Annotated in this window: 171 protein-coding genes (1 of these 171 running past the window's edge); 86 read left to right on the forward strand and 85 right to left on the reverse strand. The window is 56.7% G+C overall.

Annotation, left to right across the window (positions count from 1 at the left end):
• The 3 genes from B498_RS06395 to B498_RS06385 all read left to right on the forward strand — a co-directional run.
• Positions 1 to 367: the 3' portion of a GNAT family N-acetyltransferase gene (locus tag B498_RS06395; RefSeq protein ID WP_008502292.1), read on the forward strand. Its footprint begins 110 nt before the window's first position; only the last 367 of its 477 coding nucleotides appear in the window; the start codon falls outside the window, past its left edge; the stop codon is at positions 365 to 367.
• A gap of 124 nt (positions 368 to 491) precedes the next feature.
• On the forward strand, positions 492 to 1,160 hold the full coding sequence (locus B498_RS06390; RefSeq protein ID WP_008502293.1) for an epoxyqueuosine reductase QueH: 669 nt from the start codon (positions 492 to 494) through the stop codon (positions 1,158 to 1,160).
• 119 nt (positions 1,161 to 1,279) lie between these two features.
• On the forward strand, positions 1,280 to 1,552 hold the full coding sequence (locus B498_RS06385) for a DUF883 family protein (protein ID WP_008502294.1): 273 nt from the start codon (positions 1,280 to 1,282) through the stop codon (positions 1,550 to 1,552).
• A 29-nt stretch (positions 1,553 to 1,581) separates the two neighbouring features.
• Here B498_RS06385 and B498_RS06380 read toward each other — a convergent pair whose 3' ends face one another.
• A complete protein-coding gene (locus B498_RS06380; RefSeq protein ID WP_008502295.1) occupies positions 1,582 to 3,045 on the reverse strand; it encodes an EAL domain-containing protein in 1,464 nt (487 codons plus the stop codon).
• A gap of 276 nt (positions 3,046 to 3,321) precedes the next feature.
• On the opposite strand from B498_RS06380, the gene B498_RS06375 reads away from it, so the two are divergent.
• Positions 3,322 to 4,206, forward strand: coding sequence for a hypothetical protein (locus B498_RS06375; RefSeq protein ID WP_008502296.1), 885 nt, complete (start codon positions 3,322 to 3,324; stop codon positions 4,204 to 4,206).
• 35 nt (positions 4,207 to 4,241) lie between these two features.
• Here the strand turns inward: B498_RS06375 and B498_RS06370 are convergent, their stop codons facing one another.
• The 4 genes from B498_RS06370 to B498_RS06355 all read right to left on the reverse strand — a co-directional run bounded on the left by B498_RS06370 (position 4,242) and on the right by B498_RS06355 (position 27,131).
• On the reverse strand, positions 4,242 to 5,417 hold the full coding sequence (locus tag B498_RS06370) for an HlyD family type I secretion periplasmic adaptor subunit (RefSeq protein WP_008502297.1): 1,176 nt from the start codon (positions 5,415 to 5,417) through the stop codon (positions 4,242 to 4,244).
• Positions 5,414 to 7,594 (reverse strand): type I secretion system permease/ATPase, encoded by a 2,181-nt coding sequence (locus B498_RS06365; RefSeq protein ID WP_008502298.1) that lies wholly within the window; start codon positions 7,592 to 7,594, stop codon positions 5,414 to 5,416. Before B498_RS06365 ends, B498_RS06370 begins: the two co-directional genes overlap by 4 nt.
• Before the next feature lie 72 nt (positions 7,595 to 7,666).
• A complete protein-coding gene (locus tag B498_RS06360; RefSeq protein ID WP_008502299.1) occupies positions 7,667 to 25,672 on the reverse strand; it encodes an Ig-like domain-containing protein in 18,006 nt (6,001 codons plus the stop codon).
• 121 nt (positions 25,673 to 25,793) lie between these two features.
• A complete protein-coding gene (locus B498_RS06355; protein WP_008502300.1) occupies positions 25,794 to 27,131 on the reverse strand; it encodes a TolC family outer membrane protein in 1,338 nt (445 codons plus the stop codon).
• Between the two features lie 738 nt (positions 27,132 to 27,869).
• On the opposite strand from B498_RS06355, the gene B498_RS06350 reads away from it, so the two are divergent.
• On the forward strand, positions 27,870 to 28,613 hold the full coding sequence (locus tag B498_RS06350; RefSeq protein ID WP_008502301.1) for a DeoR/GlpR family DNA-binding transcription regulator: 744 nt from the start codon (positions 27,870 to 27,872) through the stop codon (positions 28,611 to 28,613).
• 13 nt (positions 28,614 to 28,626) lie between these two features.
• Positions 28,627 to 29,694, forward strand: a complete 1,068-nt coding sequence (locus B498_RS06345) for an oxidoreductase (RefSeq protein ID WP_008502302.1) — start codon at positions 28,627 to 28,629, stop codon at positions 29,692 to 29,694.
• Positions 29,695 to 29,792: 98 nt separating this feature from the next.
• Here B498_RS06345 and cybB read toward each other — a convergent pair whose 3' ends face one another.
• On the reverse strand, positions 29,793 to 30,323 hold the full coding sequence (gene cybB, locus B498_RS06340; protein ID WP_008502303.1) for a cytochrome b561: 531 nt from the start codon (positions 30,321 to 30,323) through the stop codon (positions 29,793 to 29,795).
• Positions 30,324 to 30,512: 189 nt separating this feature from the next.
• Between cybB and gap the strand changes: the two genes are divergently transcribed.
• A complete protein-coding gene (gap, locus tag B498_RS06335; RefSeq protein ID WP_008502304.1) occupies positions 30,513 to 31,514 on the forward strand; it encodes a type I glyceraldehyde-3-phosphate dehydrogenase in 1,002 nt (333 codons plus the stop codon).
• Positions 31,515 to 31,562: 48 nt separating this feature from the next.
• Here gap and B498_RS06330 read toward each other — a convergent pair whose 3' ends face one another.
• Complete coding sequence (locus B498_RS06330) at positions 31,563 to 32,357, reverse strand: YdcF family protein (RefSeq protein WP_008502305.1); 795 nt, start codon at positions 32,355 to 32,357, stop codon at positions 31,563 to 31,565.
• 327 nt (positions 32,358 to 32,684) lie between these two features.
• Between B498_RS06330 and B498_RS23525 the strand changes: the two genes are divergently transcribed.
• The 6 genes from B498_RS23525 to B498_RS06310 all read left to right on the forward strand — a co-directional run bounded on the left by B498_RS23525 (position 32,685) and on the right by B498_RS06310 (position 39,105).
• The gene (locus tag B498_RS23525; protein WP_008502306.1) at positions 32,685 to 33,020 is read left to right on the forward strand and encodes an MFS transporter; all 336 of its coding nucleotides are present in this window, start codon (positions 32,685 to 32,687) and stop codon (positions 33,018 to 33,020) included.
• Positions 32,905 to 34,005 carry an MFS transporter gene (locus tag B498_RS0121570; protein WP_413772418.1) on the forward strand — a complete coding sequence of 367 codons (1,101 nt, stop codon included), beginning with the start codon at positions 32,905 to 32,907 and terminating at the stop codon, positions 34,003 to 34,005. Before B498_RS23525 ends, B498_RS0121570 begins: the two co-directional genes overlap by 116 nt.
• A gap of 158 nt (positions 34,006 to 34,163) precedes the next feature.
• The gene (locus B498_RS06325; protein ID WP_008502308.1) at positions 34,164 to 35,816 is read left to right on the forward strand and encodes an MFS transporter; all 1,653 of its coding nucleotides are present in this window, start codon (positions 34,164 to 34,166) and stop codon (positions 35,814 to 35,816) included.
• A gap of 22 nt (positions 35,817 to 35,838) precedes the next feature.
• On the forward strand, positions 35,839 to 36,921 hold the full coding sequence (locus B498_RS06320; protein WP_008502309.1) for an HlyD family secretion protein: 1,083 nt from the start codon (positions 35,839 to 35,841) through the stop codon (positions 36,919 to 36,921).
• On the forward strand, positions 36,918 to 38,297 hold the full coding sequence (locus B498_RS06315) for an efflux transporter outer membrane subunit (protein WP_008502310.1): 1,380 nt from the start codon (positions 36,918 to 36,920) through the stop codon (positions 38,295 to 38,297). The genes B498_RS06320 and B498_RS06315 overlap by 4 nt, the downstream gene beginning before the upstream one ends.
• A gap of 148 nt (positions 38,298 to 38,445) precedes the next feature.
• Positions 38,446 to 39,105 carry an O-methyltransferase gene (locus B498_RS06310; protein ID WP_008502311.1) on the forward strand — a complete coding sequence of 220 codons (660 nt, stop codon included), beginning with the start codon at positions 38,446 to 38,448 and terminating at the stop codon, positions 39,103 to 39,105.
• 81 nt (positions 39,106 to 39,186) lie between these two features.
• Here B498_RS06310 and hrpA read toward each other — a convergent pair whose 3' ends face one another.
• Complete coding sequence (gene hrpA / locus B498_RS06305) at positions 39,187 to 43,089, reverse strand: ATP-dependent RNA helicase HrpA (protein WP_008502312.1); 3,903 nt, start codon at positions 43,087 to 43,089, stop codon at positions 39,187 to 39,189.
• 205 nt (positions 43,090 to 43,294) lie between these two features.
• Here hrpA and azoR point away from each other — a divergent pair, with 205 nt between their 5' ends.
• The gene (gene azoR, locus B498_RS06300) at positions 43,295 to 43,900 is read left to right on the forward strand and encodes an FMN-dependent NADH-azoreductase (RefSeq protein WP_008502313.1); all 606 of its coding nucleotides are present in this window, start codon (positions 43,295 to 43,297) and stop codon (positions 43,898 to 43,900) included.
• Between the two features lie 90 nt (positions 43,901 to 43,990).
• Positions 43,991 to 44,677 carry an RluA family pseudouridine synthase gene (locus B498_RS06295; protein ID WP_008502314.1) on the forward strand — a complete coding sequence of 229 codons (687 nt, stop codon included), beginning with the start codon at positions 43,991 to 43,993 and terminating at the stop codon, positions 44,675 to 44,677.
• A gap of 7 nt (positions 44,678 to 44,684) precedes the next feature.
• Here the strand turns inward: B498_RS06295 and B498_RS06290 are convergent, their stop codons facing one another.
• Positions 44,685 to 45,224, reverse strand: a complete 540-nt coding sequence (locus B498_RS06290; RefSeq protein ID WP_008502315.1) for a DUF2058 domain-containing protein — start codon at positions 45,222 to 45,224, stop codon at positions 44,685 to 44,687.
• Positions 45,225 to 45,491: 267 nt separating this feature from the next.
• On the opposite strand from B498_RS06290, the gene B498_RS06285 reads away from it, so the two are divergent.
• The 4 genes from B498_RS06285 (at position 45,492) to B498_RS06270 (ending at position 48,964) form a co-directional block, all read left to right on the forward strand.
• Entirely contained in the window at positions 45,492 to 46,013 is a 522-nt protein-coding gene (locus tag B498_RS06285; protein ID WP_008502316.1) for a DUF2778 domain-containing protein, read from the forward strand.
• 253 nt (positions 46,014 to 46,266) lie between these two features.
• Positions 46,267 to 46,758 carry an Hcp family type VI secretion system effector gene (locus tag B498_RS06280; RefSeq protein ID WP_008502317.1) on the forward strand — a complete coding sequence of 164 codons (492 nt, stop codon included), beginning with the start codon at positions 46,267 to 46,269 and terminating at the stop codon, positions 46,756 to 46,758.
• A gap of 179 nt (positions 46,759 to 46,937) precedes the next feature.
• Complete coding sequence (locus B498_RS06275; RefSeq protein ID WP_008502318.1) at positions 46,938 to 47,912, forward strand: DUF1852 domain-containing protein; 975 nt, start codon at positions 46,938 to 46,940, stop codon at positions 47,910 to 47,912.
• A gap of 23 nt (positions 47,913 to 47,935) precedes the next feature.
• Positions 47,936 to 48,964, forward strand: a complete 1,029-nt coding sequence (locus B498_RS06270; RefSeq protein WP_008502319.1) for a methionine synthase — start codon at positions 47,936 to 47,938, stop codon at positions 48,962 to 48,964.
• On the opposite strand, the gene B498_RS06265 is transcribed toward B498_RS06270, so the two are convergent.
• Positions 48,939 to 49,901 (reverse strand): LysR family transcriptional regulator, encoded by a 963-nt coding sequence (locus tag B498_RS06265; RefSeq protein WP_008502320.1) that lies wholly within the window; start codon positions 49,899 to 49,901, stop codon positions 48,939 to 48,941. The genes B498_RS06270 and B498_RS06265 overlap by 26 nt on opposite strands.
• A 95-nt stretch (positions 49,902 to 49,996) precedes the next feature.
• Between B498_RS06265 and B498_RS06260 the strand changes: the two genes are divergently transcribed.
• Together B498_RS06260 and B498_RS06255 are read left to right on the forward strand one after the other, a co-directional pair.
• Positions 49,997 to 50,431, forward strand: a complete 435-nt coding sequence (locus B498_RS06260; protein WP_008502321.1) for a DMT family transporter — start codon at positions 49,997 to 49,999, stop codon at positions 50,429 to 50,431.
• Between the two features lie 4 nt (positions 50,432 to 50,435).
• Complete coding sequence (locus B498_RS06255) at positions 50,436 to 50,894, forward strand: DMT family transporter (protein ID WP_008502322.1); 459 nt, start codon at positions 50,436 to 50,438, stop codon at positions 50,892 to 50,894.
• On the opposite strand, the gene B498_RS06250 is transcribed toward B498_RS06255, so the two are convergent.
• The 8 genes from B498_RS06250 to B498_RS06215 are packed head-to-tail and all read right to left on the reverse strand — an operon-like array spanning position 50,891 to position 56,771.
• The gene (locus tag B498_RS06250; RefSeq protein WP_008502323.1) at positions 50,891 to 51,424 is read right to left on the reverse strand and encodes a DUF3833 domain-containing protein; all 534 of its coding nucleotides are present in this window, start codon (positions 51,422 to 51,424) and stop codon (positions 50,891 to 50,893) included. The genes B498_RS06255 and B498_RS06250 overlap by 4 nt on opposite strands.
• Positions 51,421 to 51,945, reverse strand: coding sequence for a hypothetical protein (locus tag B498_RS06245; protein WP_008502324.1), 525 nt, complete (start codon positions 51,943 to 51,945; stop codon positions 51,421 to 51,423). The genes B498_RS06250 and B498_RS06245 overlap by 4 nt, the downstream gene beginning before the upstream one ends.
• A complete protein-coding gene (locus B498_RS06240; RefSeq protein WP_008502325.1) occupies positions 51,942 to 52,427 on the reverse strand; it encodes a DUF2878 domain-containing protein in 486 nt (161 codons plus the stop codon). The genes B498_RS06245 and B498_RS06240 overlap by 4 nt, the downstream gene beginning before the upstream one ends.
• Complete coding sequence (locus B498_RS06235) at positions 52,424 to 53,644, reverse strand: SAM-dependent methyltransferase (protein WP_008502326.1); 1,221 nt, start codon at positions 53,642 to 53,644, stop codon at positions 52,424 to 52,426. The genes B498_RS06240 and B498_RS06235 overlap by 4 nt, the downstream gene beginning before the upstream one ends.
• Positions 53,641 to 54,363, reverse strand: a complete 723-nt coding sequence (locus tag B498_RS06230) for a DUF1365 domain-containing protein (protein ID WP_008502327.1) — start codon at positions 54,361 to 54,363, stop codon at positions 53,641 to 53,643. The genes B498_RS06235 and B498_RS06230 overlap by 4 nt, the downstream gene beginning before the upstream one ends.
• A gap of 1 nt (position 54,364) precedes the next feature.
• The gene (locus tag B498_RS06225; RefSeq protein WP_008502328.1) at positions 54,365 to 55,624 is read right to left on the reverse strand and encodes an NAD(P)/FAD-dependent oxidoreductase; all 1,260 of its coding nucleotides are present in this window, start codon (positions 55,622 to 55,624) and stop codon (positions 54,365 to 54,367) included.
• Positions 55,621 to 56,340 carry an SDR family NAD(P)-dependent oxidoreductase gene (locus B498_RS06220; RefSeq protein ID WP_008502329.1) on the reverse strand — a complete coding sequence of 240 codons (720 nt, stop codon included), beginning with the start codon at positions 56,338 to 56,340 and terminating at the stop codon, positions 55,621 to 55,623. The genes B498_RS06225 and B498_RS06220 overlap by 4 nt, the downstream gene beginning before the upstream one ends.
• A complete protein-coding gene (locus tag B498_RS06215) occupies positions 56,337 to 56,771 on the reverse strand; it encodes a nuclear transport factor 2 family protein (RefSeq protein ID WP_008502330.1) in 435 nt (144 codons plus the stop codon). The genes B498_RS06220 and B498_RS06215 overlap by 4 nt, the downstream gene beginning before the upstream one ends.
• 257 nt (positions 56,772 to 57,028) lie before the next feature.
• Here B498_RS06215 and B498_RS06210 point away from each other — a divergent pair, with 257 nt between their 5' ends.
• Both B498_RS06210 and B498_RS06205 read left to right on the forward strand, forming a co-directional pair.
• Positions 57,029 to 57,226 carry a hypothetical protein gene (locus B498_RS06210; RefSeq protein ID WP_008502331.1) on the forward strand — a complete coding sequence of 66 codons (198 nt, stop codon included), beginning with the start codon at positions 57,029 to 57,031 and terminating at the stop codon, positions 57,224 to 57,226.
• Position 57,227: 1 nt separating this feature from the next.
• On the forward strand, positions 57,228 to 58,016 hold the full coding sequence (locus tag B498_RS06205) for a hypothetical protein (protein WP_008502332.1): 789 nt from the start codon (positions 57,228 to 57,230) through the stop codon (positions 58,014 to 58,016).
• On the opposite strand, the gene B498_RS06200 is transcribed toward B498_RS06205, so the two are convergent.
• Both B498_RS06200 and B498_RS06195 read right to left on the reverse strand, forming a co-directional pair.
• A complete protein-coding gene (locus B498_RS06200) occupies positions 57,997 to 58,509 on the reverse strand; it encodes a GNAT family N-acetyltransferase (protein ID WP_008502333.1) in 513 nt (170 codons plus the stop codon). The two genes, B498_RS06205 and B498_RS06200, sit on opposite strands and share 20 nt — an antisense overlap.
• Positions 58,510 to 58,527: 18 nt before the next feature.
• On the reverse strand, positions 58,528 to 58,932 hold the full coding sequence (locus tag B498_RS06195) for a VOC family protein (protein ID WP_008502334.1): 405 nt from the start codon (positions 58,930 to 58,932) through the stop codon (positions 58,528 to 58,530).
• Between the two features lie 172 nt (positions 58,933 to 59,104).
• Between B498_RS06195 and B498_RS06190 the strand changes: the two genes are divergently transcribed.
• Positions 59,105 to 59,683 carry a histidine phosphatase family protein gene (locus B498_RS06190; RefSeq protein ID WP_237716806.1) on the forward strand — a complete coding sequence of 193 codons (579 nt, stop codon included), beginning with the start codon at positions 59,105 to 59,107 and terminating at the stop codon, positions 59,681 to 59,683.
• Between the two features lie 45 nt (positions 59,684 to 59,728).
• Here B498_RS06190 and B498_RS06185 read toward each other — a convergent pair whose 3' ends face one another.
• The 3 genes from B498_RS06185 to B498_RS06175 all read right to left on the reverse strand — a co-directional run bounded on the left by B498_RS06185 (position 59,729) and on the right by B498_RS06175 (position 62,348).
• A complete protein-coding gene (locus tag B498_RS06185) occupies positions 59,729 to 60,559 on the reverse strand; it encodes an oxidoreductase (RefSeq protein ID WP_008502336.1) in 831 nt (276 codons plus the stop codon).
• 116 nt (positions 60,560 to 60,675) lie between these two features.
• Complete coding sequence (locus tag B498_RS06180) at positions 60,676 to 61,683, reverse strand: AraC family transcriptional regulator (protein ID WP_008502337.1); 1,008 nt, start codon at positions 61,681 to 61,683, stop codon at positions 60,676 to 60,678.
• Between the two features lie 80 nt (positions 61,684 to 61,763).
• On the reverse strand, positions 61,764 to 62,348 hold the full coding sequence (locus B498_RS06175; protein WP_008502338.1) for a TetR/AcrR family transcriptional regulator: 585 nt from the start codon (positions 62,346 to 62,348) through the stop codon (positions 61,764 to 61,766).
• A gap of 103 nt (positions 62,349 to 62,451) precedes the next feature.
• Here B498_RS06175 and B498_RS06170 point away from each other — a divergent pair, with 103 nt between their 5' ends.
• Complete coding sequence (locus B498_RS06170) at positions 62,452 to 62,919, forward strand: DUF1348 family protein (RefSeq protein ID WP_008502339.1); 468 nt, start codon at positions 62,452 to 62,454, stop codon at positions 62,917 to 62,919.
• Positions 62,920 to 62,958: 39 nt separating this feature from the next.
• On the opposite strand, the gene B498_RS06165 is transcribed toward B498_RS06170, so the two are convergent.
• From B498_RS06165 to B498_RS06155, 3 genes are all read right to left on the reverse strand, one after another.
• Entirely contained in the window at positions 62,959 to 63,498 is a 540-nt protein-coding gene (locus B498_RS06165; RefSeq protein ID WP_008502340.1) for an ester cyclase, read from the reverse strand.
• 65 nt (positions 63,499 to 63,563) lie between these two features.
• Positions 63,564 to 64,286: an SDR family oxidoreductase gene (locus tag B498_RS06160; protein ID WP_008502341.1), complete on the reverse strand. Its 723-nt coding sequence runs from the start codon at positions 64,284 to 64,286 to the stop codon at positions 63,564 to 63,566.
• Positions 64,283 to 65,395, reverse strand: coding sequence for an alkene reductase (locus B498_RS06155; RefSeq protein ID WP_008502342.1), 1,113 nt, complete (start codon positions 65,393 to 65,395; stop codon positions 64,283 to 64,285). Before B498_RS06155 ends, B498_RS06160 begins: the two co-directional genes overlap by 4 nt.
• A 99-nt stretch (positions 65,396 to 65,494) precedes the next feature.
• Here B498_RS06155 and B498_RS06150 point away from each other — a divergent pair, with 99 nt between their 5' ends.
• The 6 genes from B498_RS06150 (at position 65,495) to B498_RS06125 (ending at position 72,726) form a co-directional block, all read left to right on the forward strand.
• Positions 65,495 to 66,406, forward strand: coding sequence for a LysR family transcriptional regulator (locus B498_RS06150; RefSeq protein ID WP_008502343.1), 912 nt, complete (start codon positions 65,495 to 65,497; stop codon positions 66,404 to 66,406).
• A gap of 133 nt (positions 66,407 to 66,539) precedes the next feature.
• The gene (locus B498_RS06145; protein ID WP_032622997.1) at positions 66,540 to 67,154 is read left to right on the forward strand and encodes a TetR/AcrR family transcriptional regulator; all 615 of its coding nucleotides are present in this window, start codon (positions 66,540 to 66,542) and stop codon (positions 67,152 to 67,154) included.
• Positions 67,155 to 67,228: 74 nt separating this feature from the next.
• On the forward strand, positions 67,229 to 68,338 hold the full coding sequence (locus B498_RS06140) for an efflux RND transporter periplasmic adaptor subunit (protein ID WP_008502345.1): 1,110 nt from the start codon (positions 67,229 to 67,231) through the stop codon (positions 68,336 to 68,338).
• Positions 68,335 to 71,424 carry an efflux RND transporter permease subunit gene (locus B498_RS06135; RefSeq protein WP_008502346.1) on the forward strand — a complete coding sequence of 1,030 codons (3,090 nt, stop codon included), beginning with the start codon at positions 68,335 to 68,337 and terminating at the stop codon, positions 71,422 to 71,424. Before B498_RS06140 ends, B498_RS06135 begins: the two co-directional genes overlap by 4 nt.
• Before the next feature lie 34 nt (positions 71,425 to 71,458).
• Entirely contained in the window at positions 71,459 to 72,052 is a 594-nt protein-coding gene (locus B498_RS06130; protein WP_008502347.1) for a TetR/AcrR family transcriptional regulator, read from the forward strand.
• Between the two features lie 74 nt (positions 72,053 to 72,126).
• Positions 72,127 to 72,726: an NAD(P)H-dependent oxidoreductase gene (locus tag B498_RS06125; protein ID WP_008502348.1), complete on the forward strand. Its 600-nt coding sequence runs from the start codon at positions 72,127 to 72,129 to the stop codon at positions 72,724 to 72,726.
• A 114-nt stretch (positions 72,727 to 72,840) separates the two neighbouring features.
• Here the strand turns inward: B498_RS06125 and B498_RS06120 are convergent, their stop codons facing one another.
• Positions 72,841 to 73,143, reverse strand: coding sequence for a hypothetical protein (locus B498_RS06120; RefSeq protein WP_008502349.1), 303 nt, complete (start codon positions 73,141 to 73,143; stop codon positions 72,841 to 72,843).
• 401 nt (positions 73,144 to 73,544) lie between these two features.
• On the opposite strand from B498_RS06120, the gene B498_RS06115 reads away from it, so the two are divergent.
• Positions 73,545 to 74,087, forward strand: a complete 543-nt coding sequence (locus tag B498_RS06115) for a cysteine hydrolase family protein (RefSeq protein WP_008502350.1) — start codon at positions 73,545 to 73,547, stop codon at positions 74,085 to 74,087.
• A gap of 65 nt (positions 74,088 to 74,152) precedes the next feature.
• On the opposite strand, the gene B498_RS06110 is transcribed toward B498_RS06115, so the two are convergent.
• A complete protein-coding gene (locus B498_RS06110) occupies positions 74,153 to 74,629 on the reverse strand; it encodes a WbuC family cupin fold metalloprotein (protein ID WP_008502351.1) in 477 nt (158 codons plus the stop codon).
• Between the two features lie 140 nt (positions 74,630 to 74,769).
• A complete protein-coding gene (locus B498_RS06105) occupies positions 74,770 to 75,447 on the reverse strand; it encodes a DUF1963 domain-containing protein (RefSeq protein ID WP_008502352.1) in 678 nt (225 codons plus the stop codon).
• Between the two features lie 250 nt (positions 75,448 to 75,697).
• Here B498_RS06105 and B498_RS06100 point away from each other — a divergent pair, with 250 nt between their 5' ends.
• Positions 75,698 to 76,168: a hypothetical protein gene (locus B498_RS06100; protein ID WP_008502353.1), complete on the forward strand. Its 471-nt coding sequence runs from the start codon at positions 75,698 to 75,700 to the stop codon at positions 76,166 to 76,168.
• 47 nt (positions 76,169 to 76,215) lie between these two features.
• Here the strand turns inward: B498_RS06100 and B498_RS06095 are convergent, their stop codons facing one another.
• Positions 76,216 to 77,139: a LysR substrate-binding domain-containing protein gene (locus B498_RS06095; RefSeq protein ID WP_008502355.1), complete on the reverse strand. Its 924-nt coding sequence runs from the start codon at positions 77,137 to 77,139 to the stop codon at positions 76,216 to 76,218.
• A 24-nt stretch (positions 77,140 to 77,163) separates the two neighbouring features.
• The gene (locus tag B498_RS06090; RefSeq protein ID WP_032622999.1) at positions 77,164 to 77,700 is read right to left on the reverse strand and encodes a MarR family winged helix-turn-helix transcriptional regulator; all 537 of its coding nucleotides are present in this window, start codon (positions 77,698 to 77,700) and stop codon (positions 77,164 to 77,166) included.
• A gap of 130 nt (positions 77,701 to 77,830) precedes the next feature.
• Here B498_RS06090 and B498_RS06085 point away from each other — a divergent pair, with 130 nt between their 5' ends.
• From B498_RS06085 to B498_RS22470, 3 genes are all read left to right on the forward strand, one after another.
• On the forward strand, positions 77,831 to 78,991 hold the full coding sequence (locus tag B498_RS06085) for an MFS transporter (protein WP_008502357.1): 1,161 nt from the start codon (positions 77,831 to 77,833) through the stop codon (positions 78,989 to 78,991).
• A gap of 79 nt (positions 78,992 to 79,070) precedes the next feature.
• Complete coding sequence (locus tag B498_RS06080; RefSeq protein ID WP_008502358.1) at positions 79,071 to 79,508, forward strand: VOC family protein; 438 nt, start codon at positions 79,071 to 79,073, stop codon at positions 79,506 to 79,508.
• A gap of 13 nt (positions 79,509 to 79,521) precedes the next feature.
• The gene (locus B498_RS22470) at positions 79,522 to 79,959 is read left to right on the forward strand and encodes a VOC family protein (protein ID WP_021241346.1); all 438 of its coding nucleotides are present in this window, start codon (positions 79,522 to 79,524) and stop codon (positions 79,957 to 79,959) included.
• 45 nt (positions 79,960 to 80,004) lie between these two features.
• On the opposite strand, the gene B498_RS06075 is transcribed toward B498_RS22470, so the two are convergent.
• The gene (locus B498_RS06075) at positions 80,005 to 80,898 is read right to left on the reverse strand and encodes a dihydrodipicolinate synthase family protein (RefSeq protein WP_008502360.1); all 894 of its coding nucleotides are present in this window, start codon (positions 80,896 to 80,898) and stop codon (positions 80,005 to 80,007) included.
• A 21-nt stretch (positions 80,899 to 80,919) separates the two neighbouring features.
• Positions 80,920 to 81,615 (reverse strand): B3/4 domain-containing protein, encoded by a 696-nt coding sequence (locus B498_RS06070; protein ID WP_008502361.1) that lies wholly within the window; start codon positions 81,613 to 81,615, stop codon positions 80,920 to 80,922.
• A 43-nt stretch (positions 81,616 to 81,658) separates the two neighbouring features.
• Here B498_RS06070 and B498_RS06065 point away from each other — a divergent pair, with 43 nt between their 5' ends.
• Entirely contained in the window at positions 81,659 to 82,261 is a 603-nt protein-coding gene (locus B498_RS06065; protein WP_008502362.1) for a helix-turn-helix domain-containing protein, read from the forward strand.
• 63 nt (positions 82,262 to 82,324) lie between these two features.
• Complete coding sequence (locus B498_RS06060; RefSeq protein WP_008502363.1) at positions 82,325 to 82,786, forward strand: GNAT family N-acetyltransferase; 462 nt, start codon at positions 82,325 to 82,327, stop codon at positions 82,784 to 82,786.
• A 240-nt stretch (positions 82,787 to 83,026) separates the two neighbouring features.
• On the opposite strand, the gene B498_RS06055 is transcribed toward B498_RS06060, so the two are convergent.
• Positions 83,027 to 83,599: a flavin reductase family protein gene (locus B498_RS06055; protein WP_008502364.1), complete on the reverse strand. Its 573-nt coding sequence runs from the start codon at positions 83,597 to 83,599 to the stop codon at positions 83,027 to 83,029.
• A 128-nt stretch (positions 83,600 to 83,727) separates the two neighbouring features.
• Between B498_RS06055 and B498_RS06050 the strand changes: the two genes are divergently transcribed.
• Entirely contained in the window at positions 83,728 to 84,627 is a 900-nt protein-coding gene (locus B498_RS06050) for a LysR family transcriptional regulator (protein WP_008502365.1), read from the forward strand.
• Positions 84,628 to 84,716: 89 nt separating this feature from the next.
• Here B498_RS06050 and B498_RS06045 read toward each other — a convergent pair whose 3' ends face one another.
• Together B498_RS06045 and B498_RS06040 are read right to left on the reverse strand one after the other, a co-directional pair.
• Positions 84,717 to 85,199, reverse strand: coding sequence for a glutathione peroxidase (locus B498_RS06045; protein WP_008502366.1), 483 nt, complete (start codon positions 85,197 to 85,199; stop codon positions 84,717 to 84,719).
• Between the two features lies 1 nt (position 85,200).
• On the reverse strand, positions 85,201 to 85,689 hold the full coding sequence (locus tag B498_RS06040; RefSeq protein ID WP_008502367.1) for a DinB family protein: 489 nt from the start codon (positions 85,687 to 85,689) through the stop codon (positions 85,201 to 85,203).
• 171 nt (positions 85,690 to 85,860) lie between these two features.
• On the opposite strand from B498_RS06040, the gene B498_RS06035 reads away from it, so the two are divergent.
• Positions 85,861 to 87,132 carry a serine hydrolase domain-containing protein gene (locus tag B498_RS06035; protein ID WP_008502368.1) on the forward strand — a complete coding sequence of 424 codons (1,272 nt, stop codon included), beginning with the start codon at positions 85,861 to 85,863 and terminating at the stop codon, positions 87,130 to 87,132.
• Here B498_RS06035 and paaY read toward each other — a convergent pair.
• From paaY to paaA, 13 genes are all read right to left on the reverse strand, one after another.
• Complete coding sequence (gene paaY, locus B498_RS06030; RefSeq protein WP_008502369.1) at positions 87,035 to 87,637, reverse strand: phenylacetic acid degradation protein PaaY; 603 nt, start codon at positions 87,635 to 87,637, stop codon at positions 87,035 to 87,037. The genes B498_RS06035 and paaY overlap by 98 nt on opposite strands.
• 9 nt (positions 87,638 to 87,646) lie before the next feature.
• On the reverse strand, positions 87,647 to 88,582 hold the full coding sequence (gene paaX / locus B498_RS06025; RefSeq protein WP_021241337.1) for a phenylacetic acid degradation operon negative regulatory protein PaaX: 936 nt from the start codon (positions 88,580 to 88,582) through the stop codon (positions 87,647 to 87,649).
• A gap of 102 nt (positions 88,583 to 88,684) precedes the next feature.
• Positions 88,685 to 90,001, reverse strand: a complete 1,317-nt coding sequence (gene paaK, locus B498_RS06020; protein WP_008502371.1) for a phenylacetate--CoA ligase PaaK — start codon at positions 89,999 to 90,001, stop codon at positions 88,685 to 88,687.
• 27 nt (positions 90,002 to 90,028) lie between these two features.
• Positions 90,029 to 91,234 carry a 3-oxoadipyl-CoA thiolase gene (pcaF, locus tag B498_RS06015; protein WP_008502372.1) on the reverse strand — a complete coding sequence of 402 codons (1,206 nt, stop codon included), beginning with the start codon at positions 91,232 to 91,234 and terminating at the stop codon, positions 90,029 to 90,031.
• A complete protein-coding gene (gene paaI / locus B498_RS06010) occupies positions 91,234 to 91,656 on the reverse strand; it encodes a hydroxyphenylacetyl-CoA thioesterase PaaI (RefSeq protein WP_008502373.1) in 423 nt (140 codons plus the stop codon). The genes pcaF and paaI overlap by 1 nt, the downstream gene beginning before the upstream one ends.
• Complete coding sequence (paaH, locus tag B498_RS06005) at positions 91,646 to 93,070, reverse strand: 3-hydroxyacyl-CoA dehydrogenase PaaH (RefSeq protein ID WP_008502374.1); 1,425 nt, start codon at positions 93,068 to 93,070, stop codon at positions 91,646 to 91,648. Before paaH ends, paaI begins: the two co-directional genes overlap by 11 nt.
• A gap of 1 nt (position 93,071) precedes the next feature.
• Positions 93,072 to 93,860, reverse strand: a complete 789-nt coding sequence (paaG, locus tag B498_RS06000; protein ID WP_032623001.1) for a 2-(1,2-epoxy-1,2-dihydrophenyl)acetyl-CoA isomerase PaaG — start codon at positions 93,858 to 93,860, stop codon at positions 93,072 to 93,074.
• Positions 93,860 to 94,627, reverse strand: a complete 768-nt coding sequence (gene paaF / locus B498_RS05995; RefSeq protein ID WP_008502376.1) for a 2,3-dehydroadipyl-CoA hydratase PaaF — start codon at positions 94,625 to 94,627, stop codon at positions 93,860 to 93,862. Before paaF ends, paaG begins: the two co-directional genes overlap by 1 nt.
• The gene (gene paaE, locus B498_RS05990) at positions 94,624 to 95,694 is read right to left on the reverse strand and encodes a 1,2-phenylacetyl-CoA epoxidase subunit PaaE (RefSeq protein ID WP_008502377.1); all 1,071 of its coding nucleotides are present in this window, start codon (positions 95,692 to 95,694) and stop codon (positions 94,624 to 94,626) included. Before paaE ends, paaF begins: the two co-directional genes overlap by 4 nt.
• 7 nt (positions 95,695 to 95,701) lie before the next feature.
• Positions 95,702 to 96,199, reverse strand: a complete 498-nt coding sequence (gene paaD, locus B498_RS05985) for a 1,2-phenylacetyl-CoA epoxidase subunit PaaD (protein ID WP_008502378.1) — start codon at positions 96,197 to 96,199, stop codon at positions 95,702 to 95,704.
• A gap of 11 nt (positions 96,200 to 96,210) precedes the next feature.
• A complete protein-coding gene (gene paaC, locus B498_RS05980; RefSeq protein WP_008502379.1) occupies positions 96,211 to 96,957 on the reverse strand; it encodes a 1,2-phenylacetyl-CoA epoxidase subunit PaaC in 747 nt (248 codons plus the stop codon).
• A gap of 8 nt (positions 96,958 to 96,965) precedes the next feature.
• Positions 96,966 to 97,253, reverse strand: coding sequence for a 1,2-phenylacetyl-CoA epoxidase subunit PaaB (gene paaB, locus B498_RS05975; RefSeq protein ID WP_008502380.1), 288 nt, complete (start codon positions 97,251 to 97,253; stop codon positions 96,966 to 96,968).
• 12 nt (positions 97,254 to 97,265) lie between these two features.
• Positions 97,266 to 98,195, reverse strand: a complete 930-nt coding sequence (paaA, locus tag B498_RS05970; RefSeq protein ID WP_008502381.1) for a 1,2-phenylacetyl-CoA epoxidase subunit PaaA — start codon at positions 98,193 to 98,195, stop codon at positions 97,266 to 97,268.
• A gap of 285 nt (positions 98,196 to 98,480) precedes the next feature.
• Between paaA and paaZ the strand changes: the two genes are divergently transcribed.
• The 3 genes from paaZ (at position 98,481) to B498_RS05955 (ending at position 104,224) form a co-directional block, all read left to right on the forward strand.
• On the forward strand, positions 98,481 to 100,520 hold the full coding sequence (paaZ, locus tag B498_RS05965; protein WP_008502382.1) for a phenylacetic acid degradation bifunctional protein PaaZ: 2,040 nt from the start codon (positions 98,481 to 98,483) through the stop codon (positions 100,518 to 100,520).
• Positions 100,521 to 100,725: 205 nt separating this feature from the next.
• Positions 100,726 to 102,999, forward strand: coding sequence for a primary-amine oxidase (gene tynA / locus B498_RS05960; RefSeq protein WP_008502383.1), 2,274 nt, complete (start codon positions 100,726 to 100,728; stop codon positions 102,997 to 102,999).
• Positions 103,000 to 103,117: 118 nt separating this feature from the next.
• Positions 103,118 to 104,224 (forward strand): GGDEF domain-containing protein, encoded by a 1,107-nt coding sequence (locus tag B498_RS05955; RefSeq protein ID WP_008502384.1) that lies wholly within the window; start codon positions 103,118 to 103,120, stop codon positions 104,222 to 104,224.
• A gap of 63 nt (positions 104,225 to 104,287) precedes the next feature.
• Here the strand turns inward: B498_RS05955 and B498_RS05950 are convergent, their stop codons facing one another.
• Positions 104,288 to 105,787, reverse strand: coding sequence for an aldehyde dehydrogenase family protein (locus tag B498_RS05950; protein ID WP_008502385.1), 1,500 nt, complete (start codon positions 105,785 to 105,787; stop codon positions 104,288 to 104,290).
• A gap of 241 nt (positions 105,788 to 106,028) precedes the next feature.
• On the opposite strand from B498_RS05950, the gene feaR reads away from it, so the two are divergent.
• Positions 106,029 to 106,937, forward strand: a complete 909-nt coding sequence (gene feaR, locus B498_RS05945) for a transcriptional regulator FeaR (RefSeq protein WP_008502386.1) — start codon at positions 106,029 to 106,031, stop codon at positions 106,935 to 106,937.
• Here the strand turns inward: feaR and B498_RS05940 are convergent, their stop codons facing one another.
• From B498_RS05940 to B498_RS05920, 5 genes are all read right to left on the reverse strand, one after another.
• Positions 106,938 to 107,255 (reverse strand): YdbL family protein, encoded by a 318-nt coding sequence (locus tag B498_RS05940; protein WP_008502387.1) that lies wholly within the window; start codon positions 107,253 to 107,255, stop codon positions 106,938 to 106,940. It lies immediately after the preceding gene.
• A 7-nt stretch (positions 107,256 to 107,262) separates the two neighbouring features.
• Positions 107,263 to 107,454 carry a YnbE family lipoprotein gene (locus B498_RS05935; RefSeq protein WP_008502388.1) on the reverse strand — a complete coding sequence of 64 codons (192 nt, stop codon included), beginning with the start codon at positions 107,452 to 107,454 and terminating at the stop codon, positions 107,263 to 107,265.
• A 2-nt stretch (positions 107,455 to 107,456) separates the two neighbouring features.
• Positions 107,457 to 110,090 carry a YdbH family protein gene (locus tag B498_RS05930; RefSeq protein WP_008502389.1) on the reverse strand — a complete coding sequence of 878 codons (2,634 nt, stop codon included), beginning with the start codon at positions 110,088 to 110,090 and terminating at the stop codon, positions 107,457 to 107,459.
• A 214-nt stretch (positions 110,091 to 110,304) separates the two neighbouring features.
• Positions 110,305 to 110,628: a hypothetical protein gene (locus tag B498_RS05925; protein WP_008502390.1), complete on the reverse strand. Its 324-nt coding sequence runs from the start codon at positions 110,626 to 110,628 to the stop codon at positions 110,305 to 110,307.
• Between the two features lie 2 nt (positions 110,629 to 110,630).
• Positions 110,631 to 111,386, reverse strand: coding sequence for a DUF4225 domain-containing protein (locus B498_RS05920; protein ID WP_008502391.1), 756 nt, complete (start codon positions 111,384 to 111,386; stop codon positions 110,631 to 110,633).
• Positions 111,387 to 111,750: 364 nt separating this feature from the next.
• Between B498_RS05920 and B498_RS05915 the strand changes: the two genes are divergently transcribed.
• A complete protein-coding gene (locus tag B498_RS05915) occupies positions 111,751 to 112,740 on the forward strand; it encodes a 2-hydroxyacid dehydrogenase (RefSeq protein ID WP_008502392.1) in 990 nt (329 codons plus the stop codon).
• A 20-nt stretch (positions 112,741 to 112,760) separates the two neighbouring features.
• Here B498_RS05915 and B498_RS05910 read toward each other — a convergent pair whose 3' ends face one another.
• Positions 112,761 to 113,966, reverse strand: a complete 1,206-nt coding sequence (locus B498_RS05910) for an MFS transporter (RefSeq protein WP_008502393.1) — start codon at positions 113,964 to 113,966, stop codon at positions 112,761 to 112,763.
• A gap of 454 nt (positions 113,967 to 114,420) precedes the next feature.
• Here B498_RS05910 and B498_RS05905 point away from each other — a divergent pair, with 454 nt between their 5' ends.
• Together B498_RS05905 and uspF are read left to right on the forward strand one after the other, a co-directional pair.
• Positions 114,421 to 115,092 (forward strand): MgtC family protein, encoded by a 672-nt coding sequence (locus B498_RS05905; RefSeq protein ID WP_008502394.1) that lies wholly within the window; start codon positions 114,421 to 114,423, stop codon positions 115,090 to 115,092.
• A 252-nt stretch (positions 115,093 to 115,344) separates the two neighbouring features.
• Positions 115,345 to 115,779, forward strand: coding sequence for a universal stress protein UspF (gene uspF / locus B498_RS05900; protein WP_008502395.1), 435 nt, complete (start codon positions 115,345 to 115,347; stop codon positions 115,777 to 115,779).
• Positions 115,780 to 115,881: 102 nt separating this feature from the next.
• Here uspF and B498_RS05895 read toward each other — a convergent pair whose 3' ends face one another.
• Both B498_RS05895 and B498_RS05890 read right to left on the reverse strand, forming a co-directional pair.
• Positions 115,882 to 116,367, reverse strand: a complete 486-nt coding sequence (locus tag B498_RS05895; protein ID WP_008502396.1) for a hypothetical protein — start codon at positions 116,365 to 116,367, stop codon at positions 115,882 to 115,884.
• Positions 116,351 to 117,160 carry a winged helix-turn-helix domain-containing protein gene (locus B498_RS05890; protein ID WP_008502397.1) on the reverse strand — a complete coding sequence of 270 codons (810 nt, stop codon included), beginning with the start codon at positions 117,158 to 117,160 and terminating at the stop codon, positions 116,351 to 116,353. Before B498_RS05890 ends, B498_RS05895 begins: the two co-directional genes overlap by 17 nt.
• 342 nt (positions 117,161 to 117,502) lie before the next feature.
• On the opposite strand from B498_RS05890, the gene B498_RS05885 reads away from it, so the two are divergent.
• The 3 genes from B498_RS05885 to B498_RS23175 all read left to right on the forward strand — a co-directional run bounded on the left by B498_RS05885 (position 117,503) and on the right by B498_RS23175 (position 120,235).
• The gene (locus tag B498_RS05885) at positions 117,503 to 118,300 is read left to right on the forward strand and encodes an EAL domain-containing protein (RefSeq protein ID WP_008502398.1); all 798 of its coding nucleotides are present in this window, start codon (positions 117,503 to 117,505) and stop codon (positions 118,298 to 118,300) included.
• A gap of 121 nt (positions 118,301 to 118,421) precedes the next feature.
• Entirely contained in the window at positions 118,422 to 119,591 is a 1,170-nt protein-coding gene (locus B498_RS05880) for an autotransporter strand-loop-strand O-heptosyltransferase (RefSeq protein WP_008502399.1), read from the forward strand.
• An 11-nt stretch (positions 119,592 to 119,602) separates the two neighbouring features.
• A complete protein-coding gene (locus B498_RS23175) occupies positions 119,603 to 120,235 on the forward strand; it encodes an AIDA repeat-containing protein (RefSeq protein WP_008502400.1) in 633 nt (210 codons plus the stop codon).
• Here the strand turns inward: B498_RS23175 and B498_RS05870 are convergent.
• Both B498_RS05870 and dcp read right to left on the reverse strand, forming a co-directional pair.
• Complete coding sequence (locus B498_RS05870; RefSeq protein ID WP_237716807.1) at positions 120,232 to 122,112, reverse strand: diguanylate cyclase domain-containing protein; 1,881 nt, start codon at positions 122,110 to 122,112, stop codon at positions 120,232 to 120,234. The two genes, B498_RS23175 and B498_RS05870, sit on opposite strands and share 4 nt — an antisense overlap.
• 300 nt (positions 122,113 to 122,412) lie before the next feature.
• Positions 122,413 to 124,446, reverse strand: coding sequence for a peptidyl-dipeptidase Dcp (dcp, locus tag B498_RS05865; protein ID WP_008502403.1), 2,034 nt, complete (start codon positions 124,444 to 124,446; stop codon positions 122,413 to 122,415).
• Positions 124,447 to 124,588: 142 nt separating this feature from the next.
• Between dcp and ydfG the strand changes: the two genes are divergently transcribed.
• Positions 124,589 to 125,335, forward strand: coding sequence for a bifunctional NADP-dependent 3-hydroxy acid dehydrogenase/3-hydroxypropionate dehydrogenase YdfG (ydfG, locus tag B498_RS05860; RefSeq protein WP_008502404.1), 747 nt, complete (start codon positions 124,589 to 124,591; stop codon positions 125,333 to 125,335).
• Between the two features lie 91 nt (positions 125,336 to 125,426).
• Positions 125,427 to 126,113 carry a GntR family transcriptional regulator gene (locus tag B498_RS05855; RefSeq protein ID WP_008502405.1) on the forward strand — a complete coding sequence of 229 codons (687 nt, stop codon included), beginning with the start codon at positions 125,427 to 125,429 and terminating at the stop codon, positions 126,111 to 126,113.
• Positions 126,114 to 126,148: 35 nt separating this feature from the next.
• Here the strand turns inward: B498_RS05855 and B498_RS05850 are convergent, their stop codons facing one another.
• Positions 126,149 to 126,580 (reverse strand): universal stress protein, encoded by a 432-nt coding sequence (locus tag B498_RS05850; RefSeq protein WP_008502406.1) that lies wholly within the window; start codon positions 126,578 to 126,580, stop codon positions 126,149 to 126,151.
• A 287-nt stretch (positions 126,581 to 126,867) separates the two neighbouring features.
• Here B498_RS05850 and ydfZ point away from each other — a divergent pair, with 287 nt between their 5' ends.
• Positions 126,868 to 127,071: a putative selenium delivery protein YdfZ gene (gene ydfZ, locus B498_RS05845; protein ID WP_008502408.1), complete on the forward strand. Its 204-nt coding sequence runs from the start codon at positions 126,868 to 126,870 to the stop codon at positions 127,069 to 127,071.
• Positions 127,072 to 127,114: 43 nt separating this feature from the next.
• Here the strand turns inward: ydfZ and B498_RS05840 are convergent, their stop codons facing one another.
• The 5 genes from B498_RS05840 to B498_RS05820 all read right to left on the reverse strand — a co-directional run bounded on the left by B498_RS05840 (position 127,115) and on the right by B498_RS05820 (position 132,926).
• Complete coding sequence (locus B498_RS05840) at positions 127,115 to 128,578, reverse strand: mannitol dehydrogenase family protein (protein ID WP_008502409.1); 1,464 nt, start codon at positions 128,576 to 128,578, stop codon at positions 127,115 to 127,117.
• A gap of 221 nt (positions 128,579 to 128,799) precedes the next feature.
• Positions 128,800 to 130,167 carry an MFS transporter gene (locus tag B498_RS05835; protein WP_008502410.1) on the reverse strand — a complete coding sequence of 456 codons (1,368 nt, stop codon included), beginning with the start codon at positions 130,165 to 130,167 and terminating at the stop codon, positions 128,800 to 128,802.
• A gap of 73 nt (positions 130,168 to 130,240) precedes the next feature.
• Positions 130,241 to 131,260 (reverse strand): Zn-dependent oxidoreductase, encoded by a 1,020-nt coding sequence (locus B498_RS05830; RefSeq protein ID WP_008502411.1) that lies wholly within the window; start codon positions 131,258 to 131,260, stop codon positions 130,241 to 130,243.
• A gap of 14 nt (positions 131,261 to 131,274) precedes the next feature.
• Positions 131,275 to 132,489, reverse strand: a complete 1,215-nt coding sequence (gene manD / locus B498_RS05825; RefSeq protein WP_008502412.1) for a D-mannonate dehydratase ManD — start codon at positions 132,487 to 132,489, stop codon at positions 131,275 to 131,277.
• 110 nt (positions 132,490 to 132,599) lie between these two features.
• Positions 132,600 to 132,926: a YnfA family protein gene (locus B498_RS05820; RefSeq protein ID WP_008502413.1), complete on the reverse strand. Its 327-nt coding sequence runs from the start codon at positions 132,924 to 132,926 to the stop codon at positions 132,600 to 132,602.
• Between the two features lie 152 nt (positions 132,927 to 133,078).
• On the opposite strand from B498_RS05820, the gene B498_RS05815 reads away from it, so the two are divergent.
• Together B498_RS05815 and speG are read left to right on the forward strand one after the other, a co-directional pair.
• A complete protein-coding gene (locus tag B498_RS05815; RefSeq protein ID WP_008502414.1) occupies positions 133,079 to 133,417 on the forward strand; it encodes a DUF1283 family protein in 339 nt (112 codons plus the stop codon).
• Positions 133,417 to 133,977 (forward strand): spermidine N1-acetyltransferase, encoded by a 561-nt coding sequence (gene speG / locus B498_RS05810; protein WP_008502415.1) that lies wholly within the window; start codon positions 133,417 to 133,419, stop codon positions 133,975 to 133,977. The genes B498_RS05815 and speG overlap by 1 nt, the downstream gene beginning before the upstream one ends.
• Before the next feature lie 143 nt (positions 133,978 to 134,120).
• Here speG and B498_RS05805 read toward each other — a convergent pair whose 3' ends face one another.
• Positions 134,121 to 134,837: a YnfC family lipoprotein gene (locus B498_RS05805; RefSeq protein ID WP_008502416.1), complete on the reverse strand. Its 717-nt coding sequence runs from the start codon at positions 134,835 to 134,837 to the stop codon at positions 134,121 to 134,123.
• 98 nt (positions 134,838 to 134,935) lie between these two features.
• Between B498_RS05805 and B498_RS05800 the strand changes: the two genes are divergently transcribed.
• The 4 genes from B498_RS05800 to B498_RS05785 all read left to right on the forward strand — a co-directional run bounded on the left by B498_RS05800 (position 134,936) and on the right by B498_RS05785 (position 139,209).
• A complete protein-coding gene (locus B498_RS05800; protein WP_008502417.1) occupies positions 134,936 to 135,205 on the forward strand; it encodes a DUF1161 domain-containing protein in 270 nt (89 codons plus the stop codon).
• A 131-nt stretch (positions 135,206 to 135,336) separates the two neighbouring features.
• Positions 135,337 to 137,778: a selenate/tellurate reductase subunit YnfE gene (gene ynfE / locus B498_RS05795; RefSeq protein WP_008502418.1), complete on the forward strand. Its 2,442-nt coding sequence runs from the start codon at positions 135,337 to 135,339 to the stop codon at positions 137,776 to 137,778.
• 93 nt (positions 137,779 to 137,871) lie between these two features.
• Positions 137,872 to 138,486 (forward strand): Tat proofreading chaperone DmsD, encoded by a 615-nt coding sequence (gene dmsD, locus B498_RS05790; protein ID WP_008502419.1) that lies wholly within the window; start codon positions 137,872 to 137,874, stop codon positions 138,484 to 138,486.
• A 153-nt stretch (positions 138,487 to 138,639) separates the two neighbouring features.
• On the forward strand, positions 138,640 to 139,209 hold the full coding sequence (locus tag B498_RS05785) for a hypothetical protein (RefSeq protein ID WP_032623003.1): 570 nt from the start codon (positions 138,640 to 138,642) through the stop codon (positions 139,207 to 139,209).
• A gap of 364 nt (positions 139,210 to 139,573) precedes the next feature.
• On the opposite strand, the gene B498_RS05780 is transcribed toward B498_RS05785, so the two are convergent.
• Positions 139,574 to 141,295: a SulP family inorganic anion transporter gene (locus B498_RS05780; protein ID WP_008502421.1), complete on the reverse strand. Its 1,722-nt coding sequence runs from the start codon at positions 141,293 to 141,295 to the stop codon at positions 139,574 to 139,576.
• 392 nt (positions 141,296 to 141,687) lie between these two features.
• Positions 141,688 to 142,524 (reverse strand): MipA/OmpV family protein, encoded by an 837-nt coding sequence (locus tag B498_RS05775; protein WP_008502422.1) that lies wholly within the window; start codon positions 142,522 to 142,524, stop codon positions 141,688 to 141,690.
• Between the two features lie 203 nt (positions 142,525 to 142,727).
• Here B498_RS05775 and B498_RS05770 point away from each other — a divergent pair, with 203 nt between their 5' ends.
• The 3 genes from B498_RS05770 (at position 142,728) to B498_RS05760 (ending at position 145,410) form a co-directional block, all read left to right on the forward strand.
• Positions 142,728 to 143,405, forward strand: a complete 678-nt coding sequence (locus B498_RS05770) for a response regulator transcription factor (RefSeq protein ID WP_008502423.1) — start codon at positions 142,728 to 142,730, stop codon at positions 143,403 to 143,405.
• The gene (locus B498_RS05765) at positions 143,405 to 144,793 is read left to right on the forward strand and encodes a sensor histidine kinase (protein ID WP_008502424.1); all 1,389 of its coding nucleotides are present in this window, start codon (positions 143,405 to 143,407) and stop codon (positions 144,791 to 144,793) included. The genes B498_RS05770 and B498_RS05765 overlap by 1 nt, the downstream gene beginning before the upstream one ends.
• Positions 144,794 to 144,930: 137 nt before the next feature.
• A complete protein-coding gene (locus tag B498_RS05760; RefSeq protein WP_008502426.1) occupies positions 144,931 to 145,410 on the forward strand; it encodes an RrF2 family transcriptional regulator in 480 nt (159 codons plus the stop codon).
• A gap of 66 nt (positions 145,411 to 145,476) precedes the next feature.
• Here the strand turns inward: B498_RS05760 and oqxB are convergent, their stop codons facing one another.
• Together oqxB and B498_RS05750 are read right to left on the reverse strand one after the other, a co-directional pair.
• Entirely contained in the window at positions 145,477 to 148,632 is a 3,156-nt protein-coding gene (gene oqxB, locus B498_RS05755; protein WP_008502427.1) for a multidrug efflux RND transporter permease subunit OqxB, read from the reverse strand.
• Positions 148,633 to 148,656: 24 nt separating this feature from the next.
• Positions 148,657 to 149,832 (reverse strand): efflux RND transporter periplasmic adaptor subunit, encoded by a 1,176-nt coding sequence (locus B498_RS05750; protein WP_008502428.1) that lies wholly within the window; start codon positions 149,830 to 149,832, stop codon positions 148,657 to 148,659.
• Positions 149,833 to 150,169: 337 nt separating this feature from the next.
• On the opposite strand from B498_RS05750, the gene B498_RS05745 reads away from it, so the two are divergent.
• Both B498_RS05745 and B498_RS05740 read left to right on the forward strand, forming a co-directional pair.
• On the forward strand, positions 150,170 to 150,523 hold the full coding sequence (locus B498_RS05745) for a helix-turn-helix domain-containing protein (RefSeq protein ID WP_021241208.1): 354 nt from the start codon (positions 150,170 to 150,172) through the stop codon (positions 150,521 to 150,523).
• 70 nt (positions 150,524 to 150,593) lie between these two features.
• Positions 150,594 to 150,905: a YebG family protein gene (locus B498_RS05740; RefSeq protein ID WP_008502430.1), complete on the forward strand. Its 312-nt coding sequence runs from the start codon at positions 150,594 to 150,596 to the stop codon at positions 150,903 to 150,905.
• 198 nt (positions 150,906 to 151,103) lie between these two features.
• On the opposite strand, the gene B498_RS05735 is transcribed toward B498_RS05740, so the two are convergent.
• Entirely contained in the window at positions 151,104 to 151,814 is a 711-nt protein-coding gene (locus B498_RS05735) for a YnfC family lipoprotein (RefSeq protein WP_008502431.1), read from the reverse strand.
• Positions 151,815 to 151,952: 138 nt separating this feature from the next.
• The gene (locus B498_RS0121585) at positions 151,953 to 152,255 is read right to left on the reverse strand and encodes a hypothetical protein (protein WP_050009950.1); all 303 of its coding nucleotides are present in this window, start codon (positions 152,253 to 152,255) and stop codon (positions 151,953 to 151,955) included.
• A gap of 319 nt (positions 152,256 to 152,574) precedes the next feature.
• On the opposite strand from B498_RS0121585, the gene B498_RS05730 reads away from it, so the two are divergent.
• On the forward strand, positions 152,575 to 152,985 hold the full coding sequence (locus B498_RS05730) for a YybH family protein (RefSeq protein WP_008502432.1): 411 nt from the start codon (positions 152,575 to 152,577) through the stop codon (positions 152,983 to 152,985).
• 43 nt (positions 152,986 to 153,028) lie between these two features.
• On the opposite strand, the gene B498_RS05725 is transcribed toward B498_RS05730, so the two are convergent.
• Both B498_RS05725 and B498_RS05720 read right to left on the reverse strand, forming a co-directional pair.
• The gene (locus B498_RS05725; protein WP_008502433.1) at positions 153,029 to 153,484 is read right to left on the reverse strand and encodes a hypothetical protein; all 456 of its coding nucleotides are present in this window, start codon (positions 153,482 to 153,484) and stop codon (positions 153,029 to 153,031) included.
• A gap of 398 nt (positions 153,485 to 153,882) precedes the next feature.
• A complete protein-coding gene (locus B498_RS05720) occupies positions 153,883 to 154,386 on the reverse strand; it encodes a winged helix-turn-helix transcriptional regulator (RefSeq protein WP_008502434.1) in 504 nt (167 codons plus the stop codon).
• A gap of 61 nt (positions 154,387 to 154,447) precedes the next feature.
• Between B498_RS05720 and B498_RS05715 the strand changes: the two genes are divergently transcribed.
• The gene (locus B498_RS05715; protein ID WP_008502435.1) at positions 154,448 to 154,684 is read left to right on the forward strand and encodes a tautomerase family protein; all 237 of its coding nucleotides are present in this window, start codon (positions 154,448 to 154,450) and stop codon (positions 154,682 to 154,684) included.
• Positions 154,685 to 154,749: 65 nt separating this feature from the next.
• Here B498_RS05715 and B498_RS05710 read toward each other — a convergent pair whose 3' ends face one another.
• The gene (locus tag B498_RS05710) at positions 154,750 to 155,634 is read right to left on the reverse strand and encodes a LysR family transcriptional regulator (RefSeq protein WP_008502436.1); all 885 of its coding nucleotides are present in this window, start codon (positions 155,632 to 155,634) and stop codon (positions 154,750 to 154,752) included.
• A gap of 114 nt (positions 155,635 to 155,748) precedes the next feature.
• Here B498_RS05710 and B498_RS05705 point away from each other — a divergent pair, with 114 nt between their 5' ends.
• From B498_RS05705 to clcB, 9 genes are all read left to right on the forward strand, one after another.
• Positions 155,749 to 156,876, forward strand: coding sequence for an alpha/beta hydrolase (locus B498_RS05705; RefSeq protein WP_008502437.1), 1,128 nt, complete (start codon positions 155,749 to 155,751; stop codon positions 156,874 to 156,876).
• A gap of 49 nt (positions 156,877 to 156,925) precedes the next feature.
• Positions 156,926 to 158,110: an MFS transporter gene (locus B498_RS05700; protein WP_032623005.1), complete on the forward strand. Its 1,185-nt coding sequence runs from the start codon at positions 156,926 to 156,928 to the stop codon at positions 158,108 to 158,110.
• 84 nt (positions 158,111 to 158,194) lie between these two features.
• Entirely contained in the window at positions 158,195 to 158,818 is a 624-nt protein-coding gene (locus B498_RS05695) for a glutathione S-transferase family protein (RefSeq protein ID WP_008502439.1), read from the forward strand.
• Positions 158,819 to 158,977: 159 nt separating this feature from the next.
• Positions 158,978 to 159,715 carry a YoaK family protein gene (locus B498_RS05690; protein WP_032623006.1) on the forward strand — a complete coding sequence of 246 codons (738 nt, stop codon included), beginning with the start codon at positions 158,978 to 158,980 and terminating at the stop codon, positions 159,713 to 159,715.
• Between the two features lie 276 nt (positions 159,716 to 159,991).
• Positions 159,992 to 160,702: an osmoprotectant ABC transporter permease OsmY gene (osmY, locus tag B498_RS05685; RefSeq protein ID WP_008502441.1), complete on the forward strand. Its 711-nt coding sequence runs from the start codon at positions 159,992 to 159,994 to the stop codon at positions 160,700 to 160,702.
• An 18-nt stretch (positions 160,703 to 160,720) separates the two neighbouring features.
• A complete protein-coding gene (osmX, locus tag B498_RS05680) occupies positions 160,721 to 161,620 on the forward strand; it encodes an osmoprotectant ABC transporter substrate-binding protein OsmX (protein ID WP_008502442.1) in 900 nt (299 codons plus the stop codon).
• A gap of 8 nt (positions 161,621 to 161,628) precedes the next feature.
• Positions 161,629 to 162,276 carry an osmoprotectant ABC transporter permease OsmW gene (gene osmW / locus B498_RS05675; RefSeq protein WP_008502443.1) on the forward strand — a complete coding sequence of 216 codons (648 nt, stop codon included), beginning with the start codon at positions 161,629 to 161,631 and terminating at the stop codon, positions 162,274 to 162,276.
• Positions 162,276 to 163,424, forward strand: a complete 1,149-nt coding sequence (gene osmV, locus B498_RS05670) for an osmoprotectant ABC transporter ATP-binding protein OsmV (protein WP_008502444.1) — start codon at positions 162,276 to 162,278, stop codon at positions 163,422 to 163,424. Before osmW ends, osmV begins: the two co-directional genes overlap by 1 nt.
• Before the next feature lie 102 nt (positions 163,425 to 163,526).
• Positions 163,527 to 164,837, forward strand: a complete 1,311-nt coding sequence (gene clcB, locus B498_RS05665; RefSeq protein ID WP_008502445.1) for a voltage-gated ClC-type chloride channel ClcB — start codon at positions 163,527 to 163,529, stop codon at positions 164,835 to 164,837.
• Here the strand turns inward: clcB and bioD are convergent.
• From bioD to B498_RS05650, 3 genes are all read right to left on the reverse strand, one after another.
• Positions 164,772 to 165,467 (reverse strand): dethiobiotin synthase, encoded by a 696-nt coding sequence (gene bioD, locus B498_RS05660; protein WP_008502446.1) that lies wholly within the window; start codon positions 165,465 to 165,467, stop codon positions 164,772 to 164,774. The genes clcB and bioD overlap by 66 nt on opposite strands.
• 130 nt (positions 165,468 to 165,597) lie before the next feature.
• Entirely contained in the window at positions 165,598 to 166,818 is a 1,221-nt protein-coding gene (gene mlc, locus B498_RS05655; protein ID WP_008502447.1) for a sugar metabolism global transcriptional regulator Mlc, read from the reverse strand.
• 94 nt (positions 166,819 to 166,912) lie between these two features.
• Complete coding sequence (locus tag B498_RS05650) at positions 166,913 to 167,845, reverse strand: LysR family transcriptional regulator (protein ID WP_008502448.1); 933 nt, start codon at positions 167,843 to 167,845, stop codon at positions 166,913 to 166,915.
• Positions 167,846 to 167,966: 121 nt separating this feature from the next.
• On the opposite strand from B498_RS05650, the gene B498_RS05645 reads away from it, so the two are divergent.
• A complete protein-coding gene (locus B498_RS05645; protein WP_008502449.1) occupies positions 167,967 to 169,220 on the forward strand; it encodes an MFS transporter in 1,254 nt (417 codons plus the stop codon).
• Between the two features lie 64 nt (positions 169,221 to 169,284).
• Here the strand turns inward: B498_RS05645 and B498_RS05640 are convergent, their stop codons facing one another.
• Both B498_RS05640 and B498_RS05630 read right to left on the reverse strand, forming a co-directional pair.
• The gene (locus B498_RS05640; RefSeq protein WP_008502450.1) at positions 169,285 to 170,676 is read right to left on the reverse strand and encodes an APC family permease; all 1,392 of its coding nucleotides are present in this window, start codon (positions 170,674 to 170,676) and stop codon (positions 169,285 to 169,287) included.
• 356 nt (positions 170,677 to 171,032) lie between these two features.
• Positions 171,033 to 172,451, reverse strand: coding sequence for a glutamine synthetase family protein (locus tag B498_RS05630; protein ID WP_008502452.1), 1,419 nt, complete (start codon positions 172,449 to 172,451; stop codon positions 171,033 to 171,035).
• Positions 172,452 to 172,665: 214 nt separating this feature from the next.
• Here B498_RS05630 and puuD point away from each other — a divergent pair, with 214 nt between their 5' ends.
• The 9 genes from puuD to B498_RS05590 all read left to right on the forward strand — a co-directional run bounded on the left by puuD (position 172,666) and on the right by B498_RS05590 (position 182,222).
• Entirely contained in the window at positions 172,666 to 173,430 is a 765-nt protein-coding gene (gene puuD / locus B498_RS05625; protein ID WP_008502453.1) for a gamma-glutamyl-gamma-aminobutyrate hydrolase, read from the forward strand.
• Between the two features lie 25 nt (positions 173,431 to 173,455).
• Positions 173,456 to 174,013, forward strand: coding sequence for an HTH-type transcriptional regulator PuuR (gene puuR / locus B498_RS05620; protein WP_008502454.1), 558 nt, complete (start codon positions 173,456 to 173,458; stop codon positions 174,011 to 174,013).
• A 157-nt stretch (positions 174,014 to 174,170) separates the two neighbouring features.
• Entirely contained in the window at positions 174,171 to 175,664 is a 1,494-nt protein-coding gene (gene puuC / locus B498_RS05615; protein WP_008502455.1) for an aldehyde dehydrogenase PuuC, read from the forward strand.
• Positions 175,661 to 176,941 (forward strand): NAD(P)/FAD-dependent oxidoreductase, encoded by a 1,281-nt coding sequence (locus B498_RS05610; protein WP_008502456.1) that lies wholly within the window; start codon positions 175,661 to 175,663, stop codon positions 176,939 to 176,941. Before puuC ends, B498_RS05610 begins: the two co-directional genes overlap by 4 nt.
• A gap of 25 nt (positions 176,942 to 176,966) precedes the next feature.
• Positions 176,967 to 178,238, forward strand: coding sequence for a 4-aminobutyrate transaminase (gene puuE / locus B498_RS05605; protein ID WP_008502457.1), 1,272 nt, complete (start codon positions 176,967 to 176,969; stop codon positions 178,236 to 178,238).
• 150 nt (positions 178,239 to 178,388) lie between these two features.
• A complete protein-coding gene (locus B498_RS05600; protein ID WP_008502458.1) occupies positions 178,389 to 179,876 on the forward strand; it encodes a carboxypeptidase M32 in 1,488 nt (495 codons plus the stop codon).
• Positions 179,877 to 180,032: 156 nt separating this feature from the next.
• Positions 180,033 to 180,572 (forward strand): thioredoxin fold domain-containing protein, encoded by a 540-nt coding sequence (locus B498_RS05595; RefSeq protein ID WP_008502459.1) that lies wholly within the window; start codon positions 180,033 to 180,035, stop codon positions 180,570 to 180,572.
• A 174-nt stretch (positions 180,573 to 180,746) separates the two neighbouring features.
• A complete protein-coding gene (gene asr, locus B498_RS0121590; RefSeq protein ID WP_021241183.1) occupies positions 180,747 to 181,121 on the forward strand; it encodes an acid resistance repetitive basic protein Asr in 375 nt (124 codons plus the stop codon).
• Between the two features lie 279 nt (positions 181,122 to 181,400).
• The gene (locus B498_RS05590) at positions 181,401 to 182,222 is read left to right on the forward strand and encodes a trypsin-like serine peptidase (RefSeq protein WP_008502460.1); all 822 of its coding nucleotides are present in this window, start codon (positions 181,401 to 181,403) and stop codon (positions 182,220 to 182,222) included.
• Position 182,223: 1 nt separating this feature from the next.
• Here B498_RS05590 and B498_RS05585 read toward each other — a convergent pair whose 3' ends face one another.
• The 3 genes from B498_RS05585 to mdtJ all read right to left on the reverse strand — a co-directional run bounded on the left by B498_RS05585 (position 182,224) and on the right by mdtJ (position 185,149).
• Positions 182,224 to 184,386: a bifunctional diguanylate cyclase/phosphodiesterase gene (locus tag B498_RS05585; protein WP_008502461.1), complete on the reverse strand. Its 2,163-nt coding sequence runs from the start codon at positions 184,384 to 184,386 to the stop codon at positions 182,224 to 182,226.
• Between the two features lie 84 nt (positions 184,387 to 184,470).
• A complete protein-coding gene (gene mdtI / locus B498_RS05580; RefSeq protein WP_008502462.1) occupies positions 184,471 to 184,800 on the reverse strand; it encodes a multidrug/spermidine efflux SMR transporter subunit MdtI in 330 nt (109 codons plus the stop codon).
• Positions 184,787 to 185,149, reverse strand: coding sequence for a multidrug/spermidine efflux SMR transporter subunit MdtJ (mdtJ, locus tag B498_RS05575; RefSeq protein ID WP_008502463.1), 363 nt, complete (start codon positions 185,147 to 185,149; stop codon positions 184,787 to 184,789). Before mdtJ ends, mdtI begins: the two co-directional genes overlap by 14 nt.
• 421 nt (positions 185,150 to 185,570) lie before the next feature.
• On the opposite strand from mdtJ, the gene B498_RS05570 reads away from it, so the two are divergent.
• Positions 185,571 to 186,605 (forward strand): AI-2E family transporter, encoded by a 1,035-nt coding sequence (locus B498_RS05570; RefSeq protein ID WP_008502464.1) that lies wholly within the window; start codon positions 185,571 to 185,573, stop codon positions 186,603 to 186,605.
• A gap of 3 nt (positions 186,606 to 186,608) precedes the next feature.
• On the opposite strand, the gene B498_RS05565 is transcribed toward B498_RS05570, so the two are convergent.
• The coding region (locus B498_RS05565) for a zinc-dependent alcohol dehydrogenase family protein (RefSeq protein ID WP_008502465.1) at positions 186,609 to 187,466 on the reverse strand (858 nt) is incomplete at its 5' end.

Consider the following 187,466-nt stretch of genomic DNA (forward strand, 5'->3'; position numbering starts at 1 on the left):
GGAGGAGATCCGGGAAACGCTCTTTGGCGCAGGTACTAAAACCGAAGCGCTGATCGCGGAGTGTGAAGGCAAGATCGCTGGCTATGCCGTGTTCTTCACCAGCTATTCAACCTGGCTTGGCCGCAACGGGATTTATATGGAAGATCTGTATGTTTCCCCAGCTTATCGCGGCCTGGGGGCGGGAAAAGCACTGCTGAAACATATCGCCCAGCTCGCCGTACAACGGCAGTGCGGTCGCCTTGAATGGAGCGTGCTGGACTGGAACCAGCCCGCCATCGATTTTTATCTGAGCATTGGCGCGCTGCCGCAGTCCGAATGGGTGCGCTACCGTCTTGACGGAGAAGCGTTGCTCAAATTTGCCGAATAGCGGCACGTCATCCCCGAGAAGATCCCGCCCCGCGGGATCGCGCTTTCCTGCGTCGATCCCGTCTCAACAGATTATGAATTTATGCTACCCTTCCATAAATTTCATAAACATAGTGCAGAACGCCATGACGACAGCCCCTTTTATCCGCCCTCAACTCACCCTGCCAAACGGCGCTGACAAACTGCTGCTGCACTCCTGCTGCGCCCCCTGCTCCGGTGAAGTGATGGAGGCTATCCAGGCGTCGGGCATTGAGTACACCATTTTCTTCTATAACCCCAATATCCATCCGCAAAAGGAATACCTCATTCGTAAGGAGGAAAATATTCGCTTTGCGGAAAAGCACGGCGTGCCGTTTGTTGATGCCGATTACGACACCGATAACTGGTTTGAGCGCGCAAAAGGTATGGAATGGGAACCCGAGCGCGGCGTCCGCTGCACCATGTGCTTCGATATGCGTTTCGAGCGTACGGCGCTCTATGCGGCAGAAAATGGATTCAGCGTCATCAGCAGCTCGCTGGGGATCTCCCGCTGGAAGAACATGCAGCAGATAAATGACTGCGGCCAGCGTGCGGCGGCGCGCTATCCGGGTATGGTGTACTGGGACTATAACTGGCGTAAACAGGGCGGCTCCTCGCGCATGATTGAGATCAGCAAGCGAGAACAGTTTTACCAGCAGGAATACTGCGGCTGCGTTTATTCGCTCAGGGACAGTAACCTGCACCGTAAGTCACAGGGCCGCCCGCTAATCCGCATTGGGAAACTGTTTTACGGTCAGGATGACAATGAGAAATAACGGGTTCCGGGTATAGAGATATATCCGAAAACCGCCCTTTCAGGTGCCGAATTTAGCCTTTCGCCTGCCGTATCCACAAAGAGCGGCTATCCTTTAACTATCAACAAAAGGAGGCAAAAATGTCTGATTTCGGTACTGATAAAAACACCCAGTTTGCTGAAGACAAAGCAAAAAATAAATTTGATGAACTTGCAGGTTCAGCGCAGCAGCAGTTTGGTGAATTCGTTGATTCACCAAAACATCAGGTTAAAGGTGCTGCTAAAAAATATGCCGCTCAGGCCAGCGATGCCGTTTCCGATGTCACTGAAGCCGTCAGAAATAATCCCCTCACCGGCCTCGTTGCCGCGGGTGCAATCGGTATAGTTCTCGGCTTGTTGCTGGGCCGGAAATAACCCAGGGCCCTTCGGGGCTTTATTTTTTCTTAACTAAACAATCTGACCATGCGGTCTAACTCCTCCTCTTTCACGGCGCGCGATAAATAATATCCCTGAAAGTTCTTGATGCCCAGCTCGACTAATTTCTCAAACTTTTCTTCACTATCAACCCCCTCTGCAATACAGTCCGTTCCGGTCATGTCGCTGTAAACCTGTATCGCTTTAATCAAATTATAGTCATTGTCGTTTGCCACAAAATGCTCAACGATGTCCCGATCCAGCTTAAGCCCATCGAAATGCACCTGGCGCACCGGGAACATGGTTTGATGGTTAGAGAAGCAGTCATCCAGGAACAATCGACACCCCGTATTGCGTAAATGCCGCATGGTTTCAGGGATCCTTTTGTCCTTCGTCACGTCAATATCTTCTGCAAATTCAAAAACCAGCTTTTCAGCCCACTGCGGTTTGAGCAGCATGCCGATGGCTTTCCGTGCCATATCAGGCAAAGCATTCCCGGACGCCAGACGAGGCGGAATATTCACTGAAAAATAGTATTTCCCGTTATACTTATTAATACCTGAAACGGCGGCATGGATGACCAACGCCGTAATTTTCAGCCAGATTTCATGATTGGAAACATCCGTTAAAAAACTGGCAGGCTTGACAATTTTACCGTTTTTATTCCAGCGAATCAGGATTTCAAACCCAACCCCTTTTTTATCTCGATCGGTAATAATCTGATATGCCGGGAATATTTCCCGATTACGTAACGCATTAAAAATTTCGGCTTCTTTTTCCGTGAACCCCACTTTTTGACGCGGGTGTTTATCTGGTTTCTCTGCTTTAAAATTGTGCGGATCGTGTAACCAGCGCTTAATTAAACGTAATTTAAGCACTCCTTCCTTTCGGTGGGTATAAACCGTTTTATTCGACAATCCCATTCTATCGCACATTTCCTTTACGGACATACCACGATAGAAATTTAATAAAACGTCAATCTCTCTTCTTGTTAACCACTTTAGATTTTCTTCAGAGCCAAAATCCATGTAGCGTTCGCGTAATACACGTGAACGATCCTTAAAGCTTTTGTAATGGGTATTAAAACAGCCTACTACATCCGAAACGCTGGCAACGCGAATCAATGATAATTGATAACTGTTATTTAAAAGACTGCCCAGCGTACGGTACAGCCAGCCGTCAGGAATATCACCATACAGGGTGACATGCCGAATAACGGGGAGTGCATTGAGTACCGAGGCCAGTCGCTTCAGGCTTTCCAGGAGATTGACGACACCTTTCCCGAGGAACACCACGATATGGGCATCCTGATTTTTAAGGATATTTTCAACATCCTGTTGGGATGCCTCATCTCCGTTAAAGTGAATTTGGGAAGCGTGGATCCCGTACTTATTGAGGATCGAACAATACCCCTGAAATGTGAAGCCGCAGGCTGAGATGACAAATTTATGTTTATCGCAAACCCCATTTTTGAGAGACATTTTTTGGGTCATAACCTGCTCCTGGGCACCAAAGCGCCATTTCTGTTTGAGTATGCATAAAATTTATTGCATGTGTTGCTAACTATAATTTTACAGTAGCACCCAGGGTTAAGAAACTGTTATCAGCCTAATTCACCGGAACATCTTTGCGTTAATCACAAACGTTTAACTATACTTTTCTTTTCAAATAACCACGGCAAATGTTTTATTCTCAGGGTATAATGAAAATTCCGAAAAAGAAGACTGGACACTTCATCTATCGGCTCATTCAAATACGAGAAAAATGCTATGGATAATCATATCTCATCCAGGGCCTTGCTACAACGAAGGGATGTCATAAAGAGCAATCCACGATTCGGTGAGGCAATATTAGAGCACTACACAATTAATGACACCATCTACAAAAAACAACCTTTGTTCTACAAGACAATGCTACAGGAATCACGGTTCAACATTATCCTCTCCATGTGTTGTTTTATTTTTGGCAATCAAGCCGAGTCAGTTTCTGAAATTAAAGAGTTATGTTCTCGCTATAAGATAGCCAGCCCCAACAGCGTTATTGCGATCATTACGATACTCAGAACCACCGGGCGCATCAGAACCTGGCGCTGTACGGAAGACAGACGAAAGACGAGAATCGCGCCAACCGAAAAAGGCCTGAATGAACTAAAGCGTTATATGTCCGGCGCTTTTTTGCCCGTCAGCATTCTTTATCCGACATTTAATATTAATGTAAACCTGCTGGACAATGATATTTTGAGAAGTAACTTCTTCCGCCGCGCGGCAGAATATCTTTTTCGGGGATTAACGTTCAGAAAGGTTTTGCCTGAAGTAGGATTATTTATTGATAAAGATGGTGGCCGTATGATTATGCTTTATCTTTACCTGCAGGCTATGAAAAACAAATCCGCCCATGGTGCCGTTATTGACTATTCAGCCAGCACGCTCGCAAAAGAATTTTTTGTATCGCGCATCCACGTCAACCGGATTATCAAATCAGCTCAGGAGGCGGGCTATCTGAAAGATCGGGGTGATGGTCGGCTATCGGTCTATCCGGCGTTTATCGAACTCGTCGAAAATTATGCCGGATTATATTTTGCGTATGTCACGCATTACATCAACGTGGTTCCTAAAGAGCGACGCCACGCTCACAACGTGACGTCAACCGTATAATTCACCAGGCGTTCGGTGTTCCGAACGCCCTTCACCTATCGTTCCCGCAGCGCCTCTTTTGCCTTATTCAGCGGTTTCAACAGATAATCCAGAATGGTTTTGCTGCCGGTTTTAATATCAACAGTGGCAATCATGCCCGGAAAGACCGGGAATTCCTGACCCTGCTTATTGGTCAGATGGTTACTGTCGGTACGAATATAGACGCGATAGTAATAAACATCTCTTTTCACCTCATCCTGCAGGGTGTCCGGCGAAATCATGGTCACTTCCCCTTCCAGCCCGCCGTAAATGGAGTAGTCATAGGCCGTCACTTTCACCAGCGCCTTCTGGCCAGGATGGATAAACGCCACATCGCGCGGCGAAATTTTCGCCTCAATCACCATCTGATCGTCAAGCGGAACCAGACTCATCAGCTTGCCGTTCGGCGGGATGACGCCGCCCACGGTCGTGACGTCAATATCCTTCACGATCCCGCGAACCGGCGCATTGAAGGTCAGTCGGGTCAGGGAGTCTTCCCGACCCTTCATCACCGAACGCTGGGCTTCAATCTCCGCATTGGCTTTCGCCAGCTCTTCGCGAGCGCGGACGTAATACTGGTTTTTCATCTCGGTGATTTTATTCTCAAGCTCATTTTTTTGACGCTCAAGACGCAGCACCTCCACCTTGCTGGCCGCCCCCTGGGTCACCAGCGGACGGGTCAACGACAGCTCGCGTTGCACCAGCTCGGCACCCTGACGTAAACCAGCCAGCCCCTTTTCAAGGCTCTCGCGACGGGACTGATAGAGCGCCGTTTCCTGCTTAACCAGCTCAACGTCGTCATCCAGCTCCTCGGGAAACGTCAGCTCCGTGTCGTTAACTTCGGCCTTCAGGCGTGCCGCCGTGGCCAGCGCCGCATTCAGACGCGACTCGCTCTCCAGCACGCTCGACTCGGTTTTTGTCCGATCAAGCTGCGCGAGCTGCTGGCCGCGCTCGACGATGTCGCCTTCGCGCACCATCAGGCTGTGGATAATGCCGCCTTCCAGGGACTGGATGACCTGCTCATGAGAAGACGGTATCACCTTACCGCTGCCGGTCGTCACCTCATCAAGATGGAACAGGCTCGCCCAGGCGATAAACGCCGCCAGCAGGGCGAACAGCGACCATGCCACCAGCGTGGCGCGCGGAAGGCGCGGCTCTTTCAGTCGGCTATTAAAACGGGAGAAATCATTCATGCCGCGCCCTCCTCTGCAACCGCCGCCGGTTTCATGGTCACGGTGCGCTGTGCTGTCTTTTGCGGCACCATGCCGTGCTGGTGCAGGATGGCGTCGCGCGGGCCGTCCATCACCACCTTGCCGTTTTCCAGCACGATGATGCGGTCGACCAGATCCAGAATCGGCAGGCGATGCGTGGCCACCACCAGCGTCCGGCGTTTACCCAGCCATGTGTGAAGATGCTGAATAAACTGCTTCTCGCTCATTTCGTCCAGCCACGCGGTAGGCTCGTCCAGCAGCAGGATAGTCGGCGAGGTGATCAGGGCGCGCGCCAGCAAAAGCGCCTGACGCTGACCGCCGGAGAGGCCCGTTCCGCCCTCGTTGATGATAGTGTTCAACCCCATTTTCTGTTTGCGCACAAACTCCAGCGCGCCGCTGTTGACCAGCGCCTGGTGAATCTCATCGTCGGTCGCCAGCGGGTTGCCCATCAGGATGTTGTCCCGCACGGAGCCAAAGAACAGACGGGCCTGCTGGCTCAGCAGCTGCATGTCGCGACGCACGTCGGCCGGGTCGAGATGGTTAAGGGCAATATCGTCCAGCAGAATGCTGCCCTGCTGCGGCTCCTGCATGCCCGCCAGAAGCTGTAGGAGCGTGCTTTTGCCGGAGCCATTGCGCCCGAGCACCGCCACGCGTTCTCCGGCGCGGATCTGCAGCTTGCTGATGTTGAGCACGGTGAGTTTCTCTTCCTCGTCGTAATAAAACCCGACGTCCTCAAGCGCATAGTCGCCGCGCAGGTGGGCTTTGTGCACCTTCTTGCCGTGCTGCGGATCGTCAATCGGCCGCTGCATCAGGTCGTCCAGCCCCTTGCGGGCCACTTTTGCCGACTGCCAGCGCGAGAGCACGCCTGAGATCTGCGACAGCGGCGCAATGGTCCGCGACGCCAGAATCGAGGTGCCCACCAGCGCACCGGTGGTCATGTCGCCGCTGATGACCAGGTAACAGCCGACCAGCAGCACCACCGCGTAAACAATCGACTGCACCTCCTGCGTCCAGGTGAGCAGCAGGCCCGTCAGCCAGCGCTGCTTCATGCCGACGCTGGCGGCGACGTCGTTGGTGTTATTCCACTGGTTCTGGAAACGCTGCTCGGCGCGCATCAGCTTGATGTCTTCAATGCCCTGCACCGCTTCCACCAGCGTGGCGTTACGAATGGCGGATTCACGCATCCCTTCGCTGGAGAGTTTCCCCAGCGGGCGCTGCACCAGCAGGCCCGGAATAAGCAACAGCGGCACGGCGAGCAGGACCACCAGCACCAGCGGACCGCCAATGATCCACAGAATGAAGACGAACAGCAGGAAGAACGGCAGATCGGAGAGGGCCGCAATGGTCGTCGAGGTGATCAGCTCGCGCACCGACTCCAGCTCGCGGATCTGCGCGATAAACGATCCGGTTGATTTTGAGCGTGCGCCGTTTTTAATCCGCAGCGCGTGGGCAAAGACGCGTTCAGAGATGCGCAGATCGGCGCGCTTCCCCACCACGTCGGAAATGTGCACGCGCAGCATGCGCATGATGAATTCGAACACGATGGCAATCATCACGCCGCCAAACAGCACCCACAGCGTGGCTTCTGACTGCGACGGTACCACCCTGTCGTAGACCTGCATGGAGAAGACCATGCCGGAAAGCGCCAGCACGTTGGCGACCAGCGCCACCAGCATAATGTCGCCGTAGCGTCGCCAGTCCTTCAGCGCCAGCTGCCAGAACCAGTTTTTTTCATACGGTTTGATGTAGTCATCCACGCGGGCATCCGGCGTGGACTCGAGCGGGCGCAGCACCATCAGGCCCTTTAATCGCGACCCGAGCGCCTCGCGCGTCAGCGTCGTCTCCAGGCCGCCGTCGCCGCTGAAATGCAGGCTGACGTTGCCTTCGTTGTCCATGCGGTTGATCACCGCAATCTGCCCGCCGGTGAATTCTGCCAGCAGCGGCAGGCGCCACGGATCGAGGTATGCCGCTTCTGCCGCCACCACGCGCATCCCCAGCCCAAGCTGGCGCGCCATCTCCTCCAGCACCAGCTGGCGCGGCGACTGGCTTTCATGGTTAATCGTGACCCGAACGTGCTCCACCGAAAAGTCCAGCCGGTAGTGCTTCGCGATGATGAGCATGCCCTGCAGCCAGGGTTCGTACTGTGGATGTGTCTTCATAATCTCCGGGGTAACGCAATTCGTCTAAAGAAACGCCAAAAGGCCGCGGGGATCGCTCCCCGCGGCGTTGTTTTACGCAATTAACAGTTGATGGTTCGCCAGCAGCGTCGCCAGATCCGTCTGCACGCCGTTCAGCGTCACCAGGGTGGTTGGCGAGAACTGACCGCCGGTACCGTCCAGGTCAACCTGGATCTCGGTATTGCTGCCGTTCTGCACCACGCGGATGTAATCGCTGATATTCCCCGCGCCGCTGTCCAGCGTGGCCACGCCGTTCACGTAGCTCGCCGAGCCCGTGCCGGTATAGCCGCTGCCGGAAAGCAGATCGCGCAGGTCAATACGATCCGTGTCCGCCGTCCCTTCCCAGGTACCGACCGTAAAGCCGTTCACCACGTCGTGACCGTTACCGCCCGTGGCGTCCGAGGCGTTGATCAGCTTGTAGAGCAGCGTATCGTGACCGCCGCTGCCGATGTTGAAGGTGTCATTTCCACCGCGGCCTTCGAACCGGTTATCACCGCTGTTGCCGGTGATGACGTCGTCGTAATCCGAGCCGTTAATCCCTTCAATGTTCAGCAGACGCGTGGTGCCGAAGCCGGTGTCCTGCGCGGTTGAGAGGCGCAGATCCACGGTCACGCCAGAGGTCGCGTTGCGGTAATCCACCACGTCCATCCCACCGGTGTTGCTCCAGGTGTCATGGTCGGAATGGGTAGTCCAGCCGCCGGAGCCGTTGTAGGTATACGTGCCATTTTCGGCGATAAAGGTGTCGTTATACCCGGTTCCGGTAATGGTTCCGCTGTGGCCGCCGGTGGCCGCTTCGGCCGTCAGGACGTAGCCCTCTTTGCCGTTGCCCGCCTCCAGACCGCTCCAGGTGACGTTATCCGACACGCCGTTGGTGATCTTCAGGATCTCGGCCGAATAGGTTTCATTCGGATCCAGCCCGTAGAAGCTCACCAGCGCGGACGTATCGTTCGACCCGATACCGGACTGGGCGTTGATGATCTGTGAGGCCACCAGCACGCCCGCGGCGTTGTACAGATTGACCGTATTGCCGTAGTAGGCGTTGATGCCCTCGCTGTCAACAATGTGCAGATGCATCGCGGTGCCGTCAGCAATGGTTTTGCTGTTTTGTACCAGCACCACCTTGCCGTTCTGCTGAGAGACCAGCAGGTCCTGCGCACCGTCCCAGTTGTAGTCCACTGCCGCCACGCCGGTGGCGTAAGCAATGCCGGACGCCAGCTGGCTGGCGGTCCAGGTGGAGCCGTAGCCGTTGTTGGTGAACAGCGTCGCCGTCTGCGAGCCGCCGTAGGTGCTGAGCTTGACGATGTCCATCTGCCCGTCGCCGTTCCAGTCCACCGCCACCGACAGATAGCCCGCCGCTGCGTTAGAGGCCTCCACCGCGCTCTTGGTGGCCGAGAGCTTCCCGGTACCGTCGTTGTAGTAGATCACCCCGCCGTTGTTGTTGTAGCTGCTGCCCAGGTACAGATCCATGTAGCCATCGCCGTTGAAGTCCGCCCACGTCATGGACGCCGCCGTGGTGGTATTCGAGGCGTTGGGCACAAACACGTTCGTCAGGTTCTGACCGATGGAGAGCGTGCCGTTGCCGTTGTTGTTGATCACGGTTAACGAGTACGCGCCGCTGCGGTTGGTGTGCTGAACCACATCCACGGTGCCGTCATTGTTAATATCGACGCCGGAGATTTCACGCATGGTGGTGAACTGTCCCCAGAATCCCGCGCCGCCGTAGGTGCCGTCAGGCGAGAGTACCCCGTTGTTGTTGATCAGATAGGTAATGGAGTCCGCGCCGGAGTCACCGTACGCCAGATCCAGATACCCATCCCCGGTTTTATCGTAGGCAATCACGCCGCCGAACCAGATGGTGGTGCCCATTGCCAGCTGGCTGGCGTTATAGGTGCTGCCATCGTAGGTCCACATCACCTGCGTGGATCCTGAGTAGGTGGTCTCCGTGGCGAAAACATCCTGCGTGCCGTTACGGTCAAAGTCGGCGGCAGTCTGGCTCACCACGTAGTAGTTACGGGTGTTGGTCAGCGTATTGCCGGCATAGGTCGAGCTATCGCTGCTGGAGTAAGACTGGCCGTTAGCGATGATATTCCACAGACCGCTGCTGTTCATGCCGAGGGTCATGGTGGAGTTGTTGCTGTTCCCCGCCGTGGTTGCCCAGTCGGTGTTCACCGAGGTGGTATCAATCACCAGGCTGCCGGTCGCCGTACCGGTGGTATTGCCGTTACCCGCGCTGCTCTTCACCTGCGCGGTCACGCTGTAGCTCGCCACGCTCAGCGCATCGCCGTCCGGGATCTGCAGATACCAGGTGTTGTGATCCGGGTCGACCACCACCGCACCGCCCGTCTGGGAGGTGTAGGTTTTGCCGTTCACCGTCACCACCAGGTATTCACCGTTCACCAGGTCAGCGGAGACGGTACCGCTGACGATCGGCGTGGTATCCGACGTGGTCTGCGCGGTAATCGCCGCCGTGGTGGTCGGAATGCTGGTATCGACGTTCAGCACAAAGCCGTCCGATTCCGTGTAGTTTCCGGCCCTGTCGGTGACGCGCACGATGTAGGTGTGATTCCCGTCGCTCAGGCCGTTGTCCTGGAAGGACCAGCTTGCGCTGCCGTTCATGGTCACCTGGCCGAGCAGAACCCCGTCACGGTAAAGCTGCACGATCTCGCCGTCGTCCGGGGCGCGGTTCAGCGTCCCGTTGATCAGCGGCGAGTTATCGTCCGTTGCCACCGCGCTGCCAAAGGTGCCCTGACGCTCGCCTTCGCCGTCGGTATAGCTCACGACCGTACCGACCGTGGTCGGCGGCGTGGTGTCTACCGTGACGACCTGAGACGCGGTGGAACCCACGTTGCCCGCCTGGTCGATAATCCGCACCAGGTAGGTGTAGTCTCCGTCAGGCAGATCGCGGGTATCGGTGTAGCTCCAGCGCTGGTTGGTGACCGTGGCGTCTGACCAGGTATTCCCGCCGTCCAGGCTGATCTGCACGCGCTCGTCGCTTGCCAGCGCGCTGCCCAGCGAACCGTTGATCGTCAGCGTGGTGTCCATGGTGATGAAATCACTCCCGGACTGGCCGGTATCGTCGCTGATGCTGTCGATGGTGACGCCGTACTGCGGCGCCTGCGTGTCCACCGTCACCGCCTGCGAGGTGGTGGCCCCGACGTTCCCCGCCTGGTCGACAACCCGCACCTGATAGTTATGGCTGCCGTCGGTCAGGGTACGCGTATCGCTGTAGCTCCACTGGGTGCCGCTGACGGTGGCGTACACCCAGGTCGTGCCGCCGTCCATGCTCACCTGCACGTACTCGCCCGCGCCGAGTTCAGCGCCGAGCGTTCCGTGCAGGGTGTACGAGGTCGAACTGGTCAGGAAGTCGTTATTGTCGAAGCCGGTATCCACGGTGATGTTATCCACCGACACCGTGATCGCCGCATCCGGAGCAATCGTATCGACGGTCACCTGCTGATGGGCGCTGGCTCCCACGTTACCGGCGGCATCCACCACGCGGACGTAATAGTCATAGGTCTGGTTACCCAGCGTGCGGCTATCGACGTAGTACCAGCTGTTGCCGGTGACGATCACGTTCTGCCAGGTGACGCCGCCGTCGATGCTGATCTGGGCGTATTCGCCGTCGGCCAGCGTCGCGCCGAGCGAGCCGTGCAGCGTCAGGGACGTGTCGCGAGTGATAAAGTCGCTGCTGCTCAGGCCGGTATCGTCGCTGATGCTGTCGATGGCGATCGTTTTGCTGGCGTCCGGTGCAACCGTATCAATGGTCACCACCTGAGAGGCGGTGGCGCTGATGTTGCCCGCATCGTCAATCACGCGCAGCTGGTAGTTGTAATCCCCGTCGGCCAGCGTGCGCCCATCGACATACGTCCAGCTCAGGCCGCTGACGCTGACGTCGATCCAGGTGACGCCGCCGTCAAGGCTGATCTGCGCGTGGTCGCCGCTGCCCAGCGCCGCGCCGAGCGTCCCTTTCAGGCTGATCTGGTTGTCGCTGGTGATAAAGTCGCTGCCGGACAGGCCGGTATCCTGCGTAATGGAATCCACGGTAATGGTGGTTGCCGCAGGCTTCGTCAGATCAATCACCACGTCCTGGCTGTCCGTTGCCCCCACGTTGCCCGCGTTATCAATCACGCGGACCTGGTACTGATACGTCCCGTCCGTCAGGGTGCGGCCATCGGCGTAGCGCCAGGCGGTGCCGGTCACGGTCAGGTCGATCCAGGTGACGCCGCCGTCGAGGCTGATCTGCGCCTTCTCGTTATTGCCGAGCTGCGCGGTCAGCGAGCCGTTGACGACGACCTGGCTGTCGTTAGTGATGAAATCCGTTGCGCTCAGGCCGGTGTCGTTTTGCAGCGAATCAATGCTGATCCCCATCGACGGCGCGGTGAGATCCACCGTGACGGTATGGTTATCGCTGGCGCTGTTGCCGATGGTGTTGCTCACCTGCGCGTTAATGACGTAAGAACCGCCGTCTGCCAGCGCGGCCACGTCAGCGCTGCTGACCGTGTAGCTCCAGGTGCCGTCATTCTGAACGGTAGCCGCATAGGTTTTGCCGTTCAGCGTGAGGGTCACCGTCTGGCCCGCCGGGGCGTCGGTGGTACCGCTGACGACCAGCGGCGTGCCGTGCTCGGCGGCGTTGACGATGTCGTCCTGCGCAAAGGTGTTAATGGTGATGGTTGGGACATCGCCGTTCAGCGTCACGTCGTGCGTTGCGCTGCCCGGGTTGCCCGCCCTGTCGCTTACCGACGCGGTGATGGTGTACTCCCCGTCGCTCAGGCCGAGGAAATCACGGCCCGGTACGAAGACCGACCACGATCCGTCCGCCCCGACGGTCGCCTGATAGCTATGCCCGTTGAAGGAGACGGTCACCGTCTGGCCCTGTTCCGCCGTGGTGGTGCCGCGGATGGTCTGGCCCGCCAGCTGCTCCGCGTTGTTGACGATATCGTCATCGGCCACGGTGCTGATGGTCACGGTTGGCGCAACGGTATCCACCGTTAAGGTGTGCGCGGTCTGGCCGCTGTTACCGGCTTTGTCGTTGACCGAGGCGGTGACCGTCAGCGCGCCCCGGCTCAGGGCGGCCAGGTCGGCTGCCGGCACGTCGAGCGTCCAGGTGCCGTCACTGCCGACAAGCGCAGTGTAGGTTTTTCCTCCCAGCGTCACGGTAACGGTCTGCCCCGCCTCCGCGCTGGAAGATCCGTGCACGGTCAGCGGCTGCTGCGCTTCCGAGGCGTTCAGCATGTCGTCAACCGACAGCGTCCCGATGCTCACCACCGGCGCAGTGGTATCCACGCTGATGCCGTGCGTTGCCGACGCGCTGTTGCCCGCGCTGTCCTGTGCCGACACCGATACCTGATAGCGTGCGCCATCGGCCAGAGCACCCACGTCGGCGGCCGGTACGGTGGTCGTCCAGGTGCCGTCGCTCTGGATCGTAGCCGTATAGGTCTTGCCGTTCAGGGTCACGGTGACCTGGGTCCCGCTGGCGAACTGCGCGCTGGAACCGTTAATCACCAGTGACGAACCGGCTTCAGCCGCGTTGATGACGTCGTCACCGCTAACGGTGTTCACCGTCAGCGCCACGGAGGCGGTGTTGACCACCACGTCATGGGTCTGGGTGCTGCTGTTACCCGCGCTGTCGGTAATGGTCGCGCTGAGGGTCACGGTGCCGTCGGTCAGCGCGGAAATCACGCTGGCCGGAACGCCCACGCTCCAGTTGCCGCTGGCGTCAACGGTGGTGGTGTACTGGTGCGAACCGAGGGTGATAACCACTTTATCACCGACGTTCGCGCCGGTTGCCGACCCGCTGACGATCTGCGCCTGGCCGTGCTCCACGCTGTTAATCACGTCATCGCCCGCCACCACGTTAAAGCTGACGGTCGGCGGCGTGGTGTCAAGCGCAATCGTCTTGCCCGCGCTGCCCGGGTTACCCGCGGCGTCGCTCACGCTCACCTGCACGGTGTAGCCGTTATCCGCCAGTGCGGTCAGATCGCTGCCCGGCACGTTCACGCTCCAGACGCCGCCCTGCTGCACCTGCGCGGTATAGCTCTTCCCGCCCAGCGTCACGGTGACCGTCTGCCCGGCTTCCGCCGTGGTGGTGCCGGAGATAGCCACGCCCGCAGCCGCTTCGCTGCCGTTAATCACGTTATCGCCTGCAACCGTATCAATGGTCACGGTTGGCGCAGTCGCGTCCACGCTGTACTCGCGGCCCGCCGTGGCGCTGTTGCCGTGCGCGTTGGTGACGCTCACCTGCACGCTGGCGTCACCGTCCTTCAGGCCCGCGAGATCGGCGGAAGGCACGGTGGCCGTCCAGTGACCGTCAGCATCCACCTTCGCGGTGTACGTCTTGCCGCCGAAGGTAACGGTAACGGTCTGGTTTTCCTCCACGTTCGAGGTGCTGCCGGAGAGCACCAGATCCGCGCCTTTCTCCGCCGCGTTAATCACGTCGTCGGTGGCAATCGCATCGATGCTGATAGCCACCGCCGCCAGATCGACGGTCACGTCATGGCTGATGGTCACCGGGTTGCCCGCCGCGCTCTGGCCTGCAACGGTCACGGTGACCGTACCTGCTGCGAAGGCCGCGACGTCTGCCGCCGGGATCGCCGCGCTCCAGGAACCGTCTGCCAGCACGGAGGCCGCATAGGTTTTGCCATTGACGGTCACGGTGAGCGTTGTGCCTGCCGCCAGCCCGTCGCTGGTGCCGGAGACGATCAGGTTTTGAGTATGTTCGATGCTGTTGATCACATCGTCGCCCGCTACCGTATCGACGCGCAGGCCCGGCAGGCTGGCGTCTATAACGATTTCGCGCTCGCCCGTTCCCGTGTTGCCGTGGCCGTTGGTCACAGTCGCAGACACCGTCAGGTCGCCGTTGCCCAGCGCCGTCAGGACGGATTCCGGCACGTTCACGGACCAGGTCAGATCGCTCTGCACTGTTGCGGTGTAGGTGTTGCCGCCAATGGTCACAGTGACGGTATTGCCCGCCTCCGCGTTCGCGACCTTGCCGCTGAGGGTCTGGCCCGCGGCCACTTCCGCCGCGTTGATGACGTTATCGCCCGCCACGGTGTTGATGGTGACGGTTGGCAGCGCGGTATCGACCAGCAGGTTCGCGGTGTTGCTCACGCTGTTGCCCACGCCGTTGGTGGCGCTCGCGCTCAGGGTGTAATTCGCTTCGCCCAGACCCGCAAGATCCGCCGCCGGAACGGTCAGGCTCCAGGTACCGTCTGCCGCCGTCGTGGCCGTGTAGTTTTTGCCGTTGAGGGTCACGGCCACCACGGTGCCTTCTGCCAGGTTGGCGCTGGTGCCGCTGACGCGCAGATCCTGACCTTTTTCCACCGCGTTCAGCACGTTGTCATCGCTGATGGCGTTGAAGCTGACCGAAGGCAGACCGGTATCGACGGTCACGTTATGCGTGCCGGTGCCGGTATTGCCGGCCGCGTCGGTAACCGATGCCGTGACGGTCACGCTGCCGTCGCTGAGGCCGGAAATCACGCTCGCCGGGACGCCCACGCTCCAGTTGCCCGCCGCGTCCAGCACGGTGGTGTACGTCTGACCGCCGATGGTGACGGTCACCTTATCGCCCGCTGCCGCGCCGGTGGCGGTGCCGCTGATAACGTGCGCCTGGCTGTGTTCTGCGAGGTTAATGACATCGTCGCCCGCCACGGTGTTGATGGTCACCGCCGGAACGGTGACGTCCACCGTCAGGTTGTGATCAACCGACGCCGGGTTGCCCGCCTTGTCGCTGACGCTTGCGGTAACGGTCACGCTGCCGTCCGTCAGGGCCGCAACATCGGACGCCGGAACGTTCAGCGTCCAGCTGCCGTCCGCGCTGACGGTGGTGGTGTAGTCTTTGCCGTTCAGCGACACGGTTACCGTCTGGCCCGCTTCGGCGGTGCTGGTGCCGGACACGGTCAGTTCGCTCTTCGCTTCGGCGGCATTGAGAATGTCGTCCGTCGCCAGGGTGTTGATGGTCACGCTCGGCGCGGTCGCATCCACGCTGTACTCGCGGCCCGCCGAGGCGCTGTTGCCGTTCACGTTGGTGACGCTCACCTGCACGCTGGCGTCGCCGTCCTTCAGGCCAGCCAGATCCGCAGACGGTACGGTCCAGGTCCAGTTGCCGCTGTCGTCCACTGTCGCACTATATATTTTGCCGTTCAGGCTGATGGTCACGGTCTGCCCGGCTTCCACGTTGATGGTCGCACCGGACAGCACCAGATCCGCGCCCTTCTCCGCCGCGTTAATCACGTCGTCGGTCGCAATCGGATTGATGCTGATGGCAACGGTCGCCAGATCTACCGTCACATCGTGGCTGATGGTAATCGGGTTACCCGCTGAGCTGTCGCCGGTAACGCTGATTTTGACGGTGCCTTCCGGCCACGCGCTCACGTCGGTAGACGGCACAGCCGCGCTCCAGGTGCCGTCCGCCAGCACCGTGGCCGCATAGTCTTTGCCGTTGATGGTGACGGTCAGGACCGTACCCGGCGCCAGCCCGTCGCTGGAGCCGGTGACAATGAGGTTCTGCGCATGCTCGATGGTGTTGATCACGTCATCACCCGCGACGGTATCGACGCGCAGCCCCGGCAGGTTAGCGTCGATCGCGATCTCGCGCTCGCCGGTCCCGGTGTTGCCGTGGCCGTTGGTGACGGTCGCCGTCACGCTCAGGCTGCCGTTGCCCAGCGCGGTCAGCACGTCAGACGGCACGTTGACGGACCAGGTCAGGTCGTTCTGCACCGTTGCGGTGTAGCTGTTGCCGCCAATGGTCACGGTCACGGTGTTGCCCGCTTCGGCATTCGCCACGGTGCCGCTCAGGCTCTGGCCTGCGGCCACTTCCGCCGCATTAATGACGTTATCGCCCGCCACGGTGTTAATGGTGACCGTTGGCAGCGCGGTGTCTACCAGCAGGTTCGCGGTGTTGCTCACGCTGTTGCCCACGCCGTTGGTGGCGGTCGCGTTCAGGGTGTAGTTGGCCTGACCCAGACCGGCCAGATCCGCCGCCGGAACCGTCAGGCTCCAGGTGCCGTCTGCCGCGGTCGTCGCCGTGTAGTTTTTGCCGTTCAGGGTCACGGTCACCACGGTGCCTTCCGCCAGGTTGGCGCTGGTGCCGCTCACGCTCAGATCCTGACCTTTTTCCACCGCGTTCAGCACGTTGTCACCGCTGATGGCGTTGAAGCTGACCGATGGCAGACCGGTATCGACGGTCACGTTATGGCTGCCGGTGCCGGTGTTGCCCGCCGCGTCGGTGACGGACGCAGTCACGGTCACTGTGCCGTCGCTGAGGCCGGAAATGACGCTGGCCGGTACGCCCACGCTCCAGTTCCCCGCCGCGTCCAGCACGGTGGTGTACGTCTGGCCGCCAATGGTGACGGTCACCTTATCGCCCGCTGCCGCGCCGGTGGCGGTGCCGCTGATGATTTGCGCCTGGCCGTGTTCTGCGATGTTAATGACATCGTCGCCCGCCACGGTATTGATAGTCACCGCAGGCACGGTCACATCCACCGTCAGGTTGTGGTCCACGGACGCCGGGTTACCCGCCTTGTCGCTGACGCTTGCGGTCACGGTCACGCTGCCGTCCGTCAGGGCCGCAACATCGGCCGCCGGAACGTTCAGCGTCCAGCTGCCGTCCGCGCTGACGGTGGTGGTGTAGTCTTTGCCGTTCAGCGACACGGTGACCGTCTGGCCCGCTTCGGCGGTGCTGGTACCGGAAACCGTCAGATCGCTCTTCGCTTCGGCGGCGTTCAGAATATCATCCGTCGCCAGGGTGTTAATCGTGACGGTCGGCGCGGTGGCATCCACGCTGTACTCACGTCCCGCCGAGGCGCTGTTGCCGTTCACGTTGGTGACGCTCACCTGCACGCTGGCGTTGCCGTCTTTCAGACCCGCCAGGTCGGCGGCTGGCACCGTGGCCGTCCATTTGCCGTCGGCGCCGACGGTCGCGGTGTAGCTCTTGCCGCCGAAGGTGATGGTAACGGTCTGGTTTTCCTCAACGTTCGAGGTCGCCCCGGAGAGCACCAGATCCGCGCCCTTCTCGGCGGCGTTAATCACGTCGTCTGAAGCAATCGCATCGATGCTGATGGCAACGGTCGCCAGATCTACCGTCACATCGTGGCTGATGGAAACCGGGTTACCGGCGCTGCTCTGGCCTGCAACGGTCACGGTGACCGTACCTGCTGCCAGGGCACCCACATCCGCAGCCGGGATGGCCGCACGCCAGGTGCCGTCGGCCAGCACGGTGGCCGGGTAGGTTTTGCCGTTTACGGTGACGGTCAAGGTGGTACCTGCGGCCAGGCCATCGCTGGATCCGGTCACAATCAGATTCTGCCCGTGCTCGATGCTGTTGATCACGTCGTCGCCCGCCACGGTATCCACGCGCAGGCCCGGCAGGTTAGCGTCGATCGTGATATCGCGCTCAGCGGATCCGCTGTTGCCGACACCGTTGGTCACGCTGGCGGTCACCGTCAAATCGCCGTTGCCCAGCGCGGTCAGAACGGATTCCGGCACGTTAACGGACCAGGTCAGATCGCTCTGCACCGTTGCGGTGTAGCGGTTGCCGCCAATGGTCACGGTCACGGTGTTGCCCGCCTCGGCATTCACCACCTTACCGCTGATGGTCTGGCCGGCAGCCAGCTCGGCGGCGTTAATCACGTCGTCGCCCGCAATGGTGTTGATAATCACGCCCGGCAGAACGGACTCCACGTTTACCGTGTGCGACGCGCTGGTGCTGTTGCCGACGCTGTCCGTGGCTGACGCGGTGACGGTATAAAGCGCCTCGCCCAGCTGACCGACCTCGCTCGCCGGAACGGTGGTGGTCCATTTTCCGTTATCGTCCACCTGCGCACTGTACGCTTTGCCGTTGAGCATCACGGTCACTACCGCGCCTGCCGCCAGGCCGGACGCCGTACCGGAGAGGGTCAGATCCTGGGTTTTCTCGGTGCTGTTGATCACATCGTCACCGGAAACGGTGTCAATGGTCAGCCCCGGCGCGGTCAGGTTCACCTCCACACCGTGCGTGGCGCTGTTGCTGTTGCCCGCCTTATCGGTCAGCGCCGCGGTGATGGTGTAATCCCCGGCGGCCAGCGCGGTAACGTCTGCCGCAGGTACGCCCACGCTCCAGTTGCCGGAGGCGTCCAGGGTGGCGGTGTACGATTTGCCGTTGAGGGTGACGGTGACCACGTCGCCCGCCACCGCGCCGGTCACGGAACCGGTGACAATCAATGCCTGCACGTGCTCGGCGCTGTTGATCACGTCGTCGTCGGACACGGTGTGAATGGTCAGCTGCGGGACGGTGGTATCGACCAGCACGTCGCGATCCGCGGAGGCGGGGTTGCCCGCCTTGTCCGATACGGCGGCGCTGACGGTGTAGTTCCCGTCGGAAATACCGCTCAGATCCGCGGACGGCACGGTCACGCTCCAGCTGCCGTTAGCCTCAACGGTGGTGGTGTAGTCCACGCCGTTCAGGGTCACGGTGACGGTCTGGCCCGCTTCGGCGTTGGTTACACCATTAACGACCAGATCCTGCTGCGCCTCGGCCGCATTGATGATGTTATTGTCGCTGACGATCTCGATAGACACCGTCGGCGCGGTGGCGTCCACGCTGTACTCGCGGCCTGCCGACGCGCTGTTGCCGTTCACGTTGGTGACGCTCACCTGCACGCTGGCATCGCCGTCCTTCAGGCTGCCCAAATCGGCAGACGGTACGGTCGCCGTCCAGTTGCCGTCGGCATCCACCGTCGCGGTGTACGATTTGCCGCCGAAGGTGATGGTAACGGTCTGGTTTTCTTCCACGTTGGTGGTGGAGCCGGACAGCACCAGGTCCGCGCCTTTCTCCGCCGCGTTAATCACGTCGTCAGAGGCAATCGGGTTAATGCTGATGGCGACTGTCGCCAGATCCACCTTCACGTCATGGCTGATGGAAACCGGGTTGCCCGCCGCGCTATGACCTTCAACCTTCACGGTAACCGTGCCCGCGCCGAGCGCGCTGACGTCGGCCGCCGGAATGGCCGCCGTCCAGGTGCCGTCCGCCAGTACGGTGGCCGCATAGGTTTTGCCGTTGACGGTGACGGTCAGCGCCGCGCCCGTTGCCAGACCGTCACTGGAACCGGTGATAATCAGATTTTGAGCGTGTTCAATGCTATTGATCACATCGTCGCCCGCCACGGTATCGACGCGCAGGCCCGGCAGGTTGGCATCAATGGTGATGTCGCGCTCGCCGGTGCCGGTGTTGCCGTGGCCGTTAGTGACGCTGGCTGACACCGTCAGATCGCCGTTACCGATGGCGGTTAAGACCGAGGACGGCACGTTGACCGACCAGCTCAGATCGTCCTGAACCGTCGCGGTATACGTATTGCCGCCGAGGGTAATGGTGACAGTGTCACCGCTCGCCGCACCGCTCACTTTCCCGCTCAGGGTCTGTCCGGCAGCCACTTCCGCCGCGTTAATCACGTCGTCCGTCGCGACCGGATTGATGGTGACCTGCGGCAGCGCGCTGTTAACCAGCACGCTGTGGCCGGAGCTCGCGCTGTTGCCCGCGGCGTCAGTTACGCTCGCCGTCACGTTGTAGCTCGCTTCGCCCAGCGCCGAGACGTTTGCCGCCGGAACGGTCACGCTCCAGTTCCCGCTCGCGTCGGTGGTGGCCGTATAGTTAATCCCGTTCAGGGACACCGTAATGGCGGTTCCTTCCGGCTGGTTGCTGGTGCCGGACACCTGCAGATCCTGGCCTTTCTCGGTCGCATTGATCACGTCGTCAGCCGCCAGGGTATTGATGGCGACCACCGGCGCGGTCAGGGAGACGTCAAATTCGTGCGTCGCAGTGGTGCTGTTACCGGCTTTGTCGGTGAGGGTCGCGGAGATCGTCTGGTCGCCGTTGACCAGCGCACCCACGTCCGCCGCCGGAACGCCCACGCTCCAGCTGCCGGACGCGTCCAGCATGGCGGTGTAATCTTTACCGTTCAGGGTCACGGTAATCACGTCGCCCGCCTGCGCGCCCGTCACCTTACCGGAGACGATCAGCGCCTGGCCGTGCTCGGCAATATTCACGATGTCGTCGCCCGCGACGATGTTGAAGCTAATCTGCGGTACGGTGGTGTCCACCAGCACCGAGGAGCCCGCGCTGGCCGGGTTACCTGCTTTATCGGACACGGTCGCCGTGACCGCCGCGTTGCCGTCGGTGATGCCTGCCAGATCCGCCGCAGGCACGTCGAGCGTCCAGCTGCCGTCCGCCTGCACCTGCGCAGTGTACTGATTACCGTTGAAGGTCACGGTGACCGTCTGGCCCGCTTCGGCAGTAGACGTCCCGCTCAGGGTCAGATCCTGCGCTGCCTCTGCCGCATTCAGCATGTTATCGCCGCTGATGGTGTTGATGGTCACCGTCGGCGCGGTGGTGTCGACGCTGAATGCCTGCGCCGAAGACGCGGCGTTGCCGTTCACGTTGGTGACGCTGACCTGCACGCTGGCGTCGCCGTCTTTCAGGCCGCTCAGATCGGCAGCCGGAACGGTCCAGGTCCAGTTGCCGTTGGCATCCACCGTCGTGGTGTACGTTTTTCCTGCGAAGGTAATGGTGACGGTCTGGTGCGCTTCAACGTTAGATGACGTGCCGGACAGCACCAGATCCTGGCCTTTTTCCGCTGCGTTAAGGACGTTGTCGTCGGTCACGCTGCTGATGGTGATGGCAACCGGCGCGAGATCGACGTCCACGACGGTCCCGATAGCCACCGGGTTGCCGGAGGCATCCTGCGCGCTTGCCTTGATATCCAGCGAGCCATCTGCCCACTGGGACACGTCCGCCGCCGGTACCGCCGCCTGCCAGGTGCCGTCCGCCAGCACCGTTGCGGAATACGCTTTTCCGTTGATGGTCACGGTGACGGCGCTGCCAGCCGCCAGATCGGTGCTGGTGCCGGACACAATCAGGTTCTGAGCGTGCTCAATCACGTTGATCACGTCGTCGCCTGCGACCGTATCAATACGCAGCCCCGGAAGCTGGGCGTCGATGGTGAAGTCGAGCGAAGAAGAACCGGTATTGCCGTGCGCGTTGGTGACGCTGGCCGATACGGTGAGATCGCCGTTGCCCAGCGCGGTCAACTGGCTCTGGGTTAACGGCAGGCTCCAGGTGAGATCGTCCTGCACGGTGGCAGTAAAGGTCTGGCCGCCAAGGGTAATCGTGACAGTGTCACCTGGCGCCGCATTTGTCACCTTACCGGTCAGGGTTTGCCCTGCCGACACTTCCGCCGCGTTAACGATATTGTCGCCCGCCAGCGTGTCAATCGTTACCACCGGCAGCGAGCTGTCCACCAGCACGTCGTGCGAGGTTGAAGCGCTGTTGCCGACGCTATCGGTGACGTTCGCCGTCACGGTGTAATTCGCTTCGCCCAGCGCCGAGACGTTTGCCGCCGGAACGGTTACGCTCCAGTTTCCGCTCGCGTCAGCGGTAGCCGTGTAGTGAATGCCGTTCAGGGTCACCGTAATGGTCGTGCCTTCCGGCTGGTTGCTGGTGCCGGAAATCTGCAGAGCTTCGCCTTTCTCTGCCGCGTTGATCACGTCGTCCGCCGCCAGCGTGTTGATACCGATGACAGGCGTCACGGTATTCACCACCACATCCAGTGAACTGCTTCCGGTATTGCCGGATCGGTCGGTCACGGAGACGTCGATGGTCCAGGTGCCGTCCGTCAGCCCCTGTACGACAGACGCCGGCAGGCCAAGGCTCCAGTTGCCCGCCGCATCCACCACGGTGGTGTAATCGACGCTGTTAATAGTGATAGTCACCCGATCGCCCGCTGCCGCCCCGGTGACGGAGCCGCTCAGGATCTGAGCCTGTGCATGGGCGAGCTGGTTAACGGTATTGGTGTCGGTGACGAAGTGGTTGATGGTCACCTGCGGCACGGTGGCGTCCACCAGCCCAACGCGGTCGGCGCTGCTGCTGTTGCCCGCCACGTCGCTTACGGTGGCCGTCACGGTCACGATGCCATCGTTGAGGGCACCGACGTCAGCCGCCGGTACGATCAGCTGCCAGGTTCCGTCCGTCTGGACCGTGGTCTGATACGTTTTGCCGTTCAGCGTCACGGTGACCGTCTGGCCCGGTTCCGCAGTACTGGTGCCGCTTAAGGCTAAATCCTGCTGCGCCTCTGCCGCATTGATGATGTTATCGCTGGTGAGGTTATCGAGGGTAATCGCCGGCGGCAGCGTATCCACCGTGACCACGCGCGACGCGTCGGCACTGTTACCGTTGACGTTCGTGACGCTGACGCTCACCTGCGCCCGCCCGTCGATCAGGGTTTCCATGGCGCTGGCGGGCACGGTCAGGCTCCAGGAGCCATCCTGCTGCACCTGGGCGGTAAAGGTCTGGTCGGCGAATTTCACCACCACGGTCTGCCCCGCCTCCACGCCCTGCGTCTTTCCGGAGAGAGTTAAATCGGCACCTTTTTCTGCCGCATTCAGCAGGTCATCGCCGGAGACGGTATCAATGGTGACCGCCACGGCGTTGAGATCGAGTTCAATCGGGTGTTCAGCCGCAACGGTATTGCCCCAGGCATCTTTTGCGCTGACGCTAACCGTCACCTCTCCCGCGGTCCAGGCCTGCAGGTCCGCAGCAGGAACGCCAATGCTCCAGCCGCCGCTGGCGGTAACCACGGCGTTATATTCGACGTTGTTAATGGTGACGACGATCGGCGTGCCCGCGGCCAGGTGGGTGCTGGCGCCGGTGACGGTCAGATCCTGCTGCTGTTCGATGGCGTTGACCACGTCATCGCCGGAAATGGTGTTCACACGCAGGCCCGGCAGCTGTGCGTTGATGTTGATATCGCGCTCGCCGGTACCGGTATTGCCGTGCGAATTGGTCACCGACGCGGTGAAGGTTAAATCGCCGTCGCCGAACGCCTTAAGATCCGCTGACGGGATTTTCACGCTCCAGGTCAGATCGCTGCCCACCGTGGCGGTGTAGCTCTTGCCGCCCACGGTGACAGAAACGGTATCGCCCGCCGCCGCGCCGGTAACGCGACCGCTGAGGGTTTGATCGACACCCGCTTCGGCGTTATTGACCAGGTTGTCGCCCGCAAAGGTGTTGATGATCACCTGCGGCAGCACGGTATCCACCAGCAGCGTCGCCCCGGCAGAGCCGCTGTTACCCACGCTGTCAGTGCCGCTGACGCTGACGGTGTAGAGGGTGTTCGCCAGATTCAGCACGTCGGAAACCGGCACCTGGACCGCCCAGATGCCGTTTTCAACGGTGGCCTGATAGCTGACGTTGTTCAGCGTCACGGTAATGGCGCTGCCGTCAGGCAGGTTGCTGGTACCGGTCAGGCTCAGCGGCTGCATCGCCTCCTGGGCATTCAGCACGTTGTCCTGGCTAATGGCGTCAATCGTAAATTCTGGCGGGTTGCCGCTCAGCGTAATGCCGTGCGTGGCGCTGCCGGTGTTGCCCGCCGCGTCGGTCACGGATACTGAAATCGTGTGGTTGCCTTCACCCAGCGCGCCCAGCACGGATGCCGGAACGCCCACGCTCCAGCTGCCGTCCGCCAGCACCACGCCGGTGAAGGACTGGCCGCCAACGGTCACGGTGACCACATCGCCTGCCGACGCGCCGCTCGTCTGCCCGGAAATAATCTGCGCCTGGCCCTGTTCGCTGGTGTTCAGTATGTCGTCGCCCGCCACGGTATCGATGGTGACCACCGGCGCGGTGGTATCCACCGTGAAATCTGCGGTGACAGACGAACCGTTGCCCGCTTTGTCGCTGACGTTCACCGTCAGGGTGTGATTACCCTCGTTGAGCGCCTGCACGTCGTCCGCAGCAAGCGTGACGGACCAGGTACCGTCGCTGCCCACCGTGGCGTTGTAGTTTTTACCGTTCAGCGTGACCGTGACGATCTGACCGGCTTCCGCAGTCGTTTTGCCGGTCAGCGTCAGCGGCTGGCTGTGCTCGGCGGCATTAATGATGTTGTCCTGCGCGAGGGTATCGACAGAGAGGGTTGGCGCGACGCTATCCACGCCGATTGTCTGGCTGCCGCTCACGGTGTTACCCGCCGCGTCTTTGCCGCTGACGTTGACCGTCCAGGTGCCATCGCCCAACGCCTGCGCGTCAGCCGCGGGCACGTTAACACTCCACGTCCCGTCAGCCCCCACTTCCGTCGTATAGGTTTTACCGTTCAGCGTCACGGTGAGTGCGGTACCCTGCGCCAGATTCTTGCTGGCACCGGAGAGCGTAAAGCCCGCGGATTGCTCGCTGGCGTTAAGCACGTTGTCGCCCGCTGTGGTGGCCAGCGTAATGGCAGCCTCGGCGGTCGAGACCGTTACGGTAATGTTGCCCGCATCGGTGGTTTTACTGCCGTCGATCTGCACCACCGACCAGGTGTGTTCCCCGTCCGTCTGGGTCGGTAATTTTACCGTCCAGGTGCCCTCTTTACCGACCATGGCGCTGGCGATGGTGCTGCCGCTGCTGTCTTTGATCTGGATGGTCGCGCCCGGCTGGCCGGTGCCGCTAAAGGTTGGCGTGTTGTCGTCCGTGATCGCGTTTGCTGTCAGCACGCCCTGCTTGTCGCCCGCTTTATCCGACAGCAGGAAGGTTGGCGTGGCGCTTTCCACCTCTTTCGTATTATCAATAACTTTTGTTTTAGTCTCGCCGTCGCCGCCGTTTGCCAGCAGCGCCCCGATGGCACCGCCGCCTAATGCAGCTCCCGCAATCCAGCCCCACGGGGCGTCGCTTAAGACGCTACCCTGCTCGAGGAAAGGTTGAATGCTGCTAATCGGTGTGGCCTGCGCGGTTAGCTCGGTCACCGCCACGCCTGACGCTTCCCCGGTATCGGCAAAAGAAATATGCGTCAGTTCCTGACGATCGTTGAACACCAGCTCTGACTGGTTGTGCGTATCAGGATCTTCAACAAAATAGTTATTGCAGCGAATCACGCTGCCATCTTTCATATAAATGAGGAGGTCTTTACCCTGGCGGACATATCGCACCACATCCTGAGCAGAACCCTGGATTTCAATCACGCTCGGGGAGGAAATAGAGACCGACAAATTTCCTTCGCCGGTTAATTTCGTTTTCTCCGCCGTTTTGCGAATGATGACATCAACAACCTTTATGTTACTCATATTTCTCTCCTTGCAGGTGTGCGGATTCCTGTGGATATGTCCACCAGACGGATGTAGCTATCCCTGGGAAAAAACACCCATTATTTTCAGACTTATTTTGCGCGACAATACGCGTCTTTTTTTAACTCAAATCGGGTAGTTTTGCGGCAGCGTTTTTCTCTATTCCAATAAGCGGCATTAAATTATCAACCGCGGAAGCATAATTAATTGCTGAACTCCAGCCATCATACTCAGCGATTATTTTCGCCGAGGTGGCCTGCCAGACATCCTGCTCAACGCTGAGCAGATCGTTAATGCTCCGCTTGCTCAGGGTGTACTCATTTTTATAAACATCACGGGCGCGCAGCGCATTTTCCAGCTGCTGTTTCCCGGCCTCCATTCTTCCCCGCGCGCCGGTCCAGTCCGCCTGCGCGACGGAGGCTTTTTGCAGGACGTCGAAACGCGCCTGATCGACCTGAGAGGAGGCCATCGCCCGCGCGCCTTCAGCCTGCCGCACGCGTGCAGAGACCGCGCCGCCCTGATAAAGCGGTGCGTCAATGTTGAGTTGGATCTGGTCGTCCCAGTACGAACGGTTGTCCGACTCGTAACGGGTACGTCCGCCCTTCAGGCTTAGGGTCGGCCAGTGCTGGGACTTCGCCGTCTCCACGCCATACTGGGCAGAGCGCTCCATGTTTTGCGCGGCCATGACCGCCGGTATCAGCGAATAATCAATGCGGTTGAGCGAATCAGGTTCAACCGCGAGGTTTGCGGGTACAGGCGAATAGTTTTCTGCCTGCATGCCGGTTAATACCGCAAGCCTTGCGCGGGCGCTGTTTAAGGCGGCCTGATACTGCGCGACCGTTGCCTGCATACCGGCAATACGCGTGCGGGTCTGGAGCTCATCGGAGGTCGAGCTCACGCCCGCGTCGGCGCGCAGCTTTGCCAGCTGCTCAACATTTTTCAGGGCCTGAACGTTCTCCTTTGCTGCCTGCAGCAGATCGGCATAGCGTTTGACCTCGACATAGCTCAGCGCCGTTTTTTCCGCCACGTCAGAGAGCGTGCTCATCAGCTGGTAGCGATAGCTATCGCGCTGGGCGGAAGACTGGCTGATGCTGTTATTGGTCTTGCCAAAATCATAGATCAGCTGCGTCAGGCTCAGTCCCCAGGCGGCTGAATTCTTCAGCGACCCGCTGGAATCGGTGGTCTGGCTATGGCCCGTGCTCCCGTTCAGCGATATTTGCGGCATCCAGCCGCTGCGCGCTTCATCTATTTGTGCCTGACCAATACCGAGCTGCGCGGCCTGCTGACTAATAGACGGATCGCGATCGATAGCAAAAAGAATACTTTCTTTTAAGGTGGTCCTGGCAACCGGGGCAATACCCACCTGATTACTATTGGCGTACGCCGTATTTATGGCTAATGAAATGAATGCCAGCGCTGCTGTAAATCGGCGTAACATTGGCTTTCGTAATATCGTCATTTTATCTCCCTGACTCTGAGTGACACTGAAGCAATTACCCAAAAAGAGGTATAGATAATTAGACAAATATCTTTTTTAGCATCCTTGCCGAATTTTAGGTAAAACTCCCCATACCCATTTCCCCCTGGAGATGAGATCTGCCTGCGTCTTATTTAATTAAGAATTTACTTATTTCCTAAAGTGGTTAGCAGCATAACAAAATGTGTTATAGGCCACTACACCCACAATGTTAATGCGGTGTTACAATTAAGAAAAAAGATGGGGTTTCTGGACAAAAGTCTTAAAATGACCTTTCAGATGAAACATATAAACCGTCTGTTATTTAAGGAAAATTCTTAATTTGCTCCCTGCACATTTTTGCGTTAATTTCCGCGCGGGTCAGACACAAAGATTTTCAAAGAAGTGTCAATTTAAGTAGCCAAACAGGATGAATTGGGATTTATCGCTATTAAAAAACTAATTAAAGCAATTAATATCTATAAGTATCTATTTTGTCGAAACTTAACTCCAGACAATGGTGTTGCACTGGTTACATAATCCAAACCGTTAAATAAAACATAACAATAACATTATGATTAACATTCAAAACGGCTTGCTTATACCTGTTTAATAAAATTTTAATAATCACGCATCTGAATCATCACCTCACTCCCCGACATCAAAACCACGTTGCCCTTCTCTCTGCGTTAAAATGCTGTATTATGCAAACTATTGCGATATTTTGCAGGAATGTAACCGATGCACAAAACTGCACGACAGCGCCACGTTCTGGATATCCTGAGCGAGCAAGGCCAGGCCAGCATCACCGAACTGGCAGAAAAGCTGCAGGTTTCAGCCGATACCATCCGTCGGGATCTGACCGACCTGGAGAACCAGGGCCTGGCGCAGAAGAACCACGGCGGAGCCATCGCGCTGAATCTCTCCGCCATGAACCGTCATGGCCGCAATACGCTGCTGCCGGAAACCAAACAGCGCCTCGGAAAACAGGTCGCCCTGCAGGTCCCTGCGGGTTCTACCCTGTTTCTGGATGCGGGCAGCACGGTGATGGCTGTCGCCTCCTTTCTTCGCGGGCCGCTCACCGTCATAACCACGTCGCTGGATATCGCCCAGCATTTTAGCGACCGGGAAGACGTTGAACTGATCCTGCTCGGGGGGAAATGGGACCACCAGCAGCGCCTGTTTGCCGGAAGCGCCACGTTGTCGTTGCTGTCCCGTTATCGGGCAGATATCGCCATCCTCGGGGCGTGCGCCATTCATGCCGAACTCGGTTTGAGCGCCGGTAAAGAAGCGGATGCCGAGGTTAAGCGCGCGATGCTTGACGCAAGCCATGCGCACTGGATTGTTGCCGACCACCTGAAAGTCAACCGCTGCGAGCCGTATCTGGTTTCCGGGTTATCCAACATTCAACAACTCTTTTTAGATCGTCCCTGGCCTGAGCTTGGGGACCCTGGCGCATTGCAGGTCACGGTGTGCGCGAATTAACGTGGAGAAGTTCATGAGTACAGTTCGAACAATTAACATTGCGCTGATCGGGTATGGATTTGTGGGCAAAACCTTCCATGCCCCGTTAATCCAGTCTGTGGATGGGCTTAAGCTGGCCGTGGTCTCTTCTCGTGATGAAGAGAAGGTTAAACGCGATCTGCCGGACGTAGAGGTGGTCGCCACCCCTGAAGAGGCTATTCAGCATCCGGATGTTGATCTGGTGGTGATTGCCTCCCCCAACGCCACGCACGCCCCGCTGGCGACGCTGGCTCTGAACGCCGGCAAGCATGTCGTGGTGGATAAGCCTTTCACCCTCGACATGCAGGAAGCCCGCGACCTGATTGCGCTGGCGGAGGAAAAGCAGCGTCTGCTCTCCGTCTTCCACAACCGCCGCTGGGACAGCGATTTCCTCGGCATTAAGCAGATTATTGAGCAGGGCACGCTCGGCAAGATTAAACATCTGGAGTCGCATATCGACCGCTTCCGCCCGGAAGTGCGCGTGCGCTGGCGCGAGCAGAACGTCCCCGGAAGTGGCTTATGGTTTGACCTGGGTCCTCATCTTATCGACCAGACGCTGCAGCTCTTTGGCCTGCCGCAGTCGGTTCAGGGGAATATCGCGACGCTGCGCGACGGCGCAGAAATCAACGACTGGGCGCACGTGGTCTTAAACTACCCGGAGCATAAGGTGATTCTGCACGCCAGCATGCTGGTGGCGGGCGGTACGGCGCGCTTTGCCGTCCACGGGGACAAGGGCAGCGTGGTGAAGGCCAGAATCGACCAGCAGGAAGCACAGCTGCTCTCCGGGGTGATCCCCGGCAGTGAGGCCTGGGGCGAAGACAGCGACAGCATGGTGTTCTTTGGCGCTGACGGCGCATCGCAGACGATCCCTACCCCGAAAGGCGATCAGCGTCAGTACTACATCAACGTGCGTGATGCGCTACGCGGGGAAATCGCCAATCCTGTCCACCCTGTTGAGGCATTGGCGGTAATGGCTGTGCTGGAAGCGGCGGTGACGTCGTCGGAAACGGGGTCAACGCAGACGCTGGCGTTAACGGCTGAAGAGCGTGCTCTGTTGGGTTAAAAAACAAGCCGGGTGACGCGTAGCGCTCCCGGCCTACGATTCTGGAATTGCATCGTAGGCCGGGGAAGGCATAGCCGCCACCCGGCAAGCGTTAAAGACTACGAACGCTTTTTCGGCATCATGCGCAGCAGGGTATTATCTTTCCAGAAATAGTGGTGCATCAGCGCCGCCGCGGCGTGCAGGCCAATCACAAAATAGCCCAGATTTGCCAGCGTCTCGTGCCACTCTTTCAGCATATCTACCAGCTCAAAATTGGACTCCGCCGCATGCGGCATCGCCAGGCCAAAAGCAAACCAGTCGCTGCCCCGGTTATACATCATCACAATGCCAATCAGCGGCAGCGCAATAAACAGCAGATACACCACCAGATGCCCCAGATGAGACATCCCCGTCACCATCGCTTTTGGCTTCGGTTGAATCGGTGGTGCACGGAATTTCAGGCGAACCAGCAGACGCGTCACCATCAGCACCAGGATACTGATCCCGCATGAGACGTGGATCATGTTGATCGTCGGGCGCGCGGTGCGCGGGAAGAAACCTCTGAACTCCATGGCGCAGTAGGCGACGATGATTAACAGAAACACCAGCCAGTGGATGCCAATTTGCAGGCTTGTATATTTAGTGCGCATGTGATTTCTCGATTAAAAACAGTTACCGCGCCAACATAATCTCCTTTCCTTAAAAATTCATTAACTTTTCTGTATGGTTTTTCAAATACATCCTCCCGCATGAAGCATCTTCAATTGCCGCCCTGCCCGTGATGGTCTAAGCCTGGATGAGTTCAAACTGTCACATCGACACGTTTACAGGAGAACACCATGAGTAAAATTGGCATTAACGGATTTGGACGCATCGGACGTCTTGTTCTGCGTCGCCTTCTTGAAACCCAGGACAGTAATACCGTCGTCGCCATCAACGACCTCACCTCTCCCAAAGTGCTGGCCTACCTGCTCAGGCACGATTCCAACTACGGTGGCTTCCCGTGGAGCGTGGATTTCACCGAGGATGCGCTGATCGTTGACGGTAAAACCATCGCGGTCTATGCCGAAAAAGAGGCAAAGCACATTCCGTGGAAAGCCGCGGGCGTGGATATCGTTGTGGAGTGCACCGGCTTTTATACGTCTGAAGAGAAATCACGGGCGCACCTGGACGCGGGCGCGAAGAAGGTGCTGATCTCTGCGCCCGCGGGGGACATGAAAACCATCGTCTACAGCGTGAACGACGAGACCATTGACGCCAGTGATACCATTATTTCCGTCGCCTCCTGCACCACCAACTGCCTCGCCCCGCTGGCAAAAGCCCTGAACGACGCGTTTGAAATTAAGGTGGGCACCATGACCACCATTCATGCCTATACCGGTACCCAGGCGCTGGTGGATGGCCCGCGCGGGAAAGATCTTCGCTCCTCCCGGGCGGCGGCAGAGAATATCATTCCGCACACCACCGGCGCCGCCAAAGCCATCGGTCTGGTGATCCCTGCGCTCAGCGGCAAACTGAAAGGCCACGCCCAGCGCGTGCCGGTTAAAACGGGCTCCGTGACCGAACTGGTGGCCATTCTGGGCAAGAAAGTGACCGTTGAGGAGATCAACGCCGCGCTGAAAAAGGCCACTCAGGGCAATAAATCCTTCGGGTATACCGATGAAGAGATCGTGTCGTCAGATGTGATTGGCTCGCATTATGGTTCGGTGTTTGACGCCACGCAGACGGAGGTGTCAGAAGCGGGAGACCTTCAGCTGGTGAAAGCCGTTGCCTGGTATGACAACGAGTATGGGTTTGTGACGCAGCTGGTGCGGACGCTGGATAAGTTTGCGGCGCTGTGATTTTCCCCCTCACCCTCTCCCCAATGGGGCGAGGGGATCGTTCCGTGCCTAAATTATTTTACGTGCGCCCTTCAGGACAGGATCCTGCTGCAGCTGTTTCCACGCGGCGGTGACGGCCTCGGGGAATTCAACGTGAGCAATATAATCCCGCCCGGCCGGGCCATAGCCGTTGGCGTCATCATACAGGCGCGGCAGCTCCCCCATAACCAGTGAAAGGTAACGGTCAACGGGCCACAGCCCGGTGTGGCCCTCGCTGAATTCCACGCCCTCGTTACCGTTTTGCAGCGTCGGCGTAAACCCGGGATGGCTTATCCACTGCGGTGAATCGGGCTCATCCCGACACACGCGGGCAAACGTCGCCATCGTGCGGCGCTGCATCGTCGGATCCTGCACTACCAGCACCCGCCCGGTCGTTCGATGATGCTGTTTCAGCATGTTCCAGCTAAAGCGCGCGTTTTCACCGCAGTTGGTGGAGCGATCCTCAACCCACAGACGCGCCTCGGGGATCTGCCAGAACGCCCGCGCAATGTCGGCAAGAATGCTCGCTTCGGCCCGCCCTGTGACCGGTACGGTGTGGTAACGCGGATGATTGCCAATGGCGGTATATAAAAAGGGGGTCGAATGGCCGATGCCGCCGCTGATCAGAAGCGGTACATCTCTCTGGGCGGCAATACGGCAGGCCGCGTCAATGGTGGGGATCACCGCGTTTCCAGCCAGAATCACCGCATCAATCTCCGGAGCGTGACGCGTCACGCTCAGCTCGTCCTGCGCCAGCCATGCGCCGACAGTATTGATGGCCGCCAGCGTGGCATCCGCCAGAACGGGAAAATGGGGCTGAACCATGGTGAACTCCTCACGTTGTTGAAGCGCCGAATTTATCATTTTTCTGAAATAACCAGAAACATCCAAAAATCATCGGGTTGCACCTGCCTATTATGCTTTTGATTTCCAGCCCTACAAAACATTGTATTGTGCAGGCGTTATGAAAAAGCACCCAACGCTGCTTATTTCGCCGTGATCTGACCAGTTTTATCCCCCCTGCGCTTGCCAAAGACAACATCCAACCCTAAGTTGCTTAACAATTTCACAACCTTTTTTATCATCACAGGTTGCACCTGAAGCGCGCCAGGTGACACCTCTCTCATCATCAACGTGGCGGGGTTTCAGGTCATGACAGAACATGAAAGTACGACGACGGTGTTACGTAAAAATAAAAAGGTGTTAATCGCCAGCCTTACCGGGAGCGCCATTGAATGGTTTGACTATTTTCTCTACGGTACGGCGGCCGCGCTGGTCTTCAATAAGATCTTTTTCCCGATGGTCGATCCGGTGATCGGACTCATCCTCTCTTATCTCTCTTTCTCATTAACCTTCTTTATTCGCCCCATTGGTGGGGTACTTTTCGCCCACATCGGCGACCGCATCGGACGGAAAAAAACCCCTCGTGCTGACCCTCTCTTTGATGGGAGGTGCAACCGTTATGATTGGCCTGCTGCCCACGTATGAGATGATTGGCCTCTGGGCGCCTGCGCTGCTGATCCTGATGCGCATCATTCAGGGGATGGGCATCGGCGGTGAATGGGGCGGCGCGCTGCTGCTGGCCTATGAATACGCGCCAGAAAAACGTAAAGGCTTCTTCGGCAGTATTCCGCAGGCGGGCGTCACCATCGGCATGCTGATGGCAACCTTTATCGTGTCGCTGATGACCCTGTTCAGCGAGGCGGATTTTCTCTCCTGGGGCTGGCGCATCCCGTTCCTGCTGAGCTCGGTGCTGGTGTTGCTCGGCCTGTGGATCCGCAAAGATATTGACGAAACGCCCGATTTTCAGCGAGTCAAAGCGTCCGGTCAGGTGGCTAAGGCTCCCCTGCGCGATACGCTGAAACATCACTGGCGTGAAGTGTTGATTGCCGCCGGTTTGAAGGTGGTTGAAACCGCGCCGTTCTATATTTTCTCGACCTTCGTGGTGAGCTATGCCACCAGCACGCTGACGTATCAGAAATCGCAGGCGCTGGAAGCCGTGACGCTGGGAGCCCTGGTGGCGACCATTATGATCCCGCTAATGGGGCTGCTCTCCGATAAGCTAGGCCGTCAGCGCATGTACGCAATCAGCGTCTTCGTGCTGGGCCTGTTTATCGTACCGTGGTTTATGCTGCTCAATACCGGCACCACGTGGGGTATCGTGCTCGCGACGGTCATCGCCTTTGGCGTGTTGTGGGCCCCTGTCACGGCGGTACTCGGCACGCTGTGCTCTGAAATCTTTAGCGCAAACGTGCGCTACACCGGCATTACGCTCGGGTATCAGCTGGGTGCCGCGCTGGCTGGCGGTACCGCGCCGCTGATTGCCACCGGCCTGCTGGCAAAATACGACGGCGACTGGGTGCCGGTGGCCTGGTATCTTGCCGTCACGGTGACCATTTCTTTAATCGCGATTTTCTGCGCCAGCCGCGTTAAGCGCGCCACTCTCATCCAGGCGCAGCCCGAACGTATCTGACCCTTCCCGGCCCGTCCTGCGGGCCGCTCTTTTTCCTTAAATTTCCCTTCACCATTTGATTAACATGCGTAAATCATATTCACTTGAATTATCATTTGCGGGAGTCGTAGAATCGCTAGCCCGCTAATTATTCAATCATTTCTAAGGTAAACGACGTTATGCGCCTGCCCGAACGCGACCCTTATGCTCCTCGCGAGTGGCAGCCACATGAGAAACCCGCCCTGCTGGGTTCGCCCTCCACGCCCGAACACAGTACGCCAAAACGCATTGCCTATGGCGTCGTGGGCCTGCTGGTCTGCCTGACGGGTGCGCTGGGAAATGCGGTGGTGACCGCCAACCTGCAAAATTTGCAGGGGACCTTCGGCGCCTGGTCAACCGAAATCGCCTGGCTGCCCGCGGTTTATGTGATGACCAACATCTCCATCAACCTGCTGCTGGTTAAATTCCGCCAGCAGTATGGCCTGCGCGCCTTTACGGAAGGTTTTCTGGTGCTGTACGTGCTGGTCACCTTTTTCCACCTGTTCGTTAACGATCTCAGCTCGGCGCTGATGGTTCGCGCCGCGCACGGCATGGTGGCCGCCGCGCTCAGCTCGCTGGGGATTTACTATCAGATCCAGGCCTGGCCTGCGAAGCACCGCCTGAAGGCGCTGACCATCGGCATCACCGGATCGTCACTCGCCATCCCGCTGGCCCGCCTGTTTTCAACCGAGCTGCTGCAGCTGGACGAGTGGCGCGGGCTCTATTTCTTCGAGCTGGGACTGGCGCTGATCTCCCTGGCCTGCGTCATCGCCTTAAAATTACCGCCGGGCGACCGGCGCAAGGTCTTTGAGAAGAAGGACTTTATCACCTTCTTTTTACTGGCTCCCGGGATGGCCCTGCTCTGCGCCGTCCTCTCTCTGGGCCGCCTTGACTGGTGGTTCGAAGCGCCGTGGATCGGCTGGTCGCTGGCGCTATCGCTGGTGCTGATTGTCGCAGCCATCGTCTTTGAACATAACCGCAGCAACCCGCTGCTGAACACCCGCTGGCTGTCGAGCGGCAGCATCGTCCGCCTGGGGCTGATTATGCTGCTGATCCGTATCGTGCTGGCAGAGCAAAACACCGGCGTCATCGGCTGGCTGCAGTACGTGGGCTTACAGAACGAGCAGATGACGCACCTTGCGTGGTCCATTTTCGCCGGTATCGTCTGCGGGATTGTCACCAGCTGTCTCACCATCAAGCCGACGAAACTGGCGTGGCCAATCATCACGTCTCTGGCGCTGATGATTGTTGCCTCGCTGCTGGACAGCCAGTCCAACAACCTGACCCGTCCGGATCAGCTGATGGTAAGCCAGTTCCTGCTGGGCTTCGGCAGCGCCTTCTTCCTGGCGCCCGCTATGCTGGCCGCCATTGGCGGGGTGATCGCCGACCCGCGTAACCTGGTCAGCTTCTCGGTGATGTTTGGCATGAGCCAGAACCTGGGCGGCCTGCTGGGCTCCGCGATCCTCGGCACCTTCCAGACCTGGCGCGAGAAATACCACTCCAGCCTGCTGGCGGACCAGCTCACCACGCTCAACCCGCTGGTCAACGAGCGAATTCAGCTTTATACCCAAATGTACAAAAGCCTGATTGGCGACAGCGCGCTGCTGGGCACCCAGGCGATAACGCAGCTGCAAACGGTCACCGCGCTGGAGGCGAATATTCTGGCTTATAACGATACTTATCTGCTGACGGCGAGCATCGCTGCCGCCACGCTGGTCTGGATTTTATGGCGCTTGCTGCGCCTGCGCATCACTGCCCGTCTGGCGCTGAAGAACGCCACCGGCAACAAATAATTGAAAGAGTTCTGGAGAGTTTATGAGTCAGCAGGATGCCGCCAAAGAGCAGGCCAACACCCGCAAAAATGTGCGCATTGTTTCCGTTTTCACCGCCGCCGCCATCGGTATTGTCGGCGTGCTGGTGATCCTTTATGCGTGGCAACTGCCGCCGTTCACCCGTCACGCGCAGTTTACCGATAACGCCTACGTGCGCGGCCAGACGACGTTTATCAGCCCGCAGGTGAACGGCTATATCACCGAGGTGAAGGTTCAGGACTTTGTGCAGGTGAAAAAAGGCGACCTGCTGCTGCAGATCGATGACCGTATCTATCGTCAGCGGGTGCATCAGGCAGAGGCGCAGCTGGCGATGAAAATTGCCGCCCTGAATAACAACCTGCAGCAGCATAAAAGCGCCGAAGCAACGATCGCCAAAAATGACGCCGCGCTGAAAAATGCCCGCGCCCAGAACCTGAAAAGCCAGGCGGATTTAAAGCGGGTGAAAGAGCTGACGTCTGACGGCTCGCTTTCCATTCGCGAGCGCGACGCGGCGCTGGCCAGTGCAGCCCAGGGCAGCGCCGACATCGACCAGGCGAAAGCCGCGCTGGAGATGTCGCGTCAGGATCTGCAGACGGTGATTGTCAACCGCGGTGCGCTGGAAGCGGATGTTGAAAACGCCAAAGCGGCGCTGGAGCTGGCGCAGATTGACCTGCAAAACACCCGCATTGTGGCGCCGCGTGACGGCCAGCTCGGCCAGATCGCCGTGCGTCTCGGGGCCTACGTGACCGCCGGAACCCATCTCACCACCCTGGTGCCGCCGCAGCACTGGGTCATCGCCAACATTAAAGAGACCCAGCTCGCGGAGCTGCGCGTCGGCCAGCCGGTGAAGTTCACCGTTGATGCCCTGAACAACAAGGCGTATCAGGGCCGCGTGGAGAGCATCTCCCCGGCGACCGGCGTGGAGTTCAGCGCCATCACGCCGGATAACGCCACCGGGAACTTTGTCAAAATTGCCCAGCGTATTCCGGTGCGTATTGAGGTGCTCGGTAAGCCAGAGGACGCCGCGCTGCTGCGTCCGGGTATGTCGGTGCAGGTAACCATTGATACGCGGGAGGCGAAGCAATGATCCTTCGCCCGATAGCCGCGCTGGTGGCGGCGGTCATGCTGGCCGGATGCCAGTCCGTTGACGTCAAACCGGCGCAGCCGACGCTGCACATCCCCACCCAGTGGCGCACCGTCTCCGGCCCTGCCAGCCCGACGGAGCAGCTCTGGTGGCGTAATTTCCATGACAACCACCTGAACCGCTATGTGGATCAGGCGCTACAGCATAACAGCGACGTGCTGATCGCCCGCGAACGGATAAACGAGTACCAGGCGCGGGTTTATGCGGCCGACGGCAGCCTGTTTCCCTCCCTCGACGCGGGCGTAACCGGGACGCGCGCCCGTTCACAATCCGCTGCGACCGGGCTGCCGGTTTACGGCACATTGTACAAAGGGAGCCTGACGGCAAGCTATGACGTGGATATCTGGGGCGTCAACCGCAGCACCTCGCGCGCTGCCGAAGCCTCGCTGGCGGCGCAAAAAGCCGCCGCCGCGGCCGCGGATTTGACCGTCGCCTCGTCTGTGGCATCCGGGTATGTCACCCTGCTCTCGCTTGACGAGCAGCTGCGGGTGACCGAGTCCACGCTGAAATCGCGCGAAGAGGCGTTTAACCTTGCGAAGCGTCAGTTTGAGACGGGCTACAGCTCGCGCCTGGAGCTGATGCAGTCGGATTCCGAACTTCGCTCAACGCGGGCGCAGGTGCCCGTGCTGCAGCACCAGATTGCACAGCAGGAGAATGCCCTCAGCCTGCTGCTGGGAAGCAACCCGGGCGACGTGGCGCGCAGTGAAAGCTTTGCAGCACTGACGCCGCTAACGCTGCCGTCGCAGCTGCCTTCTACGCTGCTGAACCGCAGGCCGGATATCGTCCAGGCCGAACGCCAGCTGGTGGCGGCGGATGCCTCGCTCGCGGCGTCGCGCGCCAGCCTGCTGCCGTCGATCAACCTGACCGCGACAGGATCGGTTCAGGATCGCACCCTTTCCGGCCTGCTGGACAACCCGCTTCAGCTCTGGAGCGTCGGAGGCAGTATTCTCGCCCCGCTGCTGAACCGCCAGGCGCTGAATGCGCAGGTGGATATTTCTCAGTCCCAGCGTAACCAGGCGCTGTACGCTTATGAAAAAACCGTGCGTAACGCGTTTGCCGAAGTGAACAACAGCCTTGATGCGATAAGTCGCTATCAGGAACAGCTGACGGAGCTGCTTGCCCAGCAGGATGTGGCCCAGGAGACGCTGCGCATTGCGCAGAATCGCTATCGCAACGGCTACTCCTCCTATCTGGACGTGCTGGACGCGCAGCGCACGCTGTTCTCGGTCCAGACCAGCGTCGTGCAGGTGAAAAATAACCTGCTGCTGGCGCAGATTGATTTGTACAGAGCGCTGGGCGGCGGCTGGGTCAGTGCCTGAAAACCTGCCCGGTGGCGCTTCGCTTACCGGGCCTACATTTCGCCCCGTAGGCCGGGTAAGCGAAGCGCCACCCGGCGTTTATTCCTCAGCCCTGTAAGCCGGGTAAGGCGCAGCCGCGACCCGGCGATTCCCCCTCAGGAGACAATCTATGCAACAACAGTGGTCTGCAGTTGATAATTTCATGATTTCGTCACTTATTCCTGACGATGACGTACTGAATCAGGTGCTGGAAAACAACAAACGCGCTGGGCTGCCTGAACATGATGTCGCGGCTAATCAGGGGCAGCTGCTGGCGCTGTTCGTGCGCATGACGCAGGCAAGACGCATTCTTGAGATCGGGACGCTGGGTGCCTACAGCTCAATCTGGATGGCGCGCGCGCTGCCGCCGGACGGTAAGCTGATTACGCTTGAGGCCGATCCCACGCATGCCCGCGTTGCGCGCGAGAATATTCAGCTTGCGGGGTTAAACGAACGCATTGAATTAATTGAAGGCCCGGCGCTGAGCTCGCTGGAGAATTTCGGCGAGGTTCCGCCGTTCGACCTGATCTTTATTGATGCCGATAAGCCGAACAATCCCGGCTATCTGGAATGGGCGCTGCACTACTCCCGCCCCGGTACGGTAATTATCGGCGATAACGTGGTCCGTGATGGCGAAGTCATTAACGGCCAAAGCGACGACGCGCGCGTGCTGGGCGTGCGGCGTTTTATTGAGATGATGGGCGATAACCCGCGCTTAACCGCCACCGCGCTGCAAACGGTGGGGATTAAGGGATGGGATGGGTTTACGCTGGCGATTGTAGAACGATAACCAGCCGGGTGGCGGCTACGCCTTACCCGGCCTACCCGTTCTCCCGTAGGCCCGGTAAGCGCAGCGCCACCGGGCAAGGGTTTAACCTGAAATCAGCTCCATCGCCTGCAAAATACGCTTATCCGAAATCGGATACGGCGTACCGAGCTGCTGGGCAAAGAAGCTGACGCGCAGCTCCTCGATCATCCAGCGGATCGCCTGCACGTCTTCATCGTCGCGGCGCGCTGGCGGCAGCTTGTTCAGCCACTGCTGCCACGCCTGCTGCACGCTCTCCACTTTCAGCATCTGCGCGCGATCGCGGTGCGGGTCGATAGCCATTTTCTCCAGCCGTTTTTCAATCGCCTGCAGATAGCGCAGCGTATCGCCGAGACGGTTGAAGCCGTTGCCGGTGACAAAGCCGCGGTAAACCAGCCCCGCCATCTGCGCCTTCACGTCCGACAGACCCAGCGCCATGGTCATATCCACGCGCCCTTTCAGACGCTTGTTGATGTTGAACACGGTGGTGAGGATCTGCTCGACCTGTTTGGCAATCTCCACCACGGTGTCGTTCAGCTCCGCACGCACCTTCTCGTGAAGCTGAGCAAAGCCCTCTTCCGTCCAGACCGGGCCGCCCGCCTCGTGGATCAGTTTGTCCACGCCGCAGGAGATGCAGTCGTCAATCAGATCCAGCACCTTGCCGTACGGGTTAAAGTAGAGCCCCAGCTTGGCCTTGTTCGGCAGCTTCTCGTGCAGATATTTGATCGGCGACGGGATGTTGAGCAGCAGCAGGCGACGCAGCCCGCGCCACATCATCTGCTGCTGTTCCTGCGGGTTATCAAACAGCTTGATCGCCACGCTGTCGCGCTCGTCCACCAGCGCAGGCCAGGCTTTTACCTTATAGTTGCCGCGCTTCTGCTCGTAGCTTTCCGGAAGCTGGCCAAAGCTCCAGATGTGCAGCCCGCTCTGCTCGATGCCGTCGTCGGCCACCGCAGAGAGCGTCTCCTGGACTTTGCCTTTTAGCGCCTCTTTCAGCTCGCTCAGGGAACGCCCTTCCTGCAGCTTTTTGTTTTTATCGTCCACCACGCGGAAGGTGATTTTCAGGTGATCGGGCACCTGATCCCAGTTCCAGTCGTCGCGGTCGATGGTCGTTCCGGTCATGCGGCGGAACTCGCGCTCCAGCGCGTCCAGCAGCGGCAGCTCCAGCGGCGTGACGCGGCCCAAAAACGCTTCCGCATAGTTCGGCGCAGGCACAAAGTTGCGGCGCACCGGTTTCGGCAGAGATTTGATCAGCGCAATCACCAGCTCGCGGCGCAGGCCGGGAATTTGCCACTCGAACCCGCTCTCGTCGACCTGGTTTAACAGCGGCAGCGGAATGTGGACGGTCACGCCGTCCGCGTCGGCCCCCGGCTCGAACTGATAGGTCAGCCGCAGCTTGAGGTTGCCCTGATGCCAGAAGTTCGGGTAGTCGAGCTTGCTGACCGACTCCGCCCCCTCTTTAATCAGCATGCTCTTTTCGAAGTTGAGCAGGTCCGGCGTCTCTTTGCTGGCCTTCTTCCACCAGCTGTCGAAGTGGCGGGCGGAAATCACATCGTGGCTGATGCGCTGGTCGTAAAACTCGAACAGCGCTTCATCGTCCACCAGAATGTCGCGGCGGCGGGACTTGTGCTCAAGTTCCTCCACTTCCGCGCGCAGCTTCAGGTTTTCGCGGAAGAAGGCGTGGCGCGTCTGCCAGTCTCCCTCCACCAGCGCGTGACGGATAAACAGCTCGCGGCTGAGCGCCGGATCGATCTGGCTGTAGTTGACCTTGCGCGCGGCGACCACCGGCAGGCCGTAAACGGTCACTTTTTCGGTCGCCATCACCGCGCCCTGCGCGCGCTCCCAGTGCGGTTCACTGTACGAGCGCTTAAGCAAATGCTGCGCCACCGGCTCCACCCATTCCGGATCGATACGGGCGGCAATGCGTCCCCACAGGCGGCTGGTTTCCACCAGTTCCGCGACCATGGTCCACTTCGGCGGCTTCTTGAACAGGCCAGAACCCGGGAAGATGGCGAAACGGGCGTTGCGCGCGCCGGTATACTCCTGCTTCTCGGCGTCCTTCATCCCAATGTGGGACAGCAGGCCGGTCAGCAGCGCGATATGGATTTCGCGGTACTCCGCCGGTTCGCTGTTCACCGGAATGCCCAGCTCTTTCACCACCTGGCGAAGCTGGGTATAGATATCCTGCCACTCGCGCACGCGCAGGTAGTTGAGGAAATCCACCCTGCACTGGCGGCGGAACTGGTTCGAAGAGAGCGCCTTCTGCTGCTCGCCGAGGTAGTTCCACAGGTTCACGAAGGCGAGGAAATCGGACTCTTTGTCGTGGAAGCGACGGTGCTTTTCGTCCGAGGCCTGCTGTTTGTCCATCGGACGCTCGCGCGGATCCTGAATAGAGAGCGCCGAGGTAATGATCATTGCCTCGCGCACGCAGCCGTGCTTTTGCGCTTCCAGCACCATACGCGCCAGGCGCGGGTCGACCGGGAGCTGGCTGAGCTGGCGGCCCAGCGGCGTCAGCTTATAAACCGTCGCCTGCTCGTCGGTGGTAATCGCCCCGAGCTCTTCCAGCAGACGCACGCCGTCCTGAATGTTGCGTTTGTCCGGCGCTTCGACGAACGGAAACGCCGCGATGTCGCCCAGCCCCAGGGCGGTCATCTGCAGGATAACGGACGCCAGGTTGGTGCGCAGAATTTCCGGGTCGGTAAATTCCGGGCGCGACAGGAAATCGTCTTCGGAATAGAGACGAATACAGATCCCTTCCGACACGCGGCCGCAGCGGCCCTTACGCTGGTTAGCAGACGCCTGCGAAACGGGCTCAATCGGCAGCCGCTGGACCTTGGTGCGGTAGCTGTAGCGGCTGATGCGCGCCGTGCCCGGGTCGATCACGTATTTAATGCCCGGCACGGTGAGCGAGGTTTCCGCCACGTTGGTCGCCAGGACGATGCGGCGTCCGCTGTGCGGCTGGAAGACGCGGTTCTGTTCGCTGTTGGACAAGCGGGCATACAGCGGCAGGATCTCGGTGTGGCGCAGGTCGCGCTTGCTGAGCGCATCGGCGGTATCGCGGATTTCGCGTTCGCCGCTCATGAAGATCAGGATATCCCCCGCGCTTTCGTTACCCAGCTCGTCAACGGCATCAAAAATGGCCTGCAGCTGGTCGCGCTCGGTATCATCCGCCTCTTCCACAATCGGGCGATAGCGCACTTCCACGGGATACGTGCGTCCCGACACTTCAATAATCGGCGCATTGTTGAAGTGCTTCGAGAAGCGTTCCGGGTCGATGGTCGCGGAGGTGATGATCACTTTCAGATCCGGGCGACGCGGCAGCAGCTCTTTCAGGTAGCCGAGCAGGAAGTCGATGTTCAGGCTGCGCTCGTGCGCTTCGTCAATGATGATGGTGTCGTACTGCATCAGCAGGCGATCCTGCTGAATTTCCGCCAGCAGAATACCGTCGGTCATCAGCTTGACCATGGTGTTATCGCTGACGTGGTCGCTGAAGCGCACCTTGTAGCCGATGCAGCCGCCCGGCTCCGTCTGCAGCTCTTCGGCAATACGGTTGGCGGCGGTGCGCGCCGCCAGACGACGCGGCTGGGTATGGCCAATCAGGCCTTTTATCCCGCGGCCCAGCTCCATACAGATTTTCGGCAGCTGGGTGGTTTTCCCCGAACCGGTTTCACCCGCGACAATCACCACCTGGTGGTCGCGTACAGCCTCAAGAATGTCCTGTTTCTTCTGGCTGACGGGCAGGTTTTCCGGGTAGGTAATCGCCGGGCGCGCAGCTTCGCGCAGCACAACCTTCCCTGCCGCCTGTTCAATCTCTTTCGCCATCTCCTGGTAAATGGCCTGTTGAGCATCAGGATTTTTAACCTTCTTGACGCCGTGCAGACGACGGGCGAAGCGCTGTTTATCACGCAGCGTCAGAGAATCGAGCTGTTGCAGGAGCATCGGGAAGGTGAATTTTTGTTGTTCTGTCATAGCGTTAAAGGGCAGTACACGCCCTGATAAACTCTCTTTTTAATGATTGCTATAGAGTACCACACTGACGCCTTTCGTGCCTTATTCAAAAAATTCGAACATAGGCTTCGATATATTGCGCTATCTCTGTGGCAGGATTGTGAATAGAGTGTCAACAAGCAACGGGGCAACCCCCTTCAATCAAATGCAACAACAGGAATCACCCATGAGCAAAGTATTAGTTTTGAAATCCAGCATTCTGGCAGGGTACTCTCAGTCTGGTCAGCTGTCTGATTACTTCGTTGAACAGTGGCGTGAACAGCATTCTGCTGACGAAATCACCGTGCGTGACCTGGCTGCAAACCCCATTCCTGTGCTGGATGGCGAGCTGGTTGGCGCGCTGCGCCCAAGCGATGCACCGCTGAGCCCGCGTCAGCAGGAAGCGCTGGCCCTGTCCGACGAGCTGATTGCTGAGCTGCAGGCACATGACGTTATCGTCATCAACGCCCCAATGTACAACTTCAACATCCCAACCCAGCTGAAGAACTACTTCGACCTGGTGGCGCGCGCTGGCGTAACCTTCCGTTACACCGAGAACGGCCCTGAAGGTCTGGTAAAAGGCAAGCGTGCGATCGTACTGACCAGCCGCGGCGGTATCCACAAAGATACCCCAACCGACCTGGTTGCGCCGTACCTGAGCCTGTTCCTGGGCTTCATCGGCATCACTGACGTGAACTTCGTGTTCGCGGAAGGTATCGCTTACGGTCCGGAAGTGGCGACCAAAGCGCAGACCGACGCGAAAGCCGCCATCGACAGCCTGGTTGCAGCGTAAGACTTCACCCTCTCACCGCCCGGTGGGAGGGTTTTTCTTTTCTCCCGCATTTCGTTATCATCCGCTCCCACTCTCCAGCCGGGCGGCCTGATGTCTGCGATCATTGATTCTTTTATTGCCCCACCGTGTCACGATGACATTCAGATCCTCTGGCAGGATGAACATCTGCTGCTGATCGACAAGCCTTCCGGCCTGCTCAGCCTCTCGGGCAAAAATCCGCAAAACCTTGATTCCGTCCATTATCGTCTGGTTCAGACGTTCCCGGGCTGCACGCTGGTGCACCGTCTGGATTTTGGTACGTCCGGGCTGATGATGGTTGCGCGCAATAAGGCCATCAACGCGGCACTGTGCCAGCAGTTTAGCCAGCGCAGCGTGGAGAAAGTCTACAGCGCCCTGCTTTGCGGCCACGTGGAAAATGATGAAGGGGTCATTGATGCGCCGATTGCCAAAGACCCGGCGCTGTTCCCGCTGATGTCGATCTGCGCCATTACCGGTAAACCCGCCCGCTCCCGCTACCAGGTTGTGGAACGGTTTTATCAGGGGGCGGGATTACCGTTAACGCGAGTGAAACTGATCCCGGAGACCGGGCGAACCCATCAGCTGCGTATTCACTGCCAGCAGCTGGGACACCCGATTCTGGGCTGCGATCTGTATGGCGGTCTTGACGTGCCGGGCGCTGAAGACGCGCCCCGGCTGATGCTGCATGCCTGCGAGCTGAATTTTATTCATCCCGTGAGCGGCGAGCCGGTTAACGCCCGTCACGCCGCCCCGTTCTGAACGCGGTTTACCACATCAAATCGTCAGGGATTTTGAAGTCCGCGTACGGATCGTCTTCGTCCTGCTCTTCCTGGCTGAGCGCGCTGTTTAACACGATGCTGTCGGCATCGCGCTGGGCAATTTTATCGGCCACCACTGCCGGAATGATCGCGTAGTCGCAGTCACCGTTAGCATTGAGCACCAGGCGAGCAATCGCCAGACGGCCGTTGATCAGCTGGGTCTGCGTTTGCTTATCGACTTCAATCTTTTTAATCAGCGTACCGTCGGTAAAGTTAAAGGTGATGTTGCCTTTCGCCACGGTGATGCGGTTCATCTCAATCAGCTGCTTCACCTGCGCCTTAAACTCTTTCGCCAGCACGGCCTGCTTCTGCTGCTCGCTCAGCAGCTTGTCACGCTCGATCTGGGCCTTCTTGTTCTCTTCTACCGCTTCCCGAGCCTCACGCGCCTGAACGCGTGATTTCTTTGCCGTGCGCTGCACTTTCGCCGCTTTCTTGCTGCTGACGAGGCCCGCTTTCAGCATCTGCTCTTGTAAGGTGAGTTTTGTCATGATTGTTTCTAAACCGGTTGGAAATTTTGGGGATTATAGCGGGAATTGCGGAGCGTGTGCCAGAGAAGTAGGCATGGCGTTTTGTTAGCTGAGTCTGGTTCATTATTCATTCAGCATTTACTAAGGTTAACGCGAAAGCGTGATTAAAAATTGTCAGGTCATTTTCTTAAAAAAAATGAGCCGTTCATAAATATGATGTGGGTTGAATATCTATGCTCACGTCAGGCGTAGGCTGACTTTCTCTTAATAAAAGGATGTGGAGAAAAGATGGCCTTAAAAGGAACGATGCTGCTAAATGGTGCTGACTATGCGCCTTTTAACCTGTACGGCGTTGGCGTGTTTATGGCGCATTCCGGGCAGGGAATTTACAGAAACAACGGATTTTGTGCTGCAGTTAAAGGGTCGGGTCCAATTCCCCCAGGTAAATACTGGATTGTTGACAGAGGGACTGGAGGTTTCTTTTCAGGTTTAAAAGCGAAGGTTCAGGATCGGTGGAATAAGGTCAGGTCCGGTGCAGAATTTGGCCGCGATGAGTGGTTTGCTTTATACAAGGATGACTGGGGAATCGATGACGGTACCTGGATTGATAACGTCTATCGGGGTTTGTTTCGGCTGCATCCGGGTACGGTATCTGAAGGATGTATCACGATTGCCCATAATTCTGATTACGCACTGATTCGGAATGCTCTCATGAGTACAGAGCTTATTCAGGTTCCCTGTATGCGTTCACTGATGGCACGCGGTTGGGTTGAGGTGAGTGAAAGTGGATATACCAACGCGTGCCCTTAAAAGGGGCATCAGGCTGTTCAAAACGGTCTGGTTTCTATGTATCAGCATTTTAGTAGGCCGCACATTGGGACCCGCTGAACGCTATCTTGATCATGACGTGGTCTCATCTCTATGTGATTTTATTTATGGTGATGTGAATGCTGAAACACTATACGACACATATACCAATATCGATATTTTAATCGTACTGACCCTCGCTACGGTTATTTACCGCTTAACAACGCTACTACTCAATAAAATAAGGAAATAAAGAATGCCTATTCCTCCCTACATGTGGCTAAAAGACGACGGTGGAGCACATATTAAAGGTTCTGTAGATGTTCAGGATCGTGAAGGTAGCATTGAGATCATAGGACTGAGTCATGGCCTTAACCTCCCGGTAGACAGCGCTAACGGCAAGATCACCGGCACGCGTCAACACTCATCTATGCGGATTGAAAAGGAAGTTGATAGCGCCACGCCCTACCTTTACAAAGCAGCATCTACCGGTCAGGCACTCAAAAGCGCTGAAATTAAGTTCTATCATATTAATGATGCCGGACAGGAAGTCTGTTATTACACCGTACTAATGGAGAACGTAAAGGTTACGGGTGTTAACTGCAGCGTGCCGAACGTGAAAATCGCTGCCAACGATAAAATGAACCATGTTGAAAGCGTAAGTCTGCAGTACGAAAAAATTACCTGGCGCATCGTCGACGGGAACATAATGCACAGTGACGCCTGGAACGAACGCCCTACAGCATAACGCTAAGGGGCGCGATGCCCCTTACTCTCTCACTTTCCTCTCCAGGCTGTGCGCAATCCTGTTCATGAACTTCCCTCATGTTGCATTGAAATTAAGTCACTTCCCCTGCGCCACGGGCTAAGGCATAAATTATGCATTGGTAACTTCTTAGCAACATGAACTTAGGATGCATAACCACAATGAGCAAAGCTTTCACATATACCCTTAAGCGCAGTTGCTTCGATGAGAATTACAACCCGTCAGAAAATACGCGTACGACCACCAACTTCGCCAACCTGGCGCGCGGAGAAAAGCGTCAGGAAAACCTGCGCAATACGCTGGTGATGATCAACAACCGCTTTAATGCTTTAGCGCGCTGGGATAACCCAAACGCCGATCGCTATGCGGTTGAGCTTGAAATCATCTCTGTCGATTTGAATATTGGCGCGGAAAAGCCGTTCCCGGCCATTGAGATACTGCAAACCACCATTGTCGACAAGAAAAACAACCAGCGTATCCCTGGCATCGTCGGGAATAACTTCTCGTCTTACGTGCGGGATTATGATTTCAGCGTGCTGCTGCTGGATCACAACAAGAACCAGCAGCACTTCAGCATTCCGGAAAAATTTGGCGAACTGCACGGCAATATCTTCCGCCATTTTGTGAATTCACCTGAATACAAAGAGAACTTCACAAAAGGACCGGTGATTTGCCTGAGCGTCTCCAGCAAAGATACCTATCGCCGCACCGGTAACCAGCACCCCGTGCTGGGCGTTGAGTACCAGCCGGATGGCGAATCGCTTACGGAGCAGTACTTCGCGAAGATGGGCCTGAGCGTGCGCTACTTCATGCCGGAACACAGCGTGGCGCCGTTCGCGTTCTTTTTTACCGGGGATTTGCTGAGTGATTACACCGACCTCGAACTGATCGCCACCATCAGCACGATGGAGACGTTCCAGAAGATCTATCGCCCGGAAATTTATAACGCCAACTCGGCGGCGGGGCTGTGCTACCGACCGGATCTGAACCAGCAGGATCACTCCTTAACCAAAATTGTGTATGACCGGGAAGAGCGAAGTCGTCTGGCGATTGAACAGGGTCGGTTTACCGAAGAGTACTTTATTAAGCCTTACAAACACATTCTTGAGCAGTGGTCTGATAACTACACGCTTTAATACATTAAAAAAGGTCTTTTATTATGAAAACATTGCTCCCGACTTCAACGGCTGGCAGCCTGCCAAAGCCGACCTGGCTTGCGCAACCGGAGACGCTCTGGTCACCGTGGAAGTTACAGGATCAGGAACTGCTGGCAGGCAAGCAGGATGCGCTGCGCCTGTCTCTGGATGAGCAGATCCGCGCGGGAATCGATATCGTCAGCGACGGGGAACAGACCCGCCAGCACTTCGTCACCACCTTTATTGAACACCTGAGCGGCGTCGATTTTGAGAACCGCCAGACGGTGCGCATTCGTAACCGCTATGACGCCAGCGTGCCGACCGTGGTTTCCGCGGTTGCGCGCCAGAAACCGGTCTTCGTCGACGATGCAAAGTACCTGCGCCAGCTCACGGACAAGCCGATCAAATGGGCCCTGCCGGGGCCGATGACTATGATCGACACCCTGTATGACGCGTACTATAAAAGCCGCGAAAAGCTGGCCTGGGAATTTGCCAAAATCCTTAACCAGGAAGCGCGAGAGTTAGAGGCCGCAGGCGTGGACATTATCCAGTTCGATGAACCGGCGTTTAACGTCTTTTTTGATGAGGTCAATGACTGGGGCATCGCCGCGCTGGAGCGCGCCATTGAAGGGCTGAAGTGCGAAACCGCGGTCCACATCTGCTACGGCTACGGCATCAAGGCCAATACCGACTGGAAAAAGACGCTCGGCTCGGAGTGGCGCCAGTACGAAGAGGCCTTCCCGAAGCTGCAGACCTCTAACATCGACATCATCTCCCTGGAGTGCCACAACTCCCGCGTGCCGATGGATCTGCTGGAGCTGATCCGCGGTAAAAAAGTGATGGTTGGGGCGATCGATGTGGCAACCAACACGGTTGAAACGCCGGAGGAAGTGGCCGATACGCTGCGAAAAGCGCTGCACTTTGTCGACGCCGACAAGCTCTATCCGTCAACCAACTGCGGCATGGCGCCCCTCTCCCGTCAGGTTGCCAACGGCAAGCTTAAAGCACTCAGCGCTGGCGCAGAAATTATCCGCCAGGAGCTTGGCGCGTAATCCCCTTACGCTGCCAGTACGGCGGCGTACCAAAGCGCTCGACGTAATAATCAATCACCGCCCTGACGTTCAGGGGCGGATGTCGGGCATCAGGGTAGATCGCCGCGATAGCCTGTTGTTCCGTAGTGATGGCGCACTCCAGCGCGGGCAGGAGCGGAATCAGCTCACCGCGCTGGAGCGGCTCGCTCACCAGCCAGTCCGGAAACAGCACAATCCCCATCCCGCCAAGCGCCGCAGCCAGCAACGCTTCCGCATTATTCGAGGTCATCAATGGCGTCACGGGATAGTGTGTCCACGCCTCGCCCGCCCTGCGCAACAGCCAGCGGTTAGGCCCTGACGATCCGCGATACACCAGGCAATGATGGCGGTTCAGATCGTCCGGCACTTCTGGCGCACCGTGTTTACGCACGTAGTCTGGCGACGCCGCCAGATGGTACACCTGCTGCCCAAACACCCGCGCGCGAAACGACGAGTCCGTCAGCACGCCAATGCGGAAGATAAGGTCTGCCGCATCCCGGTGGGGGTCAATGAAATCATCGGTCAGCGTCAGCTCTACGCTCAGGCGAGGATAGCGTGCCGACAGGCCGGGAAGTCCTGGAGCAATGTGCTTCTGGCCGAAAAACACCGGTCCGTTAATGCGGATCGCACCGGACGGCTCCACCGCACGCGCGTCCAGCTCCCGTCGCGCCTCTTCAAGATTCTCCGCCATCGACCGGGCGTAGCGAATAAACAGATGACCGCTTTCCGTGGGAATGACGGCCCGCGTATTGCGATAGAAAAGCTGCTGCCCGAGCACATCCTCGAGCTGGTGGATCACGCGCGATATCTGCGAGGCCGATATCCCCTGCCGCCGCGCCACGACGGAGAAATTCTGCGCTTCATACACGTCGATAAAGATCAGCAGCGCGCGGATGTTGATGTTGCTGGCGTCAACCATTAATGCATATCCTGCAAAGGTGTTTACACCATTATGGCATTTTTCTCATTGCACAACCCACGTAATCTTCTTCGCCTGAAAACGGAGGAAGAAGAATGCAGTTGGTTTTGATTTTACTGGTGATCGCTGGCGGGATGGGCCTCTCCGTCGAGGCGGGACTGCTGGGCCCCCTGGGGGGAAAAGTCGGGGATTTATGGGCGACGTTCAGCATTTTTGGCGTCGGCGCCGCGCTGACGTTTTTGCTGATGCTGTTTTTCAGCCCGCGCAACAGCCCGTCGTTTTTCGCACAGCCCGGCTGGCAGCTCCTCGGCGGGGTGCTGGGTCCGATCTACGTCGTCATACTGACGCTCGCCACGCCGACTATCGGCATCGCGCTGACGATGATTGGCATTCTGGCAGGTCAGGTTTTTAAAAGCCTGATCATTGACCACTTTGGCCTGCTGGGTACGCCGCACAGGAAGATAAACGCAAGACGCATCGTGGCGCTGGTTTTTATTATTGCCGCACTGGTACTGGTCGCAAGAGGGTAAACACATGACACTGATGATGATAATTCTGGCCATCTGCGGCGGCGCGACGCTGAGCATACAGGCCGCAATTAATGGGCAGCTCGGCAGCAGCGTGGGCGTTTTCAAGAGCGCGTTTCTAACGTTTTCCGTCGGCGCGCTGGTGACCGCCCTGCTCATTTTCTTCTTTGAGCCTAAGCAGGCGGTCACGCTGCTGGACGTGCCGAAATGGCAGCTCCTCGGGGCGATGTTTGGCGTGCCCTATATCGTGATAATGGTGCTCGCCGTACAGCGGATCGGCACCGCTGTCGCCACGGTGGCGGTGATATTCGGCCAGCTCGCCATGAGTATGCTGATTGATAACTTTGGCTGGCTGGGCAATCCCGCCATTTCGTTTTCACCGAGCCGTCTGAGCGCGGTGGTATGCCTGGGGATTGCCCTGTACTTCATCTACTCCAGCAGCAAAACCGGCAGCGTCCGCGACTAAGCTGAGGTCTTACGGGTAAAGAACAGCGTCACCGTGGCGACGGTGACGCCCAGTTTCTTCATCTCGGTTTTATTAAACAGATGGTTCTCATCCTGCAGGTACATCCAGTCGTCAAAGTTCAGTAGCCAGGTGCTGCCGTTGGCCTTCACGTTCATGCTGTAATGCCAGTTGAACGCGTTGCCGGCGGCCTGCCCCGTTGCTACCCCTTCAATATCCCCCGCCGTGCCTTCGTAGCGATCGCTTCCCACGCGGCGGATATGCCAGACCCGCTGCTGCTTCTCGCCATCGTCGTACACAAAGTGCTCGTTCAGCGTCAGCGTATCGCCGATAACGTCCCCGGCAATCTCAACGTGAAAGCGGCGGATCTGCTTGCCGCTGCGATCCTGTACCATCCCCCACGCTTCGGTTTTGCCCTGGAAGAAGTGGAAGATATCCAGCCGCGGCTGCTGCTGGCGATACTCGGTCACCTCCGTGCTACAGCCTGCCAGCAGCATCGTCAATGCCAGCGCCATCATCAGGATACGTTTCATTTTTGGCCTCCGATTAACTGCTGACGCAGCTCAGGGTATTGCGTGCGAGGATCGAGCCAGATGGCCAGGAAGCGGGTGCTGAACGCTTCTGACTGACGCGGTCCGAGTGGAATAAAGGCTTTTTGCGCCGCTGACGCGCGATACCAGAACTGCCCCTGCCCGTCGTCGAGCACAAACGCCAGCTGTGCGCCCGGCCGGACATCCGGCCACAGAGAGCGGAGCATCTGTAACCAGGCTTCGCTTCGGGGTTCCCGTTGCAGGATCCCCTGCGCCTGCCACTGGTCGCGGGTCGCCTCGACAAGCTCATCGCGATCGATATCGCGCGCATAGGTAATAATCAGCGCCTGATCCTGGTTCTCCCGACCGTAACGCCCGTCCGGCGTACGCAGCTGGGAGGTATAGACGGTGAATGGCCCCCAGGTGAGCGTGGCGTCCCCCACCTTCCGCCACCCCAGCCAGTCGGTGGCCTGGGCAACAGGAACAACCAGCGTCAGACAAAGCAACAAAACCGCAGCTCTCATTTTTGTCTCCCCATCAGCAGGTGGAAAAACAGCATCAACACCAGCCAGCCCGGCGCCATCCAGCTGACGACGATAAAGGTCGGCTCCAGAAACGTGATGGCACCCAGCCGCTCGCCAATCAGGTACGCCACCGGCCCTCCCACGGCGGCCAGCAGGGTGAGCAGCCAGCCGGGCAACGTGGTGGTGCGCGTAAGCTGCGTCCAGACGGTGGCGAACATCAGCCATAATGCCACCATCCATAGCGGCATCAGGGCATCACCCGTGAAGGCGATCAGCCCCGTCAGCGCCCAGAGCGTATCCAGCAAACTGCCCGCCGCGGCCAGCCCAATGGCGTAAAAACGGTATACAGACGGCAAGAGCAGGCACGCCAGGATCGCCAGCCCGAGCCAGATAATCAGGCCCTGTTCGCGAAAGAGCACCACCAGCGCCCAGTAGAGATCGAACGCGACGGCCAGCAGGAAGACCTGAAGATATCGTCTCATACGCGCTCTGCGGTCAGCTGCACCACGCTAATGGTGCGGGCGTTAAACCCGGCTTCACAGTAGCCAAAGTAATAAAGCCACATGCGGCGGAACCGCTCATCAAAGCCGAGCTTTTCAATCTCCTGCCAGGCGTGGACAAAGCGCTGCCGCCAGTGCGCCAGCGTGCGGGCGTAGTCCGGCCCCATGTCGAAGAGATTGCGCACCACGAAATCGGTGTGGCGCGTCATCAGCTCGTTCATGGCGGTGATGCTCGGCAGGAAGCCGCCGGGGAAAATGTAGCGCTGAATAAAATCGACGCTTTTGCTGTAGTCGCGATAGCGCTGGTCCTGAATGGTGATGGCCTGAATCGCCATTCGTCCACCCTGGCGCAGCCGCGCCTGACAGGTCCGGAAGAATGTAGGCAGATAGCGCTGCCCGACGGCTTCAATCATCTCTATTGAGACCAGCTTGTCGTACTGCCCGGTGAGGTCGCGATAGTCGCAGAGCAGCACCTCAACACGATCCTGCAACCCGGCGCGGGCGATCCGCTCGGTTGCCCAGACGTATTGCTCCTGCGACAGCGTGGTGGTAGTCACCCGACAGCCATAATGACGGGCCGCGTATTCCGCCATCGCCCCCCAGCCGGTGCCGATTTCCAGCAGGTGGTCGGCCTCGCTAAGCGCCAGCTGGTCGCACAGGCGCGCCATTTTGGCCTGCTGAGCCGTCGTGAGATCCTGCTCGTCTGCGGTAAAGAGCGCGCTGGAGTAAAGCAGTTCCCTGTCCAGAAAATGGGCATAGAAGGTGTTGCCCAGGTCGTAGTGGGCGGCAATATTTTCACGCGCCTGCGCGCGGGAGTTACGCCGCGTCCAGTGGCGCAAACGCTCCAGCGGTCGGCCAAGCAGCCGGAACCCTTTCTCAAGACGGCCAAGCACCTCGCCGTTGAGGGCCAGGATTTGCAGAAGCGGCGTGAGCTGCGCGGTTTCCCATTCGCCGTCCATCCAGGCTTCAGCGGCGGCAAGGCTCCCGCCCGTTAAGACGCGCCAGTAGACGGCGGGCGTGAGGATCTGCACGTCGGCGTGCAGCGCGGAGGATGTCTCGCCAAAATGGAAGGTCTGCGCCCCTTCACGCAGGGTGAGCGAACCACCGCGGATGCCGCTTAACAGACGAAACAGCAGCCATCGCGCGAGGCGGACGTTGCGCGGGATATCGGGTTCTAACGCAAAGACGGGATCGGTCATGAGCGTTCACTCCTGCTGACGGGATGGTTATACAGCGGCACGCGCTTGAGCCACAGCCTCAGCGCCTGCCAGTAAATGGCGAAAACGGTTTTCAGGGTCATAAGCGGGATGCGCAGCAGCAGCGCGCGCAGTGCCGGACGGGTCAGCGGCTCCCGGCGCAGGGCGAGCGTGGCGTCGAACACCTTCGCTTCCTGATGATTTTCAATGTGCATATGCAGCGTGTTATCCGGATCGTTGAAGCGCCAGTGGTAGATCATGTCCATCGGGTTGAAGGGGGAAACGTGAAACGCTTTTTCCGTGGGCTGGGCATGTTGCCCGTCGACCGCGTAATAATGACGCTCGTTCCACGGCGTGTTGCGAACCTCCGCCAGTACCCAGCGCAGAGTCCCCTTCCCGTCATAGCAGTAGTAAAAGTTGACCGGGTTAAAATGGAACCCGAAATACCGCAACTGCGTCAGAAGCATGACCCGCCCGTCCGGCCGTTCCCCGGTCAGGCTCTCCAGCCTGCTGAGCACGTTCTCTTTGAGCGGCGTGCCGAGCGGATAGTCCGCGTCATGGAACGCGGCGGCGGCAAAGCGATTGCGGCGCACGCCGACAGACGCCAGCAGCGGCAGCTCATCAAGATCCAGCCAGGCCATAAAGACGCTGTAGCGAAATTCATGGGTTTTCGGCTGAAGGCGGCGGTGGCGCAATACGCCGTGATAGAGGCAGCTGTTCATCTCAGTTCCCCTCTCCGGCCGCTATCGCGTTGACCACGTCCAGCGCGCTGCGCACGCCGTCTTCATGAAAACCGTTGTACCAATAGGCTCCGCAGAACCAGCTCCGCCGGTGACCGTTGATCTCGCCGCGCCGCGCCTGCGCCCGCCAGCTTTGCGGGTTAAACAGCGGATGCTCATAAACGAAGCGTTGCAGAACGAAGCGCTCATCCACCGCCGCGTCCGGGTTCAGGGTGACGCAGAACAGCGGGCTGCCCGCAGGCAGCCCCTGCAGAATGTTCATGTTGTAGGTCACACAGGCGCTGGCCTGCTCCTGCGCGCTCAGCCGGTAATTCCAGCTCGCCCAGGCGCGCGGCCGCACCGGCAGCCAGAGTGGGTCGCTGTGCAACACCACCTCGTTGCGCTGCCAGCCGATATCGCCCAGCACCTCGCGCTCTGCGGAGGTCGGGTCGTCAAGCATCGCCAGAGCACTGCCGGAGTGGCAGGCAAATATCACCTGGTCGAAGGTATGGCTGCCGTTTTCAAGCTGGAGCGTGACCCCGTCCTCGTGGCGGCTCACCCGCTGAACCGGTGAATTGAGATGCAGCGTCAGCCGATCGCCCAGTTTGTCCAGCATCGCGCGGATATACTCTCGCGAGCCGCCCGGCACCACGTACCACTGCGGGCGATGGGTGATATCCAGCAGACCGTGGTTTTGGAAGAAACGTAAAAAAAGCGGCAGCGGGAAACGCTTCATCTCCTGCAGCGAGGATGACCAGATGGCGGCCCCCATCGGCAGAATATAGTGGCGCGCAAAAAACGGCGTAAAGCCGTGCTGGTCCAGAAACGTCTGCAGCGTGGCGTTCGGGTCCACTTCCCCGTCCAGCGCCTGTTTTGCCAGACGATTGAAGCGGACGATTTCACCGAGCAGCCGCCAGAATGTCGGATTGACGAGATTTCGGCGCTGGGCAAACAGCGACGTCAGGGTGTGACCGTTGTATTCCAGACCCGTCTCGGGGTTGTGTACTGAAAAGCTCATCTGGGTTTTTTGCCCGCTGATACCCAGCTCGCTGAGCAGGCCCATAAAGCGCGGATAGGTGCGGTCGTTGTAGACGATAAACCCGGTATCGATCGCGTATGTCCCCTGTGGCGTCGTCACGTCAACCGTTGCGGTATGGCCGCCCGGTGTGGATCCCGCTTCAAACAGGGTCACCTGATGGTGCCCGGCCAGTCGCCAGGCGCACGTCAGCCCGGTAATGCCGCTGCCGATAATTGCAATGTTCATGAACGCACCATCCTGCGCAGCAGCGTGCGCTGAAGAAAAGCAGGCAGCCCTGAGAGCAGCCGCAAAATGAAGCCAAATCCGGCAGGAAACGCGATGTGCATTTTCCCGGCCGCCAGCCCGATACGGATCGCCTTCACCGCCTCATCGACGGTCACCCGACCCGGCATGGCAAAATCGTTTTTCCGCGTCAGGGGCGTATCGACGAAGCCCGGAGAGACAACCGTGACGGTAATCCCTTTTGGCTCCCAGTCCAGGCGCAGGCTTTCGGCAAACCAGCTCAGCGCCGCTTTGGACGCACCGTAGGCCTCTGCGCGGGGGAAAGGCAGCCAGTGGGCCATCGAGCTCACCAGCACCACGCCGTTGCCTCGAACCAGCTGCGGCTGCAGCGCCTCAAGGCAGTTCACCGGCCCGAGGAAATTGGTGTTCATGACCCGCTCCACCAGCGCTGCATCCACCACGCCACCGTCGAGGTATTCGCAGGTACCGGCGCAGAGAATAATCAGATCGGCGTAGCTGCCGGTCAGCGCCTGTCGGCAGGCCTCCCGGTCCGTCATATCGAACAGGCGAACGGTGAGATTGGGGCAGGTCTGATGCAGCGCTTCCAGACGCGCCGGATCGCGCCCGCAGGCAATCACATGATAGCCGTCAGCGGAGAAGGATTTCGCCAGCCCGGCGCCAATGCCCGAACTTGCACCGGTAATCAGTACCGTCTTCATGATTTGACCCTCCGCTTCACGCCGCGTACCGCCCAGCCCAGCAGAGGAAGATGTTCGTAGATCATCTCTCCCGCATCGTAGTAGTCGCGCTGGTGGGTGATGAGATCGTTTTCCGTCTCCACCACCGAGCACCCCGGCAGATCGAGCGGTTCGCCTCCGGCAATGCGCGGATGCGACCAGTGCATCACCCAAGTGACAACAAACCGGTTCCCGCTGCAGAGCGGCGGGTCGATAGAAAAACGGCAGTTCTCGACGTTGGCCAGCAGATGGGTGAAATAGCGCTGAAGCGCAAAGATACCGTCGTGCTCGCCGAACGGATCGACAAGCGTGGCATTTGAATGGTAAAGCCCGACCAGCGCGGACGGCGGCTGGCTATCCAGTGCGGCGTAGTACTCAACAAACCGACTCACGACAGAGGGCAAAGTGCTCATGGGTCACATCCTGGCTGTAAACAACGTGGCGTAATCGCATACTTAAAACTTACACAATTAACGTTATTTGTCCAAGTTTGTGCAAGTTTATTTTTTATTACCCATAAATATCAACAAGTTGAGAACTCAATCATTTGACGGTTTTGTAGGCCGGGTAAGGCGTAGCCGCCACCCGGCTTTCACTTTCAGGTTATCCTTAAGGCAAATTCAGCGGTCATCTTCCAGGCTTATCCTTTTTATTCATAAGGATGCCTGACATGAAACGTTTCTTTCTCTCCCTCTTCTCAAGCCCGGAATCCTTACTGCAGGTGATGAGTCAGCAGGAAATTATTGAAGCCGTGGAAGATGGCGACCGCATCATTATCGACCAGGACGGGAACGCCTCGGTGAACTACAAGAGCAACGAGGTGCGGCAGGACTTTCTGCGTCACGTTAACGCGCTGAAGAGGGCCTGATATGGGAACGGCGATATTTATGGTGCTGATGGTCTGCGGGTACTGGTACACCAGCCGCGACCTGTCGACCCGCTTTAAAATCAAGCGTTCCTTTGGCTGGGACGTCTATTTTCTCGTTGCGCTTTACGGCTGTATTTTTGTTCTGCAGGGGGTGATTGCTACGGGGCTGCTCTGGCTGCTGCTGCTCACCCTTTCCGCCGCCAACAACGCTTTCCACTTTGCCTCACCGAAATACACCGACTGGCAAATCGACTTTATGAACTGGAGTTTTTTAGGCATTCAGGCACCGGTGGTGGTGATGCTGGCGTTTGCCATTTTGTTTTGCCTCTACCGCTCTAACTGGGCAGGCAGCGCCAGGCTGGATGGCGAGAGTCGGAAAAAGCTCTACAAACGGCTTGCGCAGGCGAGCGGGATTGAACAACTGCTCTATCAGTGTATGGAGCAAGGCGAACTGGCGCAGGTCACGCTCCGCTCGAGGCGGATATACGTGGGTATGATCCACACCGCGACGCTGGAATATGAAAAAACGGCCAATATCGTGCTGATCCCAATGTTGAGCGGGTACCGGGATGCGAAGACGATGAACCTGCGCATCGAGAATAATTACAGCCGGTGGTATGCGGAGCATGACATTACGCTCGACTCGGAACCACGCAGCGCCATGTCATTCCGCAAGGTGATTTTACTCAATCAGATTGAGAGCATCTCGCTGTTCGATCCCGCCAGCGCCAGCGCGCTGTCGCTGGCACAGCGGGACGAGAGCCCTGGCCCTAAAGAGACATCCCCATAATTCTGAGTATGCTCTGCTGTGTGGCAGTTTCGAAAAGGACGTTCTTAATGCAGAGCATGCCCTGCTTCTGGTAGAACCGGTACGCTCCTGCGTTCTGCTCAAGCACTTCCAGCCAGAGAGAGTCCTTTCCCCTGCTCCGGGCCATGTCGATAATTTTATGGAACATGTCCTGACCATAGTGCTTGCCGGTCTCAGCAGGATCGAGGTAGAGCTTGTTGAGGAGAACGCCCCTCTTGTCCGTTTCCGGAAGCATGGCGTCCCAGGTCACTTTCATGAATCCCACTGGCCGATCGGTTTCTGCCACAAACCAGGAAACATGGCTCTCGGACAGGCTCTGCTCAATGACGGAGGGGGCATACTCGGCGTTCAGAAAAGCCGTCATCTCCGCATCTGATACCCACAAATGCTGAAAATGCGCGGGATAGATACGATATCCCAACTCGCTTAATAGCGTTGAATCGGCCCCGGTGGCCTGTCGAATTCGAAGCGTCATGGAAGGTATCCCTGGTCATCACCCGCGTTGGGCATGTTGATAGAGGTCCCAGCGGTTGCCGTACATATCTTCAAACACCACCACCGTACCGTACTCTTCCTCACGCGGTTCTTCGCAGAAATGAACGCCTTTTGCCTTCATGGCATGGTAATCGCGCCAAAAATCATCCGTCTGAAGGAACAGGAAAACTCTGCCGCCGCATTGATTACCGATAAAACCTTCCTGCCTCTCGTTAGACGCACGAGCCAACAAAATGTTGCAGTCGCTTTCCGGGTTGGGTGAGACGACCACCCAGCGTTTACCCGGTTGCGGCGTATCCTCTACCAGGGTAAACCCCAGCTTGTCTGTGTAGTACTCAATGGCGCGATCGTAGTCATCAACCACAATAGCCACGCAGCCAAGGCATCGTTTCTGTGTTCTCATTTCCGTTACCTTTACTCTAAATGGTTATGCTCAGCGCTTTCCCACAGAATACGCGCGCGTGAAAATATTTTACAGACTGATCAGTCTGCTACGTACGCTCCAGGCTCAGACACACTAAAACGGGTGGGTGAAAAACCGCTTTCGATCGCGCTAATCTGCCCCTGACGAAGGGATGATGGGTGATAAAAAACATATGGAAATTATTTTGATGCGCCACGGCGAACCCGAATACAGGGGCGCGGGAAAGGTGTCGTACAGGGAAATGGCGGGATGGATCGACAACTATAACCGCTCTTCAACGGGCAGCGACAGACCTTCGGAGATGGCTCAAATCCTCGCGTACCGCGCGCTGACGTTTCTCAGCAGCCCTCTCCCGCGAGCCCTATCATCGTTGAAAACGCTGGGGTGTGAACCGGGTTTAATTGATGAGGTTTTTCGTGAAGCAGAGCTGCCGGTATTCCGTATTCCGGGGTTACGGCTATCGCCTTTTTACTGGGCAGCGCTGTTTCGCGTTCTTTGGCTCTGCGGCCTGTCTGGCGAGGCAGAGCGCGTAAGCGCCGTAAAAAAACGTGCCACTAAGGCGGCAGAAATCCTTGTGAATGTCGCGAAGGACTCTGACGGCCCCGTCTTGCTCATGGGGCACGGAATGATCAATCGGTTTATTGCGAAGGAACTGATCGCATCAGGCTGGAAAGAACAGACTTCCCCGGTAACCGGTTACTGGGGAGCGGGGGTTTACAGCCTTGTGTAAGGGCACATACTGACACCGAGGATTGTTTCATCCTCGGCGCTTGGGTCATAGCGTCTGGCCAAGGATAACGCGATCGAACAGACGGTCTCCCAACCAGAGACGCATGCGGATGAGCATCTTTGCATACTTGCCGGCTGCATAACGTGTACGCGGATGAGGGCTTTTAACGGCGCGGGCAACCAAGTCCGCAATCACCTTCGGGTCGCTGCCTCTGCCATTCCCATATGCATTTTTGACCGATTTAGCCACTTTCTCCACGAGGCGAGCGTAAGGGCCATTTGCTGAACGTTTAACTATATTGCCGCTGACCACATCACCAAAGCCTGTCTCGATTAAACCCGGTTCAACAATCACAACCTTAATGCCAAATTCAGCCACTTCAAGACGCAGACAGTCAGACCATCCCTCAAGCGCATGTTTCGTTGCGTGATACCAGGCTCCAAGAAGGGTGTAAATCTTACCCCCCATAGAGGTGATATTAATAATGTAACCGCTGCGTCTGGCGCGCATGGCCGGGATCAGCAGTTGCGTAAGGCGGGCCGCACCAAACACGTTAACCTCAAACTGATAGCGAGCTTCATCAATACCGATCTCTTCTACAGGTCCATAGAGCCCAAAACCCGCGTTGTTGACCAGTACGTCAACCCCACCTGTCTGCGACATGATGGTATTCACGGCAACCACAATGTCTTCATCACGTGAGATATCCATCCGCAGAGGGTACGCGCCAAGATGGGCGAGATCGTGCATTTTCTCAACGCTACGGGCAGCAGCGTAAACCTGATAGCCATCCTGAATAAGACGACGGGCGATGGCTTTGCCCATACCTGACGATGCACCGGTGACCAGCGCAGTTTTTTTGTCCTGAGTAAACATAGATACCTCGGTGAGTAGACTGCGGCTAGTTTGCTCTCCTTTGACCTCATGTTAACTAGCGTATCGCGCCATTTGACTCGCAAACTGCGCCATCAGAGCGATAAATACGCACGTGTTTACTCAAGACGCATGGCTGTCCTGGCCGCTTCAGGAGTCTGGCCCGTCCAGGTCATAAATGCGCGATAGAATGAGTTAGGATCTTCGAAACCCAGCAAAAACGCGATCTCATACCCGGAAAGACGCGTATTGCGAAGATAATGACGGGCCAGGTGTTCACGACACGCGTTGACAAGGTTGCGAAAGTTTTCCCCTTCCTGCTCAAGCCTTCGCTGCAGCGTGCGTTTGCTCATTCCCAGACGCTCAGCCGCTTTTTCAATAGTCGCTTCGTTACCGGGAATTAGCTCCAGGAGTACCGCTCGTACGCGCTCGGCGGTTGAAGCCCGTTCATTTAACTGACCGAGACGACGCTGCAGTTCCGGTTCAAATACCTGCCACATTCCCTCATTGACCGTTAAAAAGGGTCGAAGCGCATCGGCTGCGGAAAAGCTGATGGCGGGCTGTTCTCCGTATTGCACGTCAGCACCAAAGAAACGCGAAAAGTGGCTGTTCTGAACCGATGACGGTAGCGCAGAAACGCAGATCCGTAAGGGGTTAACCGGTTCGCGCGTTCCCAGCCGCAGAAGCTTGAGCAGGAAGCCCAACTCTGCCACCTGGAGAAACGGCGGAATAATTGTCGCAAAAAGCCAGCGCGGTGAGACGGTAAGGTTGCCGTTTTGGTCGACCGTTGTCTCCAGAACCATCGGAGCAATAAGCTGTTTATATCTGGCCAGACGCTGGACAGCCTGCATCATATTGCTGCTACACAGTGCGGCAAAAAGGGGCGGATCAAACACATCCGCAGAGATCAACTCAATGAGCGGGACGGGAAAGGCAGGATCGTTCGTTTCAGCCTCCAGCGCATTCCAGAAACGAATGTATTCATTCGTATCGAGTCCCCGCGCTTTTTGTAAAAAGAGATCGTCAGGTAATCCTGCCCTGCGGAGGATGCGTTCTGGCTCAAGCCCCGCGTCTTTCAGCAGCGTTTTCCAGCTTATATCGAGAGCGAAAGTACGGTTATAGGCCATTTGCTCATTCCGGTGTGAAGGTTATTCAACGCTTAGTGTTGTTGTGTTGCTGCGTTTGTCAGTCGTCTCAGGTGTAAACATTATTTGCCCCCTAAAAACGCTGCTTCTAGTGCCCTCTTCAACGACCTGATGACCTCATCCGTCTCCATTCCCATCTGCGCATGAATAATGGCGCCGTCAATGAGCAGCATGATTTCATTGACGACGCGCTCATCCGCAATCGTCGTCAGCAACGCAATAATCTTCTTTGTTTCGATTTTATGATCGCGGCATATCGCTTTTATTTCGCTTTCAATATCTTCGGATTTGGCTTCGGCGCTGGCATTAATAAACGCACAGCCGTGGAACTCAGGCGAAATAAACCATTCATAAAGGGTAGCCGATAGAGCGTCCGCAGGCGTCTGGCCTTCAACGAGATGTCGACGAAGCGTGGCCTCAAACCAGTTAATCCATATTTCATGTCGATAGTGTAAATAGGCGAGAATAAGCAAGCTCTTACTCGGAAAATGGCGATAAAACGTCACCTTCGTCACTTTCGCCTCTTTAATCAGCGTATCCACCCCCGTCGCTCTGAAGCCTGTGGAATAAAACAGATCGTGGGCCGTCAGTAATATTTTATCCCTGACGCTTATTTTTTTATCGTTGTTTTCGGATTCAGCTTTCATTTGTCGATGGCCTCAAAACGGATGTTGACAGCGTTATTTTTCAGGCATAGATTAGCGCAAGTAGACAGACTTGTCTACATAATCACATAACGAGGTAATTGCCATGAACACACGTCCTCCCTTACCGCCCTTCACACGTGAAAGCGCTATTGAAAAAGTCAGGCTGGCAGAAGATGGCTGGAACAGCCGCGATCCGGCGAACGTTGCGCTGGCCTATACGCTGGATACCCAATGGCGCAACCGTGCAGAATTCGCCACCAACAGGGAGGAAGCGCAGGCGTTCCTGGCGCGGAAATGGAAAAAAGAGCTCGATTATCGTCTGATTAAAGAGCTGTGGGCCTTTACGGATAACCGCATCGCGGTCCGCTATGCCTATGAATGGCATGATGATTCAGGAAACTGGTTCCGCTCGTACGGCAACGAAAACTGGGAGTTCGCACCGGACGGCTTGATGAAGCGCCGCTTTGCCTGCGTTAACGATATGCCGATAAAAGAATCCGAGCGACTGTTCCACTGGCCGCTGGGCAGACGCGCGGACGATCACCCCTCGCTGAGCGATCTGGGGTTATAGGATTTTCGCATCACTCCGGGCCGCCCCGGAGTGATGACTTTACAGCGCGCCCAGCTGTTTCATCAGCGTCAGGTTGTCCTCAATATGCCAGTTCGCTGCAATTTTACCGTCACGGATTGCATAGATATCCGTGGCGATAAAATCTATTTTCTGCCCCTTTCCTTTCAGCCTGCCAAATGTCCCGGTGAATGTGCCGTAAAAATGTAAATGTGAGACCACGCGGTCGCCTGAAATTATCATCTGCTCAACGTCGCAGCGCAAATCGGGCACGGCCGTGCGAAACGCCCGCGAGGCTAAAATAGCGCCTTCCGGCCCCTGCTTACGGCCTTCCGGCGGTGTTTTATCAACAAAGTTTGCCGCCAGGGCATCACGCGCCAGAGTTTCATTACCGGTGTTCCAGAACGTGGCATATTCTCTGGCAACGGCTTCATTCGTCTTTAATTGCCCCTGGGGCAGGCTCTTGTCCACAATCAGCTGTTTCGGCTGTACTCTTTCCCCCTGTGCGGAAATAGCATTGCCCGACAGACCAGCAAAAATAAGCGCCGCGATAGCGGGACGAAAGCACGTCGTATGTTTCATGATGTCTCTCTACAGAGTGTTACGTTACCCGCAGACGATGCCCTGCGGATCACATTAATGAGGGGTCAGTTAATTAACGCCCCGCCCTCAATATCAATGACCGACCCGGTGACAAAGGGGTTGTCCATGGCGAAAAGATACCCTTGTGCGATGTCCTGCGCCCTTCCCCAGGCCTTGGCTGGCAGGGTTTCCGCCGCGCCTGCGAGCATTTTTTCCCGCGCGGCGGCGTCCATCCCCGCATACGCTTCCGTGTCGGTCAGCCCCGGACTCACGACGTTGACGCGCAGCGGGGAAAGCTCCTTCGCTAGCACTTTTGTCGCGGCCTCAATGGCGGCATTCATCGTGGTTTTTACGATGGCGCCCGCCACGGTGCGGCGCGCCACAAAGCCGCTGGTGAAGGTCAGCGTACCGCGGGGGGCGATGTTCCCGCTGAGATAGCGGGCGACATTGAGGCTTCCCCAAAATTTTGTATCAAAGGCCTCTCTTGCCGCACGGAGATCCAGTCCGGAAAGCAGCCCGCCCGGCGCCTGTGAACCCGCCGTGACGACGATATTATTGACCTCGCCCAGCGTTTCACTGAGCGCAACAAGCTCTGCCTCACGGCTGATATCGAGCACGAGAGTGCTAACAGACGCGGCATGAGCGCTCAGTCGTTGCCGTGCAGCGTCCAGTTTCGCGCTATCGCGTCCCGCAAGCATAATCTCCTCGCCGCGCCCGGCAAGCAGGGTGCCCACGGCGAAACCGATGCCGGAAGCGCCGCCGATAATTAAGGTTTTACGGGTCATCATGTTTCCTCCTGCTGGGTGTACGTTGAGTAATCGGTATAGCCCTTGGCGGTGCCGCCAAACAGCGTGGCGGGGTCGCGCACCTGGGCCAGCGGCAAGCGGTGCGCCAGCCGGTGAGGTAAATCCGGGTTGGCAATAAACGGTCGTCCGAAGGCAATCAAATCGGCATAGCCCGCCGCCAGAATTTCTTCGGCTTTGGCAAGGTCATAGTTGCCCGCGACGATCAGCGTTCCGCTGAAGGTCTCGCGAAGGGATTGACGGAAACGCTCGGGTATCTGCGGCGCGTCGTCCCAGTCGGCTTCCGCCAGGTGGATGAACGCAATCCCTTTTTGTTCGCACCAGGCCGCAAGCGCGAGTATGGCTTCAGAGACCTGCGGGTCGTTCATCCCGCGCTGGGTAATAAACGGCGAAAGACGGATGCCCGTACGTTCGTGACCAATGGCTTCGGCAATCGCGCTTAACACGTCCTGGGCGAAGCGGATCCGGTTAGCCACCGTACCGCCGTACTCGTCCGTGCGTTTGTTGGAGGTTTGGCGCAGGAACTGGTCGATCAGATAGCCGTTTCCGCCGTGGACCTCCACGCCATCAAACCCGGCCTGAACGGCATTCAAAGCGGCCTGGCGATAGTCCGCGACGATGTTCTGAATGTCCTTGCGTGATAGCGTTCTTGGCTGCGGGCAGTCAACCATCTGGCCTTCTCCACGCTCATTCACCACCCACACCTGCGCGTCCGGGGCCAGCGCTGACGGGGCGACGGGCTGACCGTCCTGGTGAAAACTGGCGTGCGACATTCGCCCAACGTGCCAGAGCTGAGAAAAAATGACCCCGTCCGCCTGATGTACGGCCCCCGTCGTGAGCTGCCATCCTGAAACCTGCTCCGGCGAATGGATGCCGGGCGTCCAGGAGTATCCCTGACCCTGAGGCGAGATTTGCGTGGCTTCGGTGATGATTAACCCCGCGCTGGCCCGCTGCCGGTAATACTCCGCCATCAGCGCGGAGGGAATGTTGCCCGGCTGAAGGGAGCGCGCTCGGGTCATCGGCGCCATGACGATACGATTTTTCAGGTCCAGCGACCCCAGCCTGTAGCGTTCAAAGAGTGAAGCAGGTTTCATGTTTTCATCCCTTATGGTTTGGATGAAATCACTTTACAGTCGGCATCTGATTTTGATAATTACGCTAAAAATAGATGCACTTTTCGGAAAAGATGAATAATGGGTAAACTCGAAGACATGGCCTTACTGGTGGCAGTTGCCGAGGCCGGGAGTCTTTCCGCCGCCGGACGTCGCCTGTCGCTTTCTCCTGCCACGATGACCGCCAGGCTGAAGGCGATTGAGGAGCGTTACCAGGCGCGCCTGTTTCATCGCTCAACGCGATCCCTCACCCTGACCCGCGCAGGGGAAGAGTTTTACCACGCCGCGCTGCGCGTGCTGGAAGAGGTGCATCACGCCGAGTCGCTGCTGACGCAAAAAGAGGGCGTGCTCAGCGGCAATATTCGCCTTTCCGCGCCCTCGGACTTTGGCAGACAGTATCTCAGCCCTGCCGTCATTGAATTTTCGCGTCACCATCCTGCCGTCAAATTTTACATCTCGCTAAAAGAACACGTTGAGGATCTGGTCGCTAACCGGCTGGATATGAGCGTGCGCTTCGGCAATTTGCCGGACAGCAGCCTTGTCGTCAGAAACATCCGCCCGAACCGTCGGGTGCTGGTTGCCTCCGGGGCGTATCTTAACGACCACGGTATCCCCGGCACGTTTGCCGATCTAGCCCGGCACCGGTGCCTGGCGCTGGAGTCTCAGGGCGTGGTGATGAACGAATGGCGCTTTGAACATGAGGGAGAGGAAAGCGTTGTTCGCGTCGAGCCCGCCATGGTGTGCGACGACGGGGCATTGCTTCGTCAGTGGGCCCTGGGCGGAGCGGGCATCGCCGGGAAATCGTGGTGGGACGTCAAAGACGACGTTGACGCCGGAAGACTCACGGTGCTGTTTGCCGACAGCTTCACCGGCTTTAGCCGCTACGATCGCAAAGATGTCGGGCTGCAGTTTGTTTACCCGCAGCGCAAGCTGCAGCCGCTTCAGGTTACGGCGTTCAGCCAGTTTTTTCTCGACTGGCTTAAAAAACATTAACGTAAAAAACAGTGATACACTTACTCCACCTGGCCGATTGTCCCGTCTTCACGACGTAGGACAGCACAACAGTAACTAAAGTACAAAATGGTCACTCGTTGCCAACCCTGGCCCGTCACGCTAAGCTTACATAATGACTAAAACTATGAACGCCCCATCAATACGTGGTCCACTTGACCATTCTGTCAGAGAGCAAATCGTCGAAGCGGCCTTTGAGCACTTCGGCCATTACGGCTATGAAAAAACCACCGTCGCCGAGCTGGCGAAATCTATCGGTTTTTCAAAATCCTACATTTATAAGTTCTTCGATTCCAAGCAGGCTATCGGCGAAGTGATCTGCGCTAACCGCCTGGAGCTGATCATGGCGGCCGTGCTTTCCGCCATTGAGGATGCGCCGTCAGCCAGCGAAAAACTCCGCCGTCTTTTTAAGTCGCTCACCGAGGCCGGCAGCGAGCTGTTTTTCCACGATCGCAAGCTCTACGACATCGCCGCCGTCGCGTCACGGGAGAAGTGGCCTTCGACGGAAAGGTATACCGAAAGCCTCCTGAAGCTGATTGAGACCATCATTATCGAAGGCAGACAGGCTGGAGAGTTCGAAAGGAAGACGCCGCTTGACGAGGTCACCTGTGCCGTTTACATGGTGATGTGCCCTTACATTAACCCCGTTCAGCTGCAGTACAACCTTGAAACTGCCCCAACGGCGGCGGTACTTCTCTCCTCACTGATTTTAAGAAGCCTGGCTCCCTGATTAGTGACCATTGACTTTATTGGTCACTAATCACAGAATGCGGAAACTGTCCTGTTACTTCAAAAGGGTTTCCCATGCTCAGGCTCACTTCAGCCCGCCTTGCCATATGTCTTCTGCCGTTTGCCCTGGTGGCGTGCGGCGATAATTCCGCGAGTGACGATCCGCGCACTAAGCCACCGCTTGTCAGATCAGCCTCTGTCGAGAGGGCGAACCCTGCCGCCCGCGCCTTCACGGGCGTGGTGGTGGCAAGAACGCAAAGCGACCTGAGCTTCAGGGTTCAGGGAAAAATCCTCGAACGCCTGGTGGATACCGGGCAGACCGTCAGACAGGGACAGCCTTTGCTGCGTCTCGATCCTGTTGACCTGAAATTACAGGCCCAGGCGCAGCAGCGCGCGGTGGATGCTGCCCAGGCGCGGGCGAGAAAAGCCACCAGCGATGAGGCGCGTTATCGCGGTCTGGTGGCGTCCGGCGCGGTGTCCGCCGCGGAGTACGATCAGATTAAAGCGGCGGCCGATACGGCCAGGGCGGATCTCAGCGCCGCCCGGGCGCAGGCCAACGTGGCGCAAAACGCCACGGGCTATGCCGTCCTGCTGGCGGATTCAGACGGCGTGGTGATGGAGACGCTTGCCGAACCCGGTCAGGTGGTCAGCGCCGGACAGGTGGCGATCCGCCTTGCCAGAGCGGGACAGCGCGAAGCGCTCGTGCAGCTTCCGGAGACGCTGCGCCCTGCCGTCGGCAGCGAAGCACGGGCCACGCTTTATGGCCGTGAACAACACCCGGTCACCGCCACGTTGCGCCTGCTGTCTGACTCCGCGGATGCCACAACCCGGACGTATGAAGCACGCTACGTGCTGGCAGGCCAGCTGGCGGACGCGCCGCTGGGGGCGACCGTCACGCTCAGCCTTGAAGACCCGAAAGCGGAAGGTCAGGCCATGCAGGTCCCGCTGGCCTCACTCTACGATGCGGGTAAAGGGCCCGGCGTCTGGCGCATTTCCGCCCAGCCGGCAAAGGTCACATGGACGCCGGTTAGGGTGCTGAGCGTGGGCGAAGATGCGGTCCAGATCGCGGGCGGCGTGAAGCCCGGGGAGAAGATTGTTGCGTTAGGCGCCCATCTTCTGCACGAAGGTGAAGTTGTCAGGCTGGCAGAACAGCGCCATGCCGCTCCGGCGGAGAACGCGCCATGAGCGGAAGTCGCTTCAACCTGTCAGCGCTGGCCGTCCGCGAGCGTTCCGTCACGCTGTTTCTGATCGTTCTGGTGACGATTGCCGGTATTTACGCCTTTTTTGGACTGGGACGCGCGGAAGATCCGCCCTTCACCGTGAAGCAGATGACGGCGATTGCCGTCTGGCCGGGTGCGACCGCGCAGGAGATCCAGGATCAGGTCGCGGAGCCGCTGGAAAAGCGCCTGCAGGAACTCAAATGGTATGATCGTACCGAAACCTATACCCGTCCCGGCATGGCGTATATCACCCTGTCACTGCAGGACAAGACCCCGCCAGCCGAAGTGCAGGAGGAGTTCTATCAGGCGCGTAAAAAGCTTGGGGATGAATCCCAGCGTCTCCCGGCGGGCGTCATCGGCCCGATGATCAATGACGAATTCTCGGATGTCACCTTTGCCCTCTTTGCTCTGAAAGCAAAAGGCGAACCGCAGCGGCAGCTGGTACGCGATGCCGAAGGCCTGCGCCAGCAGCTTCTGCACGTTCCAGGGGTCAAAAAAGTGAACATCATCGGTGAACAGGCCGAGCGGATTTATATCGCCTTCTCCCATGACCGTCTGGCGACGATGGGCCTCTCACCGCAGGATATTTTCAATGCTCTCAACGGCCAGAATGCCCTGGCCGCGGCGGGCGCCATTGAGACCCGGGGCGCGCAGATTTTTATCCGCCTGGACGGCGCGTTCGATGAACTGCAGAAAATCCGCGATACGCCTTTAGTCGCCCAGGGCAAAACGCTCACGCTGTCGGATGTGGCAACGGTTGAACGAGGCTACGAAGATCCCCCGACGATGCTGATACGCAATCAGCATGAACCCGCCCTGCTGCTGGGCGTTGTCATGCGTGAGGGCTGGAACGGCCTGGCGCTGGGTAAAGCGCTGGATGCGGAGACGGCGAAAATCAACGATAGCCTGCCGCTTGGCATGACCCTGACCAAAGTCACCGACCAGTCCGTGAATATCCGATCCTCGGTCGATGAGTTTATGATCAAATTCTTCGTCGCCCTGCTTGTGGTCATGGTGGTCTGTTTTGTCAGCATGGGCTGGCGCGTGGGGGTGGTGGTTGCGGCGGCGGTACCGCTGACGCTGGCGGTCGTTTTCGTGGTGATGGAAGCCGCGGGAATAAACTTTGACCGCGTCACGCTGGGCTCTCTGATCCTCGCCCTCGGCCTGCTGGTTGACGATGCCATCATCGCCATCGAAATGATGGTGGTGAAGATGGAGGAAGGTTACGACAGAATCAAAGCCTCGGTCTACGCCTGGAGCCACACCGCCGCGCCGATGCTGGCCGGTACCCTGGTGACGGCCATTGGCTTTATGCCGAATGGGTTTGCCCAGTCGACCGCCGGGGAATACACCAGCAATATGTTCTGGATTGTCGGCCTCGCCCTGATTGCCTCATGGTTTGTGGCGGTGGTGTTCACACCGTATCTTGGAGTGAAGATCCTGCCGGCGATCCCCAAAGTGGAAGGCGGCCATGCTGCCATCTATAACACGCCTCGCTATAACCGTTTTCGCCAGCTGCTTGGCCGCGTTATCGCCAGAAAATGGCGCGTGGCCGGATCCGTGGTCGCCATTTTCATTCTGGCCGTGCTTGGCATGGGGCTGGTAAAAAAACAGTTCTTCCCGACCTCCGATCGCCCGGAAGTGCTGGTTGAAGTGCAGATGCCCTATGGCACCTCGGTTGCGCAAACCAGCGCCGCTACCGCAAAAATAGAAGCGTGGCTGGGCAAGCAGCCGGAAGCCAAAATCGTCACGGCCTATATTGGTCAGGGCTCGCCCCGTTTCTATCTGGCAATGGCCCCCGAGCTGCCCGATCCCTCTTTTGCGAAAATCGTGATCCTGACGGACAGCGAGACGTCACGCGAGGCGCTCAAGTTCAGGCTCAGGGAGGCCGTCGCCAGCGGCCTTGCGTCCGAAGCCCGCGTGCGGGTGACGCAGCTGGTGTTTGGCCCCTACTCGCCTTTCCCGGTTGCCTGGCGCGTGTCGGGGCCGGACGTCAAACAGGTGCAGGACATCGCCGAACGGGTGAAAGCCGTGCTTCAGGCAAGCCCGATGATGCGAACCGTTAACACCGACTGGGGCTCGCGCGTTCCGGTGCTCCATTTCACTCTCGATCAGAACCGCCTGCAGGCGACCGGCTTAACCTCCAGCGCCGTTGCCGGGCAGCTTCAGTTCCTGCTCTCCGGCGTGCCTGTCACCTCCGTGCGGGAAGATATTCGATCGGTAGACGTCGTTGCACGCGCGGCGGGAGATATCCGCCTTGACCCGGCAAAAATCGAAGGCTTTACCCTGGTCGGCAATGCGGGACAGCGCGTGCCGCTGTCTCAAATTGGCAAGATAGAGGTCGGCATGGAAGACCCGATCCTGCGCCGCCGCGATCGCACCCCCACGATTACCGTACGGGGCGATATCGCCGACAATCTTCAGCCGCCGGACGTGTCGGTCGCCATCATGAAAGAGCTCCAGCCGATCGTTGATTCGCTGCCGGCCGGCTACCGCATTGACATGGCGGGGTCGATTGAGGAGTCGGGCAAAGCCACGCAGGCCATGTTACCGCTGTTCCCGATCATGATTGCCCTGACGCTGCTGATCATCATTTTGCAGGTGCGCTCACTCTCCGCGATGGTCATGGTGTTCTTAACCGCGCCGCTGGGGCTGATTGGCGTCGTGCCGACCCTGCTGATATTTAATCAGCCGTTTGGCATCAACGCGCTGGTCGGCCTGATCGCCCTCTCCGGCATTCTGATGCGCAATACGCTGATCCTGATCGGTCAAATCGATCATAACCAGAAGGACGGCCTCGATCCGTTCCAGGCGGTGGTCGAGGCGACGGTCCAGCGCGCACGCCCGGTTTTATTGACCGCCATGGCGGCCGTGCTGGCGTTCATTCCCCTGACGCATTCGGTGTTCTGGGGCACGCTGGCCTGGACGCTGATCGGCGGAACGCTGGGCGGGACGATCATTACGCTCGTCTTCCTGCCCGCGATGTATGCGATCTGGTTCCGGATCCGCCCGGTTGAACAACGCGTGCAGCCTGCCACGGAAAACGTGTAAACTACCATCAGTAGATAACTGACCCGAGGCAAGCATGGTTGTTAAGCGCTTAAGAAAAGAGGACCGCCGCGTGCAGCTGCTGGAGGTTGCGCGAGGGATCGTACGTCAGCAAGGCACGGAGGCGTTGACCCTTGGCTATCTGGCAGAACGGGCTAACGTGACCAAGCCTATCCCCTACGACCACTTTGGCGATCGTGAAGGGCTATTGATGGCGCTGTACCAGGATTATAGCGATCGGCAGCTGGCAAAATTCCGCGAGACGCTGGCGGTGGACAGCAAAACGCTGGAGAAGACGATCCGCTTTTTCAGCGCGGCCTATATCGACTGTGCGATTGCCGCCGGGCCTGAAACCGGGCCAATCGCCGCGGCGCTGTCCGGTTCTCGCGCGCTGCAGACGTTTCGGGAAGCGTGCGTGGCCGAATGTGCCGACTGCCTGCGCACCGCGCTTTCTCCTTTTATCGTCTTAAAAGGCGTTCAGGGAGAAGCGGTACTGACGGCCATCATTGGCGCGGCGGAGGCGCTCAGCACCGCGGCGGGCAACGGCGTGCTCGCCCGAAATGTGGCAGAAGATATGCTCTGCGGCGCCATGACCGGGGTGCTGGAGACCTACGCGAATAGCACAAAATGATCGCCGGGGGCGGATTGACACCTAAGTTACCAATAGTAATATAGGCGTCACTTCTCCCCCATCTGGAGGTCGCTATGTCTGCAACACATGCCATTAAAAACGCGCTGATCGTGACGGCACACCCGATCGACAATTCGTTATCCCATACGCTGGCAGCTCGTATTGCCGGGAAATTACGCGAGGAAGGTACGCAGGTTGAGATCGCCGATCTGCATGCTGAAGGGTTTAATCCGTCGATGACCCGCGCCGATCTCGATTTGTATCACGGCGATCCGAGCGCCCTCCCCGACGATATTCTGCGCGAGCAGCAGCGCGTCGAGCGCGCGGATATGCTGGTATTCGTCTTCCCGGTGTACTGGTGGTCGGTTCCCGCGCTGTTGAAAGGCTGGTTCGATCGCGTGTTAACCCTGAACTGGGCGTATAAGGTGGCCGACGACGGCCGGATTGTGGGCAACTTACGGGATGTTCCCGTCCGCCTGATTGCCACTGGCGGGAGCGATCTTACCGGGTTCGACAAACACGGCTACTCGACGGCGATTCAGACGCAAATCATCGAAGGGGTATTTGGCTTCTGCGGGTTGAAGAACGTTAAGCTCGATATCCTTTACCAGGCAGACACGGCGACGCCCGAGCAGGTTGACGAATTCCTGAGCAAGATCGGCAACCTAAAATAATATCGGCTATCCAGCCAGCAACGGTGTGCCTCCTTCGCCATAAGGAGGCACGTGTTCTCGATGTTACTAACCGTCAGGGATCCTGCTGGCAAACCGGAACGCTCTTTCTTGTGATTATTCAAAAAATAACGAGGAAAGGCCAATCGTCATCACTACACTCATAATCACCTGAATCAAGATAATAAAAAAAGCGATCCCACCCAATACCGTGATTTTTCGACGCAGAATGAAAGTTATGCCGGAAAGTACAGCACTGAACAGAATGGCTTTGAGTATATAGGAAAGCGGCACCATGGCCGGGTGACCGGTCTGCACTCCAGCAAGCCCAATGAGACCCAGTAGAAAATTACCGCAAATTCCCCATCCCCAGAAAGTCATCGGTAAGCTCATCTGTCCCGCGACTAATCTTTTCAACATACGCACGTCCTTTTTGTGATTTTTTTATCGAAACACAACGGTTTTTATCCAGTCTCTCGCACAGTTGGATTGTGCAATAAGTCGAGCCGACAAATACGCAACTACCAAATATGCTGATATGATTTTGTTCATCTTTACATGCATATTGATGGTATTGAAAAGAACTATCGGCAGCAAATTTTTAAAGTTTAACGGCTCGTCCGGATATGGTTTAAAAGATATATCAGCGAAGGTCATAACATGTTTACGTCAGTTCAGCCAACAGCCCCCCTCACCACCACCGGACCCTTCGGCGGTGCGAGCGTATCTGTAGTGAACGACTGACAAACAGAACCTCAATCCCCGCCGACATGGACGGGGAAATCTCTCTCCGTTCACCACCCTCTGAATGGAGAAAGAAAATGGTTTCATCTGACAATGCTCTCTTGATTATCGACATGCAGCAGGGCCTCTTTCGGGGCCCGGTTTCCCCTCGCTCCGCCGATGCCGTTCTGGCCAATATCCGCTTGTTAATCGCCAACGCCCGAGACGCGCAGGTGCCCGTCTTTTTTGCCCGCCATATTGGGCCGGACGACTCCCCCTTCTCAGAAAAGGGGCCGTTAACACAGCTGATACCTGAACTGGACGTGAAGGAGCAGGACGTTGTTTTCACAAAGCGCTATCCCAGCTCTTTTCGGGATACCAAATTGCTGCGCGAACTTAATCAGAGAGGCATCAAACAGCTGGTCATTGCCGGGATGAAAACAGAGTTTTGCGTCGATACGACCTGCCGGGCCGCACCGGAGCTGGGTTTCAGGACGGTATTAATTTCAGATGCGCATACCACAATGGATAATGACTGTTTATCCGCCAGCGACATTATTGCCCATCACAACAACACGCTGGCAGGCCCGTTTGTGACGCTGTCGACTGCTCGTGACTGGCTTTTTAGTACGGTGAGTTGACTCAGGTGAGCGCTTATCTTTTTACCCGGCTCGCCTTTCCGCGCGCCGGGCACATAAGAGAATAATTACAGGGTAAAACCACCGTCACCCACCTGTGCCTGAGCGTACCATTGCATCAGCTTCTCGGTGCCAGGCTCGTTTTCTGCCGGTGACCATGGGGCGGTATCATGCTCGGGCACGGGCTGATACCCCCCGTGTTTAACCTCAAAAATGACGCCGCCTTTATCCAGCGACAGCACGGCATGCCAGGTTCCGGCATCCATCTCCAGGACTTTACACTCTTCGCCTAACACCACGCGCCGGGTCACGTTGCCGCTGTCGTCAAAATTCAGCACCAGAAAGCGACCGCTCAGCGCCGTCAGCAGTTCAAACGTGTGCGGATGGCGGTGGGGGCGGACATAGGTACCGGGTTCCATTGCAATGGCCAGACGCTGCACCGGGTCGCTCAGGTCAGGGTGTAAATTACGATGAGCGCGTAAGCGAGGAGAATGTGCGGCCTGCTCGCTTTGCTGCTGCAGGTCACTGAAAGTAATCTGTTTCATATACACCTTTAGGTATGTGGGCTGTCTACGGCAACCCGGTTGCCGCAGGACGTTATACCATCCTGAACGGTCGAGGCGCGATGGGATTTGTGAAACAAATCGCTGCCGGGCGAGTGGTCAATCCCCCGACAGGAAGCTCATCAGTAGAACTGACATGAAAACCGCCATTCCCCTTCTGATGACCGGTGAAAGTAACCGATACCGTTATCCGCCCACATCCAGTTTACTTTTTCTTCTGACCCAACCTGAAAAACAAACTCTTCGATTCCCACACCGTGTTGTATCTCAGTCGGAAATCCCCCTACCTTGGTTCCCCTGTAGCGATTGAAATCTTCAAAAAAACTCTCACTGGCCTGCTCATCATCATTTACGCAAGAGAGATCAATAATATCCCAGGCATCTTCCCATCCAGGTGCATCGTCAATGACACTCAGCCATTGAACTGGAAACGGCCGATACGGCGTGTCCAATTCAGGCAATGGCTGAAGCCCTTCAAGGCTGGCATACTCGCGAATTAACCATCCTTCACCGTGCGGTTCGTCAAAGGGATGTTGTTCCACATTGTGAAACAACACCAGAAGGGCTATGCCGTTCAACTGGTCAGGAATAACAGGAAGCTCGTCGATCCTGATCTGAAGAAGTGGAAACATGGGTTTGCCCTTCCAGGTGGGTAATCCTTCATCTGCACGAGAAACGCCCTTCAGAAACCATGACGTAATGGGATCTTCAGGCGGCCGGAACCCACCGACCTGAGCGACCGATGCGGGTCTTAGCCTGGTCCGGAGTTCTTCTAAAACTGACGCACTCTCTAATCTCATGTTTGCTCGCCTCTGTAGACGCTTGTCGGACAGATATTCTGCTGATCATTGTAAGTTAATCATCACATCTGGAGAATCTCATTGAATAATAAAACCTATGTTGAGTAAAACTCACATTGATTCCCACTATTTCTCGTTTTTCAAACCTGATCGCATTGAAATACCATCCCTTCATTCCCGGTCTCTTCCTGACCTGGAACAGAGAGCGAAACTCAAATAATAAATACACCTGCATGCATATGGAGTACGTATGACACTCGATGTTTTATTTCATCTAATGAAAATGATCTCACCTGAAAAAAACATCGCGGGTGAAAATATACATGCGTTAATAACGTTACTTTCGTCAGAAAACGATAGCGGTGAGGTGCTTTCGCCCTTTATTCATCGACTGCATCTTCTGTCTTTCGCCCAAAGCAATCCGGGTAACGCCGAAGAGTTGCTCTCTGCGCATTTACCCAAAGACGACGGGATCCTTCCGCTTCTGGACTTCGCGGACTGGCCCCGGGTGCGTTACGCCGCTTCAGGCGAAGTTCAGACGCCTGAATCTGAGGAGTACTTCCGTGAAATGACATCGGCTACCAATCTGTTACGTTCTGCGCTGATCGAAGCTGAACGCGCAAAGGGAACGCCCGCGCTATATATACTGGATAAATTACTCAACCTGAACAGCGCCCTGCCGGAAAGATATAAAAAGATGGCAAATATTCCCTACGCATAAATACGTTCACTGTGCGGAATATTTCCCTGTTAATATTCCGCTATTAATTAAATCCGCTTTTCATTGAAATCAAGACAGACAATATCCAAAGAGGGCACCACTGGCGCATTAAGGTTAAGCCAGGCCAGCAACCGTTCAATACTCTGTCCTCTGAGCGAATTTTTGGGCCAGACAAGGTAGTAACCGTCCCCTGTTGCTATCGCCTCCCTGAAGGGCAGCGCGAGAAGGCCGCTTTTCAGCGCGTCGAGCGTGAGCCGGAGATCCGCCATCGCTACGCCGTGTCCGTGCATGGCCGCAAGGCTGCCCTGCTCCAGGGTGTCGAACACGATCCCGCCGCCCATGTCGAGGCCGGGGAATAAGCCCGTCCTTTTCAGCCAGCGCTTCCAGTCCCGTCTGTCCGGTGACGGATGAATAAGATCGCATTCTGGAAGCTGATGCCGGGCAGGCTCCAGCAAAGACGGCGTACAAACCGGAATAAGCCATTCGCTGAACAGCAGCCGGCTCTCCGTTGACTCGCCAAAATAGCCGTTCCCGAGGAGGATCGCACAATCGTAGGGCTCGCGGCTGAAGTCAACGGTGTCGAAGTCCATCCAGACGCTGGCGATTTCGATTTTCGGCTTCGCGTGGTTCTCGCGAAAGGATTTAAGCACATTGAGGAGCCATCGCATCGTCAGGGTGCTGGGGGCTTTGAGGCGCAGAAGGTGGTTTTCACTTTTGAATGCGCGACAGGCCCACTCAATATTCGAGAAACTTTCGCTAAGCTGCCCGGCCAGAATGCGCCCGGCGTCGCTGACCTCCACTCTCGGACCCTGCCGCTTAAACAGCTCGCAGTCAAACCACATTTCAAGCGTCCGGACATGCCTGCTGACCGCCCCCGGCGTGATATTCAGGACTTCAGCCGCTTTGCTAAAGGAGTTCAGACGTGCGGCAACTTCGAACGCACGCAGCGCATACAGTGGCGGTAAAGACATATGTTCCCTTTTTGTCAGGTGTAATCATGCAGTTTTTGTATTATCGGCACTCGGTGACGTTTCATCCCATTCCTCAGCCGGAAACGTCAGCAGCAGCACCCTGAGCAGGGACTCAAGCTGCGCGCGTTGCGCCTCAGAGAGGTTTCTCAGCAGCGCATTTTGCGTTTCCGTGTGCACGAGCAGCGCCTGTTCGATACGCTCCTGCCCGTGCGGCGTCAGGCTGACGAGCGAGCTGCGCTTGTCATCGGGATCGGCAATCCGCCTGATAAGGCCTTGCTGTTCGAGATGGTTGAGCCGGTTCGTCATCGCCCCTGAGGTGATCAACAGGGATGTATACAGCTGCGTGGGCGAAAGGCAGTACGGCTCCCCGGCGCGGCGCAGCGTGGCGAGGACGTCAAACTCGCCCTCGCGAAAGCCAAACGGCGCCATGGCCAGCGCGCGTTCTTTTCCCAGGTGCTTCATCAGCCTGAGCATTCGGCCAAAAATTTTCATCGACGAGGCGTCCAGCTCGGGCATGGCGCGGCTCCACTGGCCGACAACGAAGTCTACATGGTCTTTCATCTTCACCCCCGATGGCGTGGGAATTTATCGAGTTGTGCGGTACATCTTACACTAAAACAGATTTTATCTTAACGTTAAGATAAATGCTCGCGGCAATTTGCCCGGGCCGTTCACACCCGAAAAGGATGCCATGTTGAAACGCACGTCACCGTTACTCTTCGCCGTTATCGCTTTTATCGTCGGGCTAAATCTGCGGCCCATTCTGGCCTCGGTTGGCCCCCTGTTCTCCGTGCTGCAGCGCGAAGCAGGGCTGACCGCAACGCAATTCAGCCTGCTGACCACCCTGCCGGTGGCGATGATGGGACTGGCTGCCCTGTGTGGCCCCTGGCTTTTAGCCAGGATCGGTGCCGTCAGGGGAATTATGCTCGGGCTGTTCATCCTGCTGGTAGCCTGTTCATTACGCGGTTTTAGCACCTCGCTGACGGGTTTGATGGGCACCGCGTTACTGGGCGGGGCCAGCATCGGCACGATCCAGGCGTTAATGCCTGCCCTGATAAAAAAGGCGTATACGCAAACGGCCAGCACGATCATGTCGCTATTCAGCACGGGCATTATGGCCGGTGCGGCAGTCGCCGCCGCCAGCGCCGAGCCGCTGTTTTCATGGCTCACGCTGAAGCCCGCGCTGGCTATGGCAGGCGTGCTTGCGCTGCTGGCGCTGATGCTGTGGTTACCCCTGGTTAAGCAGCCTCAAGGGGAACAAACAGCACATGAATCCGTTACGCTCTCTTCCTCCCGGACTGGACTACTTCTGCTCTTTTTCGGCGTGGGGACGGGTGCCTACACGCTGGTCTTAGCCTGGCTGCCCCCGCTCTATATTCAGGCAGGATGGTCCGCACGCAGCAGCGGCTATATGCTGGCCTGGCTGACCTTAACCGAGGTGGCCGCCGGGTTTGCCGTCTCCGCGCTGATCGGTAAATTCCCCGACCGCCGTGTTCCGCTGATAACTGTACTGTTACTGCTGCTCGCGGGGTTACTGTGTCTGGTCTTTGCGCCAGGTACGACGCCGGTCTTATCAACCTTGCTGCTTGGCATCGGTATCGGCGCCCTCTTCCCGCTGTCGCTTATCGTCATGTTCGATCATGCGCGAACGCCCGCGCAGGCCGGGAAGTTACTGTCTAAAGTTCAGGGAGGAGGATATATGATCGCCGCGCTCATGCCGCTAGTTGCCGGGATCGTTCGCGACAGTTCGGTCTCGCTGACCAGCGCATGGCTGGTGATGAGTGCGGGAGTCGTGCTGTTGATCGCTATCGCGTTCACTTTCAAACCCGCCGCGAATGTGCAAGCGCGGTGAATGCGGTACCAGAATTGAGAGTCGTATTTCAGAAGGCTCTACGCTAAATTCCATCATTTCAGGCTATTAAGGAGTGGATATGTCGCAGACGTTACCGGGAATTGATGTCATGTTCGTCGCCGGGTTCGGGCCCATTTCACAGGATACAGCGTCCAGCACCGCGTTTTATATCCAGACACTCGGTCTGCCGCTGAAGCCGATGGAGGGCAATGCCGAGTATCTGCTCACTGAAGAGGGACACTTACCGGGCGTGAAGCATTTTGCCGTCTGGCCGCTGTCACAGGCGGCAACGTCCTGTTTTGGTGAATCGGAGTGGCCCGTGGAGCATCCGATACCGCAGGGATGGATTGAATACGAGGTGCAGGATCTCGATTCCGCTACCCGTGTTCTGAGTGAAAAAGGCTATCGGTTGTTGGTCGCCAACCGCACGGAACCGTGGGGGCAAACCGTTACTCGCCTGCTCAGCCCGGAAGGTTTGCTGACCGGACTAACGATTACGCCGTGGCTGCGTGGATAGAGGATGTTATAAGGTGCTGGCTTATATCACGATAGGGACAAATGACTTTCAGCGCGCCGTGAACTTTTATGACGCTATTTTTAACGTGCTGGGCTATTCACGTCTGCCCGCCTGGACTGATAGCTGGGCAATGTGGGGAAACGAAAATCATCCGGATGACGAATTTAGCTTCTGCATTTGTCCTCCTTTTGACCAGCAACCCGCGACGGCGGGAAACGGGACAATGTTCGCATTCAGAGCCGATAGCGCGGAAATTGTCAGACGCTTCCATGCAGCGGGCCTCCGTGCGGGAGGAAAGGATGAAGGCGTGCCAGGTACACGAACCGCCTACGGCCCCGATTTTTATGTTGCCTATCTGCGCGATCCTGACGGGCATAAACTGGCGTGCGTTTGCCAGCATTATTCTCCTGATGCAGATAAGCTATCAGGCGAAGAAGAGTCACTTCAATAATAAAATTTTGCGGTAAGGACCGGTAGACACCCAGTCCTGCGGAGATCACTTCAGCTCCAGCGTGCTTATTACATGGGCAATATCCGCGATGTCGCCAGCTGACAACGGTTGCAGAGGGCGAGGCAGGCAATCCATGTCGGTAAGCCCAAGCACGCCAGCCGCAGCGGCAATAACGCGAATACTTCCGCCATGTTTCCGGAAGAGCGACCACAACGGCTCAAGGCGGGTTGTCAGGGCTGTAACGCGTTGATGATCGTTTGCCGCCGCAGCTTCGGTGATTTGTTTCGCCATCTCAGGGAACAGACCGCCACACACGGAATACCACACTTCACAACCGGCGTTTAATCCCAGCCCCGCATAAGCGTCGCCACTAATACCGATTGTTACGCCAGGGCGCAAAAGTTGACGTAACGCATTCACCCGTTCAATCGCTGCAGCGGGGCTATCCGGGACGCCAGGGATCTTGACCGAGCGAACCCCCTCAAGTGAGGAGAGACGACCGTGAAGTTCATCCGTAAAGGTAAAATGCGTAGTGCCCGGATTATCGTAGATACACACCGGTACAGACGCGTGCCGGGTAACGGTCTCAAAGAGTGAAAAGACTTCTTCGTCACGGAGTGGCTGGTAGCTGACCGCCGGGAGTAACAGCGCATTCGCACCAGCTGCCTGTGCATCCTCTGCCAGATGCAGAATGGCATCGGTACTGACCGCTCCCACACACACCATAACGGGGATGTTCCCTGCATGCTGTTTAGCCAACGTTGCTACGCGCTTGCGCTGCTCCCGGGTCAGATAGGCGTAGCTTCCGGTTGACCCCAGGATGCCCATAGAATCAACCCGAGCGTCTGTAAGACGGGAAAGAATATGGCTAAAACCCTTTTCATCCACGCCGCGGGCAGTGACTGGGGTTAATGGAAACGCCGACAAACCGGTAAACATAACTCTTTCTCCTGAAGGGTATTACAGCTGTTGTTCTTCGATGAGAGCAACTTCAAACCACAGACCGGGCATCATTTTTTCCAGGCCGTCGGTCAGCATCTTCCCGGCTTCGTGAAGTCTATCCAGCGGCATCTGCGGGAGACTCTCCAGAATGAACCACATTTGCTGAGCTTCCACGCCTAAGCGGGTTCTGATCCCCTGTCGCCAGTTCCAGCGACGGCAGGTCACGCCGATATCATCACACCAGATAACCTCGCCTTGTGAAGGATACTCAACGGTGGCCTCTCCCTCTTTGACGGTATCAAAAGGCTCTGTTCCTTTTGCCACAGTCAGACGCGGCGCCCCCTGATAGGCAGAGTGATTCTCTCCACCAACCGGAACGGCATAGCGGAGACTAACGGCATTATAAAGATCAACGATAGGATCGAGCGCTGGCATCGTTCCGTCACGTAACACGCGCTTGCGTAACGCATCTGCTGAGCAAGGGGTGCGTTTAGGTTTAGCACCAAACTTTTGAAAAACGTCGGCCCATGCCGCCAGATGAGAGTCCGCCCAATCTGGTTCACCGGCCAGAACGGCTTCACAGGCTTCACGCAGCGCCGTTTCCCCAATGTCGGGATTAAGCACTGGCGCAGCTTTTACGCAAATGCTCAGTGCACGAAAACCGGGAGCAATACGATAAATTTCAGGGGTAATTGACGGAGATACTGTTAGCACGTGATAATCCTGTAATGACCAATTTATTCCATGATAATGACCAATGACCAAAAAAGTCAATTTAATGACCGATGCAAACGCTATCGTCAACACTGTGAATGAAGCCGTATCTCAGCGAATTAAACTCTATCGTAAGCATAAGAAGATATCCCTCGATGAACTCTCCCGTCGGGCAGGCGTCAGCAAGGGAGCGCTGGTTGAGATAGAGGGATGCCGGGCGAATCCCAGCATTGCCCTGTTATGCCGCCTGGCTGCCGCAATGGGGGTTTCGGTGGCTGACTTTGTGGATGTCAGTTCAAAACCGACCGTGCATCTCATTGCTGAAGATGAGATCCCAGAATTGTGGGAAGGTGAAAAAGGCGGGAGAGCAAGATTGCTCGCAGGGTCAGGTGGCCCTGATATGACCGAGCTCTGGATGTGGGAAATGCAGCCGGGGGAAAAGTTTGCGTCCCCCGGCCACACGGAAGGTACGCTTGAACTGTTTTATGTGCAGTCGGGCACGCTCACACTCGGCGTTCAGGAACACGTGTATCGGGTAAATACTGGCTGTTCGGCTACCGCCAGAACGGACGTTCCTCATTTCTATGAAAACCAGGGGGAGAACCCGCTGGTATTTATCATGACAGTATATGAAAAAGCATCCTGAGCATTCCCCGGCATAGAGGACAACCCTGTGCCTCATCACAAGTAGCCCAAAAGGAGGAGTTCGGTGAATAATCAGCATCTGCGTTTTACCAAAGACAAATTTATTGTCACAACCGATCCCAGCTTTTTTCAGCTGGAAGCCATTCATGATTACCTCTCGCAATCGTCCTGGGCTCCTGGTATTGATGCTGAAACGGTCAGGATATCAATCCAGAACAGCCTTTGTTTCGCGCTCCTGGATGGAACAAGACAAATCGGCTTCGCCCGTCTGGTCACAGACTATGCCACTTTTGGTTATTTGTGTGACGTCTACGTGCTGAACGATTATCAGAAAAGTGGTCTTGGACGTTGGCTGATTGAATGCTGTCATGCCCATCCATTGTTGTCACGTCTGCGACGGATAATGCTGGTAACCGACAGCGCGCCATGGTTATACCAGAAGCTGGGGTATAACCCATTGAACCGACCAGATTTTGTCTGGCAAATCAATCGACCCGATATTTATCGTAACCCCGGGCAAAAATAAAAGTACTTTGCAGAGAGTAATGATAAATGTGAATCCGCAGGGCCAGTCACTCTGATGCAGAAGAATTTGCTCTTTTAGCCGAACGAACCTTACGACATCCGCTTCTGGCACTGAGCGGATATGCTAACTGAGCTAAAGGTCCGCTGTGAATGAGAAGCAAACATCTTAAGTAGGTTGTTCTTTTATGCTACTACCTCTATGTAGCCATGTTATATGGCTACATTTATGCAGAAGTAAGGATTAGTCTTTTCCCGGCCCATAATTAAATTTTGTCCCTTTGCCAATGGCGTAAAACTGTCCGCCAGCTACGTAATGGACAGTACGTAATTCATCTGGTGCATCATCAAAAATCCAGTGCCCATTTTTGAAAACGCGGTCATCACTCCATGCTCCGACAATTTCACCCATGAACAAGTTGTGCTGCTTTTCATTTTGTTCATTGGGTATGACCTTACATACTAACCAGCCAGCGCAACCTTCCACTAAAGGCAGATCAAACTCTTTCTGATAAAATAATGGGATTTTACTATTTTTATCGGGTGTGTCGGAATAACTGTGACCTCCAGCATATAAAACCATTTCCATCTGATTCACTACTGGGATCTGTACAACGTAATATCCGCTTTTTTCTACAAGCCCGCGAGTAAATGCCTGTGGACCTATAAAAGCCATCACTTTGTTATTGCCTACTAATCCCACCCAGGCCGCTGCCATGACATTTTCAATGCCATCATTTTTAGCCGATATCATCGTCGTTGGCCCGACCTGTAATAAACGATAGGCTTTGTTTAACTCTACTGGTTGAATTGACATAATTTACTCTTTTGAGTTCTGATAAAAAGTAAGACAGGTTACTTATTTGATTGTTCGATTATATGGCTGGAATAGTTGCAAATTAATTGCTATTATCAAAATACATTATTGCAGATTTCACAATAATCATGGACAAACTTGAAGCTCTAAAATTTTTTATCATCGCCTCTGAGACCTTGAACTTCCGCGAAGCAGCCATCAAGCTGTCGGTTTCACCATCAGTAGTAACCCGAACAGTCGCTGAGCTGGAGAAACAACTTGGTGAACCTTTATTCAAACGCAATACGCGTTCGATCTTTCTCACCAGTTTCGGCGAACTATTTTTACCCCAAGCGAAGCGACTGCTTGAAGATTCTGAAAAACTTTTTCAGACAGCGAAAGATGATAATGAAATGAAGGGTATTGTTCGTATCACATTACTTCGATTTCCAAATCATGAACAAATCTTGTATGAACTATTGACAGCACTACGTCCCTATCCTGAGTTATTTATCGACTGGCGTTTAGATATGATGAAACTTGATACTATTGAGCATCGTATCGATATAGGTATACGCGTAGGGCGAGAACCTAATCCAAACTTTATCATTAAAAATATCGGACAAGTTGAACATATTTTGGTTACATCCCCTGAACTTATTGAGCGCCTGGGAGCACCTACTGATTTAGAAGATCTTCGACAGCGTTATCCATTTAGTGGTTTAATTAATCCTGAAACGGGAAAATCATTTGAGTTTATGAGTGACGCAGTAAATACTTTTGTCCCTCGTCATATTGAGTTTTATACTACAGATCCATATGCCGAAATTCAGGCTGCATTGGCCGGGAGAACGGTTGTACAGTCCAGCGACTTTATCTGTAGGGAGTACTTAGCAAGCGGCCAACTTGTTCCCCCATTGCCAGAACTGCGACAGGAGAAATGGCAATTTTATTTATATCGGCCTTACCAGCTGATTACTCCCAAAAGGGTGACGGTCGTTTTCTCGTTATTAGAAAAAATATTACGCAAATATTTCGCATCAAAATAACATTCTCCTCGACGTCCGCATCTGGCACAGAGCGGACATCAGAATATCGTCTATCCCCAACAAACGGATGGCTCTGGCGACAAAAACACTCACCTTCCCAGTGCCGCAACAATTGCCCCCTCCATTTTCTCGGGCGCAGTCATCGGTGCAAAGCGCTTGAGGGGTTTACCGTCTCGCCCGATCAGGAACTTGGTAAAGTTCCACTTGATCCGCCCACCCAGCACGCCGGGCAATTCGTCTTTCAGATAACGAAAAATCGGATGCGCTGCGGCACCGTTGACCTCGACTTTCTCGAACATGGGAAAGCTGACGCCGTAGTTAATGTAACAGGTCTTTGAGATGTCGTCGGCACCGCCGGGTTCCTGCTTACCGAACTGGTTGCAGGGGAAGCCAAGCACCACCAGCCCTTGATCGGCGTATTTTTTGTACAGTGCTTCAAGCCGCGCATACTGTGGCGTAAAGCCGCACTGGCTGGCCGTATTAACAACCAGAACCACCTTACCCGCATAGTCGGCCATAGAGATAAGATGCCCATCCAGACGGGTGGCGCTAAGTTCATGAAAATGGGTCATATTAGTGATTATGATCTCTTAGAAAAACGGTTAGCACATCCTTTGGAGGGGTTACACCCGTTTCTGAAAGCATCCATCCCACAGCGCCGCGATGATAGGTACCGTGAAACAGTACATGGTTGAGCATATCCGCCGCTTTCATTTCGCCATATCCGCCATCGACAAAACGGAATTTGATGATTTCAGAAAGTCCGGGCACGTCCATTGAACCTGCGTGCGTAATATACCAGTCAGTGCATTCAGTCATCTTTTTCAGAAGCTCGTCTGCAGACGGCGTTTCCGGCGTATTCAACGCGGTGTATTGATGCGTTTGACCAGTAATATTTGCCCTGAAAATCATATCCACGACATAAACATGGTTCATAAGTCTGAGCATCAGATGGCGCTTTTCAGCATTTGCGGAAGTATCGACCCTCTGTATTGCTTGTAAGGTTTCCGTATCTGCCCAGCGTTTGAATTTGAATAATGTGACAATCGTGCCTGTGTCCATCGCCCCTCCGGATTAACAAAAAATTATCATATCAACAACTTTGTCTGGCCGGTATCACTTCCACTTCCGGCAACACACAGAGGTGATTCTGCTACCCGAAAAATTCCCTCACGGCAGGCTATTTGTGATACATTCCTGGCGCGTCAATGACCACCACACTCGCTATCAGGTATGCAGAACATAACAAAAAAAATTCACTGGCTTCTGCTTACTCTGCCACTCCTCAGCGGTTGTGGCACGCTCTCGCAAATGTCCTCCCCGGAAGGTACTCAGGAACTTCTCACTCATGATTCGCTGGATGGCGACGTTGACAGCGTGGTGCGTCACTACATGGCGCAAAAATCTGTTCCCGGGATGACGGTCGCGGTGATCCATAATCACGGCTCACCGCAGTTTTACACCTGGGGCGTAACCGATGCGGTCAATCGCTATCCGATCAGGACCGACACCCTGTTTGCGCTCGGCTCGCTCAGCAAAGGGATCACGGCAGAAGTAGTGGCTTGTCTGGTGAATGAAGGGCAACTGAACTGGAGCGATAGCCTGGCGACATTGCTACCGCCGGGTACGCCGCTTAGCGCGGATGCACAAAAAATCACCCTGCTTGAACTGGTAACCCACACCTCCGGCCTGCCGCGTCAGAATATGGATGTTCCGATGCTTGGAAAATTCATCAGCTACTTAAGCACCGGCGATAATTTCTACGGTGAGCTGGATAGCGATAACGTGCTGCTCTACCTCGCCGACTGGCGAGCGCCAAAGAATAAAGTGCCGCAATACTCCAATACCGGCTACGCCCTGATCGGCTATATCCTGAAGCACAAAACCGGCGAAGATATCCAGAGTTTAGCCTCGCGCTATATTTTCCATCCGCTGCAAATGGCTAACAGCAGCTTTACGCCCCGGCAGCTAAAAGGGTACCCCCAGCGTGCGCTTGGCCACGCGGGCGATCAGCCGAAATTTATCCCACGCGGGCAGCTCACACCGGACTGGCATTTTTCCAATAATATGGTGGCGGCAGCGAGCTTATACAGCAACGCTGAAGATCTGGCGGCCTATGCACGCTATCACGTATCGACGACTCACAATCGCTTACTGGACAGCGTCTTTGCCGAAGTCAGGGATACCGACATTCAACGACCTGACGGAGTACAGGGTATTGCCTGGACCACCGACTTTATCGGTCTGGAGAAAATCACCTATCAGGTCGGCTATATCGGCGGCTACTCCAGCTTTATCGGTTATGACAAAGAAAGAGGCAATGCGGTGGTGGTGCTGCAAAATACCTTTAACTGGAGTAATTACATTGGCATCGCGCTTTTGATGGATATGGCGAAAAAAGACGGCCTTACCCCTGGTTCGCCGACTTCGGCCTCAAATTCTCGTCAAACGTCAGCCGTTTCCGGTCAGGCTCAGCCTCGCGCAGCGGCTCAACCTGGTGCATAGTGAGCTTGCAGCGCTCCACCAGTACCTGGTATTCCCGCGTGCCCTGCTGCTTCCAGGCCAGCTCCTGCTCGCTCAGCTCACGGATCGCCTTGGCCGGGCTGCCGATGATCAAATGGTTGGCAGGCATCTCCGCTTTGGCCTTCACGAACGCAGCCGCGCCGACGATGCTGTTTTCACCAATGACCGCCCCGTCCATCACCACCGCATTCATGCCCACCAGCGCATTGCGGCGGATCACGCAGCCGTGAAGAATGGCGCTGTGGCCGATGTGCCCGTCCTCTTCCACCACCGTGTCCTGCTCCGGGAAGCCGTGCATCACGCAGTTATCCTGAATGTTCGCCCCGTCTTTCACCACGATACGGCCAAAATCACCGCGCAGGCTGGCATTGGGACCGACATAAACGCCTTTGCCCAGAATCACGTCGCCAATGAGCACCGCCGTTGGGTGAACATAGCTCTCGTCAGGCACGACCGGCGTCAGGCCGTCAATTTGATAAACAGGCATCTTCCCTCCTTATGCGCTTGTAAGACCACCAAAGCGTTGATAGTAGAGCGTGCCGGGCACGGGCAGTTCGCCGACAGAGGTTTCGCCCTTCTCGCTGACAAACGCCAGCGCCCCCGGCGCGACACGCTGATAGATATTAATGCAGAGCTGTCGGGCGCTTTGTCCCGCCCAGTGCGCAGGCAGTAACTCTTCCGGCAGCAGCGGGTCCTTCAGCACCACGCGACGATAGAAGTGAATCAGCAGCAGCTGGATCTGGAAGCAGCGTTCCGGCGTCAGCTCCTCCGGCGCGGCCTCTTTCAACAGCGGCAGCAGCGGCCGGAACGAGTTGATAAACGACTCGTACATCGCGTTTTGCTCGGTTAACTGCCAGCACTCTTCTACGCGTGAACGCAGCGCGGCGCGTGAGAGCGCCAGCGGCGAGTGGGCTTCAAAGAAAATCACGTTTTCCGCCACGCCGGCATCGTGAAGCAGGGACTGCACGTCCGCCAGATGCTGCGACGGCGAGGCCATCAGGCTCGGCGCCAGCGTGCCAAACCCCTGCCAGATCAGCTGCTTTTTGACGTCGGCCAGGGTGGTTTTATCCAGCCCCTCGGAGAGCAGCAATAACCATTTGCCGTCCCAGGCGGGCAGCTCTGCGCGATAAATCTTATTCTCCGCGCGACGCGTCAGGCGCAGCCCCTTATCGCTCAGGCGGTAAAAGCTGCGTCGCCCGATGCGCGAGACGTCCAGCCAGCCCTCTTTGTTGAGGCGAAACAGCGCGGTACGCACGAACCGTTCGCCAAACCCCATGCCTTCCAGTAAGGCAGCCAGGCTGCCGAGCCAAATCTCACCGCCGCGATGGGAAAGCGCGTCACCGTATAGCGAGGAGATAAGCGAGGTCCCGCTGACGGGAACGGAGCTGACCGCGTGCTGGATAAAGGCGTCGAGTTTATTCATGTGATTCATTCTGTTGTTATTTTAGTCCTGGATGAATCATAGCATAGGATTCTGGGATAGCCCGTCACCCTAACCCCCTCCCTTTGGGAGAGGGCCGGGGTGAGAGGAAACTTAGCCGTTGGCCGCAACTTTACGCAGGTCAAACACCCGGCAGGCTTTCCCCTCCGAGCGCGGGATGCTGCCGCAGTTCACGATCGTCACGTCGGTGGAAATCCCCACCATCGATTTAATGCGGTGGCGCAGCTGGTGGCACACCTGGCAACGCTGCTCGTGCGTCAGCATCAGGCTGCTCTCTTTCAGCTCCACCTTCACGGAAAGTGAATCAAGATGTCCGCGACGGTTCACCTCCAGCTGGTAGTGCGGAGAGAGATGTTCGAACTTCACAATCTCCTCCTCCAGCTGCGACGGGAAGACGTTGACGCCGCGAATGATCAGCATATCGTCACTGCGGCCGCTGATGCGGTCCATACGGCGCATGCTGCGCGCGGTGGCCGGGAGCAGACGCGTCAGGTCGCGGGTGCGGTAGCGGATCACCGGCAGCGCCTCTTTGGTCAGCGTGGTGAACAGCAGTTCGCCCTGCTGGCCGTCATCCAGCGGCGTGCCGTCGTTCGGGTTAACGATCTCCGGGTAGAAATGATCTTCCCAGATGGTCGGGCCGTCGACGGTTTCGATACACTCCATCGCCACGCCCGGCCCCATCACTTCGGAGAGGCCATAGATGTCCAGGGCCGTAATGCCTAAGCGTTTTTCAATTTCACGGCGCATGGCCTGCGTCCACGGCTCGGCGCCGAAGACGCCCACGCGCAGGGAACAGCCGCTGGCATCGCCGCCCATCTGGCGCTCCAGCTCCTCTATCAGGTTGAGACAGTAGGATGGCGTCACCATGATCATGTCCGGCTGGAAATCGCGGATCAGCTGCGCCTGTTTCTCCGTCTGGCCGCCGGACATCGGGATCACCGTCGCGCCTAAGCGCTCGGCCCCGTAGTGCGCCCCCAGCCCGCCGGTAAACAGGCCGTAGCCATACGCCACGTGAATTTTGTCCTTCGCGCTGCCGCCCGCCGCGCGCAGGGAACGCGCCACCAGGTTGGCCCAGTTGTCAATGTCGCCTTGCGTGTAGCCGACAACGGTCGGCTTGCCGGTGGTGCCGGATGACGCGTGAATGCGCACCACCTGCTCCATCGGCACGGCGAAGGTATCGAACGGGTAGTTATCCCGCAGGTCCTGCTTGGTGGTGCACGGGAACTTACGGATATCCGCTAGCTCGTTGAAATCGTCAGGGTGAACGCCCGCGGCATCAAACTTGCGTTTGTACATCGGCACGTTGTTATAGGCGTGATGCAGCGTCCATTTCAGACGCGCGGTCTGCAGCGCCTGTAACTCGTCAAGGGAGGCCGTTTCAATCGGATCAAGCTTTGTTGTATTTGTCATCGCAGGGTACTCACATTGTTTTTATGCTCAAACACGCTCAAGGATCATGGCAATGCCCTGACCCACACCGATGCACATCGTACACAGCGCGTAGCGCCCGCCGCGTCGGTGCAGTTCGTTACTCGCGGCCAGCGCCAGCCTGGCGCCGCTCATGCCCAGCGGGTGGCCCAGCGCAATCGCGCCACCGTTCGGGTTGACGTGCGCGGCATCATCCGGCAGGCCCAGCTGACGCAGCACGCCCAGCGCCTGCGCGGCGAAAGCTTCGTTAAGCTCGATGACGTCCATATCGTGAATCCCGAGTCCGGCGCGCTCCAGCACCCTGCGGGTGGCCGGTACCGGGCCGAGCCCCATCAGACGGGGCTCCACGCCCGCCGTCGCCATCGCCACGATCCGCGTGCGCGGGACTACCCCCTGCGCCAGCGCCATCTTCTCGCTGGCGACGATCAGCGCCGCCGCGCCGTCGTTGACCCCGGAGGCATTGCCCGCCGTGACCACCCCGTTCTTACGGAACGGCGTTTTTAGCCCGGCAAGCTGTTCGAGCGTGGTGTCGGCGCGCGGATGTTCATCCACGCTGAACTCGTTGACCGCCCCTTTTTTGCCCGGCACCGGCACCGGCACGATCTCCTGCGCCAGAATGCCGTTCTGCTGCGCCTGCGCGGTACGCTGCTGGCTGCGCAGGGCAAACGCGTCCTGATCGGCACGGCTGATATTTAACAATTCAGCTACATTCTCTGCCGTTTCCGGCATACTGTCAGTTCCGAATTGCTGATGCATGAGCGGATTCACAAATCGCCAGCCGATGGTGGTATCGAAGATCTCCGCCTGTCGCTGAAACGCCGCGGTGGCTTTGCCCATCACAAACGGCGCGCGGGACATCGACTCCACCCCGCCCGCAATCAGCAGGTCGCCGTCCCCCGCCTTAATGGTGCGCGCGGCAAAACCAATCGCGTCCAGCCCGGATCCGCACAGGCGGTTGATCGTCGTGCCGGAGACCGTCTGCGGCAGACCGGCCAGCAGCAACGACATGCGCGCCACGTTGCGGTTATCTTCCCCCGCCTGGTTGGCGCAGCCGAATATCACGTCGTCAATCCGCTCCAGGTCGAGCTGCGGGTAGCGGGCCAGCAGCGCGCGCAGCGGCACGGCGCCGAGATCGTCAGTTCGAACAGCGGAAAGCGCGCCACCGTAGCGGCCCACCGGGGTTCGAACACCATCACAAATAAATGCGTCACGCATCAGGCCTCTCCTGTCACGCTGCCGCCGATGCGGTGAGATTTTCCGCGAAAAAGGGCGACGGTTTTCTGTTGTTGGTTCTGAATTTCAATGTCATACACGCCGGTCAGTTTGCCCTGATGCTTCACCCGCGCGGTGGCGGTGAGCGTGTCCCCTGCGAAGCCCGGACGCAGAAAGTCAATCGAGCAGCCGGAGGCTACCGCCGCCAGCCCCTGGCTGTTGCAGGCGTAGGCAAAAGCGGTGTCTGCCAGCGAAAACAGCTGTCCGCCGTGGCAGGTTTTATGGCCATTCAGCATCTGCGGGGTGATGGTCATGGTTACCACCGCGTAGCCCTCGTCCATCTCGACAATGTCCATCCCCATCGCCTGCGCGCAGGCGTCCCGTTCGTACATGGTGCGGGCGTTATGCCAGGCGTTATGACTCATAGCTACTCTCCAGAAGCGCGCGCTGGCGCAGCAGGGAACAGGGGCGATAGCGCTCTTCACCATAATGGCGCTGCAGGTTCTCCAGCAGCGTCAGCAGGCGCTGCCAGCCCAGGCGCTCGCCCCAGGCGATCGGCCCGCTCGGGTAGTTCACGCCCAGGCGCATGGCGGTATCAATGTCCTTCTCGCTGGCGACCCCTTTTTGCAGGGCATCCAGCGCCTCGTTGGCAATCATCGCCAGCGTCCGCCAGATCAGCAGGCCGGGATAATCGGCAATTTGCACCACCCGGAACCCCTGCTGCTGCAGGTAGCGAATGGCTTTTTGCGTCGCGGTATGCGGATTGCTGGCCGCGGCGGCAATGACCGCCACGTCGCGCTCAATGCGGTCGACCACCACCACCGGGCCGTTGAGCCGCAGCGCCAGCGCCTGCGCGGTCTCACCCTGCGTTTCAATCAGGTACGCATCATCAATTTCTGTGACACCGTCACGTATTTTTTCCACGCGCATCGGGCTATAGCTGTCGTTCACCGCCTTGACCCACTGCACGTCGGGTTTGTCACCCTGCCAGTCGTAAACGCCCTTCCCGCTCTTTTTGCCCAGCCTTCCCGCCAGCACCAGCTCCTGCTGAACCAGCGAAGGCAGAAAACGACGCTCCTGCCAGAAGGCGTTAAAGACCGAGCAGGTCACCGCAAAGTTCACGTCCTGACCAATCATGTCGGTCAGCTCCAGCGGCCCCATCGGGAAGCCGCCGCCTTCGCGCAGGGCGGCGTCAATTACCTCCGGCGGCGCGACCTGCTCTTCCAGCGCGCGCCAGGCTTCGGAATAGAACGGACGCGCAACGCGGTTGACGATGAACCCCGGCGTGGACTGGCAGCGAACGGGCTGTTTGCCCCAGTTCAGCGCCAGCTCACACAGCGCGTCGGCCACTTCCGGGGAGGTCGCCAGCCCGCTGACCACCTCCACCAGCTTCATCACCGGCGCCGGGTTAAAGAAATGCAGCCCTGCGACCCGCTCCGGGTGGTGGACGTCCGCCGCAATCGCCGTGACGGAGATGGAAGAGGTATTGCTGGTCAGCACCGTCTGCGGCGGGCAGATCTCAGCCAGCTGCGCAAACAGCGCCTTTTTCACCTCCAGCCGCTCTGAGGCCGCTTCAATCACCAGATCGGCCGCGGAGAGCGCCTCGATATCCGTGACGGGAACCAGCCGGGCAAGGATCTGGCTCCCGGCATCGGCAGAGAGTTTTCCGCGCGTTACCCGGGAGGCCAGACGCTGGCGGATCCCGTCGATGGCGCGCGATATCGCATCGCTGGAGATGTCGTAGATCAGCACCTGATGACCATGGCTGGCGGCGACTTCGGCAATCCCTGCGCCCATCGTGCCGCTGCCGATCACGGCGACAGTCCGTATATTCAGCATCTTATTTCCCCGTAAAGTTCGGCGCGCGCTTCGCCAGGAAGGCGCTGACGCCCTCGCGGTAGTCGTCGCTGCGCCCGGCCAGGCGCTGATAGTCGCGCTCGAGATCGAGCTGGGCGTCCAGAGTGTTGGTTTCTGCAGCGTTGATCGCCTGCTTGATCAGCCCCAGCCCGAAGGTCGGCTGCGACGCAAAATGCAGGGCCATCTGCTGCGCCGTAGCGGAGAGCTGTTCGTCATCCACCACCTGCCAGATCATCCCCCACGCCTGCGCCTGTTCAGCGCTGAGCTTGTCACCGAGCAAAGCCAGCCCCATGGCGCGGGCGCGTCCGGCCACGCGAGGCAGCAGCCAGGTGCCGCCGCAGTCCGGCACCAGACCGAGCTTGCTGAAGGCCATCACAAAGCTGGCGGAGCGCGCCGCAATCACCATGTCGCAGCCGAGCGCCAGCGTGGCGCCCGCGCCCGCCGCTACGCCGTTAACGGCACAGATGACCGGCTTTGGCAGCTTTGCCAGACGGCGCACCAGCGGGTTGTAGAAGGTTTCAACGGACATGCCCAGATCCGGCGCAGGGCCGTTGGGGTCGACGTTGCGGTCGTTCAGGTCCTGACCGGCACAGAAGCCGCGTCCTGCGCCGGTGAGCAGCAGGCAGCGAACGGTGTCGTCGCGCTCGGCCTGTTTCAGGCACTCGGCCAGCTGCTGGTGCATCACGTCGTTAAAGCTGTTCAGACGCTCCGGACGGTTCAGCGTAAGGGTCATCACGCCCTGTTCTACATGACTGAGAATAAATTCCACAATTAGCGTCCTTCAAAGTCGGGAGTGCGTTTTTGTAAGAAGGCGTCGATACCTTCCCGGCGGTCTTCGGTGGCAGAAAGCAGCGTAAACAGCTGGCGCTCCTGGGCCAGACCGGCCTGGAGCGGCACCTCCTGGGACTGGCGCAGCGCCTGTTTGGCCGCCTGCAGCGCCAGTGGCGAGTGGCGCGCCATCAGGGCCGCCTGCTTCAGGGCATACTCCAGCGTCAGCGCCGCCGGGAAAACGTCGCTCACCAGCCCGGCGTTCAGCGCCTGCCCGGCGGTAATGCTCTCGCCGGTCAGTACCATTTTGCAGGCCAGGGATTTCCCGATGCTACGGATAAGACGCTGGGTGCCGCCCGCGCCGGGCATGATGCCGAGCGTGATTTCCGGCAGGCCGAAACGGGCGTTGTCACCGGCAATCACCACGTCGCACAGCAGCGCCAGCTCGCAGCCCGCGCCCAGCGCGAAGCCATTTACGGCGGCGATTAGCGGTTTAGGAAACGCGTTGATCCGCGCCCACAGCTGCGGGCGAATATCGTTCAGAGTGGCAGGCAGGTCTTTCTCCGCCATTTCGTTGAGATCGGCCCCGGCGGCAAAGCAGCGCTCGCTGCCGTCAATCACGCAGACGGCGATGTCGGCATCCACAGCGGCGGCCTCAAGCTGTTCCGCAAGCTGGGTCAACAGCGCGTTGTTGAGGGCGTTGCGCGCCGCCGGACGGTTTAGCGTCAGCTGCAGCACGCGGCCATGACGGGTAACAATCAGCTCGCTCATGCCATCCCCTTCGCGTCGAAGTCGACAATCACATCGGCGGTTAACGGCAGCGACTGGCAGCTCAGCACATACCCGGCGGCCAGCTCGTCCGGCTCCAGGCTGTAGTTGGTTGCCATGTCCACCTTGCCGCGCAGCACTTTGCATTTGCAGGTGGCGCAGACGCCGCCCTTGCAGGCATACGGCAGATCCGCCCCCTGACGCAGGGCGGCATCCAGAATGCTTTCGTCGTCTGCCGTCAGGGTGATTTCACGGTCGCGCCCGTCCTGGCGAACGGTCACTTTCTGGCCTTCTGCCTGCACGTGCGCCGTGCGCTTAACGGTGATTCCGGAGGTGTTAAAGCGCTCAAGGTGAATGGATTTCTCCGGCATCCCCAGCGCCTTCAGCGTGGCTTCCGCGTCATCCATCATTGCAGACGGGCCGCAGATAAACGCCTCGTCATACTGGCGGAAGTTGATCAGGGTTTTCGCCAGCGCCTGCAGCTTTTCCCCGTCGATGCGGCCATAGAGCAAGTCGCTGTCCAGCCGCTCCTGGCTGAAGATGGAGAGCAGCTGCAGCCGCTGCGGGTATTTGTCCTTCAGGTCCGCCAGCGCCTGGCGGAACATCATGCTCTGGCTGCTGCGGTTGCCGTAGATCAGGGTGAAATGGCTGTTGGGTTCGGTCACAAGCGTCGCGGAGATAATCGCCAGCATCGGGGTAATCCCGGAGCCTGCCGCAATCGCCAGGTAGTGGCCTTCGCGTTCGGCCCGGGGCTGGTAGCCAAACTGCCCCTGGGGAACCATCACCTCCAGCGCCATGCCCGCTTTGATCTCATCCCGGGCATAGCGGGAGAAGCGCCCTCCCTCAATCGCTTTGACCGCCACGCTGATTTCGCCCGGGGCGGTACTTCGGCAGATGGAGTAGCAGCGGCGCAGCTCGTCCCCGCCAAGCGTCGTTTTTAACGTCAGGTGCTGGCCGGGACGGAAGCGGTAGGCCTCCTGCAGGGCCTGCGGCACCGCAAAGGTGATGGTCACCGCGTCGCGGGTTTCGGGTTCCACTTTTGCCACTGTTAATGAATGAAACGTTGTCATGGCAGCCTCAAATACATTTGAAATAGTCGAAGGGCTCACGGCAGGAATTGCAGCGGTAGAGGGCTTTGCAGGCCGTCGAGCCAAATTCACTGATAAGCGCGGTGTCGGTGCTGGCGCAGCGCGGGCAGCTCACCTCCACCGGGGCGTGCGCGTGACAGCTATGCCCCACCGGCGGACTGATGCCGTACGCCCGCAGGCGCTCACGCGCGTCGGGGGTCATCCAGTCGGTGGTCCATGCGGGTTCAAGCTGGAGCACAATGTGCACCGGAGTAAAGCCGTGCGCGGTCATCGCCTCGCGGATCGCCCCCAGCAGGTGTTCCGTCGCCGGGCAGCCCGAGTAGGTGGGCGTGAAGCCGATAACCCAGCCTTCACCCTGCGCCTTCACGCTGCGCACCATGCCTAAATCGGTGATGGTTAACACCGGCACTTCCGGATCGGGGATCTGGCTTAACAGCGCCCAGATCTGCGGGATTTGCGCGGGCGCGATGTCGACGAGGCGTTGCATAGCGTTCTCCTTTACCACTGCTGACCGGGATACGCGCGCTGGAGATACTGCATTTCCGCCAGCATCGGGCCCAGATGTTCGGTATGCAGCCCCTGCTTGCCCCCGGTGCGGTACGCCACCTCTGCGGGCACCTGCAGGCAGGCTTCATTCAGACCGGCATACACTTCGCTTTCCCACGGCTGGCGCAGGAGGCGCGGGTCAACCGCCACGCCGGACTCAATCAGCTCAAGCTCGACCTCATCGGCTTCAAACAGCTCGGCCGTAAAACGCCACAGGCTGTCGATGGCCTGCTGCATTTTTTGCGCAGACGTTTCTGTCCCGTCGCCAAGACGCACCAGCCAGCCGCGGCTGAAGCGCAGGTGGTAGCGCGCCTCTTTAATCGCCTTGGCGGCAATGGCGGCAAGCTGGCCGTCGCGGCTTTGGGTCAGGCGTTCGTACAGCGCCACGTTCCAGGCATCCATCAGGTACTGGCGGGCAATGGTGTCGGCGAAGCTGCCGTTCGGCTGCTCCACCAGCAGGACGTTGCGGAACTGGCGCTCGTCGCGGCCAAACGCCAGCGTGTCCTCATCGCCCTGGCCTTCCCGCTCCGCGGCATAGGTCAGGAAATTGCGCGCCTGTCCCAGCAGGTCGAGCCCGATATTGGCGAGCGCGAGGTCGATTTCCAGCTCCGGCGCGTGGCCGCACCAGGCGCCGAGACGCTGAGAAAGCACCAGACCGTTGTCGCCCAGACGCAAGGCATAGGCAGTCACTGAATTCATTCTTTGCCTCACATATGCTCGATGCCGTCAGGGATCGTGTAGAACGTCGGGTGGCGGTAAACCTTGCTTTCCGCCGGGTCGAAGAACTCGCCGCGCTCTTCCGGCTGGGAGGCGACAATCTCGCTCGCCTTCACCACCCAGATAGAACACCCTTCGCTGCGGCGGGTATAGGCATCACGCGCATTTTCCAGCGCCATGCGATCGTCGGCGGCATGCAGACTGCCCACGTGACGGTGGGACAACCCCTGTTTGCTGCGTACGAACACTTCGTACAGCGGCCAGTAGACATTGCTCATGGTTATTTCCTCTTAAGCGGCCTGACGGGCGCGTTGTTTTTCGGCGTGCGCCAGCGCGGCTTCCCGCACCCACGCGCCCTCTTCCCAGGCTTTACGTTTCGCGGCCAGGCGTTCGTGGTTGCAGATGCCGCGCCCGTTAATGACCTCGTCAAACTCCTGCCAGTCGATCTCGCCGAAGCGATAATGACCGCGCTCTTCATCAAAATGCAGGTCGGGATCGGGCACCGTCATGCCCAGCATCTCCACCTGCGGCACCGTGTTGTCGACAAAGCGCTGGCGCAGCTCGTCGTTGCCAAAGCGTTTGATTTTCCAGGCCAGGCTGCGGGCGCTGTTCGGCGAATTGTCGTCGTTCGGCCCGAACATCATCAGCGCCGGCCACCAGAAGCGGTTGATGGCGTCCTGCAGCATCTGGCGCTGAGCCTCGCTGCCCTGCGCCAGCGCCATGCAGGCTTCAAAGCCCTGACGCTGGTGGAAGCTCTCTTCTTTACAGATTTTCACCATCGCGCGGGCATACGGACCGTAGGAGGTCCGGCACAGCGCCACTTGGTTGACGATGGCCGCGCCGTCCACCAGCCAGCCGATCACGCCGATATCGGCCCAGCTCAGGGTCGGATAGTTGAAGATGGAGGAGTATTTCATCTTGCCGTCGAGCATCTTCTGGTAGATATCTTCCCGTGCGCAGCCCAGCGTTTCCGCCGCGCTGTAGAGGTAAAGCCCGTGTCCGGCTTCGTCCTGCACCTTCGCCAGCAGGATCGCCTTGCGGCGCAGCGTCGGGGCGCGGGCGATCCAGTTCCCTTCCGGCAGCATGCCGACAATTTCGGAGTGCGCATGCTGGCCAATCTGGCGGATCAACGTCTTACGGTAGGCGTCAGGCATCCAGTCCTGAGGCTCAATCGCCGTCTCCTGCGCTATGCGCTGCTCAAACCGTTGTTCTTGCGTCACGTCATCACCCTTATGATTCGTTAGTTTGCAAATTAAAGCGTAATGTTGAATCACTTTGTTTTTTAAAAGTTACACAAAGGTTAAATATAACCCCAAGAATTGTTTGCTTGTTTTGTGATGCTGCTCGCAAGGCTTTTGCTGAAAGCCTTGATAAGCGGGCCTTGGTATTCTGTGATTCATCCATCCAGATCACATCGTTAACAATTCATTAAAAACTCGGCTTGATTTTTATGATTCACGATCAAACTATTAATGGGTAAACCACGTAACATTTGGAGATAAGCGATGCAGCAGTTAGCCAGCTTCTTATCCGGTACCTGGCAGTCTGGCCGGGGCCGCGAACGCACTATTCATCACGCCATCAGTGGCGAAGCGCTGTGGAGCGTGACCAGCGAAGGGCTGGACATGGCGGCCGCCCGTCGCTATGCGATTGAGCGCGGCGGCGAAGCGCTTCACGAGATGACCTTTATCGAACGCGCGTCCATGCTGAAGGCGGTGGCAAAGCACCTGCTTAGCGAGAAAGAGACGTTTTATGCCCTGTCCTCCCAGACCGGGGCGACAAAATCAGACAGCTGGGTCGATATCGAAGGCGGGATCGGCACACTCTTCACTTATGCAAGCCTGGGCAGCCGCGAGCTGCCGGATGACACCGTGTGGCCGGAAGACGAGCCGATCCCGCTGTCAAAAGAAGGCGGCTTTGCCGCGCGTCACGTCCTGACCTCCAAATCCGGGGTGGCGGTGCACATCAACGCCTTTAACTTCCCCTGCTGGGGAATGCTGGAAAAACTGGCCCCGACCTGGCTTGCCGGCATGCCCGCCATCATCAAACCCGCCACCGCCACCGCACAGGTGACGCAGGCGATGGTGAAATCCATCGTCGACAGCGGGCTGGTGCCGGACGGCGCTATCAGCCTGATCTGCGGCGGCGCGGGGGATCTGCTCGACCAGCTCGACAGTCAGGACGTGGTGACCTTCACCGGCTCCGCCAGCACCGGGCAAAGCCTTCGCGTGCACCCGAATATTGTGGCGAATGCCATTCCGTTCACGATGGAAGCCGACTCCCTGAACTGCTGCGTGCTGGGGGAAGACGTCACGCCGGAGCAGCCGGAATTTGTCCTGTTCATTCGGGAAGTGGTGCGCGAGATGACCGCCAAAGCCGGGCAGAAATGTACGGCCATTCGCCGCATTATCGTCCCGCAGAGCCAGATTGACGCCGTGAGCCAGGCGCTGGTTGCCCGCCTGGAAAAGGTGGTGGTGGGCGACCCGGCGCAGGAAGGGGTAAAGATGGGCGCGCTGGTCAACGCCGAACAGCGCGCGGACGTGCAGGAGAAAGTGGATCACCTGATCGCCGCAGGCTGCCAGGTCCGCCTGGGCGGCAAAGCGGATTTGCAGGCCACGGGCGCATTCTTCCCGCCGACCCTGCTGTTCTGTCCGCAGCCGGATGAAACCCCTGCCGTCCACGCAACGGAGGCTTTCGGGCCGGTCGCGACCCTGATGCCGTATCGCAACGCACAGCACGCAATGCAGCTTGCCCGCGCGGGCGGCGGCAGCCTGGCAGGCACGCTGGTCACCGCAGACCTGGACATTGCCCGCCAGTTTATTCTCGGCGCGGCGCGCGCCCACGGGCGTATTCAGATCCTCAACGAGGAAGCCTCGAAAGAATCCACCGGCCACGGTTCCCCGCTGCCACAGCTAGTGCACGGCGGTCCCGGACGTGCGGGCGGTGGCGAAGAGCTGGGCGGCCTGCGCGCGGTGAAGCACTACCTGCAGCGCACCGCCATTCAGGGCAGTCCAACCATGCTGGCCGCCATCGGCAAGCAGTGGGTGCGTGGCGCAGCGGTGCAGGAAGATCGCGTGCATCCGTTCCGCAAATACTTTGAGGAGCTGCAGCCGGGCGACAGCCTGCTGACGCCGCGCCGCACCCTGACGGAAGCGGACATCGTGAATTTTGCCTGCCTGAGCGGCGACCACTTTTACGCCCATATGGACAAGATCGGCGCGGCAGAGTCGATCTTTGGCGAGCGCGTGGTGCACGGCTACTTCCTGATTTCCGCCGCGGCAGGGCTGTTCGTTGATGCGGGCGTTGGGCCTGTCATTGCCAACTACGGCATGGAAAACCTGCGCTTTATCGAGCCGGTTAAACCGGGCGATACCATTCAGGTGCGTCTGACCTGCAAGCGTAAAACGCTGAAGAAACAACGCAGTGCCGAGGAAAAACCAACCGGCGTAGTGGAATGGGCGGTTGAGATCTTCAACCAGCACCAGCAGGCCGTGGCGCTCTACTCCATCCTGACGCTGGTGGCGCGCCAGCAGGGGGATTTCTGACACCTTCCCTTCACCGCCTTTCCTGCCGGGTGGCGCGATGCTTACCCGGCCTACGACGACCAGCCGGGGTGTGACATCGCCCCGCTCTTTTTTTAACCTGGCAAGACTGGCAAATAATCTGGCAGATGCAGGCAAACGCTTTTCTCAGGCGCCTGTCAGGATAGGACTGTCACAACACTATAAACACAACAAGATGAGGTCTACGATGGGAAGCAATTCTTCTTTTTCTGCCCGTAGAACGGCGCTGGCTATGGCCGTTGCGCTGTGTTGCGCCTGGCAATCCCCTGTTTTCGCCCACGGCAGCGAGGCGCATATGGTCCCGATGGACAAAACGCTGCAGGACTTTGGCGCCGACGTTCAGTGGGATGATTACGCACAGATGTTTACCATTGCGAAAGACGGCGCCTTTGTGAAGGTCAAACCGGGCGCTAAAACCGCTATCGTCAACGGGAAAACCCTCAAGCTCGAGGTGCCGGTGGTGATGAAAGGCAAGAAAGCCTTTATCTCTGACAGCTTCATCAATGATGTTTTCCAGTCCGGTCTTGACCAGACTTTCCAGGTTGAAAAACGCCCTCACCCGCTGAACGCGCTGACGGCGGACGAAATTAAGCAAGCCGTTGAGATTGTCAAAGCCTCGGCGGATTTTAAACCGAATACCCGCTTTACCCAGATTGCCCTTGCTGAGCCAGAGAAAGCCAAAGTGTGGGACTTTGTGCTTAACGGTACGGCTGTGGATGCCCCGCGTCAGGCAAAGATTGTGATGCTCGATGGCAAGCGCGTTATCGAAAGCGTGGTGGATCTGAAGGATAAAAAAATCCTGCGCTGGGAGCCGGTGAAAGACGCGCACGGCATGGTGCTGCTGGATGATTTCACTGCGGTGCAGCAGATCGTTAACGAGAGCACGGAGTTTGCCGAGGTGCTTAAAAAACACGGCATCACCGACCCGAAAAAAGTGATTACCACGCCGCTGACCGTCGGCTATTTCGACGGTAAAGACGGCCTGAAGCAGGAAGATCGCCTGCTGAAGGTGGTGAGCTATCTCGACGTCGGCGACGGCAACTACTGGGCGCACCCGATTGAGAACCTGGTGGCCGTGGTCGATCTTGAGCAGAAAAAAATCCAGAAGATTGAAGAAGGCGCCGTTGTTCCGGTTCCGATGACGCCGCGCCCCTACGATGGCCGCGACCGTATAGAGACGCCGAAAAAACCGCTCGACATCATTGAGCCGGAAGGCAAGAACTACACCATTACCGGCGATATGGTGCACTGGCAGAACTGGGACTTCCACCTGAGCCTGGACTCCCGCGTCGGCCCGATGATTTCAACCGTCACGTATAACGACAACGGCAAAAAACGCCAGATTATGTATCAGGGGTCGCTCGGCGGCATGATCGTTCCTTACGGCGATCCGGACGTGGGCTGGTACTTCAAGGCCTATCTTGATTCCGGCGACTACGGCATGGGCACCCTGACCTCGCCGCTGGTGCGCGGTAAAGACGTGCCGTCCAACGCGGTGATGCTCAATGAAACCATCCCGGACTATACCGGCGCGCCGATGCAGATCCCGCGCGCGATTGCGATTTTCGAACGCTACGCGGGGCCGGAATATAAGCATCAGGAGATGGGCCAGCCTAACGTCAGCACCGAGCGCCGCGAACTGGTGGTGCGCTGGGTGAGTACCGTGGGCAACTACGATTACATCTTCGACTGGGTGTTTCATGAAAATGGCACCATCGGCATTGATGCCGGCGCGACGGGTATCGAGGCGGTGAAAGGCGTTCAGGCGAAAACCATGCACGACGCCACCGCCAAAGATGACACTAAATACGGTACGCTGATCGACCACAACATCGTGGGCACCACGCACCAGCACATCTACAACTTCCGTCTTGATATGGACGTGGACGGCATCAACAACAAGCTGGTGGCGATGGATCCGGAAGTGAAGCCGAATACCGCCGGGGGCCCGCGCACCAGCACCATGCAGATTAATCAGTACGATATTGATACCGAGCAGCAGGCGGCGCAGAAATTCGACCCGGGCACGATTCGACTGCTGAGCAACACCAGTAAAGAGAACCGCATGGGCAACCCGGTCTCATACCAGATTATCCCTTACGCGGGGGGCACGCACCCGGTGGCGACCGGCGCGAAATTCGCGCCGGACGAGTGGATCTACCATCGCCTGAGCTTTATGGACAAACAGCTGTGGGTGACCCGTTATCATCCGGATGAGCTCTACCCGGAAGGGAAATTCCCGAACCGCTCCATCCACGACACGGGCCTTGGGCAGTACAGCAAGGATAACGAGTCGCTGAACGATCAGGATGACGTGGTCTGGATGACCACCGGCACCACCCACGTGGCGCGCGCGGAGGAGTGGCCGATCATGCCGACGGAATGGGTGCATACCCTGCTTAAACCGTGGAACTTCTTCGACGAGACGCCAACGCTCGGGAAGAAAAAAGACGAAAAATAACCATCCGCCGGGCAATTGCCCGGTTTTTTTTGCCCTGGCGTTTGAGGATCGTCCTGGCTTGCTTATAGTTACTGATATCTCACCTGCATGATTTATCCCCCGGACGGGAAAGGGCTTTATGGAAAAAAGAAAAAAACCGACGCTGGAACGGGCAACCTGGCCAACGCGCCAGGCCATGGTCATGCATGGACTGGCGATGAACCTGCCGTGGCTGGCCTTCGTCAATATCAGCTTCGCGGTGATGATTCTGCTGCGACACGTTCTGCTTAAGGCCAGCGATCCTCTTTATCCCCACTCGCCGCAGCTGACGAGAATCGTCGATGCCTCCATGCTCGGTATTATCATCCTCTCGGCTGCGCTGATCCTTATGGCCTGGCGGCGCATCGCCGGCATCAGCGTGGTGTTGTTTATCTGCAGCGCCATCTGGTCGGTCTCCTGCTTCTGGTTTATCACCCAACTGCTGCTCCCGCACGTCTGGCCGCTGTGCGTTATTCTGTTACTCGCCGGTTTGACGGCGCTCTATTTCTACCCTGAAGGGCTGCTCGCCTTTGTGCTCCCGCTCTGGATCACCCTGCCGATAGCAAGCTGGATACGAAACGATGGTCTCAACCTTCACTTCGTTGTTATCTGGAGCGTCTTTACGCTGATTCTGATCTGCGGGCGTTTTATTCTGTTGAGCTGGTTTGACGAAGCCTGGCGACGTAACCAGCAGAATCAGCTGCTGATTTCGCGGCTGGATGCGCTGGCGCATCAGGACCCGTTAACCAAAACCGCCAATCGACGGAAAATGGAGGTGGTGCTGGAGAACGCGGTTGAGCAGAAGAAGCCCTTCTCGCTGATTATGCTGGATATCGACTACTTCAAGCGCTACAACGACACCTACGGGCACCAGGCGGGTGATGACTGTCTGACGCGCGTGGCGCGCGTGCTTAAGCAGTCGGTGCGCACACCTGAGGATGTGGTGTCACGCTACGGCGGCGAAGAGTTTCTGGTGATTCTGTTTAATTGCCCGGAGAACATCGCTGAAAAGGTCGCCCTGCGTATCCAGGACGGCCTTCGCGCAGAGGCCATACCGCACGGCGCCTCGACGGTCAGCGACCATGTCACCGTGAGCATGGGGATTGCGGGGATGGCGGGGGGACTCGCGGGCACCGAGATTATCGCCCGCGCCGATGCGGCGCTGTATCGGGCGAAAAAGGCCGGGCGGGATCGGTGGTCGCTGTAGATAAAAGCTACGGTTCGAGTCGTTGTAGGCCGGGTAAGGCGTAGCCGCCACCCGGCTTGCTTTTTAATACCGCACGCACACCGACTTGGTTTCACACCAGCCGTCCAGCCAGTCCGGACCGAAGTCACGCCCTGTCCCGGACTGCTTCATCCCGCCGAACGGCAGGTTGGCGTCGATCAGCGTATGGCTGTTCACCCACACGGTGCCCGCCTGCAGCCTGTCGGTGTACTCCAGCGCCTTGCTGATATTCTGCGTCCAGACGCTGGCCGTCAGGCCATATTCGGTGTCATTTGCCAGTTGGAGCGCCTCTTCCCCGTCGGCGACGCGTACCAGGTTGACCACCGGACCGAATACTTCTTCACGGGTGAGCCGCAGCGAGGCATCCGGGTTCACCACCAGCGTCGGCGACACGTAATAGCCTTTGCCCTCCGGACCACGGTTACCGACGATCAGCTCCGCGTTGCGCGACGTCGCCTCATCAAGGAAGGACTGCACCTTGTCGCAGTGCGCACGTGACACCAGTGGGTTGATAAACGCCTCCGGCGACATGCCCGGCCCGACGCTCAGGGATTTCACCGCCTGTTCGAACCCGCCGACCAGCGTGTCAAACAGCGGCGCCTCTATGTAGATACGCGAGCTGGCCGCGCACACCTGCCCCTGGTTCAGGAAGCTGCCGGTCATCAGGCCTTCGATCACCCACGCCGGGTCCGCATCCTTGAGTACAATTGCCGGGTTTTTCCCGCCGAGCTCCAGGGTCACGCCGGTGAGCGTATCCGCCGCCGCGCGGGCAATTTGCTTACCCGTCGCCGTTGAGCCGGTAAAGCTCACCTTCGCGATATGCGGGTGCGAGGTCAGCGCTGCGCCACACACCGCGCCGCTGCCGGTTACTACGTTGAACACCCCGTCCGGGATGCCCGCTTCACTGGCGAGTTCCGCCACGCGCAGCAGGGTCAGCGGCGTGGTTTCCGACGGCTTAATGACGATAGAGCAGCCCGCGGCCAGCGCTGGCATCACTTTCCACATCCCGATCATCAGCGGGAAGTTCCAGGGCACGATCCCGGCCACCACGCCAATCGGCTCTTTACGCGTCCACGCCTGATAGCGTGCCCCCTGCGGTAGCGGGATGGAGAGATCGAGGGTTTTGCCCGCAATTTTGGTGGTCAGCCCGGCGGTATAGCGCATCCAGTTCAGGGTGCAGCCGACTTCAAAGGCACGGGAGATGTTGATGGACTTGCCCTGCTCCAGCGTTTCAAGCTGAGCCAGCTCCTCGCCGTGCTGTTCGACGAGATCGGCGAAATGGAGCAGGATCCGCTCGCGCTCCGCCGGGAGCTTTCCGGCCCAGGTACGGGCCACAAAGGCGCGCCAGCCGGACATGACGGCACGATCAACGTCGTCGACGCTGGCATCGGCAGTTGAGGCAATCACCTCGCCCGTGGCCGGGTTGTAGACATTAAGCCGCTTTTCACTGTCCGACGCGGCCTGACGCCCTTCAATCCACAGGCCATGCTGTCGGTCTAAAAATTGTTGCACGGCAGGCTGAATAGCCACCAGTGATTCAGACATAGGATACTCCTTCGTTATTCTTCGCAGGGTGTTCATCCAGTCTAAGAGGGGTTTTACATTCTCGCTTTTGTCTCTGTGACATTCGCTTTGCCACCTGTGACAGGCGCCGCAAATCGCGATAATTGCCGCTTATATCGCTGTTACCGGTGAGTGTTCTTTCCTATAGTCAGCCTCATAGCTCTGACAAAATGCAACACAAATGCAACAATGCGAAAACGTTGACGGTGCAGTGAGAGAAACGATGGCGTGTGCAAGCGAGCAGGAACAGTATCAGCAGTGGCTGGCGCAAATTAACCAGGTTTGCGGGCGTTTTAACGCGCAGCCCACCGGGGGCAGATTCTACGGCGAGCTGGAGACCAGCTATGCGCGCAGCCTGAAGCTCAGCACCGTCACCGCCGGTGGTGTCAACCTGTTCCGCTCCCGTGAGGAGATCAAACAGAGTAACGATGCCTGGTTCTATACCGTGTTTCAGCTCGAAGGCAGCGCGGAGATTGAGCAGGATGACCGTCGCGCGGTACTCAGAACCGGGGATATCACGCTGATTGACGCCTCACGCCCCTGCTCGATCAACTGGCAGGAAAAATCCCGCCAGATTTCGCTCCTGGTTCCCCGTCAGATTATTGAGCAGCAGTGCCGTTTTCAGGAGATAAGCTGCGCCACCGCCCTTTCCCGCACGCTGCCCACGGTGCAGCTAAGCCATCGCCTGTTGATGGAGAGCATGAGCAATGCCAGCCTGAGTGACCGGGAGAGTGAAGCGGCGCTCGAAGCGATGATTTGCCTGCTGCGCCCCGCTTTCCAGCAGCGCGAAATCATTCAGCCTCGTAAGGAACGCCAGTTCCAGCATGTGGTGGCGCTGATTGACGACCACATTCAGTCTGAATCGCTGCGCCCGGAATGGATTGCCGCCGAAAGCGGTATGTCCGTGCGCAGCCTTTACCGTATGTTTGCCGAGAAGGGGCTGGTGGTTGCGCAGTACATTAAAAACCGCCGCCTGGATCGCTGCGCGGAGGTGCTGCGCGCAGCCGGTGATGACGAAAAGCTGGCGGGCATTGGCTACAGCTGGGGGTTCACCGACCATAGCCATTTTTCAACGGCGTTTAAGCAGCGCTTTGGCGTTTCGCCGGGTGAATACCGCAGGCGCTACCGCTAGCTATTTTTTCAGCCATTTTCCGTTAATGCCCTTCACATACTCGCCCGGCTGGGCGCGGGCAACCAGTTTTTGCCCTGCCATTTTGGCCACTTCATCGACCGGCAAATTATTGCTGTCAGCCAGCTTCTGGTAGCTTTCCGTGCGCGCCGCGTTGATGCGATTGACCAGCGCCAGCGTTTCGGCATCCTGTTGAATCGGGGCCAGATAACCGCTGAGGGTTTCCCCCACGCGCCCCTGGGCCCGGGCATCGTTGAGGGTGAGCGTAGCCGCCTGTACGTTCATCCCCAGCGCCAGCAAAATCAGAGCTACTCGTTTCATGGCATCCTCAGAACAGATCGCTGCGCGATTTCAGCAGGGTTTCAACGTCTTTATCGACCTTAATGTGGATCTCATGTTCGATTTTGACATTCATGTTGATGGTAATCGGCTCCTTTGGCGCAGCGACTTCAATGCGCGGCGTACAGCCGGACAGTAGCGCGGCAACGGCAACGGTGAGCGCACCAGCCATCTTTTTCATTGTTATTCCTCACTTTCCTTGCCAGTCGAACTGCGGAGACCGGGTATCGCCGCGTGTTGCTCAAACCAGGTTTGCAGGTTGTCTCCAAAACGCAGGCTGCGCCAGAGGGTAAAGACATTCTCGTCATGGGTATAGTTCAGGTTGACGGAGCTGCTTTTGCCATCGACCCGGCTGGTCCCCTTGATGGTCGCCTGCATGGTTAATTCACCCAGATTATCTAAATTGATTCTCGTCCACGAACGCGAAATTTCCATGTAGCGGAGCCAGTTAATCGCGGCGCCCGCGACCATATTGTCTTTCACGATGGCGTCGGCCGTATCTTTGTCGATGCGCAGCGTCATTGGCCCCGGGTTGGTCAGCCAGCCATCCTTAATGATCCATTTTTCATTGTCCAGCCAGAACGGCAGCGCCCCGCTGACCGGCCCCGACATGGCGAACTGTTTCGGATTGACGGCGCTAATCAGCTCGCTCGAGGAGATATTGTCCACGCGCAGCAGGGCCGGATCGTGCTGCGGCATTCGCAGCTGCTGCATGGTGATCTTCCCGCCGAGGGTTTCCACCTTCACGTTGGTGAGCAGCAGCGGATTGTCCTCCGTCCAGGGATAATCGCCCTGTAAATCCGCAGTAATGTTGCGCGCGGTCACCAGGTTTACCACTTCACCGATGCGCAACGTGACCGGACCGCGCGTGCCCAGAGACCAGGTGCCCTCGCTGAAGCGGAACGGCAGCACAAAATCGACGCCGTTAATCTGGTTATCGGGCATCCAGGCGCTGCCGGATTTCAGCACCCCGTGCCCGCCCGCTTCAAAGCCCTGATCGGCCGCCGCCGAGAAGGCGACCTGCGCATAAAGCGCCCCGTCGCGCAGCGTCATTTTCCAGTCCGGCGGAATAAGCGGCTGGAATACGGTGAGGGACTGTTTCGGCCACCAGGCCTGCCCGCGAAGGCGCACGCCATCCCAGCGTCCGTTAACCTGTACCGGGCCGATGTTGTCCGCATGGAGGTCACCCTTAAACTGAAAAATCGTCGGGTCGGTGCCGTCGACGCTGAAGGTCAGGACCGAGGGCGGCAACACGCTACCGCCGGAGAAACGGGTTTGCCCTGCGTTGAGCGACAGCGCCCCACTGAAGGTTGGTTTTTCGGCATCGCGCAGCCAGCGTACAGGCCGATCCAGCACCAGACGCGGCGTGCTGACCTCCATCGTGCCGTACTGAAGCTTGTCAAAGCCGGTGGAGAGCGCCGTCAGCTCAATAAGGTTGTCGCGCCACTCGCCTTTCCCGGCGACATCCCAGCGGGCATGCATCGGCGTAAAGCCGCCTTTGCCCCAGTAGCGCCACTGCCACAGGCCGTTATCGGGTAAAAAGTCGTTGGCCTGACCGTCCAGGTGGAGTTCAAAATCCCCCATCTGGTTTTCATGGGCGCGCAGAATCGCCTGTAAACGACCGTCCACGCCCTTCTGCGTCAGCTTCACGCCCGCCAGCGGCCAGCGGATTTCATCGATATCGAGTGAGTCAATGATGCGCCCGCGCGAGCGGAGCAGCGCGCCCGGCTCAAAGGCCAGCTGCGGTTCATACAGGCTGCCGGTCAGTTTTGCCGGTAACTTGGCGTAAAGAATGAGATCGTTTTGCTTCGCCTCGCCGCTCAGGTGCAGGGGCATGTCGCTGTTTTCCATGCTGAGCCTGCCGGGCCCAATATTCAGTACCGCGTTGCCTTTACCCGCATCGCCTTGCGTCAAGACGTTCAGTCGTCCGGTCAGGGTGGCTTTCTCCAGCCCCTGCTGCCAGTTGTCGGCGCGAAGGGACACCCGCCCGCTCAGTGGCATACCCGAGAGATCCCAGTTCCAGCGCCCGTCGCTGATGTTGAGCTGTTGCGCCGTGATCTGCCACGGCAGGTCGAGAAGCGGATCGGGGTTGTCTCTCGCCATCACCATCAGCTGTCCCTGATTGTCTTCCCAGTCGAGATCGGCATCGACCAGAGACGTTAACTGTGGCACGTTAAAGGTCGCCACCGCGTGGCCTTTCACCGGCACGCCGTCCGGCACCAGCGGCAGGGTAAACTCGCCCACCAGCTTAATCGGCTGCGGCTGATCCGGGAGCTGAACATCGAACTGGCTGACCGAGAGCGTCTGACCGCGAAGCGTGCCTTTAATGCTGACCTGCTCGCCTTTATAGGCGATCTCCTGGCTGGAGGGGGTTAGCGACGCCTGCAGCTCGCCCTGCCACTGCTGCCAGGGCGACAGCGTCAGGCGGTGAATCGTGAGCCAGGTATTGGGTAACACAGCCTGCCATTGTGCCAGCGTTTTCGGGGCGACCGTTGAGGGCGCCGACTGGGGAATTTTGCTCAGGCAGACGGTGTTAAGATCCAGCGCGCCGATATCCAGCTTCCAGCGGCTGGGGTGTGACAGCGTCACGTTATCGATGCGGGCAATTTCGCAGTCTTCCACCAGATAGCGAAGATCGGGGATCACCAGCGCGCGGCGAGTCAGTTTCGGACTCTCTTCGAACGCGATGCGCGTCCCGACGGGAAGCCAGATCCCGGCGAGCGTCGGTACCCACTGAGCGAGCGTCATCAGCAGCGTCAGCGGCAACAATATGAACAGCAGTAAAAGCGCAAGAGCGGCTTTGTATTTACCCTTCATGGGCAGTTAATATCCTGATTTAGCGAAAGAATTAAGCCGGCAGTGCCGATCATTGTCGCATGTTTAGCGGTTGAGTTGAAGTTGACGCCAAGTTAAGAATAGATGCTGTAATAGTAAGCGGTAATTTTTTTGCTATGCGTAACCTAAAGAATATAGTTTCGGTTCAATTGGTTACGCATAAGTTCAAGAATAATCGCAGAGCAGATTTGCGACATTAATACCTATTCCGTGGCATTGCCAGCAGGTAAAGCATGGCGAATATCAATGACCCCCAATACACCGAGTCGTACCGCCAGGGATCAAAATCAATATGTAAAAAACCGCTAACAAACTCATAGCCGTTGGCAAAAACGTTAATTTGAATGGCTGCGATGGCTATCACAAATAGCGTATAGGCAATGAACAGAGGATATTTATGAAGCCTGTTGACCTTGAGTTTCCCGAGGTACAACAAGAAAAAAACGACAATAGATACAATAAAATAGCATACGGCAGGTAGAATCGGTGGGGTTAATGACAACTCGAATTGTTCCGACATAATTAATTCTCTTTAGCTATCTGGTACATCTGCCAACCTGTGACGCTTCCACTGGTTAAATCCAGAGCCATCGCTGTTTTAGAAGCCTCTTGCCATCCTCTGATATAATCAGATTCAATGTTGCGAAACAGACTCCAGGATTTTTCTCGGGGAGCCAGTACTCTCCTGCCCGCGCCATAGGCTGATAAAGAGATATCAACTACTCCATAGACAATATCAGCTTCATTATTCCCATAGCCGAGTTTCGCTGCTACGTAACGATAAGCATCTCTTAGCGTGCCAGACCGATCTTCACGATAAAGAAGATAGTATCCATTTTCATACATGTTGTTTAGCCCATGAGTAATCATAGGTGCACCATACGCAGCACAGGCCAGACCCAGCGAACCGACGCATAAACTAGCGCCCCCATACACTTGCGCCCCACCGGCAACGAAACCGATCTGTTTAAGCGCTAAAGTCGTCGTTGTTGTTCGGTTTTTTTCAACAACAATAAATAACTTAGCTTTATTGAAGGTGAGTAAATCATCCTGTTCCTTAAGATGATGTATCTGTTCATCAAGTAATTGAATCCCGCCTGACCAGGTCAAGCAATGCGACTCGATCTCCCTTCTCAGGTGAGCAACAAGTTGTTGAGTTTCAAAAAACATACCAGCGGTACCATAAAGCAAATGCTTTGTGGCAATTCGCTGCGCAAGATTTTCAATCTCTAAGACTTTCTCTTCGAAATGACTTTTATCCCGATGATGGTTGTACATTCGGTCTCCCTGTCATTTTAAAATGATAGTAATAATACTACCTTCGATGTTAGGACATTCAAAGAGCTACGTCATTTTAACAGCTAAAGGTAGTCACATTTTCAAGCATTGGGAAACCACTTACCCAAACATACGCACTTGTTGTGACTTTAGTCTCCCCCATAGCCCCCTTAGAGTAAAACAAGCAGACATGTCGCTGGTGTCAGTCCCGCTTAAGAAATCGGTGGATATGAATATCATGGAGTTAGGGTGCACATATGCTCTAGAATAATTGATAGAACTTATTGAATTCAATAATATTTTAGAAATTGTAAGATAATTTTAATCATGCTAACGTGAATGCAAAATCACTGGAGAAAGTCTTATGAAACTCGCAGTATATAGCACAAAGCAGTACGACAAAAAGTATCTGCAACATGTTAACGAGGCTTACGGGTTTGAGCTTGAATTTTTCGACTTTCTGCTGTCCGAAAAAACCGCCAAAACGGCGCACGGCTGTGAAGGCGTCTGCATTTTCGTAAACGATGACGGCAGTCGCCCGGTGCTGGAAGAGTTGAAAAAACAGGGGGTGAAGTACATCGCCCTGCGCTGTGCGGGCTTCAACAATGTGGACCTCGACGCGGCAAAAGAGCTGGGTCTGAAGGTGGTGCGCGTTCCGGCGTACTCCCCGGAAGCGGTGGCTGAACATGCGATTGGCATGATGATGTCCCTCAACCGTCGTATTCACCGCGCTTATCAGCGCACCCGTGACGCCAACTTCTCGCTGGAAGGGCTGACCGGCTTTACCATGTACGGCAAAACCGCTGGCGTAATCGGCACCGGTAAAATTGGCGTGGCTGCCCTGCGCATTCTGAAAGGCTTTGGCATGCGTCTGCTGGCATTCGATCCGTACCCAAGCGCCGCAGCGCTGGATCTGGGCGTGGAGTACGTGGACCTGCCGACCCTGTTCTCGCAGTCCGACGTGATTTCCCTGCACTGTCCGCTGACCCCGGAAAACTACCACCTGCTTAACCAGGCGGCGTTTGACCAGATGAAGGATGGCGTGATGATCATCAACACCAGCCGCGGCGGGCTGGTTGATTCTCAGGCTGCTATCGAAGCCCTGAAGACCCAGAAGATTGGCGCGCTGGGGATGGACGTGTATGAGAACGAACGCGATCTGTTCTTTGAAGACAAGTCTAATGACGTCATCCAGGACGACGTGTTCCGTCGCCTCTCTGCCTGCCATAACGTGCTGTTTACTGGTCACCAGGCGTTTCTGACGGCCGAAGCGCTGATCAGCATTTCTGAAACCACGCTGGGGAACCTGCAGCAGCTGGAAAAGGGCGAAGCGTGCCCTAACGAGCTGGCTTAAGTGCTACGCCGGGTGGGCGGCTAAGCCTCACCCGGCGCGTTTGTTTCCCAGCTTCGGTGCGCAACGCGCCACCAGAGCAGGACGGCAGCCAGCGCAATCGCGCTCAGGACACTGAATGCCGTCGCAAACGAGTAATGACCGGCGATCGTCCCGGTTAATGCCGGACTCATGGATGCCCCTACTCCCTGCATCAACATCACCACGCTCTGCCCGGCATTGACGTGCCCGCTTCCGCGCAGCAGCACCACAATAAACGACGGTACGACGACACCCAGGATCCCGGCGGCCAGGCCGTCGAGAATTTGTACCGGGATCATCATTAACGGCGCATCCGTGGATGCCGCCAGCGCCGCACGCACCGGCATAACCAGCAGCGCCAGCATAATCAAGCGCCAGTAGCCATAGTGTTCGATCCGGCGCGAGGCCCAGATGGCGACGGGGATCATCACGGCCTGAGAAATGATGACGGTACCAGCCGCATACAAACCGGGGTTGATCGCGGCAGGTGCCGCGGCAACCCTCATGCTCAGCATCGGCAGCAGCGCGGCGTTCGCCAGGTGGAACAGCAGCAGCGTCAGCCCGGTCACAAACAGCGCCCGGTTTTTCATCAGCACCGCAAAACCGGGGACCGGCAGGCTCGCTGAAGAGGACAGCCCGCGCGCCGCGTCGTTATCGATATCGCTGTTGCGAATGGCAAGCAGCGCACACAGCGTAAGCAGCGTGGTGCTGGTCATCAGCAGGAAAATCCCGCCCACGCCCCAGTACCACGCAATGCCGCCCGCGATCAGTGCAGTAACAAAATTGCCGCCGTGATTGAACGCCTCGTTTCTACCCATTTGCGCGCTGAACCCGCCCTGCCCGGTCAACCCCAGCGTAATCCCGGCGATTAACGGCCCGACAAATGCCGCACAGATACCGGTGACGACTTGCGACACGGCGACAACGCCGCTCTGCTGGCTAAACCAGAGCAGAAGCGTGCTGAGCGTGATCAGAATGCACAGCAGCGCGAGTACAGCACGCTTGTTGCGGGAGGTGTCGGTGATGAACCCCGCTGGCAGCGTGGCCAATAAGCCCGCCAGCCCGCCGGCCGTCATCAGGATGCCGATATCATCAGGGGTCCAGTGGCGTTCGGTCAGGAAAATACCGAGGAAAGGCCCCAGACCGTCACGAACATCAGCAATGAAAAAACTTGTCAGGCATAACGCCCGCAGCGAACGAAGAGACATACTTCCTGCCTTGCCTGTTATTGCCTGAAATAAGCAAAATGCAGTATACCGGGTATTTTTGAAAATCAGATGACGTCTGAAAAATATTCCCTGCAAACTTAAACAATACATCAAGGGCGCTGTTTTTTTACTTTACTCATTATTGCGCCTGCTTATACTGGCAAAAAATTTCACAGGAGTCCTTCGTTGGAAAGCCATTTTATCGTTGATACGAAGGTAAGCTGACGCGATTTTCTCGCTGCTTACCTTAACGGTGGGCAGCAATCCTCTTGACGTGATTGCATCCCAATACATTAAGAACGGCCAAATTTGTGGGGCATCGCGATGTTCATGTTTAATCATTCACTCTTTCCACCGCCCTCGCGCTGACATTCTTTGCGTTTTAACTGCGTCATACTGTGCTTTGTGAAGCGCTGACGCTTATCGTGTAACCATGTTAACAGGCGACAGGCTGATGTTCCCTTATATCTCTCATCTGCTCGCAGCGATGCTGCTGGGCGCAATTATTGGCGCGGAAAGACAGTGGCGCCAGCGTATGGCCGGGCTTCGCACCAATGCTCTGGTTGCAACGGGTGCGGCCGTGTTTATTTTAAGTTCCCTCTCGACGTCACCCGATAGCCCGGGGCGTATTGCAGCGCAGATTGTCTCCGGAATAGGTTTTCTTGGCGCTGGCGTTATTATGCGTGAGGGAATGAATATTCGCGGTCTTAATACCGCCGCGACACTGTGGTGTTCGGCCGGAATTGGCGTGCTATGTGGATTAGGTCAATTCTGGAATGCCGGTATGGCCAGCGTGATTATTCTGTGCGCCAACATCCTGCTTCGCGAAGCTGCGCAGCGGATTAATCAACTGCCCGCGATCCATGAAGGCGAAAAATGCTATGTCCTGAAAATCACCTGTGATGACGAGCATGAAGATGCGGTGCGGCAGAGTGTGGTCAACATGGCGAAAGAGTTGACGTTGAGTCTGAAAGCCATTTATTGCGATACGGCGCAAGCAGAAGGAAAAACTGAAATACGGGCCGAGGTGATGACCCGTGAGGAATACCGGAAATTACTCGAGCTAATTATGGGTAATATTGGCGGGAATAAAATTATGGCTTCCGTAAGCTGCCACGCAATATGAATACGATACCGGGCATTGCGCCCGGTTGAGGCTTCCCGTTTTGCAGAAATGGGCAGTGACATGGGCCGATGAATCCCAGGATGCCCCGTTTAACAAACGTTCTTTGTCACACTACTTGACGAATTCAGAGGCAGGTTCGACCGGGCGAATATCACATAACCAAAATTTGTCCTCGTTATGACAGCCTGCTCTCTGTTTTGAAGGAATTAACGGCCTACTCTGAGTTGTGCAAAAAACACTCAGGAAGGACACATGTACAACACCATTTTGGTTCCCATTGACATTTCCGAGGATAGCCTGACGCACATGGTTATCCCGTTCGTTCAGGCACACACCGCACTTAACACGGCCAAGGTTCACTTTCTTACCGTTATTCCATCGCTTCCCTATTTTTCATCGTTAGGTTTGGCCTACTCCGTGGAAGTGCCGAAGATAAAAGAATTCCAGCACGCTGCTTTAGCGAAACTGGATGAGATTGTTAAGCAATTCAAAGTCCCTGCAGACAAGATACAGACCCACGCCGTGACGGGGTCTCCGAAGGATCAGATCCTTAAGCTCGCTGACACGATCGGCGCCGACCTGATCATCATTGCCTCCCACAAACCTGACATCTCGACCTATCTGTTGGGTTCGAACGCTGCGGCAGTGGTGCGGCATGCGAAATGCCCTGTGCTGGTTGTAAGATAAAAAAACCGGGCGTAACGCCCGGTTTTTTAAGCCAACACCATGAACCGCTCCCAACAGACAGCTACACAGGAATATGAGCAGGTTTACAATCCCTGGCCAGCCTTACCTGTTCACGCAAAGCGCAAATGGCGACTGCAGATTTCCAATCAGCCAGCCATTACCTGTAGGTTCAATCTTCAGCTGGCGAACGGTTCCCTCGGGAACATAAAAGAAGCTGCTTTTAAAACTGTCATCATCAGCTGTATCACGCGGATTTTTAACGTAGCGCGTATCGGTTAGGGCAATCTCACCCGGCCTGTTCATCTCATAGCTAAAGAGAATTGTGCGTGAGATGACATTAACACCTCGCGCTGACTGGATATTCCCAGACAGGACAGCCTGGCCATCGTGGTTTTTATCTAAACGGAAAATAAACTCCAGCGTAGCGACGAAATCAGGTTCGTGATGGTTGTAACGTACAATTGTGGAACAGTTAACACTCAACGCACTCTGTTTATGACGCATGTGAACGTAGAACCACACCGATAACGCCAGGATGAGGAGTAAAATTACGGCCGATATTCCTGTTTTTTTATTGATTGCGTTCATAACCACTCCAGTAGTTATTCAGACAGGAGATGTAATTATTATTCTTTTGCGTGCATCGACTGATAAACGCCCTCCCCTTATTGCCGTACAGATAGGACTCTGAAACCTGATAGAGAAAAGAAGTGCCTTCCAGACACTGAATATGATTTGAGTTAGCCAGTTCTAAAAACAGTTCTTTTTTTTGCTCTGACAGGGATGCAGAGTTGCTCTGGACTGTATAGACAGGACAGGTGTCGTAGTTAAACAAAAAATGAGGCTTAATCTGTTTTATTTCCTTTACGTCTTTCGACGGAATTACGAGACCTGACACAACTAAGGTAGCGCTGATTAAAAGTACAATCAGTGCCAGCGTATAATGAAGAACCTTGTTCTTACCCGCTACCGCCGTACGGTGTACTACCTTTATTATCTCCGACTCTTCATCTTCTTTGAGTCGTCCATCAGCAATCGTAGATTCAGTTATATCCCTGACATCAATATCACTGTTAAACATAAAGCCGACCCGAGGCACTGTGGTAATACATTCATCCGTAATACCAAACTGGACGAAGTGTTTTCTCAGTTCTGAGATGTATTTATTTAATGTGTGACTCGATGAGCGCAACCCATGAGCATCCCAGACGTTATCCAGGAGTTCATTCCGTGTCAGGACTTGACCATGCCTTTCGAGAAGGCATGTGAGTAGCCTGTTCATTGTCAGGGTCAGAATGACAGTAGAGCCCTCGTCTCCGGATGGCCATATGGCACCATCTTCAGAGCGATAAAAAACCCTATTATCAATCACAAAAACCATCTCTGACTCCTTATCCATGATGGTAATTGAATGGATCTTCACATTTATCCAGCCTGCGAAAGCCCATTAACTTCTTTCTCGCATCTTAGCACAGCAAGACGCAACAACCTCTTCTGCAGACTTATCACTTGTAAATGAAATACCAAGCAGAATATAAGTTTGTATTTTAATAAATTCGCAATACATGTATCTACACGCCGTTTTGGGTTGATAGGATTGTTCGCAGAAGTGAATGAGCAGGTTCTTATTCTTCAGGAGCAGCAATCCGACCTACCGCCATTCACAGCCTCGGGTACGAAGAGACACCTCGGGTAGCGAATCCAGTAGATAAGGAGCGACATTATGATAAGCACCAAAATGCTCATGAAGGCAGAACGTTTCTTCATCAAAGCCCGTACAGTGATTAGAGAAACAATCTTATCAGCGGAACTGACCAATGCTGAATTTGTACCGTTTATCCAGCCCGTATGTAAGGGAGATAAGATCGTAGGCGGAGAGGTATTACTCAGAGTTCTCAAAGATGGGATTTACCAATCTCCCGAAAAATACCTTTCGGCAATAGAATCATGTGAGGTGATTAATGATGTCACTTGCAGTCTGATGTCTGATGTTAAAACATTTTTCGAAGGCTATGAAGGTACTCTACCTGATGACTTTTATCTCTCCTTCAACATCTGTGCGAGACAGTTGAACTCTTCAAGAGTTATTGAAGCAGTGACGGACTTTAAGAAAACATTCGACGGACGCATTTCTGTCACGCTGGAAATTGTCGAACGCGGAACAATGAACCTGGACGACTTTGCACTCGAGGCTATGCAGCAACTTACTGAGTCAGGTGTGCGATTTGCGATTGATGATTTCGGCAGCGGGAGTTCATGCCTTAAATATATTGAACATGCAGGTTTCTCAACTATCAAGATTGATAAATGCCTCACAATTGCCAGCAATGGATCATTAATCTATTCCGCGGTGATTGATTCAATTATCACTCTCGCAGAGCGGCTGCAAATTCATGTCATTGCTGAAGGTATAGAAAATAAAGAACAACTATCGCTTTTGAAAGATAGAGGGGTGGATATTTTTCAGGGTTATCTATTTTCAAAACCTGTAAGCATGCACGAGTTTTGCACGCACATATAACGTTTTTCAAAAGCATAAACACAACAATTCGCAACCTATCATGGAAAGCATTACTTAAATAACAGTAGTGCACTCGACCTATTTGTTACAGATTTAAATTACCACCGAGGACAAATTATATATGTCAGCTAACTTCCCAAATCCGCCAGAGTTTCCGTCCTGCACAGGACCGGAAGGAATTCTTTATGACTTTAACTATGGCGCGCGCGTTTTGCTTCCGGAAGGAAAATGGCACGTCATTTTAATGGACGACGACAGCGGTAATATTCTTTTCAGCTGTGATTCAGAAGGCGGCTGGGTCACCAGTATTAAAAAATATTACGTCCGCTTCCGCATTCAGGTATTCCACCAGGGATCGGCGAGCCCGATCCTGGATGAAACGCTGGATATGAAGGACAAGCCCGTCGTCATCTTTTTCCCGACGGGGACGCTGGGCGACATGCTTGGGTGGTTCCATTATGCAGAGCGTTTTCGCCAGCTGCACCGCTGTCAGCTTGAGTGCGTCATGGGGCAGGAAATCATTGAACTGCTCAGCGCGCAGTATCCCGAGATCACATTCTCCACTAAGGACAATCTTCAGACGGTAAATCCCTACGCGTCCTGGTATGTAGGCCTTTTCTTTAAGGGTGATACCACACATCAGCCTATAGATTTCAGGAAGGTCGGCTTCCACCGTAATGCTGGCTACATCCTGGGAGTTGACCCGCGTGAATGCCCTCCCCGCCTGAAGCTGGATGCAGAACGGAAAATTGCTGAGCCATATGTCTGCATCGCCGCGCAGTCCACCAACCAGGCGAAGTACTGGAACAACGGCCATGGCTGGGCAGAAGTGGTTGCCCACCTTAAATCTCTGGGATACCGGGTGCTGTGCATTGACCGCCATGCGCATTACGGCCAGGGCTTCGTCTGGAACCACATCCCCCAGGGCGCTGAAGACTTTACAGGGAATATTCCGCTCCAGGAGCGTGTGGACCTGTTAAAGCATGCGAGCTTCTTTATCGGACTTGGCAGTGGGCTGTCATGGCTAGCCTGGGCGTCCGGTATCCCTGTGGTGTTAATCAGCGGATTCAGTCTCCCCAACAGCGAATTTTACACCCCCTGGCGGGTGTTCAGCAGCCATGGCTGTAACGGCTGCTGGGATGATACGTCCGTTGATTTTGACCATGTGGATTATTTGTGGTGTCCGCATCACAAGAACACCCCCCGACAATACGAGTGCACGAGTCTGATAACCGGTCGGCAGGTTATCGGCATGGTGGACCGTCTGCATTCAGGATTAGTTGATAAGTAAGGGACGTAAATATGAACAAGATATACACCACAGTCTGGTGCGAGTCGCGCCAGCAATGGATGGTAACCTCTGAACTCGCGACCGGGTCCGGTCGTCCGAAGCTGACGCCGAAGAAAAGCGCACTGGCGTTACTGCTGGGTGCCGTGCTGCTGCCTTCAGGCCCAGCCATGTCGGTAGATTATGTCGGCGTGACGGTAGATGTGAATACTACGGGTCCACAGATTCTTTATTCAGGCGATACAGCCACCGACACGACAATCACTACAGGTAGTTATCAGCGTATCAGTAGTGGCGGCAAGGCCACCATTACTACCATCAACGGCGGCTCCCAGCGCATAAGTGGAGGATCGGCTACCTCAACTACCATCAACAGTGGTGCATATCAGGAAGTCACCAGTGGTGGAACGGCCACCATTACTACCATCAACAGCGGCGGCTCCCAACGAGTCTCAAGCAGCGGCACAGCGACTTCCACTACCATCAACAGCAGTGGTGTTCAACACATCTCCAATGGTGGCTTGGCCAAATCCACAGACATCAGAAATGGTGGTGTTCAGCACATCTCCAATGGTGGCCTGGCCAACTCTACAACCATTAGAAATGGTGGTGCGCAATACGTCTACAGTGGCGGATCGGCCACTTAGAGTTGCTCTTCGCGAATCGCGGTTTTCAGTTCGAGTTCCAGTTTTCTCCGTTCAGTTAACTTTTCCGACATATCCGGGCGATAATAGACCCATCGGTTTCTGCCGGATTGCTTAGCCTGGTAAAGCGCAATATCGGCATAGCGTAAAAGATCGTTTGCGCTGCTGCTATCCAGGGGAGCCAGCGCAATCCCCATGCTTACGCCTATTGCGACATCATTACCCTCAATGGAGAAAGGACGGTTGAGTTCCTGTACGATGCGGTGACACACCTCATCAATCTGGTCTTTTTGGCTGGTATTGCCGAGAAGAAGCATAAATTCATCCCCTCCCTGCCGTGCGACAAAATCACCTCGACGAACGCAATTTTTAAGACGTAGAGCGACCTCGCCAAGCAGCGCATCCCCCGTGGAGTGCCCAAAAATATCATTGACGGGTTTAAACTTGTCTAAATCGAGGCAAATCATGGCAAAGGGATAATGGTTAAGGTCTTCTTTAGCCAACTGGCCTGCCAGAAATTCCTTAATATGATAGCGGTTCGGCAGACCGGTTAATTCATCATGACGTGACAGGAACTCCACCCGTTTAGTTGCTTCAACTTCCAGAGAAACGTCGGTTGCCGCGCCTCGCAAAACCACCGTTCCATCAGGCTGAGCAGAAAGCTTTGCCAGAAGCGTACAATAGGCCGTGGATTGTTGCGCATGAATATAAGGACAGTTCTTAAATTCAAAGCGTTCAGTTAATTCCCTGAGCCTCACACAGTTTTGTAATAATCCGCGTGACGTAGGAAAGAGTTCATCCAGCCTGCGGCCTATCCATTTGCTATTTTCATATCCCGTTACTGTAGAAAAACGACCTGAAAGCCAGGTTATCTTTAACGATAAATCTGTTTCCCAGAACCAGTCGCTGGTTGTTTCACTGACGTCCCGGAATCGTTTTTCACTGGTGATAAGATTCAACCGCGCCTGCTCGAGGAGAAAGGTATTTTCGTCAAGCATTCTCGCCTTCTGCATAATATGGCGCATGAGAATAACCGTCATCGATACCGTCAGAATAACTGAAAGAATGAGTAATGGTAAAAAATAAATAATCAACGCCTGGCCGGGGTTTTCACCGTCCCAGATAATTTGCACATCACCATTCTGGGTGTTTAAGGTAAATTCTGTTTGATTGTTTATTTGAGAAGTGACTGCATCAGGTGACGTACGAACATTTTTAATACCGGCATCCTGCCCAATCGCGAGGAGTTTTTTAGCCGTTAACTTGTCTACAAACACCATTACCGACGGTTTCCCCGGCAAGGGTTGTACGCTCGCGTCATCGCCCGTTGTTATCCATTCAGCAGAAACAATGGCTGGAACGGAATCGATAAGCGTGAGTATAGAAACCGGCAATCCATTGTTAACGCTCACCTCACGGAGTAATCGCTCCTTGGTTGATTTATCTAACCAGCGCCCGAGATCCTGAAGCTTCAGTTTCCCGTCAAGCACGCTGTATCGCGTGGTTCCTTCCGGGGAGAGAATAAACACCCCTTCGTAGCCAAAGTTGTCATACAGGGACTTACCCAGGTTCTGCTTATCCCATGCCCAGTGAACGTCAGTGTTCAAATGAAGATGTTTGTAGGCATCTCCCCATTCAGCATTATCTTTCAAGTGACTTCGCATGCTTTCCTGGCGGGAATCCAGGGCTTTCCTTAACAAAAATTCATCGTGCTTATCGCTGATTTTATTAACATTATTTTTTATTAATAGCAGGGAAATTATTGCCGCAATGAAAATACTTATCAACAATGTCACTATATACGTAAAGGTTTTATTTATCAGCCCCTTAGAAGGCTCGGCATCCGTAAAACCGGGATTGTTCAGAGGTAGGGTCATCATTCGCCTTCTTATACTGCTAATACGTCAATTTTTATGCCACCTTTATTTATCGGCAAAGAATAATAAAAATTTATAGTTAAAACCCTTAAGCTTAAAGAACATTTGATTTTTACAATCCAGATCAAATTATTAGCTCTCTTACAGCCTGAATTCGGTTAAATACATCTCCCGGAGGGAGTGACCTTTAACCTCGCCGGTTTTATTTATAAAGAACATAATCTTAGTTTTTATGCTGTAACGGTTACAGGCGTATAAAAAACCGGGCGTAAAGCCCGGTTCTTTTTTCATACGGCATTGACTCTATTCGCTCAATCCGCGGTTATCCAGCATCGGCTCAATCTTCGGATCGTGCCCACGCCAGTTGCGATACAGTTCGGCTAAATCTGTGCTGTTCCCGCGCGACAAAATGGCCTCGCGGAATTTTTGCCCGTTTTCACGCGTCAACCCGCCCTGCTCGACAAACCACTGATAGCCGTCGTCGGCCAGCATTTGCGTCCACAGGTAGGCGTAATACCCCGCCGCGTAGCCGCCGCCGAAGATATGGGCAAAATAGCTGCTGCGGTAGCGCGGCGGCACGGCAGGCAGATCCAGCCCCTCTTTCTTCAACGCTGCCGCTTCAAAATCCTCCACGCTCAAAACGGCCTCGCTGATGCCGTGCCAGTTCATGTCCAGCAGCGCGGCACCCAGCAGTTCGGTCATGTCATAACCCTTGTTGAAATGGGTCGCGTTTAGCATGCTTTCCCGCAGCGCGTCCGGCATCGGTTCGCCGGTTTCGTAATGGCGCGCATAGTGGGTAAACACCTGAGGATGGCTGGCCCAGTGCTCGTTGATTTGCGACGGGAACTCAACAAAATCACGCGGCGTATTGGTGCCGGAAAGGGTGGCGAAACGCTGGCTGGCAAAGAGACCGTGCAGCGTATGGCCAAACTCGTGGAACAGGGTTATTACGTCATCCCAGGAGAGAAGCGCGATACCGCCATTCGCCGGTTTCTGGTAGTTACAGACGTTGTAGATCACCGGACGGGCAGCAAACTCGAAGGATTGCTCGACGAAATTCCCCATCCATGCCCCGCCCTGTTTGGAATCACGGGCAAAGAAGTCACCGTAAAACAGCGCCATGCCCTCGCCGGTGTGGTCGAAAATTTCCCATACGCGGACGTCCGGGTGATATACCGGGATATCGAAGCGTTCGACGAAGCGAATGCCAAACAGCTGGCTGGCAGCCCAGAATACGCCATCCTGCAGCACGGTATTGAGCGCAAAGTAGGGCCTGATCTGCGACTCATCGAGGGCATATTTTGTCTGGCGCACGCGCTCCGCATAAAAGGCCCAGTCCCAGGCCTCCACGGTGAAACCGCCCTGCTCGTCGTCGATGACTTTCTGAATATCGGCCTGCTCGCGTTCCGCGCGGGCGCGGGCGGCAGGCACAATGCCGCGCATAAATTCCAGCGCGGCGGCCGGGGTTTTCGCCATCTGGTCAGCGATGCTCCAGCTGGCGTAATCCTCAAAGCCCAGCAGACGGGCCTGCCGCGCGCGCAGCGCCGTCAGACGAAGAATCAGCGCGCGGGTGTCGTTTTCGTCCCCTTTCTGGGTACGCGTCCAGCCTGCGTTGAAGAGGTTTTCGCGTGTCTGACGATTGCGCAGCGCGGAAAGCGCGGGCTGCTGGGTGGTGTTCAAAAGCGGGATCAGCCAGCGATCGTTTAGCCCTCGCTCCGCGGCAGCCTGTGCCGCGTCAGCGATCTCCGTTGCGCTGAGCCCGTCAAGCTGGTGCGCATAATCCACCACCAGCCCACCGGTCTTATCAGCAGCCAGCAGACGCTGGTTAAACTGGCTGGTCAGGGAGGCCGCCTCGGTATTCAGCGCCTTCAGCTCGGCCTTTTCTGTCTCATTCAGACGCGCACCGGCCAGAATAAACCGCTGATACAGCTCCTCGACCAGACGACGGCATTCGGCGTCCAGCGCGGCACGGTCCTGCCAGACGCTCTCCACGCGGGCGAACAGCGCGTCATTCAGCCAGATATCGTTTGCCAGCGCGGCAAGCTCGGTGGAGAACTGTTCTTCCAGCTCCTGTAAAAACGGATTGGTGTGCGCGGAAGTCATGGCGAAGAACACGCTGCTGACACGCGAGAGCATGGCGCCGCTCTTCTCCAGCGCCAGCACGGTGTTCGTGAAGTCAGGCGCAGCGGCCTGAGCGACAATCGCGTCAATGTCCGCACGCTTCTGGCGAAGGGCTTCATCGAAGGCCGGACGATAGTGGCTGTCGTTGATCTGATCAAAATGGGGGGCCTGGTAAGGCAGCAGGCTGATGTCAAAAAAGGGATTCGTGGCCGTCATCTTTCACTCCTGAGTACGGGTATCCTCCCAGAGTAGGCCAGGCCGCCATCCCCTGCAACGCTGTCATACAAATGTTGCCTTAACGCACCCTCTGCGGCCGTGCTATGTTAGTAAAACACAAAAAGCGTTGAGGAACAGTGAGATGATTATTTTAGTTACCGGGGCAACGGCAGGTTTTGGTGAAAGCATCACGCGTCGCTTCGTCGCCAACGGGCACAAGGTTATTGCAACGGGCCGCCGTCAGGAACGTCTGCAGGAGCTTAAGGACGAATTAGGCGACAGCATCCTGACCGCACAGCTGGACGTGCGTAACCGCGCGGCGATTGAAGAGATGATTGCCAACCTGCCCGCCGAGTGGCTCGCCATCGACGTGCTGGTCAACAATGCCGGTCTGGCGCTGGGCATGGAGCCTGCCCACAAAGCCAGCGTGGAAGACTGGGAAAACATGATCGACACCAACAACAAAGGGCTGGTCTATATGACCCGCGCGGTGCTGCCGGGCATGGTTGAGCGCAATCGCGGCCACATTATCAATATCGGCTCCACCGCCGGAAGCTGGCCTTATGCAGGCGGCAACGTCTACGGCGCAACAAAAGCGTTTGTGCGCCAGTTCAGCCTTAACCTGCGTACCGATCTCCACGGCACCGCCATTCGCGTCACCGACATCGAGCCGGGCCTGGTGGGCGGCACCGAATTTTCCAACGTGCGTTTCAAAGGCGATGACGCGAAAGCAGACAAGACCTATGAAAACGCGAACGCCCTGACGCCGGAAGATGTCACCGAAACGGTCTGGTGGGTGGCGACGCTGCCAAAACACGTCAACATCAATACCGTAGAAATGATGCCGGTCAGCCAGAGTTTTGCCGGGCTTAGCGTCCATCGTAGCTAACGCTGCCCTTCCCGGCCTGCGGGCCGGGTCTGTTTCGGGTTATAAAAGAATGGTAGTATGTTCAGGCTAACTCTCTGAGAAATGACAACTCATGGCCGCTGAATCGCAACTCAATCCCACCCAGCCCGTAAACCAGCAAATCTATCGCATTTTGCGACGTGATATTGTCCATTGCCTGATCCCACCGGGAACGCCGCTTTCTGAAAAAGAGGTCTCCGTGCGTTTTGACGTTTCCCGTCAGCCGGTGCGTGAAGCGTTTATTAAGCTTGCGGAAAACGGTCTGATTCAGATCCGCCCGCAGCGCGGCAGCTACGTGAACAAAATTTCACTCTCTCAGGTGCGCAACGGCTGTTTTGTTCGCCAGGCCATTGAATGCGCGGTGGCGCGCCGTGCCGCAACGCTTATCAACGACAAGCAGTGTTACCTGCTGGAGCAAAACCTGCATCAGCAGCGGATTGCGATTGACCGTAAGCAGTTGAATGATTTCTTCCAGCTTGATGATGAATTCCACCAGAAACTGGCGCAGATTGCAGATTGCCAGCTGGCCTGGGACACCATCGAAAACATCAAGGCCACCATCGACCGCGTGCGTTATATGAGTCTCGATCACGTCTCTCCGCCGGAAATGCTGCTCCGACAGCATCATGATATTTTCAGCGCGCTGGAAAAACGCGACCCGGACGGCGTGGAAAAAGCGATGACGCTGCATCTGCAGGAAATTAGCGAATCCGTGCAGCTGATTCGTCAGGAAAATAGCGAGTGGTTTAGCGAAGAATAATATTTCGCCGCGCCCTTTCGGGTGCGGCGATGGGTTTAGCGAACGACTAACACCGGAATGGTTGCGTAGCGCAGGATAGATTCCGCATTTGATCCCAGCAGATGGGTGGTGATGCCCGGGTTTTTCGACCCGATGACGATCGCGTCATATTCCCCTTCCTTGCTCAGTTTGATAATTTCATCGCGGACGTTGCCAAAGCGAACCAGACAGTCAATTTTCTCCGGCGAGATATCGAACAGTCGTTTTAAGGCGTTCATTTTCTTCCCGGATTCCTCAGTCATATATTCTTCGAACTTTTTAATATCGGCGTTAAAACCGCGCAGCAGGGATCGGCTGCTGGTCGGCAGAATATTGACCAGGGTAATCGACGCGCCCTCGGCCTTCGCGAGGTTAGCCGCGTGGCGAACCGCTTTGTCACTCAAATCCATTTCAAATACATCAACAGGCATCAAAATCTTCTTATACATAAGCCTGGCTCCTTATTCCGATGAAAGGGTTATTTCCTGTATCCAGAATGGCATCGGGAATATAAACCAACCCTCAACGCTTACCTGCTGAAACTATCAGGTAATGAAAATAACGGTCTGCTTTGTAAATTGCTGTCGTGAACGGTCAGCGACCGAGGCAATAAAGAAAAAAGTGTGAGTTTGATCAAAAACAAAAACATCTGATGCAGACAGGCGTATTTATATGCCCCGTGAACGGCAACCCTGAAATAACGCCGTAACGAACAGGTTAGAGAGGAGAAAATACCATGATGACATACGACCGTAACCGCAATGCAATCACCACCGGCAGCCGCGTCATGATTAGCGGCACAGGCAAAAATGGCGTGATTAAAGCGATCCACAGCGACGGGCTGGATGCCGCGCAGGTGCGCCGCAGCAAAACGGTTGAAGTGGAAGGATGCGAAGGTAAGTTCGAACCGATTGAGCTGATTCGCCTGGGTATGCACTAAACGGTGCGCAGACATGCCGCCGCGAACGGCGGCATGTGCTGAATTACCGTTGAGACACGTACTGTGCCACGGTCGCTTTCGCACCCTTTTGCAGCAGCGTCTGGTACGCCTTCATCACCGCATCAACAAAGACGGCTTCACGCGGTAATTCCTTGCCGAAGATGGCCTCGATGCCGAGCAGCGCCTTGACCCGGTTTTCCCCTTCCGCACTGCCTTTAACCGCCGCCTGAATCACTGCCAGCTGCGGATCGCTCACGTCAATCGCATTACCCTGCTCGTCCACGCCGCCGACATAGCGCATCCACCCTGCCACGCCCAGCGCCAGCAGCGGGAAAGGCTTCTGATACACCAGGTGCCAGCGCACGGAATCCAGCATGCGCTGCGGAAGCTTCTGGCTGCCGTCCATTGCAATTTGCCAGGTCCGATGGCGCAGGGCCGGGTTGCTGTAGCGGGCAATCAGGAGATCGGCATAGCGTCCTAAATCGACGCCTTTGACCTTCAGCGTAGGTGCCTGCTCGTTAAGCATCAGCGCGTGCGCGGCGACGCGGTAATGTTCATCTTCCATACAGTCGTTAATATGCTGATAGCCCGCCAGATAGCCCAGGTACGCCAGGAATGAGTGGCTGCCGTTAAGCATGCGCAGCTTCATCTCTTCAAACGGGATAACATCTGACACCAGCTCGGCTCCAGCTTTTTCCCACGCTGGACGGCCGGCCACAAAGTTATCTTCGATCACCCACTGACGGAACGGTTCACAGGCCACCGCCGCCGGATCGCGCACGCCGGTAAGCTGTTCAATTTTATTCAGCGTGTCGGGGGTGACCGCAGGCACGATGCGATCCACCATCGTTGACGGGAAAGTAACGTGGGATTCGATCCAGTCCGCCAGCTCACCGTCTACCGCACGGGCGTACGCGCAGGTGACATTGCGCATCACGTGACCGTTCTCCGGCATGTTGTCGCAGGACATCACGCTAAACGCTGGCAAACCCGCCGCCTTACGCCGCGCCAGCGCTTCCACGACCACACCCGGCGCAGATATCGGCTGGTGCGGGTTTTGCAGGTCTGCGACGATAAAAGGGTGATCGAGCATCAGTTGCCCGGTCGCCGGGGAATGGCAGTACCCTTTCTCGGTGATGGTCAGCGAGACAATCGCCACCTGCGGTTCGCACATCGCGGCCAGCACGGTCTCCAGCCCGTCAACCTGCGCATGCAGCGCCTTTTTTACCACGCCAACCACGCGGGAGGTCCACGCATCGGCAGACATTTCCGCCACGGTATAGAGATTATCCTGCGCGTTCAGATCGGCAATCTGCTGTTCGCCGCCAATCAGGTTAACCTCACAGTATCCCCAGTCGCTACCGTGTTCCGCGGCGAGGATGTCGGCGTACACTGCCTGATGCGCACGGTGAAACGCGCCAAAGCCTAAATGAACGATGCGTGCTTTAAGGCTGTCGCGATCGTACTGTGGCAGCGTCGCGTTGGCCTGTAATAAGGTATTTTCCATGATTAAGACTCGTTAATTAGAAAGCTGTGGATCGCTGCCGCCCATACTGAAGCGGCAGCGCCTGCTGACTACACCAACTAGAATGGTAGCTGGAGTAAAAAAGTGAACTGCCATCAACCATACTGATACTGCCGTTTGAGTTTTTGATTTATATTAACTTTTGTTCATGTGGTGTGACACAAAATCAAAGTTGTGTGACAGGTAGCGCAAGCTATAAACCATCAGCGTCGCGAGGAGACGGCACCGTAACCGACCGTCTCTTTCGGCGCAGACTCGGCTGCGTCTTGCGCCGCGCTTAAATCACGGTCGCGCACTTCCGGCATCAGGATCGCCGAGATCAGTCCAATCACGGAATAGGCCACCAGCATGGCGACAATCGGCCACCAGGAGCCGGTCATATTGCAGAAAATCCCTGCCAGTACCGGACCAAAGCCCACCGCTACGAGACCGCCCGCCTCTTTGGAGATCGCCATACGGGTAAAGCGATTTCGCGAGCCAAACATCTCCGCCATGGTGATATTTTCCAGCGCAAACAGCCCCAGCACGGCGAAGTTATGGATAACGATGATGCAGAGCATGATCGTCCCCGGCGCATAGCTCTTATCGACGATGATCGACAGCATCGGATAGGCCAGAATAATGGCGGAGATATTGAGGATAATGTACGGCAGACGGCGCCCCACTTTATCGGAAAGCCAGCCCAGCAGCGGAATGGAGATAAACCCGAGAATGGAGCTGATCATCAGCGCATCGGTCGGGATGGCCTTATCGAACAGCAGCGTCTGGACCAGATAGCCCGCGAGGAAGGTCTGGATCAAACCTGAGTTGCCTGCCTGGCCGAAACGCAGGCCGGTCGCCAGCCAGAAGGATTTGCTTTTCACCATGGAACCCAGTGAGGTGTCCGGCTGCGCAGCTTGCACATCGTTCACTTTCTCAAAGACCGGGCTCTCCTTGAGGTTCATACGCAGCCAGATGGCGAAGATCATCACCACGACGCTGGCGAGGAAAGGCACGCGCCAGCCCCAGGCGAGCAGCTGTTCACGATCGAGGGCAAAGAACATGATGGCCCAGATCGCCGTTGCGCTCAGCGTCCCGCAGTTAGTCCCCATCGCCACCAGCGAGGAGATGATGCCGCGTTTACCTTTCGGCGCGTACTCCGCCAGCATAGTTCCGGCCCCGGAGATCTCGGCCCCGGCACCGAGGCCCTGAATAATGCGCAGCGTCACCAGCAGCACGGGGGCAAAAATCCCGATCTGCGCGTAGGTCGGCAGGACGCCAATCAGCGTGGTGCAGATCCCCATCATGGTGATGGTAATGAACAGCACCTTCTTACGACCAATGCTGTCGCCCATTCTGCCGAAGATAAAGGCGCCGACGATGCGCGCAATATAGCCTGCGCCGTAGGTGCCCATCGCGAGGATCAGCGCCATCGCGGCGGACTGTTCCGGGAAGAAGATCTCATGGAAGACCAGAGCGGCGCCCAGCGAGTAAAGCTGGAAATCCATAAATTCCAGGGCAGTGCCCAGCCAGCCGGAAACGGCGGCTTTCACCAGATCGGATGTGGTTCTTTGAGGTTGTACTTGCGTCATAATGGCTATCTCTGAAAGGTAAGATGCGTACCACATAGCGCCTGTCTGCGCAGGCGCTTAACCGCGTAAATGATTATTGGCCGAACGTGAGCAAAACTTTGCAGCACTGCCGCTGGTCTTTCTCAAACAGTTCAATAGCGTCTTTAACGTGGTGATAGTCAAAGGTATGGGTGATCAGTTTTTCCGGGTCGATCAGCCCCCTCTTCAGCCAGTCGATAACGACCGGGAATTTGTTGGCGTTCAGGCGCGAGGAGAAGATCGCCAGCTCTTTGCCGGTGATGCCCTGCTGAACAATCTGGCTCGGCTCGCTGGAGAACCCCATCAGCACGATGCGCGCCGCCGGTGAGGCCAGAGTTATCGCTTCCTGCAAAATGGAGGGATGGCAGGCGGCATCAATGATTAACGTCGGTTTGATGCCTTTTTCCTCCAGCGCGGCCTGCAGCGACTGCTCGCCGTTATTAAAGACCCAATCCGCGCCGCTGCGCCGGGCCATCGCCAGACGCTCGTCTATGCGATCAACCACGATAACCTGCTTCACCTTATAGACGCCTTTCAGGGCCTGAACCGTAACCAGCCCCATCGGCCCGGCGCCATATATCAGCGCGACGTCCTGTTCAGTCGGTTTCGCCTGCCCCGTTACGTTGGCGGCGATGGTGAAGGGCTCAACCATGACGGCGTGCTTATCAGGAATGTCATCCGGAATGGGCCAGGCGTTTTGTGCGGGCACGACCGCATATTCGCTAAAGCCGCCGTCACGGTGAACGCCCAGCACCACCAGCGAGGTGCAGACGTTCGGTTTTCCCACGGAGCACGGGTAGCAGTGCCCGCAGCTGATTACCGGATCGACCGAAACGCGCTGGCCCAGGCGCGCGCTGTCAACGCCCTCGCCCACGGCGTCAATCACGCCAAAAAACTCATGGCCGATGACGCGCGGATACTTCGCAAACGGGTTATGGCCGCGGTAGATGTGGCTATCCGACCCGCAGATCCCGGCCAGCTTGATACTGACGCGGACGTCACCTGCGCCAGGTACCGGGAGTTGACGCTCTTCAATTACCAGTTCGTTCGGCTGTTGAATCACTACGCTTTTCATCGTTTGCTCCTCGCTTACCAGTTCCACAGCGTGCCGTCTTCAAGACGGGCCACCGGCAGATAGGCCGGATCGTACGGATATTTCGCCGCCAGCTTCTCATCAAACTCGATGCCCAGCCCCGGCTTGTCGCCCAGATGCATATAGCCGTTATCAAAGCGCCAGCTGTGCGGGAAGACCTCCAGCATCTGTTCGGAGTAGCCCATATATTCCTGCACGCCGAAGTTCGGCACCCACAGGTCGAAATGCAGCGCGGCGGCGTGGCAGACAGGCGACAGATCCGACGGACCGTGCGAGCCGGTACGCACCTGATAGAGCGACGCGAAGTCCGCGATGCGGCGCATCCCGGTGATGCCGCCCGCGTGGGTAATGGTGGTGCGGATATAGTCGATCAGCTGCTCTTCGATGAGCTGCTTGCAGTCCCAGATGCTGTTAAACACTTCGCCTACCGCAATGGGCGTAACGGTGTGCTGGCGGATCAGGCGGAAGCAGGCCTGGTTTTCCGCAGGGGTGGGATCCTCCATCCAGAACATGCGGTATGCTTCAATGCTCTTGCCGAAGCGCGCCGCTTCGATGGGCGTCAGGCGGTGGTGCATGTCGTGCAGGAGGTGCTCATTGAAGCCGAATTTACTGCGCACCGCGTCGAACAGCTTCGGCGTGAAGTCGAGGTATTTTTCGGTGGACCAGAGCTGCTCTTCCGGCCAGTCGCCTTTGGTCGCAGGCTCGTAGGCCAACCCCTTCCCTTTGGCCATGCCGTAGGTGGTTTTCATGCCCGGCACGCCGCACTGCACGCGGATCGCCTTAAAGCCCATCTCTTTGTGACGGGCGTAATCTTCCAGTACGTCGTCAATGGTGTGGCCGGTGGTGTGACAGTAGACCATCACCCCTTCGCGTGAGGCGCCACCCAGCAGCTGGTAGAGCGGCATGTTGGCCGCTTTGGCTTTGATATCCCACAGCGCCATATCCACGGCAGAGATGGCCGACATGGTAACCGGACCGCGACGCCAGTAAGCACCTTTGTAGAAGAACTGCCAGATGTCTTCGATGCGGTGCGCATCGCGGCCAATGAGCTGGGGGCAAAGGTGATCCTTCAGGTATGAGGCCACGGAGAGCTCGCGTCCGTTTAGCGTAGCGTCACCGAGGCCGACAATCCCCTCATCGGTGGTGATTTTAAGGGTGACAAAGTTCCTCCCCGGGCAGGTAACAAACACGTCAGCCGCGACAATCTTCATAATTCCTTTCCTTACATCGTTCGTTGTGATGCCGGAAATTTACGCAACTACACTACTACCATACAAGTATAATGATCGTAAAATAAGCTAACGATCACAAAACCGGGGGCTCATGCGCGGCCCCATCCCGCCACAATAATCAGCATACCGCACAGGGCAATCAGCGCGCCGGCCCAGTCATAGACGCTGAGTTTGACGCCGTCCACCACGCGTAGCCACAGCAGCGCCGTGCAGACATAGACGCCGCCGTAAGCCGCATAAACGCGCCCGCTGGCCGCCGGATGCAGCGTTAACAGCCAGACAAACAGGGCCAGCGCAACGCTTGCCGGAATGAGCAGCAATACGGATCCACCCTTTTTGAGCCAGAGCCAGGGCAGGAAGCAACCGATGATTTCACACAGCGCAGTCGCAAAAAAAAGCAGCGTCGTTTTAAGCATATTTCACGTCAGGTGAGGATTTATTTAACCATCATACCTGATGATGCCCTTTACTTTTCCATACTTGCTCCGCGGGTATGCCGTCATTTCGCTTTAGTGTAGAATCTGTACGGGGTAACTTGATTATCTGCACCCATTTAAAAGGAAACGCTATGACCACATTAAGCAAACGCCTTTGTCTGACAGCCCTGCTGGCGCTGTCATCGTTCGCCTTTGCCGCCTCTGCGACAGCGGAAACCAGCAAGCTCATTATTGAGTCTGGTGACAGCGCGCAAAGCCGCCAGAACGCCGCCATGGACAAAGAACAATGGAATGACACCCGTAGCCTTCGCCAGAAGGTCAACAAACGTGCCGAAAAAGAGTGGGACAAAGAAGATGTCGCTTTTGACGCGCGCGATAAGTGTCAGCAAAGTGCAAACGTCAATGCCTACTGGGAGCCTAACACCCTGCGCTGCCTGGATCGCCGCACTGGCCGCACGGTAGCCCCATAATGTCGGCGCCCTGCGACGTTAAACTCCGTCCGCTGGAGCGTGAAGACCTGCGCTTTGTTCACCAGCTCGACAACAATGCCAGCGTAATGCGCTACTGGTTCGAAGAGCCTTATGAGGCCTTTGTCGAGCTGTCCGATCTCTACGATAAGCACATTCACGATCAGAGTGAACGTCGTTTTGTTGTGGAGTGTGAAGGTGAAAAAGCCGGGCTGGTGGAGCTGGTTGAGATCAACCACGTTCACCGTCGGGCGGAGTTCCAGATCATCATCTCCCCTGAGCATCAGGGAAAAGGCCTTGCGTCACGCGCGGCCAGACTGGCAATGGATTACGGATTCAACGTTCTGAATCTCTACAAGCTTTACCTGATTGTGGACAAAGAGAACGAAAAAGCGATCCATATCTATCGCAAGCTGGGCTTTATGGTGGAAGGCGAGCTGATTCACGAGTTCTTTATCAACGGTGAATACCGCAACACCATCCGCATGTGCATTTTCCAGCATCAGCACCTGGCCGGACATAAACCGTCAGGCGCCAGCCTGCTGAAACCTACCGCGCAGTAAGATTGATGACAAACCGTGTCATAAACCGTTGAGCTGTCTTTCTTGCCGGGTGGCGCTGTGCTTACCCGGCCTACAGGGTGCTTCATTGTAGGCCCGTGCAAGCGTAGCGCCGCCGGGCGAAACGCACAAAATGCACTTTACGCTCAGTAATATTCAATCGTGTTCTTGATGGTGTACTTGTGCTCAACGGCGGGTTTGACGCTGTCGTCCGTGATGGTCAGATCGCAGCTCACCGGGTTATTGTGGCGATCGTAGTCGCAGCTCTGCGTCACGTTGCCCAGCGGCTTGTCATTCAACATGCTGACTGCCGAGTAATCCATTCTTTTGCGCAGGTCTTTCGACGGCGTCGACTGGACGGACAGATGCTGATCCCCTGATACGGTGGTTTTGCCCAGCGGGTAACCATCCGCGTCGTAGCGATACTTCACTTCCATCTCTTTACCGTGCGCCGCCACCACAAATCCGTTGTCGTCGGTATCCCACGTTACCCCGGCTGACGGCAGTTCGGCCAGCTGGCATTTGCCCTGCAGCTTCACTTTACGCTGCTGGGTTTCCGCATCAAGATAGTAATTAGCATCCAGCACCAGCGCCACGCTGGTGTTGGCCTCCAGGTCGTGTAGCTCCAGCGTATCGAAACACCCTTCCGTCGAGACGGTGCCGGTGACCCGTTTAGACACTTCGCCCTTCTCGTTGAACAGCGTCTGGGTAAAGTCTTTGACCGGGCCGCGCAGCGGATCAAAATCAAATTCGTTTGAAAAACTCGCCATCTCGGGCGTAAACGACAGCGGCGCGGAGCTGTTGTCGCACCCCACCAGTGTTGCTGCCAGGAGCGTTATCGCTGCATATTTCTTCACATTCATTTCCGTAAAGGGAGATTATTCCCAATCATATTAGCAAATACAGATGTTTACACGAAGCCTGCTAAAATTAATCTCTACACAGAGAAAAGGAGCTACAAATGAAACGGTTACCCTGGATTACCGCCCTGCTGTTAATGAGTGCCTCAACGGCCGCGCTGGCGGCACCGGATTCCTGCGAGCGCGTGAAAAGCGACATTCAGCAGAAGATCGTCAACAACGGCGTGCCTGAGTCAGGTTTTACGCTGAACATTGTGCCGAACGACCAGGCCGATCAGGCGGGCACGCAGGTCGTAGGCCACTGCGCTAACGACACCTTTAAAATTCTGTACACCCGCACAGGCAGCGGTGCGGCAGCTGAACCTCAGTAATTGAGCGTCAATTCCCTTTGATTTGATAAGGATTAAGATCTACTACCCCCAAATAAGTAACACTCACCCCATCATTAGCCCGGATATCATTTCGGGAGAAATAATACGCAATAATAATGATGGGGTGAGCCATGTCCGATGCTGAACATTACGACGGCGGAATTAGCCGTCGAACTCTCGTGAAATCTACGGCGATAGGTTCTCTGGCGCTTGCCGCTGGTGGGATCTCGCTTCCCTTTGGCCTTAAAAGCGCTGCCGCTGCGGTAAAGCACGCCGTCCAGCCTCCTGAAGATACCGTGGTGTGGGGCGCCTGCTCGGTCAACTGCGGCAGCCGCTGTGCGCTGCGTCTGCACGTCCGCGACAACGAAGTGTACTGGGTCGAAACGGATAACACCGGCAAGGATGTGTATGGCGATCACCAGGTGCGCGCCTGCCTGCGCGGACGTTCTATTCGTCGCCGCATCAATCACCCTGACCGTCTGAACTACCCGATGAAGCGCGTGGGCAAACGCGGCGAAGGCAAGTTCGAGCGCATCACGTGGGATGAAGCGCTCGACACGATCGCCGCCAGCCTGAAAGACGTGGTGGCCAACTACGGCAACGAAGCGGTGTATATCAACTACTCTTCCGGGATTGTCGGCGGCAATATCACCCGCTCCTCCCCTTACGCTTCGCTGGTGGCGCGCCTGATGAACTGCTACGGCGGCTTCCTGAGCCACTACGGCACTTACAGCACGGCGCAAATTGCCTGCGCGATGCCCTACACCTACGGCAGCAACGACGGCAACAGCACCTCGGACATCGAAAACACCAAACTGGTGGTCATGTTCGGCAATAACCCGGCGGAAACGCGCATGAGCGGCGGCGGGATTACGTACTATCTGGAACAGGCTCGCGAGCGGTCCAACGCGCGCATGATTGTTATCGACCCGCGCTACACCGACACGGCAGCCGGACGCGAAGATGAATGGATCCCGATCCGTCCGGGAACCGATGCCGCGCTGGTGGCGGGTATTGCCTGGGTATTAATCGACGAAAACCTGGTCGACCAGCCATTCCTCGACAAATACTGCGTTGGCTACGACGAAAAAACGCTGCCGGAAGGCGCGCCTGCTAACGGTCACTACAAAGCGTATATTCTCGGCCAGGGCGATGACCACACGGCGAAAACGCCGGAGTGGGCCTCCCGCATCACCGGTATTCCCGCCGATCGCATCGTTAAGCTTGCCCGGGAAATCGGCTCCGCTAAACCGGCTTATATCTGTCAGGGCTGGGGACCTCAGCGACAGGCGAACGGCGAGCTGACCTCCCGCGCTATCGCGATGCTGCCGATCCTCACCGGAAACGTCGGGATCAACGGCGGGAACAGCGGCGCGCGTGAGTCCACCTACACCATCACCATCGAGCGTATGCCGCTGCCGGATAACCCGGTCAAAACGCAAATTTCCTGCTTCAGCTGGACGGACGCCATCGCCCGTGGGCCGGAGATGACCGCCCTGCGCGACGGCGTGCGCGGCAAGGATAAGCTGGACGTGCCGATTAAGTTCATCTGGAACTACGCGGGCAATACCCTCATCAACCAGCACTCCGATATCAATAAAACCCACGATATCCTGCAGGATGAAAGCAAGTGCGAAATGATTGTGGTCATTGATAACTTCATGACATCGTCAGCGAAGTATGCCGATATCGTGTTGCCGGACCTGATGACCGTGGAGCAGGAAGACATCATTCCAAACGATTATGCGGGCAACATGGGCTACCTGATATTCCTTCAGCCCGTGACCGCGCCGAAGTTTGAACGCAAGCCCATCTACTGGATCATGAGCGAAGTGGCCAAACGCCTCGGGCCGGATATCCACCAGAAATTCACCGAAGGACGGACGCAGGAACAGTGGCTGCAGTATCTGTATGCCAAAATGCTCGAAAAAGATCCCAAACTGCCGTCCTATGACGAGCTGAAAAAAATGGGCATTTACAAGCGCAAAGATCCGAACGGCCATTTTGTGGCCTATAAAAAATTCCGTGAAAACCCGGAAGCTAATCCGCTGAAAACGCCATCGGGTAAGATTGAAATTTACTCCAGCAAGCTGGCGGAGATTGCGGCCACCTGGGAGCTGGAAAAAGATGAGACCATCAGCCCGCTGCCCGTCTACGCGTCAACCTTCGACGGCTGGGACGCGCCCGAGCGCGCGCGGTTCCCGCTGCAGCTGTTTGGCTTCCACTTTAAGGCCCGTACCCACTCGAGCTACGGTAATGTAGACGTGCTGAAAGCCGCCTGCCGCCAGGAGGTCTGGCTTAATCCTGTCGATGCCGAAAAACGCGGCATTAAAAACGGCGATACGGTGCGCGTCTTTAACGACCGCGGCGAGGTACGAATTGAAGCGAAAGTGACGCCGCGCATCATGCCCGGCGTCAGCGCCATGGGCCAGGGGGCCTGGCACGACGCCAATATGAGTGGCGATCGTGTCGACCACGGCTCATGCATCAACACCCTGACCACGCACCGCCCGTCACCGCTGGCCAAAGGCAACCCGCTGCACACCAATCTGGTACAGATCGAGAAGGTGTAACGGGTGAATGGCGTGACCGTGGTTTATTCTATGGTTTGTATTATCGGTTAACTCAGTCGCGCGGACACCCTCCGCGCGAGCAAGGAAGATGTAATGAAAGATGTCTCACATCGTGAATCGTTCGCGTTCAGCGCCCGGGTGCTGGGTGCGCTGTTTTATTTCGCACCAGACAGCGAGCAGGCCGCGCCGCTGGTGCAGGCCCTCACCGCAGGCGAATGGGTTCAGGACTGGCCCCTGCCGCCAGGAACGCTGCAGCCAGTCGCTGACACCTTTGCCGCGTCTGCCGATGAGCCGCTGAGGGACGCCTGGCAACGACTGTTTATTGGCCCTTACGCCCTGCCCGCGCCACCGTGGGGCTCCGTCTGGCTGGACCGCGAATCCGTGCTGTTCGGCGATTCGACCCTCGCGCTGCGCCAGTGGATGCGGGAGAACGCTATCGCATTTGAAATGCAGCAGAATGAACCGGAAGACCACTTCGGGACTTTGCTACTGCTGGCGGCATGGCTGGCCGAGAACGGCCGCGATGAGGAGTGTGCTCAACTTCTGGCGTGGCACCTGCTGCCGTGGAGCACCCGCTTCCTGTCCGTGTTTGTCGACAACGCCGGACATCCGTTTTATACCGCGCTCGGTAAGCTTGCGCAGCTGACACTCGCGGACTGGCGATCCGGGCTCCTTATTCCGGTTGCGGAAAAGACGCTGTATCGCTAAGGGGTGTGGCTTGCTCGCGGGTAGCGGGCAAGCAGCACTCAGAAGATGGCGTTTAAAAATTCATATCGAAACATGAGTCATGTTAAGATTGATGATATATAATGGCCTTTCCTAAAAAAATGATGCTATCTGTTGATACATACAAAATAAAAAATGACTGGAAAACACCCTTCCGAAAATAAGTTTAAAAGGCTACTTATAACAGCCATAACATTTACCATTTTAGGTGCATGGATCTGGTATATGTCATGGACAACAAGCATCTCCAATTATACCATTTTGCAAAAATCGATTCCTGAATGGACAACGTATATTTCTGTTGGAGTAGCGATTGGCGCGCTTTTGGTTATACGTGCTTTTTTTGTGCACGCCTTTAACCAAACTTTAAAATACTTTGCCAATACTTTCTTATGCGGTTTTTGCCTTGGGTTTGTATTGAGCTTAAATGGTTATGATATTTATGTCTATCTCTTCCCGGACAAAATAATTGGCTATGAATCTGAATATGAGGTTGTCTTTCCGGGGCCTTCGAGAGGTAAGCATGGCCATTGTGAAGCGGGTCTCTGGTTAAAAGATCAGAACACCAACAGATGGATTCAGCTTTGTACAAACAAAGAATATCTGCACAGCCACCGTAAGCAGGGAATGACTGGGGTGTGGGTAACGGCCCGTGTGAATAATATTGGAAGTTACATTGTGAATTATGAGTTTATTTATTTGTAGGCACGACCCTATCTATTTTTGTTCTGGCGAAAATGAATGGTACTCAAGGTCCGCTCCTTGCTTATAGCCGTCAGCCTGATCCGTCGCACCAGAGATTGCGCATTCACAGCGGAGAAACCGGCTACGGGCAGGGTCATCTCAAAATCGAATCAGGGTAAATTTCGTTCATACCCCCACATTTAGTGGTGGATACGTGACGACTGTTCCTCTATTCTGCTTTTTCAGCGAGCAAGCCGGAGTCATTTTTAGTGGATAATCCCATACTTCAGAAAACCATCATTATCTTTATTCTCATCCTGTGGGTAATTGTGAGTGTTCCCTGCCTGCCAGTAGCATGCGTTACGAGCCTTTCACCACTATTTGGTTATGTATCACCGACTGATTCCCCCTCACTCGCACTCTCTTTGCTTTGAATGAACCGAAGTGCCAGGTAGAGGTCTGGCGCCAGAATCATGTCATCATCATTCATTGTTGGCCGAATGTCTTTAAACCAGCGTGTTAACTCCGTTTTCCTACCCGCAAGAATTAATTTAATCTGTCGACCTTTCAGATCGCGCTTTAACTCATTAATGGTTGCCAGGACGCTGATGTCTGAATAGGTGAAGCAGGCAACGGCATCAATGACCACCCATTTAGGCTGTATGGCTGCCCCTTCAACCAGGTTCAATACCCGACGTTTAAAATAAGCCACATTAAAATAGGTCAACGGTGAGTTAAATCGATACATCAGCACGCCCGGGACCATTTTAATATCGGTTGTATTCCCTAACGAGTGAATCATTCCCTCTTCGTCAGTGCCCAGCAGGTGCTCAGAGGGGCGAAATACCGTACGAAGGAACTGCAACAGGCCAAGCAACACCGCAAGGCCGATCCCCTGGATAACGCCGATAATTAACACACAGCCAAACGTGAAGAAGGCCAGGCGAAAGGCCTGTTTATTTCTGCGCCTCAGGTTCCATAGCCCACGTAAATCAATCAATGACCACGATGCATACATTAGAACAATCCCTAACGCAGATACCGGAATGAATTGTAATGGCTGAGTGAAAAATACTACGACGATACCGATGATTAAGGCGGCGACCACGGAAACCAGCTGACTTTTCCCACCAACCGAATCATTCACCGCAGTCCGGGAATCGGCTCCACTGATAGCAAACCCCTGAGATAACCCCGACATAATGTTCGCAATACCCAAAGCCCGGAACTCTGCATCCGCATTAATTTCGTATCCATTTTTTGCGGCGAAACTGCGGGCGGTCAGCATCAGACTGACAAAACTGACCAACGCCAGGTTCAGCGCCGGGATCACCAAATCACGCATCGGCCCCGGCTGGAACGCCCCCCAGTGAACGACCGGTAAACCAGGCTGGAAGCCTTCTCCCCCAATCGTGGCAATCCCATACTGTTGTGCAGAGGTCACCCATACCAGTGCCGTTGTTATTACAATGGCGATTAAAGGTGCTGGCCACTGGCTGCGATACGTTTTGATCACCATTAAAATAATTAACGTAAAAAGGGATATTCCTACGGTTAATAAATGGCTATCTGAAAGTCGACCTGGCAAGGCGATTATTTTTTCAATAACCTGCGCTTCATCAAGCTTAATCCCCAACACCTTGCCTAATTGCCCGACGATAATCGTCACGGCTACGCCATTAAGTAAACCGGTAAGAATGGGATGAGAAAGCAGATCGGCGAGCGCGCCCAGCCGAAATTTACTGGCAAGCAAACACCACCCGCCCATCATCAATGTCATGATGATCGTCAGCTCCCAGTGCAGTTCGGGGTTTCCTGCAGAAAGCGGAAATACGACGGCCGCAATCACCGCGCAGGTTGTGGCGTCAGGGCCCACAATAAGCTGGCGTGAAGAGCCAAACAGTGCGTACGCTATCATTGGTAAAACGCAGGAATAGAGCCCTACAATTGCCCCCACTCCCGCCAGCTCAGCGTATGCAATCGCAACAGGGAGCGCTACGGCCGCAACGGATAACCCGGCTTTAACATCATGTTTTAGCCAGCTTTTATCGTAGGCTAACAAATTTTGTAAACCGGGCATGTAGTTTAACAACAGTTTTCCGAACACATTATTCTCCGGACAGAGATATTACTCGCGTCATGTTGGCACATTTCTTAGTGAGGTTCTGGTTTTCAAATGCTCCGGACGGAGGCCGACACTGTTGCGAATCTAATAAAACGTTAACTCTTTTATTATTCTGACTGATGTTAAACGTAGCTCAGATACTGCGGCTTAGCCGGGGTTGGCCGTGCCGGATGCCATGATGAAAGCAAGTGATGGAATAAATACAATGGTCAATATCAATAAGTCTCGTTAATCGCTAATGTTGAATCATTTTGGCATAGATAGCAGGTTGTTACACACCATGAGATTGAGACAGTCCATCACTCTTCCCGTCACCCAGCAGTACCGCCCCGCCATCTTAACCGGAGCGGCTTATATACGTCGTTATCACATGCTCAAAAACTGTATGTCACCTTCAAACTCCCCGTCGGCGACGTTTTACGATGCACAATCGGGCTATCGCCCGCATCCCCCGTCAGCTGCGTCACGCCCGCAGAGGCAAGCACGCTCCAGCGCGAGGTGAGCTTGTGGGTCCAGTCAAGGTTCATCGACCAGGCATAAATCCCGGCCCCGGCGTCATGTCGGGCAAAGCCCGATGCGGCCGACTGGGCGGCGCTGACCCCATAGTACGTCTGCATATACTTGTCGGATCCCCAACTGCCGGTCAGCGCCATCGCCACCTCATTTTTGGGTGAGGTGTAGATCGGGCTGGAAATGCCGAAATGTACCGCTTCACCGTTGTCCCTTTCTGAAACCGGTACCTCAGCCTGCAGCTGCAGATTCAGCCAGTCGGTCACCTTGTACCCCAGCCCGGGTACCACGATAGCCGAGCCTTTAATCTCACCCATTCCCCGCAGCTCGTCGCTGCCGGAGCTGATGGAATCGCTGCTCACGTCTTTATCTTTACGGCCAACTCGATAGCTCAGCGCTGCGCTGTAATCCAGGTTGCCAACATTGTTACCATAGCCGATCCCTCGCGTGGTGCCGATAAAGAAGCCATTTGCCATGGAATAATCCACTACCTGAGCCGCTGAGACGCGGGTTTTCTCTGAACCCGAGTAGCGCGGCCCAACATCCACGCCGCCCCCCAGGGTTAAGACGTTGCCCTGGCGCTGTTCTTCCGCCAGTACAGGCGTAGCCAGTAACGCCAGAACGACGCCCGGCACGAGGGTTTTCAGGCAGCGGCCCGAAAGTAAATGAGGGAACGTATGACGCAGTTCGATGTTTCTCATTAAGGAAGTCCTTATGGATGCAAATGATGACGATGCAGGCGGTTAAACGCCGGAACGCCCATTTTGAAGCGTGACCCTAAGGTTCTTATGAGCCGAAAATGAAGAAAGACTGAAGCGCGCGCGGGCGCTGTCATCCGGACACATTTCCTGCTACCGTTTTTTTCTTAAGAAATTCTTCATTCACGGTTGATACCGTTACCAATGTGAAAATTCTACTTATCGAAGACGACCTGGATCTCGGCAATGGCGTACGTATCGCCCTCTCAGATCAAGGGTTTGACGTCATATGGGTTCGCCGTAAAGAGGATGCGCTGCATCAGCTTGACGTCTGCGTGCCGGAACTTATTTTGCTCGACCTGGGGCTACCCGACGGCGATGGCATGAGCCTGATGACGCGTTTGCGCCAGCAGCTCAAGGGGATCCCCGTCATCATCCTGACGGCGCGAGGGACATTGCAGGATCGCCTGTACGGGCTGGATGCCGGCGCGGACGACTATCTCGTCAAACCCTTTATTCTCGCCGAGCTGCTGGCGCGAGTGCGAGCCCTTGCACGGCGCAGCTACGGTTTTGAAAATGAGGCGATAGAAATTCGCGGGCTATCCCTTCATGTCCCAACGCGCCGCGTGACGGTGAGTGCGCGCCATATCGATTTAACGGCCAGTGAATACGCGCTGCTGGAAACGTTGATGCTGCGCGCGGACCGCGTGCTGACCCGGAGGTTTCTGGAAGAAAGGATATTCGGCAACAAAGAGAACCTCAGCAACGCGCTCGACGTGCATATGGGAAATTTGCGGCGGAAAATCGGCGACGGCTATGTGCGAACGGTCCGGGGCGTCGGGTACGTCATTGATACCGTCTCCATTCAAAAGGTGAGCGGTTAATGCAAAACGTCTGGTATCACCTGAGGCGCCCGACGCTGGTGCGCCGAATTATCATCGCCCAGATGCTTCTGCTGACCCTGCTGTGGTGTCTTTTTCTAACCTTCATTCTGTGGGAGGACCTGCGCAGCCCTCCCATCCTGACGGGCAGTAAAACGTACGAAACCGTTTTTACCCTGGTTGAGCGTATGGACGGACGTCCGCAGGATCGTACCGCCGTGCTGGAAGCCTTTAGCCAGGCCCTGCGGGAAGGTTACGGCGGAGGGGAAGATCCCGTGCTGTCGATTAACCTCATCGTTCGCAAGAATAATGCCGTTATTTTTGCCTCCGACGGTGCACCTGCGGGGATAACAAACACCCGATTCGGCGAGCTGGAGCACGTTCAGAGTGGAGATCGTACCTGGACCAGCCGCACCCTTAAATCCCCTCACTCTGACGTGGAGGTCACCCTCTTCACGCCAGCCAGCGGCTGGAACTTCTTTATCTATCTGAACTCTCGCGGGTACTACATCCTGCCGCTGCTGGTCTGCTTCCCGTTTCTGCTGTTTCCCGCGTGGCTCTCAATCCGCATTGCGATGCGTCCATGGAATAAGGTGGTCAATGAAATTACGTTACGCACGCCGGACGACCTCTCCCCTTTAAGAGCCGTACCGAAGCACCGGGAGCTTCGCCAGATGGTGGACGCGATCAATGACTTCCTTGCCCGGGTGCGTGAAAGCGCGGAAAGGGAGCGGATTTTCATCGCGGATGCCGCGCACGAGCTGCGTACGCCCCTCGCGGCGATGCGCATCAACGTGGAGGCGCTGCAGTCCTGGGTCATCAGCGAGAGCCAGAAGGAGCTGCTTGCGGGCGTGATTCGCAGCAACAGCCGCGCCGCGCGCCTCGTCAATCAGCTGCTGCTGATGATGCACAGTGAATCGCGCATTGATACGGCGATGGAACCCGTGCCGCTGACAACGCTTATTCAGGAACGAATGGCCGAGCTGGAACCGCTAGCGTCTGCGCGCAAAATTGAGCTGGAATTCTTTGCCGAGGATGACGTCTGGATCCACGGCGTAAGGGAACGCCTGGTGTCGCTGATTGATAATCTCATTGAGAACGCCGTGAAGTACAGCCCCGAGGGCGGGCGGATTCAGGTCGACGTGAGCGCCTGCGATCGCGTCGTTCAGCTGCGCGTCTCCGATGCGGGCCCCGGTATTCCGGTCGAGCTGCAGGAGCGCGTGTTCGACCGCTTTTTCCGCGATCCCAATCAGGTGCAAAGCGGCAGCGGGCTGGGGCTTGCCATCGTCAAAGCGGTGGCGCAGCAGCACAACAGCAGCGTAAATCTGAGTACTTCTGCAGAAGGTGGCCTCCTGGTCACAGTTGACTTCCCGAACCGCACGTTTAGCTAAAGCAGAACAGGGGGTTTGATCGCAAATGCCGCAGATTGCTTCAAAATAATTACCGTATTTGTTATATTGTTGTTTATTGCTTATTCACCTCTGCGGTGCCAAAAAGAACAAGATTCACCGCAACCCAGGACAGAGAAATGTTAGATTACCGCTTCCCGACAGCTTTGCAGATGGTTCTCAGCGTAGCGATGGCGGAGCAATTGGGTGAACGTTCAACGAGTGCGATTCTGGCCTACGGTCTGGAAGCAAACCCGAGCTTCATCCGCAAATTGATGGTTCCGCTGACGCGAGACGGCATTATCGTCTCAACGCTTGGCCGTAACGGCTCCATTCATCTTGGTCGCCCGCCGGAAGAGATCACCCTGCGCGACATCTACCTTTCGGTCATCGAAGATAAAAAACTGTGGGCGTCGCGCCCTGACGTACCGGCCCGCTGCGTGGTCAGCGCTAACGCCTGCTGGTACTTTAAATCGATTTCCGAAGAGGCCGAGCAGGCGTCGTTAGCGGTGCTGGAGCGCCATACCGTGGCTAGCGCCCTGGAAGCGGTTAAAAACGCCGACAGCAGCGGATGGGATCCGCTCCCCGACCTTATTGCCCAGTATCAAAAAACGTCATAACGTTTTCCTGATGCGAAAAAAAACCGCCTTCACTGTGAAGGCGGTTTTTTATTATCAGCAACGTCCCTACGCGGGCAGCACGTCCCTTTCCTCTTTTTTGCCGCGCGTGACGAACTTACGCAGCGTCACGTAGAACACCGGCGTCAGGAACAGACCAAACAGCGTCACCCCCAACATACCGGAGAACACCGTGATCCCGGTGACGCCGCGTACTTCCGCACCCGCGCCGTGGCCGAGGATCAGCGGAATGGTCCCGGCAATAAAGGCGATGGAGGTCATCACAATCGGGCGTAAACGCAGGCGGCACGCCTCCAGCGCGGCTTCCATAATGCCTTTCCCCTGAATTTCCAGCTCGCGGGCAAACTCCACGATAAGAATGGCGTTTTTACAGGCCAGCCCCATCAGCACCACCAGCCCCACCTGCACGAAGACGTTGTTATCGCCTCCGGTCAGCCAGACGCCAAACAGCGCAGAGAGCATGGTCATCGGCACGATGAGGATCACCGCCAGCGGCAGCGTCCAGCTTTCATACAGCGCCGCCAGGACCAGGAACGCCAGCAGTACCGCGACCGGGAAGACGATCAGCGCCGTGTTGCCCTGGGTGGCCTGCTGGAAGCTCAGATCCGTCCATTCAATGTTCATCCCGTTCGGTAGGATCTGCTTAGACATCGCGTCCAGCTGCGTCATCGCCTGTGCAGATGAGAGCACGCGCGGGTCGGCATCGCCAATCAGGTCCGCCGCCGGGTAGCCGTTGTAACGGATCACCGGATCCGGCCCGTAGGTGGTCGTGATGTTCACCATACTGCCAATCGGCACCATTTCGCCCTGGCTGTTGCGGGTACGCAGATTCGCAATATCTTCCACGCTGTCGCGGAACTGCCCGTCAGCCTGCGCCATCACGCGCCAGGTACGCCCGAACTGGTTGAAATCATTGACGTACGACGAGCCCAGATAGGTTTGCAGCGTCCCGAAAAGATCGGTCAGCGACACGCCCTGCGCTTTCGCCTTGTCGCGGTCAACCTGGACGTCCAGCTGCGGAACGTTAGCCTGGTAGGTTGAGATCGGGAAATGCATCCCCGGCGTCTGCATAATCGCACCGGACATGGTGTTCACCGCGTTTTGCAGCGCGCCATAGCCCAGACCACCGCGATCCTGAATGTACAGGGAATAGCCCGACCCCTGACCCAGCCCTAAAATCGGCGGCGGCAGAATGGAGAAGCCAAAGCCCTGCTGGATTTGCGCGATTTTCGCGTTAATCTCCGCATTAATTTCCGCCGCGGAATGTTTACGCTGGTCGAACGGCTTCAGGCCAAAGAAGACCGTCCCGGTATTCGGCGTATTGGTGAACTGCAGCGCATTCAGTCCCGGAAACGCGACCGCATAGTCCACGCCTTCGGTATTCATCCCGATTTCGCTCATTTTGCGGATCACCGCATCGGTGCGGGCCAGCGAGGAGCCTTCCGGCATTTTCACGCCGCCAATCAGGTACAGCTTGTCCTGCGTGGGAATAAACCCGCCGGGCACCGCTTTAAACATGACGCCTGCGGCACAGAGCAGCAGCAGGTAAACCACGAATACCGTACCGCGCCGTCCCAGCGTTTTGCCCACCAGCCCCTGATAGCCGTTTGAACTGCGGAGGAAAAAGCGGTTAAACGGACGGAAAATCCAGCCGAACAGACGGTCGATAAGCCGGGTCGGGAAATCTTTCTGCGCGCCGTGGGGCTTTAACAGCAGTGCCGCCAGCGCCGGAGAGAGCGTCAGCGAGTTAATCGCTGAAATCACCGTCGATATCGCGATCGTCACCGCAAACTGCTTGTAGAACTGGCCGGTAACGCCCGACAGAAACGCCATCGGCACAAACACCGCGCACAGTACCAGCGCAATCGCGATAATCGGCCCGGACACTTCACGCATCGCCTGGTGCGCGGCCGCAAGCGGCGCAAGCCCCTCTTCGATATTTCGCTCGACGTTTTCCACCACCACGATGGCGTCGTCCACCACGATACCGATGGCGAGCACCAAGCCGAACAGGCTGAGGGTATTCAGCGAGAAGCCCAGCAGGTAGAGAATGCTGAAAGTACCCACCACCGACACCGGCACCGCGATCAGCGGAATGATCGACGCGCGCCAGGTTTGCAGGAACAGAATCACCACCAGCACGACCAGCACCACGGCTTCCAGCAGCGTTTGCACCACCGCTCGGATCGAATCACGTACAAAGACCGTCGGATCGTAAGGTGCCGCCCACTTCATGTCTGCCGGGAAGCGCGTAGACAGTTCGTCCATTTTCGCGCGCACCGCGTTAGACAGGTCGATGGCGTTCGCCCCCGGCGACTGGAAGATACCAATCCCGACCGCGTCTTTATTGTTCAGCTGGGAACGCAGCGCATAGCTCCCGGAGCCCATTTCAATCCGCGCCACGTCGCGCAGGCGGACGACCGTACCATCCTGCGTTGTTTTCAGGACAATATTGCCAAACTCTTCTTCGGTATGCAGGCGGCCCTGGGCGTTAATGGAGATCAGGAAGTCGCTCTCTTTCGGCAGCGGCTCGGCGCCAAGCTGACCGGCGGAGACCTGTACGTTTTGCTCCTGCATCGCCGTGACCACGTCCGAGGCGGTCAGCCCGCGCGCCGCCACTTTATTAGGGTCCAGCCAGACGCGCATCGCGTATTCGCCGGAGCCGAAAATCTGGATCTGCCCGACGCCTGGCAGGCGCGCCAGCTCGTCCTTCACCTTCAGCGTGGCGTAGTTGCGCATATACAGAGAATCGTACTTACCGTTTGGCGAAAACAGATGCACCACCAGCGTCAGCGTGGGCGACTGCTTCTGGGTGGTAATGCCCAGACGCCGCACGTCCTCCGGCAGACGCGCTTCGGCCTGCGCGACGCGGTTCTGCACCTGAACCTGCGCCTGATCCGGGTCAGTCCCCGGACGGAAGGTCACGGTGGTCACCAGCACGCCGTCCGAGCCCGCGACGGATTTCATGTACATCATGTTCTCAACGCCGTTGATCGCCTCTTCCAGCGGCGTCGCCACGGTCTCGGCAATCACTTTCGGGTTGGCGCCCGGGTACTCCGCGCGCACCTGCACGCTTGGCGGCACGACGTCAGGGTATTCGCTCACCGGCAGCAGCGGGATGGCGATTAACCCTGTGATAAAAATCAGAATCGACAGGACGGCAGCAAAGATCGGCCTGTCGATGAAAAAGCGGGAAAAGTCCATGGGTTGGATTCTCAGGTCAAGGGATCAGTTGAGGGCGCTGGTGGCGGTCATGGCAACGGTTTTGGCGTTAACCGGCATACCCGGCATAAACACTTTCTGTAAACCCTCGACGATGACTTTGTCACCTGGGTTCAGCCCCTGCCGCACGATGCGTAAACCGTCTGCCAGACGACCCGGCGTAATGTCGCGACGCTGCGCTTTCCCCTCTTTATCGACGATATAGACGTATTTACGATCCTGATCGGTCAGCACCGCTTTGTCGTCGATAAGCGTAGCTTTGAACTCCGCGCTGCCCGGCAGGCGTACTCGGGCAAACAGTCCCGGCGTGAACTGACGCTGTGAGTTATCCAGCAGCGCGCGCATGCGGATGGTCCCGGTGCTCGGCGTGAGCTGGTTATCCAGGAAATCCACTTTACCCTGATGGGGATAGCCCTCCTCGCCCGTCAGGCCAATCTCAACCGGCAGCGCCGTGTGATTGCTGGACGCCCCCTGCCCGCTGCGGGCCAGGTTTTGATAGTGAAGATAGGTTGACTCGTCCACGTCAAAGTAGACGTACACCGTTTTCTGCGAGACCAGCGTGGTGAGGACGCTGGCGGTATCGCCCGCAGTCACCAGGTTCCCGCTGGTGATCAGCGCCCGGCTGGCGCGGCCATCGATAGGCGCGGTCACTTTGGTGAAGTCCAGGTTGAGCTGGGCTGCGTCAACCGCCGCCTGCGCGGCGCGAATATCGGCCTGCGCCTGAACGGCAGCCGAGCGACGCTGCTCCCACTCTTCCCGTGAGACCAAATGGGTATTGATCAGCTTATCGGTACGGTTAGCCTCACTTTGCGCCAGGCTGGCCTGCGTTTTGGCCCGCGCCAGGTTCGCCTGCGCCTGCTCCAGCGCGGCGCGATAGGTACGGTCATCAATGGTGAACAGCACCTCGCCCTTCTTCACTTCCTGGCCGTCGGTGTAATTCACCTTATCAATGTAGCCGGACACGCGCGGGCGCAGCTGAACGCTCTCCACCGCTTCAATCCGGCCGTTAAAGCTATCCCACTGGCTAATCGATTTCACCACCACGTCAGCGGCACTCACGGCAGGCGCAGGTGGCGCGGCATTTTGCGCGACGCTGTTATCGCATCCGACGAGCAGCACGGAGAGCAACATGGCCCCCAGCGCGCTCAGAGGAGAGTTACCCCAGGTTTTTTGCAGGCTCATTATTTTTATTCCGATAATTGTCGCCACCGGGCAAGACGCAGCAGGAGGCACCGCGCCACTTCCTTTGTCCGGGAGCTGTCTTAAGGCCATTTGTGTCGTTCATCGCCACAAAACTGTAACAGTTGCGAATACACTATTCGCGGCGATTGTAGGAAGGCGCTTAACTAAGTGCAAGAATAATTGTTGCACTTTATGTGCTATTTGAGCGGATGTGAAAAGACCCGTTTCGGTCAGGGATTTAAATGCAACAATAAAACTTGCAATTACTGCAAAAACGCGCCACCTTTAAATGCAACAGACAAAGATACTTTTTCATCCGCTGCGTGGGGGTAACCAGATGAACACTGGCGCATTTATGCATGATTTACTCGACTGGATCGACAACAACCTGGACAGCCGCCTGGACATTGAGACCGTCGCCAGGCGTTCCGGCTACTCGAAATGGCACCTCCAGCGCCTGTTCAAAGAGCATACGGGCTATCCCCTCGCCGGGTATATTCGCGCGCAAAAACTGCAAAAATCGGTTGAGCGGTTATCCCACAGCGACGAACCGATTCTGAACGTGGCGATCGCGCTGGGCTTTGACTCCCAGCAGTCCTTCAACCGCAGCTTTAAGCGCCAGTATGGTCAGGCGCCTGGGGCATGGCGACGCAGTATGGGTGGCCCCGAAACGCAGCAGCTTCACCAGTAATGCATATTTTGCTGCAACGTCGATCTGTTGCTGCTATACTGTATATAAATACAGTATAGCGAGGTGCACGATGGCTGTTGAAACAAAATTTGTTGTCGTAAGAAAAGGTGAAGAGAAAATGACATTTGCCAGTAAGAAAGAGGCTGACGCTCACGACAAGCTGCTCGATATGGCCGACGCGTTCACCGACTGGCTGTTACAAAGCGGAATGCAGATGGATGAAACGCAGGCTGAAAATCTTGGCCTGTATCTCGCCGAGCAGAAAGAGACCGTGCAGCATATTCTGCGTACCAGCAAGCTTCCCGATCTCACTGCTGCTGCTGATAAAACAAAATCCGATGCGGCTGACACGAAAAAAATCAGGGCTGTGAAAGCGGCCTGATTGTCAGAAAATCATCACCGTTCTGGAAGCCGTAAGCAGATAACTGCTTACGGCTTTTTGGCTGTCTGTAGTACTCTCCTGCTGATTGATGTTAACGATACCATCGTTTCAAAGCAGGAGATGATGCACTGACAAAAAAAATAGGACGTTAATCAACCTTTCGGGAAGGTGACGTGGGTTCAGTCCTTTTAATATAATTTAGAAATATTCATTTTTGTGATTAGAAATCCATACGAGGCTTGAGTCACGATAGTCGTCGTTAGTGGATGCTATCAGCGAGCATTTATCTGCATTACCATCAGCGGTGTAAGCACAGCTTTGCTTCACCATGAAAGTGATGTCCTCTCTTTTCGACACTAATTCTGAGTCAAGGAATTGCGCACTCCCGGATGGGTAAACGATGCGTTCATCTTTTGGATCTTTGTAGTTTATTATGCGAACGGGGAATTGGCTGTTGTGATATTCATATCGCTCTACAACTTCGCCCGTATCTTTGTCCATTATTTTTTCCAGCAAGCCACGTATATTATAACTGAGTAAGTAATTACCTTTTTCATTCTCAAGCTCAGTAATTTCGCAGCGCTCATTTATTTTTCCGGTAATACGCTGGCCTTTAAGTGACGTCAGTAAGCCATCTTTATTGACCAAATGAAACTCTCGATCATTTGCCTTGTCAACCATGTTGATACTCGTAAAGCATCCGCTGCGATCATATCTAACTTCTGTCATAACTTGAAGTTTACCTGTAACATCCCGCATCCACTGGAGGCTATGTTTTACGTTCCCGGTTGTTGCATCATGATCGAATAAAAGAGCAGCATTTAAGACCGCCGGTTTGAATTGAGTAAATGCCGCGACATCAAATGATAACGTCAATAATAATAGATTTAAAAAAACACCTGCTTTCATAAGTCATCCCTTTATTAATAAAATAGCATTCAACGATGATGTGAATTCGCGCTCTCATATTTTACGAATAATCGAAGCGTTTCCATGACACACGTTAAGTGTCTGCTTTTTGTTCTAATCAATCGATACAAGGGTCCCTCATTTTTTGTGTGCACTCGCTTTCCGACGGATCTCAATCATCCTGATATACATATCACGCAACTCCTTATTCTGCTTGATTACCATTTCTTTGGGCAAGGATTCTCTCTCACGATTCCATTCATCAACGACACCCTGGCATGTCAGATAAGCGTCATTAACAATATTTTCAGCTGGAATCATCGTGTTGATATAGGGAATGGTATGTTTGTTCAGGCATACAGAGACCGGTGGGCCATAATCATGTTCTTCGGCATGTAGAGTAATAGCAATAAGGAGGATAAACAATGTTAGAAATCTCAACTTCTTTTTCCCCTGATAAATACTGTTTCGTCAAATGACTGTCTTCCGGGGAGTTATCGACTTTGTGCAAAAAATCTTTAGTTACCCAAGGAAGTTATTATCCTGCTGTAGTGACTGCTGACACAAAACCTGACAGATGAAGGTTTTAATGACTCGATATCAGTTTAGAAATCGCCCCGTTGAGCTCACCACCCATAGCAGGCGTAACCTTAAAACTATCCGCTTCTATGCTAAACCTTCCAACCACAAAACCTGGTAGCTATACAAACACGCCAGACTGTTAAGTTAATACGCTTTCCCCCTCTATGAGAAAATACGCATGACCCCACACCCGCTACGCCAGATAATCGAATCCTGCGATCGCGCCATCACCACCAAAAACTATGACGCGCTGATGAAACACTACGCCGAAGATGCAGCTCTGGTGGTCAAGCCCGGAATGGTTGTTAAAGGCAAAGACAACATCCGCAGCGCGTTTGTTGCCATCTCGGATTATTTCCAGGACCAATTGATTGTGGAACAAGGAGAGATGCTGGTGATCGAAGGCGGTGACAATGCCCTCGTTATCATGGAAACCGTTCTGCGTTTTCCTGATGGTCAGGGTGGAATAACGGAAATGTCGCGCCGCGCGACCTATGTTTTTCGGCTGGAAAGCGACGGTCGCTGGCTTTGTACTATCGACAACTCCTACGGCACGTCGCTTCTGGATACCGGGAACCGATCGCGTTAATCACACTTTCAAAGGGGCGCTGCCGCCCCTCCACGCCAGCCCCTTAATGCGCAGTAATGCGCGGCTCCTTCACAAACTCAGCCAGCAGCCACACCATATCGTGCAGCAGGCCTGTCAGCTCCTTCACTACGTGAGCGGGCAGCGTTCTCCCCATAACGGCTTGCGTCAGCGCCAGAACATAGTCCACCTGCGTTAAGGTGTCCTGCCAGCAGTCGGGCACGCAGGAGTTGGTTTTCTCACCCATGATCAACTGTTCAATCAGGTATGGCGGAAGATCGGCATCGCAGAGTGCGCGCAGCCTGCGCAGAGCCTCAAGGAGACGCTCGCACAGCGCAGTACGGCTCGCGACATCATCGGTTTCGACCAGCACGCTCACCAGCGCGGCGCAGTTGTCGGCGACGTCAAAGAGATCGGCATCGGCCGGAAGCGGTCGGGAGATAAGTTGCAGAATGACGTTTTCGTCAGATGGAAGATAAGTCAGGGTTGGGATAGTAGCCATCGTAAGGCATCCTCAGTGTATAAATTGGGTGAACCACCCGATGAGTTCCTACGCTCGAGGGGGTAGCGCTGACAGAGGTAGGAATACCGCCCACAGAGAAAACGGCCAGCCTTGCGGCTGCTCCGTCAGCGCCACCGCAATTTTAACGAGATCGGCGCTGTCGCGACATATAAATATCGCTCTGTAGATGCGGGTTCCTACGCCCGATTGCGGATGTGCCGCAACGCAGGCACTTTACGACCGCGCCCCGTAGAGGAAAAGACATAACGCTGAATTTCATAAGGTTACTTTGCGGTTTGCGAGGCGCCTTCCAGAATGACAACGCTGCCCTAAATTTTAAGGGTATCAATCACCGCTCTCGCTGGGCTTTGACTCCCGGCAGTCCTTCAACCGCAGCTTCAAGCGTCAGTATGGTCAGGCGCCTGGGGCATGGCGGCGGAGTATTGGCTGTCGTGAAACGTTAACCGAACGTTTTTAGGATCAACGAACTTACCGTCGACGGTAACATAGGCGCTATTCACCACTTCTCCACTTTCTTTGTCTGTTAAGGCAATATGTGGTGCGTCGTGCAGTATGTTTTTATGACCCCACTCCATCAAAGAGAAAAGAATCGGCGCAAGGCTGCGGCTTTTGGCGGTAAGAACATACTCATACCGTTCACGCGCCCCTTCTTCCTGATAAGGGATTTTGCAAAGCAGGCCGAGTTCAGTCATTTTTTTTAACCGGTTCGCCAGCGTCTGCCGGGTGATTTTTGTATGATCCCGTATCGTTTCAAAGCGTGTTACCCCATAAAACGCCTCTCTCAGAATCAACAAAACCCATTGATCGCCAAGAAGCCCAGCGGCCGCCGCTAACCCACAAAGCTCAGGTAATAAGTACGGTAATGATTTATTTTTTGACATCTCTTCGTTTGCCTCGTAACCTGAGTATGATTTAAGGACTTAGTTATTTAAGGAGAATACAATGCCCTTCGTAAATGTGCAAACCATTAAAGGAATGATGAATTCGGAGCAAAAAAAAGAACTGCTACGTCGTATGACTGACCTTATTGTTGAAATTGAGGGAAACGGCGATCCTGAATTCCGGCGTTCAGTATGGATCCGTATTGACGAGCATGAACCGGAACAGTGGAGTCTTGGGGGAATACAGCCCACATCTGAAATGATTGCTGAAAAATTTGCCTCACCACAGCGGTCCTGATTTATTTTTAGTCATAGCTCACCGGCGGGCAGTTTGAATGTCCGCTCTCGTGATGTTATGCCGCCCTAAATTTTCAGCGTATCGATCACAGCCCTCAGGGCAGGCGACACGTTGCGGTGCGGATAATAGAGATACAACCCGTCCATGCGCAGGCTATAGCGCTGCAACACCCGGATAAGCGTTCCGCGCTCCAGATCGTCAGCCACCAGCTCCACCGGGACATAGGCCAGCCCAAGCCCCAGCCGGGCGGCCTCGGCTTCCATGTAGCTGTCAGACAGCGCCCATTGCCCCTCTGGCCGATGGGTGATTTTTTTCCCGTCCTGCACCAGTTCCCACTGATAGTCACTACCGTCGGCAAACTGGTAAGCAATGCAGGGATGGGCCACTAAATCGGCTGGCGTCTGCGGAAAACCGTAGCGTCTGAAGTGTTCCGGGGCAGCCACCGCGGCCATTTCCATATCAGGCGCGATACGCACAGCAATCATTCCCTGCCCCACTTCCGGCCCCAGTCTGACACCCGCATCGAACCGCTCGGCGATAATGTCGACGAAGCGGCTTTCATTGATCAGTTCCAGCCTGATGTCCGGGTAACGCTGTTTAAAAATGGCGAGCTTTGGCAGCAGACATTTATCGATAGCGTGCTGGCTGGCATTAATACGCACCGTGCCGGACGGCGTCTGACGATAGTGTGCCAGGGTCGCCAGACCCGTATCGAGCGTATCGAATGCAGACTCGGCGGTCTGATAAAGCTGTTCCCCGGCATGGGTGAGCGAGAGCTTGCGCGTGGTGCGGACCAGAAGTTGAACGCCCAATCGCTCTTCCAGCTCGCGAACCGAGCGGCTGATCCCGGATTGCGCCAGCCCAAGCCGAAGCGCGGCCGCCGTGAAGCTCCCCTCCCGTACCACCTGCATGAACAGGTACAGCTCATTATAGTTTTCCCGTTTCGCCATCATCCCCACCCATTTATAACAATATGATATGAATCATAGCAGCTTTCGCCCTCTAATCAGCACTATTTCTGCTAACTATAATGACCGCAACACAACAACCCAGGGTTCATTTCTATGAAAACATTTACCCAAAAACTGTCCGTTGCGATGCTGCTATGTGCATCATTAAGTGCAGTGAAAACAATGAGTTATGCAGAAACCTCCAACCCAAACGCGCCTGTTTCGATGGTGAGCACATGGGATAAAACCTTCGCCGAAAGTGACAAAGTCGATCACCGTAAGGTGTCCTTCCAGAACCGATACGGGATCACTTTGGTAGGCGATCTGTATCTTCCCAAAAACCGCGGCGACCGCAAGCTGGCGGCGATTGCGGTCAGCGGGCCATTTGGCGCGGTCAAAGAGCAGTCCAGCGGCCTGTATGCGCAAACCCTGGCAGAAAATGGGTTTGTGACCCTGGCGTTCGATCCGTCCTATACGGGCGAAAGCGGTGGCCAGCCGCGCAACGTAGCGTCTCCGGATATCAACACCGAAGACTTTAGCGCGGCGGTGGACTTCCTCGGGTTGCAGAAAGAGGTTGATCGTAACCGCATTGGTATTCTCGGCATCTGCGGCTGGGGCGGTATGGCGCTCAACGCAGCATTCATGGACACCCGCGTGAAGGCGGTCGCCACCAGCGTGATGTATGACATGAGCCGGGCGATGGGCCACGGCGTGGGCGACGGGAAAGATCGCTATTCAACGTCTGACCGCCGTGCCGTTCTGCAGTATCTGAACGCACAGCGCTGGAAAGATGCTGAGAACGGTACCTTCGCGCACGGCGGCCATGACATTTATGTCGATGAGAACGGCAAGGTGACGGCAGCTGAACGTATTCTACCGGAGGCGTTACCTGACAACCCGAAGCCGGTACTCAAAGAATTCTTTGACTACTACCGTATGCCGCGCGGCTTCCATGCGCGCTCCGTCAACTCCACCGGCGCGTGGACCGCGACCACGCCATTATCCTTTATGAATATGCCGCTGCTGAGCTACGGCAGGGAAATTACTATCCCAACGCTTATCGTAACCGGTGAAAAGGCACACTCCCGCTACTTTGCTGAAGATGCGTTTAAAGCGGTCGGCAGCAAGCAGAAGGAACTGGTGATTGTTCCGGGCGCAAACCATGTCGATCTCTACGATAATGCTGCCGGGAAGATCCCCTTCGGCCAGTTTGAGCAGTTCTTCAAAACCAACCTGAAATAAACCTCTACGCCACCCGCCCTATACGGGTGGCTCTTTGTGAAATCTGACTATGTCTACACTGAGCCGCACCACATCACAGAACACAGAGCATGCACACTGGAGTGGCGTTTTTGCCATGACCCTGTGCGTATTTGTCTTGATTGCCTCGGAATTTATGCCCGTCAGCCTGCTTACTCCCCTTGCCAGAGATTTGGGCGTTACGGAGGGTCTCGCTGGCCAGGGGATCGCGATTTCCGGCGCGCTGGCGGTGCTGACCAGCCTCTTCCTTTCCCGGCTTGCCGGGAATATAAACCGCAAACACCTTCTTCTGGGCATGACGCTCCTGATGGCGCTCTCGGGGATGATTATCGCTTTCGCCCCAAACTATCTGGTTTACATGACAGGCCGCGCGCTGATCGGTATCGCTATAGGCGGGTTCTGGTCCATGTCTGCCGCAACGGCCATTCGCCTTGTTCCGCCGCATAAGGTTGCGCGCGCGCTGGCCATTTTCAACGGCGGTAACGCGCTGGCAACGGTGGTGGCCGCCCCGCTTGGCAGCTATCTTGGGGCCACTATTGGCTGGCGCGGCGCATTTCTTTGTCTGGTGCCCGTGGCGATAGTCGCGTTCATCTGGCAGTGTTTAAGCCTGCCTGACATGAACGCGCGTAAAAACGGTACATCACGAGGAAGTGTTTTTCGGTTATTCCGCCAGCCTGCCGTTTCCGTTGGTCTGCTGGCCTGCGGCCTGTTCTTTATGGGGCAGTTTGCGCTGTTTACCTATCTGCGCCCGTTCCTTGAAACCGTCACCCGGGTGAGCGGAGCCGGGCTGTCGCTAATTTTGCTCACCATAGGCGTTGCAGGTTTTGTGGGCACCCTTTTCGTTGCCCTGGTGCTTAATGCCGCGTTTTACATAACGCTGATCGCGATCCCTCTACTGATGGCGGTCATCGCAGTCGCGTTGATTCTCGCCGGGCATAACGTGTGGATTGTGGCCCTGCTGTCAGGCCTATGGGGGATGCTGGCAACATCAGCGCCGACGGGGTGGTGGACGTGGATTGCGCGAACGCTGCCGAAGGATGCTGAAGCCGGCGGTGGACTGATGGTCGCGGTGATCCAGCTCGCCATTGCGCTCGGCTCAACGGCGGGCGGTATAGCCTTCGATCGTTATAGCTGGCAGAGCTCGTTTGCATTGAGTGGCATAGTGCTCCTCTTTGCGGCAGCGCTAACGTTTCTGCTTTCGCGTCTTCACAAATAACGCGCCGGATGATTTTTTGACGCTTTTTTTCACCGATCGTGTATTGTTTTTAAACAATAACATCCTCTAAAGGACACCTGCGCAATGATCACCATCCTCGGCAAAACCACCTCCATCAACGTTCGTAAAGTGCTCTGGACCTGCGAAGAAGCGGGCATAGCCTATCAGCAGGAAGATTACGGCAGCGGTTTTGCCTCGACGGAAACGGATGCCTTTCGCGCCCTGAACCCCAACGCCATGGTGCCGGTGCTGATAGATGGCGATTTCGTGCTGTGGGAGTCCAATTCCATCTGCCGTTATCTGGCGCGCAAGGCCGAACGTCACGATCTGCTGCCCGCAAAACCGCAGGCCTGCGCCAACGTTGAGCGCTGGATGGACTGGCAGGCCACTGAATTTAACAACGCCTGGCGCTATGTCTTCCCGGCGCTGGGGCGTAAAAACCCGGACTTTAACGACCCTGAGCGCATTGCGGCGGGAATCAAAGAGTGGAACCACTGCATCACCATTCTGGAAAACCAGCTGCAGCGCACCGGGGCCTTTGCGGCGGGCGAGACGTTTACCCTCGCGGACGTGGTGCTTGGGCTGTCGGTGAATCGCTGGAAAATGACGCCGTTTGATAAGCCAGACGTGCCCGCCATTGAGGCCTGGTTCGAGCGCCTTAACCAGCGTCCGGCATTTTTGCGTCACGGCAATAACGGCATGATATAAAACTTAATGCCTGAATGAATACCGCAACGAGGCTGTTTTATTTAATTACGAAACCCTGATTGTCGTCAGAGGGAATAATAATTAAGCCATATCCTGGACAGCCCATTGCACCGCTTTGCTAGCCTGAATAGTCAGGCAAAGCTCAACCCGGAGGTATTCTTGCTGATTAAACTCAAGAAAAAACGAACGCATCAGGAGGATCGCCGGCTTGCTCTCTGGCTGGCGACCTCAGCAGGTTTGCTGAACGCCATCGCCCTCGGGGCATTTGGTTTTTTTCCCTCACACATGACCGGCAACACCTCACAGTTATCCAGCGAAGTTTCTTCTACCGATCTGAGCGATATGATTTTCTTCGGCTCGATAATTCTCTCTTTTGTGGCTGGCGCCATTATTGCGCGCACGATCGTGATATGGGGAATTATCCATAACGTCAGGCTGGTTTTTTGCCAGATCCTTTTTGTCGAGGGGATATTACTGACCGGCGTTTCCTTCTACGAAATGTATTTCCATGCGCTCACCAGCAATCGCGAGATTATTCTTTTTCTCTGCTTTCTGATGGGCATTCATAATTCCACCTCCACGCAGCTTTCCGGCGGACGGGTAAGATCGACGCACATTACCGGCACGCTGACGGACGCGGGGATTTCCCTGGCCTCCGTCATGGTGGCGATGCTGCGCAGGGATTACTCCAAAGATACAGCCGCGCAAAAAAGTCAGCTAAAAACCCACTTAACCACCCTGTTTTCGTTCATTACGGGCGGCATCGCGGGACTGCTGCTGTTCAGATGGATTGGCTTTAACGCCATGCTGGCGCTGGGGGTGATGCTCGCGTTTGTCGCCACCGTTTCAATTATCACCGTCTCGTCGCGGGTTCGACGGGTTCGTGCCCCTCTATGAAGGTAATGACCTGTACTCGGCATAAAAGCCCTTTAAATGTGACACTGTCACATCTAAATATTCGCTTTAGGACTATTCTGCCCGCCCCACAATCAGGCCTTATGCCATAAGGCCTGACCTCAGGTTGCCACTAGTTTCATAGGGTTACTGATTTTCCCCCTTCGCTGGAACCCTTCCCAAACGCTTGCTATAGGTCAATTACCCCTGCCGAAACATGGCATAACAACAGGCAACCGGTGGTTGCTATAACGCATGCGCACAGGGAGACACACCGCAATGCACCCATTACTCAAACGTTCGCTGCTGTTTGTCGGCGCCATTATCGTGGTTCTCGCCCTCCTCGTCTGGGGGATCGGGCTGGAGACCATCAAAGCGCGTCAGGTTGACCTGATCTATCTCGGGCAACAGCATATGATTCTGGTTTTCTCATCAATGTTCTTTGCCCTGCTGGTGGGTATTCCGGCCGGTATTCTGCTGAGCCGCCCGGCCGCGCGGGGTATCGCCGAATACGTGATGCAAATCTTTAATGTCGGCAACACCCTGCCGCCGCTGGCCGTGCTGGCGCTGGCGATGGTGGTGATTGGTATTGGCGATACGCCGGCCATCATCGCCCTGTTCCTCGCCTCGCTGCTGCCAATCGTGCGCAACACCTATGCCGGGCTGTGCTCGGTCCCGCCATCGCTGCTGGAAGCGGCAAACGGCATCGGGATGACCAAATGGCAGCGTCTGCGCCAGGTGGAGCTGCCTGCCGCCTGGCCGGTCATGCTCTCGGGGATCCGCATCGCCACCGCCATTAACGTCGGTACCGCACCGCTGGCGTTCCTGATTGGTGCCAGCAGCTACGGCGAGCTGATTTTCCCCGGCATTTATCTGAACGATTTCCCGACCCTGATCCTCGGCGCGGCGGCCACCGCCCTGTTCGCCCTGATCCTCGATACCCTGCTGGCGGCGCTGGGTCGCGTGATGAGTCCCCATCTCGCTCGATAACAATAACAAGGAGCTTTTATGAGACTGATATCCAGCCTGGCGGCGCTGTGTGCCGCGGCGCTGTTCACCGGCCAGACCATTGCGGCCCCGCTGATTCTGGCGACCAAGAGCTTTACCGAGCAGCACATTCTCTCGGCGATGACCGTGCAGTACCTTCAAAAGAAAGGCTTTCAGGTGCAGCCGCAAACCAATATCGCCACGGTGATCTCCCGCAACGCGATGATCAACAAACAGATTGATATGACCTGGGAGTACACCGGCACGTCATTAATCATCTTTAACCATATCAACAAGCGCATGTCGCCCCAGGAGTCTTACGAGACGGTGAAACGTCTGGACGCGAAGCACGGTCTGGTCTGGCTCAAGCCCGCCGACATGAACAACACCTATGCGTTCGCCATGCAGCGCAAGCGCGCCGAGGCGGAACATATCAACACCATGTCGGAGATGGTGGCGAAGATTGAGCAGATCCGTAAAACCAACCCGGACAAAAACTGGCTGCTGGGCTTAGACCTGGAATTTGCCGGGCGCAGCGACGGCATGAAGCCGCTTCAGGCCGCCTATAAGATGGACCTGGACCGCCCGCAGATCCGCCAGATGGACCCCGGTCTGGTTTATAACGCGGTGCGCGACGGCTTCGTCGACGCCGGGCTGATTTATACCACCGACGGGCGGGTGAAGGGCTTCGATCTCAAGGTGCTGGAAGACGATAAAGGCTTCTTCCCGAGCTATGCCGTCACCCCGGTGGTCCGTAAGGACACGCTGGAGGCCAATCCGGGCCTGGAAGAGGCGCTCAACACCCTCTCGGCCCAGCTCAACAACGACGTTATCACCGAACTGAACAAGAAGGTGGATATCGACCATCAGTCACCGCAGCAGGTCGCCCGTGATTTCCTGCGTAGCAAACAGCTGCTGTAGGAGGCGCTATGGAGACGATTCACTACATTCTGGACAACTGGGACTACCTCTTAACCCTGACGCTGCAGCATCTCTGGCTGGTGGCGCTGGCCGTGGGCTTAGCCATTCTCATCGGCGTCCCGCTCGGCATTCTGATTGTCCGCCACAAGTGGCTGGCGACGCCGGTGCTGGGGATAGCCACCATCGTGCTGACCATTCCGTCCATTGCGCTGTTTGGCCTGATGATCCCGCTGTTTTCGCTGATCGGTCAGGGGATTGGCGCCCTGCCCGCGATCGCGGCGGTGTTTCTCTACTCGCTGCTGCCGATTGTGCGCAACACCCACACCGCGCTCGACAGCCTGCCGCCGGGCCTGCGCGAAGCCGGGCGTGGCATCGGCATGACCTTCTGGCAGCGCCTGCGCTGGGTCGAAATTCCGATGGCGCTGCCGGTGATTTTCGGCGGGATCCGCACCGCCGTGGTGATGAACATCGGCGTGATGGCGATTGCCGCGGTGATCGGCGCGGGCGGTCTGGGTCTGCTGCTGCTCAACGGCATCGGCGGAAGCGATATCCGCATGCTGATTGCGGGCGCGTTGATGATTTGTCTTTTAGCGATTGTGCTCGACTGGCTGCTGCACCGTCTGCAGGTGGTTCTGACTCCGAAGGGGATTCGATAATGATAAAACTGGAAAACCTCACCAAACACTTTTCACAGAAGCACGGCCAGACCTTCAAGGCCGTCGACAACGTCAACCTGAACGTGCCCGAAGGGGAAATGTGCGTCCTGCTCGGCCCGTCCGGCTGCGGGAAGACCACCACCCTGAAGATGATTAACCGCCTCATTACGCCGAGCAGCGGGACGATCCTGATCAACGGCGAAGACACCAGCGGGATGGACACCGTCACCCTGCGCCGCAACATCGGCTACGTGATCCAGCAGATTGGCCTGTTCCCGAACATGACCATCGAAGAGAACATTACCGTCGTACCGCGCATGCTGGGCTGGGATAAAGCGCGCTGCAAAACCCGCGCCGAAGAGCTGATGGATATGGTGGCGCTGGATCCGCATAAGTTCCTGAATCGCTACCCGCGCGAGATGTCCGGCGGCCAGCAGCAGCGCATCGGCGTGATCCGCGCCCTGGCGGCGGATCCGCCGGTGCTGCTGATGGATGAGCCCTTCGGCGCGGTGGACCCGATCAACCGCGAGGTGATCCAGAACCAGTTCCTCGAGATGCAGCGCAAGCTGAAAAAAACCGTCATGCTGGTGAGCCACGATATCGATGAGGCCCTGAAGCTTGGCGACCGTATTGCGGTGTTCCGGCAGGGGAAAATCGTCCAGTGCGCCAGCCCGGACGAACTGCTGGCGAAACCGGCGAATGAGTTTGTCGGCTCGTTTGTCGGTCAGGACCGCACGCTGAAGCGCCTGCTGCTGGTCTCGGCGGGCGATGTCACCGACCAGCAACCGACCATTACGGTGCGGGGCTCTACTCCGCTCCCTGAAGCCTTTGCCACCATGGATGATAACGATATCCGCGCCATCACCGTGGTGGACGAGCACGGTAAACCGCTGGGCTTTGTGAAGCGTCGCGAAGCGCGTAACGCCAGCGGGACCTGCGCCGACATCCTGCATCCGTTCCGCATGACCGGCAAAGCCGAAGACAACCTGCGCGTGGTGCTGTCACGCCTGTATGAGAGCAACACCAGCTGGATGCCGATCGTGGATGAGGACGGGCGCTACAACGGCGAGATTTCTCAGGACTATATAGCCGAGTATCTCAGTTCAGGTCGTACGCGTCGGGCGTTGAATATACATAGCGAGAGCTAATCTTTCCGGCCGGGCATCGCCCGGCTTTTCCGCACGCATACCTTTTGCTAACCCCGCGATTTCCCGCCACAATATTGTATCTTTCCCGTTTACTCGCGACCCATGCAACGTCTTCATACGTACCCCGACATCCGCGCGATGTTTCGTCGACTGCTGATTGCTACCGTCACCGGCGTGCTGGCCGCGCTGGCCGTTGCGGTGTTCCGCCACAGCATGTTTCTGCTGGAGTGGTTGCTTCTCAGCAACGACAGCGACAGCCTGGTGAATGCCGCCGCGTCGCTCTCACCCTGGCGGCGCGCGCTGACACCCGCGCTGGGCGGGCTGGCTGCGGGACTGTTACTCTGGGGATGGCAACGGCTGACCGCCCAGCGGCCTCATGCCCCCACCGATTATATGGAAGCGCTGGAGACCGGCGACGGTCAGTTTGATTACGGCGCCAGCCTGGTGAAATCCCTTGCCTCGCTGCTGGTCGTGGCCAGCGGAAGCGCCATCGGGCGTGAAGGGGCGATGATCCTGCTTGCCGCCCTCGCCGCCTCCTTTTTTGCCCGGCGCTTTACGCCCAAATCTGAATGGAAGTTATGGATCGCCTGCGGCGCCGCGGCCGGGATGGCCAGCGCCTACCATGCTCCGTTAGCCGGAAGCCTGTTCATTGCGGAGATTCTGTTTGGCACCCTGATGCTGGCCTCGCTCGGGCCCGTGGTTATCGCGGCGGTAGTGGCGCTTCTCACCACGCAGCTCCTGGCGCCGGGAACCGGCACGCTCTACGCGGTCCATCTGAGCGGCACACTCACCGCAACTGATTATGCCCTGCTGGCCGCCATGGGGCTGGTGGCGGGTCTCTGCGGACCGCTGCTGATGTGGCTGATGGCGTTCAGCCACGGGCTATTCCTGCGCCTTAAGCTTTCGCCCCCGTGGCAGCTGGCGCTCGGCGGTGCGATCGTCGGGCTACTGTCTCTTCTGACGCCGAAGGTGTGGGGGAACGGCTATAGCGTGGTGCAGACTTTTCTGCTCGCCCCACCGCTGCTGTCGATCGTTGCAGGCGTCTTTATCTGTAAACTGCTGGCGGTACTGGCGAGCAGCGGTTCGGGCGCGCCGGGCGGGGTGTTCACGCCCACGCTGTTTGTCGGCATGGCGACAGGGATGCTGTTTGCACAGCTTTTCGCGCTGTGGCTGCCGGGCGCTGAGACGGCGATTCTGCTTGGGCTGGCGGGGATGGCGACGCTACTCGCCGCGACCACGCATGCGCCCATTATGTCGGCGCTGATGGTCTGTGAAATGACCGGGCAATATTTTTTACTGCCCGGTTTGCTGGTCGCCTGCGTGCTGGCGTCCGTGCTGTCGCGGACGTTACGCCACGACTCGATCTACGGTCAACACGCCACTGAGGGCAGAGAGATCGATGTACTGCGCTAGCTCGCGCTGCTCGGCGCGAGGCAGATAAGGCAGTTCACCCACCAGTGGTCCGGGTAGTTTGGTGCTCAACACGTCGATGATCTCCGCATAGTGCGCCAGACCAGGGTTGATGCGGTTGGCCACCCAGCCAACCAGCGGCAGGCCGTCATTGGCAATCGCCTGCGCCGTCAGCAGCGCATGGTTAATGCACCCTTCCTGGATCCCCACCACCATCACCACCGGAAGCTGTTCCTGCACCACCCATTCCGACAGCGGGCGCAGATCGTTCATCAGGCTGCGCCAGCCGCCCGTGCCTTCCACCACCACGTGATCGACCTTCTCGCACAGGCTCGCCAGACCGTTGGACAGCAGAGGGTAATTAATCAGGCCGCTGTGCGCCACGCTGCTCTCCTCTTCGCTTAACGCAATAGGATTGATCGCGTGATAAGGCAGTTCCAGTGACGAGACGCTTTGCAGTACCAGGGCGTCTTTATTACGCAATCCCTCTGGCGTCTCTTTACTCCCTTTTGCGACCGGTTTGTACCCTGCCACGCGTTTACCGCTTGCTGCCAGCGCCTGCAGCAATGCGCGGGATACAACGGTCTTGCCGACAGAGGTATCTGTACCAGTAACAAAGAAACGCTTAAGCATGACTCACTCCACCTCTTGGGTATGCTTCGAAAATATAAACCAGGTAAATAATTCAGTGGAGGAAGTCTACGGGATGCGTGCGCTACCCGGCTTGAGATAGCGCAATTTTTCTTACATCTGCAAAAAAGAGTTAACCCTGTAACAGGCGGATCAACAGCGAGCCGTTATACATGGCATCTTTGACCAGCGCGGCGCCGGCCATCGTGCCCTGATTGGAAAACTGGGTACTTTCTACCGCAATGTTCCGGCTGTAGGCGGGAAGCGACTGCTGCTGAATACAGGCCGTAATCGCCGGGAAGAGGATCTCCGCCGCCTGGCTCAGCGGTGAGCCAATAAGGATTTTTTGCGGGTTGAAGAGGTTCACCATAATCGCCAGAATGCGGCCAACGTTATTCCCCACCCCGGTAATGATGTCCTTCGCCAGCAGATCGCCCTGACGCGCCGCGGCGCAGAGAGAATCCACCGTGAGGGGTTGTCCGTGCAGCGAGGAGCTCATGGACTGACTGAGCCTGACCTGCGCTAGCTCCAGCACGCTTTCCACGCTGGCAATGGTCTCCAGACAGCCGTGGTTCCCGCAGTAGCAGCGCTTGCCGTATGGGTCGACCTGGGTATGGCCAATTTCCACCAGACTGCTGCTTCCGGCGTGGAGAAGACGTCCGTCGGTAATGACGCCTGCCCCGACGTTATGATCGATAACCACCTGAATCACATCCCTCGCCCCGCGTGACGCGCCGAACAGCGCCTCCGCCATGGTCCAGGCGCTGATGTCATGCTGAATATAGACCGGCACGCCGGTATGGTTTTTCAGCACTTCCCCCAGCGGCATCTCTTTAACATCGTCGTAAAACGGCATGCGGTGAACAATGCCATTTTCGGTATCAATAATCCCCGGCATGGTGATGGCAATCGCCGTTAAGCGTTCAAGCTTCTGCTGGTGACGAATAAAGAAGCGATCGATATGCGAAACAATCGCGTCGAGGAGCGGTTCCTCAGCGTTGAGCGGCAGATCAAGACGGTCTTCCACCACCAGCTTGCTGCTGAGATCGCGCAGCGCAAGGAAGATCTCCCCCCGGCTGATGCGCAGCGACAGGTAGTGCCAGGCTTCCGTCTCCACCACCAGCCCGACTGCCGGACGGCCACGGCTGCCCGGCTCCTGAATTTCCGTCTCCTGAACCAGGTGCGCTTCCAGCATCTCGCGGACAATCTTGGTAATACTGGCGGGTGCCAGCTGTGCCAGGCGCGAAAGATCGATACGCGAAACCGGACCAAGCTGATCAATCAGGCGATACACCGCGCCAGCGTTGGTCTGCTTAATCTGATCAATATGCCCTGGCTGACTATCAGCGACCACCTCGTACTCCCTTATTTTCGAGCTTCGAAATAAACTGTTGGCTATGGTGAAGCACTTGCAGGGCTGCCGTCAAATATTTACTTAGCCATGTGATTTACTGCACATTTTTGCCCACTTTTCCCTGAAAATGCCGCCCGGCGGAGACGTTCATCAACTGCTGTTTGAAGCGCTGCGCGGCATGGCTCTGTTCGCGATGTTTTGCCCAGACCAGCCACATCTCTGAAACGGCATCCTCTTCGGCGATGGTCACCCAGCGCATTTCGCGCAGTTGTACCCGTTTAAAGGAGGCCGGAAGAATAGACACCCCCAGCCCGGCGGCGACCAGGCCGATAATGGTCATCGCTTCCCCGACTTCCTGGGTGATGACCGGGGCAAGATCGTAGCGGCGCATCAGCCCCAGGATATCGTCATACAGACCCGTTCCGACCTGCGGGTCAAAAAAGACAAACGGCTCGTTTGCCAGCTCTGCCAGCGAAACCGCCGGACGCGACGCCAGCGGGTGATCGTGCGGGATCATGGCCATCAGCGGCTCGCGCAGGATCACCTCCCACGCCAGCGAGTCCGGCAGCTGGGTATTACGCATCAGCCCCAGATCCAGCGAACCTTCATTGAGCGGCGCGATCTGCTCGCGGGTGTTGATCTCGCGCGTTTGAATATGAACATCCGGGAAATGGCGACGGAATGACGACAGGGTTTCCGAGACGGCGCTGATAAACGGTGCGGACGAGGTAAACCCGATGCGCAACTCTCCGGCCTCCCCGAGATAGAGCCGTTCTGCCCGGGCGGTGGCGTCCTCGACCATGCTCAGAATTTGTCGGCTATCGATGAGAAACTGCTTACCCGCCGCCGTCAGGCTCACGCTGCGGTTGGTGCGGGCCAGAAGGCGCGCCCCGACCTGCTGCTCCAGAATCTGAATCTGCTGGCTTAAGGGAGGCTGAGAGATGTTCAGCCGCGCCGCCGCGCGGCCAAAATGCAGCTCTTCGGCGACGGCGACAAAGTAGCGGAGATGACGCAGCTCGATATTCATATTTCTAAAGTATCATTTGAGATTATTAATATATTAGACAGAATATTTACATTTTCCTACCCTTATCAGGTGGTCATACCCGTCACCAGAAATCACGGGGATGTTTAAGCAAGGAAACTGTGTGAGTCGTACAACTGCCATTGATATCGATCCGGCGAGCGATATCGATGATTTACCTGCAACATCGCAGCCGGTTCAGTTCATTAAACGTGGTACCCCCCAATTTATGCGCGTCACGCTGGCGCTCTTCTCCGCCGGTCTGGCGACCTTCGCCCTGCTCTATTGCGTTCAGCCGATCCTGCCCGTGCTCTCCCATGAGTTTGGCGTTTCACCCGCCAGCAGCAGCGTATCCCTCTCTATTTCAACCGGTATGCTGGCGGTTGGCCTGCTCTTTACCGGGCCGCTGTCCGACGCCATCGGCCGTAAACAGGTGATGGTAACCGCGCTGATGCTGGCCTCGGTTTGTACGCTACTCTCGACCATGATGACCAGCTGGCACGGCATCCTGGTGATGCGTGCGCTGATCGGGCTCTCGCTCAGCGGCGTGGCGGCGGTCGGGATGACCTACCTCAGCGAGGAGATCCACCCGAGCTTTGTTGCCTTCTCTATGGGGCTATACATCAGCGGGAACTCGATTGGCGGGATGAGCGGGCGTCTGCTGAGCGGGGTATTCACGGACTTCTTTAGCTGGCGTATTGCGCTGGCGGTCATCGGCTGTTTCGCGCTGGCTTCTGCCCTGATGTTCTGGAAAATTCTGCCGGAATCGCGTCATTTCCGCCCGACATCGCTGCGCCCGAAAACGCTGTTTATCAACTTCCGCCTGCACTGGCGCGACAAGGGGCTGCCGCGCCTGTTCCTGACCGGCTTCCTGCTGATGGGCTCGTTCGTCACGCTGTTTAACTATATTGGCTATCGCCTGATGCTCTCGCCGTGGCATCTGAGCCAGGCTCTTGTCGGTTTACTCTCGGTTGCGTATTTGACCGGAACGTGGAGTTCACCGAAGGCCGGGGCAATGACCGCCCGCTATGGCCGCGGCCCGGTCATGCTGTTCTTCACATCGGTGATGCTGGTCGGCCTGCTGCTGACGCTCTTCTCCTCCCTGTGGCTGATTTTTGCCGGCATGCTGCTCTTCTCCGCGGGTTTCTTCGCCGCCCACTCGGTCGCCAGCAGCTGGATTGGCCCACGCGCGCGTCGCGCCAAGGGCCAGGCATCCTCGCTGTATCTGTTTAGCTATTACCTGGGGTCCAGCATCGCCGGGACGCTCGGCGGCGTGTTCTGGCATCACTACGGCTGGAACGGCGTGGGCGGGTTTATTGCGCTGATGCTGTGCGCGGCGTTGCTCGTGGGGGGAAGCCTGCATAAACGTCTGAGATAATATGCTCGCGGGCGGACGTCCGTTTCCCGAAAAACGGCACCAGCGTACTGGTGCCGTTTCACGTTCAGGAATCCCAGGCCTGCTCTATTTTACCGGCTTCAAACTGCGGAGGCGGTTTTCGGAAACGGCGCGTGAGCCATGTCAGGTAAAGGATCCCCAGTGCCGCCCAGATGAGGCCAAGCGTCAGGGACGTCGCTTCGAGGTTTATCCACAGCACGCCGACCGTGACGGCACCAATGAGCGGCAGCAGAAGATAGTGGAACCGATCTTTCCACGTTTTGTTCAGCCCCTTGCGCCGCCAGAAATGGTTGTACACCGAGAGATTAACAAACGTAAACGCCACCAGCGCGCCAAAGTTGATCAGCGCCGTCGCGGTCACGAGATCAAAGTACAGGGCCGACAGCGCCACTATCCCAACCATAATGACGTTCAGGGCTGGCGTACGCCATTTCGGATGCACGTAGCCAAACACCCGCTCCGGAAACACGTTGTCACGCCCCATCACATACAGTAAGCGAGAGACGCTGGCGTGCGAGGCCAGGCCTGAAGCGAGCGTATTCACAAACGTGGTACACAGAAACACCGACTGGAAGAGCTTGCCGCCCACGTACAGCGCGATTTCCGGCAGCGCAGCGTCCGGGTTTTTGAAGCGCGCGATCGTCGGGAAAAAGAGCTGCATGAAAAACGAGGCAACAATAAATATCAGCCCGCCATACAAAGCGGTGAGGAAGATGGCTTTGGGGATCACCCGCGCCGCGTTTGGCGTCTCTTCCGACAGCGTGGTGACCGCGTCAAAGCCGAGGAAAGAGAAGCAGACGATAGTCGCGCCGGTAATAATCGGGATCAGGTGTGCGTTCTCGCTGATAAACGGCTGGAGCGACCAGACGGTGCCGACGCCCTCTCCCTTATGCAGACCGTGCACCACCAGTATGACAAACACCACCATGATGGCGATCTGCACCAGCACAAACAGGGTGTTAAAGTTGGCGACCAGATTCACACTCTTCAGGTTCGCCAGCGTCAGGATCGTCACAAACCCCACCACCCAGACCCACGGCGGGACTTCAGGGAACAGCGCGGAAAGGTAGATCTTCGCCAGCAGCACGTTGATCATCGGCAGGAAGAGATAATCCAGCAGCGATGACCAGCCGACCATAAAACCTAAATGGGGGCCGATCGATTTCTGCGTGTAGGTGTACGCGGAGCCCGCTTCCGGGAACTGTCGTACCAGTTTGCCGTAGCTGATGGCGGTAAACATGACGCCAGCCAGCGCCAGGAGATACGAGGCGGGCACGTGGCCATTGCTGATACCGGACACAATACCGAAGGTATCAAACACGGTCATCGGGGTGAGATAAGCCAGCCCCATCATGACCACCTGCCAGAGCTTGAGGGAACTGCGCAGCCGGGTTCTTCCTGCCATGCGCGGCGAGTCAAGAGAGGTGTTAGTCGCCATAAACCGTCCCCCCCATGCTTACCGTGGTTTGCAATCGCGCTGTCCTTAACGCAAACCTGCTTAGCAAAGGGGGAAGTTGTAAAGAACACACGCGATCGTACCAGCGCAGCGTCTCTCGCTCGCACTTACAGCAGGCGCCTGACTGGCCCCCTTCGCCCTGCGGATAGTTGAACATCTGCATCATTTCCTACCTCGTCACACAGTGTCGTTAAGAAAATCCCTGTGCCGCCTGCGCTCCATAACGCGACTCCCGGGAGAAAGCTGGCGTGCCAGCGAACAGTTAGGCCAGGCTCCGCGCAGGCCGTTTGGTGATACGTGTCAGATGAAATAAAGCGGCCCCTTACCGGGGCACGTCATCAGGCGTTTTTCAGCATCCACTCAATTTCCGTTTCGGTAATCAGGCGTTCAAACTGCAGTAATTCATCATTTTTGCAGGCGTGATAGACGTGGCAGAAACGTTCGCCCAGCCGCTCGCGAAGGCTATCGTTTTGCATAAATTCCCACAGCGCATCGCTCTGACGAATCGGGAACGGCAGCCCGTCCTGCTCCAGACCATTGCCTTCCACTTCTTCCTGCAGGGGTAAATCGTTATCCAGCCCGTGTAGAATGCCGGCAAAAATCGCCGCCATCACCAGATACGGGTTCGCGTCAGCGCCCGCCACCCGGTACTCGACCCGATGGTTATGGCGATCGCCGCAGGGGATACGCAGGGCAACGGTGCGATTATTGTGTCCCCATGACGCCTGCGTCGGCACGTACATCCCCGGCTGGAAACGGCGGTAGGAGTTGACGTTCGGTGCCAGCAGCGCCATGGACGCAGGCATCAGGTCGATCATCCCGGCCAGCGCGCGTTTCAGCAGCGCGGAATCCTCTCCGTTGGCGTCTGCGAGCACGTTTTCGCCTCGGTTGTTTTGCATGCTGATGTGGATATGCATCCCGCTGCCCGCATGTTCTTCATACGGCTTTGCCATAAACGTGGCGTGCATCTTATGTTTTTCCGCCATCTGCCTGACGAGACGTTTAAGCGCCAGCGCATCATCGCAGGCGTCGAGCACGTTTTCCGTATGGTGCAGGTTTATCTCAAACTGGCCCGGGGAGGCCTCAGCCACTGCCCCGTCGGCGGGGATCAGCTGCAGCTGCGCCAGTTCGTCAATATCGTTCAGCACGTCAGCAAAATGGTTAAGATTATCAACCGAGTAGACCTGACTCTGCGTGTTACGCACGTCGGTCCCCGGCGCGCAGGGTGGCTGCAGATAGCCGTCGGCATCGCGTTTACGGTCAAGTAAATAGAACTCCAGCTCTACCGCTACCACGGGGAACAGGCCGCGCTGGCGCAGCTGCTGCCAGAGTCGGTTGAGTACGTTCCGCGGCTCAACGTCAAAGGGAGCGCCATCTTCATCGACCATGGTGAGCTGCACCTGACCAATGTATTCCGGGTCGGCGGCGGAAGGCGTCAGGGTGCCCGGCACCGGCACGCAGATGCAGTCCGGCTCGCCGAGCTCCTGCCCCAGGCCCGCCTCTTCCACGACGTTACCCAGAATGTCCATGGCAAAAACCGATGCCGGGAAATAGCAGCCTTTTTCAAGCTTGCTCAGTCCGGCAACCGGGATGCGTTTGCCGCGAAAACAGCCGTTCAGGTCGGTCAGGAGGACATCAATAAACTGGGTGTCAGGATACTTTTCTAAATAGCGCTTCACTTCCTGCGTAAAGGCGCTGCCCCGCCTCTCATCCGTGTGCTGCACAAAGTTCTCAACTTCTACGATATTGGTTTCCATGATTTACCACCGTTTTTGGGATTTGCGTTCGCTGCTCTGGACTGTCAAATATAATGTCCACCCTATCGAATCTGTATGCAAATAAATTGTTTGTCAAATGTTAAATTAAGTTTGCAAAAGGCAGATCGCGTTGCTAAATTGAGAAAATATTGAACGAAAAGGCCGTTTATCAGGCGAAAATGGCCTAAATTTAGTCCACTTTGTGAGGGCGATCATGGAAAATATAATGAACAAGCCAGTTATTGGCGTGGTGATGTGTAGAAACAGGCTTAAGGGTCATGAGACCCAGACCCTGCAAGAAAAGTACCTGAATGCCATTATTAACGCGGGGGGTTTACCGATTGCCTTACCGCATGCGCTGGCAGAGCCAGAGCTGCTCACCGCTCTGCTGCCCTCCCTGGACGGGATTTACCTGCCGGGCAGCCCAAGTAACGTGCAGCCGCACCTTTATGGTGAAAACGGCGATGAGCCTGACGCCGATCCCGGGCGAGATCTTCTGAGTATGGCGCTGATTGCCGCCGCGCTCGAAAGGCGCATCCCCATTTTCGCCATCTGCCGGGGGCTGCAGGAACTGGTTGTTGCAACGGGAGGGACGCTGTATCGCCGCCTGTTCGAGCAGAACGACCTGCTTGAGCACCGGGAAGATCCTGAACTGCCGGTTGAGCTACAATACGCCCCGTCTCATGAAGTTCAGGTTCAGGAGGGAGGACTGCTGTCTCAATTAATACCAGGCTGTAACACATTTTGGGTAAACTCGTTACACGGGCAAGGTGCACGGACGTTAGGACCACGGCTTCGCGTGGAGGCCCGCTCGACGGATGGGCTGGTCGAGGCGGTCAGCGTTCATGACCACCCTTTTGCCCTCGGCGTGCAATGGCACCCCGAATGGAACAGCAGCGAGTACGCCCTGTCCCGTATGTTGTTTGAAGGTTTTATCACCGCCTGTCAAAGCCACATTGCCGAGAAGCAACGGCTTTGACCACTACCGTAAAGGAAATGCAACTATGAGCGATGACGGACTGGCGCCAGGGAAACGTCTGTCTGAGATCCGCCAGCAGCTGGGTCTCTCGCAGCGGCGTGCCGCCGAACTGTCTGGGTTAACACACAGTGCCATCAGCACCATTGAGCAGGACAAAGTCAGTCCTGCTATCAGTACGCTGCAAAAGCTGCTGAAAGTTTATGGGCTGTCGCTCTCGGAATTCTTTTCGGAACCGGAAAAACCTGATGAACCGCAGGTGGTTATTAATCAGGAAGACCTTATCGAAATAGGCAGTCAGGGGGTTTCGATGAAGCTGGTTCATAACGGAAATCCGAACCGTACGCTGGCGATGATTTTTGAAACTTACCAGCCTGGAACCACGACCGGAGAGAGGATCAAACACCAGGGTGAGGAGATCGGTACGATACTGGAAGGTGAAATATTGTTGACCATTAATGGCCAGCAATATCACCTGGTTGCGGGGCAGAGCTATGCCATCAATACCGGCATACCGCACAGCTTCAGCAACACCTCGGCAGGCATCTGCCGCATTATCAGTGCCCACACTCCCACCACGTTCTAATTACCACTCAGTCCCGGCGTAAGCGCGCTTACGCCGGGAAATATAAAAACGATCGCTGTCGGCATTTAACGGGTTAATTCCCGGGATGCCCCACGGCTTCGTATTGCCTGAAACGGCCATGCCTTTATTTATCTGATTGCGAAAGAAAGGAGTGAATATGCATTTTCAGCACCTGACTTACTGGCAGGATAAAGCAAAAAACAGCGCCATTGAGACCCGGTTATTTATTAACGGTGCCTATTGTGACGCCGCCGATAATGCCACGTTTGACACCGTCAATCCCGCGACCCAGCAGACGCTGGCGAACGTCGCACGGGGCAAGCAGGCGGACGTGGACCGCGCGGTTCAGGCCGCGCGTGCGGTATTTGAGCGCGGTGACTGGTCGCAGGCGTCTCCGGCGCAGCGCAAGGCCGTGCTCAATACGCTCGCCGATTTAATGGAACGCCATAGCGAAGAGCTGGCCTTACTGGAAACGCTGGACACCGGTAAACCCATTCGCCACAGCCTGCGCGACGATATTCCCGGCGCGGCGCGCGCCATTCGCTGGTACGCCGAAGCGGCGGATAAAGTCTACGGCGAAGTGGCGCCTACGGGTCCGGGCGAGCTGGCGATGATCGTGCGCGAGCCAATCGGGGTTGTCGCGGCCATCGTCCCCTGGAACTTCCCGCTGCTGCTGGCCTGCTGGAAGCTGGGCCCGGCTCTGATCGCGGGCAACAGCGTGGTATTGAAACCATCGGAGAAATCACCGCTCACCGCCCTGCGGCTGGCCGGACTGGCGAAAGAGGCGGGCCTGCCTGACGGCGTGCTGAACGTGATAAGCGGTTACGGCCACGAAGCGGGCCAGGCGCTGGCATTGCATCCGGAGGTTGAGGTGCTGACGTTTACCGGCTCTACCCGTACCGGCAAGCAGCTGCTGAAGGACGCGGGAGAAAGCAACATGAAGCGCGTCTGGCTGGAGGCGGGCGGCAAGAGCGCCAACATTATCTTTGCCGACTGTCCGGACCTGGACAAGGCCGTGAGCGCGACCGCCGCCGGGATTTTTTATAACCAGGGGCAAGTCTGTATCGCCGGCACCCGCCTGCTGCTCGAAGACAGCATCGCCGATGACTTCCTGGCAAGGCTGAAGGCGCAGGCCCGCCACTGGCAGCCGGGCGATCCGCTCGACCCTGACAGCTCGATGGGCACGCTCATCGACGCTGCACACGCCGATACCGTTCACACCTTTATTCGCGAGGGAACCCGGAAAGGTACGCTGCTGCTGGACGGGCGGGAACAATCATGGCCTTCCGCAGTCGGTCCAACCATTTTCGTCGACATCGACCCTGCCTCCCCGCTGTGCCGGGAAGAGATTTTCGGGCCGGTGCTGGTCGTCACCCGTTTTAAAACCGAAGAGGAAGCCTTAACGCTGGCCAACGACAGTAAATATGGGCTTGGCGCGGCGGTATGGACCCGCGATCTCTCTCGCGCGCACCGCATGAGCCGCCGCCTGAAAGCCGGCTCGGTCTTCGTCAATAACTATAACGACGGTGATATGACCGTTCCCTTTGGCGGCTATAAGCAGAGCGGCAACGGTCGCGATAAGTCCCTGCACGCGCTGGAAAAATTTACCGAACTGAAAACCATCTGGATTGCCCTGGAGCCTCAATCATGACCGAACATACCACCAGCTACTACGCGGCCAGCGCGAACGCTTACGAACCCTTCCCAACGCTTAACGAGTCGATCAGCTGTGACGTGTGCGTGGTGGGCGGCGGCTATACCGGCCTCTCCTCCGCGCTGCATCTCGCCGAAATGGGCTATGACGTGGTGCTCCTTGAAGGCGCGCGAATCGGTTTTGGCGCCAGCGGACGCAACGGCGGCCAGCTGGTTAACTCCTACAGCCGCGACATCGACGTGATCGAGAAAAACTACGGGCCCGATGCCGCCAGAATGCTCGGGAGCATGATGTTTGAAGGCGGGGAGATCATCCGGGAGCGTATCCAGCGCTATCAGATCCAGTGCGACTATCGTCCCGGCGGGCTGTTTGTGGCGCTAAACCATAAGCAGCTGGAGACGCTGGAGGAGCAAAAAGCCAACTGGGAACGCTACGGCAACACGCAGCTGGAGTTGCTGGACGCCAGCGCCATCCGCCGGGAAGTCGACAGCGAACGCTATACCGGCGCGCTGCTGGACCGCAGCGGGGGGCATATTCATCCGCTGAACCTGGCGATCGGCGAAGCGGACGCCATTCGCCTGAACGGCGGGCGGGTGTATGAACAGTCCCCGGTGACTGCCATTCAGCACACCAGCCCGGCCGTGGTGAGCACGCAGCATGGTCAGGTGACGGCCCGCTACGTGATCGTCGCCGGGAATGCCTATCTGGGCGATAAGATCGAACCGGAGCTGGCAAAACGCAGCATGCCCTGCGGCACCCAGGTGGTGACCACCGCCCCGCTGCCGGAAGAGGTCGCCCGCTCGCTGATCCCCAATAACTACTGCGTGGAAGATTGTAACTACCTGCTGGATTACTACCGTCTCACCGCCGACAACCGCCTGCTGTACGGCGGTGGCGTCGTGTATGGCGCGCGCGATCCGGACGATGTCGAGCGCCTGGTGATGCCAAAGCTGCTGAAAACTTTCCCTCAGCTGGCAGGCGTCAAAATCGACTACCGCTGGACGGGCAACTTCCTGCTGACCCTGTCCCGTATGCCGCAGTTTGGTCGTCTGGACAAAAACATCTATTACATGCAGGGCTACAGCGGCCACGGCGTGACCTGCACCCACCTGGCCGGACGGCTGATCTCGGAACTGTTGCGCGGTGACGCTGAGCGCTTTGATGCGTTTGCCAACCTCCCGCACTACCCCTTCCCGGGCGGCCGCAGCCTGCGGATTCCATTTACGGCGATGGGCGCGGCGTACTACAGCCTGCGCGATCGTCTTGGCGTATGATCGTTTCGACAAAAGGGTATCTGACATGAGTAACCAGGAATTTCATCAGCGCAGACTTTCTGCCACCCCGCGCGGCGTTGGCGTAATGTGTAATTTCTTTGCCCGCTCGGCGGAGAATGCCACGCTTACCGACGTGGAAGGCAACGATTATATTGATTTCGCCGCCGGGATCGCGGTACTGAATACCGGCCATCGTCATCCTGAACTGGTGGCCGCAGTGGAAAAACAGCTTCACCAGTTTACCCACACGGCCTACCAGATTGTGCCGTATGAAAGCTACGTTTCATTGGCCGAAAAACTTAACGAGCTGGCTCCGGTGCAGAGCCCGGCCAAAACGGCGTTCTTCACAACGGGCGCGGAAGCGGTGGAAAATGCCATTAAAATCGCCCGGGCCCACACCGGCAGACCGGGCGTGATTGCCTTCGGGGGAGGCTTTCACGGCCGAACCTATATGACCATGGCCTTAACCGGCAAGGTCGCGCCTTACAAGCTGGGTTTTGGCCCCTTCCCGGGCTCGGTTTATCACGTGCCGTATCCCTCCGAGCTGCACGGCATCACGACGCAGGATGCCATCACGGCGATAGATCGCCTGTTCAAAGCAGATATTGAGGCGAAACAGGTGGCGGCGATTATTTTTGAACCCATTCAGGGTGAAGGCGGATTCAACGTCGCCCCGCCAGAACTGGTGGCCGCCATCCGCCGTATCTGTGATGAACACGGGATCGTGATGATTGCCGACGAAGTGCAGAGCGGCTTCGCCCGAACGGGTAAGCTGTTTGCGATGGAACACTACGCGGACAAACCCGACCTGATGACGATGGCTAAAAGCCTGGCAGGCGGAATGCCGCTGTCCGGCGTGGTGGGCCGCGCCGAAATCATGGACGCGCCGGCTCCCGGCGGCCTGGGGGGCACCTATGCAGGCAACCCGCTTGCGGTGGCCGCCGCGCACGCGGTGCTGAAGATTATCGACAACGAGTCGCTGTGCGCGCGTGCCCGTCAGCTGGGCGATCGGCTGAAAGCCACGCTGGAGGAGATTCAGGGCACCTTCCCTGCGCTCGTGGCGATAAGGGGAAGAGGATCGATGATTGCGGCGGAGTTTTTTGACCCCGAGAGCCGTGAACCGTCGGCCGCCATCGCGCAGGCGATCCAGCAAAAGGCGCTCGCCCAGGGCCTGCTGTTATTGATCTGCGGCCAGTACGGCAACGTGATCCGCTTCCTTTATCCGCTGACCATTCCGGACGCCCAGTTCAACCAGGCGCTGGCGATCCTGCAACAGGTTATGCGCGATAAGTCCTGAGTGCCCACCGAAAACCGTCTCCCGGAATGCCGGGGACGGTTTCAACGGAGGAGATCGGCACAGATTTCCTCCGCGTGGGAAATGTTGGGGAATTGGGTCTGTTTCATTGTATGCTCCCTGAAACACATCCCCGGCATGAGGAAATAAGAATTGCAAAAAACATCAGCCTATCAGTCACTTGTGAAAACCTTCCAGCGTCTCTCCCGCTTCTCGCACCTTACCTCCATCGCCAGCTGGGACATGTTTACCATGATGCCGCCCGGCGGCAGCGCCGCACGCGGCGAGGCGCTGGCGGAGATGAGCGTCCTGCAGCACCAGATCCTGACCGATAAAAAAGTCGGCGACCTGTTAGCGGCGGCAGCTGGAGAAGATCTGAATGACGTCGAACAGGCCAACCTGCGCGAAATGACGCGCCACTACCAGCAGGCGACCCTGCTGCCGGAATCGCTGGTGGAAGCCAAATCCCTGGCGGGCAGCAGGTGCGAGCACGCCTGGCGCACGCAGCGTCCCGCCAACGACTGGCAGGGCTTTTCCGCCAACCTGAAAGAGGTGGTCAAACTCAGCCGTGAAGAGGCGCGCCTGCGGGCGGAAGCCAAAGGCTGTACGCCGTACGACGCGCTGCTGGATATTTTTGAGCCCGACATGACCAGCGCCCGTCTGGACGTTCTGTTCGGCGATATGAAATCCTGGCTGCCGGACCTGCTGGCAAACGTCGTGGAAAAGCAGGCGCAACGTTCGTTTGTTCCTCCTCAGGGCCCGTTCCCGACCGCAACACAGCGCGAACTGGGCCTGGAAGCCATGAAAATGCTCGGCTTCGATTTTAACGGCGGTCGCCTCGACGTGAGTGCGCACCCGTTCTGCGGCGGCGTGCCGGAAGACGTGCGCATCACCACGCGCTACGACGAGGATGAACTGCTCAGCGCGCTGTTTGGCGTAATCCACGAAACCGGACACGCGCGCTACGAACAAAACCTGCCGCGCGCATGGGCAGGACAGCCGATTGCCCTCGCCCGCTCAACCGCGATCCACGAATCCCAGAGCCTGTTCTTTGAGATGCAGCTGGGACGCAGTGAAGCCTTCCTCAAGCATCTTCTCCCTGAGGTGCACGCCCGCTTTGGCAGCCAGGCGGCGTTCAGCGAAGAGAACTTTATTGCCTGGAACCAGCGCGTGAAGCCGGGCTATATCCGCGTCGATGCGGACGAAGTGAGCTACCCGGCACACGTGGTGCTGCGCTATGAGATTGAGCGCGCGCTGATCAACGGCGAGATCGAAGTGGACGATATCCCTGCCCTGTGGGACGAGAAAATGCAGGCCTGGCTCGGGTTATCCACCAAAGACAACTACCGCAACGGCTGCATGCAGGATATCCACTGGACCGACGGCGGTTTTGGCTACTTCCCATCCTATACGCTGGGGGCCATGTATGCCGCACAGCTGTTCCACGCCGCGAAAACGGCGCTTCCGGGTCTGCAGGCCTCCATCGCTGAGGGCGATTTTTCCGCACTCTTTGAGTGGCTGCGTCAGAACATCTGGCAGCACGGCAGTCGCTTCAGCACGTCGCAGTTAATCACCCAGGCGACGGGTGAAGATCTGAATATCCGTTACTTCCGCGAGCATCTGACCTCCCGTTATCTTTAATCCCTCTGCCGGAGCCTGCTCCGGCACTCTTCTCACCCTTTTCAATAAGAATATGATTTAGCACATATTGCCATGATTGCGCCGGGTGTATGAATGCGTGTCCTTCCGACACAATTAGACTGCTATCAGGCCAGGATTAAAAAAATAAAGGGATCAATGATGAAAGGCATAATGAAAACGGTGTTAGCGATTCTGTGTGCGACCAGTTTAAGTACTTTCGCAGCCACGGATAATACCCCGCAAGACGCGTTCAACGATATTACCCGCTCTCTTGCAGACCTCCAGCCCATCACGTTTCAGGCTCCCGCTGAAAAATATAAGCTGCTGGTGTTTATTGATAATCAGTGCATTTACTGCAGCAATGTAGTGAAAAACGTTAAGCAATATACGGATGCCGGTTTGACGATGTCGTTTCTGACCGTTGCGCCCAGCGCCATTCGCGACTCGGTAATTGAAGATATGGGGCGCGTCTGGTGTTCAGCCGATAAGGTCAAAAGCCTGCAACAAGCGATGGCGGGATTTTTACCGAATAACGACACCACGACAGCGTGCTCCGATCTGATCGCGCGGCAATCTGCACTGGCAGAACGTTTGGGCATTAGCGTCACCCCGGTAATGGTGGTTATTGAGCCTGAATCACGGTCGATTATAGGCAGTCAGTCTCCGGCGGCTATTCTGGCCACACTGAAAAGATAACAGAGACCTGTACGAGCAGCGGCGTTTGGTCTGTTCGTACACTTTTCTCCCCTCTGTACATTCCGTTACACGCCGATACCAATCACTCACGGAAACCCCGAATTTACAGGGATATAGTTATTTCAACGGCCCCGCAGTGGGGTTAAATGAAAAACCAAATTCGAGGGTATGAACATGAAAAAAGTATTAGCTCTGGTTGTTGCCGCTGCTATGGGTCTGTCTTCTGCTGCGTTCGCTGCTGAAACCACTGCTGCACCGGCTGCTGCGGCACCTGCTGCAACGACCACCGCGGCGCCAGCAAAAACTGTCCATCACAAGAAACATCATAAAGCCGCTAAACCGGCTGCAGAGCAAAAAGCCCAGGCCGCTAAAAAGCACCACAAAAAAGCGACCAAACCAGCTGCAGAGCAGAAAGCCCAGGCTGCTAAAAAGCACCACAAAAAAGCGACCAAACCGGCTGTAGAGCAGAAAGCCCAGGCTGCTAAAAAGCATCACAAAAAAGCAGTAAAACACGAAGCTGCTAAACCAGCTGCACAGCCAGCTGCGTAAGAGTACAAGCTAAACCGTGCCCTTCGGGGCACGTTGGTAAACCGGCGCTGAACCGGAACAGGTTCCGCGCCGTTTTTTTTATCCGGAGGGCGTATGCTGCGGCGCTATCGGTTTGAGCTGATTCTGATCCTGCTTATTTTATGCGCGCTCATCGCCAGCCATTTTTATCTTTCCTGAATGTAGCACGCTGATTTTACTCCCACTTTAGCGCTGTCCCGTCTATAGTATTTTCATAGGGTTCACTTTTAATAATCATAATTACCCCCACCAGAGTGAGATATGCGTAAATCTGTTGTGTTGTTACTGGGAACGTTTGGTCTTTTTTCTGGATTCTCACATGCGGATGATGGCGGTGATGACACCATTAGCGCGAAAGAGCTAAAGACGCTTTTTTTCAATCATGACGACCGTACGCGCGTCGCCGATCCCACCCAGGCGCCCTGGGATGCTATAGGTCAACTGGAAACCGCCAGCGGTAACTTATGTACTGCGACCTTGATCACCCCTCAGCTTGCCCTGACGGCAGGTCACTGTCTGTTAACGCCACCAAACGGCAAGCCGGATAAAGCGGTGGCCTTGCGGTTTGTGTCGCAAAAAGGGACCTGGCGCTATGAAATCCACGGCATTGAAGGCCGGGTCGATCCGTCTCTCGGCAAACGGCTGAAACCGGATGGTGACGGCTGGATCGTGCCACCGGCGGCCGCCTCATGGGACTTTGGCCTGATCGTTTTACGCTACCCCCCTTCCGGCATTACGCCGCTGCCATTATTTGACGGCGATAAAGACGCACTCACCGCCGCGCTGAAAGCCGCCGACCGGAAGGTGACGCAGTCCGGCTATCCTGTCGACCATCTGGATACCCTTTACACCCACACCGACTGTATTGTGACGGGCTGGGCGCAAACCAGCGTACTCTCGCACCAGTGTGATACGTTGCCGGGCGACAGTGGTTCACCGCTGATGCTGAAAACAGATAACGGCTGGCAGTTGATTGGCGTGCAGAGCTCTGCACCGGCGGCGAAAGATCGCTGGCGGGCCGATAACCGGGCCTTGTCCGTGACCGGCTTTCGCGACAAGCTGGAAGCGCTGGCGCAGCAGTAAATCAGCATCGTCTGACCTGATGTAATGCCCTGATTGACTCAATCGGCATCGGCTGGCTGAACCAGAAACCCTGCAGTTGATCGCAGCCAGCCAGCCGCAGCAGTTTCATTTGTCTTTCGGTTTCGACCCCTTCGGCGACCACCGCCATCCCCAGCGCGTTGGCGATCCGCACCGTGCCGCTCACCAGCGCGGCCGCCTGTTCATCGTGGTCCACCAGCCCGGCCAGCGATTTATCAATCTTGATGGTGTCGAAGTTAAAACGCCGCAAATAGCCAATGCTGGAATAGCCGGTGCCAAAGTCGTCCAGCGCCACCGCGGTGCCCAGCGCTTTAAGATTGGCTATCGCCATGCGGGCACGCTCCGGGTTTTCCAGCACATAGGACTCCGTGACCTCCAGCTGCAGTCGGTTGGCAGGGAAATGGGTGGTCTCCAGCACGCTGGCCACTTTGTCTTCGAAGGCGGGATCGCGGAATTGTGCGGGAGAAATATTAACGGAAAGCGTTAAGTCACCGTACGGCTGGAGATCCTGACATGCGCGCTGCAACACAAACTGGCCCAGTTTGTAAATCAGACCGCTGGTCTCCGCGATGGCGATGAAGGTATCCGGGCCCAGCGGCCCTTCCGGGCGACGCGGCCAGCGGACTAACGCTTCGACGCTGCTCATTTTCTGGCTGCGGGCGTCAATAATCGGCTGATACCAGACCTCAAACTCATCGCGCTCCAGACCGTTACGGATCTGATTTTCAATCGCCAGCTTGCGCTCACGGGCGCTGTTCAGCTCGGCGTCGTAGTGGGTGATACGCCCTTTCCCGCTCATTTTGGCATGGTACATGGCAATATCGGCGCGACGAAACAGCTCGGAACTGGTGCATTCAATCAGGGTTCCGCTGGCGATCCCGATGCTGGCCCCGATATGGATGGTGCGTTCCCCCAGCTGAATCGGGGCGGAGAGAGAATCCAGCACCGACACGGCAAAAGCGGTGGCCTGTGACTCTGCCTTATCACCGCCGATTGTCATGGCAAACTCATCCCCGCCCATACGCGCCAGCATTCCCCCCGGCGGCACGCGTTCACTCAGCGTTTTCGCAATCGCCACGATGAGATCGTCACCCACGCTGTGGCCGTAGATGTCATTCACGTCCTTAAAGCCATCCAGATCGATAAACACCACGCTTTTGACGTCGATATCTCCGCGTAAGCTCACCCGATCCAGCGCCTCGATGAGCGCTCGCCGGTTCGGCAGATGGCTTAGCCAGTCCGTTCTGGCCACCAGACGTGCCTGGCTTTCTCCTCGCACAAGCTTGTACAGCCCCACGCTGCTCACCAGAATAAAGAGCAGGATCAGGGCCGATGCCAGCACGACAATCTGGGTGATATCAGAGGATGCCGCCCGGGCGGCCTGCGCTCCCGGAAGCCGTGCCTGCCAGTTAAGATAGCCCAGCAGCTCCCCTGCCGAGCTGCGCAGCGGCATACTCAGCTCGTTAATTTTATCCGGCGTAAAGTGCAGGTTATCGATCTGAAAGGTCGACCCCAGGTCGGATAAAATTCTGGCGTTCAGATGACGGGTGATTACCAGATAGCGGCGCGTTCCGTCGGTAACCTGTAATCTTCCGACCATCGGGCGAATCAGCCCAATACCCACAAAGGCGACGCCGCTTCGCGTTTTGCTGATCCCGGCATAGATATTTTTATCGCCTGATAAGGCGCGCGCGTGCTGAGCAATAAGCGCCTTCAGCCCCTTGCCGAAAAAATCGAGATTCGTCTCCTGAAATGGCTGACTTTGAAACGATCCCCAGATGACGTTGAAATGCTCATCAAGCACGAAGGTGCCATCATAGAGGTTGTTGATTTTAAAGCCGGCGCCCCAGGTGTTATACAACCAGTTGGTATCGAGCGTGGGACGGTAGGCCTCCCGCACCGCATCGTCCCAGACGGCGTTATCCAGCACCAGCGAGGAGACGCGGTTGACCGATGTCTGGATGGCCCCCTGCACGGAAAGCGCCGCGCGGTGTTCATCAATTTCATTGGTTTTGGTGCTGATAAGATGCAGGGAAAGATAGAGGAGTGCGACGACGGAGATGATTAAGCCGATGCCCGCCATAAAGACCATGGCAAACAACGTTCTCGCGGTGGGAATATTGCGCCAGCTTAATGTGCGATACATCCGCCATCCTCTTCAGGGTTTTGCTTTTCTAAGCGTAATACAGGCAGCGAATTTCGCTGCCTGTAAAGGATGGCTTTATGAGCGTCAGGCGAGTTTTATCATAATCATACCGGCAAGCAGCAAGATGAGTCCCATCCAGCCCTTGTTATTTAAACGCTGACCGAAGAGCACCCAGCCTGCGGCCAGCGTGGCGGCGATACCAAAACCGCCCCACAGCGCATAGGCCACCGACAGGTCAATCCCTTTTACCGCCTGGGACAGCGCGCTGAACGCGCCCAGAACCGCGGCAATCGACATCAGGCCGTAGAGCTTACGGCGAAAACCATCGGAGAATTTCAGCAGAACGTTCGCCAGAATTTCCAGCACGATGGCAAACCCCAGCCAGGCCGCATGAACCCACTCAAACTGTTGCATGGTTCTGCTCCTTCTGCACTTTAGACGGCTTACGGGTACCTGATTTAATCAGCACAATACCCGCGACCAGCGTCGTTAATCCGGCGACCTTCATTGTTGTTAATGTTTCGTCAAATATCAGCACGCTGAACAGCGTAATCAACAAAATACCGATCCCTTCCCACAGGGCATACGCGACGCCCAGCGCAATTTTTTTCACCGCAAATGAGAGGAAAATATAAGAAAGCGAAATCATCACCAGCATCAAAATAAAACCGGTATTGCCATCGCTGACGCTTGCCCACTTCATCGACAGCGTGCCGGTAATTTCAGCAATAATAGCCAGTGCTAATAAAATCCAGTAAAACATGTTTTTCTCCTGCTTGAGAATATAATCCATCGTGGCCCGCTGCGTGCAGCAAACCCAAAAATACGAATTGAAATCAGTCAGCTAAGCGCTTAGCGCCAGCTCAGGCAGAAGAAATGACTAGAGTGCGGTGCGCCAGTGTTGCTCACCAGAAAGCAGGCAGAAAGAGGTGGAGTATACAGCAGTATTGTTTGAAGAGTACGTCCTGAACATATTGTCCATAAAATTACAATTATCCGCGTTGTTGCTTCTCGTCTTTGCGGATGAAAATTGTCCTCGGTAGTTAAACACACCGAATTTGTACCATAAGCCAGGATTTTACTCAAAGTCTTTGCAATTCTTTACCCACCCCGTTTGATTTTGGTTAGTTTATTGCAACGCCTTTCGCCTTTATTATAAAAATAACGAAAATTGCGGAGTCACCATGGCTAAACCCATCATTACCCTGAACGGGTTAAAAATTGTCATCATGCTGGGCATGCTGGTGATCATATTGACAGGCGTGCGCTTTGCCGCCGACATTATTGTGCCCTTTATTCTGGCCCTGTTTATTGCGGTGATCCTCAACCCGCTGGTGCAGCGCATGACGCGGCTGCGCGTCCCGCGCGTGCTGGCCATCACGCTGCTTATCAGCATCATTATTGTGGCGATGGTGCTGCTGGTCGCTTATCTGGGCACCTCGCTCAATGAACTGGCGCGAACGCTGCCGAAATATCGCTCTTCGCTGGCGATCCCCCTGCTGCAGCTGGAGCCCTGGCTGCAGCGCGCGGGGATCGAAGTCTCGGTTGAGGAACTCCTGAAATATATCGACCCCAATGCGGCGATGACGATCGTCACCAGCCTGCTGACGCAGCTTTCCAACGCCATGACCTCCATTTTCCTGCTGTTCTTAACGGTGGTGTTCATGCTGCTGGAGGTGCCCCAGCTGCCGGCAAAGCTGCAGCAGATCATGGTCCGTCCGGTTGAAGGAATGGGGGCGATTCAACGCGCGCTGGACAGCGTCTCCCGCTATCTGGTGCTGAAAACCGCCATTAGCCTGGTGACGGGCCTTGTCGTCTGGGTGATGCTTCTGGCGCTGGACGTCCGCTTCGCGTTCGTCTGGGGGTTACTGGCGTTTGCGCTTAACTACATTCCCAACATCGGCTCCGTGCTGGCGGCGATCCCCCCTATCCTTCAGGTGCTGGTTTTCAGCGGGCTTTATGACGCGCTGATCCTGCTGGCCGGATACCTGGTCATCAATCTGGTGTTCGGTAACATACTGGAACCGCGCATGATGGGCCGGGGCCTGGGGCTGTCCACGCTGGTGGTCTTTTTGTCCCTGATATTCTGGGGCTGGCTGCTCGGGCCCGTCGGGATGCTGCTCTCCGTTCCACTCACCATCATCGTCAAGATTGGTCTGGAGCAGACGGCGGGCGGGCAAAGTATCGCCGTGCTGCTGAGCGATATGAGTCATAAATAGCCGTCATTCCGCCATCGACAGGAGGGGCTTGCGGGTCCTTCCACCTTCACGATAAGCGCTTAGCGCCCTTCGCCACTCCGCCAGCGGGTACACCGTAACGTCGCTGTACTCACTGCCGGGCAACCTCAGCCAGATGCGCTCGAACTCTGCGCGCCACGCCTCAACGCTGAGCGCATCCAGACCGTTTCGGATATGGAACCACGCCACGCGCGGCGCAGGCCGCCGCTGTGTGAAGGCTTGCCCGGACAGCAGCCCGTAGCAAACAAACATGCCCGGCTCGGGCATCACGCTGAGGATCGCTTCCGCAAGCGGCCCGCCGGTGGCATCGTAGACGATATCGCTGCGTGCGGCGACGGCGCCGATTCTGTGCGCGTCATGCTGCGCGACAGGCGTGATCCCCATCGCCTCCAGCCGTTCAGCATGCACGGCGGAACGGTGAATGCCGTACACCGCTTCCGCCCCCGCCTGACGCGCCCACTGCCCCAGCAGGATGGCGCAATCGGATCCCGCAGCCGTGAGCAAGACCTGCTTTCCGCGCGGCGGGTAGCGGGTCAGCATCATCTGCGCCGCCAGCGGGTTGATGTAGGCCCGCGCGGCCAGGCGCGAGTCGACAGCGTCCGGAACGGGTATCGCATACTCTGCCGGGCAGTCCACATAGCGCTGCCAGGTGCCCTGACCGCGCAGCGGCAGGACGCGCTTACCCACCAGATGCTTAAACGAGGCGGGCGCCCCGGTGACAACCCCGACACCTTCATACCCCGCGACCGCCGGTAAGGGTGTTCTGTGGCGATAGGCGCCGGTGATGGGGATAAGATCGGACGCGTTGACCGGAGAAAACAGCATCCGCACGCGGAGCTGTCC

Source organism: Enterobacter sp. SST3 (assembly GCF_000286655.1).
GTDB classification, from domain to species: Bacteria; Pseudomonadota; Gammaproteobacteria; order Enterobacterales; family Enterobacteriaceae; genus Enterobacter; species Enterobacter roggenkampii.

Bases quoted from the DNA above. Each gene is read 5' to 3' on its own strand.
- B498_RS06140 (WP_008502345.1), top strand. From the start codon at position 67,229: ATGCTCAGGCTCACTTCAGCCCGCCTTGCCATATGTCTTCTGCCGTTT.
- B498_RS06290 (WP_008502315.1), bottom strand. From the start codon at position 45,224: ATGACAAAACTCACCTTACAAGAGCAGATGCTGAAAGCGGGCCTCGTC.
- B498_RS06265 (WP_008502320.1), bottom strand. From the start codon at position 49,901: ATGGTTGACGCCAGCAACATCAACATCCGCGCGCTGCTGATCTTTATC.
- B498_RS05885 (WP_008502398.1), top strand. From the start codon at position 117,503: ATGATAAGCACCAAAATGCTCATGAAGGCAGAACGTTTCTTCATCAAA.
- paaD (WP_008502378.1), bottom strand. From the start codon at position 96,199: ATGCAACGCCTCGTCGACATCGCGCCCGCGCAAATCCCGCAGATCTGG.
- B498_RS05915 (WP_008502392.1), top strand. From the start codon at position 111,751: ATGAAACTCGCAGTATATAGCACAAAGCAGTACGACAAAAAGTATCTG.
- puuR (WP_008502454.1), top strand. From the start codon at position 173,456: ATGAGCGATGACGGACTGGCGCCAGGGAAACGTCTGTCTGAGATCCGC.
- B498_RS05725 (WP_008502433.1), bottom strand. From the start codon at position 153,484: ATGGCTACTATCCCAACCCTGACTTATCTTCCATCTGACGAAAACGTC.
- B498_RS06110 (WP_008502351.1), bottom strand. From the start codon at position 74,629: ATGAAACAGATTACTTTCAGTGACCTGCAGCAGCAAAGCGAGCAGGCC.
- osmV (WP_008502444.1), top strand. From the start codon at position 162,276: ATGATAAAACTGGAAAACCTCACCAAACACTTTTCACAGAAGCACGGC.
- B498_RS06040 (WP_008502367.1), bottom strand. From the start codon at position 85,689: ATGGACACAGGCACGATTGTCACATTATTCAAATTCAAACGCTGGGCA.
- paaI (WP_008502373.1), bottom strand. From the start codon at position 91,656: ATGAGTCATAACGCCTGGCATAACGCCCGCACCATGTACGAACGGGAC.
- B498_RS05745 (WP_021241208.1), top strand. From the start codon at position 150,170: ATGAACACTGGCGCATTTATGCATGATTTACTCGACTGGATCGACAAC.
- B498_RS05835 (WP_008502410.1), bottom strand. From the start codon at position 130,167: ATGACGCAAGTACAACCTCAAAGAACCACATCCGATCTGGTGAAAGCC.
- B498_RS23175 (WP_008502400.1), top strand. From the start codon at position 119,603: ATGAACAAGATATACACCACAGTCTGGTGCGAGTCGCGCCAGCAATGG.
- B498_RS05715 (WP_008502435.1), top strand. From the start codon at position 154,448: ATGCCCTTCGTAAATGTGCAAACCATTAAAGGAATGATGAATTCGGAG.
- B498_RS06365 (WP_008502298.1), bottom strand. From the start codon at position 7,594: ATGAAGACACATCCACAGTACGAACCCTGGCTGCAGGGCATGCTCATC.
- B498_RS06285 (WP_008502316.1), top strand. From the start codon at position 45,492: ATGGCCTTAAAAGGAACGATGCTGCTAAATGGTGCTGACTATGCGCCT.
- ydfG (WP_008502404.1), top strand. From the start codon at position 124,589: ATGATTATTTTAGTTACCGGGGCAACGGCAGGTTTTGGTGAAAGCATC.
- B498_RS06230 (WP_008502327.1), bottom strand. From the start codon at position 54,363: ATGAACAGCTGCCTCTATCACGGCGTATTGCGCCACCGCCGCCTTCAG.
- B498_RS06035 (WP_008502368.1), top strand. From the start codon at position 85,861: ATGCAGAACATAACAAAAAAAATTCACTGGCTTCTGCTTACTCTGCCA.
- B498_RS06055 (WP_008502364.1), bottom strand. From the start codon at position 83,599: ATGTCAATTCAACCAGTAGAGTTAAACAAAGCCTATCGTTTATTACAG.
- B498_RS05815 (WP_008502414.1), top strand. From the start codon at position 133,079: ATGACCACATTAAGCAAACGCCTTTGTCTGACAGCCCTGCTGGCGCTG.
- B498_RS05895 (WP_008502396.1), bottom strand. From the start codon at position 116,367: ATGAACGCAATCAATAAAAAAACAGGAATATCGGCCGTAATTTTACTC.
- B498_RS06360 (WP_008502299.1), bottom strand. From the start codon at position 25,672: ATGAGTAACATAAAGGTTGTTGATGTCATCATTCGCAAAACGGCGGAG.
- B498_RS05940 (WP_008502387.1), bottom strand. From the start codon at position 107,255: ATGAAACGAGTAGCTCTGATTTTGCTGGCGCTGGGGATGAACGTACAG.
- B498_RS05735 (WP_008502431.1), bottom strand. From the start codon at position 151,814: ATGAAAGCAGGTGTTTTTTTAAATCTATTATTATTGACGTTATCATTT.
- B498_RS23525 (WP_008502306.1), top strand. From the start codon at position 32,685: ATGACAGAACATGAAAGTACGACGACGGTGTTACGTAAAAATAAAAAG.
- B498_RS06135 (WP_008502346.1), top strand. From the start codon at position 68,335: ATGAGCGGAAGTCGCTTCAACCTGTCAGCGCTGGCCGTCCGCGAGCGT.
- B498_RS06205 (WP_008502332.1), top strand. From the start codon at position 57,228: ATGGGAACGGCGATATTTATGGTGCTGATGGTCTGCGGGTACTGGTAC.
- B498_RS05650 (WP_008502448.1), bottom strand. From the start codon at position 167,845: ATGAATATCGAGCTGCGTCATCTCCGCTACTTTGTCGCCGTCGCCGAA.
- B498_RS05805 (WP_008502416.1), bottom strand. From the start codon at position 134,837: ATGAATGTGAAGAAATATGCAGCGATAACGCTCCTGGCAGCAACACTG.
- paaE (WP_008502377.1), bottom strand. From the start codon at position 95,694: ATGACAACGTTTCATTCATTAACAGTGGCAAAAGTGGAACCCGAAACC.
- B498_RS05800 (WP_008502417.1), top strand. From the start codon at position 134,936: ATGAAACGGTTACCCTGGATTACCGCCCTGCTGTTAATGAGTGCCTCA.
- B498_RS06175 (WP_008502338.1), bottom strand. From the start codon at position 62,348: ATGAAAGCTGAATCCGAAAACAACGATAAAAAAATAAGCGTCAGGGAT.
- paaK (WP_008502371.1), bottom strand. From the start codon at position 90,001: ATGACAAATACAACAAAGCTTGATCCGATTGAAACGGCCTCCCTTGAC.
- B498_RS05950 (WP_008502385.1), bottom strand. From the start codon at position 105,787: ATGTCTGAATCACTGGTGGCTATTCAGCCTGCCGTGCAACAATTTTTA.
- dcp (WP_008502403.1), bottom strand. From the start codon at position 124,446: ATGACGGCCACGAATCCCTTTTTTGACATCAGCCTGCTGCCTTACCAG.
- B498_RS05750 (WP_008502428.1), bottom strand. From the start codon at position 149,832: ATGAGCCTGCAAAAAACCTGGGGTAACTCTCCTCTGAGCGCGCTGGGG.
- B498_RS05585 (WP_008502461.1), bottom strand. From the start codon at position 184,386: ATGTATCGCACATTAAGCTGGCGCAATATTCCCACCGCGAGAACGTTG.
- B498_RS06310 (WP_008502311.1), top strand. From the start codon at position 38,446: ATGCAACAACAGTGGTCTGCAGTTGATAATTTCATGATTTCGTCACTT.
- paaY (WP_008502369.1), bottom strand. From the start codon at position 87,637: ATGCCTGTTTATCAAATTGACGGCCTGACGCCGGTCGTGCCTGACGAG.
- B498_RS06390 (WP_008502293.1), top strand. From the start codon at position 492: ATGACGACAGCCCCTTTTATCCGCCCTCAACTCACCCTGCCAAACGGC.
- paaX (WP_021241337.1), bottom strand. From the start codon at position 88,582: ATGAATCACATGAATAAACTCGACGCCTTTATCCAGCACGCGGTCAGC.
- bioD (WP_008502446.1), bottom strand. From the start codon at position 165,467: ATGCTTAAGCGTTTCTTTGTTACTGGTACAGATACCTCTGTCGGCAAG.
- osmW (WP_008502443.1), top strand. From the start codon at position 161,629: ATGGAGACGATTCACTACATTCTGGACAACTGGGACTACCTCTTAACC.
- B498_RS05775 (WP_008502422.1), bottom strand. From the start codon at position 142,524: ATGAGAAACATCGAACTGCGTCATACGTTCCCTCATTTACTTTCGGGC.
- B498_RS05710 (WP_008502436.1), bottom strand. From the start codon at position 155,634: ATGGCGAAACGGGAAAACTATAATGAGCTGTACCTGTTCATGCAGGTG.
- hrpA (WP_008502312.1), bottom strand. From the start codon at position 43,089: ATGACAGAACAACAAAAATTCACCTTCCCGATGCTCCTGCAACAGCTC.
- B498_RS06195 (WP_008502334.1), bottom strand. From the start codon at position 58,932: ATGAGAACACAGAAACGATGCCTTGGCTGCGTGGCTATTGTGGTTGAT.
- B498_RS06125 (WP_008502348.1), top strand. From the start codon at position 72,127: ATGTCTGCAACACATGCCATTAAAAACGCGCTGATCGTGACGGCACAC.
- B498_RS06255 (WP_008502322.1), top strand. From the start codon at position 50,436: ATGACACTGATGATGATAATTCTGGCCATCTGCGGCGGCGCGACGCTG.
- B498_RS06315 (WP_008502310.1), top strand. From the start codon at position 36,918: ATGATCCTTCGCCCGATAGCCGCGCTGGTGGCGGCGGTCATGCTGGCC.
- B498_RS05720 (WP_008502434.1), bottom strand. From the start codon at position 154,386: ATGTCAAAAAATAAATCATTACCGTACTTATTACCTGAGCTTTGTGGG.
- B498_RS06105 (WP_008502352.1), bottom strand. From the start codon at position 75,447: ATGAGATTAGAGAGTGCGTCAGTTTTAGAAGAACTCCGGACCAGGCTA.
- B498_RS06220 (WP_008502329.1), bottom strand. From the start codon at position 56,340: ATGAAGACGGTACTGATTACCGGTGCAAGTTCGGGCATTGGCGCCGGG.
- B498_RS05705 (WP_008502437.1), top strand. From the start codon at position 155,749: ATGAAAACATTTACCCAAAAACTGTCCGTTGCGATGCTGCTATGTGCA.
- B498_RS06065 (WP_008502362.1), top strand. From the start codon at position 81,659: ATGACCAAAAAAGTCAATTTAATGACCGATGCAAACGCTATCGTCAAC.
- B498_RS05760 (WP_008502426.1), top strand. From the start codon at position 144,931: ATGTTAGATTACCGCTTCCCGACAGCTTTGCAGATGGTTCTCAGCGTA.
- B498_RS05630 (WP_008502452.1), bottom strand. From the start codon at position 172,451: ATGGAAACCAATATCGTAGAAGTTGAGAACTTTGTGCAGCACACGGAT.
- B498_RS05765 (WP_008502424.1), top strand. From the start codon at position 143,405: ATGCAAAACGTCTGGTATCACCTGAGGCGCCCGACGCTGGTGCGCCGA.
- paaC (WP_008502379.1), bottom strand. From the start codon at position 96,957: ATGAATTCAGTGACTGCCTATGCCTTGCGTCTGGGCGACAACGGTCTG.
- B498_RS06080 (WP_008502358.1), top strand. From the start codon at position 79,071: ATGTCGCAGACGTTACCGGGAATTGATGTCATGTTCGTCGCCGGGTTC.
- osmX (WP_008502442.1), top strand. From the start codon at position 160,721: ATGAGACTGATATCCAGCCTGGCGGCGCTGTGTGCCGCGGCGCTGTTC.
- B498_RS06165 (WP_008502340.1), bottom strand. From the start codon at position 63,498: ATGAAACATACGACGTGCTTTCGTCCCGCTATCGCGGCGCTTATTTTT.
- B498_RS05730 (WP_008502432.1), top strand. From the start codon at position 152,575: ATGACCCCACACCCGCTACGCCAGATAATCGAATCCTGCGATCGCGCC.
- B498_RS05955 (WP_008502384.1), top strand. From the start codon at position 103,118: ATGGAAAAAAGAAAAAAACCGACGCTGGAACGGGCAACCTGGCCAACG.
- dmsD (WP_008502419.1), top strand. From the start codon at position 137,872: ATGAAAGATGTCTCACATCGTGAATCGTTCGCGTTCAGCGCCCGGGTG.
- feaR (WP_008502386.1), top strand. From the start codon at position 106,029: ATGGCGTGTGCAAGCGAGCAGGAACAGTATCAGCAGTGGCTGGCGCAA.
- B498_RS05595 (WP_008502459.1), top strand. From the start codon at position 180,033: ATGATGAAAGGCATAATGAAAACGGTGTTAGCGATTCTGTGTGCGACC.
- mdtI (WP_008502462.1), bottom strand. From the start codon at position 184,800: ATGCAACAGTTTGAGTGGGTTCATGCGGCCTGGCTGGGGTTTGCCATC.
- tynA (WP_008502383.1), top strand. From the start codon at position 100,726: ATGGGAAGCAATTCTTCTTTTTCTGCCCGTAGAACGGCGCTGGCTATG.
- B498_RS05785 (WP_032623003.1), top strand. From the start codon at position 138,640: ATGACTGGAAAACACCCTTCCGAAAATAAGTTTAAAAGGCTACTTATA.
- B498_RS06050 (WP_008502365.1), top strand. From the start codon at position 83,728: ATGGACAAACTTGAAGCTCTAAAATTTTTTATCATCGCCTCTGAGACC.
- B498_RS05870 (WP_237716807.1), bottom strand. From the start codon at position 122,112: ATGATGACCCTACCTCTGAACAATCCCGGTTTTACGGATGCCGAGCCT.
- B498_RS06200 (WP_008502333.1), bottom strand. From the start codon at position 58,509: ATGACGCTTCGAATTCGACAGGCCACCGGGGCCGATTCAACGCTATTA.
- B498_RS06330 (WP_008502305.1), bottom strand. From the start codon at position 32,357: ATGGTTCAGCCCCATTTTCCCGTTCTGGCGGATGCCACGCTGGCGGCC.
- B498_RS05880 (WP_008502399.1), top strand. From the start codon at position 118,422: ATGTCAGCTAACTTCCCAAATCCGCCAGAGTTTCCGTCCTGCACAGGA.
- speG (WP_008502415.1), top strand. From the start codon at position 133,417: ATGTCGGCGCCCTGCGACGTTAAACTCCGTCCGCTGGAGCGTGAAGAC.
- cybB (WP_008502303.1), bottom strand. From the start codon at position 30,323: ATGCGCACTAAATATACAAGCCTGCAAATTGGCATCCACTGGCTGGTG.
- B498_RS06075 (WP_008502360.1), bottom strand. From the start codon at position 80,898: ATGTTTACCGGTTTGTCGGCGTTTCCATTAACCCCAGTCACTGCCCGC.
- B498_RS06385 (WP_008502294.1), top strand. From the start codon at position 1,280: ATGTCTGATTTCGGTACTGATAAAAACACCCAGTTTGCTGAAGACAAA.
- B498_RS05920 (WP_008502391.1), bottom strand. From the start codon at position 111,386: ATGTACAACCATCATCGGGATAAAAGTCATTTCGAAGAGAAAGTCTTA.
- B498_RS05850 (WP_008502406.1), bottom strand. From the start codon at position 126,580: ATGTATAAGAAGATTTTGATGCCTGTTGATGTATTTGAAATGGATTTG.
- azoR (WP_008502313.1), top strand. From the start codon at position 43,295: ATGAGCAAAGTATTAGTTTTGAAATCCAGCATTCTGGCAGGGTACTCT.
- paaZ (WP_008502382.1), top strand. From the start codon at position 98,481: ATGCAGCAGTTAGCCAGCTTCTTATCCGGTACCTGGCAGTCTGGCCGG.
- B498_RS06225 (WP_008502328.1), bottom strand. From the start codon at position 55,624: ATGAACATTGCAATTATCGGCAGCGGCATTACCGGGCTGACGTGCGCC.
- B498_RS05830 (WP_008502411.1), bottom strand. From the start codon at position 131,260: ATGAAAAGCGTAGTGATTCAACAGCCGAACGAACTGGTAATTGAAGAG.
- B498_RS06275 (WP_008502318.1), top strand. From the start codon at position 46,938: ATGAGCAAAGCTTTCACATATACCCTTAAGCGCAGTTGCTTCGATGAG.
- paaF (WP_008502376.1), bottom strand. From the start codon at position 94,627: ATGAGCGAGCTGATTGTTACCCGTCATGGCCGCGTGCTGCAGCTGACG.
- B498_RS05840 (WP_008502409.1), bottom strand. From the start codon at position 128,578: ATGGAAAATACCTTATTACAGGCCAACGCGACGCTGCCACAGTACGAT.
- B498_RS06245 (WP_008502324.1), bottom strand. From the start codon at position 51,945: ATGAGAGCTGCGGTTTTGTTGCTTTGTCTGACGCTGGTTGTTCCTGTT.
- B498_RS06260 (WP_008502321.1), top strand. From the start codon at position 49,997: ATGCAGTTGGTTTTGATTTTACTGGTGATCGCTGGCGGGATGGGCCTC.
- B498_RS06115 (WP_008502350.1), top strand. From the start codon at position 73,545: ATGGTTTCATCTGACAATGCTCTCTTGATTATCGACATGCAGCAGGGC.
- B498_RS06380 (WP_008502295.1), bottom strand. From the start codon at position 3,045: ATGACCCAAAAAATGTCTCTCAAAAATGGGGTTTGCGATAAACATAAA.
- B498_RS05890 (WP_008502397.1), bottom strand. From the start codon at position 117,160: ATGGTTTTTGTGATTGATAATAGGGTTTTTTATCGCTCTGAAGATGGT.
- B498_RS06160 (WP_008502341.1), bottom strand. From the start codon at position 64,286: ATGATGACCCGTAAAACCTTAATTATCGGCGGCGCTTCCGGCATCGGT.
- osmY (WP_008502441.1), top strand. From the start codon at position 159,992: ATGCACCCATTACTCAAACGTTCGCTGCTGTTTGTCGGCGCCATTATC.
- B498_RS05820 (WP_008502413.1), bottom strand. From the start codon at position 132,926: ATGCTTAAAACGACGCTGCTTTTTTTTGCGACTGCGCTGTGTGAAATC.
- B498_RS06350 (WP_008502301.1), top strand. From the start codon at position 27,870: ATGCACAAAACTGCACGACAGCGCCACGTTCTGGATATCCTGAGCGAG.
- B498_RS06240 (WP_008502325.1), bottom strand. From the start codon at position 52,427: ATGAGACGATATCTTCAGGTCTTCCTGCTGGCCGTCGCGTTCGATCTC.
- B498_RS06270 (WP_008502319.1), top strand. From the start codon at position 47,936: ATGAAAACATTGCTCCCGACTTCAACGGCTGGCAGCCTGCCAAAGCCG.
- B498_RS06185 (WP_008502336.1), bottom strand. From the start codon at position 60,559: ATGTTTACTCAGGACAAAAAAACTGCGCTGGTCACCGGTGCATCGTCA.
- ynfE (WP_008502418.1), top strand. From the start codon at position 135,337: ATGTCCGATGCTGAACATTACGACGGCGGAATTAGCCGTCGAACTCTC.
- uspF (WP_008502395.1), top strand. From the start codon at position 115,345: ATGTACAACACCATTTTGGTTCCCATTGACATTTCCGAGGATAGCCTG.
- B498_RS05930 (WP_008502389.1), bottom strand. From the start codon at position 110,090: ATGAAGGGTAAATACAAAGCCGCTCTTGCGCTTTTACTGCTGTTCATA.
- B498_RS06210 (WP_008502331.1), top strand. From the start codon at position 57,029: ATGAAACGTTTCTTTCTCTCCCTCTTCTCAAGCCCGGAATCCTTACTG.
- B498_RS06280 (WP_008502317.1), top strand. From the start codon at position 46,267: ATGCCTATTCCTCCCTACATGTGGCTAAAAGACGACGGTGGAGCACAT.
- B498_RS05855 (WP_008502405.1), top strand. From the start codon at position 125,427: ATGGCCGCTGAATCGCAACTCAATCCCACCCAGCCCGTAAACCAGCAA.
- B498_RS06320 (WP_008502309.1), top strand. From the start codon at position 35,839: ATGAGTCAGCAGGATGCCGCCAAAGAGCAGGCCAACACCCGCAAAAAT.
- B498_RS05570 (WP_008502464.1), top strand. From the start codon at position 185,571: ATGGCTAAACCCATCATTACCCTGAACGGGTTAAAAATTGTCATCATG.
- B498_RS06120 (WP_008502349.1), bottom strand. From the start codon at position 73,143: ATGTTGAAAAGATTAGTCGCGGGACAGATGAGCTTACCGATGACTTTC.
- ydfZ (WP_008502408.1), top strand. From the start codon at position 126,868: ATGATGACATACGACCGTAACCGCAATGCAATCACCACCGGCAGCCGC.
- B498_RS06355 (WP_008502300.1), bottom strand. From the start codon at position 27,131: ATGACGATATTACGAAAGCCAATGTTACGCCGATTTACAGCAGCGCTG.
- B498_RS06250 (WP_008502323.1), bottom strand. From the start codon at position 51,424: ATGAAACGTATCCTGATGATGGCGCTGGCATTGACGATGCTGCTGGCA.
- B498_RS06190 (WP_237716806.1), top strand. From the start codon at position 59,105: ATGATGGGTGATAAAAAACATATGGAAATTATTTTGATGCGCCACGGC.
- B498_RS06085 (WP_008502357.1), top strand. From the start codon at position 77,831: ATGTTGAAACGCACGTCACCGTTACTCTTCGCCGTTATCGCTTTTATC.
- asr (WP_021241183.1), top strand. From the start codon at position 180,747: ATGAAAAAAGTATTAGCTCTGGTTGTTGCCGCTGCTATGGGTCTGTCT.
- clcB (WP_008502445.1), top strand. From the start codon at position 163,527: ATGCAACGTCTTCATACGTACCCCGACATCCGCGCGATGTTTCGTCGA.
- paaB (WP_008502380.1), bottom strand. From the start codon at position 97,253: ATGAGCAATGTCTACTGGCCGCTGTACGAAGTGTTCGTACGCAGCAAA.
- B498_RS06180 (WP_008502337.1), bottom strand. From the start codon at position 61,683: ATGGCCTATAACCGTACTTTCGCTCTCGATATAAGCTGGAAAACGCTG.
- B498_RS05925 (WP_008502390.1), bottom strand. From the start codon at position 110,628: ATGTCGGAACAATTCGAGTTGTCATTAACCCCACCGATTCTACCTGCC.
- gap (WP_008502304.1), top strand. From the start codon at position 30,513: ATGAGTAAAATTGGCATTAACGGATTTGGACGCATCGGACGTCTTGTT.
- B498_RS05740 (WP_008502430.1), top strand. From the start codon at position 150,594: ATGGCTGTTGAAACAAAATTTGTTGTCGTAAGAAAAGGTGAAGAGAAA.
- B498_RS05695 (WP_008502439.1), top strand. From the start codon at position 158,195: ATGATCACCATCCTCGGCAAAACCACCTCCATCAACGTTCGTAAAGTG.
- B498_RS06235 (WP_008502326.1), bottom strand. From the start codon at position 53,644: ATGACCGATCCCGTCTTTGCGTTAGAACCCGATATCCCGCGCAACGTC.
- B498_RS06045 (WP_008502366.1), bottom strand. From the start codon at position 85,199: ATGACCCATTTTCATGAACTTAGCGCCACCCGTCTGGATGGGCATCTT.
- puuC (WP_008502455.1), top strand. From the start codon at position 174,171: ATGCATTTTCAGCACCTGACTTACTGGCAGGATAAAGCAAAAAACAGC.
- B498_RS05935 (WP_008502388.1), bottom strand. From the start codon at position 107,454: ATGAAAAAGATGGCTGGTGCGCTCACCGTTGCCGTTGCCGCGCTACTG.
- B498_RS06130 (WP_008502347.1), top strand. From the start codon at position 71,459: ATGGTTGTTAAGCGCTTAAGAAAAGAGGACCGCCGCGTGCAGCTGCTG.
- B498_RS06215 (WP_008502330.1), bottom strand. From the start codon at position 56,771: ATGAGCACTTTGCCCTCTGTCGTGAGTCGGTTTGTTGAGTACTACGCC.
- B498_RS05905 (WP_008502394.1), top strand. From the start codon at position 114,421: ATGTTCCCTTATATCTCTCATCTGCTCGCAGCGATGCTGCTGGGCGCA.
- paaH (WP_008502374.1), bottom strand. From the start codon at position 93,070: ATGCTGAATATACGGACTGTCGCCGTGATCGGCAGCGGCACGATGGGC.
- oqxB (WP_008502427.1), bottom strand. From the start codon at position 148,632: ATGGACTTTTCCCGCTTTTTCATCGACAGGCCGATCTTTGCTGCCGTC.
- mdtJ (WP_008502463.1), bottom strand. From the start codon at position 185,149: ATGTTTTACTGGATTTTATTAGCACTGGCTATTATTGCTGAAATTACC.
- B498_RS06090 (WP_032622999.1), bottom strand. From the start codon at position 77,700: ATGAAAGACCATGTAGACTTCGTTGTCGGCCAGTGGAGCCGCGCCATG.
- B498_RS05590 (WP_008502460.1), top strand. From the start codon at position 181,401: ATGCGTAAATCTGTTGTGTTGTTACTGGGAACGTTTGGTCTTTTTTCT.
- B498_RS05700 (WP_032623005.1), top strand. From the start codon at position 156,926: ATGTCTACACTGAGCCGCACCACATCACAGAACACAGAGCATGCACAC.
- B498_RS05640 (WP_008502450.1), bottom strand. From the start codon at position 170,676: ATGGCGACTAACACCTCTCTTGACTCGCCGCGCATGGCAGGAAGAACC.
- B498_RS06370 (WP_008502297.1), bottom strand. From the start codon at position 5,417: ATGAATGATTTCTCCCGTTTTAATAGCCGACTGAAAGAGCCGCGCCTT.
- B498_RS06145 (WP_032622997.1), top strand. From the start codon at position 66,540: ATGACTAAAACTATGAACGCCCCATCAATACGTGGTCCACTTGACCAT.
- pcaF (WP_008502372.1), bottom strand. From the start codon at position 91,234: ATGCGTGACGCATTTATTTGTGATGGTGTTCGAACCCCGGTGGGCCGC.
- B498_RS06295 (WP_008502314.1), top strand. From the start codon at position 43,991: ATGTCTGCGATCATTGATTCTTTTATTGCCCCACCGTGTCACGATGAC.
- B498_RS05610 (WP_008502456.1), top strand. From the start codon at position 175,661: ATGACCGAACATACCACCAGCTACTACGCGGCCAGCGCGAACGCTTAC.
- B498_RS06345 (WP_008502302.1), top strand. From the start codon at position 28,627: ATGAGTACAGTTCGAACAATTAACATTGCGCTGATCGGGTATGGATTT.
- B498_RS06100 (WP_008502353.1), top strand. From the start codon at position 75,698: ATGACACTCGATGTTTTATTTCATCTAATGAAAATGATCTCACCTGAA.
- B498_RS06150 (WP_008502343.1), top strand. From the start codon at position 65,495: ATGGGTAAACTCGAAGACATGGCCTTACTGGTGGCAGTTGCCGAGGCC.
- B498_RS06095 (WP_008502355.1), bottom strand. From the start codon at position 77,139: ATGTCTTTACCGCCACTGTATGCGCTGCGTGCGTTCGAAGTTGCCGCA.
- B498_RS06155 (WP_008502342.1), bottom strand. From the start codon at position 65,395: ATGAAACCTGCTTCACTCTTTGAACGCTACAGGCTGGGGTCGCTGGAC.
- B498_RS05910 (WP_008502393.1), bottom strand. From the start codon at position 113,966: ATGTCTCTTCGTTCGCTGCGGGCGTTATGCCTGACAAGTTTTTTCATT.
- B498_RS06170 (WP_008502339.1), top strand. From the start codon at position 62,452: ATGAACACACGTCCTCCCTTACCGCCCTTCACACGTGAAAGCGCTATT.
- puuE (WP_008502457.1), top strand. From the start codon at position 176,967: ATGAGTAACCAGGAATTTCATCAGCGCAGACTTTCTGCCACCCCGCGC.
- B498_RS06375 (WP_008502296.1), top strand. From the start codon at position 3,322: ATGGATAATCATATCTCATCCAGGGCCTTGCTACAACGAAGGGATGTC.
- manD (WP_008502412.1), bottom strand. From the start codon at position 132,489: ATGAAGATTGTCGCGGCTGACGTGTTTGTTACCTGCCCGGGGAGGAAC.
- B498_RS06325 (WP_008502308.1), top strand. From the start codon at position 34,164: ATGCGCCTGCCCGAACGCGACCCTTATGCTCCTCGCGAGTGGCAGCCA.
- puuD (WP_008502453.1), top strand. From the start codon at position 172,666: ATGGAAAATATAATGAACAAGCCAGTTATTGGCGTGGTGATGTGTAGA.